Here is a 226150-nt window from a genome sequence, read left to right as displayed (position 1 = left end):
CCCGGTCGAAGCCGCTCTGGATCCGCGACGCGGCGCGATGCTGGCCCTCGGCATGGACGGCGAACCGCTCCCGATCGAGCACGGCTTCCCTGCGCGGATCGTGATCCCCGGGCTTTACGGCTACGTGTCCGCCACGAAATGGGTGACCGAGCTGGAGATCACCACGTGGGCGGAGCGCAAGGCGTACTGGCTCGACCGCGGCTGGGCCAAGGAAGGACCGGTGAAGACGCAGTCGCGGATCGACGCGCCGGGTTCGGCGGTGAACGCGGGCAAGGTCGTGGTGTCCGGGACCGCGTGGGCGCAGCACACCGGCGTCGCGAAGGTCGAGGTCCGGGTCGACCAGGGGCCGTGGAAGGAGGCCGTCCTGTCTGCGGAGACGTCGAAGGACACCTGGCGGATGTGGTGGACCGAGGTCGACGTCGCCGCTGGTCAGCACGAGATCGCCGTCCGGGCGACGGATCAGTCGGGTTACACGCAGACGCAGGAGCGGGCGGGAACGGTCCCGGACGGCGCCACGGGCTGGCACACGGTGTCGGTCAACGCGCGCTAGAGAGACTGACCACAGCGTTCACCTGTGACTTTGTGCCTGCGTTCACAAGTGGCTACCGTAGATACGTCGCCTCCGAAAGCGCCCGGCATCGAACCGGACTCAGCGCGGCGGGTCAAGAGCCGTTTTCCAGGTTCGGGCGATTCATGTCGTCAGCAGGGACCAGAGGGAGCGGACAAGCGTGGTGTCGCAACGAGGCCGGCGCACCCGGGTGACACCGGACGCCGACAACGCGCCCACCGCGGAGATGCCGGCCGTCGAGGCCACCGCCGAACCCGAAGCGGTCCGTGCGAAGTCGATCCCCGAAGCCGCCGTCGCCCGCCTCGCCGTCTACCTCCGTGTCCTTTCCGGGCTGGCCGAGCAGGGCGCGACGACGATCTCCAGCGAAGAGCTCTCGCAGGCCGCGGGCGTCAACTCCGCGAAACTGCGCAAGGACCTGTCCTACCTCGGCTCGTACGGCACCCGCGGCGTCGGCTACGACGTCCAGGTGCTGGTCAGCCAGATCGAGCGCATCCTCGGCCTGACCCGCAAGCACAAGGTCGCCGTGGTCGGTATCGGTAACCTCGGGCACGCGCTGGCCAACTACGGCGGGTTCCCCGGCCGCGGTTTCCCGGTCGAGGCGCTGTTCGACCTCGACCCGGATCTGGTCGGCGTCCCGGTCGGCGGTCTTCCGGTCTCCCATCTCGACGAGATCCCCAAAGTCTGCGCCGAACGGCAGATCTCCATCGGCGTCATCGCCACCCCGCCCACCGCCGCGCAGTCGGTCTGCGACCGGCTCGTCGCAGGTGGGGTGCAGTGCATCCTCAATTTCGCCCCGGTGGTGCTGCAGGTTCCGGCACATATCGAGGTTCGCAAGGTCGATCTCGCGGTCGAGCTGCAGATCCTGTCGTTCCACGTCGCTCGTCGCGCCGATCTGGCCGCTAACGGCAACGGCGGAGGAGACGCTGGCTCCGGGGGCGCCGAGAATGGCAGCGTGAACGGCCACGGCAACGGAATGGTGGTGCGCTGAAATGAGCGTGTTGGCGGTCGGGCTCTCGCACCGCAGCGCCGAGCTGAACACCCTGGAGCGCGTCGCGGTCCCCGCGACCGACGTGACCAAGGTGCTCCACGAGCTGCAGCAGGCCGAGCACGTCAGCGAGGCGATCCTCGTCTCGACCTGCAACCGCATCGAGGTCTACGCCGTCGTCGAGACCTTCCACGGTGGCCTGAACGACGTTTCCGACGTGCTCGCCCGCCAGGCCGGGATGCAGCCCGCGGACCTCTACGACTCGCTGTACGTGCACTACGCCGGCGCCGCGATCGAGCACCTGTTCTCGGTCACCTCGGGGCTGGACTCGATGGTCGTCGGCGAGACGCAGATCCTCGGCCAGATCCGCTCCTCCTACGCCACCGCGCGGGAGGCGGGCACCGTCGGCCGCACGCTGCACGAGCTGATCCAGACCACGCTGCGCGTCGGCAAGCGCGTCCACACCGAGACCGGGCTGGACCAGCTCGGCGCGTCGGTGGTCTCCGAGGCGCTCGCCGCGGCCGGCGACATCGCGGGCAAGCACGCGCTGATCATCGGCGCCGGTTCGATGGGTGCGCTGACCGCGTCCCAGCTGCGCAAGTCCGGGATCGGCGAGATCACCATCGCCAACCGCACCGAGGCCAGGGCCGCCCGCCTCGCCGCCGCGAGCGTCGAGCAGGGAGTGCCCGCGAAGGCCGTCCAGATGAGCGGGATCGCGGACGCGGTCGCCGAGGCGGACGTCGTCGTCTGCTGCACCGGCGCGCAGGCCGCGGTCTTCACCGCCGCACACGTCCCGGCCCGTGCCGGGCGCCCGCTGGTCGTCTGCGACCTCGGCCTCCCGCGTGACGTCGACCACGACGTCGCCGCACTGGCCGACGTCACCGTGGTCGACCTCGAAACCATCCAGCGCCGCATGCGGGAAGCGGGCACCCCGACCACCGAACGGCAGACCGCGAAGGCCACCGGCATCGTGCTAGACGAGGTGCGCGAGTACCTCGCCGGTCAGCGCAGCGCCGAGGTCACCCCGACGGTGACGGCGCTGCGGCGCCGGGCGGCCGAGGTGGTCGACGCCGAACTGCTGCGGTTGGACAACCGCCTGCCGGACCTCGACGCCGGGGTCCGCGAGGAGGTCGGCCGCACGGTCCGCCGCGTGGTCGACAAGCTGCTGCACGCGCCGACGGTGCGGGTCAAGCAGCTGGCCGCCGAGACGGCCGACACCGACTACGCCAACGCGCTGCGCGAGCTGTTCTGCCTCGACCCGCAGGCGCCCGCCGCCGTGGCGAGTCCCACCGCAACGCCGAAAGACGAGTGATCATCCAGTGAGCAGAGTCATCCGCATCGGGACGCGCGGCAGCAAACTCGCCCTCGCGCAGACCGGCACCATCGCCGACGCCCTGCGGGCCACCGGGGCCGAGGTCGAGCTCGTCACCGTGACGACCCCCGGCGACAAATCGTCCGCGCCGATTCCCACGATCGGGGTCGGCGTCTTCACTTCCGCGCTGCGCGAAGCCTTGCTGCGCGAGGAAGTCGACGTCATCGTGCACTCGTACAAGGACCTCCCGACGAAGCCGGAGCCGGGCATCACGCTCGCCGCCGTGCCGCGCCGCGAGGACCCGCGTGACGCGCTGATCGCACGTGACGGGCTGACGCTGGGCGAGCTTCCGCCCGGCTCGACCGTCGGCACCGGCTCGCCGCGGCGGACCGCGCAGCTGCGCGCGCTCGGTCTCGGTTTGGAAATCGTGCCGATCCGAGGCAATATCGACACCCGCATGCGCAAGGTGAGCGACGGAGAGCTCGACGCCGTCATCCTGGCGCGTGCCGGACTGGCCAGGATCGGCCGGGCGGAGGAGATCACCGAGACCCTCGACCCGATCCAGATGCTGCCCGCACCCGCACAGGGCGCGCTGGCGGTGGAGTGCCGGACCGGTGACGTGGACATCGAGCACCTGCTCGGGTCCACAGTGGACGATGAAGGCACCCGTGCCGTGGCGACCGCCGAGCGCGCGTTGCTCGCGGCGCTGGAAGCCGGGTGCAGCGCACCGGTCGGAGCGCTGGCGGAGATCGTCGAGGACCTGGACGCCGAAGGGCGGGTCGTCGAGCGGATCTCGTTGCGGGGCACCGCCGCCGTCGAAGGGGACGGGGACGCGGTCGACATGGTGCGCGCTTCCGCGCTCGCCGACTTCCGCGATGCTGAACAGCTCGGCCGGACACTGGCCGCCGAGCTGCTCGACCTGGGGGCCGGTGCGCTGTCCGGCCCCGCCCAGTGAGTCAGAACGTTGAAGGTAGGGCCGCGCTCGACTGCGGCCGCTCAAGAGGAGAACGCACAGATGACCCCCGCGCGTAAGACCACCGGGCGTGTCGCCTTCGTGGGCTCGGGCCCCGGTGACGCCGGTCTGCTGACCGTCCGCGCTCAGGAGCTGCTCGCCAAGGCCGAGGTCGTGGTGACCGACCCGGACGTCCCTTCGGGCGTCCTGGCCTTCGCCGCCGAGGGCGCCGAAGTGCGCCCCGCCGTCGGCGAGGCCACCGAGGTCGCCAAGGACCTGGTGAACGAGGCCAAGGCCGGACGCCTGGTGCTCCGGCTCATCGCCGGTGACCCGCTGACCCAGCCCGCCGTCGTCGCCGAGGTGCAGGCCGTTTCCCGGACCAGCGCCGTGTTCGACATCATCCCGGGCGTCTCGCCCGGCGCGGCCGTCCCGGCGTACGCCGGTGTCGCGCTCGGTGGCACGCACACCGAGGTCGACGTCCGCGGCGACGTCGAGTGGGCCGCGCTGGCCGCGACCCCCGGCCCGATCGTGCTGCACGCGACGTCGGCGCACCTGGCCGAGGCCGCGTCCGCGCTGACCGAGCACGGACTGGCGCCGACCACCCCGGTCGCGGTCACGTCGAACGGCACCATCAACACCCAGCGGACCCTGGACACCACGCTGGCCACCGTCGCGAACGAGGCGGGCGAGCTCGTCGGCCCGCTCATCGTGACCATCGGCCAGGCCGTCGGCCAGCGTTCGAAGCTGTCGTGGTGGGAGTCGCGCGCGCTGTACGGCTGGAAGGTCCTGGTGCCGCGCACCAAGGAGCAGGCCGGTGAGATGGCGGAGCGGCTTCGCGGCCACGGCGCCACCTCGCACGAGGTCCCGACCATCTCGGTCGAGCCGCCGCGCAGCCCCGCCCAGATGGAGCGTTCGGTCAAGGGGCTCGTCGACGGCCGCTACCAGTGGATCGTCTTCACCTCGACCAACGCCGTCCGCGCGGTGTGGGAGAAGTTCGAGGAGTTCGGCCTCGACGCCCGCGCCTTCTCCGGCGTGAAGATCGCCTGCGTCGGCGAATCGACCGCCGCGAAGGTGCGCTCGTTCGGCATCATCCCCGAGCTGATCCCGGAGGGCGAGCAGTCCTCGGAGGGGCTCCTCGCCGAGTTCCCGCCGTACGACGACGTCCTCGACCCGGTCGACCGCGTGCTGCTGCCGCGGGCCGACATCGCCACCGAGACCCTTTCGGCCGGTCTGCGCGAACGCGGCTGGGAGATCGACGACGTGACCGCGTACCGCACCGTGCGGGCCGCGCCGCCGCCCGCCGAGACCCGCGAGATGATCAAGACCGGTGGTTTCGACGCGGTCTGCTTCACCTCGTCCTCGACCGTGCGGAACCTCGTCGGCATCGCCGGCAAGCCGCACACCCGCACGCTGGTCGCGTGCATCGGCCCGAAGACCGCGGAGACCGCCGTGGAGTTCGGGTTGAGGGTCGACGTCCAGCCCGAGAAGGCCGACGTCCCGCACCTGGTCGACGCGCTCGCCGAGCACGCCGCGCGGCTCCGTGCCGAAGGTGCGCTTCCGCCGCCTCGCAAGGCGAAGCGGGCTCGCCGCTCCTGACGATCGGTTAGTACGTGAAGGCCCCCTTCATTGCGCTAGACGCGGTGAAGGGGGCCTTCACGTACTTGGGCCGTCGCCGTGACTGCTGAGGCTGCGGACCACGCTCGCGTAGTCCGTGAAGGCCTCCTTCCCTACCTTGAGGGTAGGCAAGGAGGCCTTCACGGACTGGGCAGACGGGCGCGGCGTGAGCAAAGGCGTGACTCGCGTGATCAGGGACGTGACTCGCGTGATTGGATGCCGCACTCGGTGTTCCGCCGCTGATCACGCGAGTTCCGGCTTCGACCACGTAAGTGCGGCCTCAGCTGAAGAACTTCACGACCTCCGTGTACGCCAGGTAAGCGAACATCGCCAGGCAGATGCCCAAAAGCCCGTTCGACAGCCACCGCGAACGCCCTTCCCGCGGAACCCGTGACGTGTTCAGCAGCACCAGCAACGTCGCCGCCAGGAACGGCATGAACAACGCGCCCAGCACGCCGTAGATCACGGTGAGCTGGAACGGCTGGTCCAGGAACAGCAACGCCATCGGCGGGAAGGTCAGCCACAGCACGTATCCGCGGTACGCGACACTGCGTTCACCGGCCTTTTTCTCATACGCCTCAACGCTTTCCGTGGTGTTCGCGGGCAGCCGCAGAATGCGCCACCAGTCGGCGAAGAGCAGGCTCACGCCGTGCCAGACACCGATCACCGACGTGAACGAAACGGCGAAGAAGCCGATGAGGAACGGGATCCGCGCCCACTGCCCGTAATCCGCGGCGAGGGTGTCGCCGAGGAACAGCAGGCCCTTGTCGCCCGAGATGATCTTCTGGCCCAGCAACAGTTCCGCGCCGACGATCAGCATCGCGATCACGAAGATGCCGGTCATCACGTAGCCGACGGCGTTGTCGGTGCGCATCATCGGCAGCCACTTCGACGAACGCCAGCCCTTCGCGAGCGTCCAGTAGCCGTAGGCCGCCATCGTGATCGTGCCGCCGACGCCGCCGACCAGGCCGAGGACGTAGACGAGCGAGCCGTCGGGCAGGGTCGGGACGGCGCCCTTGAACAGTTCGGCGAAATCCGGCACGACGAGGATCGCGGTGCCGACCACGGTCACGAACATGACGCCGGTGAGCACCGTCATCAGCTTCTCGATGATCGCGTAGCGCCCGAACCACACCAGCGCGAAGCCGAGCAGGCCGCAGATCATCGCCCAGTACCGCACCGAAATCGCGGGGAAGAGCGCGTTCAGCGGCAGCCCCGACGCGGACATGGCCGTCGCGCCGTAGACGAAGCCCCAGATCACCGCGTAGATCCCGAAATAGATCAGCGCCCAGATCCCGAGCGTCCGCCAGCCGGAAAGGATCGTCCGGCCCGAGGTCAGATGCCAGCGGCCCACGGCTTCGGCCAGCGCGAGTTTGAAGATCGTGCCGACGAGCACCGCCCACAGCAGCGTGTACCCGAAGCGCGATCCGGCCACCATCGTCGCGACGAGGTCGCCCGCGCCGACCCCGGTCGCCGCGGCCATGATCCCCGGCCCGACCTGGCGCAGCCGTGCGCGCCAGCCGACGGGCGGTTCTTCCAGTTGGTCGGTCACCGTTGAACTCGACATGCCGTGGAAGGTAACCCACGTCACACCACGGAGGAATCGGACAAAGGTGACTCTTTACCGTTCCTTAGGAAAGGTTCGGCCGTTCACCGCCTCTCAAGCGGGCGGGAGTACCGTCGTGAGGGTGTTTCCCGAACATCGTCCCCGCAGGCTCCGTACCACTCCGGCGATGCGCAGGCTGGTCGGTGAGACGACGCTGCGCCCGCGTCAGCTGATCCTCCCGATGTTCGTGGCCGAGGGCGCCGACGCGCCCCGCCCGATCTCCAGCATGCCCGGGGTCGTCCAGCACACCCGCGACACGCTGCGCAAGGCCGCCGTCGAGGCGGTCAACGCCGGTGTCGGCGGCCTGATGCTGTTCGGCATCCCGAAGACACGGGACGCGGAGGGCTCCGGCGCGATCGACCCGAACGGCATCCTCAACGTCGCCCTGCGCGATCTGAGGTCCGAGCTCGGTGACGCGACGGTCCTGATGGCGGACACGTGCCTCGACGAGTTCACCGACCACGGCCACTGCGGCGTCCTCGACGCCGATGGCGGTGTCGACAACGACGCCACCCTCCGCGTGTACGCGGAAATGGCGCTGGCGCAGGTGGAAGCGGGCGCTCACCTGCTCGGTCCGAGCGGCATGATGGACGGCCAGGTCGGCGTCATCCGCGGTGCGCTGGACCGCGCCGGGCACACCGACGCCGGGATCCTCGCGTACTCGGCCAAGTTCGCCAGCGCGTTCTACGGCCCCTTCCGCGAAGCCGTCGATTCGCAGCTGAAGGGCGACCGGAAGACGTACCAGCAGGATCCGGGCAACGTGCGTGAGGCGCTGCGCGAGATCGAGCTGGACATCGCCGAGGGCGCCGACATGGTCATGGTCAAGCCCGCCCTGTCCTATCTGGACGTCATCAGGGCCGCCGCCGAGGCGTCGCCGGTTCCCGTCGCGGCGTACAACATCTCGGGCGAGTACGCGATGGTCGAGGCCGCCGCGGCGAACGGCTGGCTCGACCGCGAGCGCACGATCCTCGAGGTGCTGACCTCGATCCGCCGCGCGGGCGCGGACATGATCCTGACCTACTGGGCCGCCGAAGCCGCAGCTTGGCTGGATTAAGCTGCCCAGCGTGAGCGACAGCAAAGCCGACGAAACGGACGACGAGCGCCGTAAGCGCGGAATGTCCCCGGATCCGATCCTGCCGGGCCAGAAGCCGCCGAAGATCGTGGTGCCGAAGCCGGTCGCGATCTCGTTCTGGCTGTGGATCGTCGCCGGTGTCGTCCTGGTGGCCGGCCAGATCGCCCTGCTGGTGCTGAAAGACGAACTGACCGAGGGGATCCTCAAGCAGATCAGGGAGAACCCGGTCCCCGGCCAGCCCGCCGATCCGGCGCAGGTCGCGTCCGGCGTGAACACCCTGCTGTGGATGCTGTTCGGCGGTGCGCTCACCTTCGCCGTCCTGTTCGCGTTGTTCGCGTACAAGGCCCGCGAGGGGACGCGGTCGGCCAGGACGGTGCTCACCGTGGGAGCGGTCTTCCTGGTCCTGGTGGAACTGCTGATCCTCCGCGGTTCGCTCAACGTGTTCCTGCTGGTGTCCACGTTGCTGGTGGCGATCGCGCTGGTCCTCATGTACTTGCCGAGCGTCTCTGACCATTTCCCGAAGGTCGGGCGCACGCTGCCATGACCGCCGAGCCGCCCCGCTACGACGAACCCGGCGTCGGCTGGACGGCTTTGCTGTGGGCGCCGCTGTTCGCCCTCGCCGGGCTACTCGCCGAACTGGCGACCGGCGGCCCGGTCCATTGGCTCGCCTGGATCCTGGTCGCGGTGGGGCTGGTGGCGATCACCGTTCCCTGGGTCTACGCGCGCCGCCGGTATCTCTCGCTCGAAGTCACGGCGGACGGCTACCGGCAGGGCAAGGAAACACTGGAGGCGGCCAGGATCGCCGAGGTCCTCGAAGATGAGGCTCCGGTCGGCTCGCGCGTCCTCGGCGGCGGCTGGACGATCCCCAAGAAGTTCGGCGAAGTCGGGTTGAAGCTCGAAGACGGCGTGTTCGTGCGCGCTTGGGCGAAGGATCCGGACGCTCTTCGCGAGGCTCTCGGGGATTTGGTGCGTGCTCGCACCACAGAGTCATGAGAAACTGCTCACCGTGATCGACCTTCCCCAGCCGACCGGCGCCGATCTGTGGCCACCGGAGGACTCCCGGCCCGCGGCCCGGCTGCACAAACCCCTGCGCGCCGTGGTGGGGGCGGTCGAGCTGATCCTCGCCGCGCTCGCGGTGTGGGGTGCCTTCGCGTGCTGGAAGGCCGGTGTCGTCCCGGTCGTGATCACCTACGGCGAGACGACGACGCTGGAATCGCAGCGGTATTTCGGCGGCCCGCTCGCCGGCGCCATCGGGCTGGGTGTGCTGGCCGCGATCCTCGTGGTGGACGCGATCCGCCAGTTCCTGCTCGCCGTGCGGGCCAAGGGTCGCAAGCCCAAGGACTAATTGAGCCAGACGACGGCGGCGTTGACCGCGGTCGAGTACAGCAGCCACAGCAGATACGGCACCAGCAGCCAGGCGGCGAGCTTCGAGCGGCGCCCGAACTCCATCATCGTGACGGGCACCATGAAGTCCAGGACGACGACGTCGGCCAGAGCCAGGGCGTGCGCTCCGCCGGCGAAGAACAACGGCGTCCACAGCAGGGTCAGCAGCAGGCAGACGCCGTAGAAGGCGAAGCCGCGTGTCTCGCCGTCGGTCCGCCAGTAGCACCAGCCCGCGATGGCGACCACGAGGAGCAGGGCCGTCCACGTCGGACCGTAGAGCCAGCCCGGCGGCGCCCACGACGGGCGGATCAGCGCGTTGTGCGTTTCGGAGCGGGTGGCCACGGCGAGCGCGGCCACGACGCCGACGATCGCCGACAGCGCGATGAATCCGGCCAAGGCCTGCCAGCGCAGGCGACGGTGGTGGGTCGGTGGTGACGGCACCGTGGACACGTGGATTCCTCCGCGAGGGTTTCGACGCCGAGTACTTCCACCCTAGTGGGCCTGGTCACGCCATGCCCGGAACAGACACGACCTGGCGGCGGGTGTCATCGGGGATTTGCGAGACTGGGGAAGTGACTACCGGAGTCGATCAGTCCAAGGCATGGTTCGAACGAGCGAAGGCCGCGATCCCGGGCGGGGTGAATTCCCCGGTGCGGGCCTTCAACTCCGTCGGCGGCACCCCGCGGTTCATGGTGCGCGGCGAGGGACCGTATCTCTGGGACGCGGACGGCGCCCGCTATGTCGATCTCGTCTCCTCGTGGGGGCCGATGATCCTCGGGCACGCGCATCCGGACGTCGTCGCCGCCGCGCGCGAAGCCGCTGTCGACGGGCTGTCGTTCGGCACCCCGACGCGCGGTGAGGTCGAGCTCGCCGAGGAGATCATCGCCAGGGTCGAGCCGGTGGAGCGGGTGCGTCTGGTCAACTCCGGCACCGAGGCGACGATGAGCGCGATCCGGCTGGCCAGGGGCTTCACCGGCAGGCCGAAGATCATCAAATTCGCGGGCTGCTACCACGGTCACGTCGACGCGCTGCTCGCCGAAGCGGGTTCCGGTGTCGCGACCCTCGGCCTCCCGACTTCGCCCGGTGTCACCGGCGCGCAGGCGGCCGACACGATCGTCTTGCCCTACAACGATCTCGACGCGGTCCGGAAGTCCTTTGTGGACAACCCGGACTCGATCGCCGCGATCATCACCGAAGCCGCCGCGGGCAACATGGGCGCCGTCGCGCCGATCGACGGCTTCAACGCCGGGCTCAAGGAGATCGCGCACGAGCACGGCGCGCTGCTGATCATGGACGAGGTGATGACCGGGTTCCGCGTTTCCAAGGCGGGTTGGTTCGGCCTCGATGGTGTCGCCGGCGACCTGTACACCTTCGGCAAGGTGATGTCCGGCGGATTGCCCGCCGCGGCCTTCGGCGGTCGCGCCGACGTGATGGCGAAGCTGGCCCCGGGCGGGCCGGTGTACCAGGCGGGGACGCTGTCCGGGAACCCCGTCGCCGTCGCCACCGGTCTCGCGACGTTGCGCGCTGCCGACGACGCCGTGTACGCGGCCCTCGACGCCAACGCGAAGCGGCTGGGTGACCTGTTCGATCGGTCGTTGACCGAGGCGGGTGTCACGCACACCGTGCAGTACGCGGGCAACCTCGTCAGCGTGTTCTTCAGCGAGAACCCGGTGACGAACTACCCGGGCGCGCAGGCTTCGGAGACCTGGCGGTTCCCGGCGTTCTTCCACGCGCTGCTGGACAACGGCGTGTACGCGCCGCCGAGCGCGTACGAGGCTTGGTTCGTCAACGCCGCCATGGGCGACGCCGAGTTCGAGATCATCGAGTCCGCGCTTCGCGTGGCCGCCCGCGCCGCCGCCGAGGCGGTTCAGGCGTGAGCGCGACGACGATCGTGCACCTGCTTCGCCACGGCGAGGTGCACAACCCGGACAAGATCCTCTACGGCCGCCTGCCCGGCTTCAAGCTCTCCGACCGCGGACAGCGCCAGGCGCTGACGGTCGCCGAAGCGGTCGCGACGCACGACATCACGCACGTCGTCGCTTCGCCGCTTCAGCGCGCGCAGGAGACCGCCGCGCCGATCGCGGCCGCGCACCGGCTCGACGTCGAGACCGACGAGCGGCTCATCGAGGCGGACAACCAGTTCGAGGGCGAGCGGGTCGCCGTCGGCGATGGCGCGCTTCGCGAGCCGAAGCACTGGCCGAAGCTGGTCAACCCGTTCCGGCCGTCCTGGGGCGAGCCGTACGTCGAGATCGCGCACCGCATGCTCGGCGCGATCCACCGCGCGCGCCGGGCAGCCGAGGGCCACGAGGCGCTGTGCGTTTCGCATCAGCTGCCGATCTGGACCGTGCGGCGGTTCCTGGAGGCGAAGCGGCTCTGGCACGACCCGCGCAACCGGCAGTGTTCGCTCGCTTCGCTGACCAGCCTGGTCTTCGAGGGCGAGGAACTCGTGCGGATCGTCTACAGCGAGCCCGCCGGGACGACCGACCCGAAGGTGACCGGGGCATGAAGCGTGCGCTGGCCGCCATGGCGGTGTTGATGCTCGTCGTCACCGGCTGCACCACCGGCAAGGACGCCGTCGTCACCGGCGGCTCGTTCAACTTCGTTTCGCCGGGCGGGAAGGTCGACATCACCTACGACGTCGCGGAGCGCCAGCCGTCGCCGACGCTGTCCGGCGACGACCTGATGAACGAGGGCAAACAGCTTTCGATCGCGGACTTCCCCGGCAAGGTCATCGTGCTGAACCTGTGGGGCCAGTGGTGCGGGCCGTGCCGGGTCGAGGCGCCGGAGATGCAGAAGGTCTACGACCAGACCAAGGCGTCCGGCGTCCAGGTGGTCGGCATCGACCTGCGGGACAACGACCGGGCGCCCGCGCAGGACTTCATGCGGGACCGGAAGCTGACGTACCCGTCGATCTACGACCCGTCGGGGCGGACGCTACTGCAGCTCTCGGGTTATCCGCGCAACATCATCCCGTCGACGATCGTGCTGGACAAACAGCACCGCGTCGCGGCCGTCTTCCTGCGGGACCTGCTGGCCTCGGACCTGCTGCCCGTCGTCCAGCGCCTGGCCGCCGAACCCGCCTGACCCCTCCCGCGTTTCGTCCTCTGAGTGCGTTCCTTGCGCGTGCAACGACCGCATTCAGAGGACGAAACGCGCTGGTCTGTCGGCCGGGACGGCTATCCTCCTCGTCTCAGCCGCGTGACGGCTCTGAACTACTGGGGAGAAGGAAATGACGACCGCTTCGGACGTGCCCAGATCCGGTCAGCGTGACGCCGAGGCCATGATCGCGGAGGCCAAAAAGGCCTTCTGGGTCATGGTCGGCGCGCTGGTGGTGCTCTGGCTGATCCAGATCTACAACGCGGTGGACGGCTACGGTCTCGTGTTCGAATACGGGACGCGGGCACGCGAGATCAGCTCGCTGCCGACCGTGCTCACCGCGCCGCTCCTGCACGCCAGCTGGGGACATATCGAGTTCAACTCGGGACCGCTGTTCATCTTCGGGTTCCTCGCGGCGTACCGCGGGGTGAAGAAGTTCCTCAGCGTCACGGTGCTGATCGCGGTGCTGAGCGGGCTCGGCGCCTGGACCCTCCACGACTCCGGCACGGTCGGCGTCGGAGCCAGCGGCCTGGTCATGGGCTACTTCGGGTACGTACTGGTACGCGGAATCTTCGATCGGCACAAGATCGACATCGCCATCGGGCTGGTGATGGCGCTGTGCTTCGCCTACCAGTTCGCGGGCCTGTTCCCACAGGACGCGGGGGTCAGCTGGCAGGCGCACCTCTTCGGGTTCCTCGGTGGCCTGATCGGCGGCTGGGTGTTCCGGGACCGCCGTCCCAAGCCCGAGGTCACCGCGCCCGCCTTCCCGACCATCCCCTGACCCCTCCCGCGTTTCGTCCTCTGAATGCGGTCCTTGCGCGTGCAACGACCGCATTCAGAGGACGAAACGCGCGTGAGGGGGACGGGACCAAGGTCCTGACCGGGTGCGACGTAGGTCCCGTTGGGCCAGCCCCGGCGTTTTCACGCCGACCACACTGCCTACGCTCAGCCGAGTGAACTCCGTTACCGAGCTGGCCCTGTCCGGGCCGCTGCTGCTCGCGGCGGGTGTGGCGCTGCTGGCCGGGACGATCTCCTTCGCGTCGCCGTGCGTCGTGCCGCTGGTGCCCGGGTATCTCGCGTACCTGGCGGCGCTGGTCGGCGCGGACGCCCCCGCCGTCAGCCCCGACGAGGAGCGCAAGAAGGGCCGTTACGCCGTCGTCGGCGCGGCGGCGCTGTTCGTGCTCGGGTTCACCGTCGTCTTCGTGGTGACGCTGGGGACGCTGGTGTGGATCGCCGACGTCGTCGCGCTCAACGTGGACCTCCTCCAGCGCCTCGGCGGTGTGCTGACGATCGCGATGGCGCTGGTCTTCATCGGCTGGATCCCGGGGCTCCAGCGCGAGTTCCGCTCCCACCACGTACCGCGCGGCGGACTGTGGGGCGCGCCGGTGCTCGGCGCCGTGTTCGGGCTCGGCTGGACGCCGTGCATCGGGCCCACGCTGTCCGCGGTCATGTCCATGGCCAGCGCCACCGGCGGAGCGGCGGCGCGCGGGTACGTGCTGACCCTGGTCTACTGCCTCGGCCTCGGCCTGCCGTTCCTGCTCATCGCGTTCGGCACCCGCTGGGCCGTCCGCGCCACCGACTGGCTGCGCCGCCACGGCCGTCAGGTGCAGGTCTTCGGCGGCGTCCTGCTGCTGATCGTCGGCCTCCTGCTGGTGACCGGACTGTGGGGCGACATGACCGGCTGGATCAGGAACACCCTCGTGACCGACATCAGGCTGCCCTTGTGACCACCACCGAATACCGCCAGACCCCGCTCAAGCGCGTCCTCGGTTTCCTGCGCAACACCTGGCGCGGCCTGACGTCGATGCGCACCGCGCTGGTGCTGCTGTTCCTGCTCGCGCTCGCCGCGATGCCCGGCGCCCTGCTGCCGCAACGGAACCTCAACGTCGCCAAGACCGACGAGTACATCGCCGCGCACGGCTGGTGGGGCGAACTGCTCGACCGCACCCAGTTCTTCGAGGTCTACGGCAGCGTCTGGTTCTCGGCGATCTACATCCTGCTGATGGTCTCGCTCATCGGCTGCCTCGCGCCGCGCAGCTTCGAGTACGCGAAGGCGATGCGCGCGAAACCCGTGCTCACGCCGCGCAAGCTCTCGCGGATGCCGCATCACGTGTCCACCACGACCGACCGGACCCCCGAGACGGTCATGACGGACACGCACACGCTGCTCAAAGGCTGGCGCCGCGTCGAACGTGAAGAGGCCGACGGGAGCCGAAGCATCTCCGCCGAACGCGGGTACCTCCGCGAGACCGGCAACCTCGTCTTCCACTTCGGCATGCTCGGCCTGATCATCTTCTTCGCGCTGGGCAAGATGTTCGGCTACGAAGGCCAGGTCATCGTCCAGGCCGACGGCAGCCCGTGGTGCAACTCCGGCATCCTCGGCTACGACACCTTCAACGCCGGGCTGCGCGTCGACGGCACCGACCTCAACGCGTTCTGCATCCGTCTGAAGGACTTCGAGGCGCGCTACACCGAGAACGGGCAGGCGAACTACTACCACTCCAACATGGAGTACCAGTCCGGCGAGGATCTGCAGACCGGCGCGTGGAAGCCGTACGGACTCGAGGTCAACTCGCCGCTGCGCACCGCGGGCGACCGCGTCTACCTGCTGAACTTCGGCTACTCCCCGAAGTTCACGGTGACCTTCCCCGACGGCACCGTGCGCACCAACATCACGCCGTGGCGTCCCGCCGACGAGCCGACGAAGCTCTCCGAGGGCGCGACGAAGATCGACCAGCCGGGCATCGCCGACCCGGTCGAACGCCGCACCCGTCAGCTCGCGATCACCGGCCTGCTCGCCCCGACCGCGTTCCTGCACGGCAACGTGCTGACGTCGTCGCGGCCCGAAGCGAACAAGCCGGCGGTGGCCGTCGACATCTACCGCGGCGACCTCGGCCTCGACGCCGGTCGCGGGCAGTCGATCTTCCAGATCGACCAGTCGCTCGTCGCGGACGGCAGGCTCAAGAAGCTCACGCGGCAGAACCTGGACCAGGGCCAGGAGACCGTGCTGGACGACGGCACGAAGGTCCGCTTCGACGGCGTCCAGGAATGGGTCGCCATCCAGGTCTCGCACGACCCCGTGCAGGGCTGGGTGCTGGTCTGCGCGGTCGCGATGCTGATCGGGCTGGCGGGATCGTTGCTGGTCAAACGGCGCCGGGTGTGGGTGCGGGTGACCCCGGCGCGTGAAGGTGAGACGGGTACCGTGATCGAGGTCGCCGGGCTGGCGCGCACCGATCAGGCGGGCTACGGCGAAGAGTTCCAGCGGATCAGCGACAAGCTGGTCCAGGGGCAGAGAGGCAACTAGAGGTCATGCCGATCAACGAGACGCTGTCCCAGTACAGCGACTACTCCTACACCACCGCGGCGGCGATCTACGTCCTCGCGCTGATGTTCGCCCTCGTCGAGCAGGGCTTCGGCGCGAAGGGCAGGCTCGCGGCGGAACGCAGCAAGCAGAAGGCCCGCGAGCTGGTCGGTGCCGGCGGTCCGCCTCCCGCTTACGGGACGCCCGTCGAGACGCCGCGTGAGGTCGGCCGCCCCGAGCGCATCGGCCGCATGGGCGCCGCGCTGCTGGTGCTGGCCGCGCTGCTGCACCTGGCCGCGATCGTGCTGCGCGGGTTCGCCGTGCACCGCGCGCCGTGGGGCAACCTCTACGAATACGGCATGGCCACGACCTTCATCGCCGTCGTGACCTGGCTCGTCATCATGCGGAAGTTCCCGGTCCGCCACCTCACCGGCTTCCTGCTGCTGCCGGTCGTGATCCTGATGTTCGTCAACGGCACGATGCTGTACACGACGGCCGCGCCGGTGCAGCCCGCGCTCCAGTCGTACTGGCTGGTCATCCACGTCTCCGCGGCGATCATCGGCTCGGGTGTCTTCCTGGTGCCCGGTGTCGCGAGCGTCCTTTACCTTTTCCGCGCCGCGCACGACGACAACCCGGCGAAGTTCGCCAAGTTCGCCCCGAAGCTGCCCTCCGCGGACGTGCTCGACCGCATCGCCTACCGCACCACCATCTTCGCGTTCCCGATCTTCACCTTCGGCGTGCTCTGCGGCGCGGTGTGGGCCGAGGCGGCGTGGGGCCGGTTCTGGGGCTGGGACCCCAAGGAGACCGTCGCCTTCGTGGCGTGGGTCGTCTACGCGGCGTATCTCCACTCCCGGGCCACCGCGGGCTGGCGCGGGAAGCGGGCCGCGATCATCAACATCGTCGGTTTCTCCGCGACGATCTTCAACATGTTCTTCGTGAACCTGGTGACGTCGGGCCTGCACTCCTACGCCGGGGGCTGACCGTCGCCGCTGCGCGCGACCCGGCTACCGTCAATACTGAGGTAACGGGGGAAGACGTGCGCGGAGGAGGAATTCAGCGGTGACCGGACCCAGCGAAGAATCGGCTCCTGGCCACCCCGAACCGACCGAGAGCGCCCAGCCCTCGGAGTTGTTCTCCGAGGACAGGACGGACTCGGCGCCGCATCCGGCCGCTAGTGGTTTCGAGGCCGAGCCGACCCAGGTCGTCCAGCCCCAGTACCCGCAGCAGGGTCAGTATCCGCAGCAGCAGCCCGCTCCTCCGCTGCCGCAGCCCTCGCACGGGCAGCAGTACCAGCAGCCCTACGACCAGAACCTGCCTCCGCTGCAGCCTCAGCCGCAGCAAGCCGCTCAGTACCCGCCGCAGCAGCAGTACGCGCAGCCGCAGCCGCAGCAGGCGGTGCCGGGGCTTCCGCAGCCGCAGGGCAGGCACGCGCTCCCGGACGAACTCGCCACCGCGAGCCTGGTGAAGCCGCAGAAGCGCAAGCCGCAGTCGGGCTGGCGCAAGGCGCTTTACGTCGGCACCGGCAAGCTCGTCAATCCGGGGGAGAGCCCCAAGGACAGGCGTAAACGCGAACTGATCGCGCAGATCAACCAGCCGCTGCGCGGGTGCTACAAGATCGCGATGCTGAGCCTGAAGGGCGGCGTCGGCAAGACCACCACGACGACCACGCTGGGCTCGACGTTCGCGTCGCTGCGCGGTGACCGGGTGGTCGCCGTCGACGCGAACCCGGACCGCGGCACGCTCTCGCAGAAGATCCCGATCGAGACCACCGCGACCGTGCGGCATCTGCTGCGGGACGCGGACAAGATCACCAGGTACAGCGACGTCCGTTCGTACACCTCGCAGGGCGGGAGCAGGCTGGAGATCCTCGCCAGCGAGCAGGACCCGGCGGTCTCGGAAGCGTTCTCCGAGGACGACTACCGGCGCACGGTCAACCTGCTGGAGCACTTCTACAACATCGTGCTCACCGACTGCGGGACCGGTTTGATGCACTCGGCGATGAAGGGCGTCCTTGACGTCGCGGACGCGCTGGTGGTGGTCTCGTCAGGCTCCGTCGACGGGGCGCGCAGCGCGTCGGCCACCCTCGACTGGCTGGAGGCGCACGGCTATGGCGACCTGGTCAAACGGTCCGTCGCGGTGATCAACTCGGTGCGGCCGAAGGGCGGCTCGGTCGATCTGGACAAACTGTCGGCGCACTTCGGCGCGCGTGTCCGTTCGGTATGCCGCATCCCGTTCGACCCGCACCTGGAAGAGGGCGCCGAGATCGAACTGGACCGGCTCGACGAGGACACGCGGCTGGCGCTGCTGGAACTGGCGGCCACCGTCGCGGACGGCTTCGGCGGCCAGCAGTACCAGCCCATTCAGCCCTAGTCTTTGTCTTCGTCTTTACCTTTGCGCTGCTGCTCACCGAGCTTGCGCAGGAAGTCGGGGTCGTCGTCCGGGGCCAGTGTCGGTCGCGACGAGGGCACCCCGACACGCTCGATCCCGAACGCGCGCCACAACACCACGGCGACGGTGAGCGCTCCGATGGCCGCGAGCAGATAGATCATGCTCGGTCCCTTTCCGCGTGGAGGACGTTGCTCAGTCCCACGAGGCTAGCCTCTTTGCCGCGCGCGGGGGGACTCATGGATACCCCAATGTGACGAAGGGCGGTTACGAGCCCTTCGTCACTGGAGTCCTTTTTAGGGGAAATGCCTGGTCAGACCTTGCGAGCGGGCTCGCTGGCGTCGGTGGTCAGCTCGGCGAGGAGCTCGTTCACCTCGGCCTCGCGGAACCGGCGGTGCCCGCCGGGAGTGCGGATCGAGCCGATCCGGCCCGCGGTCGCCCAGCGGGTCACGGTCTTGGGGTCGACCCGGAACAGGGCCGCCACTTCACCGGGGGTGAGCAACCTTCCGCCCATGGTCGCGGTCATTTTCCGCCTCCTTCACGGTTTCGGTGCTAAACCGGAGGCGGGTCCGATGCCCGTCGTGCCGGGTAGCCAACACGGCAATCGTTGCATCTCACCCGTCAGGTACTCGAACGGTTGTCCATAGGTAAAGAGCCCTTAAAGGTCAAAACCGACAACCACGACATGCGCCGCTCGGTGCCCCGGTCTTGTCACGGATGTATGAAAACGCGCCCTGATCCCGCGAATCGGGCCGTGGCCCCTAAGGTGTAGCGGTGGACCAGGTGGATCGGAAGATCATCGCGGCATTGCGGGAGAACGGGCGGGCTACCTACGCCGACCTCGGCCGGTCTGTCGGGCTCTCGGCTTCATCAGTGCACGAGCGGGTCGGCAAACTCGAGGCCGCCGGCGTGATCACCGGCTACCACGCCATGGTCGACCCCAACACGGTCGGACTCGGGGTGACGGCGCTGGTCGGCATCCACCCCACCGACACCGCGACCGAGGACGACGTCGCGGAGGCGCTCGGGGCTCTCGACGAGGTCGAAAGCTGCTACGCCGTCGCGGGTGACGAGGCCTTCGTCGTCAAGGTGCGGGTGGCGACCGTCGACGATCTGGAGAAGACCCTCGGCAGGCTGCGGCGGATCCCCGGCGTCGGCCGGACGAACACCACCGTCGTGCTCTCCACCCGCTTCGAAGGGCGGCCCAACAACGCGGGCCTGGACGAGGGCCGCAACGGCAACGCGTAGCCTGCGTTGATGTGAGCGATAATCACCTGCCCCGTGACCTGACGCTGTACGTGCTGGCCAGGTTCGTCCTGGTCGGGGTCATCGCGGGGGGCTTGCTGCTGGTCAACGTCCCGCTGCTGGTCGCGTTGCTGATCGGCCTGGTCGTGGGGCTGCCGCTGGGTCTGCTGCTGTTCCGCCCGCTGAACGCGCGCGTGACCGCCGGACTCGCGCGCCGCAACGAAAAGCGCGCTCGCGCCCGTGCCGAACTGCGTTCCCAGCTGCGCGGCGACCGAGCGGACGGCGCAGCGTGAGCCGTCTGCACAGCCGGAGCTGGGTCCGCGAAGCCGTCCGCATCATCGAGGCCGACGCGAACCGCAGCGCCGACACGCACCTGCACGTCTTCCCGCTCCCCGCCGAGTGGGGCATCGATCTCTACCTGAAGGACGAGTCCGTCCACCCGACCGGCTCGCTCAAGCACCGGCTCGCGCGTTCGCTGTTCCTGTACGGCCTGGTGAACGGCCAGATCGGGCAGGACACCGTGCTCGTCGAGGCGTCCAGCGGGTCGACGGCGGTTTCGGAGGCGTACTTCGCGCGGATGCTGGGGCTGCGGTTCATCACCGTGGTGCCGCGCAGCACGTCACCGGAGAAGATCGCGCTCATCGAGTTCTACGGCGGCGAATGCCACTACGTCGACCGCGCGCCGGACATGTACCCGGAGGCCGAGCGGCTCGCCTCGGAGTGCAACGGTCACTACCTCGACCAGTTCACCTACGCCGAGCGCGCGACGGACTGGCGCGGGAACAACAACATCGCCGAATCCGTGTACGCGCAGATGCAGTCCGAGCGGCACCCCGTGCCGACGTGGATCGTCGTCGGCGCCGGGACCGGCGGCACGAGCGCCACCTTCGGCCGCTACGTGCGCTACAAGCGGCACACCACGAAGATCGCCGTCGTCGACCCGGAGAACTCGTCGTTCTTCGGCGCTTGGCAGACCGGGGCGCTCGACTACAGCACCGGCATGCCGTCGCGGATCGAGGGCATCGGGCGGCCGCGTGTCGAGCCGTCGTTCGTGCCCGGTGTGATCGACGAGATGCTCCAGGTGCCGGACGCCGCTTCGCTGGCGGCCATCCGCGTGCTGCGCGAGCGGACCGGGCACTGGGCGGGCGGCTCGACCGGGACGAACCTGTTCGGCGCGTTCACGCTGATCTCGCGGATGGTTTCGGAAGGGCAGGCGGGCAGTGTCGTCACGCTGCTGTGCGACGGCGGCGAGCGGTACGCGAACACGTACTACGACGACGCTTGGCTGGCGCAGAAGAACATCGACATCGCGCCTTATCTGGACAAGTACCGGGAGTTCCTGGTGAGCGGGAAGCTCGCTCCGGAGGCCTGAGGGCCTCTTACCTCAGGTGGCGCCGGATCACCAAAGGGAGCAAGGGACCTTTGCTACCACTTGGGCTACATGTGGTGACCGCGCCGCTCCCAGAGCACAACAGCTAGTGCCCCAAAGCGAAAAACCCAAGGTGTGAACGGCCCGTTCACACCCACTGTGTGGATTTCGGGTCATCCAACGACCCGAAATCCACACAGCCGCGCATCAAAGGTCCGGTGACACCTCAGGGCGCCAGGATCACAGCGCCAGCGCGATCGCGGTCAGCACCGCCCACCCCAGCATCGCGAACCCGGTGTCCCGCAACGCCGGGATCAGCGCCCGCCCCTGCGCGCCGCCGCCGACGGCCTTGACCGACTTCAGCAGCAACGGCGCGGTCAGCAGACCGAGCAGCGCCCACGGCGTCACGAAGGCGAGCAGCACGCTCACGACGTACGGGACGGCGACCAGCACCAGGTAAAGCCGCCGCGTGCCGCCATCACCGAGCCGGGTGGCGAGGGTGCGCTTGCCGGACTCGATGTCGGTCGGGATGTCGCGGAGGTTGTTGGCGGTCAGCACGCCGGTCGAGAACGAGCCGACGGCCACCGCGCAGCCGAGCGCGGTCCAGCTCAACTGTCCGGCTTGGACGTACACGGTGCCCAGCACGCCGGCCAGCCCGAAGAAGACGAAGACCGCGATCTCGCCGAAACCGTAGTAGCCGTAAGGCTTTTTGCCGCCGGTGTAGAACCAGGCACCCAGGATGCAGACCGCGCCCATCGCCAGCAGCCACCACAATCCGCTGATCGCGACGAGCACGAGCCCCAGCACTCCGGCGAGCCCGAGTGCGACGAGAGCGGCCGCGAGGACGGCCTTCGGCTTCGCGACGCCGGAGCCGACCAGCCGCAGCGGGCCGACGCGGTTCTCGTCGGTGCCGCGGATTCCGTCGGAGTAGTCGTTGGCGTAGTTGACGCCGACGATCAGCGAAAGCGAGACGAGCAACGCGAGAATCGAGCGCGGCCAGGAGAAGCCGTCGAGCGCGATCGCCGCGCCGACGCCGGCGACCACCGGCGCCACCGCGTTGGGCAGCGTCCGCGGGCGCGCCCCTTCGATCCATTCACCAGCAGTCGCCATGCCGCCATTCTGGCCCTGGCCACTACCCGCCGGTATGCGGGGCTCGTCACCTGCCCGGCCATCGCGAGCAGGTGACGAACCGCCCTACTTCAGGTCGTCGATCGTGTCTTCCAGGGTCCAGGTGAGCGTGCCGCTGTTCGGAACGGCGGTCTCCGGTTCGTCCGCCAGCGCGGGCCCGGCCAAAGCGACCAGTCCCATCGTGACGGCGGTGCAGGCCAATACTGTGCGTGTCCAGCGCGTCATATGTAGACGTAAACCCGCGGGTAATGATCGTGTCAACAACGTCCCGGTAATCGGTGGGGAATTCACGACCTTCGTAGGAGATTCCTGACAGCCGCCCTGTCGACCTTCCCGGGACCCCGCAGAGGGAGTTCTTCGGCGAATTCGACCCGCTTCGGAGCGGCCGCCACACCGGCTTCTTCACGGCACGCGGCACGCAGCGATTCGACGTCGCGACCAGCGCCGACGACGAGCGCGACGACGGCCTCGCCCCACTCGGGATCGGGTACTCCGACCACGCACGCGTCCCGGATTCCGGGCTGTGCGGTCAAGATCCGCTCGACGGCCGCGGCGGCCACCTTCACCCCACCGGTGTTGATCATGTCGTCGATCCGTCCGAGGATCTCCAACCGCCCGTCGGCCGTCCACCGGCCGCGGTCGGAGGTGCGGAACCGGCCGCCCTCGAACGCCTCCGCGGTCAGGTCGGGTCGCAGCCGGTAGCCATGCGCGAGGACGTCACCCGTGATACAGACCCGCTCGTCCTCGAGTTCGACGTGTACTCCGTCCAGCGGTACGCCGTCGTAGACGCAGCCGCTCGCGGTCTCGCTCATGCCGTACGCGGGCACGATCTTCACGCCCGCTTCGGCCGCGCGCTCGCGGAGCTCGGCGGTGGTCGCCGCGGCGCCGACGATGATCGCGTCGAAAGCGCGGGCCGCCGCGAGACCCGGGCCGCCCGCGTCGAGCAGCCGCCCGAGCTGAGTCGGCACGAGCGCGGTGTAGCGCGGGCCGTCCAGTGACAGCAGCGGCGCGGCCGCTTCGGCGAAGTCGTCCGGCCGGAAACCGGCGGCGTGCAGGACGGCAGGCGTCGTCCCGGCCAGCAGCGAGCGGACCAGCACCTGCAGCCCGCCGACGTACTGCGCCGGGGTCGCGAGCAACCAGTGCCCCGGTCCGCCGAGCCTCTTGTGGGTGGCGTGAGCCGACGCGGTCAGCGCCGCCGCCGACAGCAGCACACCCTTGGGTTCGCCGGTCGACCCGGAGGTGGCGATGATCACCGCCGTCCCGGGCTCGGCCGGGCGGGCCGGTTCCATCGCGTCCCGCAGGGCCTCGGACGAGTAGGGGAGGACGGGCGAGCCGCCGTCGAGCGCCTCGGCCAGTGCCGTGGTCAGCTCGACGATCGACTCCGGACTCCCGTCCACCTCCACCGCACGCATCCCGCCACCCTACGTCCGCGTTTCGTCCTCTGAACGCGATCGTTGCGCACGCAACTACCGCATTCAGAGGACGAAATGCGGGAGGTCAGTAGTAGTACGGGAACGCCGACCAGTCGGGGGAGCGCTTCTCCAGGAAGGAATCGCGGCCTTCGACGGCCTCGTCCTGCATGTACGCGAGCCGCGTCGTCTCGCCGGCGAAGAGCTGCTGGCCGACCAGGCCGTCGTCGGTGAGGTTGAACGCGTACTTGAGCATCCGCTGCGCCGTCGGCGACTTGCCGTTGATCGCCCAAGCCCAGTCCAGCGCCTCGGCCTCGAGCTTCGCGTGCGGGACGGCGGAGTTGACCGCGCCCATCGCCTGCATCTGCTCGGCCGTGTACTCGCGTCCGAGGAAGAAGATCTCCCGCGCGAACTTCTGCCCGACCTGCTTGGCCAGGTACGCCGAGCCGTAGCCGCCGTCGAAGGAGCCGACGTCGGCGTCGGTCTGCTTGAACCGCGCGTGCTCGGCCGAGGCCAGCGTGAGGTCGCACACCACGTGCAGCGAATGCCCGCCGCCCGCCGCCCAGCCCGGGACCACGGCGATGACCACCTTCGGCATGAACCTGATCAGCCGCTGGACCTCGAGAATGTGCAGCCGGCCGGCCCTGGCCGGATCGATCGTGTCGGAGGTCTCCCCGTCCGCGTACTGATACCCGGAGCGTCCGCGAATACGCTGGTCACCGCCGGAGCAGAACGCCCAGCCGCCGTCCTTCGGCGACGGGCCGTTGCCGGTGAGCAGGACGCAGCCGACGTCCGAGCTCATCCGCGCGTGGTCGAGCGCGCGGTACAGCTCGTCGACGGTGTGCGGGCGGAAGGCGTTGCGGACCTCGGGACGGTCGAACGCGACACGTACGACACGTTTGCCTGAGCGGCTCTCAGAGGAGCGGTGATAGGTGATGTCGGTGAAGTCGAAACCTTCGACCTCGGTCCACAAGGCGGGGTCGAACAGCTCGGAAACCTGGGCGTCATCCACGTTTGGGAGAATAGGACGTGTGGCCGTGAGTCGTAGTGTGAAACCCGAGGTCTGCCGGTGAATCCTTCCACCGCGCAGGCCAGGGTCATCGTCGACGAACTCGTCCGCAACACCGTGTCCCACGTCGTCCTGTGCCCGGGCTCACGCAACGCCCCGCTGTCGATCGCGCTGTACGACGCGGCGGCCGCCGGACGCCTCCAGTTGCACGTCCGCATCGACGAACGCGGCGCCGCCTTCCTCGCCCTCGGCATCGCCGCGCGCACCGGCCGCCCGGTGGCCGTGCTGTGCACCTCGGGCACCGCGGCCGCGAACTTCCACCCCGCCGTGCTGGAGGCCGATCGCGCGGGGGTCCCGTTGATCGTGCTGACCGCCGACCGGCCGCCCGAGATGCGGGCCGCCGGCGCGAGCCAGGTCATCGACCAGCACCAGCTCTACGGCAACGCCATCCGCTACTTCGACGAGCTCGCCGTCGCCGAACGCCGTGCCGGGCAGAACTCGTACTGGCGCGGCCAGATCTGCCGCGCCTGGAACGCCGCGTACGGCGAATGGCGTTGCGGGCCCGTGCACCTGAACATCCCGTTCCGCGAGCCGCTGGTGCCGGACGTCGACGATGACGGCGAGTGGTACGAGTCACTCGAAGGGCGTCCCGACGGGGCTCGCTGGACCGAGCTCCCCGACTTCGGCGCGCTTCCCTCGTTCGTGGTGCCCTCGGCCCGGTCCGGCCTGGTCATCGCATGCGACACCGGCGTGCAGGCGGCCAGTGAATGGGCCGAACTGCACGGCTGGCCGGTCGTCTCCGAGACCGGCGGCATCGGGATGGCCGGCGCGACCGCGATCTCGTCCGGCGCGTGGCTGCTCGGGGTCGAGGAGTTCATCTCGCGGCACAAACCCGAACAGGTCCTGTGCATCGGGCGGCCGACGGTGTTCCGGCAGGTCCAGCGGGTGCTGTCCGATCCCGACGTCGAGGTGCTGCTGGTCCGGCCGGATTCGGACTGGCCCGCGCCCGCGCACAACGTCCGCCAGGTCGGCCAGTGGTTCGACGAGCCGTCCAAACCGGCCGACCCGGAATGGCTCGCGAGCTGGCAGCGCGCGGACCGGGCGGCGTCGGCCGCGGTGGCCGAGGCGCTCGCCGCGGAGCCGTGGCCGAGCGGGCTGCGTCTGGCGACCGAACTCGTCGACGCGGTCCCGGAAGGGTCGCTGCTGGTCGTGGGCTCGTCCAACCCGACGCGGGACGTCGCGCTCGCCGGACGGCTGCGGCCCGACGTCCTCGTGCACCGCAACCGCGGTGTCGCCGGGATCGACGGCATGGTCTCGACCGCGATCGGCGCCGCGACCGTCCACAGGGGACATTCGTACGCCCTGCTCGGCGACCTGACGTTCCTGCACGACGCGAGCGGCCTGCTGACCGGGCCCGCCGAACAGCGTCCCGACCTGACGATCGTGGTGCTCAACGACGACGGCGGCGGCATCTTCTCCCTGCTGGAGCAGGGTGCGCCGGAGCACAACGCCAGCTTCGAGCGCGTCTTCGGGACGCCGCACGGGGCCGATCTGGGCGCGCTGTGCGCCGGTTACCGCGTGCCGCATGTCGTCGCCGAGACGCTGACCGAGTTCCGCGAGGCGCTCAAGCCCGCGCCGGGGCTGCGGGTGGTGGAGGTCCGGGTGGACCGAACGCGCCACCGCGAGCTGCACGCGCGACTCCGTACGGCGGTTTCCTCCGCGGTGCGGGCTGTCTAGCAGATTTTGCTCTCAGTCCAGGGGTTAGGAACCCCTCCTTTGGACGTGTCTGGAGCATGATCGGCTAGCTACGTTCGAGCGCGCTGACAAATCCTGGGAGGATTCGCAATGCGCTTGAAGACTCGCGCCGGCTTCGCCGGATTGACCGCGGGCGTCGTCTCGGTACTGCTCGCCGGCAGTGCGGCCGCCGCACCCGCGCCCGGCTCGATCGGCATCGGCGACCCGTACTACCCGCACGCCGGTAACGGCGGCTACGACGTCGGTCACTACGACCTGCGGCTGACCTACCAGCCGTCCACCGACCTGCTGTCCGGCGCCACGACGATCCTGCTCACCGCGACGCAGGACCTCTCGGCGTTCAACCTGGACTTCGGCCTGAAGGTGTCGAGCGTCCGCGTGAACAACCGGCCCGCGAAGTTCGCGACGTCGACCGACGGCACCGGTGAGCTGACCGTCACGCCGTCGGCGCCGCTGAAGAAGGGCCAGACGGCGACCGTCGTCGTGGCCTACGCGGACACACCTTCGAAGGTGAAGATCGACGGCTTCACCGCCTGGAAGAAGACCCCGGACGGCGCGCTCGCCGTCGACGAGCCGCAGAGCGCGGCCTGGTGGTTCCCGTCCAACGACCACCCGACCGACCTGGCCACCTACGACATCTCGGTCGAGGTCCCGAACGACGTCGCGGCGCTGTCGAACGGCACGCTCGTGCGCAAGACGGTGCAGCGGCCCGGCTGGACGCGCTGGAACTGGCGCAGCACCAAACCGCAGGCGACGTACCTCACGTCGCTGGAGGTCGGCAAGTTCGAGGTGAACCAGCAGACCACTCCGGACGGTCAGCCGTTCATCACCGCGTACGGCGCCGACCTCGGCGAATCGCTCGGCGCGGCCAAGGCCAGCGTCGAGCGGACGCCGGAGATCACCGAATTCCTCGCCTCGAAGTTCGGGCCTTACCCGTTCGAGGCGCAGGGCGGGGTCGTCACCACCGGCATCACCTTCGCGCTGGAGAACCAGACGCGGCCGGTCTACGGCGCCCGGGCGTTCCGGTCCGGCTCCAACACCTCGGTCGTCGCGCACGAGCAGGCGCACCAGTGGTTCGGTGACAGCGTCACGCTCGGCAAGTGGAGCGACATCTGGCTGAACGAGGGCTTCGCGTCCTACGGCGAGTTCCTGTGGTCGGAGGAGACCGGCGAGGGCACGGCCGACGAACTCGCGCAGTACATCTACGACTCGGTGCCCGCCGAGGACTCGTTCTGGCAGGTCCTGCCCGCCGACCCGGGCGCGGAGAACCAGTTCGACGCCGCCGTGTACGATCGCGGCGCGCTCGCCGTGCACGCGTTGCGCAAGGCCGTGGGCGACGACAAGTTCTTCCGGATCCTGCAGACCTGGCAGCAGGTGAAGAAGGCCAAGCCGGCGGTGATCCCGGAGTTCATCGCGCTGGCGGAGAAGATCTCGGGCAAGCCGCTGTACGACCTGTTCCAGACGTGGCTGTACACCAAGGGCAAGCCCGCGGTGGGTCCGAACGGCGCGCAGGCCGCTGCGCTGCGGGCCGCTGTGGCCCCGGTCGCACCGAAGTCCTACCCGCAGATCAAGGCGACGCACGAATTCCTCGCCGAGCGACACGCCCACTGACGGGTAGCGATACGCTCGCGGCGTGACGGCCAAAACGGAGCGGGTGAGGCGCATCGGGTGGTATGCCGCCCTCGTTGTCGCCTCACTCGTCACCGTGCTCGGTGTCTCGCTGCTGTTCGCCGCCATCCGCAACGACAACGCGATCGAAGCGGAACTCGGGCAGGCCACGGCCCAGGTCGAGTCGGTGACGTTCGACCGCACGATCATCAACTACGCCACCCCCGACGGCATCATCCACAGCCCGGCCAACGGCGTGCTCTACCCGTCGGGGCTGGCCGCCGGTCAGCTGGTGAACATCGAGTACGACGTCGGCGACCCGGAACTCGCGCGGGTGGCCGGGCGCTCGGCGGCGAACACGCTGCTGCCGCTGGGCAGCATGATCTTCTTCACCTGGCTGATCGCCGGTCCGCTGCTGTGGTGGATCCGGCGGCAGCGGCTGGCCTACCGGCGCTCGCTCGCCGAGTCCGCCGCCTGATCACGCGAGTCCCGCCCCCAATCACGCGAGTTCCGCCCCCAATCACGCGAGTCACGCGCCCAATCACGTGTGTCGTCCGTCTGATCACGTGTGTCGTCCGATGTGGCACGCGGGCTCGGCGTGCGGAAACGGCGAACTCGCGTGATCAGACGGACGACACGTGTGATCAGACGGCGAACTCGCGTGATCAGCGGCGGGACTCGCGTGATTGGGAGCGGAACTCAGCCGACCGAGTCCCGCCACCAGCCCAGGACCTCGTCCGCCACCCCGGGGGCAGCCACCAGGAGCGCGTCGACGGGCAGGGCGGTGTCCTCGCCGTGCCGGTCCAGCACGACGGCCCCGGCCTCGATGGCCAGCGCGACCGAGCCGGCGACGTCCCATTCACGGTAGCTGTGCAGCACGGCCGCGGCCGCGTGCCCCAGCGCGACCTGCGCGATCGCCAGCGCCGCCGAGCCGAGCACCCGGACCCCGGCGTGCGCGGCGGCGGCCCGTTCGATGAACTGGCCCATCCCCGGCCAGACACCCTTGCGCGTGAGCTCCGTGCAGACGATCGCCCCGGCGGTGCCGCACCGGTCGGTCAGCTTGATCGGTTTGCCGTTCGCCCGGGCGCCGCGGCCGCGCGCGGCGGCGTAGATCTGGGCGCGGTACGGATCCGCGACCACGCCCACCACCGGGCCTGAAGCGTCGATCAGGGCGAGGCTGTACGCGCACCAGGGCACCCCGGCGACGTAGTTCGCGGTGCCGTCGACCGGGTCGACCACCCAGCGGTATTCGGCGACGTCGGCACCGTGGTCGGCGCCGAATTCACCGCCGACGACGGGGATGCCGGGGAACTCCGCGGTCAGCACGCGGCGGGTGTGGCGTTCGAGGATCCGGTCCGTGTCGGTCACCCAGTCGAAGGGCGAGTCCTTAGGGTCGGGCTGGGCGCCCCGGCCGGCGGTCGCGGTGATCACGTCGGTCGCGTCGTTGGCCAGCCGCCCGGCCACTTCGAGGGCCCTCGACACCAGCCCGGGCTCGACGGGCTGAGGCGGCCTAGACGACAGGAGGGTCATGCCTGCCTAGTGTGGCCGAGCCTGGTTTACGGAACACGACCTTGAGATGACATGTCGTCTGTTCCGTTTTTGTTGGCGTGGCCGTCACAACCGGATGCGACAGTGATCCGCGTGCGAGTCGCGATAGTCACCGAAAGTTTCCTGCCCCAGGTGAACGGCGTGACCAACTCCGTGCTCCGCGTCGTGGAACACCTCCGCGACCGCGCGCACGACGTGCTGATCATCGCCCCGGGGCCGGGTCCCGTCGAGTACCTCGGCGCCCCGGTCGTGCGCATTCCCGCCCTCGACTTCCCCGGCGTGAACTCCCTCCCGGTCGGCGTGCCGACCAGGACGGTGCTCACCGCACTGGCCGATTTCGGGCCCGACGTGGTGCATCTGGCGTCGCCGTTCGTGGTCGGCGCGCGAGGGCTCGCCGCGGCCAGGCGGCTGCGCGTGCCGTGTGTCGCGGTGTATCAGACCGACATCGCCGGATTCGCCGCCGCGTACGGCTTCGGTATCGCCGCCCGCGCCGCCTGGCGCTGGGTGCGCCGCCTGCACTCGCGGGCCGACCGCACGCTCGCGCCGTCGACGGATTCGGTGGAGCAGCTGAAACTGCACGGGATCCCGCGGGTGCACCGCTGGGCGCGCGGCGTCGACATCGAGCGGTTCTCGCCCGTCCACGCCGATCCGGCGTTGCGTGCCGAACTGGCGCCGAACGGCGAACTGCTGGTCGGTTTCGTCGGCAGGCTCGCACCCGAGAAGGAGGTCGAGCGGCTGACCGCGCTCGCCGGGGTCGACGGGATCCGCGTGGTCGTCGTCGGTGACGGGCCGGAGCTGCCGATGCTGCGCGAACGCATTCCGGGCGCGGCGTTCCTCGGCGCGCGGTACGGCGACGAACTCTCCGCCGCGTACGCGAGCCTCGACGTCTTCGTCCACACAGGACCGCACGAGACGTTCTGCCAGGCCATCCAGGAGGCGATGGCGTCCGGTCTCCCCGTGCTCGCCCCGGACGCGGGCGGGCCGAAGGATCTGGTCCTGCCCGGTCGCACCGGCTATCTGCTGCCCGCCGATCGCGCCGGATTCGCGACGGCGCTGGTGGACAAGGTGAACGATCTGCGTGACGAAGCGCTCCGGGCCAGGCTGGGGGAGAAGGCGCGCAAGGTCGTGCTCGGCCGGACCTGGCCGGCGGTCTGCCACGAACTGGTCGGCCACTACGAGGCCGTCCAAGGCAAAGTCGCTCGCGCGGCCTGACGAAATGCACATCGTCCAGCTGGCCAACTTCTACGGACCACGCTCGGGCGGGCTGCGGACGGCGCTGCACCACCTCGGCGCCGGTTACGTGGCCAGCGGCCATCAGGTGACCCTCGTGGTGCCCGGGCAGCGCCACGCGGACGAGACACTGCCCTCGGGCGTACGCCGGTTTTCCCTTCCCGCGCCACAGATCCCCGGTACCGGCGGCTACCGCGCGGTCGATCCGCATCGCGTGCGCGCGGTGCTGAAACGCCTGGAGCCGGACAGGCTGGAAGTGTCCGACAGGCTCACCCTGCGCGGCATGGGGGTGTGGGCGCGGCGCAACGGCGTGCCCAGCATGGTGATCTCGCACGAACGCCTCGACCGGCTGCTGGAGCAGTTCCTGATGCCCGAACCCGTCGCGCGGCGCGTCGCGGACGTCGCGAACCGGCGGATGGCGCGGCATTACGACACGGTGGTCTGCACGACGGCGTTCGCCCGCGCGGAGTTCGACCGGATCGCCGCGCCGAACGTGCGGCGCGTCCCGCTCGGCGTCGACCTCACGACCTTCACCCCGGCCCGGCGCGACGACGGCTGGCGGCACACGCTGACCGGGAACGCCGACGCGTTGATCGTCCACTGTGGACGTCTGTCGCCGGAGAAGCACGTCGAACGCAGTGTGGACACCGTCGCCGAGCTCACCGAGGCGGGGCACCGCGTACGGCTGGTGATCGCCGGCGACGGGCCCCGCCGCCGGGCGCTGGAACGGCGGGCGCGCGGGCTTCCGGTGACCTTCCTCGGCTTCCTCTCCGGACGCGGCGACGTCGCGCGGCTGCTGGCCAGCGCCGACGTCTCCCTCGCGCCCGGTCCACACGAGACGTTCGGGCTCGCGGCGCTGGAGGCGCTCGCTTCGGGCACGCCGGTGGTGGTCTCGGCGTCGTCGGCGCTGCGGGAGATCGTGCGGCCCGGCTGCGGTGAGGCCGTCGACGATCGTGCCCCCGCGTTCGCGGGCGCGGTCACCGGACTACTGGAGAGCCCGGAGGACGCGCGGCGTGCGGCGGCGCGGGCTCGCGCGGAGGAATTCGCCTGGCCACGGGCGGTGCGGGGAATGCTCTCCGCGCACACTTGATCACCGCAAGATCATTTGTATCTTCTTTGTACAACCGGCATTCATCGTCCCCTCACGCCATCGAGCGAGAGGACGGCACGTGAGGTTCGAAGTACTGGGAACGTTCAGCATCTCTTCCGGTTCGGGGTCGGTCCCCCTGCACGGCCGGATGCGGAGAACGCTCCTCGGCGTGCTGCTGGTCCGGGCCAACACCTTCGTCCCGGTGAACGTGCTCACCGAGGCGCTGTGGGACAGCAAGTGGGAGCCGCGGGCGGTGCCGAAGCTGCACTGGCACGTCCACAAGCTGCGGCAGGCCCTGCCCGAGGGTGACCGGCTCGCCTTCGACAACGGCGGCTACCGGCTGGAGGTCCACCCCGGCGAACTCGACGTCGAGACCTTCGAGACGCTGGCGGGCCAGGCGCTGAAGACCGCGGACCCCGCGCAGCGCGCGTCGCTGATCCGGCAGGCCCTCACGCACTGGCACGGCGCGCCCTACGAGGGCTTGGACGTCCCCCTGCTCTCGGACGAGACGATGCGGCTCTCGGAGCACCGTCTGGTCCTGCTCGAAGAGCTCTACCAGGCGGAACTCGACCTCGGGCGGCACGCGAGCGCGGCCGTCGAGCTGGCCGATCTGGTGCGGCGGCACCCCTTGCGGCAGCGTGCCCAGTACCTCCTGATGGACGCTCTGTGGCGAGCCGGGCGCACATCCGACGCGCTGGCGGCGTACCGGCGTGCGCGCCGGATCTCGGTCGATCAGCTCGGCCTCGAACCGGGGCCGGAACTGCGGTTGCTGGAGCGGAGGATCCTCGCCGGCGAGGTCGCGGGGGCCGGTGCGCACCGTGCCCCGGCGTTGCTTCACCGGGCCAGGTGAACCTACGGGCTGTCGCTTTGCTCCCGCTTGGGTGACCTGTCTCAGGGCCTCGGGGTTAGTGTTCGGGTATGTCCCGAGCGAGTCTTGACAAGGATCCGCACGAAGTCGCCGCCATGTTCGACGACGTCGCGGACGGCTACGACCGCGCGAATTCGTTCATGACCTTCGGCTTCGACCGCCGCTGGCGCACCATCACCGGCCGGGTGCTGGACGCCAAACGCGGGGAGAAGGTGCTGGACCTCGCGGCGGGCACCGGCGTGTCCACCGTCGAGTACGCGCGCAACGGCGCGTGGTGCCTCGCGGCGGACTTCTCGGTCGGCATGCTCAAGGCGGGCAAGCATCGCGGCGTCCCCATGGTGGCCGCCGACGCGATGAAGCTGCCGTTCGCCGACGGCAGCTTCGACGCGGTGACCATCTCGCTCGCGCTGCGGAACTTCGTCGACACCAAGGCCGCGCTCACCGAGATCGCGCGGGTGGTCAAACCGGGCGGTCGCCTGGTGATCTGCGAGGTGTCGACGCCCACATTCCCGCCCATCCGGTTCCTGCACCGGAAGTTCATCGCGAAGCTGCTCACCTGGGTCGGCGCCCGGACCTCCTCGAACCCCGAGGCCTACTCCTACCTGGCCGAATCCATGCTGGCGTGGCCGGATCAGCGGACGCTCGGGGAGATCATCGCGAGCGCCGGGTGGATCGAGGTGGAGTGGCTGAACCTCACGTTCGGCGTCGTCGCCATCCACCGCGCCAAAAAGCCCTCTGTAGATTCTTAGACATGACCCGTCGCAACGCAGACCACGACGCCGAAGTCATCGTCGTCGGTGCCGGACCGGCCGGCTCCACCGCCGCCACGTACCTCGCCCGCGCGGGCGTCGACGTGCTGCTGCTGGAGAAGACCGAGTTCCCGCGCGAGAAGGTGTGCGGCGACGGCCTGACCCCGCGCGGCGTCAAGCAGCTCATCGACCTGGGGATCGACACCAGCGAGGACGCGGGCTGGGTGCACAGCCGCGGCCTGCGGATCCTCACCGGCGAGCTCACGCTGGAGCTCGACTGGCCGGACCTGACGAGCTACCCGCCGTACGGCGTTTCGCGGACCCGCCAGGACTTCGACGACCTGCTCGCGAAGACCGCGGTGAAGGCGGGGGCGCGGCTCTACGAGCGCACCACCGTCACCGGTGCCATCACCAGCCCGACCGGTCGCGTGATCGGCGTCGAGGCGAAGGTCGGCCCGGAGAAGACGCCGGTGAGCTACCGCGCTCCGCTGGTCCTGGCCTGCGACGGCGTCTCCGCGCGGCTCGCGCTGAGCGTCGGCATCCAGAAGAACGAGAAGCGCCCGATGGGCGTCGCCGTGCGGCAGTACTACAAGAGCCCGCGCCACGACGACCCGTTCATCGAGGGCCACCTGGAGCTGTGGGACCGCTCGGACCCGCGCGACCCGAAGCTGCTGCCCGGCTACGGCTGGGCGTTCCCGCTGGGCGACGGCACGGTGAACGTCGGTCTCGGCATGCTGTCGACGTCGGCCGCGTTCCGCAGCACGGATTACCGCGCGCTGCTGCGCCAGTGGCTCGACGGGACGCCCGAGGAATGGGGCTACCGCGAGGAGAACGCCATCGGCAAGGTCGGCGGCGCCGGTCTCCCGATGGGCTTCAACCGCACCCCGCACTACCGCGACGGCCTGCTGCTGCTCGGCGACGCGGGCGGCATGGTCAGCCCGTTCAACGGCGAGGGCATCTCGGCCGCGATGGAATCCGCGCAGCTGGCGTCGGAGTTCGTCGTGCAGGCGCTGGCGCGGCGCGAAGGACCTTCGCGTGAGCGGGCGCTGGAGGGCTACCCGCGCGCCGTCGGGGAGCTGATGGGCGGCTACTACCGGCTCGGCAACGTGTTCGCGAAGCTGATCGGGAAGCCGAAGGTCATGCACGCGGCGACGAAGTACGGACTGCGGATCAACTCGATCCTTCCGTTGGTCTACAAGGGACTTTCGGGTTGCTACGACGCCAAGGGCGGGGATGGCGTTGACCGCCTCATCGCTGCTCTGGCGCGCGCCACCCCCTCCCCGCGCTGACCCCGCGCTGACGCCCCGCATTTCGTCCTCTGAATGCGGTAGTTCGCCCTCCGAACCACCGCATTCAGAGGACGAAATGCTGTACGCCACGGCCCGCCACCACACGTCTGGACCAGTCACGGGTACTCCGCGCAGTGGTATCGGTCACAGGACAAACGCGGTCAAACGGACCCCCGAAGCCGATCTTGGGAACGACGTCGCAGGTCACCGGTACCGCACGCCGGAAGTAACCGTACTGGCCGTGCGGTCAAGTTAGGGCAGCCTTATAGCACGGGGCCTAGGGACAAGAATGTGAGTCACGTCCTACACTCGCCCCATGCTTTGTGAATCGCTTCACATCCTCGACGGGAGGCTTGTGAACTATTTCACAAGCAAGGGGGCCGTCATGCACGGCCCGTAAGGGTTGCCTAACCCTCGGCGGTGTGACCCAGGTGACTTAGGGTGCCGACCGAGGGAAGCGGTGAACCCCGACTCGAAAACCGCAGCGGCGCGGAAAGGATGGCGAAAACCCCGTGCTGATGTTGCCCGTGCTGGCCCAGGCGGACACCTCGAAGGTGCCCAACCTGGACATGTACCTCCCCTTGGTCCTCCTGTTCGTCCTCGCTCTCGCGTTCGCGGTGCTTTCGGTGCTGCTCGGCCCGCTCGTCGGCCCGAGCCGGGCCAACAAGGCGAAGCTCGCGGCCTACGAATGCGGTATCGAACCGTCGCCGCAGCCGGTCGTCGGCGGCGGCCGGATGCCGGTCGCGTACTACATCACCGCGATGCTGTTCATCCTGTTCGACATCGAGATGGTCTTCCTCTACCCGTTCGCGGTCTCCGCGGACGCGCTGGGCATGTTCGGCCTGGTGGAGATCGTGCTGTTCATCGCGACGGTCGGTTTCGCGTACGCCTACGTGTGGCGTCGCGGCGGCCTGGATTGGAACTAGAGAAGCATGGGCCTCGAAGAAAAACTCCCCAACGGCATCCTCCTGGCCAGCCTCGAAGGCCTGGTGAACTGGGCCCGCAAGAACTCCATGTGGCCCGCCACCTTCGGTCTCGCCTGCTGCGCGATCGAGATGATGACCGTCGGCGGTTCCCGCTACGACATCGCCCGCTTCGGCATGGAGCGCTTCAGCGCGACGCCGCGCCAGGCCGATCTGATGATCGTCGCCGGTCGCGTCACGCAGAAGATGGCGCCGGTGCTCCGCCAGATCTACGACCAGATGGCCGAGCCCAAGTGGGTGCTGGCGATGGGCGTCTGCGCCTCGTCCGGCGGCATGTTCAACAACTACGCCGTGGTGCAGGGCGTCGACCACATCGTCCCGGTCGACATGTACCTCCCCGGCTGCCCGCCGCGCCCCGAGATGCTGCTCGACGCGATTTTGAAGCTGCACGCCAAGATCCAGGACGAGCCGATCAACGCCCGCCGGGCCGCGATCCGCGCCGCCAGCGGCGAGCGCACCGAGCTGATCGCCTCCTCGATCAAGTACGCGAAGAAGTGAGCGACGTGCCCGAAGAAAACTCCCCCGAAACCCCGGAAACCGGCGGCGAGCAGTCCAGCGCCGACCGGCCCGCAGGCGGCCTCGAGCCGCAGGGCGCCCGCCCGGCCGAGCCGGTCGTCACCGGTAAAGAGCGCCAGGGCATGTTCGGTGTCCGCGGCACCGGTGACACCTCCGGTTACGGCGGCGTCCGCCTCCCCGCGTACAGCCCGCCCCCGGCGGAGCGCCCGTACGGCGGCTGGTTCGACGAGTTCGCCGACGAGTTCTACGCGGCCTTGGCGGACAACAAGATCCCGGCGAACGCGATCCAGCAGACGACGGTCGACCGCGGCGAGATCACCTTCTACGTCTCCCGCGAGCACCTCGTCGAGATCGCCAAGGTCCTGCGCGACGACGCCGGTCTCCGCTTCGAACTGCTCAGCTCGGTCTCCGGCGTGGACTACGGCGTCGACGTCCCGCAGCGGCTGCACTCGGTCTACCACTTCACGTCGATGACCTACCGCCGCCGCATCCGGCTCGAAGTCACCCTCGACATCGAAGACCCGCACGTCCCGTCGCTGGTCGGGGTCTACCCGACGGCCGACTGGCAGGAGCGGGAAGCCTGGGACATGTTCGGCATCGTCTACGACGGCCACCCGGCGCTGACCCGCATCCTCATGCCGGACGACTGGGACGGTCACCCCCAGCGCAAGGACTACCCGCTCGGCGGGATCCCGGTCGAATACAAGGGCGCGGAGATCCCGCCGCCGGACCAGCGGAGGTCGTACTCGTGAGCACCGAATTCCAAGAGGCGGAAGTTCCCGAAGCCGACTCCCGCGACACGACCGAAGGCCGCGTCTACACCGTCTCCGGCGGTGACTGGGAAGACCTCATCGAGGACTCCCGCCACGACGAGCGCATGGTCATCAACATGGGCCCGCAGCACCCGTCGACGCACGGCGTGCTCCGGCTCGTGCTGGAGATGGAGGGTGAGACCGTCACCCAGCTCCGCTCGGTCATCGGCTACCTGCACACCGGGATCGAGAAGAACTGCGAGTACCGCACGTGGACCCAGGGCGTCACCTTCGTGACGCGCATGGACTACCTCGCCCCGCTCTCGACCGAGATGGCGTACTGCCTCGGTGTCGAGAAGCTGCTCGGCATCCAGGCCCCGCGCCGCGCCGAACTGCTGCGCGTGATGCTGCTGGAGATCAACCGCATCGGTTCGCACCTGGTGTACATCGCCACCGGCGGGATGGAACTCGGTGCCACCACGGCGATGACGCTCGGTTTCCGTGAGCGCGAAGAGGTCCTGCACCTGCTGGAGCACCTCACCGGTCTCCGGATGAACCACGCGTTCATTCGCCCCGGCGGGCTCGCGCAGGACATGCCCGCCGACTACCACGAGGTGGTCAGCGCGTTCGTCAAGACGATGGACGAGCGGCTTCCCTTGTACGACAAGCTCTTCACCGGTCAGCCGATCTGGCGCAACCGGCTCAAGGGTGTCGGGTACCTGCCGGTCGACGCGTGCCTCGCGCTCGGTGTCACCGGCCCGGTGCTGCGCAGCGCGGGTCTCCCGTGGGACATGCGCAAGACCGAGCCGTACTCCCGCTACGAGGAGTTCGAGTTCGACATCCCGACCTCGACCGAGGCGGACTGCTGGGCGCGCTACCTGCTGCGCGTCGAGGAGATGCACCAGAGCCTGCGGATCATCAAGCAGTGCCTCAAGAAGCTCGAGCCGGGCCCGGTCATGGTCGAGGACAAGAAGGTCGCCTGGCCGGCGCAGCTCTCGATCGGCAGCGACGGCATGGGCAACTCGCTCGAGCACGTCCGCAAGATCATGGGCCAGTCGATGGAATCGCTGATCCATCACTTCAAGCTGGTCACCGAGGGCTTCAAGGTCCCGCCGGGCCAGACCTACACCTCCGTGGAGTCGCCGCGCGGCGAACTCGGCGTGCACCTGGTCTCCGACGGCGGCACCAGGCCTCTGCGGGTCCACGTGCGCGAACCGAGCTTCGTGAACCTGCAGTCGATGCCCGCGATGGCCGAAGGCGGCCTCGTGGCGGACGTCATCGCCGCCATCGCCTCGATCGACCCCGTCATGGGGGGAGTGGACCGTTGAGCACCCAGCCCGGAACGACACCCACGCCCGAGCCCGGCACCAGCCTGGCCGAGCAGACCCACATCGCCGCCGGTGGCGACGTCGACGTGATCGCGATCGCGCCGGATCCCGCCGAGGCGGAAGGGATCCTGGAGAACGCGAAGCTCGAAGACATCTTCGACGCCGACACGTACGCCAAGGCACAGAACCTGATCGCGCGGTACCCGCAGTCGCGGTCGGCGCTGCTGCCGATGCTGCACCTCGTGCAGTCGGTGCAGGGTTACGTGAGCCAGGAGGGCATCGCCTTCTGCGCGCAGAACCTGGACCTCTCCGACGCCGAGGTCAGCGCGGTCGCGACGTTCTACACCATGTACAAGCGCCGCCCGTGCGGCGAGCACCTGGTGAGCGTCTGCACCAACACGCTCTGCGCGGCCATGGGCGGCGACGCGATCTACAAGAAGCTCCAGACGCACCTCGGCTCCGAAGAGAAGCCGTTGGGGCACAACGAGACCGCGGGCACGCCGAACGAGCCCGGCTCGATCACGCTGGAGCACGCCGAATGTCTCGCGGCCTGTGACCTCGCCCCGGTCATCCAGGTCAACTACGAGTACTTCGACAACCAGACCGAGGAAAAGGCCGTCGCGCTGGTCGACGCGTTGCAGGCGGGCAAGAAGCCGGCCCCGACGCGCGGCGCGCCGCTGACGAACTTCAAGGGCGCCGAACTGCAGCTCGCCGGGTTCTTCCCGGAGGACGCGCAGCAGTACCGCACGGACGTCGACGGTCCTTCGCAGGCCGTCGAAACGCTGCGGGGCGCGCAGGTCGCGCAGGACCGCGGCTGGACCGCGCCCGCGATGAAGGACGTTCCGCTTCCGGAAGTGGAGAAGAAGTAATGGCCGATCCCATCACTCCGGTCCTCACGAAGCGCTGGCTTTCGCCCAACTCCTGGACGATCCAGTCCTACGAAGCCCTCGAGGGCTACACCGCGATCCGCAAGGCGCTCAAGGCCACTCCCGAGCAGATCGTCCAGCTGGTCAAGGACTCCGGCCTCCGCGGCCGTGGCGGCGCGGGCTTCCCGGCCGGTATCAAGTGGTCCTTCATGCCGCCGAACGAGGACAAGCCGCACTACCTCGTCATCAACGCCGACGAGGGCGAGCCGGGCACCTGCAAGGACATCCCGCTGATGATGGCGGACCCGCACTCGCTGATCGAGGGCTGCATCATCGCCTCGTACGCGATGCGTTCGCACCACTGCTTCATCTACGTCCGCGGTGAGGCGCTGCACTGCATCCGCCGCCTGAACGCGGCCGTGCGCGAGGCGTACGAAGCGGGCTACCTGGGCAAGAACATCCTCGACTCCGGATTCGACCTCGACATCACCGTGCACGCGGGCGCCGGGGCGTACATCTGCGGCGAGGAGACGGCGCTGCTGGACTCGCTCGAAGGCCGTCGCGGCCAGCCGAGGCTCAAGCCGCCGTTCCCGGCCGCCGCCGGTCTTTACGCCGCGCCGACCACGGTGAACAACGTCGAGACCATCGCCAGCGCGCCGTACATCGTCAACGGCGGTTCGAGCTGGTTCCGCGAGATGGGCCGCGAGAAGTCGCCCGGTCCGAAGATCTACTCGATCTCCGGCCACGTCGAGAAGCCCGGCCAGTACGAATGCCCGCTCGGCACCACGCTGCGCGAGCTGCTGGACATGGCGGGCGGCATGAAGGACGGCATCCCGCTGAAGTTCTGGACGCCGGGTGGTTCGTCCACGCCGATGTTCACCGCCGAGCACCTCGATGTTCCCCTGGACTTCGAAGGCGCGGCGGAAGCCGGGTCGATGCTGGGCACGACGGCCGTGCAGGTCTTCAACGAGACCGTTTCCGTGCCGTGGGCCGTGATGAAGTGGACGCAGTTCTACGAGCACGAGTCGTGCGGCAAGTGCACGCCGTGCCGCGAGGGCACGTACTGGCTGGCGCAGATCCTGGAGCGCATGGTCGAGGGCAAGGGCACCGAGGAGGACATCGACACCCTGCTCGACGTCTGCGACAACATCCTCGGCCGCTCGTTCTGTGCCCTCGGCGACGGCGCGGTCTCGCCGATCCAGAGCGGTATCAAGTACTTCCGGGATGAATTCCTGGCTTTGTGTCAAGCAAACAAGCGCGAATTGGTGGGGGCGCAGGCATGACGATCGCACCCGACAAGCCCGGGACGTCCACAGAGGACACTCCGGTCCCCGAGGGCCACGTCAAGCTGGTCATCGACGGTGAAGAGGTCATCGCGCCCAAGGGCGAGCTGCTGATCCGCACCGCCGAGCGGCTCGGCACGGTCATCCCGCGCTTCTGCGACCACCCGCTGCTCGACCCGGCGGGCGCCTGCCGCCAGTGCCTGGTCGAGGTCGAAATGGGCGGCCGTCCGATGCCGAAGCCGCAGGCCTCGTGCACCATGACGGTCGCCGACGGCATGGTCGTGAAGACCCAGCTGACCTCCGCCGTCGCGGACAAGGCCCAGCAGGGTGTGATGGAGCTGCTGCTCATCAACCACCCGCTGGACTGCCCGATCTGCGACAAGGGCGGCGAATGCCCGCTGCAGAACCAGGCACTCGCGCACGGCCGCGCGGACTCCCGCTTCGTCGACACGAAGCGGACGTTCGCGAAGCCGCTGCCGATCTCCTCGCAGGTGCTGCTGGACCGGGAGCGCTGCGTGCTCTGCCAGCGCTGCACCCGGTTCTCCCGCGAGATCGCCGGCGACCCGTTCATCGAGCTCCTCGAACGCGGCGCCCACCAGCAGATCGGCACCGCCGAGACCGCGGACGTGCTGGACCTGGCCTCCCGGACCACCTCCGGTCAGCCGTTCCAGTCGTACTTCTCCGGCAACGTCATCCAGATCTGCCCGGTCGGCGCGCTGACGTCGGCCGCCTACCGGTTCCGTTCGCGGCCGTTCGACCTGGTGTCCTCGCCGAGCGTGTGCGAGCACTGCTCGTCCGGCTGCGCCGAGCGGACCGACTTCCGCCGCGGCAAGGTCATGCGGAAGCTCGCGGGCGACGACCCCGAGGTCAACGAAGAGTGGCTCTGTGACAAGGGCCGCTTCGCGTTCCGTTACTCGACCGCGGACGACCGCATCCGGCGCCCGCTGGTCCGTAACCCGGACACCGACGAACTCGAAGAAGCGTCGTGGACCGACGCACTGCGGATCGCCGCGTCGGGACTGGCCGAATGCAAGGACAAGGGAGGTGTCGGTGTCCTGCCCGGTGGTCGCTTGACCGTCGAGGACGCCTACGCGTACTCGAAGTTCGCGCGGATCGCCTTGGGCACCAACGACATCGACTTCCGCGCCCGCCCGCACTCGGCCGAGGAGCTGGGCTTCCTCGCGTCGCACGTGGTCGGGACGACGCCGGAAAGCGGAGTCACCTTCGGCGAGATCGAGCGGGCGCGCACGGTGCTGTGCGTCGCGTTCGAGCCGGAGGACGAAGCGCCGATCGTGTTCCTGCGGCTGCGCAAAGCGGCTCGCAAGAACCGCACGCGCGTCGTCCACTTGGGACAGTGGACCACCTCGTCGGTCCGCAAGACCTTCGGCGAACTGCTGGCCTGCGCGCCGGGTTCCGAGGCCGCCGCGATCGACGGCATCGCGCAGCACGCGCAGGACGTCGACCAGGCCTTGGCCTCGGAAGGAGCCGTGATCCTCGTCGGCGAACGTGCCGCCGAGGTCCCGGGTCTCTTCTCGGCCCTGCACCGGCTGGTGGAGCGCACCGGCGCCCGGCTCGCGTGGATCCCGCGTCGCGCGGGTGAACGCGGTGCCCTGGCGGCGGGCGCGGCGCCGACGCTGCTGCCCGGTGGCCGTCCGGTCGCCGACGCAGAGGCTCGCGCCGAGGTCGAAAAGGCTTGGGGCGTCACGCTTCCCGCCGAACCCGGCCTGGACACCACCGGCATCCTCAAGTCGTTGGACCGCGGTGACCTGGTCGGTCTGCTCGTCGGCGGGGTCGATCCGTACGATCTGCCCGACCCGGAACTCGCCCTCAGCGCGCTGCGTAACGCGGCATTCGTGGTGAGCCTTGAACTGCGGCACAGCGCGGTCACCGAGCACGCGAACGTCGTCCTCCCGATCGCCCCGACGGTCGAGAAGGCGGGCAGCTACCTGAACTGGGAAGGCCGCCGCCGCGAGTTCGCCGTCACCCTCGAAGGCACCGGCGCCCTGCCGGACTGCCGGGTGCTCGACACCCTCGCCGTCGAGATGGACGCGGACCTGTTCACCCAGACCCCGGCCGCTTCCGCCGCCGATCTGGCCAAGCTGCCTGCTAGGAACGGGGCGTTCCTTGCGGAATTTGCCAGTAACGGACCGTTCATTGCACGCGCCGAGCCCAAGAACGGGCAGGTCCTCCTCGCCACCTGGCGCCAGCTGATCGACAACGGTTCGCTGCAGGACGGCGAGCCGCACCTCAAGGGCACGCAGCGCGAGGTCGTCGCCAAGCTCTCGGCGAAGACCGCCGAAGGCCTGGGCGGCAGCGTCAAGGTCTCCACCGAACGCGGTTCCATCACGTTGCCGATCGAGGTCGCCGACCTGCCGGACGGCGTCGTGTGGCTCCCGGGCAACTCCGACGGCTCGGCCGTCCGCGCCGCTCTCGCGGCCGGTCACGGTTCGGCCGTCACCCTCACCGGAGGTGAGAAGTGACTCCGTTGCTCAGCCAGATGCCGGACGCCGCCGAGCGGGCGGCGCTGCTGGCGGACGACCCGTTGTGGCTGGTCCTGCTCAAGACGGTCGTCATCCTGCTGATCGGCCCGATCCTGACGATCTTCCTGATCGTCTGGGAGCGCAAGGCCGTCGGCCGGATGCAGAACCGTCCCGGCCCCAACCGGGTCGGGCCCGGCGGCTACCTGCAGTCCCTCGCGGACGCGATCAAGCTGCCGTTCAAGGAACAGATCATTCCGGACACCGCCGACCGCAAGGTGTACTTCCTCGCGCCGGTGATCTCCGCGGTGCCGGCGCTGATCGCGCTGGCGGCGATCCCGTTCGGCCCGGTCGTCTCGATCTTCGGTGAGCGGACCGTGCTCCAGCTGGTCGACCTGCCGGTCGGCGTGCTGGTGATCCTGGCCTGCTCCTCGATCGGCGTGTACGGCCTGGTGCTGGCGGGCTGGTCCTCCGGCTCGCCGTATCCGCTGCTCGGCGGCCTGCGGAGCGCGGCCCAGGTGATCTCCTACGAGATCGCGATGGGTCTGTCGATCGTCGGCGTCATCCTCTACTCGGGCTCGATGTCCACCTCGGCGATCGTCGACTCCCAGCAGACCGGCTGGTACTTCTACCTGCTGCTGCCGAGTTTCGTGATCTACCTGATCTCCATGGTCGGCGAGACCAACCGCGCGCCGTTCGACCTCCCCGAGGCCGAATCCGAGCTGGTCGGCGGTTTCCACACCGAGTACAGCTCGATGAAGTTCGCGATGTTCTTCCTCGCCGAATACGTCAACATGGTGATCGTCTCGGCGTTCGCGACCACGTTGTTCCTCGGTGGCTGGAAGTTCCCGTTCGTCGGCGCGGACCACGCGCTGAACCAGGGTTGGCTCCCGCTGATCTGGTTCTCCGCCAAGCTGTTCATCCTGCTGTTCGGGTTCATCTGGCTGCGCGGCACGCTGCCGCGGCTGCGGTACGACCAGTTCATGCGCCTGGGCTGGAAGGTCCTGGTGCCGGTCAACCTGGTCTGGATCGTCGTGATCGTCACGGTCCGCGCGATCAAGAACTCGGGTGGCCTGTCCACCCCGCAGATCCTCATCGGCGGCGGCGCGCTCATCCTCGTCGTCGTCATCCTGAGCCTGCTGCTGCCGGACAAGAAGGTCCCGGACGACGACTACGTCCCGGTGACCGGCGGCGGGTTCCCCGTGCCGCCGCTCGACCTGCAGGTCCCGGAGAAGACCCCGCGTCAGAAGGCCCTCGCGAAGGCCGAAGCCCGGGCTGCCAAGCGCAAGCCCGCGGCGGTTTCCAGTGGAAGGGAGGCCGGCGATGGGGATGTTTGATCCCATCAAGGGTTTCGGTGTCACCTTCGGCATGATGTTCAAGAAGGTCGCCACCGAGGAGTACCCGGAGGCGGGCGCCCCCGCGGCTCCGCGGTATCACGGCAGGCACCAGCTCAACCGGCATCCGGACGGGCTGGAGAAATGCGTCGGCTGCGAGCTGTGCGCGTGGGCCTGCCCGGCGGACGCGATCTTCGTCGAAGGCGGCGACAACACCGAAGAGGCGCGGTACTCGCCCGGTGAGCGGTACGGCGCCGACTACCAGATCAACTACCTGCGCTGCATCGGCTGCGGGTTGTGCGTCGAGGCCTGCCCGACCCGGTCCCTGACGATGATCAACTTCTACGAGCTGGCCGACGACGACCGGCAGCGGTTGATCTACACCAAGGAAGACCTCCTCGCGCCGCTGCTGCCCGGTATGGAGCAGCCGCCGCACCCGATGCGGCTGGGCGACAACGAGCAGGACTACTACGTCAACGGCCCCGAGCTGGCGCGCAAGCAGCCCACTGAAGCTTCGGAGGCCGTCAAGTGATCACGGCTCTCCTCGCACAGGCGCCGGACGTTTCGGCCGGGATCACCACCGGCGAGACCATCGCGTTCTGGGTGCTCGGCCCACTCGCGTTGCTCGGCGGACTCGGCATGATCTTCTCCCGCAACGCCGTGCACTCGGCGCTGTGGCTGGTCCTCACGATGCTGTGCCTCGGCGCGCTGTACATGATCCAGCAGGCGCCGTTCCTCGGCTTCACGCAGATCATCGTCTACACCGGCGCGATCATGATGCTGTTCCTGTTCGTGCTGATGCTGGTCGGCCGGGAGAGTTCCGACTCGGTCGTCGAAGTGCTGCGCGGGCAGCGGGTCATGGCGACCCTGCTCGGCATCGGTGTCGGCGGCCTGCTCGCCGCGGGTCTCGCCCGCGCGCTGGCCAACGTCACCCCGGCGCTGCCGCGCGATCCGGCGAACCTCGACGGCGGCGGCCCCGGCGGGCTGGGACGGCTGATCTTCACCAAGTACCTGTTCCCGTTCGAGCTCACCTCGGCGCTGCTGATCACCGCCGCGCTCGGCGCGATGGTGCTCGCGTTCACCGACCGGCACGCCAAGGGCGGCAAGAAGAACCAGAAGGAACTCGTCGTCGACCGGTTCACCGGCAAGCACGACCGGCCTTCGCCGCTGCCCGGCCCGGGTGTGTTCGCCACGGCCAACTCGGTCGCCACCCCGGCGCTGCTGCCCGACGGCTCGATCGCGAGGGAGTCGCTCTCGGAGATCATCGAGTCGACTTCGGCCGCACAGCTGGAAACCGAACGGAAGCAGGTCGCCGGGACCGACGAAGGTCCGGACGCCCACGCTCTGGTCGGCAAGTCTGAAGGGGAGAAGGAATGACCCCGACGTACTACCTGCTCCTGTCCGCGCTGCTGTTCGCCATCGGCGCGGTCGGGGTGCTGGTGCGCCGCAACGCGATCGTCGTGTTCATGTGCATCGAGCTGATGCTGAACGCGGCGAACCTGTCCCTGGTCACGTTCGCCCGGATCAACGGGTCGCTGGACGGCCAGGTGATGGCGTTCTTCGTGATGGTCGTCGCCGCCGCCGAGGTCGTGGTGGGGCTCGCGATCATCATGGCGATCTTCCGCACCCGGCGCTCGGCCTCGGTCGACGACACCAACCTGCTGAAGTACTAGGGAGCACCGAGAGTGACCGCATCATCGTGGCTGCTGGTGGCCTTCCCGGCTCTCGGCGCCCTCATTCTTTTGCTGGCGGGTAAGCGGGCCAGGGGCTGGGGACACCTCCTCGGCAGCGCGACCGTCTCACTGTCCTTCGTGTACGGCCTGATCCTGTTCTTCACCGCCGACACCAAGGCCACCGCCGACGTCAAGCTGTTCTCGTGGATCCCGGTTTCGGCGCTGCAGGTCGACTTCGGGCTGCGGATCGACGCGCTGTCGCTGACGTTCGTGCTGCTCATCACCGGCGTCGGCATGCTGATCCACTTCTACTCGATCGGCTACATGTCCGAGGATCGAGACCGGTCGAGGTTCTTCGCGTACCTCAACCTGTTCGTCGCCTCGATGCTGATCCTGGTGCTGGGCAACAGCTTCGTGACGCTGTACCTCGGCTGGGAGGGCGTGGGCCTCGCGTCGTATCTGCTCATCGGCTGGTACCAGGACCGCCCGTCCGCGGCCACCGCGGCGAAGAAGGCGTTCCTGATGAACCGCGTCGGTGACGTCGGGCTCGCGCTGGCGATCTTCCTGATGTTCAAGTACGTCGGGAGCACCGGCTACGCCGAGGTCTTCGGCGCCGTCGGCCAGATCCCCACCGGTGCGGTCACCGCGATCGCGATCCTCCTGCTGCTGGGCGCCTGCGGTAAGTCCGGCCAGTTCCCGCTGCAGGCCTGGCTTCCCGACGCGATGGAGGGCCCGACCCCGGTCTCGGCCCTCATCCACGCGGCGACGATGGTCACCGCCGGCGTCTACCTGGTCGCCCGCGCGCACGAGATCTTCAACGCCACCGCGGACGGCCGCCTGATCGTCACCCTCGTCGGCACGGTCACGCTGCTGATCGGGTGCATCATCGGTTGCGCCTACGACGACATCAAGAAGGTCCTGGCGTACTCCACGGTCAGCCAGATCGGGTACATGATGCTCGCCGTCGGCCTCGGGCCGATCGCCTACGCGCTCGGCATCATGCACCTGGTGGCGCACGGTTTCTTCAAGGCCGGGCTGTTCCTCGGGGCCGGTTCGGTCATGCACGCCATGAACGACGAGGTCGACATGCGGAAGTTCGGCGGGCTGCGCAAGCACTTGCCGGTCACCTTCTGGACCTTCGCCCTCGGCTACCTGGCGCTGATCGGCATCCCGCCGCTCTCGGGCTTCTTCACCAAGGACGCGATCATCGAAGCGGCGCTGTCGCAGGGCGGCTGGCGCGGCTGGGTGATGGGCGGCGCGGCACTGCTCGGCGCCGGCCTCACCGCGTTCTACATGACCCGCCTGATGGTGATGACCTTCTTCGGCAAGGAACGCTGGAAGGAGATCAAGTCCAGCGACGGCCGCGACTTCCACCCGCACGAATCGCCCGCGGTGATGAAGTGGCCGATGATCATCCTGGCCGTCGGTTCGGTCGGCGCCGGTGCGTTCTTCGCCCTCGGCGACCGGTTCGCCGAATGGCTCTCGCCGGTGGTCGGCCCGCTCGAAGAGGGTGGCCACAGTGTCATCCCGCACGCGCTGGTGCCGATCCTCACCGTGGCGCTGTCGGTGCTCGGCGCGGCGGCGGCGTGGCTCTTCGTCGGCCGTAAGGACGTTCCGGTGGAACGCCCCGAGCGGGTCTCGGCCGTGGTCAAGGCCGCGCGCAACGACCTCTACGGCAACACCCTGAACGAGACGCTGGTCGCCCGCCCGGGCACCTGGCTCGCCAGGGCGCTGGTCTACGTGGACAACCGCGGCGTCGACGGCGCCGTCAACGGCCTCGCCGCCGCGCTCGGCGGCGGATCCGGGCGCCTGCGCCGCCTGCAGACCGGCTTCGTCCGCTCGTACGCACTGTCCATGCTGGGCGGCACATTCCTGCTTCTGGCGGCACTTCTGCTGGTGAGGTTCGCATGACCTGGGTACTCGCAACCATCCTGCTGCCGCTGGTCGGCGCCGCGGTCGTCGCGGGGATGAAGAAGAACGACAGGCTCGCGACGCTCACCGCGCTCGTGGTGTCGCTTCTGACGTTCCTGCTGGTGATCCCGATGTGGGCGAGCTACACGCCTTCGGGAGACCGCATCCAGCAGAAGTCCTCGATGGACTGGATCCCGAACTTCGGCATACACATCTCGTTCGGCATCGACGGCATCGCGCTGGTGATGATCGCAGTCATCGGCCTGCTGGTGCCGATCGTGGTCGGCGCGCTGGGCCTGACCGACAAGCTCCCGGCCGGGCGCTCGGCGGGCGGGTTCCTGTCGCTGATCCTGGTGCAGGAGGCGTTGACCATCGCGGTGTTCGCCGCGACCGACGTCTTCCTGTTCTACGTGCTGTTCGAGATCATGCTGATCCCGATGTACTTCCTGATCGGCGGCTACGGCGGAGCGAACCGGCAGTACGCGGCGGTCAAGTTCTTCCTGTACTCGTTCCTCGGCGGCCTGATCATGCTGGCCTCGGCGATCGGGGCGTACTCGCTCGCGTCGGACAAGCTCGGCAAGGGCAGCTTCGACTGGGAAACCCTCGTCACGGTCGTCCGCGACGCCCCGCTGGGCACGCAGATCTGGCTGTTCCTCGGGTTCTTCCTCGCGTTCGCGATCAAGGCCCCGCTGGTGCCGTTCCACACCTGGCTGCCGGACGCCGCGGGCCAGGCGCCCATCGGCGTCGCGGTCCTGCTGGTCGGTGTGCTGGACAAGGTCGGCACGTTCGGGTTCCTGCGCTACTGCCTCCCGATGTTCCCCGACGCCAGCAAGGAACTCGCGCCGTGGGTGCTGGTGCTCGCCGTCGCGGGTGTCCTTTATGGATCGATCCTCGCGGCCGGGCAGCGCGACATGAAGCGCTTCATCGCGTACGTGTCGATCGCCCACTTCGGCTTCATCGCACTGGGCATCTTCACCTTCAACGAGCAGGCGATGGTCGGCTCGGTGTCGTACATGCTGAACCACAGCCTCGCCACCGGCATGCTGATCGTGGTCGTCGGCCTGATCGTGATGCGCGGCGGATCCACCAGGATCTCCGACTACGGCGGCATGGCGAAGGTGACCCCGCTGCTCGGCGGGATGCTGCTCATCGCCGGTCTGTCCACTTTGTCCCTGCCCGGCACGAACTCCTTCATCAGTGAGTTCCTGGTGCTGCTGGGGTCCTTTGTGGACTACCCGGTGTACACGATCATCGCGACGGTCGGCATGGTGCTGGCCGCGGCTTACGTGCTCTGGCTCTACCAGCGCGTCATGCAGGGCCCCGTCCGCGGTGACGCCCTGATCGGCGCCGGTGGCGGGCCCGGCACGGCCATGGCTCCGGAACTCGGTGCCACCAAAGCCATCAAGGACCTCGGCGGCCGGGAGATCGCGATCCTGGCGCCGATGGTCGTGCTGATCATCGCGCTCGGGTTCTATCCCAAGCCGGTGCTCGACACGATCACCCCGTCGGTGCAGGCGACGATGTCGTCCGTGCAGGGAGGCAAGTAAACCGTGCTCTTCTTGACTCAGGCGCCACCGGTGCAGGTGCCGTCGATCGACTACTTCGCCGTCACGCCGATCCTGATCATCCTCGGGGCCGCGTGTGTCAGCGTGCTGCTCGAAGCCTTCTTGCCCAAGCACATGCGGTGGCCGTCGCAGGTCTTCCTGTCCCTGGTCGGGATCGGGGCGGCGGGCGTCTTCCTCGCCTGGTACGCCAGCACTTCCGCGCCGAAAGGCGGCGTCACGACCTTCAGCGGCGCCATCGCCGTCGACCGGCCGTCGCTGTTCCTGTGGGGCACGCTGCTGGCGCTCGCGCTGGGTGCGCTGCTGCTGATCGCGGACCGCTCGGTCGAGCCGGGTGGCGCGTTCGTCGCGCAGGCCGGTATCCGTCCGGGCACGGTCCAGGACCGCGCGCAGGTCGGCACCACCGGTATGCAGACCGAGGTCTTCCCGCTGACGCTGTTCGCGCTCGGCGGCATGATGGCGTTCGTCGCGGCCAACGACCTGCTCACCATGTTCATCGCGCTCGAAGTGCTGAGCCTGCCGCTGTACCTCATGTGCGGTCTGGCCCGTCGCCGTCGCCTGCTCTCGCAGGAGTCGGCGGTCAAGTACTTCCTGCTCGGCGCGTTCTCATCGGCGTTCTTCCTCTACGGTCTCGCGCTGCTCTACGGCTACGCGAACTCCGTGAAGCTGTCGGACATCGCCAACGCCGCCGCCGGTTCGGACCGGTCGGACACACTGCTGTTCGCCGGGCTCGGGCTGCTCGCGGTCGGCCTGCTGTTCAAGGGCTCGGTCGGTCCCTTCCACACCTGGACCCCGGACGTCTACCAGGGCGCGCCGACGCCGGTCACCGCGTTCATGGGCGCCTGCACCAAGGTCGCCGCGTTCGGCGGGATCCTGCGGGTGTTCCAGGTGGCGTTCGAGTCGACCAGCTGGGAATGGCGCGGCGTGCTCTGGGCCGTCGCGATCATCTCGATGCTGATCGGCGCGGTGCTGGGCCTGACGCAGACCGACGTGAAGCGCATGATCGCCTACTCGTCCATCGCGCACGCCGGCTTCCTGCTCGTCGGTGCCATCGCGATGACCGAGGAAGGCCTGTCGAGCACGCTGTTCTACCTGCTGGCCTACGGCTTCACCACGCTCGCCGCGTTCGGTGTCGTCTCGCTGGTGCGGGACTCGAACGGCGAGGCGACGCACCTGTCCGCCTGGGCGGGCCTGGCGAAGCGGTCTCCGGTGCTGGCGGGCGTGTTCACCTTCCTGCTGCTGGCGCTGGCCGGTATCCCGCTGACCAGTGGCTTCGTCGGCAAGTTCGTGGTGTTCTCGGCGGCCCTGTCCGACGGGATGGCGCCGCTGGTCGTCGTCGCCCTGATCTTCAGCGCCGTCGCCGCGTTCTTCTACCTGCGGGTGATCGTGCTGATGTACTTCTCCGAGCCGGCGCCCGACGGTCCGACCGTCACCGTGCCCGGCGCGTTCACCACCACGGCGATCACGCTCGGCGTCATCGTCACGCTGGTGCTGGGGCTGCTCCCGGCGTTCGCCCTCGACTGGGCGGGCTCCGGCGGTTTCGCCCTCAAGTAGTCCTGGTTCGCGAAAGGCCCCCTCGCTGTCGTGAGGGGGCTTTTTCGTGTCAGGGCGACGTCAGGCCGGACCTCGGCCCCGGCATCCCCAACGGCCAGTTCGCGGCCCAGGGTTACTGGCGGCGGATCCTCGCCGACCTGGGCACGGACTTCCGCCACATCACCTACGACGAGCGCGCCCGCGGCAAGTCGCGGCGTTCGGCCGACTACTCCTTCGAGGCCGCCGTCCGCGACGTCGACGCCGTCCTCGCGGCCCGCGGCGTGGAGCGGGCCATCGTGGTGGGCTGGTCCTACGGCGCGGTCGTCGCCGCTCACTGGGCCGCCCGGAACCCGGAGCGGACCATCGGCGCGGTGCTCGTCGACGGCGCGTTCCCGTACGACTGGCTGGACGACGCCATGGAACAGCGGATCAGGAAGATGTTCAAGCGGCTCAACCTGATCATGCCGTTGCTGCGCCCGACCGGCCTGACGCCGCGGATGAGCGCTGCCCAGCAGGCGGAGAGCAACATCGAACTCGGCAAGCTCTCGCGGGAGTCGGAATTGGGACCGGTGCTCGACCGGGTGAAGGTCCCGATGCGGTACGTGGTCGCGTCGGGAACCTCCTTCGGCAGCAAGGGGGACGAGCAGGAACAGATCCGCGCCGGGCTCGACGCGGTGACCGCTCGCAACCCGAACATCAAGGTGAGCGCGAAGGTCGAAAGCAACCATGGGGCGCTGCTGAAGAAGGACTTCACCGCTATTTCGGGGGCTGTTCGCGAGGTCGCCCGCCTCGGGGAATGACTTGCCGGGGCGCATCGGGCAGGTTGCTCGCGATGCCGAAGCCGAAGCCCACACCCCAGGCGAGAGCGCTCGCCGAGGCACTTCGTGTCGCGCGGAAGGCCGCCAAACTGGCCGCGATCGAAGTGGCAGACAAACTGGCATGGTCCCAGTCGACGATCAGCCGGATCGAAACCGGCCTGCGTGCGGCATCCGCCGAGGAGGTGTCCGCGCTGCTCGCGGTCTATCAAGTCACGGGGGAGCGTCGGGAGGCTTTGCTCTCGTTGGCCCGCGACAACGGACCCTGGTGGTTCGCCGACTTGGCCGTTCAGCGGGAAACGCTTGTGCAGTACGGAAAGGAGGCCACCAAGATCGTCGCTTTCGGGACCACGCTGGTTCCTGAGCCGCTCCGAACACCTGCCTACGCGAGGGCTACGAACTCTTCTTTCGCGGTGCTGGGCCAGAAGAGGCTTGCCGCTTACCTCGACGAAGCGGTGCTGCGCCGCCAGGTCGGTGGGCCGAGAGTGATGACGAATCAGCTCCAACATCTCATCGAGGTGGCCGAACGGCCCACCGTCGAACTCCGGGTCATCCCCTTCACCGCCGGAGCGTATCCCGGTGGCGACTACGTTCTCCTGGAATTCGGTCCCGCGCGGCCGCTGGTCTACTTGAAACACCGAGGAACCGGGCTGTTCCTGCACCGGCGCTGCGATGTCGCACCCTACTTCCAGTCCACTGTGGACGCTGTCGCGCTGGATCCCGCCCGGTCGGTGCGCCTGATCGAGTCAGTGGTCGAGGCTCGCTCGCAGCGCGGCGACCTTTTGCGCCAGTAACGCGGGTTCACCGGGGAGGACGGTGATGTACCGGTTCCGGGGAGAGCCGCTCACGTGCATGGCCACCCGGCCGGCCTCGAGGTCGAGATACGTCAGGTCGTCCGTGGCCTCCGTGCGTCTTCCCCTGTCAGGACGCATAGCCGCGGCGAAGAACCCGACACCGAAATAGGGCTGCTCGAACACCTCGTCCAGTTGCCGGGCTTCCCGGCTCCGAGACGCGGGCTCGTCGTAGAGGTCGTTGCCGCCGACGCCGTTGAAATCGTCTTGGGGTAAGGAGAACGGGGAGAATCGCGCGGGCGGGTACTCGGGCAGGTTCATCACGAGCGCGGCCGCGCGGTCGGCGGTCCGCACGCCTTTCAGCCACACCCGGTTTCCTTCGCAGATCGCCGTCACCGCGGCGCGCCCGCGCACGGCGACAAGCACGCTGTACTGCTCCGTCTCCGTGCGGACCGTCGCGTAGTACTCGGTGTTCGGCCGGTCGAGTATGTGCAGGACGTCCTCGAAGTCGCTGGTCAGCCGCTTGCCCTCGGTGAACCCGAGCCCGCCGAGCTCCTCGAACGCCGCCCGGTCTTCGCCGTTTCGCGACGACGGCGGGATGTACCGCAGCCCGCCCGCGAAGATCAGATGCGGATCTCCGCAACCGGCGTGACGGAACGCGGTCAACAGTGTGTCGAGCGTGATCTCGACCGGGCGCGCGAGCACCACGTGCCTCCCTCCCCTGGGACTGTGGTGCTACTTCTTCTTCTCGCCGATCACCGGCGGCGTCGGCTTTTCGATGTAGCCGCCGAAGGTCTCGTCGGGATCCGGGTTCTGGAGGTAGGCCGGAGCCTTCTTCTCCTTGTCCTCCTCGCCCTTCCCGCCGCGCCCCGCGCCCGCTCCCATCGGCATGCCGTTCGCTCCACCACGACCGGCGGCGCCCGCCGCCCCCGTCGTGCCGCGGCCGGCCATGCCCTCGCCGGGCATCCCGGCACCGCTACGGCCGCCCATGCCGGGCTGCTGACCTGTCCCGACGGGCCTGCCTGTCGCACCCGGCGGCCTGCCCCCGGGACCGTAGACGCCGGGCCCGCTCGTCACGGGTCCGTACCCGGGAGGGAACGCGCCGGGCGTGTTGTACGTGGGGCTCGGCTTGCCGGTCGGCCCGAAGTCGAGGTTCGCCGCCGGCGGTACGACCGGCGTGGTCTGGGGCGGCGTGTACGAATTCGCGCGGGTCCCGTCGTCCGGCTGCTGCGCGCCGGGCTGGTGCGGGCCCGGGTACTGGCCAGGCTGGGGCCCTTGTCCTGGCTGGGGGCCGCTGTCGGGCGCTGGGGCGCTCGGCCCGCTGGGCCCACTCGGTGTGCTGGGACCGCTGGGGCCACTGGGTCCGCTCGGTCCTCGGTAGGGCTCGCCAGTACCGTGCTCGCGTCCGTCGGAGCCGTCGCCGAATCCCCTCACCGTGGGCTTCCCAGCGCCGCCCTCGTCCAGAGTGACGCTGCCGCCGGGATCGGTGAGCTGCGCGTACTGAGCAGGCAGCTCGTCGCCGTTGGCGGTGCTGGCCGAATGGTAGGACGCGAAGGTGTCGATGTTGTGCTGGCTGTCGGCCTGGTATCCCTGAACCCTGCTCCAGTAGCCGATCAGGCTGCCACTCATGACGGCCTTGACGTCGTCGGCCGTCGGCGCGGGCTGCTCGGGCGGAACCGGTTTGACCGAGTTCTTGGCCGTACCGAACGCGTCCATCTGGGAGCTGATGGCGGTCTGGGCCCGCGTCAGATGCGCCACGTCGTCCGCCGCCGCTTCGACGACCGGCATCGTCGCGTCGACCGCGGCCATGCTGGCCCCACCCTGCCAACCCGCCAGAGTCTTCTGGGTGAGGGCGGCGAGACGCTGTGCCCGTTCATGGTGCCGTCGGGTCAGCTCATGGGCTGCCCGCTGGGCATCGGAGAGCGAGCCAGTGCCCTCGCCCTTGGTGATCTGTTCGTAGATCTGGGTCGCGGTGAGCGGTCCTTCGGCGACCATCAGTTGCTCCCTCGGATGGTGGTCAGGACCCTGATCGCGGCTTCACGGGCAGCGTCGCAGGGGTCCTTCTTGCCGATGTTGGCCTCGGACTGCTCCACCACGATTCCGACGGTTTCGGTATCGCTCGCTCCAAGCGCCACCGAGCACTTGCCTGAGGGGCGTTCGTCGGTCACGCCGTAGACGGTCAGTGGGTAGCCGTCGACCGGCGAGAGCGGTTCGACGAGCTTGTAGGTAGCCCCTTTGGCTTTGTAAACACTTGCGGTACCTCCGTCGGGAGACCGGCCGAAGATCACGTCAATCAGCGGGCGGGAGGTGGAGGGAATGGACCACATGCAGGAAGGGCCCGCCGTGCCATCTAGACGTTCCTTCGGTGCGGCGCCGGGGCCGAGGAGCTCACTAGCCTGTATTTCGGATAGAGCGTTGCAAGGTGCTTGCTTGACCTGCGTCAGGGTGAGCGGATTCGCGACCTTGGGAACATCAGGGTCAGGCACCTGAGAAGAGCTTGAAGGACCTGAGCTCTTGCCACCATTCGTGGGAGTGGGAGTGCCATCGGTCGTCGTTGGCGAGCACCCGGCGAGCGCAAGTGCGGCAATACCGACGAGAAGGACGGAGCGTCGCATCACAAGATGCCCTTCGGCTGGTGATTGATGACCGTGGCGGCGTGCGCGTCCGCGGCGGTGTACTTGCCGAGTGCGGTCAAGTACTTGCGCGCCATGTTCTCGCAGTAGGCGATGCGCTGGGTGAGTGCGTCCCTGAGGGCTGCGCCGGATTGTTGAGTGACGTCGGCGTTGTTTCCGCTCGCGTACTCCGCTCCAGGGGGCTTCGTCTTGACCAAGTAGTCCGCCTGATTCAGATCAGCTTTGTACTCTTTGGCCAGGTCAGACCATTCATTCGCCAGCTCATGCAGAGTCGCCTCGTCGTATTTGAACCCCGCCCCTTCGGCGACAGGCGTTCCGTACGAGCCGCCGGCAGGGCGGAAGCGGTCGACCTCACTCCAGCGCAGGCCCGGCTCGTAGACCGGCGATCCCTCAGGCACGGCCATGCACCCCCGCGGCGCCGAACCGTTCCCCGCTGAATGGCCGAAGCCGCCCCGAAGTCACCGTCGTCATGTGCCCCTCCCGTGGCTACAAGGCGCGTCTCCCCGATGCACCCTGCGTAATCCGACGCCGGGAAGATTACCAGGGTTCCCGGGCCGGTGAGCCCGACTGCATAAAGCCACGTTCCCTGCTGAATAGCCGAGGACAACTCAGTGACTATCCGTGAAAACCGATCGTGTGAATGATCCCTAAAAAACAGGGTTCTACCTGGTAGGAGACGCGCCGAATTCGCATACTCTGCGTAATGAAGTTTCGAAGAGTGATTCTCGGCGCAGTACTCCTGGGCCTGCTGACGGCTTGTGCGGAATCCGTGGATACGCCCCCTCCGCCACCGCAGTTTCCGAAATGGCAGCCGAAACAACCGCGTCCTGCGGATCGCGACGAGAAGGCCGTCGATGCGGCGCTCGCGACGCTGGATCTCTGCGAGTTGATCGACCTCGCCGTCTACGACCGCAGAAGGGGAGACGTTACCCGGCCGGTCGAGAGGAAGGCGGAGGTCAAGCACGGCAGGAAGCAGTGCTCGCTGTTTCGCGGGGGCTACGACCTCATCTCGGTCCGCGATATGGACCCGAGTCACCTCGTACTCCATCGGGTCGACGGCACCGTCATCGACTTGGGCGGGGTGAAGGGCTATCAGACCGAAACACGGCGCATGGGTGGTCTCGATGGTTGCGAGATCACGGTGCCGGTGAGCTTCGAGCGCGCGATCACGTTCGAGATCGGTAGGGCCAGTCGAGGCAAGGACTGCGGCCTCCTCCGCGACTTCGCCACCGCGGGCGCCGCGAAACTGCCCCGCGACCTCGTCTACCCGCCGGACGGTCAAGACAGTGCCCGGATCGCGGCCTGCGCCGACTGGGTCTCCACTGAAGAGGGTGAGACCTGCGATCCGGCGGTCGAGGTCGAAGTGCCGACCGGGGCCGAGGCGGTCATCGCCGCCGGCGCCGCAGATCCGAACGTCGAATGCGCGGTGTTCCGTGACGCGGTCCGGATGGCGTTCGGCCCGGACTTCGCGCCGATCGCCACGCCGGGATCGTGCTACTTCGTCGAGCCGAAACACCGGTTGCAGATCGAGGCCGGGGCCACCGCGAACGGCGGCGCTCCGGGGGAATGGCACGCCGACCCGAACAAGACCTACAAAGACCACCAGCTGATCACGTTCGGCGAGAGCCCTGGGGTCACGTTCCGTACGCAGGACGACCGCGAATTCGCCCTTTACGCCTCACCGCTCGGGAACATCGACGTCCGCGGGCATGTCCGGCTGCGGATCGTGCCCGAGCATGAGCGAGGCATCAAGGACTGGGACCGCTCGAAGGTCGTTTCGGACCTGGACGTCGGCAAGGCGCTCGCTGTGATGGATTTCGTGATGGCGACCCACTTTCGGGGGCCCAGGTGACGCCGACGCCGTCGTAAGCTTCCTCCATGTACATCGAGCGGGTCCGGCTGGAGAACATCCGCGGCTTCAGCGGCGCCCGCGCCGTCGACCTCCGGCTGCCCGGCCCCGGCTGGGTGGTCCTCGCCGGGCGCAACGGGTCGGGCAAGACCTCGTTGCTGCGCGCCATCGCGGTCGCGGCGGCGCCGGACGTCGCGTGGGGCCTGTTGTCGGACGCCGGCAGCTGGATCTCGACGGACCAGACGTCCGGGTCGATCGAGCTTTCGGTGATGCGCGAGGAGGGCCCGGCGCCGGTCGAGGTCCGCTGGCTCGACTCCGGTCTCCTGCCGATCTCCGGACTTCCTCCCGGCCAGCCGTTCTGTGCGGCGTATGGACCGTTCCGGCGGCTCGCGGGCGGCAGTGGCGAGGCCGAGTCGTGGATGCGCGGCGCGGGATCGTTGGCGCGGATGGCCAGCCTGTTCCACGAAGACGCCTCGCTCGCCGAGGGGGTCACGTGGCTGATCAATCAGCATCTCCGTGCCCTGGAAGGAAAAGCGGGCGCGCGTGAGCTGAAGGACAAGGCGTTGGAGATCCTCGGGGACGGTCTCCTGCCGGGCGGTTACCGGATCCGGGACGTCGATTCGGACGGGCTCTGGGTCGAGTACCGGGGCGACCGGTTCCCGCTGCGCGAGATGAGCGACGGCTACCGCACGGTGACCGCGCTCGTGGTCGACCTCCTCAAGCAACTCGACGGCGCCGGCCTCGATCACGAGAGTCCCGGCGTCGTGATCATCGACGAGGTGGACGCGCATCTCCACGTGTCGTGGCAGAAACGCATGGGGCCGTGGTTCAAGGCGCATTTCCCGCGCATCCAGTTCATCGTCACCACGCACAGCCCCTACGTCTGCCAGGCCGCCGACCCGGGCGGGCTCATCCGGCTTTCCGGGCCCGACGAAGAGGTTCCGCCGCGCGTGGTCTCCGAGGAGCTGTACGAGCGGGTCGTGTTCGGGTCCGGGGACGACGCGGTGCTGTCCGACCTTTTCGGCTTGGACACGCCCTATTCGCCGCAAGCGGTCGAACTGCGGGAGCATCTCGCCGAGCTCGAATTCCAGGTGGCGTCCGGCCGGGCGGACGCGAACGGCGTCCGGGAATGGGAACGCCTGCGCGGCATGCTGAGCAGTTCACCGCCCAGCCGGGTCGACGAGGTGGCCAGGCGGTTCGAGGCCGACGATCGGTGATCGGGATCCGCCGGATCGCGCTGCCGGGGCAGGTGGTGGCCGATCTCGAAGAGCTGACGGCGCGGATCCCTCCCGGTGACACGAAAGAAGCCCGGCGACTCTGGCGGGTTTCCCGTGCCGTGCGGCGTTCCTTGCGGGCCGGGCTGGACGTCATGGCCGCCGGCCGCGGCTACTGCATGTACTGCGGAGACGGCCTTGGGTCCACTGTGGACCATTTCGAGCCGATCGCGAGGAATCCGGGCCGCGCCTTCGACTGGCTCAATCACGTGCTCGCCTGCGAATACTGCAACAGCCACCACAAACGCGACCTTTTCCCGGTGGACGACAACGGCAACAGCCTGCTCGTCGATCCGACCGCCGAAGATCCGCTGGAGCATCTGTTCCTGGTGCTCTCGATCGGGACCTACCGCGCACTGACCGAAAAGGGCGCACAGACCATCAAGGTGTGCGGGCTGAACCGCGCGCAATTGGCGCGGGGGCGGGAAACCGCGGTCAGCCAGGTGACCGCGCTCGTCCTCGCCTGGTGGACCGCGCGCGAACTGGGGGACGAGGTGAAACGGCGCGCGATGGTCTGGACCCTGCTCGACCAGCCGCACGCCGACGTCCTCCACGCGATGCTCCGCCAGGCGGGGATGCCGGGAGCCCGCGCCGTGTTCCGGGCGGACGACGAGCTCATCGACCTGCTTCGCGCCCCGGAACTCGCCGAAGATCTTCAGCTCTCCGGCGGCGCGGTGTAAGCGGCCAAGGTGGCGTCGGCGCGGGTGCGGGCGGTGGCGGGGTCCGTCCCATTGGCGACGTCGGCTTCGTACCATGCCTCGTTGCTCAGCGTCATGAACCGCACGCCTTCCTCGCTGGTCATCCAGGCCATAGCCGCTTCGGGATCGGCGGCTTCGCCGGACGCGAGGTGGAGCGCGAGCCCGTTCAGCATCATGTCCCAGCCGATGCCCACCGCGCCGGGCCCGAACTGGTTCCAGTGCTCGTTGGGAACGGCGGTGTGGTCGAGTTCGAACCGGGTGCGGCCGTCGGCTTCGGGGCTCAGCCGGAGTTCGATCCAGCTGACGTCGCCGCCGTACTCCCAGGTCGCGGCGAAGCTCTTGGGCGGGTCACAGCGTTCGATCGTCCCGCCCGCGTTGCCTTCGAGCTGGTACTTGCCGCCGACGCGCAGTTCGCCGCTCACCGGCAGGAACCAGCGCGGGATGCGTTCGGGATTGGTGCAGGCGTCCCAAAGGTCGTCGAGGCCGGCGTCGTAGACCTGGCTGACGGTCGCCGTCACCGCCTCGCCCGCTTCGATCACGCGTTTGCCCAGTTTGCGCTGGACGGAGTCGATCTGGCTGGTCACGTCGACCATCGGTGCCCTCCTCTGCTCGGCTGCCGCCAAGGTATCAGCAGAGGCTTATATAAGCCAGAATGGAAAAGGGGCGCCCGGCAGGTTTCGGACGCCCCTTTCCCGGCGGGCCGGCTTACGGAGTGGGGGAGCAGGCCGTGCGCCCGATGACCACTTCGCCGGTGATGTTCGAGGCCGGGGCGAACTTGATCCGCAGCATGGTCAGCCCGATGCTGCCGTCGCCCGGCAAGGTCTGCTCGTTGAAGATCGCTTCGGCGAGCAGCGTGCCGTTGGACTTGGTGATCGGCTTGACGTAGCCGACCGGCACCGGCGACGGCAGGGTGCCGAGCCCGGTCGCGCCGCCGTAGGTCCAACTGGCGTTCGTGCTGGTCTGGGTCGCCGTGCAGTTGACCGAGTAGGACCTGATCTTGATCCGCGGCCCGCTCGACGACACCAGCGCCGACAGCTCGAAGTTCTGTCCCTTGGCTTCCGACTTCGTCGTGGTCACGTCGTTTTCGGGGTCGACGACGGTGGTCGTGCACGTCGTCGTGCCGCCACCGAACGTGATCCCGGTCCTGGTCACGACCCCGGAAGAGTTGCTGGTCGGTCCCTCGACCGCGCAGTCGGCGAGCGAGGCGATCGAGATCGGCGCCGAGGTGCCCTTGGTGAAGGCGGCGGAGCCGAGTGAAGCCACTCCGGCCGGGTTCGAAGCGGCGGCCGGAGACACCCCGGCGCCGAGACCTGCCAGCAGCAGTGCGCCGACGAGGCCTGCCCGGCTTGCGATGGTGATGCGCATTTCCACGTCCTCCTCACGTGACGGAGAGCGAGCCGGTTGGCCGTTCTTCCTTTGTCATCACTATCTGCGTGTCGGATTCGCCCGTTGCGCGCGTGACGGTCGTTTCACTCGACAGTGGATCATGGACACCCATTGGATATTCGGGTTCGTATCCGGATACAGGTCTGTATATTCGGGCGTATGCCGACCTACCGCGTCCTCGTCAACGGCAAGTTCGACCACCCCGACGCCGACACCCGTGCCCGGCTCCTCGCGGAATTGAGCGACCATCAGGCGATCGGGTTCACCGAGGACGGCTTGCTCACCTACAGCGCGCACCTCGGCGCGTTCACCTTCCGCATCACGCTGCAGGGCGAGGAAGAACGTGACGTACTCGACGAGGCCGAGTTGAAGGTCATGGAACTGCTGGACGCCAAGGGCTATCCGTATCGCGACGTCGCGGGCAAGGCGACCTGCATGGACGACATCAAGATCCGCCGCCGCTGACCCGTTCGCGCCCGAGCGGGCGGGATACTCGGCGGGGGTGTCATCTTCGTCACCGTTTCCGCAGGACAGCACGTCAACAGGCCTCAGCGGGTAGCCACTACGCTGGGACCAACCCCGAACGGTGTCAAAGAGAGCGGAGCCGACGTGTCTGTGTCTTCACCTGCCCCAGGTGGTGCCATCGAGGACCTGCGCGCGTCCGTGGGGCTCCAGATCGCCGACGAGCAGCTCCTGCGCACCCTCGCGACCGGTCTCGCCGATGTCGAGACCCTGCTCCGCGAGGTCGTCCGCAGTGACGTCAAGGCCGTCGAGGACGCCGCTTCGCACCTGGTCGAGGCGGGGGGCAAACGTTTCCGTCCGCTGTTCACGCTGCTCGCCTCGCAGTTCGGGCCGAAGCAGGGCGACCAGGTGGTCACCGCCGCCGCGGCCGTCGAGCTGGTGCACCTCGCGACGCTGTACCACGACGACGTGATGGACGAGGCGACGATGCGCCGCGGCGCGGAGAGCGTCAACGCCCGCTGGGACAACACCATCGCCATCCTGACCGGCGATTTCCTGTTCGCGCATGCCTCGCGGCTGGTAGCCGACCTCGGCACCGACGCGGCCCGGATCATCGCCGAGACCTTCGGCGAGCTGGTCACCGGCCAGATGCGCGAGACGGTCGGCCCGGCCGAGGGCGACGACGCCGTCGAGCACTACCTCACGGTCATCGCGCAGAAGACCGGTTCGCTGATCGCCACCTCCGGCCGGTTCGGCGGGATGATGTCCGGCGCGCCCGACGAGTACATCGACGCGCTTCGCCGCTTCGGCGACATCATCGGGACGGCGTTCCAGATCTCCGACGACGTCATCGACATCGCGTCCGCTTCCGACGAGCTCGGCAAGGCGCAGGGCACGGACCTGCGCGAAGGCGTCCGCACGCTGCCCATGCTGTACGCGCTGGCCGACCCGGCCACCGACCCGCGCCTGGTCGAGCTGCTGTCCGGCCCGATCTCCGACGACAAGCTCGTCGCCGAGGCCCTCGGCCTGCTGCGGGCCTCGTCCGGACTCGAACGCGCACGCGAAACTCTTTCCGACTACGCTCGTCGGGCGCGTGCCGAGCTCGCGGCGCTGCCCGCGTCGCCCGCCCGGGACGCCTGCGAATCGGTCGCCGACTACCTGGTCGCGCGAACGCATTGACAAAGGGCAGGTTAGATGTCCATTTTCGGACAGGTTTGGCTGTGGAGTCTGCTGGCGTTCGTCGTCGGCGCGCTGCTCACCTGGCTGGTGCTGGTGATCCCGGCGCGCAAGCGCATCCGTGAGCTCGAAAGCTCGCTGGCCACCGCGCACGCCGAGAAGTCCCGGCTGCCCGCCGGGGTGAGCCTCGGCGCGGGTGCCGCGGCCGTCGCCGGCGGGACCGCGTACCTCACGAAGCCGTCGCACGACGATCTGGACGAGGAGTTCGCGGCGGTCGAGGAGCCGAAGCCCGCGTACCCCGAGACGCTCACCGAGCAGGAGCCCGCGCAGCAGTGGACCGAACCCGCTGAGGAGCCTGTTCAGGACGTTGTCGAGGAGCCGGAGCACACCCCGGCCGCGACGCAGACCTTCGAGCCCGAAGAAGAGTACGAGGCCGAGTACCGCACGGCGGAGCAGACTGAGCCCGAACCCGACCCGGAGCCGGAGCCCGCGGCCGAGCGGACGCAGTACATCCCGGCGGCCTTGCCGGAGCCGGAACCCGAGCCTGCGCCCGAGCCGGAGAACCCGTACGTCGCCGCGGCGACCGATTATCTCCAGCCCGCTTCGAAGCTGGACCTCGAACCGGAGCCGGAACCCGAGCCCCAGCCGCCGTTGCCGGGCGAGGGGCCGTACCGGTCCCGTCTGGAGATGCAGCTGGACCCCGAAGGCGCCGAGACGCAGCCGGAGCCGGTGTCGCTGTTCAGCCCCGCGTCGCGCGTGGAGACGGAGCAGGCACCCGTCGAGACCAACTGGTTCGAGCGGGAAGAGGAGCTCCACGATCCGCCCGCGTACGCCTTCGGGTCGGATGAAGAAGCGAAGGCCGGGCACCTCGAATCGGAACCCGAGACGCCCGCCGAAGCCACGCAGGTGCTGCCCAAACGCACGCCGCGGGGCGCGGTCCGCGGCGGTTTCGAGCCGCCTCAGCCGATCCAGCCGTCGATGCGCGCGATCGAACGCCGTGAGCCGGAGCTGTCCGGTGGGCAGAGCGGTTCGCTGTTCGAGCCCGCCGTCCAGCCGGGCGACGCGATGCCGGCGCCGGAGCCCCCGCCCGCGCGGCAGGTCTCCGCTCCGGTGGCCGAGTCCGTTCCGCCTGGCCCGTTCGGTCCCGGTTCGGCGATGCCGCGGCCGGGTGGTGGCCGTCCGGCCGACGACTTCGCGGTCAAGGCGAGCGTGACGGCTCTGCGGTACTGCACCGAGGACTCGCAGCAGTTTCCGAAGATGGTCGCGGAGGTCTGGTTCCGGACCGCCGCCGACGCGGAGCGAGTGGGCTTCCGGCCCCTCACCTGAGTGCTATGAACGGGCCGTTCCTTGCAAAATTTGCAAGGAACGGCCCGTTCATAGCGTTCGAGGGAAGACCTACACGACGGTCCAGGTGTCCTTGCCGCGCAGCAGACCCTGCAGATCCGGCTTGCGGGCGGCCTGCGCCTCCGCGACCTGGGCACGCGCCTGGTCGTCGTAGGTGGGCCGCTCGACCTGCCGCAGGATGCCGGTCGGCACGTGGTTCAGGTTCTGGTCACCGATCCGCGAAAGCGCGAACGCGTACGCCGTGTCCTCGATCGTGGGGTCGTGCACGACGAGGTTCTCCTCGCCGATGTTCGCGACCTTCCCGACCTCCAGCCCGGCCCAGTTGCCGCGCGTGACGCCGTATTCGCCCTGCGGGCCGAACTTGATCGGCTCGCCCGCCTTCAGCGGGATGAGCCGGGTGGCGGCCTCGTCCTTGTCCTTGAGGACGTCGAAGGCGCCGTCGTTGAAGATCGGGCAGTTCTGGTAGATCTCCACCAGCGCCGATCCGCGGTGTTTCGCGGCGGCTTCCAGCACCTCGGTCAGGCCCTTGCGGTCCGAGTCGAGTGCGCGGCCCACGAACGACGCCTCGGCGCCGATCGCCAGCGAAAGCGGGTTGAACGGGGTGTCGACCGAGCCCATCGGGGTGGACTTCGTGACCATGCCCGGCCCGGACGTCGGCGAGTACTGGCCCTTGGTGAGGCCGTAGATCCGGTTGTTGAACAGCAGGATCTTGATGTTCACGTTGCGCCGCAACGCGTGGATCAGGTGGTTGCCGCCGATGGACAGCGCGTCGCCGTCACCGGTGACGACCCACACCGACAGATCGGGCCGCGCGGTCGCGAGCCCGGTCGCGATCGACGGCGCGCGGCCGTGGATCGAGTGCATGCCGTAGGTGTTCAGGTAGTACGGGAACCGGGACGAGCACCCGATGCCCGAGATGAACACGATGTTCTCGCGCTTGAGGCCGAGCGTCGGCAGGAACGACTGCACGGCGTTGAGCACGACGTAGTCACCGCAGCCGGGGCACCAGCGGACCTCCTGGTCCGACTTGTAGTCCTTGGCCTTCTGCGGTTCGGTCTCGGTCGGCACAAGGTCCAAGCCGCCGAGGGTGGGGATCCCCAGGTCGATCGCGGTCACTTCGCCCCCTCCGTACTGGTGATGATCTCCGTGAAGACGCCTTGCAGCTCTTCGGCCTTGAAGGGCAGCCCGGCGACCTTCGTGTACGACTTCACGTCGACGAGATACTTGGCCCTCAAGAGCATCGAAAGCTGGCCGAGGTTCATTTCCGGGACGACGACGGTGTCGTACGAACGGAGTACGTCGCCGAGGTTGCCGGGGAACGGGTTGAGATGGCGCAGATGCGCCTGCGCGATCGGCATGCCGTCCTTGCGGACGCGGCGGCACGCGGCGCCGATCGGTCCGTAGGACGAGCCCCAGCCGAGCGCCAGCACTCGTGCCTTGCCGCCGCTCGGATCGTCGACGACGAGGTCGGGGACGTCGATGCCGTCGATCTTCGCCTGGCGCAGCCGGACCATCTTGTCGTGGTTGTCCGGGTCGTAGGAGATGTGGCCGGTCTTGTCGGCCTTCTCCAGCCCGCCGATGCGATGCTGCAGCCCGGCGGTGCCCGGCAGCGCCCACTCGCGGGCGAGGGTCTCGGGGTCGCGTACATACGGCCAGAATTCCCCGGAACCGTCCTCGGCATTCGGCTCGGTGGCGAATTCCACGCGCAGATCCGGCAGCTCCTCGACGTTCGGGATCAGCCACGGCTCGGAGCCGTTCGCGATCGCGCCGTCCGACAGCAGGAACACCGGCGTGCGGTACTTGAGCGCGATCCGGGTGGCCTCCAGCGCCGCGTCGAAGCAGTCCGCGGGGGACAGCGGCGCGACGATCGGCACCGGCGATTCGCCGTTGCGGCCGAACATCGCCTGCAGCAGATCGGCCTGCTCGGTCTTGGTCGGCAGACCGGTCGACGGGCCGCCGCGCTGGACGTCGACGACGACCAGCGGCAGTTCGGTCATCACCGCGAGCCCGATGGCCTCGGATTTCAGCGCGACACCGGGACCGGACGTCGAGGTGACGCCCAGCGCGCCGCCGTAGGAGGCGCCGAGCGCCGCGCCGATACCGGCGATCTCGTCCTCGGCCTGGAAGGTGAGGATTCCGTAGTTCTTGTGCTTGGACAGCTCGTGGAGGATGTCCGAGGCCGGGGTGATCGGGTACGTGCCCAGCAGGATCTGCAGGCCCGACTGCTGCCCGGCGGCGACCAGCCCGTACGCCAGCGCGGTGTTCCCGGTGATCTGGCGGTACGTGCCCTGGTTCAGCTTCGCGGGCGCGACCTCGTACGTCGTGGCGAACGACTCCGTCGTCTCCCCGTAGTTCCAGCCGGCGCGGAAGGCCAGGATGTTGGCCTCGGCGATGTCTGCCTTCTTGGCGAACTTCTCGCGCAGGAACCGTTCCGTGCCTTCGGTCGGCCGGTGGTACATCCAGGAGAGCAGCCCGAGCGCGAACATGTTCTTCGCGCGTTCGGCGTCCTTTTTGGACAGTCCGGTCTCTTCGAGCGCGCCCCTGGTCAACGTCGACATGGCGACCCGGTGGACTTGATAGGCCGAAAGGGTGTCGTCGTCGAGGGGGTCGTTCTCGAAGCCGACCTTGACCAGGTTCCGCTTGGAGAACTCGTCGGTGTTGAGGATGATCGTCCCGCCCGCCGGGACGTCGGCGAGGTTCGCCTTCAGGGCGGCGGGGTTCATCGCGACGAGGACGTCCGGCCGGTCGCCCGGGGTCAGGATGTCGTAGTCGGCGAAGTGCACCTGGAAGCTCGAGACGCCCGGGATGGTGCCCTGTGGCGCGCGGATCTCGGCGGGGAAGTTCGGCATGGTCGACAGGTCGTTGCCGAAAGCGGCCGCTTCCGAGGTGAACCTGTCGCCCGTCAGCTGCATGCCGTCACCGGAGTCGCCGGCGAACCGGATGACCACCCGGTCCAGCTTGGCGACCTCGGTGGGCCTGACGGCCGACAAGGAGCCGTTGCCGTTCGCACTCGTGCTCATAGGTCAGGGATTCCCTCTCTCCCGACGTGCGTCGTCCCCGGCCGTGCCGGAGATCGGCGTGCCTCGCCCGGCGATGTCGGACAGGTCACAGGTGCCATGTCCCGAGGCTAGTCCTCGGCACACTTCCCAGGTTGCCGTAAAAACGGGCCGGACCTACTTCTCGAGTGTCCTGAGCTCGTCGCTGAGCGGGGATTATCCGGTTTATCTGTTACTGATGGTAACGGTCAGCGATGCGGCCCGATTGTGAGCCGTATCTCCTTCCAGCGTAGTGAAGTCCGGTCGAGGACCAATCAGCAGTTGGACAGTGAAGCCCGCAACCTGGCCAGCCGTTCGGTGAACGCGGGTGCGGTGAGTGACGCCACCTGGGGCTCGATCTCGGCGTCGACGGCGGCTGAATGGTCGGTCAGCGCGGCGGTGTGCCGCAGCGTGCGCTTCGTCGCCAGAAGGACGTCTCGCGGAGCGCCGACAGCGGGTTTCGCCAGTTCACGGGCGGCCTCGACCAGATCTCCTTCGACGAGTCGGAGCGCGAGCCCGCATTCGACAGCGGCTTCGGCGCCGACGACCTCACCGAAGAGAGTCATCGCCGCGGCTTTCTGCGGGCCGACGAGCCGCTGGATCATCCACGTCATCCCGCCGCCGGGATGGATGCCGAGATCGAGAAATCTGGCCACGAACTTCGCCTTCGGTCCCACGATGCGGACGTCCGCGGCGAGCGCGAGGTTCAGCCCGGCGCCCACGGCTGCCCCGCCGACCGCGGCGATCGTCGGCAGGGAACACCGCGCCACCGAGAGAAAACCGTCATAGATCGCGCGGAGTCCGTCCTCCCGGGCGCCGGCGAGCGTGTCCAGGTCGGCGCCCGCGCAGAACGCCGGTGGCGCGCCCGTGACGACCAAGGCGTGGACGCTCTCGTCGGCTTCGGCGCGCGAGACGGCCTCGGCCAGCTGCGCGGACAGGTCGAGGGTCAGGGCGTTGCGGGTCGCGGGCGCGTCGATGGTGAGCACGGCGACGCCGCCGTCATGGCTGGAGCGGATCTGATCGGTCACGCGGTCGAGGGTGTCACGCTTCGGGCGTCGGCGGGCGCTCCAGTAGTCGGGACAGGACGACGGTGGACACCGTGCGGTCGACGATCTCCAGTCCGCGCAGCCGTTCCAGCGCGGTCTCGAGGTGGTGGATGTCCGAAGCGCGCAGATGGACGATCGCGTCGGCCGCGCCGGACACCGTGTAGGCCGCGACGACCTCGGGCAACGGTTCCAGCCGGGCCCGGATCCGGGCGGGGGTGATGTTGCCGTTGCAGGTCATCTCGACGAAGGCCTCGGTGCCCCAGCCCAGCGCCTCGGGGTCCACGACCGCGGTGAAGCCGCGCAGGACCCCGGTTTCGAGCAGTCTGTCGACCCGTCGTTTCACCGCGGGCGCGGACAGGCCGACGACTTTGCCGATGTCGGCGTAGCTGGACCTCGCATTGGCCATCAGGCATGAAACGATTCGCTGGTCGATGGTGTTCACACGCAATGTTTAGCAGGTATATGCGCAGCGAACAGCGATTGATTGCGGAATTAGGTCAGCCTTACCCTTCGGGTATGCCGGAACTGGAGCAGCAGCCCCGTGTACCCACGACGCGCCGCTACCTCATGTGCCCGCCGCGGTACTTCGCGGTGGATTACGTCATCAACCCGTGGATGGACCCGTCGGTCCCGGTCAGCGTCGACGCCGCGATGGCGCAGTGGACCGAACTCCGCGACACCTACCGACGCCTCGGCCACACCGTCGAGGAGATCGACGCCCAGCCCGGTCTGCCCGACATGGTGTTCGCCGCGAACTCCGGCACCGTCGTCGACGGGCGGGTCCTCGGCTCGCGGTTCCGCGCCCCGCAGCGCACCGCCGAGGCCGAGCACTTCCGCCGCTGGTTCGTCGAGCACGGCTACCGCGACATCACCATGCCCGAGAAGATCAACGAGGCCGAAGGCGACTTCGCCTGGACGGGCAAGATCCTGCTCGCCGGCACCGGCTTCCGCACCGACCCGGCCGCGCACGCCGAAGCGCAGGAGGTCCTCGGCGTCCCGGTCGTCTCGCTGCGGCTGATCGACCCGAGCTACTACCACCTCGACACCGCGCTGTTCGTGCTGGCCGAGGCGACCGACACGACGTCCGCCCAGATCGCCTACTACCCGGAGGCCTTCTCGGCGGGGTCGCGGAAGGTGCTGGAGCGGATGTTCCCCGACGCGGTAATCGCGGACCGCGCCGACGCTGAGTGTTTCGGCCTGAACGGGGTGTCCGACGGCCGCAACGTCGTCCTGCCGGTCGAGGCGACCGGATTGGCGGCGCGGCTGACCGAACGCGGCTACGAGGTCGTCTTCCTGGACATTTCCGAGCTGCGGAAGGCCGGCGGCGGCCCGAAGTGCTGCACCCTGGAGATCCGCAAGTAATCCATTAGTGGACACCTTGCGGGATCGTGTAACTACTCCATTCGCCAACGCGATTAATCGGGAAACACACTCGGTCCCGAATGAGGCGCGGATGGTGATCCTGGCGATTGGCGGCGTGGGCAAACCCGTGCGCGCGCTGGATCCAGGCGAAGACGAAACATGGGTGACCGTCGAGCAGTTCGAGCGGGTGCTCGACTCGGTGGCCGGACGCGAAGACGTCGGGCTGACCTTCGACGACGGCAACGTCTCGGACGTCGAGATCGCGCTCCCCAGACTGGTGGAGCGCGATCTCACGGCCGAGTTCTTCCCGCTGGCCGGCCGGATCGGGCAGCGGGGTTTCGTCGACGCTGACGGTCTTCGCGAACTGGTCGAGGCGGGGATGTCGATCGGTTCGCATGGCTGGGAGCACCGCGACTGGCGGCGCCTCGACGGCAGGCACGCCCGGCGCGAACTCGAAATCGCGCCGAAACTGCTTGAGGACCTGAGTGGCGAACCCGTACGCGCGTACGCGCCGCCGTTCGGCGCCTACGACCGGCGGGTGCTCAGCAGGCTCCGGCGTTCCGGCGCGACGCGGGTCTACACGCACGAAGGCGGGGCCGTGTCGCGCGACAGCTGGCTGCGGCCGCGCACGGAGGTCCGGCACGACATCGATCAGGACTGGATCGACGGCGTGCTCGGTAACCGGGAAGGCCTGTACCGCCGAGCGGGACGGGTCATGTCGCGGGTCGCCAGGCTTGCCCGCTTTTGACCGGTTTTCTTTGTGCAGTGGGAAAATAACCCTTGAGCTGAAACTTCGGCGAAGGCATTCTGAGGACCCTCGATAAAGAAGCTTTATTAACTAAGGGGTGCTCGGTATGCGGAAACTGCTCCTGTTCTCGGCGATGGTGGTGGCCGCCGGACTGGCCCCCGCGGCGACGGCCGCGGCCGCCCCTTCGATCCAGGCCGGGCCGACCGCGCAGCAGCTGCTGGCGAAGACCACCAGCTGCAAGCAGGTCTCGAACGGCAAGTACAAGACCGACGAGGAGACCGGCCGGACCATCGCGGTCTGCGACGCGGGGAGCGCCGTGTTCTGGAAGGCCGACATGGACGTCGACTGCGACGGGCAGCCGACCGCGCGGTGCAACAAGAACACCGACCCGTGGTTCCAGGACGGCACCGCGTACCCGCGCTCCGACGGCAAGGCGCTGGTCGCCGACGAGACGCCCTACATCGTCGTGCCGAGCATCAGCAGCACGTGGAACTTCGAGAAGGCCGGCCTCAAGGGCGCCGGATCGTGCGCGGTGATCTACAACAACAAGGTGCTCTACACCGTCATCGGTGACACCGGCCCGAAGGACATCATCGGCGAAGCGTCCTACGCGACCGCGAAGGCGCTGGGCATCAACCCGGACCCGAAGAACGGCGGCGTCGACTCGGGCGTCACGTACATCTGCTTCAAGAACTCGAAGGTCTCGCCCATCGAGAACCACGGGAAGGCGACTTCCGTCGGGGAGGGGCTTGCTGCGAAGTGGGTCGGGTAAAGACGTCGTGAGTGGTAAGTGACGTTCTAACGTCACTTACCACTCACGACCACCCGGACCGTTCTGCCGCTCGCCGCACCGCGAACAAGTCGTCGTCCGCGCCCCTGCCGGGTCCCAACCTTCGCGAACCAGAATGGTGCGGACCTCGGCGGCCACCTCGCACGGCGAGTCCTGGACGTCTTGCCAGCCGTAGACGAGTCTTGCCCGTCCCGCCAGTTCGGCCGCGTTGTCCCGTCGGCGATCCCGGAAAGCGATGCCTGCCATCGCATGGGTCGCCCGACCGTCGAGCCGGACCGTCATCGCGGCGCCGTGATCGTCATAGGTGACGTCCTCCCAGAGCGTTTTGCCGTCCACCTCGATCGGCGTTTGTCGGTTTCCACGCGGTAATCCGTGCTCGTCCTCGACCTTTTCCAGGTAGGCCACTTCGAGAGCCGACATCAATCCCCCGCCGACGAGGGCGAGGCCGTATCGAATGGCGGGCCGATAGCGGAACGGCGGCCGGACCAGCACGCACGCCTCCATGGCGGCCACGGACGTCCTGGTCCGGCCGAGCAAGTCGACGATGGTGTTCGTCGCCTGGTGCGGGGTCCGCTGGGCGGCGGCCAGATCGAGGATCGTGTCCGTCACCTTGCTTCGTGGGGGATGCGTTCCCGCGGCGATGTGCGGCAGCGCGCGAGACCTGTGCACGATGACGAAGGGAGTCTGCGAGATCGCGGAGAAGGTGTACGGAACCGTGATTTCGACAGGCTCTTCGATGACCGGGAGGATTTTCCATTCTTCGGCGGCCGTTCGATGGCTCAAAATCGCGTACCCGCCTCCGTAGAGCAGCGCGGCTTGGATCTTGGCCGAGCGTGACAAGTCGCCGGTGAACGTCGAGTAAACCCGTGGGAGAACCCGCTGCCAGCGTCCGGCCGCGAGATTCGCCCTGATGTCCGACATGGTTTGACCGTAGGCGCGCAATTGCCCCCTCGAGACGATTCCCTGTTGCTCCGCCAGGAGGATCGGCCAGCTCGGGCGTTGTCCGGCCGGGACGGAGTCTTCCGACCAGCGTCTGTTGATGGGCACCCTCTGACGATGGCCGGTGGAGGGTCGTTGCGGGTGGCTCGAAGCGGATCTGTGGACAAGCAGCGGGGAGAGGGCGCTGGCTGTGGATAACTGGGTCCGGTTGGTCGTGAGTGGTAAGTGACGTTCTAACGTCACTTACCACTCACGACCACCGGGACCGATGCCTCACCGCCGCCTGAATCACTCACGAGATCGTTACGCGCGCCCTGTAGCGTTTCGCGCCTCTCGGACGATGAGTGATTCCCTTGCCGCACAGGCATTCCGCCAAAAGCAGGCGAACGACGGACACCGGTAACGAACCCGGTCCCACCGCCGACCAACGGGCAGCGGAACGCGGCTGGAGGAATTCGTCATGAAGATCAGTGTCTTCGGGCTCGGTTACGTCGGTTGCGTGTCGGCGGCGTGCCTGGCCGGACGCGGGCACGAGGTCGTCGGGGTCGACGTGAACCCGGTGAAGATCGAACTCGTCTCCAGCGGCAAGGCGCCGGTGGTCGAGGAGCGGATCGGGGAACTGACCGCGCAGGTGGTCGCCGAGGGGAAGCTGAGAGCGACCACCGACGTCAGACAGGCGATCGCGGACAGCGAAGTCTCCCTGATCTGTGTCGGTACCCCGTCCGCGCCGAACGGCAGCCTGTCGACGGCGTTCCTGGAGCGCGTCGCCGAGGAAATCGGCGAAGCGCTCCGAAACAAGACCGAGCGCCACACGGTCGTCTTCCGCAGCACCATGCTCCCCGGCACCTGCCTTGATCTGCTCGTCCCCATCCTCGAGAAGTCGTCCGGCCGCACCGCCGGCGTGGACTTCGGGGTCGCGGTGAACCCCGAGTTCCTGCGCGAGGGGAGCAGCGTCAAGGACTTCTTCGATCCGCCCAAAACCGTCATCGGCGAGCTCGACCCGGCCAGCGGCGACGTCGTCGCGGCCCTGTACGAAGGACTGCCCGGCGAGGTCTTCCGCGTCGCGATCCCGGTCGCCGAGATGACGAAGTACGCCGACAACTCCTTCCACGGGCTCAAGATCGGCTTCGCGAACGAGCTCGGCGCCATCTGCCGCGCGCTGGGGCTCGACTCGCATCAGGTGATCGACGTCTTCCTCGCCGACCGCAAGCTCAACATCAGCCCCGCCTACCTCCGCCCCGGGTTCGCCTTCGGCGGCTCGTGCCTCCCCAAGGATCTGCGCGGCCTGGTCTACGCCGCGCACCGCGCGGACGTCGCCGTCCCGATCCTCTCGCACGTGCTGCCCTCCAACGACGAACACCTCCAGCGCGCCTTCGATCTGGTCGCGCGCACCGGGAAACGCAAGATCGGCCTGTTCGGCCTGTCGTTCAAACCCGGCACCGACGACCTCCGCGAGAGCCCGCTCGTCGAGCTCGCGGAGCGGCTGCTCGGCAAGGGTTACGACCTCCGCATCTACGACGCCAACGTCAGCCTTTCGCGGCTGATGGGCGCGAACCGCGAGTACATCGAGGGCAGGCTGCCGCATCTCGGCCAGCTGCTGGCCGGCTCCATCGACGAGGTCGTCGACCACGCCGAGGTCTGCCTCATCGGCTCCTCCGACCCGGAGGTCCTCGCGGCGCTCCCGGCCGGTGGCGGCCACACCATCATCGATCTCGTCCGCGTACCCGACGCCGCCGAGCGCCGGGCTGAAGAGGGATATGTCGGTCTTGCCTGGTAAAGCTCTCATCCTCGTCGAGAACCTTTCCGTCCCCTTCGATCGCCGTGTCTGGCAGGAGTGCCAGACCCTTCGCGACGCCGGCTGGGAAGTCCACGTCATCTGTCCACAAGGGACGAAACGGGACACCGAAGCCGAGGTCACCATCGACGGCGTCCACATCCTGCGGTACCCGCTGAAGGCCGCCACCGGTGGTCCGGCCGGATACGTCCAGGAGTACGGATCCGCGCTGTGGCACACGCTCCGGCTCGCCCGCAAGGTCGGCCGGGTCGACGTGGTGCACGCCTGCAACCCGCCGGACCTGCTGTTCCTGGTCGCGCTGTACCTCAAGCGCCAAGGCGCGAAGTTCATCTTCGACCAGCACGACCTCTGTCCCGAGCTGTACCTCTCGCGTTTCGACCGCGGCGAGGACTTCCTGTACCGCGCGGTGTGCGCGCTGGAACGCCGCACCTACAAGACGGCCGACGTCGTCATCGCGACCAACGAGAGCTACAAGGACGTCGCCGTGAAACGCGGCGGCAAGTCGCCGGACGACGTCTTCGTCGTACGTAGCGCGCCCGTGGTCGAGCGGTTCCACATGGTGCCCGCCGAGCCCGAACTCAAGAAGGGCAAGCCGCATCTGCTGGCGTACCTCGGCGTGATGGGCCCGCAGGACGGCGTCGACTACGCGTTGCGCGCGCTCGCTTCGCTGCGTGACGAGGTCGGTCGCACCGACTGGCACGCCGTGTTCATCGGTTCCGGTGACGCCTTCGACGCCATGGTGGCGTTGTCCAAGGAACTGAAGCTCGACGATCAGGTCGAGTTCACCGGCCGGATCTCCGACGAGGACCTGCTGCGCTACCTGTCCTCGGCCGACGTCTGCCTTTCGCCGGATCCGCTGAACCCGCTCAACGACGTGTCGACCATGAACAAGATCATGGAGTACATGGCGATGAGCCGTCCGATCGTCTCCTTCGAACTGCGGGAGGCCCGCGTTTCGGCCGGGGAAGCCGCGCTGTACGCGCCGGCGAACGACGAGCCGGAGTTCGCGAAACTGATCGCGCATCTGCTCGATTCGCCGGAGCAGCGGGCGGAGATGGGTGAGCTGGGGCGGGCACGGGTCGCCGGTCCGCTCTCGTGGGAGAACTCCCAGAAAGCCCTGCTCGCGGCCTATGCGGCCGCGGTCCGCTGATCGACTTCCCGATCGCGTTTTGAACAAGACTCGGGCAAACCTGTAACCAACATCGCGGTCGCTCCGACGGGATTCATGCCACACCCACACGCACCGGACGGAGATCCCGGCTTTGACTGACGACACGGTGCGCCTGTCCACGATCGGGCAGGTCCTGCGCGGGAGGTGGCGGACCCTGGTGGTCCTCGCCCTCCTCGGCGCACTGGTCGGCGCGGGATCGTCGATGATCCTTTCCCCCGGATACCGGACCACCTCCAACGTCCTGCTCCAGGGCCCGCGCGAGGCGAGCGAACTGCTCACCCAGGCCGAGGTCGCGACCAGTTCGGTCGTACTCGACCGGGCCGCCGCCGTCCTCGGCCGCGGCAGCGGCGCCGATCTGCGCGACCGCGTGACCACCACGGTCGCGCAGGGCAACGTCATCACCATCGCCGCGACGGACGACTCCGCCGAGCACGCGCAGCAGGTCGCGGACCAGGTCGCCCAGGAATTCGTGAAGTACTCGACGCAGGTCCTCGCCAGCACCGGGGACGCCGCGGTCAAGGTGGCGCAGGAACGCCGCGAGACCTTGCGCCAGCAGGTCGCGCAGGCGAACCAGCGGATCTCCGAGCTGACGGAGAAGGTCTCCGACGGGACGACGTCGGTGGAGACCGTCCAGTTGCGCACCGAGCTGGCCGCGTTGCGTTCGTCGATCGAGCAGGCGATGTCCACGCTCAACGCCACCGACACCACGAGCGGCGGTCTCGGCAGCATGGTCGTGATGGGCGCGGCCGAACGGCCGACTTCGGCGGCGGCGCCGACGTTGCCGCAGCTCGCGCTCGGCGGCGCGCTCCTGTTCTTCGTGTTCGGCCTGCTCGGTCACCTCTTCGCCGCCCGCACCGACCGGCGGCTGCGGGACGAGGAGGAGGTCGGCGCGGCGCTCGGCGGCCCCGTATTGGCCACTGTGGACGTCGCCGAGGAGGCGGTTCCCGAAGCCGGGCGGAGCCTGCGGGCGAAACTGCTCGGCGACGACCGGCCGTGGAACATCCGGCGCGTGGACGTCACCCCCGAGGAGATCGACGGCGAGGTCCACTTCCGCCGTCTCGTCGCCCGGTTGCCCCAGCGCCGGTTGCTGGTGCTGGTAGCGGGCGGCGACCACGCCGCGCGGACCGCGGCCGACCGGATCGCCGCGCTCTCCGACCGCTGGTTCACCGTGGTCGAAGTGGCTCCCGGACGGCCGGTGGTGGAGGACACCTCCGCCGAAGGCGTCCTGGTCGTGCTCGGTGTCGGCACCCGCACCGCGTGGGAACTGGTCGGTTTCGCCGAGGCGTGCGCCGACGCGGGTTTGGCCGTGGTGGGGGCGGCTCTGGTCCGCCCCGTCCGGCCCACCCGGGCCTCGAAGGCCGAGAAGAAGGCCGAAACAGATCGAGAAGCACTGGCAGGTACCCCGTGACGACCGCCGAAAAAGAGAAATCCGAGCCGCTCATCGATCTCCAGCGGCTCGTGGTCTCGGTCCGGCGACGTCGTCGCCTGTGGCTGGCCACCGCGCTGTTCGGGCTGATCGCGGGCGCGCTCGTGGCGTTGCTCCTGCCGTCCCCGCCGACGGCGGTGGCGAAGATCCTCGTCATCCATGCCGACGATTCGCCCAGTGACAGCGGCACGCTGATGGAAACCGACGTCGCCGTGCTGCAGACGACGAAGATCGCGGGCGAAGCGCTCAAGAAACTGAACAGCACCCAGCCCGCGGAAGAGTTCCTCAAGGACTACACCGGGCTCGGCGTCACGAACAACGTCCTCCAGGTGACGGTCAAGGGCAAGGACAACGCCGACGCGGTCGCCCGCGCGCAGGCGTTGTCGGACGCGTTCATCACCGAGTACGTCGCGCGCAACCAGGCGGCCGCCGCCGCCGAGCAGAAGGCCCTGATCGATCAGCGCAACCAGGCGCAGACGGAACTCGCCACCGTCCAGAACGACATAGTCACCGAAGAGGCGAAGAGGAATCCCAATCCGGCCCAGCTGGAGCGGATGTACTCCCGCCGCGCGGAGCTGACCTCCAAGATCTCCGACTACGACGGCCGCGCGCAGGAAGCGGGGATCGGCACGCCGAAGGTGGGCGCGGGGACGCAGATCGTGGACGCGCCGAGGATCGTGCCGAAGTCGTTCCTCAAGTCCACCGGTGCCGCCGCCGGGATCGGTGCGGTACTCGGCCTGCTGCTGGGGCTCGTGCTGGCCGCCATCAGCAGTGTGGTGAAGGACCGGCCGGTGCTGCGGCGCGAACTTTCGTGGCATCTCGGCGCTTCGGTGCTCGCCCAGCTGCCGAAACCGCGGCGCTGGTGGCGGAAGTCCCGTGCGGTGGCGGAACGCGAGCGGGTCGCGGCGACGTTGCTCCGCACGATCGGCGAGCACGGGACGGTGTCGCTGCTCGACCTCGGCGCCCGCGCCACGACGGCCGCGTTGGCCGTCGACATCGCCAACGGGCTCGCGGAGAAGGGGCCGGTCACGCTCGTCGACGAGCTGCCGAAGGCGGATCTGCGCGCTCTCGCCGGCGAAGGCAAGGTCCGCGTGCTGGGCCGCGATGAGCCGAAGGCGCCCGGTGAGTGCCGTGTCGGTGTCGGGTCGATCGAGCCGGGGACGGCCTGGACGGACCTCGAACACCTGGGTGCGGAAACGATCCTCGTCGTGCGCGCCGGGCGGGCGAACACGGAGTGGCTGCACACCGTCGCGCGTCAGCTGGCCGAACGGCGGATCCCGATCATCGGGATCGTCGTGGTGGACCCGGATCCGCGTGACCACACCGACGGAACCCTGTGGGACGGCCTGCACACGGCGTTGCGCGGCCGGGGCGCGGAGACGCGGGCGGCTCTGGCCGGACCGGAGCCGGTCGAGTCACCGGAACCGGTGAAGGCACCCGAGCCGCCGCCCGTCCGCCGCCCCCGGCCGAGGTTCGACCGTGCCCCGCAGTCGAAACCGGTCGAGATGTTCCCGGACGACGAGCCCACCGTGCGGCGGCTCGCGGTGGCGCCGCCCGAGCCCGCGAAGCCGGTCGACCGCGTACTCGAACCGGCGAAGGACAAGAAGCCCGTCCGTCGCCGTCCGCCGACGCCGTACAAGCGGCCGGAAGAGCTCGACAACGCCGATCAGCCGACCAAACGATTCTCGCCTGTGTCACCGGATAATGCCGAAGCCTTGTAGGGGGAGTAAAAGCAGATGTGCGGCATCGCAGGGGCCTACTTCTGGCCGGACGGGGGACCGCTCACCGATCGGCTCACGAAGACACTCGCCCACCGGGGCCCCGACGGTTCCGGGCGGTACGACCACGGGGAAGTCCATTTAGGACACCGGCGTCTGTCGATCGTCGACCTGACCGAGACCGGCGCGCAGCCGATGGTCAAGGACGGGCTCGCGCTCACCTACAACGGCGAGCTGTACAACGCGCCGGAACTGCGGAAGGAACTCGAAGCCGCCGGCGTGCGCTTCCGGGGCACGTCCGACACCGAGGTCCTGCTGGAAGCCTGGCGGAAATGGGGCACCGAGGGTTTGCACCGGCTCCGCGGCATGTTCGCGTTCGGTGTCTTCGACGAACGTTCCGGTGAGCTGGTGCTGGTCCGCGACCAGCTGGGGATCAAACCGCTCTTCCTGGTGCGCCGCGGCAAGGGGGTCGCGTTCGCGTCCGAGCTGAAGGCGCTGGCCGCCGAGCTTGGCGGCTCGCTGACCATCGACGACACCGCGCTCGTCGCTTCCCTGCTCTACTACTGGGTCCCGGACGGCCGCTGCGCGTTCCGCGAGGCCGAGAAGCTGCCGCCGGGTAGCTGGGCGCGGTTCCGGCCGAACGGCGACGTCGAACGCGGCACCTTCTGGTCCCTGCGCCAGGTCGCCGAAGAGGGCGCCGCCTATGAAGGCGAATTCGACCTCAACGCCGTCATCGAAGACTCCACGCGCAAGCACCTGATCGCCGACGTGCCGGTCGCGACGTTCCTTTCCGGTGGGCTCGACTCCAGCTACCTGACCGCGCTCGCCGCGCGCGAGCGGCCGGGGATCTCCGCGTACACCATCGGCTTCCGGGCCGAGGACGCGAAGTTCGAGGCCATGCCGGACGACCTGATGTACGCGAAGAAGGTCGCCGCGAAGTTCGGCGTCGACCTGCACGAGATCGAGATCGCGCCGCAGGTGCTCGACCTGCTGCCCCGGATGACCTATCACCTCGACGAGCCGATCGGCGATCCGGCGGCGATCAACAGCTACCTGATCTGCACCGCCGCCCGCGAGGCCGGGGTCAAGGTGATGCTCTCGGGGATGGGTGCCGACGAGCTGTTCGCCGGATATCGCAAGCATCTCGCGAACAAGATCGCCGTTCAGTACCAACGGGTTCCCGGTCTCGTGCGGCGGCCCGTCGAGTCCCTTGTGGACAGACTGCCGGTGGCGACCTCGAAGCGCGGGTTCCGGTCGGTCCGGTTCGCCAAGCGGTTCCTCTCGTTCGCGGAGCTGCCCGAAGAGACCGCGTTCCGGCGCAGTTACACGATGTACGACCAGGCCGAACTCGCCGGTCTGCTGAACCCGGACCTCGCGGGCGCCGTCGACGACGTGATCACCGAACACGCGGACACCTATCACGACAACACGTTGTCGGATTTCGTGAACCGCATGTGCCTCGCCGATTCGCGGCTCTTCCTGCCCGGGCTCAACCTCGCCTACACCGACCGGTCCAGTATGGCCGCCTCCACCGAGGTGCGGACGCCGTTCGTCGACATCGAGGTCGTGAAGGCCGCGTTCCGGATCCCCGGGGACAAGAAGATCGTGAAGCGCCAAGGGAAGATGGCGCTCAAGGAAGCGGCGCTGTCCATCCTCCCCGCCGAGATCGTGCATCGGCCGAAGGGGCTGTTCAGCGCACCGCTGCGGGCTTGGATGAGCCGCGACCTCGCGCCGCTGGTGCGCGAGGTGACGAACGAAGGTGAATTGGTGAAGGCCGGGTTCCTCCGTCGTGAGGCCCTGCGGAAGCTCGTGGACGAAGACGCGTCCGGGCAGCAGGACCGGTCCAAGCACCTCTGGCACATCTTGACCCTCGAGTACTGGTATCGCGGCGCCGTGTCGGCCCGGACCACCTGATCGCTGAGGAGCGACGTGAAGCAGGTAGTGCAGAACTACAAGAGCGGGGAGCTGGCGCTCCTCGACGTCGAAGTGCCCGCGTGCAAAGCGGGGGGTGTGCTGGTCCGCACCGCCTATTCGCTGATCTCCACCGGCACCGAGATGATGAAGGTGTCCGAGGCGAGCCTTTCGCTGGTGGGCAAGGCGAAGGCCCGGCCGGATCAGGTCGCGAAGGTGATGCAGAGCGTTGCCACGAACGGGCTGGGTGCCACCTATCGCAAGGCGATGAACAAACTCGACTCGTACACGCCGCTGGGGTACTCGTTGTGCGGCGTGGTCGAGGAGGTCGGTGCGGGCATCGACGACGTCGCCGTCGGGGACTACGTGGCGTGCGCGGGGAACGAGCACGCGCTGCACGCGGAACTGAACTGGGTGCCCAAGAACCTCTACACCAAGGTGCCCGACGGCGTCGACCCGCGGCACGCCGCGTTCGGCACGGTCGGCTCGATCGCGATGCAGGGTGTCCGGCAGGGTGAACCGCAGATCGGCGACATCGCCCTGGTCATCGGGCTCGGCCTGATCGGCCAGCTGGTCGTGCAGCTTCTGGTCGCGTCCGGGGTCCGCGTGGTCGGGGTCGACCCGGACCCGTCGCGATGCGCGCTGGCCGAACAGCTCGGCGCTCTGAAATGCGGTGACCCGGGGTCCGGCGTCGTCGACACGGCGGTCGCGGAGATCAGCTCCGGACACGGCGTCGACCAGGTGTACCTCGCCGCGGGCGGCAGCACGAACGAGCCGGTGGAGCTGGCCGCGAAGCTGGCCCGCGACCGCGGCCGCGTGATCGACATCGGCAAATGCTCGCTGAACCTGCCGTGGAACGCCTACTACGAAAAGGAACTCGACGTTCGGTTCTCCCGCTCGTACGGCCCCGGCCGGTACGACCCGGAGTACGAACTCGAGGGCCGCGACTACCCGATCGGCCAGGTCCGCTGGACCGAGCGCCGCAACCTCGCCTGCGTCGTCGATCTGATGGGCAGCGGCCGTCTCGACGTCGAGCCGCTGATCTCGCACGTCTCGGAATTCTCCGACGCCGTCGAGACGTACCGGAAGCTGAACGAGGGCGAGCTCAAGACCGTCGCGGTGCTGTTCGAGTACGAGAAGCGCGCCGTCGCGGCCACCGAGCAGGTCACCGAGGTCGCGCTCCCGGCACCGGTGACCACCCGCGCGGTGCCGAAGATCGACACTCTGCGGGTCGGCTTCATCGGCGCCGGCAACTACGCGTCCTCGATGCTTCTCCCGCATCTGGCGGAGATGGAGTACCTCGACCTCTTCGAAGTCGTCACCACCTCCGCGCTCTCGGGCGCGAACGCCAAACGCAAGTTCGGCTTCGCCCGCGCCTCCACCGACGTCGACGCGATGCTCGAAGACGACTCGATCCACGCCGTGTTCATCGTGACCAGGCACAGCTCGCACGCCGAGCTGACCAGGCGCGCGCTGCTCGCGGGCAAGGCGGTCTTCGTGGAGAAACCGCTGGCGCTGTCGGAGAAGGAACTGGAGATCGTGCTCGGCGCGATCGAGGAATCCGGCAACGATCGGCTGCAGGTCGGCTTCAACCGCCGGTTCGCGCCGCTGCTGAACGAGTCGATGCTCCACTTCGGACCGCGGATCGGTCCGGCCTCCGTGCGGTACCTGGTCAACGCCGGTCAGCTCGACGCGAACAGCTGGTACAACCAGGCCGACAGCGAGGGTTCGCGGTTCGCGGGCGAGGGCGGCCACTTCATCGACACGGTCAGCTGGCTGCTCGGCTCCGACCCGGTGTCGGTGTACGCCACCGCGACCCCCGGCCACCAGGACCTGCAGATCCTGCTGCGCTACCCGGACGGCTCGACCGCGTCGATCGCGTACACCACCAGCGGTTCGCCGGCGTTCCCCAAGGAGACGATCGACGTCACCGCCGACGGCAAGGTGCTGAAGTTCGACGACTTCGCGCGCGCGTCGGTGTTCGGCCGCAAGAAGTGGGCGAGCTCCCGTATCCCGAAGGGCCGGGACAAGGGGCAGGCCGCCGAGCTCGAAGCGTTCGTCAACGCGCTGACGACCGGCGTCTCGATGCCGGTTTCCGTCGAGTCGCTCGTTTCGACGACGCTGGCCACGCTCGCGGTCAACCGCAGCCTCGAAACCGGTGCACCGGTGCGGATCAACGCCAAGGAGGGGCTGGGCTGATGGATCCGTCCTGGTACCTGCGAAGACTGTCGAGGATGGGGCCCGCCGAGATCGCGGGCCGGGTCACCGACGTCGTGCGCAAACGCCAGTGGCGCGGGGTCGCGGGGGAGAAGGCGGCCTGGCTGCCGGACCGCCGGTTCGCGACGGTGCCCGGTGAGGACGTCCTCGCCGCCGTCTCGGGCGAAGCGGTGAAGGATCTGCTCGTCACCGCCGACCGGTTGATGGACGGGCGCGCCGAGTACTTCGGCGTCGAGCGCGACGACCTCGTCGATCCGGACTGGTCGTACGACCCGAAGACCGGCCGTCGCGCACCGTCCGATGTGTACTCCTTCGACATCCCGTACCGGAGCGAGGAGACCGTCGGCGACATCAAGCAGATCTGGGAGCCGTCGCGGCATCAGCACCTCACCGTGCTGGCCGCCGCGTACGCCCTGACCGGCGACGACCGGTACGCCGAACGCGTGGCCGCGCATCTCGCGTCGTGGTGGGCGGCCAACCCGCCGATGCGCGGGGTGCACTGGGTCAGCGGGATCGAACTCGGCATCCGGCTGCTGTCGTGGGTGTGGGTCCGGCGGCTGCTCGACGGCTGGTCGCGGGTTTCGGCGCTGTTCGAGGACAACCCGGTGGCGCTCAACCAGATCTGGCACCACCAGCGCTGGCTGGCGGCGTTCCCCAGCCGGGGTTCGTCGGCGAACAACCACGTGATCGCGGAGGACGCGGGGCAGCTCGCCGCGGCCTGCGCGTTCGCCTGGTTCCCCGAATCCGGCCGGTGGCGGGATTCGGCGCTCGCGTCGCTGGACAAGATGTTGCGGCACAACACCTTCGACTCCGGCCTCAACCGGGAACTCGCCACCGAGTACCACGGGCTCGTCCTGGAGCTGGGGCTCGCCGGGGCGCTGGAGGCGAAGGCCGCCGGGGTCACGGTGCCCGAGTCGACCTGGCTCGTGCTGCTCCGGATGACCGACGCGCTGGCGTCCATTGTGGACAACAAGCTGCGGCCGCCGAGGCAAGGTGACGCGGACGATGGCTTCGGCCTCATCGTCGACGGCGACGAGACCAGCCGCTGGGCCTCGCTGATCGACACCGGATCCGTCCTTTTCGGACGGTTGGACTGGTGGCCGGAGACGCCGGGCGGGGACGTCCGGACCCAGCTGTTCTCCGCGCTGGCCAAGGACATCCAGGTCGCCGCGCGGCGACCGGCGCGGCGGCGGGACGACTTCGCCGACGCCGGGATGACCATCCTGCGCGACGGCGGGATCTGGTGCCGGTGCGACGGCGGGCCGCACGGCTTCCTGTCCATCGCCGCCCACGCGCACGCGGACGCGCTCTCGGTGGAGGTCCGGCACGACGGCGTCGACATCCTCGCCGACCCGGGAACGTACTGCTACCACGGCGAACCGAAGTGGCGGTCGTACTTCCGGTCCACGGCCGGGCACAACACGCTCGAACTCTCCCGCACCGACCAATCCGTCTCCGGCGGGCCGTTCCTGTGGACGAAACACGCGGTCACCACGGTGATCGCGGCGGGGACGCCATCGCGCTGGAGCGCGGAACACGACGGCTACGCGCCGTCGGTGCCCCAGCGTTCGGTGGAACTGGACGGCACCGAGCTGAGGATCCTCGACGAGGTCCGCGGCGGCGAGGCACAGCCCTGCCGTCTCGCGTTCCACTTCGGGCCGGCCGTCGAGGTCGTGCTCACCGGGTCGACGGCGAAGCTGTCCTGGACGGTCGACGGCCGGGTGCGCGGCGCGTCGATGGAGCTTCCGGCACGGCTCAGATGGTCCGCGCACCGCGGTGAGACCACCCCGCCGCTCGGCTGGTACTCGGCGGGATTCGGCCGACGCGAGCCGGCGTGGACGCTGATCGGCACCGGAACCGCCTCGACCGGGATGACCACACTGCTCACCTTCGAGCCCGAGGGACCTCCGTTGTGACGGTTCGACCGCACCGCTTCCGCCGCGTCGTGCTGCCAGCCTTGCTGGCCGCGGCGGCGCTGGCCTCCTGCACCGCCGAACCCGCCGACGAGGCGGGGAAACCGCCGGACCCGGCGCGGGCGCCGTCCGGCGGGGTGGCGCAGGTCTGCGGCAAGCTGCCGCAGGGGCCGCCGGCGGCGCCGCCGGGAGCGGTGACGGTCGATCCGGCGATCCCCGGCGATCTCGCGGCGAAGACCAGGGCGAGTGGCCCGGGGACGACGTTCTGGCTGGCGCCGGGAACACACCGGCTCGGTGACGACCGGTTCGACCAGGTGCAGCCGAAGGCCGGGAACGTCTACGTCGGCGCGCCGAAGGCGATCCTCGACGGTCGCAAGATCAACCAGTACGCCTTCTCCGGCAGCGCCGCCGACGTCAAGATCCAGTACCTCACCGTGCGCGGTTTCCTCGCCCCGCGCGACGAGGGCGTGGTCAACCACGATTCCGCCCCCGGCTGGATCATCGAGCACAACACGGTGGAGGACAACGACGGCGCGGGCCTGATGGCCGGCGCGCGGCAGCAGGTGCGGGGCAACTGCCTGCGGAACAACGGGCAGTACGGGATGAACGCCTACGAGGGGCAGAACCGGATCACCGGGTTGCTCGTCGAAGGCAACGAGATCACCGGCAACAACACCGGCGACTGGGAGAAGAAGGTCGAAAGCTGCGGCTGCACCGGCGGCGTGAAGTTCTGGGCCGTCGACGGCGCCGACGTCCGCGGCAACTGGGTGCACGGCAACCGCGGGGTCGGGCTGTGGGCGGACACCAACAACAACGACTTCCTGATCGAGGGCAATCTCGTCGAGGGCAACGACAGCACCGGGATCATGTACGAGACCGGCTACAACGCCGTCATCCGCGGCAACACCGTCCGCCGCAACAACGCGGTGGACGGCAAGTCCTACATCGACCGCGGCGACAGCTTCCCGGTGGCGGCGGTGTACATCTCCGAATCCGGCGGCGAGCCGAGGGTGAAGGCGCGGACCGACAAGATCGAAATCGCCGGGAACGTCCTCGAGAACAACTGGAACGGCATCACGCTGTGGGAGAACTCGGACCGGTTCTGCAACAGCCCCGCCAACACCTCGTCCGGGGCCTGCACGCGGCTGGTGCCGGACCACGCGACGTGCGCCCGGCCCGCGATCGCGTCGGGCGCGCTGTTCGGCGACTGCCGATGGAAGACCCAGCGCGTCGAGATCCATCACAACCGGTTCGTCCTCGACCCGGCCGTGACCGGCTGTGAGAACACCTGTGCGCGGATGGCCGTGCTGGCGAACTTCGGCACGTACCCGGACTGGTCGCCGTACCAGGGTGAGGTCGTGCAGCAGGCGATCACCTTCGACCAGGGCAACAAATGGCACGACAACACCTACGTCGGCCCGTGGAACTTCATCGCCTTCGAACCGAGCCGGAACCTGAGCATCGGCGAATGGCAGGGCGGCCCGTACCACCAGGACGCCGGATCGACCTACACCCGGCAAGGGGGTGGCTGACTTGCGGCCGAGGACCCGTTTCCCGCATCTGCCCCGGGGCGAACGTCCCTCGCAGTCGCCGGACATGCCGAAGGCGGTCGCCTTCGTCTGGGCACTGCTGATCCTGAACACCCTCGGCTCCACCGGCGCGACGACGGTCATCCCGATCCCGCGTTCGGTGATCCAGCTGGTCACCATGGGTTCGCTCGTCCTGGCGTTCTGTATCGCGCTGGCGCTGAACCTCCGGCTCCGGATCCGGCCGAGCGCGTACCTGCTGCTGCTCAGCATCCTCGTGGTGCTGAGCCTTCTGGCGAGCCTGAACCTCGAAGTCGGCCTCGGCGCGCTGTTCCGCTGCTTCCGGTTCGGCCTGTTCGTCAGCACGCTGTGGCTGCTGACGCGGTGGTGGGACGGCGGGATCCGGCTCGTCCGCCAGCACATCCGGACCTATTCGGTGGTGCTGGTGACGGTCGTCGCCGGGCTGGCGGCGTCACCGGGGATCGCGCTGGCGGAGGAGTACGGCGGTCGGCTGACCGGCACGATCTGGCCGCTGACCCCGCCGCAGGTCGGGCAGTACTCGGCGGTGGTCATCGGGCTCACGCTGCTGCTGTGGCTCGGCGGCGAACTCGACCGCCTGAACGCGTTGATCGTCATCGTCCCGTCGATCGGCATCCTGCTGCTGACCCACACCCGCACCGCCACGCTCGGGCTGATCGCCGGGGTCCTGATCGCGTTGCTGTCGCTCTGGATGTCCAGCGCGCGGGCCAGGAAGGTGTTCGCCGGGGCCGCGCTGATCGGCGCCGTCTCCACCGTCGTCCTCGGTTCCCTGCTGCAGGCGTGGTTCCTGCGCGGCCAGAGTTCGGAGAACTTCTCCAGCCTCACCGGCCGGGCGAAGGTGTGGGACGCGCTGCTGTCCGACCCGCGCACGATCGGCGAGTACATCTTCGGTGTCGGGCTGACGAACAAGTCCTACATCGGCCTGCCCATCGACAACAGCTGGCTCGCGGTCTACCACGAACAGGGCTACGTCGGGATCGCGATCGTCGCGGCCTTCATGCTCGTGCTGATCGTGGTCGCCGCGCTGCGGCCGCCTTCGCTGGCCAGGGCGTGCGCGATCTTCCTGATCACCTACTGCGTTTCGGCGTCCTACACCGAGGCGGGACTCGGTGACGCGTCGCCGTACCTGCTGCATCTGGCGCTGGCGGCGTCGCTGCTGGTGCGGGTGCCGTCCGAACCCGTCGTCGAGAAGAAGTTCATCCCGGCCAAGGAGCCTGCGTGAAGGTCCTCGTCGTCCACAACCGCTACCGGTCCGAACAGCCGAGCGGGGAGAACAACGTCGTCGACCAGGAGGTCGCGCTGCTCGCGGCCGCCGGGCACGACGTCGGCCTCTTCGAACGGCGCAGTGACGACATCTCCGCGATGTCGTTGCCGCGCAAGGCCGTCGTCCCGCTCCAGGTGCCGTGGAACCGGGCGGTGCGCACCGACCTCGTCCGGCGGCTGACCGAAGACCGGCCGGACGTCGTCCACGTCCACAACACCTTCCCGCTGCTGTCGCCGTCGGTGCTGGCGGCGTGCGCGGACGTCGGCGTGCCCGTCGTCGCGACGGTGCACAACTACACGCTGATCTGCCCGCCCGGCACGCTGTACCGCGACGGGCGGGTGTGCACGGACTGCGTCGGCCGGACACCGGCGCCCGCGGTCCGGCACGGCTGCTACCGCGGTTCGGCGCTCGCGACCGTGCCGATGGCGGCGAGTCTGCTGCTCAACCGGCGTCGCTGGTGGTCCGGCGTCTCCCGGTTCTTCTGCATCTCACGGGCGCAGCGCGAAACCCTGATCGCCGCGGGCATGCCCGCCGGACGGCTGGCGGTGAAGTACAACTTCGTCACCGATCCCGGGATCAGGCGCACGGGCACCGGCGAACATGTCCTGTTCCTCGGCCGGATCACCGCGGAGAAGGGCATCGGCCTGCTCATGGCGGCCTGGGACCGGCTCGCGGCGACGGGCGGGCTCGGTATGCCGCTGGTGATCGCGGGCACCGGGCCGATGCAGGACGAGGTCGCCCGCTGGGCCGAGGGCCGTGAAGACGTCCGCTACGAAGGACTGCGCACCAAGGCGGAATGCGCCGAACTCCTCACCCGGGCCGCGGTCGCGGTCGCGCCGTCGGAATGGCTGGAGACGTTCGGGCTGGTGGTCGTCGAGGCGATGGCCGCCGGTGTCCCGACCCTCGCCGCCGCGCACGGCGCGTTCCGCGAACTCGTCGAGGACGGCGTGACCGGGGCGCTGCACGAGCCCGGCGACGAAGAATCGCTGGCGCGGCGGCTGCGGGAGATCGTCGGAGACGTCGAACGGAACCGCGAACTCGGCAAGGCCGCGAGGCTGGTCTACGAACAGGAATTCACCCCCGAGGTGGGGCTGGAGCGGCTGATCGGCGGCTACGAGGACGCGATCGAGGCGGCCGAGCGGGTGGTCGCGGAGTGAAGGAGGGCGTACTGGCGGCACCACGGGCCCTGCCGCCGGTGCTCCGCCCGGCCGCGTTCGTCCTCGCCGTCATCGGCGTGCTCACCGCGCTGGTACTGGGACTCGGTTACGCGGGCACCTCGACACCGACCGGGCCGGACGCGACACTCGTGGACGCGCTCGCCTGGTCCGGCGATCCCTGGTGGACCATCGCGACCGTGATCGATTTCGTCGGCGAGCCCGTCGGCGCGGCCGTCACGCTGATCCTGTTCTCCGGGCTGTGCCTGTATTCGCGGCGGCCGCGTACCGCCGTCACCGGTGTGGTGGCGGTCCTGGTCACCGTGGGTCTGACGAGCGGGCTGAAACCGCTCACCGGCCGGTACATCCACGGCGAATTCCTGTCGTATCCGAGCGGGCACACCGGGTTCGTCGCCGCGCTGGCCTTCGCCGCCGCGCTCGGTGCCTTCGGCGGTCTTCGGCGCGGCCCGGCCACGGCGCTGCTGGTCGTCGTGGTCTTCGCCGCCGGAACGGCGATGGGCTGGGCCCAGGTAACGATGGGCGCGCACTACCCGACTGACACGCTGGGCGGCCTCGGTGTGGCACTCGCGGTGGTCCCGGCGGTCGCGTCGCTCACGGACAGGGTGTCGGCCCGGCGAACGCCGTGAACGCTATTTCCCCGAAAACCGCGCAGCGAAAGGAAGGCCATCCCATGTCTCTCCTCGATACCGCCAAGCGGGTCGCCGCACGGGCGGAGGATCTCGGCCAGCGCGCGCTGGCCACGGTCGGTGCCAAACAATCGGAATCCGCCATCTCGGCCGACGCGCAGGGATATTGGAACGCGCCGGACGGGAAAAGATGGAAGGACAATTCCCATTGGCGTGATTCCGGCACGTTCGACGGCAACGACCTCTGGTCGGAAATCGGCGCACGGCATCTGGAGATGTTCGAAGGCGGTGCCCGGCTGGCGGGGTTCGACCGGCCGTGGAACCGGGTCATCGAATGGGGCTGCGGCGGTGGTGCGAACGCCGTCCACTTCGCCCCGCGCGCCCAGGAATTCATCGGCGTCGACATCTCCGCCGAGACACTGGCCGAATGCGGGAAACAGGTCGCGAACGTCTGCGACACCCCCTTCCAGGCCGTCGACATCGACGTCGCGAATCCCGAAGCCGCGCTCTCGGTGGTGAAGGAACCGTGCGACGTGTACGTGAGCTTCTACGTTTTCGAGCTCATCCCGACGCCGGAGTACGGCGAGCGCCTGCTCCGCATCGCGCGGGAACTGCTCGTCCCCGGCGGGCTCGCGCTGATTCAGATCAAGTACGACCCCGGCACCTGGCGGACACGGTCGCGCCGTCGTTCGTACCGTTCGGGGCTGGCGGCGATGACGACCTACCGCGTCGACGCCTTCTGGCAGCTGGCGGAGCGGTGCGGGTTCACGCCCAAGGCGATCCAGCTGGTGCCGAAGAACGAGCTGGACGAACGGTACGCGTACTTCTTCCTGCAGAAGGACTGACCGCCGCCGGAAAGACGTGACTCGCGTGATCGGTCTCCGATCACGCGAGTCACGTGAAGCGTCAGCAGCCGCCGGCGCCGTCGAAGGTGCTGCAAGGGTCCTGCCGATACGGAGCCGCCTGCCAAGCCGGCACATCGAGGGACCGTGACGCGTCATGCGCCACGAACGACCAATGCCCGAGGTAGGTGTTCGAGAACCACTCGTTGTCCTGCCCGAAGGTCACCGCGTCGGACACGACGTTGCCGCGGTACGGCGACCAGGACGGATAGGTGCCGTAATTCGCGAGCACCGCCATCCGGCCGCATAGCCCGGTGCAGTCGGGAGCACTGCGGAAAACGTTGTCGTGCACGTTGACCCGCTGCGTCTTCCAGCGGCAATCGTCGTACGCCGGTGGCTGCGCGATCGATTCGGGCGCGCATTCCGACGGCGAGGAGACGACCCGGGTGCAGGTTCCGGTCGAAGTGTTCGAAGGGCTGTTGCAGAACCGGTCCGCGTTCTCCCACAGGGTCAGCCCGCCCCAGTTGTCCTCGAACTCGTTCTCCGCGATCTCGATCATGTCGGTCCGCGCCGGGAGCCGCGGCTCGCCGCCGGATTCGCTCAGATACACCGCGGCGACCGGGAAGTTGTTGCCCCGCGCGGCGAAATCGCGGCCCATCACCAGGGTGTTACGACGGAAGGTGTTGCTGCGGATGATCAGGTTGTAGCTGATCTCGTAGAACAGCGCCTCGGCTTCGTTGTCCTCGATCACGTTGTCTTCGATGACGAAATCGTTGTTGTTCGTGTCCGCCCAGAGCCCGGCGCCGTGGTTGTGGTGCACCCAGTTCCCCCGGATGTCCGCGCCGTCGACCGCCCAGAACTTCGCCCCGCCACTGCAACCGCAGCCGGGCACCTTCTTCTCCCAGTTCTCGGTGTTGTTCCCGGCGATCTCGTTGCCCTCGATGACGAGCCCGCTGATGCCGTTGCCCGCGCGGTAGGCGTTGATGCCGTACTGCCCGTTGTTCCGCAGGCAGTTCCCGAGCACCTGCTGCCGGGGCCCGGCCATCATCGCCGCGCCGCGGTTGTCCTCGATGACGTTGCCCTCGATCACCCAGTGCTCGCCGGAATCGTGGTTCACCACGCCCTGGTCCTGCGGGGCGGCGAAGCCGCGGATGGTCAGCCCGCGGATCACGACGTCCTTCGCCTGCTGGGTGAACGCCGCCCGGTTGACGCCGCGGCCGTCCAGCACCGCGCCGGGTGCGCCGAGGTAGACGTTGCCGTCCTTCGGGATCACCTGGCTGTACGGGTCGTCGGCGAGGATGTGCGTGCCGGCGGCGAGCCAGAACGTCGTCCCCGGCGGATGCGCCGCGGTCTCGATCGAAAGATGTTCGCCAGGTTCGACGATGACGGCGTCCTCCGGTTTGGGGAAACTCGCCGGTCCGGACGCGCAGACGGCCGGCGCCTCGGCCGCCGCTGCCACGGCGGTGAAGGAGCCGGCCGTCAAGACCACCGACAGCGCGAACGCCGTCGTTCTTGCCCAAGTCATACGAATCAAGGTAAATCACCACGCAGCGCAGAGGAGGGACACGAACGAGTGGTCCTCAGGAGTACTTGCGGAACACCGGTTTCACCGGCCTGCCGCCCGTCCATTGCGCCGGGTCACCGAGTTCCAGCGCCTTCCGGTAGGTGGTGCAGGCCCGCGCGACGACGTCGATCGTCTTGTCGATGTCGTCCTCGGTCAGCCCGGCACTGACCACGAAGGACGGTCCGAGCACACCGCCGCTGATCAGCTCCCGCATAAACAGCGTCCGATACGCCTGTGACGGCTCACGCGCTTCGTCGAGCGTCGCGAACACCAGGTTGCTCGCCCTGCCGCGCACGAGCACGTGCTCGCCGACTTCGGCGCTCGCGGCGACTTCGCGGACTCCGGCGGCGAGCCGGTCGCCCAGTTCGTGCAGGCGCGCGGTGATGCCTTCTTCGGCGTAGGTGTCGAAGACGGCGATCGAAGCAGCCAGGCAGTGCGTTTCGGCGCCGTGCGTGGTCGAAAGCAGGAAGACACGCTCGCGGTGGTCGCGCGTACCGCCCAGCTCCATGTACTCCCGTTTGCCCGCCAGCGCCGAGACACCGAAACCGTTGCCCAGCGCCTTGCCGAACGTCGAAAGATCCGGCGTGACTCCGTACAGACCTTGGGCGCCGGACGCCGACCAGCGGAACCCGGTGATCATCTCGTCGAAGACCAGCAGGGTGCCGTACCGGTCGCACAGCTCGCGCAGCCCGGCGAGATACCCGTCCGGCGGTTCCTGCTGCGTCGCGGCTTCCAAGACGAGACAGGCGACCTCCTCGGTCCGCAACACCTCTTCGGTGGCCGCGAGATCGCCGTAGGGGAAGGAAACCGTCAGCGCGGTGGTCTCGTCCGGGATACCGGCGGGCATCGGCGTCGTGCCGATGAACCAGTCGTCGGTGGAGAAGAACGCGTGATCGCGGCAGATCGCCACGAGCCGCCGTCCGGTCGCTGCCCGCGCCAGCCGGACGGCGGCGGTGGTGGCGTCGGAGCCGTTCTTCGCGAACTTGACCATTTCGGCGGTCGGCACGGCGGCGAGGAACCGTTCCGCGGCTTCGGCTTCGATGATCGACGGCCGGACGAAGTTGGCGCCTTTCGCGATCTCCGTCCGGACGGCCTCGAGGACCCGCGGGTGCGCGTGGCCGAGACTGACCGCGCGAAGTCCCGAGCCGTATTCGATGTATTCGTTCCCGTCGACGTCCCACACATGGCCGGCGAGGCCACGCGCGATGACCGGTGAGAGGTCGTCGGGGTACTGGTCGGTGCCCTTGGCGTAGGTGTGCGCGCCACCGGGGATCGCCCGGTGCAGTCGTTCGTTCGCCTGGTCGGAGCGCGGCAAGGGGCGGTTCACGTGATCACCTCGTGGTCGTCAGTGCGGCGGCTAGAGGAGGAGCGTGTGCGTCACGTTCGGACACCGCGCTGATCGGGAGCGGCCACGGGATGGCCAGTTCGGGATCGGCGTACGAGATCGCGATGTCCTCGGCCGGATCGTGCGGCCGGTCGATGCGGTAGGAGATGTCCGCCGGGTCGGTGAGCGCCTGGAAACCGTGCGCGCAACCCGCCGGGATGTACAGGGAGACCTGGGTCTCCCCGGAGAGTTCGAACCCTTTCACGGCCCGGAAGGTGGGGGAGTCCGGCCGCAGGTCCACGATGACGTCGAAGATCGCGCCGGAGGAGCACCGGACCAGTTTGGCCTCGCCGCGTCCGCCGCGCAGGTGCATCCCCCGGACGACACCCTTGCGTGAACGCGAAATGCTGTCCTGGGCGAAGCCGCCCGGGTCGATGCCCACCGACGCGACGACCTCGCTGTCGAAGGTGCGGCTGAAGAATCCGCGCTCGTCGGCGAACGGGGTCGGCGTGAAGAGGTAGGCGCCTTCGATTTCGGGGACCGGCTCGGCCTTCATCGGACCTCCTTGGCCGTGCGGAACAGGATCTCGTCGAGGACGTCGTACTGCTTTTCCAGCAGTTTCCGCTTGGCGGCGCTGCGATCGCGCAGACGCTGCCAGAACTCTTCGGGTTCGGCCTCGAGTTCGGCGAGTTGCCGGACGAGCAGGTCGACGTCGACGGCGCGGGCGGACTGGCAGTACTCCGCCAGTCCCATGTTCGCCATGATGCTGTCCATCTTCTGCGAATAACTGATCGAGATCGTCGGTTTCGCGAGTTTCAGCGAACACAGGACGTTGTGGTAGCGGGTCCCGACGACGGCGCCGAGCGAGGCGATCTCGGTGAGGAGGTCGCCCAGCGTGGGCAGTTTCGCCGCGGTCACCCGGTTCGGGTCGAGGCCGGGCCGGTGTTCGCGCAGGTCGGCGAAGATCCGCTCGACCACCGGATCGTCGATCTCGTCCCCGGTGAGCAGCCGGACCTCGCGCCCGTCGTCGACCAGCCTGCGCACGAACCGTTTCATCGCGTCCACATAGGACGAATGGATCTCGTCGCCGTGGCGCCGGTCGTCGTTGCCGCCGTGGAACTCCATGACACCGACGCCGACGACGTCCGACGGCCGTCCGGCGGGGATCGGCAGGGCGAAGGCCAGGTCCGGATAGACGTCGTCCTTCGCGGTGTCGAGCCCCATCTCGGCCCAGGCGTCGCGGGACAGTTCGTCGCGGAAGGAGCGGTAATGCGCGGAGCGGGCGGCGATCCGGTACAGCCGCCGCGTGGTCCGCTGCCGGATGACGTTCGACCCGACGTTCAGCAGCGCGACCCTGGTGCCCCACAGCCTGCCCGACACCCCCAGCAACGCCATCGCGTACGGGAAACCCCAAGGGCGCAAGGGAAGCGTGGTTTCGAGGACGCCGGCGCCGGGGACGATCACGACGTCGCAGCGCCGGGTCCAGAAGAGGATCTTGAGTGTGTCGGCGACCTTGCCGACGGCCTTCAGCAGCGCCGCGCGGAGCCCTCCCGCGTCGCGGTTGCGCGAGTAGTACCAGAGCAGGGATTCCGCTTTGACGCCGTAGCGTGTCTCCACCTGCTCCGGCCCGGAGCAGAGGCAGCTGAGCTCCGCGTCCGGATGTCGTTCCCGCACGTACGCGAGCACGACTTCGAGTGATCCGTCGTTGCCGATGTTCCCTGCCCCCAGAAGGCCGAAGAAGCCGACTCTGGGGTGTCTTCGCGTTCTCGCTCCGGGGCGAGAGCTCACGACGTCCTCCTCTGCCGCCCAGGGACGACGGCGTCGATGTTCATCCGGTCGATTTCGAGTTCGGGGACGCCGTCCTCGGCCCGGTCCTCGTTGCGGCCGCGGGAGCGGTCGGCGAGCCAGGAGGCGAGGTGCCGGTAACACTCGCGCCGGTCCGCGGAGGAGAGCGGCGCCCGGCGGATGCCGCCGACGAAGCCGCCGACGTACTCGCCGATGAGCCGCGGCATCGGATTCCGCACCGGGTCGGCGCGCCGCGGATCGAGGTTCGAACAGCGTTTGCGGATGCTGGGGTTCGCCCGTTCCGCGCGGCCGGGGTGGTCGCGGCGGAAGTACTGGACCTCGGGGACCTGGTGGAACGGGCCGTGAAGGCTCAGTTCGGCCACGTAGGTGCGGTCCGCGTGGTGATAGCTGTCGAGCGGCTTCACCCGGCGAAGCACGTTCGTGCGCATCACACCGTAGAAGTCGTCGCCGCCCGTTTCGAACAGCAGGCTGCGGAACCGTGTCGGCGCGTGCGGGGAGTCCGTGGCCAGCGGGTAGTCGAGTTTGTGGGTCACCGAGCCGTGGTCGTCGATGATGGCCTGCCAGCTGTGGGCGACGATCACCTCCGGCCGCTCGTCGAGCGCCTCGATACACAGTTTCAGCAGGTCGCGGCCGTAGAGGTCGTCATGGGAAGCCCATTTGAACAGCTCGCCGCGCGCCTCGTCGAGGACACGGTTGTGGTTCGGGGAGGCGCCGACGTTCTTCGGCAGCCGCAGGTACCGGATCCGGGTGTCCCGGCTCGCGTAGTCGCGGCAGATCTCTTCGGTGCCGTCGGTCGAAGCGTTGTCCGAGATGATCAGCTCGAAGTCCTCGTGGCTCTGGCCGAGCAGGGCGTCGAGTGATTCGGACAGGAACTCCTCGCCGTTGTAGACGGGCAAACCGATGCTGAGCCGTGGAACCTGGGTCATACCGTTCCCACCTCTTCGTCGTTCGTGCGCAGCGCGGCCGGTTCCGGCGCGGGCGGCCGGTACTCGCGATACGCGACACGGAGCTGGTACCACCACAGCGCGGCGCCCAGCCAGACCGAGAGCATCGAGCCCCAGGCGGCACCTTCGGCGCCGTCGAGGTAGGCGCCGAAGATCCCGAAGACCACATAGCCCGCCGACGCGACCAGCTGGGCACGGAGACTGCGTTTGGCGGCGCCGAGGGCCCGCAGCCCGGCGGCGGCGCCCGCGGTGAAGCCCGCGGCGGTGACGGACAGGGTCACCGGGAGGATCAGCGGTTCCGCCGCGTCCCAGACCGAGCCCATGATCCAGCGGCCGACGTCGTGGGGGACCAGGAGCAACAGGCCGAGCCCCCACAGCAGGGCCGCCCCGGCCTGGCCGCCGCCGAGGACCACGCAGAAATGCTTCAGCCGGTGCGGAGCGTGCCGCAGGACACGGGCGCCCTCCGCCACCGTCGTGAGCGAAAGCCCCATCAGGAGGGCGAGGAACGGCCCGAGCAGCTGTTCGGCGCCGCGGACCGCACCGACCGCGGTGATCCCCGCGATCGCGCCGAGCCCGTAGGCCCGCAGCTGGGACGAGCCGGCGTTGCTGACGTTCTCGATCAGGTAGCGCACGCTCAGATCGCGCTGGTCCTTGAGCCAGCCCTTCATCTCCGAGAGCCGCGGCACGATGCCGGTCTGGAACAGCCCGTAGACCGCCGCCACCGCGCCCGCCAGCCCCCAGGCGAGCACGAAGGCGACCACGGTGCCGAAATGCGAGGCGATCGCCAGCGCCGGGATCAGGGCCACGCCCCAGACCGTGTCGTTGACGAACGCCTTCTTCCCGTCGCCCTTCGCGAACAGCGCGAACCGCCAGGCGTCCTGCAGCATCAGGCCGGGGAGCACGGCGCCGAGCGCGATGAACACCCCGCCCAGCGGCTGTACCGCGAGGGAGCCGGCGAGCACGCTGATCAGCCCGGTCACCAGGCCGACCCCGATGGCCGTCCCCGCCGCGCTCGACACCGCGCGGCGCCAGGACTCCTCCGGCACCGCGGAGAAACGCACCATCATCGGGTCGGTGGCCATGCCGCGCGAGATGTTGAGCACCACGCCGTAGGTCACCCACGCCAGGCTGAACATGCCGAAGGCGAAGGTGCCGAGGGAACGCGCGACGAACAGCCCGACCGCGAAATTGGTCAGACTCGAAACCGCCTGGTCGCCGAGGCCCCAGCTGAGCCTGCCCGCCATGGCCCGCACGGCCCCGGAGGCCAGTGTCGCCCGATGTTTCCCGCTCGTCACCCGCGTCACTCCTTCAGCAATCCGGCGCCCTGCAGCGCGTGAGCGGCGGCGACGACGGAATCGAAGGGGAGACCGGATCGCTGTGCGACGTCGAGCAGGCTGTGCTCGCCGTCCGAGAGGTTGAGCACCCAGAGCATCGCCATCTGGGCCGCCTTGGCGTCACTGCGGCCGCCGAGGGAGTCGTAGAGCCCGCGCTTGCCGAGCTGCGGCTCGCCGTAGGGGCTCAGGTTGACGTAGCGGCGGTTCCGGTCCAGCACGGAGAACGCCTCGCGCAAGGTCGCGAGAGTGTCCTCCATCGCCTCGGTGGACACGAAATCCAGGTTGTCCGCCGACGTGTGGTACTCGGGATAGCCGGCGTACGGGGTCCTGGTCAGCGAGCCGACGCCGAGGTTGAACCCCGGCGAGCAGAACTGCCGCTCGTCGTAACCGTACGGGGAGAAGTCGAGGATCTCGTGCGGCTTCCCGGCGAGGACGTGTTCGAGCACCTTGTCGATCTCGGCGTCCCCGCGGCGGCTTCGCTTGTAGTGCAACGATCCCGGGTCGCCCGCGCAGGCGAGCACGATCCCGGCCTTGACCTTGCCGAGCCGTTCGGTGTTGCGCGCGAGCCAGGTGATCGCGCCGATCGTGCCCGGCATGAACAGGAACCGGTACGTGTGGTGCGGTTTCCCCTCGGCCAGCCGTTGGGCGAGAGCGGCGGCGACCGCGATACCGGCGACGTTGTCGTTCGCCAGCGACGGATGGCAGGTGTGGCAGGACACCAGCACCTCGTCGGTGACCTCGCCGGGTACCACGTGCTCGGCGTAGGTCAGGTGCCCGTCGTCCAAAGTGGACTCGATCCGGACCTCGTACTCGCCGTCCGGCAACGCGTCGAGCGTGTCCTGCGCCAGGCAGAAACCCCACGTCGGCGAGTAGTAGCTCGTCCGGTACGGCACCCACGAAGGCCGGTCCGGCAGGGTGTGGAGGTGCTCGCGCAGCTCCGCCAGCGGCATCTTCTCGTCGACGGGCACGCTGTAGCCGACGACGTGCAGGTTCGACGCCTGGAAGTCGACGACCTTCCGGCCGGACGGATCCTTCACGTAGGCGTCGCGGATGTTCCATTCCCGCGGAACGGTCCAGTCGAGCACCTGGGTCCCGGTCGGCACCTCGTGGACGTCGAGCGGGATGTACTCGCCGAGGATCTCCAGCGTGGCGCGCACGCCGTCGCCGGTGATGCTGCGGCAGAGCGGATACAGGCGCTCGACCAGCTTTCGCAGGTCGGCGCCCGTGTCCAGGGGCTTGTCCGTCATCACCGTCGCCGCAAGGTCTCGTCGATCTCGCCCGCGGCGGTCCGCGAGTTGAGCGTGGCCAGCCGGGTGAAGCGGTTCTTGAAGTCGTACGCGGTCAGACCGTGCGTGCGGTAGGCGTAGATCAGCTCCAGCGCGCCGTCCTTGACCGACCAGTCGCATTCGAAACCGGGGATGGCCTCGCGGAACCGGGAGAAGTCGACGCGGTACGAGCGCGGGTCGCCCGCGGACTCGCCGGTGATCCGCAGCGTCGCGCTGGGCGCGGCCTCGACGACCTGCTGCGCGATCTCGGCCACGGTCACGTTGTTGCGTTCGGTGCCGATGTTGAACGCCTTGCCGTGCACGGCGGCCCTGGGCGCTGCCAACACTTCGGAAAAGGCCCGCGCGATGTCCTTCGCGTGCACCAGCGGACGCCACGGCGTCCCGTCCGACATCACCAGGATCTCGCCAGAGACGTGGGCGTGCGCGGTGAGGTTGTTGAGCACGATGTCCGACCGCAGCCGCGGCGAGAAGCCGAACGCGGTCGCGTTGCGCATGTACACCGGGGTGAAATCGTCGTCGGCGAGTTCGTTCAGGTCGTCCTCCACCCGCACCTTCGACTCGGCGTACGGCGTCACCGGGCGCAGCGGCGCGTCCTCGTCGACCAGGTCGTCGCCGCCCGAAGCGCCGTACACCGAGCACGTCGACGCGTAGAGGAACCGCTTCACTCCGGCGTCCTTCGCCAGCTTCGCGAGCTTCACCGAAGCGTGGTGATTGATGTCGTAGGTCAGCTCCGGCGCCAGCGAACCGAGGGGGTCGTTGGACAGCGCCGCGAGGTGGATCACCGCGTCCACGCCGGTCACGTGCTCGGCGGTGACGTCGCGAAGGTCGACTTCGTGGCCCTTGGGGTCTTCGGGTTGCGGGCCCAGCACACAGGCCTCGAAGAGACCGGAGTCGAGGCCGACGACCTCGTGACCGGCGGCGGCCAGCACCGGGGCCATCACCGTGCCCAGGTAACCCTTGTGCCCGGTCAGCAGCACACGCATGGCTTTCAGCCTTTCGGAGTGAGGTCGAGCGTCAGTTTCTTGAGGTCGAAGGCCTCGGCATAGCGCTGCCCGCATTCGATGCCGCGAATGCGGGCGAGGCCGAGGAAGGCTTCCCGGTCGTACCAGGGCCGGTGCCGCTGGGAGGCGTAATGCTCCTGCAGCAGCCGGACCTTTTCTTCGGCGAGCTCGGGGGAAAGCGGCACGTACGCGGTGGGTTTCCCGAGGTCGCCGTCCCATTTCACGATCTCGTACTCCAGCTGGAGATGGGTGCGGAACACCGTCGGCACCAGCTTCGCCAGGCCGCGGTGGTCCTGGTGCGCGTCCGCCGTGCGCGGGGAAAGGACGAGGTCCGGATCGGTGCGGCGGCGCAGCTCTTCCAGCCCGTTCTTGGCCTCTTCCCAATGCGCGGGAAGCCGGCCGTCGGGCAGTTTGAGCACGGTGACCTCGACGTCGGCGCCCGGGCAGAAGGCCGCGAGCGCCGCGCGCTCCTCGGTCTCCCGCTCGGTGCCGCCACCGGAAAGGACGAGGGCATCCACCCGGATACCCGGGTTGACGGCGCAGATCGTCAGCAGCGTGCCGCCCGCCCCGATGGCGATGTCGTCACAATGCGCGCCGAGGGCGACGATCCGCCGGACGCCGCCGGTGCCGAGCTCGATCACGCCGTGCTCGCCGCTTCGCGTTCCCAGCGTGCCCACGGACGGTCTCCGTGCGCGTACGCTTCGTCCAGCTGGACGCGCTCCTTGACGGTGTCGGTCGGCTTCCAGAACCCGCGGTACGGGTACGCGAGCAGCTTGCCCTGTTTGGCGAGCTCGCCGCAGCCGTCGGCGACCAGGTCGCCGCCCTCGGGGATGTGGTCGAAGATCTCCTGGCGCAGCACGAAGTACCCGCCGTTCTCCCACAGCGGCATCTGGCTGACCGGGGTCAGCGCGCCGATGCGGCCGTCCTCGCCCATTTCGACGCAGTGGAACGACGACTGCGGCGGCACGACCATCATCGAGGCGCCGGCGTCGGATGCCGTGAACCGCTCGATCATCTCCGGCAACGGGGCGTCGGTGAGGACGTCGGCGTAGTTGGCGAGGAACATCTCGTCGCCCTCGAGATATGGGCGCACCCGGCGCAGCCGTTCGCCGATGGCCGATTCGAGACCGGTCTGCACGAAGGTGATCGACCAGTCCGCGATGTCGGTGGACAGCAGTTCGGCCTTGCCGCGGCGCAGGACGAAATCGTTGGAGGTGGTCTCCTGGTAATTGAGGAAGAACTCCTTGATGTGGTGCGCGCCGTAGCCGAGACAGAGGATGAACTCGGTGTGGCCGAAATGCGCGTAGTACCGCATCACGTGCCAGATCAGGGGTCTGGGGCCGACCATGGCCATCGGCTTGGGCACGTCGGACGCGTCACCGTTGCGCATCCGCATGCCGTAGCCGCCGCAGAAGAGGACTACCTTCACGACTTCACCTCGACGATTTCCAGGTGCGGGATGGGGAAGACCAGTTTCCCGCCCCATTCGTCCACAAAGGACAATTGGGCGGTCAGCTCCTTCCGGAGGTTCCACGGAAGGACGAGCACGTAATCGGGCCGGTCCGCTTCGATGCGCTCCGGCGGCAGGATCGGGATCCGGGTGCCGGGGGTGAACCGGCCGTGCTTGTACGGGTTGCGGTCGACGGTGTACCGCAGCACGTCCGGGCGGATGCCGCAGTGGTTCAGCAGCGTGTTGCCCTTGCCCGGGGCGCCGTAACCGACGACGGTCTTGCCTTCGAGCGCGGCGTCGGTGAGGAACTTGTTCAGCTCGAGCCGGACCTTGGTGACCCGCTCGGAGAACTCGGTGTAGCCGGACATTTCGTGCAGCCCGGCCGCCTTTTCGGCGTCGAGGACCCGCATCATCCGCTCGCTCGGCTCACCGGCGACGGCGTCCGGTCGCGCCCACAGCCGGATCGAACCGCCGTGCGTGGGCAGGAGCTCGACGTCCACAACGGACAATCCGCCGCGCGCGAGGGCCCGGCGCGCGGATTCCACCGTGTAGTACTGGAAGTGCTCGTGATAGATCGTGTCGTACTGGTTCTCCTGGATCAGCGTCAGCAGGTGCTGGACCTCGATGCTGACCCAGCCGTCATCGGCGACCAGGGCGCGGAGCCCGTGCGTGAAACCGATGATGTCCGGGATGTGCGCGTAGACGTTGTTCGCCACGACGAGGTCGGCGGGACCGTGCTCCTCGCGGACGTCGCGTCCGGTTTCGGGACCGAGGAAGGCGGTCTTCGTCGGCACCCCGGCGTCACGCGCGGCTTGGCCCACGTTCACCGAAGGTTCCACGCCGAGGCAACGGATCTTCTGCGCCACAACGTGTTTGAGGAGATAACCGTCGTTGCTGGCGACCTCGACGACGAACGAGGACCCGTCGAGCCCCAGCCGCTCGACGGCGCCGTCGACGAACGTTTTGGCGTGGTCGACCCAAGAGGCGGAATACGACGAGAAGTACGCGTATTCGGTGAAAGTCTCTTCCGGGGTGATCAGCGGCGGGATCTGGGCCAGCCAGCATTCCGTGCAGACCCGCAGGTGCAGGGGGTAGGTCGGCTCCGGCTCCTGCAGCTGCTCCGCGGTCAGGAATCGTTCGCACGGCGGCGTCGCCCCGAGGTCGACGACACTGGCGAGATGGGCCGAGCCGCAGAGACGGCAGGTGGTCATCGAGAGGCTCCTTGGCTCGCGTCACGTATCCCAGACGTCGGCACCTCGGGTCGCCTCGTTACATGCCTTCCAGGGGTCTCACGCTTCCGTCTCACAACCGAAACCTGGCGTCTCGGCCATCGGCGCAGACGTCTCCGCCATCCGGGCGCGGGCAACCCGGCCCGATCGCGTTCCGCCGACTAAACGCGCCCCGCCCCAGTCTCCCGACCGCGATCGCGTTTAGCCGACTAAACGCGATCCGCCAGGCCCCCACGGACGTCGCGAAAGCCACTTTCGCGACGTCTGATGTCCCGAAAGTGGCTTTCGCGACATCCCTTCACCGCCCCCCGGCGCCCGGATCGCGTTCCGCCGGTTAAACGCGCCTACCAGGCCTCAGGCCCCGACGCGCGTGAAGGCCCCCTTCCCGCGGCTGAGCCGAGGGAAGGAGGCCTTCACGCGCAACACCGGCCACTTCGCGTTTAGCGGGCTAAACGCGATCCGGGCGGTCACACCGTCAAGAAACCACCAACGCGTAGTCCGCATCGGTCGCCGACGTCTCCGGGTGCCCGTCGGCGTTCACCTGGGTCGCCACGACCTCCACCGTCCACGTGCCGGCGGCCGGCTTCTCGAGGATGACGTTCTCCACCGTGTCGACGGTGTTCGGCGACCCGCCCGCGGTCGAGAAGTTGCCCGCCTTCAGCCCGTTGTTGCCGTAGTAGACGGTCCCGTTCGGCGCGGTGACCTTCAGCGTCAGGTCGTTGACCCTGGTGACCGACGCGCTCGGCGAGCCCGCCGGGTCGGTGTAGGCCAGCGTGGCCTTGAACTGCTTCGTCCCGTTCACCGCGACCGTGTACTTCTTCGACTGCCCGGTGCCCAGCAGGTCGGTCTCGTTCACCAGCACCGGCAGCTTCCACCCGTTCGCCTTGGCCTGTTCGTGCAGGTACCGCACGTTCGCGGTGCCCCAGCCCTGATGCGTCCGGGTCATGTCGTGCGAGGTGCCGCTGAACGCGAACTGGTCGGCCCCGTTGATCAGCAGCGCCTTCGCGGTCGCCGCATGCGGGCGGCTCGCGAAGACGTCGCGGCCCTTGCCGGGGCCGCCGTCGAACACGCCGTCGGCCCACATCTGGAACAGCAGCCCGGCGTTTCCGCAGGTGATCGGCGTCGCGCCGCTCGTGCCGCCGAACGACGTCGTGTACGAGGTGTCACTGCCGGACGACGTGGTGTCGATCCGGTCGTAGTAGTTCGACAGTTCCGGTTTGATCCGGCCGTCGGCGGCCGGGCCGATGCTCGCGCCGCCGTTCCACTTGTCGTCGGTGCGGCCCAGCGTGTTGTAGTGGTACTGCCCGCCGACCGAAAGCACGTTCTTCGACCAGGCCTGCGGCCGCGACTGCTGGGTGCCCGCGTTGCTCTGCGACTGGCAGATCAGCAGGTCGTGATCGAAGACGATCTTGTCGAGCTCGGCGGAGACCGAGTTGTAGGCCGTGGTCAGCCCGCCACCCCAGCTGTTGCTCTGGAACACGGCGTGGTACTTGCCCGCCGGGTCGACCAGTTCCTTGGTGTGGGCGTAGCGGTCCGGCTTGTCGTAGGTGGCGAAGATCCCTTGCGCCTCGGGCAGCAGCCCCCGCTGCGGCGCGCTCACCCCCGACGCGAAGATCTGGCCGTACGTGGACGTCCCGTGGCTGGTGCTGGTGGAGTTCGACCCGTGCAGCACCGTCGGCCGGGCCTTGAATTCCTGGTGCGTGACGCGCAGTCCGCCGTCCATCACCTCGCCGCGCACGCCCTGGCCGCGGTACCCGCCGACGCTCTCGATGTAGTTCGCGCCGCTGCTCTCCCTGGCGTTGGCCATGTCGGTCTCGGGCGCGGTGATCGCGCCGACCGCGAGCACCTCGGCCCCTTGCGCTACGGTGGCGGCTTGACCGGGGCCGAGCTTCGCCACGATGTGCTGCCCGCTCTGCGAGATCGCCTCGATGCTCGCGCCGAGCCGCAGGATCCGCTCGGCGACCACGCGCTGATCCCGCGCGTCCGATTCGACCAGCGTCACGAGGTAACCGCCCGTCGCGGCCAGCGAGATCTCCACCTTGTCGTCCGCCCGGTATTCGCCGAGCCAGCGGACGAAATTCAATTTCGCGACCGATTCGCGGTTCTCCGGCTTCAGCCGGACCACATAGGCGAAATCGGGAATGTAGGTCCCGATCCGCACGCCGAGTGAACGCAATCGCCCGCGCTGTTCGTCGGTCAGCGCGCTCCGGACCTGGAGCAGGTAGGCGCCCTTCCAGTCCTGGCTCGCGGCCGTGCGCTGGCTCAGCGGATCGAAGGTCCTGCTGGCCAGGCGGATGAACTGGGGGTCTTCGGCGGCCGGGGCGGCGACGGCCACCCCGCTCGTCAGTAGCATCGCGCCGACCAAGGGCGCGAGAAAGCGGACAGACTTCGACCGTGGCATGAAATACCTCCGGGGAGCTCTGCAGGGGAGAGGTCTTCCGAAGGTACCGGCCGAAAAGCGGGATGATCAGCCGCTGAACGGACCAGCCGTTTTCCGGTGTTGCGGGAAATGGAGCATAAACGGTTAAAAACCGATTCAGGAAAGCTCGTCGATCGCCCCGCTGAACCGCGTCAACCGCTCGCGTTCCTCGTCGCCGAGTCTTCGCGTGCTGCCTTCGGGCAGGACGCACGCGACCCAGATGGTGCGGCAGCGCGCGTAAACGGCCCGCTCGTCGCGCAGCCTGCTGTTCACCACGACGTCGCAGGTCCCGATCCGGCCGACCACGGTCTCCACCTCGACCGGGCTGTCGCGGAAGGTCAGCCTGCGCAGGTAGCTGACGTTGTGCTTCGCGATGAGATACGCCGGTCCCTTGGCCTGGAAGAGGTGCTCACGCCGCGGGTCGAGCATCGCGACCTGGGCTTCCTGGAAATAGTCGAGCAACCGCACATTCCCGACGTGGCCGAGATGGTCCAGGTCGGCGACACGCAGGCGATGGCGGTGGAGGTGGATCTCGGGAGCGGGACGCGCACTGGTCGTCCCCAGCGGATGTGCGTGCACGAAGTGGATCTTGAACGATCGCGTGGTGTTCCGGCCGCGCGGCGCAACGGACACCGGCGCGGTTCACTCCATCAGGGCTTCGGAGAGTTCGCGGATCGCGGCGGTCTCGGCGGTGTGGATGTCCCGGAGCCGGGTGCCCATCGCACTGAAGAGCTCACGGGCTTCGACGTCGGTGAACGGGGTTTCGTCGTTGTAGTGCGTGCGCAGTTTCCACATCTCCTCGGCCGCGGCCGAGGCGGCTTCCTGCCCCGCGTCGCCCTCGCGGACACCCGCGGAAACCGCGCTGACGAGCCCGCGCATCCAGGCGAATTCGGCGTTCGACGCCGGAACGGCCGTCTCGGCCAGTTCCGCCCAGCGCTCGGCGATCCCGCGCCAGGTCGACGCCTGTTCGGCCAGCGCGGGGAGTTCGAGCAGGGCGGCGGCCTCGGTGAGCGCGTCGGCGAACAGCCCACGCAGATGCCCGCCCTCCATCCCCGCCGGCGTGACGCTCTCCCACACGGTGAACAGCGCCCCGACGAGCCCGCGCCGCTCGCCGAACGCGCGCGGCCAGCCCTTGGGGTCGCGTTCGTCGGTCATCGCCTTCGCCCAGCGCTCCCAGGCGGGGAGCGAGAACGACTTCGACGGCTCCGAGAGGTTCCGCGCGCAGTCCGTCAGCCCGCCGCGCACGGCCGCCCGCCAGTCGGTGACCTCGCCGGGCTCGATCGTGGCGAGCAGGTTCTTGTACGAGCCGACCCGGCCCCGCGCGGCGTCGAACGTCTTCCGGTCGACCGTCAGCGGGGCGAGGTTCCGGTCGTCGACCAGCACCCGGCCGTCCTCTTCGCCGTACGCGACGACGAAGTGGCCGCCACCGCCGGACATCTCCGGCGGCAGCCGCCAGTAGCCGAGTGATTCGCGGTCGGGGAGGACGATCGACGGCCGTCCCGCTTCGAGATTCGCGGAAAGCCGTTTCGCGGCGGCACGTTTACTTCCGGTGGTGTGGATGTCGATGGCGAGCCCAAGACGGTCCACTGTGGACTTGAGCCATTCCCGCGGGTACTGCCAGCGCGCGCGGAAGCCGAACACGATCGTTGACGTCGTCTCGTGCACGAAGTCCCACAGGATGTAGCCGGCCCCGATCCCGCCGGAAGTGGCGAAGACCAGCGCCTCGCCGGGTGCCTGACCGTCCGGCCCTTCGACACCGTGATGGGTCAATACGGCGGTGACCGCCGAGACGTCGGGTTGCAGCCCGCCACGCAATGCGTACTCGCTCACCCCGCCATCATGCCCGTTCCGGCGTCAGAAGTCCCTGATGAGGGAAACCCTGCCGCGTAAGGGATCCGTCACGTACACGGTCCTGGTGCGCTGGTCGATCGCGACCGCGCCGGGGTTCACGCCGAGTGACAGGTCGCCGGTGAGCAGGCTCGTCCTGCCGTCGATCCTGGCGATGCCGTTGGGACCGCCGTTGGTGTAAACGGTGTTCGATCCTTCGTGGACCGCGAGCGCCGAAGACTCCGAACGCAGCAGCACGGTCGCCTTTTCCTTGCGGGTGCCCGTGTCCACGATGGACAGATGGTGGATAGCCGAATTCGCGACGAACACCGTGCCGGTGGCGCCGTGCACGGCCACACCGGTCGGCGCCTTGCCGACCGCGATCCCGCCGGTGAACTCGCCCGCGCCGATGTCGAAGACCTCCAGCGAGTCGGTGGCCGTGCTGGTGCAGTAGGCGAGCTTGCGCCCGCTGTCGACCGCTATGGAGGAAAGCCCTCGAGGCGGGCCGGGGACCAGGTTCAGCAGACGGCAGCTCACGCCGTCGATGACGGCGAGTGTCCCGGTGAGATCACTGACCGCGTAGATGCGGTTCGCCTGCTCGTCGACGTCGACACTGGACGCGCCGGGACCGGCGGGCACCACGCTCACGACGTCGTTGGTCCGCCCGTCCAAGACGAGGACCGTCCCGGCGGGCGGATTCGCCACGAAAACCCGGTTGGTCACCGCGTCCACGGCCAGCCCGGCGGGCTCGCCGCCGACCGGGATCACGTCACCGACTGTGCCGGACCGCGAGTCGAGGACGACGATCGTGCCGGTGGACGGGTCCGAAACGTACGCGAAGCCGGTGACGGAATTCACCGCGACCGCTTCCGGGGCGCCCCCGACCTCGACGAGGAGGACTTTCTCGGCTCTGGCCGCCGGTGCGAAGGCGACCGCGGAGGCACCGGCCGCGGCCAGCGTGAGCAGGGCTCGGCGGCTCAGCTCGGGTCCTCGCACAGGCGCCTCCCGATGATCGTTCCGGGCTTCGACGATAACCCGCGATCCGAGCACGCGAAGGAACTTCGCGTCCCCCGATCGCGTTGTTTCCGATGAGTAACCCCCACCCTGAGAAAGAAAGGAGCAGGACGCCGTGCACAAGCACCAGAACGGACTGAAGACCGTCGTCCTGCTCGGCCTGCTGTCCGCGCTGATCGTCGGGATCAGCGGTTTCTTCGGGCGGGGCGCGCTGGTCATCGGCCTGGTGGTGGCGCTCGGCGTCAACGCGTACGCCTACTTCAACTCCGACAAGCTGGCGCTGCGGGCCATGCGCGCGCGGCCGGTGTCCGAGGCCGAGCAGCCGGCGATGTACCGGATCGTGCGGGAGCTGGCGACCACGGCGCGGCAACCGATGCCCCGGCTCTACATCAGCCCCACCGTCGCCCCGAACGCCTTCGCCACCGGCCGCAGCCCACGGCACGCGGCGGTGTGCTGCACCACCGGCATCCTCGGCCTGCTCGACGAACGCGAACTGCGGGCGGTACTCGGGCACGAACTGTCCCATGTCTACAACCGCGACATCCTGATCTCGTGCGTCGCGGGCGCGCTGGCGAGCGTGATCAGCGTGATCGCCAACATCGCGATGTTCACCAGCGTCTTCGGCGGCGGGGATCGGGAGGACGGCGACAGTCCGCTGGTCGGGCTGCTGCTGGTGCTGATCGGGCCGATCGCGGCCGCCGTCGTGAAACTCGGGGTGAGCCGCTCGCGGGAGTTCCAGGCCGACGCGTCGGGCGCGGAACTCACCGGTGACCCGCTCGGGCTGGCGTCCGCCCTGCGGAAACTCGATCAGGGAACACGCGCGGCGCCGCTCGTGCCGGAGCCGAAGCTGGTCTCGCAGTCGCACCTGATGATCGCGAACCCGTTCCGTCCGGGCGAAGGCCTCTCCAAGCTCTTCTCGACCCATCCGCCCATGGCCGAACGCATCCGGCGCCTGGAAGACATGGCCCGCCACCCCCACTGACCTCCCGGATCGCGTTTAGCCCGCGAAACGCAGGTGGGCCCCCGGATCGCGTTTCGCGGGCTAAACGCGATCCGCTCCCGCCCGCGCCCCGACCTGCGTTTCGCGGGCTAAACGCGACGCGGCCCCTCCAGATCGCGATTAGCCCGCGAAACGCAGGTCGGGCCGGGGATCTCACCCCGTGGGAGCGGGAATCGAGGGCCGGGTGCGCGAGTTCCCCGGGGCATGGGTTCCGCACAGCAGTTGCACCTCGGGGTCGCGCTCGACGGGGCCGGGCAGCATCCGGCCGCCTGGCGGGTCTCCGACGTCCGCCCGTCCGCGTTGTTCACCGCCGCCCACTACCTCGCCCACGCGAAGCTCGCCGAAGCGGCTTCGCTCGACTTCGTCACCCTCGACGACACGCTCGCGCTCCAACCCGGAGGCGAGGAAGTCGTCCGAGGCAGGCTCGACGCACTCCTCACCTTCGCCGCGATCGCCCCCGTGACCAGCGGAATCGGCCTCGTCCCCACAGTCACCACCACGCACACCGAGCCGTTCCACATCTCGACGGCCGTCGCTTCGCTCGACTTCGCGAGCCGCGGCCGCGCAGGCGTCCTCGCGGTGCCTTCGCGCACCGAGGCCGAGGTCGCGCACTTCGGCAGGCGCACCCTGCCGTCCGAGGTGGACGCCGAAGCGGAGAACGCCGAGGTCGTCGACGTCATCGCCCGCCTCTGGGACAGCTGGGAGGACGGCGCGATCATCCGCGACGAGCCGACCGGCCGCTTCATCGACCGCGAGAAGCTGCACTACGTCGACTTCGAAGGCCGCTTCTTCAGCATCAAGGGACCTTCGATCACACCGCGCCCGCCGCAGGGCCACCCCGTCGTCGCGGTGTACGGCGACTCGCCGTACGCGCACGGCGCCGACGTCGTCCTGGTCGACGAGATCCGCGGCGCCCGCGAGCGCTTCTCGGACGCGAAACTCCTCGCCGGCCTGTCGATCGTGCTCGCCGAGACCGAGCAGGCGGCCATCGACCGCCGCCGGGCACTGGAGGCCTACGCGCCCTTCCCGCCCGGCCCGAGCTTCACCGGCACTCCCGCCGACCTCGCCACCGAGCTGCCCCGCCTCGCGGCGTCCAACAGCCTCGACGGTTTTCACCTCAGGCCCGCGGTCCTGCCCGACGACCTGGCGCTCTTCACCGCCGAGACCGTGCCCGCGCTCCAGGCCGCGGGCGCGTTCCGGCAGGCCTACACCGGCGCCACCCTGCGCGACCATCTCGGCCTCGGGGTCGCCGCCAACCAGTACGCGGAGGCGTGACAAATGCCCAAACAGGTCAAACTCGCCGCGCACTTCCCCGGCGTCAACAACACCACCGTGTGGAGTGACCCGCGTTCGGGTAGCCAAATCGACTTTTCGTCCTTCGAACATCTCGCTCGCACGGCCGAGCGGGGCAAGTTCGACTTCCTGTTCCTCGCCGAGGGTCTGCGCCTGCGCGAACACGCGGGCAAGATCCTCGATTCGGACGTCGTCGGGCGGCCGAACACCACCACCGTGCTGGCGGCGCTCTCCGCGGTCACCACCCGGCTCGGTCTCGCGGGCACGCTGTCGTCCACCTTCAACGAGCCGTACGAGGTCGCGCGGCAGGTCGCGAGCATCGACCACCTCTCCGGCGGCCGCGCCGCGTGGAACGTCGTGACCTCGCCGGACGCGTGGACGGGCCAGAACTTCCGCCGCGGCGGCTTCCTGAAACGCGAGGACCGCTACCGCCGCGCCGAGGAGTTCCTCGCCACCGTGCGCGAACTCTGGGACAGCTGGGCGCCCGACGCGGTGGTGGGGGACAAGGAGAACGGCGTCTTCGCCCGCGGCATCGAGCGATTTGTCCACAATGGACCGCAGTTCGACATCCGCGGCGAGTTCACCGTCCCGAGGACCCCGCAAGGCCAGCCGATCGTCATCCAGGCAGGGGATTCCGACGAGGGCAGGGAGTTCGCCGCCAAGACCGCCGACGTCATCTTCAGCCGACACGGTTCACTCGAGAGCGGCAAGGAGTTCTTCGCCGACGTCAAGCGACGGCTGCCCGCCTACGGCCGCGAGCCCGGCGAGCTGCTGATCATGCCCGCCGCCACCTTCGTCCTCGGCGACACCGAGGAGGACGCGCACGAGCAGGCCCGCGAGATCCGCTATCAGCAGGTGCGGCCGGCGACCGCGATCCAGTTCCTCGAACAGGTTTGGAGCCGCGACCTCTCCGCCTACGACGCCGACGGCCCGCTCCCCGAGATCGACCCGGACCCCGACGCCGAGCCGCTGACCTGGGGCCGGGTCCGGCACGAGAAGGATCCGCTGGCCGTGGCCGCGAAATGGCGGGCGATCGCGGAGGAGAAGAAGCTCTCCATCCGCGAACTGGTCATCGAGGTGACCGCGCGCCAGCAGTTCGTCGGCACCGCCCGGCAGATCGCGGAATCGATCGACGAGTACGTCCAGAGCGACGCCGCCGACGGCTTCGTGCTGGTGCCGCATCTGACCCCGGGCGGGCTGGACGCGTTCGTCGACGAAGTCGTCCCGCACCTTCAGGAACGGGGTGTCTTCCGGACCGATTACACCGGCGACACCCTGCGGGAACACCTGTTCAGCCGGTAGCACCCTGGGTGCGCGCGACGTTCATCAGATATTCGCCGTAACCGGACTTCGCCAGCTTCGCCCCGAGCGCGAAGCACTGCTCCGCGTCGATGAAGCCCATGCGCAGCGCGACTTCTTCGAGACAGGCGATCCGGACACCCGTCCGGTGCTCGAGGACCTGCACGAACTGGCCCGCCTCCAGCAGCGAGTCGTGCGTTCCGGTGTCGAGCCAGGCGAACCCGCGGCCGAGGTCGATCAGGGTCGCGCGGTCCTGCCGCAGGTAGGTGAGGTTGACGTCCGTGATCTCCAGCTCGCCGCGCGGGGAGGGCTTGAGGTCACGGGCGATCTCGACGACCTGGTTGTCGTAGAAGTACAGGCCGGTGATGGCCTTGTTCGACTTCGGCTTCTCGGGCTTCTCCTCGATGGAGAGGAGCTTGCCGTCGGCGTCGATCTCGCCGACGCCGTACCGCTGCGGGTCCTTGACCGGGTAGCCGAACAGCACGCAGCCGTCGAGCGCGGTCGCCGCGGCCTGCAGCCTGCTGGAGAACCCCTGGCCGTAGAAGATGTTGTCACCGAGCACGAGCGCGACGTCGTCGTCGCCGACGAAGTCCGCGCCGATGACGAACGCCTCGGCCAGCCCGTTCGGGGCGGCCTGCTCGGCGTAGCTGAAACTGAGCCCGAACTGGCTGCCGTCACCGAGCAGGCGCCGGAAATGCGGCAGGTCGACGGGGGTCGAGATGATCAGGATCTCGCGGATCCCGGCGAACATCAGCACCGAGATCGGGTAGTAGATCATCGGTTTGTCGTAGACCGGTAGCAGCTGTTTCGAGATCGCCTGGGTGATGGGATGCAGACGCGTCCCACTGCCCCCGGCCAGCACGATGCCCTTCATGCGATGCCCCCGCTTCGTAGCCGATCGCTCGGGACCTCACACTACCGGGTGGCTCAGAACGCCGGGCCCTTCGCGAAATACGCCTTGCAGCCGAGGTTGTACTCGGTGGAGATCTGCAACACGTTCTTGCCGCCGTCGACCGGCAGCAGCGTCGAGCTGTAGTTGGGGCAGAAGTTGTTGTGGATCCCGACGACATGCACCGGCGCGGGCAGTTCGTACCAGTGCCCGGCGCCGAAGTTGTCGTTGGCCAGCAGGACCTGGCCGTTCTTGGCCTGCGGGACCCCGGCGGCGTTGGTGTAGATCTGCCCGACCATCACCAGCCGCACCCCGTTCGGCCCGCCGGGGAACAGCGTGATCGTCTGCGCGTGCTGGAAGTAGTTGCCGCTGGCGGTGGTGACACGGGTGCCGGGGTCGAGGGGATCGCCCCAGTTGGCGCCGTCGGGGGAGATCTTGAAGTACGGGTCGCAGTAGCGGTCGCGGTAGTTGCAGATCTCGTAGGCCAGGTAGTACCGGCCGTCGGGGAGGCGGCGGATGATCGGCATCCCGGGCCGCACTCGATGCGGCGGGATGGCCATCGTGCGCTGCTTGGTGCCCCAGTTCACCCCGTCGGTGGAAGCGACCCGGTTCATCACCTGCGCGAACTGCGGCGCCTCGGTCTCGTCGGCGTAGTGCAGCCAGAGCGTGCCGCCCGCGTCGACGACGAACTCCGGCTCCCAGATGCCGTCGTGGTTGTGCGAGCGCGCGGCCTCGGACAGGAAGGCCCACGAACGGCCGGCGTCGCGGCTGTACCAGATCCTGATGCCGATCCGCCGCTGCGGACCGGCGTCCTGCCGGTAACTCGCTGCCCACAGCAGGGTGCCGGCGCGCAGCCTGCCGACCCGCTGCGGCAGTTCGTACAGCGTTCCGCAGCACATGCCGCGGCGGCCGTCGCGGTCGCGGACCTCGCCGATCTTGTGGAAGGTCTGGCCCTCGTCGGTGCTCTCCATGATCGGCGTGAATTTGCCGCTCGCGTCTTCGCTGGTCAGCGACGCGAGGATGCGGCCACGGCCGATCGGGGAATGCTCAAGGCGAATCAGCCGCGGGTACGAGCCGTAGCCGGGCACGAGCTGCTGGCGCTCCGCGGCCTGCGCGGACGTGAACAGAGACGCGATCACCGTGAGTGACAGCGCGAAGGCGAGTGCGGAGCTGAAACGGCGTCTCATCGTGACCTTCCTCGAACGCGATCGCCGGATTACAACACGGGCTTTTGTCCCTTTCGGACTCTCGCGAAGGCGTTGCGGCGGAAACCCACGTCCGAGTGGCCTGAATCGCTCGGGCGAGTGATCCGGTAACGCTGGGCTATCGGGCGGCGAAGATCGGATGACGGGTTCGACTAGGGGGAAACACGTGATCAGGCGCTTGTGCGCGGCCGCGAGTGCCGTGCTGCTGACCGCGGGCCTGATGGCCTGCTCGCCGCCGGCTCTGGGCCGAGTCGTCCCGCACGCGGCCGCCCCGGAAGGGCTGCGCGCGCCATCGACGACCCCCACGCCGACCACCACCCCGAAGCCCGGCCCGCAGCCGGAGGAGAAGCATTCGGGGAAGGGTAATGCGTCGGTCCCCATGTCCTGGCCGTCGCGCATCGGCTTCGTGACCTTCGAGTGCCCGAAGTGTTCCGGGCACGTCGCGGTCAACACCGAGAACGAGCTGATCGTCAACGACGTCGGCCCGTACAAGGGCACGCAGTGGATCAACGACATGCCCGGCCGTCAGGCGAAGACGTTCACCGTCAAGGCCAACGCCGCCTGGACGCTGACCGTCACCGACGAAAGCGGCCTGCCCGTACTCACGCCGGGCAAGCCCCTGTCCGGTAAGAGCGAAGCGGTCTTCGCCGCGCCTGATGGCGTCTCGGCTGTCGCCATCACGACCAAGAACAGCGGTCGCACGGCGGTGTGGGTGCACAGCGGCGACTACTCGGAGCTCCCCGTGAACCAGCTCGGCGACTACAAGGGCAGCGTTCCCGTGTCCGGACCGGCCTTCGTGTCGGTGGAAGGCGACGGGACCTGGACGGTCACCGCGTCGTAGACATGACGAAGGCCACCTTCCGCCGAAGGTGGCCTCGTCGTCGCCGTGCTCAGCGGTAGTTCGTGAACTGCAGCGCGATCTCGAAGTCCTTGCCCTTCAGCAAGGCGATCACGTCCTGCAGCTGGTCCTTCTTCTTACCGGACACCCGCAGCTGGTCGCCCTGGATCTGCGCCTGGACGCCCTTGGGGCCTTCGTCGCGGATGAACTTGGCGATCTGCTTCGCCTTGTCCGACGCGATCCCCTGCAGGATCTTGCCGCCGATCTTGTAGATCTTGCCGGACAACGCCGGCTCGCCCGCTTCGAAGGCCTTCAGGGAGATGCCGCGTTTGATCAGCTTCTCCTTGAACACCTCGACCGCCGCCAGCGCCCGCTCCTCGGTCTCGGACTCGATCGCGATCGCCTCCTCACCGGACCAGTCGATCTTGGTCCCGGTACCCCGGAAGTCGAACCGTGTACCGAGTTCCTTGCTGGCCTGGTTCAGGGCGTTGTCCACCTCCTGGCGATCGACCTTGCTCACCACGTCGAAAGAGGGATCCGCCACGTGTTCTCACACCTCGTACTCGCTTGTCAGGAGCTTCCACCCTAGCCCTGCGGAACCCGGTTGACCGGCCCGCCACGGCATTGGGTATTCTTTCGTCTCGGCCGGGGACACCCGGCCACGGCGAGTTGCCCGAGCGGCCAAAGGGATCTGACTGTAAATCAGACGGCACTGCCTTCGGGGGTTCGAATCCCTCACTCGCCACACCAGAGCGGCCCCGTGACCCAGTCACGGGGCCGCTCTGTTTTGTTGCGCAGGACACCTTTAGTTAGTGGTTAGTAACCAGTAACTTAGAGGCATGGCTGGACGGATGAGCGGACCCGAACGACGTGCCCAGGTGCTGGCCATCGCCGCGAGCGAGTTCGCGGAACACGGGCTGCACGGGGCGTCGACGGAAGCGATCGCGAAGACGGCGGGGATCACGCAGGCGTACGTCTTCCGGATGTTCGGGACGAAGAAGGCCCTGTTCCTGGAGCTGGTCCAGGCCGCGTTCGAACGGCTCAGCGACGCGATGCGGGACGCGGGCGACGGGAAGACCGGCCTGGACGCGCTCTCGGCGATGGGTGCGCAGTACTACGACCTGCTGGCCGATCGGACCGGGTTGTTGTTGCAGCTTCAGGGCTTCGCCGCGTGTGGCGACCCGGAGGTAAGGGACGCGGTGCGGTCCTGTTTCGCGCGGATGTGGGGCACGGCCGAGGACGGCACCGGGCTCGACCCGGTGACCGTGAAGACGTTCCTCGCCTTCGGGATGTTGCTCAACACCGGCGCCGCGATGGACGTCGAGCAGGTCGGCGACGCCTGGGCCGAAGGCGTCCGCACGCGGATCCAGCCCGGGCTGTTCACCCACATCACCACCGAGACGAACCGATGAGTGTCCCCGTCCGGCACGACGGGCGGCTGAGCCCGGCGCTGGTGTGCACGGCGTTGGCGGGCGCGGTGATCGGCAGCGTCGGGGCACCCCTGATCACTCCGGTCGCCACGGGCATGCACGTCTCGCTGGACGCCGCACAGTGGACGTTGACGGTGACGCTGTTCAGCGGCGCGATCGCGGGCCCGGTACTGGGCAGGCTCGGCAGCGGCCCGTACCGCCGCGCCACGATCCTGGGCACCCTGGCCCTGGTCATGACGGGTGGGTTGCTGACGGTGCTCCCGCTCCCGTACGCGGCGCTGTTGATCGGACGCGGCATGCAAGGGCTCGGGGTCGCGGCCGGGGCGCTGCTGATGAGCGTCGCCCGCGCCCACCTGCCGCCTGAGCGCGCGACATCGACGATCGCCGCCCTTTCGGTCGCGTCGACGGTCGGCATCGGCGTCGGCTATCCGGTGGTCAGCCTTCTCGACCAGCTCGCGGGACTACGTGTCGCGTACGGCTTCGGCTTCCTCCTTTCCGCTGCCGCGTTCGTCATCGCCTGGCGGTTCCTGCCCGCCGAAGCACCCGGCGATCTTCCTCGGATCGACGTTCCCGGCACGCTGCTACTCGCCCTCGGCACGCTCGGGATCCTCCTGGTCATCGCCGAGCCCTCGATCTGGACGACCGCGTGGCTGGGCATCGGTGTTCTCGCCGGGTCCGTCGCGGTCCTGGTCGTGTGGGCGTTCATCGAACTGCGCACGACGGCGCCGCTGGTGAACCTCCGGTTGCTCGCCCAAGGCGGCATCCTTCGCGCGAACCTGGCGATTCTCGTGGCCGGTGCGGGTTTGTACCTGCTGTTCAGCTTGTTCACCCGTTACGTGCAGACGCCATCCGGCGCCCATTACGGTTTCGCGCTTCCTGGAGTCGCCGCCGGTGCGGCGCTGATCCCGTTCTCACTGCTCGGATTCGTTGCGGGAAAAGCGATCCCGCGGCTCATCGCACGCCTCACCGAACGGTGGACGTACGCGTTCGCGGTCCTGATCGCCGTGGCGAGCGCCCTGCTGTTCGCCGCCGGCAACCGGTCGTTTCTTCTCGTCCTCGTCGCGATCGCCCTGCTCGGTTTCGCCGTCGGAGGTGTCTTCGCGGTGATGCCCAAACTCGTTCTGGCCGGTGTGCCCCAAGGGGAAACGGCCAGCGTGCTCTCGATCAACCAGATCGCCCGCAGCATCGGGATGGCCGTGGGCAGTGCTCTCGCCGGTCTCCTGCTCGCCGCCGCCACCCCGGACGGCACGCTGCTCCCTTCCCGGTCCGGCTACCTCACGACGGCGCTGTGGGCGCTGCCCCTGCTCGCCGTCAGCGCGGCCATCATCCTCACGAACCGCGCTCCCAGACCGACACCTGCTTCGTGCTCTCGGCAGTGAACTCCGAGCGGTCCCAGTCCGCCCAACGGTGCTTCAGTCGCATCCCGGCGATACGTCGAAACCGACATAGCCCGGCTCCATCGCGAACGGGCCGCGCCGCCACCCGGCTTGCGCGCGATCCGTGCCGCCATCGCCCGGCTCAGTTCGATACCGCTCACCGGCACGCCACGCGCGGCCAGGGATCCGTCCGGTTCCGACGGCGAACTCGAGCACCGGGCCGTCGGCCAGGTCTTCGAGGACGTCCACCGCGGGTGTCACCACGTCGGGCGGTTCGCTCCGCCCGGCTCGTCGTAGTCAGTGGCCACGCTCTCGGGGTACCAGCCGTCCGAAGGGTCGTCTCCTGTGCCCGTCTCACCGATCACGGTCGCCGGCGCTACGCGCGGGACCGTGCGCTCCTCACCCTGTTTTCTCACGGGGGCCGCTCACCGGCCGCGTCCCCGCCTTTGCGGCCATGCGGGACGCGTGTTCGGTTCGGCCAGGTCTTCGAGGTAGGTGTACTCACTGAAGTCGTCGTCCGTCGTCGGCGCTCGTCGCGCGCGCCGGGGTTCGGCGGGCGGAGGCTCCGACTCGAGCTCCGCGGCGACCTCGGCCAGCAACGGCCACAGCTTCTCCTGGGCTCTGGGGGCGAACAGCGCCTGTGCGAGCGGGTGCTCGCAATTCCCGGTAGCGGCCTCCTCCCAAGTGAACTTGCCTTCCCGGACGCAGGTCGCCGCCCGGGCCAGCCGCGGTGGGACCTGAGGCCGTTCCGACGCGCGACGGAACACCTCGGCCGTGAACTTCGACGCGTCGGCCATGCGCGCCACCTCCGTCGTTCTCCCGTCGCCGAACCGGAGCCCGACCCTACCGAGCGGCGGGTGAGCAGGGAATTCCCGCCGCGCGACCCGGTGAAGCCGTCAGTTCGACGCCGCGCGGTAGCGCAGCAGCACGATTCCCGAAGCGAACGACCTCTCCTCCACCAGCCGAAGCTTCGGGACACCGGTGGCGCCCTCGAACAGTCGACGGCCTTCACCGACCACGACGGGGTAGACGAACAACCGGTACTCGTCGACGAGCCCCTCGGCGATGAGCGATCGCACCAGCGAGACGCTGCCGGTGGTCACGATGTCCTTGCCTTCGGTGGACTTCAGATTCTCGATCTCCGAGCGCAGCTCGCCGGAGAGCACAGTGGTGTTCTCCCACTCCGGCTCCGTGAGCGTGCTCGAGACGACGTACTTGTTCACGGTGTCGAGGTAAGCGGAAATGCCTGTCGTGTCTTCGGTTTGGTGCGGCCAATACCCGCGCATGTCTTCGAAGGTGACGCGTCCGAGCAGGAACGCGTCGGCATTCTCACGTTGTTCCCGGAGCGTGGCCAGAACGTCGGACTGGTCCACGTCCGGATCGGTGTCGCCCGGGCTGAACCAGTCGCCCGCCAGTTCGATCACGCCGTCGATCGTGCAGTTCTCGGTGACGATCAGCTCCCGCATGGATTCGAAGGTACCGCCACCCACCGACAAGAATGGACCGATGACCGAGCCGCCCGCCCATCACGAGATCGGCGGCGTCCTGAAGGACATGCTCGTCTACGTGTCGCCGTGAACCGCTCGCCTCGACGGATACCAAGCCTCGCCCGCGGGTTCGCCCGCCATGTTCCAGCTCCACGAAACCTTCGGCGTCACGCGCGAGTAGATGCCGGGGCCGACGATTCCCATCCGTTCGATCGGGTCGGCGGCCTCTCCGTAGATCCGGACACCGCGCGCGATGAACGGGTCGAGTGAGACGAGGTCGTCGACGAGCAAGGCGACTTTACGTTGTCCCGCTTGGATATTGCGGAACTTCCTGGTCGCCAGGACCGATGCGCCCGTGCCGCCCACCCAGAAATCCGTTCCGTCGAATTCGAACGCCAAGGGGACGACGTCGGGCTGTTCACCGTCCTCCGACAGGGTCGCGAAGCGGGCCAACGGTTGCGAGCGCAGGTACGCGATCTCTTCTCCGGTGAAGGTCATGGCGCCATGATCCCCGCTCAGGCCGTGAGAATCCGGGCACGGTTCAGGATCAGCATGTCGGTGACGAAGCAGACCGGTGTGCCGTCGGCCGCCCGGCCGATCCAGGTCGGATAACTGCCGTCTCCCCAGCCGGTGGTGAACGCGATGATGTTGCCGTCGGCACCGTCCGGCGTGACGTCGATATGCGGGTCCACCTCCTCGAATTTCTCCAGCAGCTCGTCGTCTATCTCCTCGGGAAGGGCGTCGGCGTCGGTGAAGCAGCCAGTGCCGCTGTCCACGCCATAGCCGTAGAACTCCCCGTCACCGAGGAAAAGCGCGTTCTGCCCGGGCCACAGCGCCGCTTCCCAGGTGGCGACGGGGACGTCGGCGACGACGAGTTTCGCGGCCACGACCCGTTCGTGGGACGGCTCGTCGACGAACCGGATCACCGAGATCACCACCCGGTACTCGCCGGGAGGCACGGTGACCGTGAAGTGCGCGGCGTCCGAATCCAGGAAGGCCGGATCCGCCGCGACGAGCCTGCCGCTGGTCATGCGGAGCTTCCCGGCGTCCCGAAGGCCGATCTCGACGACGCCGTGGCCACCGCTCAGGGAGAAACGCGTACCCGCCGTGAACATTTCGTCGATACCGAAGGGGCGCAAGGGAACGGAGGGCCGCCAAGGGCGCTCCTCGACCGGAACCGGTGGATCGGTGACCGGGGCGTCCGGCGTCCGCAGGGTCAGCTCCTTCGAATTCGTGAAGGGTTCCCAGTCGCCGAAGGCGGGCTTCGGCATCCTCAGCTCGGACAACGCCTTTCGCACGCGGCCGCTGCTGGAACCGCCGCCGTAGCCACGAGGGGCCTTGTGCATCCAGCCGTCGCCGTCGGGGCCGAAGGACAGCTCGACACGGCCGGCGTTCTGCTCGTCGAATTCCTCCTGGTCATCGAAATGGTAGGTCCATTGGTCGACCTTCACGAGGAACAGCGAGCCGTCTTCGAGCACGCGGAACTCGAACAACCCACGGCGCCTGCTCCGCTCGTCGAAGTGCGCGGAGCGGGCGAAGTGGTGCTTCCAAGCGACTTCGACCAGTACCAACGGAACTCCCGAGTCGGGACGCACCAGCGCGACGGCGTACTGCTCCCCGGCGGCGTCGCGTTCCCGCGCGATGCCGGGGGAGAACCTTCCGATCAGCGCGCGGGCGGCCGGGTCCCAGCCTTCGCAGTAGACGACGTCGAGCAAGGTCCCCTCAGACATGGAGCGAAACCTAGCGGTAACCCCCGACAAAACCCAGGGGCTATTCGCGGATCGCGTAGTCGCCGAAAGCGGGCTCCAGCAGCTCGAAAGCCCGCTTGGTCGCCTTCGTCAGCGCTTCGGCGATCTCGTCGTTGCTCTCGCCGGCATGGGACCGCCGGAGGACCTCGCGAAAGAGGACGCGGTCGATCGCGTTGAGCTCGGCTGCGGCCATGACCGGGGTGACGTCGTCCGCGTCGGCTCCGGTCTCGGTCGCGAGCAGTTCGGCGAGCGCGGCTTCGCGCAGTTCGTGCAGCTCACGCAGCCGCGCGGTCAGGGTCGGGCTCTCCAGCACCATTTTCGCGAAGACCGGCCCGGTGAAACCGATCACGGGAGAGTGCTCCGCCACCGCGTCCAGGAAGGTGCGCCGTAGCGCGGCCAGCGCCGACTCACCCGGCTTCCGGTCGCGGACGGCGTTCGCCAGCCCGTTCGTGAACTCCTCGTGCTGGTCGAGCGCCAGGTCTTCCTTGCGCGCGAAGTAGTTGGTGACGGTCTTCTTCGCGACTCTCGCCGCGGCGGCGATCTCGGCGATCGTCGTCTCCTCGAACCCCTTCTCGATGAAGAGAAGCGTCGCCTGGTCGGAGATCAGCTGCCGTGTCTCCTGCTTTTTGAGCTCCCGAAGGCCCACATCCGCGCTGGTCATGAGCGAAGTTTACCACCGTCGTAAAAATATCCTTGACTTCTGGTAGGTCGGATGTAAACTTACGTCCGTACTACCGACCACGAGAGAAGAGGCTCCTTGACCGCTCGAATCCCCCAAGGCAACGAAGGCACCAACCGCGCCCAGGCCCGCCGGAACGACCGCCGTCATCAGCAGCCGTTCCCCGGCCGCTCGATGCCGGTGCGCCGTTCGATCGGCGTCCCGCGCCGCCGGTCGTACTGACCGCTCAGCTCATCCGAAAACTCAACGCCGACCGAAGGGGATAGCCCATGAACGTCCTTGCCTCCACCATCTCGTTGACCGTCGACGACGTCACCGCGTCCAGCCGTTTCTTCACCGAGCACTTCGGCTTCACCGAGCAGATGGCCGCGGAGGGTTTCGTCTCCCTCGGGCACGAAACCGCGAAGGTGAGCATCGTCCTGCTTCAGGCGGGGATCGAGGTCTTGCCGGAGAACCTGCGGCAGCAGCGCGCGTCCGGCGTGATCGTGGCCTTCACGGTCGAGAACCTCGAGGCCGAGGAGAAGCGCCTGCGCGACGAAGGTGTCGAGATCACGTTGCCGCTGCGGGAAGAGCCGTGGGGAGAGCGTCTCTTCATGGTCACCGACCCGAACGGCGTGCCCGTGGAGCTCGTGGAGTGGGTGCAGCAGTAGGGAAACGTCAAAGCGGGGCTTGGTCCACAGTGGGCCGAGCCCCGCTTTGTCTCGCCGGGTCTACTTCATCGTGGCGAGCTGGATCAGGTTGCCGCAGGTGTCGTCGAAGACGGCGGTGACCACGGGGCCCATGTCCACGGCGTCCTGGGTGAACTCGACGCCGAGCCCCTTGAGGCGCTCGACCTCGGCGTACACGTCGTCGACGGCGAACTGGGTGAACGGGATGCCGTCGTCGGCCAGCGCCTTCTTGAACGGCTTCGCCGCGGGGTGCCCGTCCGGTTCCAGTAGTAGTTCGACGCCGTCGGGGTTGGCCGGGGAGACCACGGTGAGCCAGCGGGCGTCCCCGGCGGGTACGTCGTTTTTCTTGATGAACCCCAGTTTTTCGGTGTAGAAGTCGAGGGCCTTCGCCTGGTCGTCGACGAAGACGCTGGTGATGTTGATCCGGATCACGGGTTCGGTTCCTCTCGGTCGATGGGCCACCGCTCGACGATCGACCGCAGTGGACTCGTGTCGATGTGGTGGAACTTGTAGCGGCCCTGTCGCCGGGTGCGCACCAGGCCCGCCTGTTCGAGCATCGCGAGATGCTGCGAGATGGCCTGTCGTGACGAGGACAAGCCATGCTTCATGGTCAGCCTGCCGCAGATCTCGAACAGGGTCTGACCGTCCTTTTCGGTCAGCTCGTCCAGGATGGTGCGTCGCGTCGCGTCGCCGATCGCCTTGAACAGGTCGCCGTCCACGACTCAGTTATAGGCAAGTCGTCACTTGCCTGTCAACTCGGGGTCAGGACCCGAGGTAGCGCAGGATGGCCAGGACGCGACGGCTGTAGCCGGCGGTGCTGGCCAGTTCGAGCTTGTCGAAGAGGGCGTTCACGTGCTTTTCGACAGCGCTCAGCGAGATGAACAACGACTCGGCGATTCCGGGATTCGTGTGCCCCTGCGCCATTTTCTCCAGCACTTCACGTTCGCGGACGGTCAGTTTCGCGAGCGGATCGGTGTGCGTGGTCCGTGCGAGCAGCCGTCGCACCACCTCCGGATCGAACGCGGCGCCGCCCGCGGCCACCCGTTCGAGCGCGTCCAGGAATTCGCCCACCTGGGCGACCCTGTCCTTCAGGAGATAGCCGACGCGTTCACCGTCGCCGGTGATCAGCTCGGCCGCATAGCGCTTCTCGACGTACTGAGAGAGCACCAGCACCCCGATCTCCGGCCAGCGTTTCCGGATCTCGAGCGCCGCGCGAAGGCCTTCGTCGGTGTGGGTCGGCGGCATCCGGACGTCGGTGACGATCACGTCCGGCCGGTAGGCGGCCGTCGCCGAGAGGAGCGCATCGCCGTCGCCGACCGACGCCACGACCTCGTGTCCTTCTTCGACCAGCAGCCGGACCAGCCCTTCGCGCAGGAGGGTCGAGTCCTCCGCGAGGATCACTCGCACGGCAGCACCGCGGTCACCACGGTCGGGCCGCCGAGCGGACTGTCCACTGTGAACCGTCCGTCCGCCGCCGCGACGCGCATCGCGAGGCCGGAAAGCCCGCCGCCCGACTTCCTCGCCCCGCCCGTGCCGTCATCGGTGATCCGTACCCGCACCCTGCCCCCGTCCCGCTCCACTTCGATGTCGATCCGCGTCGCCGCGGCGTGCTTGATCGTATTGGTGACCGCCTCGGAAGCGACGAAGTAGACGACGGTCTCGATGGCCGCCGGTGGCCGTTCCGGCAGGTCGACCCACAGGTGGACCGGGATGCCCGAGCGTTCCGCCAGCGCCTCCAGCGCGGGATGCAGTCCGTCCGAATCCAGTGCGATCGGATACACCCGCCACGAGACCTCTCGCAGGTCCACCAGGGCGCGCTGGGATTCCTCGTGCGCTTGCCGGAGCAGATCCGCCGCGTGTTCCGGGTCGGTCGCGCGACGCGCCCGGCCGAGCAGCATTCCGAGCGCGACGAGCCGCTGCTGGACGCCGTCGTGCAGGTCCCGTTCGATCCGGCGACGCTCACCGTTGACCGCCTCGACCACTTCCGCCCGGCTGGTAGTGAGTTCGGAGAGCCGCCGGCGCAACTGTTCGCTTCTGCTGGGACCGAAAAAGCGCTTCGCCAGCCTGGCGTCCAGCGTCGCGGCTCCGATAAGTCCTTGCAAGGCAAGGAAAACGAGCAACCCGCCGAAGAGGACCGTGGTAACCGGGTCGTACCAGTCGGCCGGTGCTCCTCCTCCGGGCGACTGACCCTCGAAGAGCTGAGCTGCGATGATCACCCCGGATCCGGCGCCCAGCAGGATCAGGACGAAGATCGCGGCGCAGAGCAGCCCGATGACGCATCGCGGGATGAGATAGGCCATCGCACGGTGTTCGGTGTAGTTCGTGGCGTTCTCTTCGCCGAAGTACTTCTCCAGCCGCCGCCGTTCCACTTCGGACAGCACACGCGCACCGGCCAGGACGGGCTGCCGCAGCGCGGGAACTGTGAGCGCGAGGCCGCCGAAGAGCACATAGAAGAACTCCGCGACCGCGGTCATGGCGCCGATCGCCAGACCGAGTGTGCCGCGGAGTGCTCTGCGCAGGTAGCGGCGCATCGACGGCGGAATGGGCATAACGCGAGGTTAGCGGGGTAGTCGGAGATCGGTACTGCGGTTTACCGCAGTGATTCGTGCCGCTTCACCCCAGTGTGCGGAACCCGGGCGATTCGTACGTTCGTTGACATCCGCAGACGACCACGAAAGGCCGCCATGAACCTCCTCCTCGCCCAAACCGCCAGTGAACCGATGGGAGGACTCGCCGGCTGGGCGGTGTCACTGATGGACGCGCTGGGCGGTCCGGGAGCGGCGATCATCGTCGGCCTGGACAACCTCTTCCCGCCGATCCCCAGCGAACTGGTGCTCCCGCTGGCCGGGTTCTCCGCCAGTCAGGGCACGTTCACGCTGATGGAGGCACTGGTGTGGACGACGTTCGGCTCGGTCGCGGGCGCGATCATCGTGTACTACCTCGGCCTGCTGCTGGGCCGAGACCGAACACGGCGCTGGATGGCGAAGATCCCGCTGGTCAAGGCGTCCGACTTCGACAAGACCGAAGCCTGGTTCCGGAAACACGGCACCAAGGCGGTGTTCTTCGGCAGGATGGTGCCGATCTTCCGCAGTCTCATCTCCCTGCCCGCCGGAATCGAACGCATGCCGTTCTGGCGGTTCCTGGCCCTGACCACGCTGGGCAGCCTGATCTGGAACACGGTGTTCGTCCTGGCGGGTTACGCCCTCGGGGAGAGCTGGCATCTGGTCGAGGAATACGCCGGGTTCTTCCAGTACTTCGTGATCGCCGCCGTCACGATCGCCCTGACCCTCTTCGTGGTGAACCGGCTGCGGGAGAAGAACCGCACCAACGCCTGAGCCGTGCGGGGGCGCCGGGCCGTCGACGCCCCCGCACGCCGGTTTCAGGAACGGAAGGGGCCGGTCACCTCGTAGGTGATCCCGCCCGAGGACGAACCGGAGGTACCGCGTTGCGAGGAGAAGTACAGCCGGTTCCCCGCCGGAGTGAACGCGGGGCCGCAGATCTCCGACGAGCTCTGGCCGTTGATCCGCAGGAAGGGGGCCACGATGTCGTTCGGGGTGATGATGCAGATCTCCATGTTGCCGCCGTCTTCGGCGACGTAGAGGTCACCCGACGAGGTCCCGGTGACGTTGTCGACACCCGTCAGCGGGGCCGAGCCAGGGCTGACCAGCGAGTCGTCGTAGGCCAGCTCGTAGGTGCTGTTCGTCAGGTTGAGCTGCCAGACGCGGTTGTCGCCCTTGGTGGTGAACCACGCGGTGTCGTTGGCGTAGTGCAGTCCTTCGCCGCCGTTGAACCGCTTCGCACCGGACACCTGGTTACGGGTGGCGGTGGGGGAGCCGTCGGGGTCGGGGACGTTCGCCCAGGTGAAGCTGCCCGAGGTCGCCGTGCCGGCCTTGAGCACCTGCAACGTCCCGGCGGAGAGATCGCCCCAGGTCGTCGGCACGAAGCGGTAGAAGCAGCCGTCGGAGGTGTCTTCGGTCAGGTAGACGACCTTGCGCACCGGGTCGGCCGCCGCGGCCTCGTGCTTGAACTTCCCCATCGCGGGCCGCTGGACCGCGGCCGTGGCCGGACCGTTCGGCTGGCATTCGTAGACGAACCCGAGGTCGATCTCCTCGCAGGAAAGCCAGGTGTTCCAAGGAGTCTTGCCGCCCGCGCAGTTCTGGCGGGTGTTCGCCAGGATGCGGTGGGCGCCGGTGATGTTCCCGCTCGCGTCGAACTTGACCGCGCTCGCGCCCCCGCCGGGGGTGATCTCCGAGTTCGACACGTAGATCCAGCCGCTGCCGTCGGCGAACACCGCGCCGCCGTCCGGGGCGCTGTGCCAGGTGTACCCGGTGCTCGCGACCTTCTGGCCGGACCTGGCGATGACACGGCTGGTGAATCCCGCCGGCAGCTGGATCCCGTTCGCGTCGGCGGCCTGGAGCGCGCCGTACGGGCTGGGTCCGTTCTGGGCGGGCGCGGCGAGAGCCGCTCCCGAGAGCCTGTTTCCGAACGCCGTGACACCGGCGCCGACCACGGCCGCGCGCAGGAAATTCCGTCGCTTCACTCGTGCCTCCGAGACATCCGCTGATGTGGTGGTGCGGGATGGAGCGGGTCGGAGAGTACGGGCGGAACGGGACATCCAGGTGAATTCGCGGCGTATTCACCGCGAGGAGGGAACTTTCGTAGGGAACCTTCGTGCAGCACTATTTCTTTCGCTTTGCGTAGGCCCGGTGCTTCGGAGCCACCGCGCTGCGCGGCGATTTCCAGTGCGACGAGTATCCGGTCGAGCGGTGCGCATCCGCCATTGCGGTGGTGGCGACGTCCGATCAGGTGACGCCAGTCGGCGAGATACTCGTCGACCCCGCGCTCGTCGGGGACCGTCCGGAGCAGGGCGCGCAACAGGACTCGCATCTGGTTTTCGTTGCTCGGCAAGGTATTCCGGGCCAACAGGTCGGCCAAGGTGCTGCGGGACCAGCCGGTCGCGGCGGCCAGTGCGCGGATGCTGAGGCCGCTTCGGTCACGGAGTTCGCGCAGCCGCGCCATGAACTCCGTTTCCGTGTTCATCGGGGTGCCTTGGCGGGCGCGGGGCGACGGAGAACGGCGCCGAACAGGGTGATGGCGATCCCCGCGGCGATAGTGGCGCTGGTGCCGGTGAAGGTCAGCGCCGCGGTGAATCCGGTGAGAATGCTCAGACAGACGATCTGACCGGCCGAAACGCACCTGCGCCTCGGCCGCAACGGGGGAAGAATTCCTTGACTCATGACCTTGCCCTCTCAAGGATCACGCACCCCGGCTGGGTGGCACGCAATGTACGTTATCAAAACGTGATAGGGAGTTTAAGGCGAGTCAATGTCCGGGTTCGTCCGGATCTCGGCAAGCCGAAAGCCCCGAACCCACGAGGGGATCCGGGGCTTCGACCTCGCGCCGTTACGCCGCTTGGGCGACCGGAGCCGTCGCCGGGGCCAGCGCGATGTCCAGCACGTCGCGGACGTTCGCCACGGCGTGGACGTCCAGCTGGGCCAGCACTTCGGCCGGGACGTCGTCCAGATCGGGCTCGTTGCGCTGCGGGATGATCACCGTCTTCATCCCGGCCCGGTGCGCGGCCAGCAGCTTCTGCTTGACCCCGCCGATCGGCAGCACGCGCCCGGTCAGCGACACCTCACCGGTCATCGCGACGTCCGACTTCACTACGCGGCCCGAAAGCAGGGACGCCAGCGCGGTCGTCATCGTGATGCCGGCGCTCGGCCCGTCCTTGGGCACCGCGCCCGCGGGGACGTGCACGTGGATGCCGCGGTCCTTCAGGTCGCCCACCGGGAGTTCCAGCTCGGCGCCGTGCGAACGCAGGTACGACAACGCGATCTGCACCGACTCCTTCATCACTTCGCCCAGCTGGCCGGTCAGCTGAAGCCCGGTGGAGCCGGACTCCGGATCCGCCAGCGACGCCTCGATGTAGAGGACGTCACCGCCGGCTCCGGTCACCGCCAGCCCGGTGGCCACACCAGGGGTCGACGTGCGCTGGGTCGACGCGGGCAGCGAGGACTCCGGCAGGTGCCGCGGACGGCCGAGGTAGGTCTCCAGCCCGTCGGCGTCGATCGTCAGCGGCAACGCGACCTCGTCCAGCGCGACCTTGGTCGCCACCTTGCGCAGCACCTTCGCGATGGTCCGGTTCGCGTTGCGCACCCCGGCCTCCCGCGTGTACTCGGCGGCGATGCGGCTGAACGCGCCGTCGGTCAGCGTGACGTCGTCCTTGCCGAGACCGGCGCGCTCCAGCTCACGGGGGAGCAGGTGGTCGCGGGCGATGGTGACCTTCTCGTGCTCGGTGTAGCCGTCGAGGGTGACCAGCTCCATCCGGTCCAGCAGCGGGCCGGGGATGGTCTCGAGCGCGTTCGCCGTCGCCAGGAACACGACGTCGGACAGGTCCAGTTCGACCTCGAGGTAGTGGTCGCGGAACGTGTGGTTCTGCTCCGGGTCCAGCACCTCCAGTAACGCCGCCGTCGGGTCGCCGCGGTAGTCGGCGCCGACCTTGTCGATCTCGTCGAGCAGCACGACCGGGTTCATCGAACCCGCTTCCTTGATGGCGCGGACGATCCGGCCGGGCAGCGCGCCGACGTAGGTGCGGCGGTGGCCGCGGATCTCCGCCTCGTCACGGATGCCGCCGAGCGCGACGCGGACGAACTTGCGGCCCATCGCCTTCGCCACGGACTCGCCGAGCGACGTCTTACCGACACCGGGAGGGCCGGCGAGCGCGAGCACCGCGCCCGAACGCCGTCCGCCGACCGGGCCGAGGCCCGACTCCGCACGGCGCTTGCGCACGGCCAGATACTCGATGATGCGTTCCTTCACGTCGTCGAGGCCGGCGTGATCGGCGTCGAGGATGTCCCGCGCCGCGGCGATGTCGTGGACGTCGGTGGTGCGCTCGTTCCACGGCAGTTCGAGGACCGTGTCCAGCCAGGTGCGGATCCAGCCGCCCTCGGGGGACTGGTCGGAGGTGCGCTCCAGTTTGTCCACTTCGGACAGTGCGGCCTTCTTGACCGCGTCCGGCAGCTCGGCGGCCTCGACGCGGGCGCGGTAGTCGTCGTCGTTGGCCGTGCCGTCGAGCTCGCCCAGCTCCTTGCGGATCGCTTCGAGCTGGCGGCGCAGCAGGAACTCCTTCTGCTGCTTCTCCATGCCCTCCTGGACGTCCTTGCGGATGGTGTCGGTGACTTCGAGCTCGGCCAGCTGCTCGCGGCTCCATTCGAGAGCCTTCTCGAGCCGCGCCGAGACGTCGAGGGCGGAGAGCAGTTCGAGTTTCTGCTCGGTCTTGAGGTACGACGAGTTGCCCGCCAGGTCGGCGACCGCGGACGGGTCCTCGACCTCCTGGACCGCGTCGATCATCTGCCAGCCGCCACGCTGCTGGAGGATCGCGAGGACGACACTCTTGTACTCGGACGCGAGTTTCGCGGAGTTGTCGTCGGTGGTCTCGGTGGCGACCTCGGCGTGGACCCAGCGGGCGGCGCCGGGGCCGTCGGCGATGCGGCCGACGACGGCGCGGCGGGTGCCGCGCAACAGCACCGCGGTCTTGCCGCCGGGCACGCGCCCGATGCGTTCGACGGTCGCGATGGTGCCGAGTTCGGCGTATTCGCCGTGGACGCGGGGGACGATCAGCACCTCGGCCTTGGCGGAGGCGCTGGACCGGATCCCCGGGAAGGAAGCCTGGGCAGGCGTGTTGGCCTGGGCGGACTCCACCGCGGCGCGCGTCTCCGTGTCGGCGAGGTCGAGCGGGACGATCATGCCCGGCAGCACGACGTCGTCATCGAGCGGGAGGACGGGCAGGAGGCGGTTGTCGGTCATCTGTGCACTCCTCGGTTAGTTGAGTCTGCCTAGCTCAACTCTCCGATCGACCCGTTTGTTTCCGTTCCACGTTCGCCGTCAGCGATCACTCATTCCTCCGACCTCTGCTCGGTCCGCGTCGCCTTTAGCCCCCTGAACGCGACGCGAACCGGCGAGAGGTCTGAGGTCAGGGGTGCACCGAGACCCCGCACCAGGCGAACGGCCGGGCACCTTCCTCGTCCCGCCGCAGCTCCCGCACGGGTCGCCAGTCGGGCAGGTGGACGACGCCGGGCTCCAGTAGTGGCCAGTCGCCGAAGAGCGGCTCGATCTCTTCGCGGTCCCGCATCCACACCGGGTTGCTCGTCTTCCGGTACTGCTCGACCATCCAATGCAGCCCGTCGGCGTCCTCGCCGGTCTGGCCGCCGAAGCTCATATGCGAAAGCCCCAGCCAGCTGCCCGGCGCGAGCGCGTTCCGGTACGTCGCGACCAGCGCGGGCGGATCGTCGTGCGGTCCGGCGAAATGCAGGACGGCCATCATCATCAGGCACACCGGCTGGTCGAAATCGATCAGCCGCAGCGTCTCCGGATGCCGCAGGACGTCCTTCGGCCGCCGCATGTCCGCCTGGACGATCCCCGCCCAGTCGGTCGCCTCGTGACGTTCGAGGATCAGCTCCGCGTGCGCCACCGCCACCGGCTCGTAGTCGACGTACACGACCTTCGCCGTGTCGCCCGGCTCGAGTTCTTCCTGCACGATCTCGTGCACGTTCCCGGCTGTCGGGACACCGGAGCCCAGATCGATGAACTGCCGGATCCCCGCCTCCAGCGCCGCGCGCACGACGCGGTTCATGAACTCGCGGTTGTGCCGCGCGCCCGGTTTGACCCAGCGCCACTGCTTTTCCAGCGCGCGGGCGAACTCGCGGTCGACCGCCCAGTTGTGGGTCCCGCCGAGGAACCAGTCGTAGATCCTCGCCGCGGACGGCTTTTCGGTGTCGACCCCGGTCGGCGCCACCGGGGCCGCGTCATCGTCCCTCTTCACGAAAACGAGCCTATCCGGATCAAGGCACCGCGGGTCGTCGCTGCCAGTACGTCCAGAGCGGCCGATAGCCCTGCGCGTACCAGAACGGCGTCGAGCGCGGATTGGCCAGCGCGTGGTGCAGCAGCACGGCGTCGGTGCCGCATTCGTCGAAGACCTGGTGCGCGTGCGCGGCGAGCGCCGTCCCCACCCCGCTCGACCGTGCCTGCTCAGCCACCGCCAGCGACGACAGGTAGCCGACCTTCTCGGCCGCGACCCGGCCGCGGATCCACGCCGTGTCGCCGGGGAACTGCACCCGCACCATGCCCAGCGGACGGCCGTACAGCTCGGCGATCCACAACGTCGGATTTTCCCGGCCCAACTGTTTCGACAGATCCGCCGTGATCGTTTCCTCCGCGCCCTCGCGCAAAGTGACAGAACCGAACTGCGCGTCATAACGCTGCAATTCCAGTTCGAGTGCGACGGCGGTTTCGAGATCATCCGCTTCGGCGGGCCGGATGTGCACGCCGGGAGTGGCGGGCGGTCCGGTCACGGCGAGCCGGTCGGCCGGGCGGACCGCGATCACCAGCACCGGTGCGAAGCCGCGGCGCAGCAATTCGGCCGAGCCGGGGGAGTCCCGGCTGGGCCGCACGACGGTCGCCGCCGTCTCGACATCCCCAGGTGGAGCCACGGTCTTCAGATGTTCATCCCATCGGGTGAGTAATGCGTCGAGGGCGGCTTCCGGGCGGGGGCCGGTGAGGCGCGCTTCGAGGCGATGCTCGACGAGGGCCCGCCACGGAGAGTCAACGGAATCGGGACCCGCCTCGGTCCGTACCGACAATCCGGCGGCGGCCGAGTCGCCGACCGTCGCGGAGAGTGACACGGAGCCCTCGACAGGCTCCAGTGCAGGCATTTCGGGGAGCAGGGCGTCCACGGTGGCGAGCCGCTCGGCGTGCCCGGCGGCGATGGCGTGGCTATTCATAGGGCTATTCAAGCCCCTACTGCCGGGTCCGCCGGGAACTTCACGAGATTGGTCGGAGCGTGGCGCCAGGTGACTTCCGGTAGTCGGAAGGAACGCGAATAACGCTCCCATTTCACCCCTTGGTCCACGCAGGTCAGCGCGACGCGCCCATTGTTAACCCTGGGGTGATCTCATACTGTCTCGAATGGGACTTGGGTACGCCCTCCGGGGTACTGTATTGCCCTCGTCCCCGAGGTCGCGGTAGGACAAGACCGGTTGGGCAGCCGGGAAGGAAGGTCGGATGCCGGACACGAACGGCAGGCCCGGGAGCGCCGCACAGGCGGCAGCGGGCAAGGGAGGCGCCGTTACGGAGGCTCGTACCGACGAGCGACGGTTCCGCGTCTACACCTTCGCGGTACTCACCATGGGCATCGCCGCCGCGGCCGCGGTCAGCCTCTGGCTGGACTTCGAGGCCTCGGACGATCTGCTGTGGATCGGGCCGATCCTCGCCCTCGCGTTCCTGCTCGCCGAACAGCTCGGCATCAACGTCGACGTCCGCAGCGGCATCTCGTGGACGATCTCGTTCACCGAGATCCCGCTGGTGATCGGTTTCTTCGTCGCTCCCTTCGAAGTCGTGCTCGCCGCGCATCTCGCGGCGGGGATCGGGACCTTGCTGGCCCGCAAGGTCGCGGGCCGCGTGCTCTACAACGCCGGCGCCTTCCTGCTGGAGATCACCGGCGCGTTCGCCGTGGCAGGACTGGTGAAACAGGCCTCCGGCGCCCGCGACATGACCTGGATCGCCGCGCTGGCCGGGACTTTGACCGCGCCGCTGGTCAGCACCCTGCTCGCGCTCGCCGCCGTCCGCGTGCTGCGCCGCCGCATGCGCGTCAGCACCGCGATCCGGCTGACCGGCCGCATCCTCGTCGTCGGCTTCGTCAACGCTTCGGTCGGTCTTTCCGGTTATTTGGTCATTTCCGGGACGCCGAAGGCCTGGCCGCTCGTGCTCGCCGTCTTCCTCGGCCTCACCGCGTTGTACTGGGCGTACTCGGATCTGCTGCGCGAGCAACGCGACATGGAAGCGCTGTCCGACGTCAGCCTGATGGTCGCGCGCTCCGGTCAGCAGGCCGCCGCACGGCCCGCCGGGCGCGCGGACGAACTCGTCGGCGGCGTCGACGTCCGCGAGTGGGCGACCATCGCCGAACGCATCAAGGACCAGCTCGCCGCCGGCCGCGTCGTGCTGAGGCTTCGACTGGAGCCGAAGGACACCATGCGGATGGTCGTCGCGGGCGACGAACTGCCGCCCGTCGACCCGGCCGCCGACGATCCGCTGCTGCGCCTGCCCGGCGCGCACGTCCGCCACTTCCGGATCACCGAAGCCAATCCCGACGTCCGCTCCGCACTGCTCGACCGCGGCGCGCAGGAGGCGCTGGTCGTCCCGCTGCGCAGTGCGAACCAGCTCCTCGGCGTCGTCGAAGCGCACGACAGGCTGAGCCGCTGGCGTGGGTTCGGCAAGTACGACGTCCAGCTGCTCGGCACGATGGCCAGCCACCTCGCGACGTCGCTGGACAACCGGCGCCTGCTCGCGACCCTGCGCCACGACGCCTACCACGACCCGCTGACCGGTCTGCTCAACCGGCCGGGCTTCCGCCAGGTCGCCAAGGAACCGTTGCGGGAACAGGTCGACGCGGTCGTGCTCCGGGTCGACCTGGACGTCTTCTCCACCGTCAGCGACGCACTCGGTTACGTGTGGGCCGACCGGATGGTCATCGCCGCGGGCCGCCGGATCCGCGACGCGCTCGGCCCAGACGTCCCGCTCGCCAGGCTCGAAGGCGCGTCGTTCGCGGCACTCCTCGTCGGCTGCGCGCCGGAACGCGCCCAGGCCGCCGCGGAACTGCTCCGCGCGGAACTCGTCGCCCCGTACCCGGTCGACCGGCTCTCCGTCGAAGCCAACGCGATGATCGGCTACGCCACCTCTTCGGCGGAAGACGACGAGCAGGTCGACGTCGACGGGCTCCTGCAGCGCGCCGACGTCGCCGTCCGCGCGACCAAGGGCGGCGAAGAGGTCCGCGGCTACATGGCCAGCATGGGCCAGATCTTCATGCGCCGGTTCCAGATGGTCACGCAGTTCCGGCAGTCGCTCGAAGAAGGTCAGCTGAGCGTCCACTACCAGCCGAAGATCACCTTGCCGAACCGGCAGATCCAGGGCGTCGAGGCGCTCGTGCGCTGGGTGCATCCGGAGTTCGGCAGGCTCGGCCCCGATGAGTTCGTCCCGGCTATCGAAGCCGCCGGCCTCATCGGCGTCCTGACGTCGTTCGTGCTCGAAGAGTCGTTGAAGCGCGTGCGCAAGTGGCTCGACGAGGGCCTGCGCATCTCCGCCGCGGTGAACCTGTCCGTGCGGAACCTGGCCGACGAGGACTTCCCGACGAAGGTCGCGCGCGAACTCGACCGCTTCGGCATCCCACCCGAGCTGCTCACCTTCGAGCTGACCGAGTCCGGTGTGATGTCCGACCCGCAGAAGGCGCTGCCGATCCTGCGGGAGCTGCACTCGCTGGGCATCGTGCTCGCCGTCGACGACTTCGGCACCGGCTACTCGTCGCTGGCGTACCTGCGGCAGCTCCCGGTCGACCAGGTCAAGATCGACAAGAGCTTCGTCCTCGGCATGGGCACCGACCTCGGCGACCTCGCGGTCGTGCGCTCCATCGTCGAGCTGGGCCACTCGCTCGGCCTCACGGTCGTGGCGGAGGGCGTCGAGGAGGACGTCGCGCGGGATCAGCTCGAAGCGATGGGCTGTGACGTCGCGCAGGGCTACCTCATCTCGCGGCCGCTGCCGGAGGACCGCCTCGAGGCGTGGCTGCAGGCCCGCACGGCGCGTTCGCCCGGACGCCACTCCGAGACCGTCCTCACCCTGCTGACCTGAGGTTTCGCGGTAACGGACCCCCCTGTTCCACCCCCTCGTGGGGACTTGCTAATCTTTCCAAGTCCTCGCGAGAGGCAAGGCCCCTTTAGCTCAGTCGGCAGAGCGTTTCCATGGTAAGGAAAAGGTCTACGGTTCGATTCCGTAAAGGGGCTCAGAACCTCAGCCGCGTCACGCAAGCGTGTCGCGGCCAGGTTCATGTAAGGCGGTGTAGCTCAGCTGGCAGAGCAAGCGGCTCATAATCGCTGTGTCGCCGGTTCAAGTCCGGCCACCGCTACGCGGTAATCCTGGGTATCCCAGGCCTAGTAGAGAAGGAAATGCTGTGGCTGCCACTGACGTGCGACCGAAGATCACGCTCGCGTGTGAGGAGTGCAAGCACCGCAACTACATCACCAAGAAGAACCGGCGCAACAACCCGGATCGCCTGGAGATGAAGAAGTTCTGCCCGAACTGCGGTACGCACCGGACTCACAAAGAGACCCGCTGAGCGTCTAGCGGTTCTACCTGTCTTACCCGAAGCCGCCCTGGTCACCAGGGCGGCTTCGGGTATTTTTCGGGTTCGGTAGCCTGCTCGGGTGGCCTTGGACCAGTCGTTCACCGGGCGGGTGTACCCGCCGACCAGTACCTATGAAGTGAGTCGCGAGAAGATCCGGGAGTTCGCCGACGCGCTCGGCGACACGAACCCGCTCTACCGCGACCCCGAAGCGGCGAAGGCGGCCGGCTACCCCGACGTCATCGCGCCGCCGACGTTCCTGACGATCATCAACCTCGCCTCGATCAACGCGATCGTCTCGGACCCCGAGCTGGGTCTCGACTACTCGCGGATGGTCCACGGCGATCAGCGGTTCACCTACACGCGGCCGGTACACGCGGGCGACGTCCTGTCGCTCACGACGCATATCGACAACATCATGGCCCGCGCCGGGAACGACTTCATCAACCTGCGCGCCGAGATCTCCGGCGCCGACGGCGGCCTGATCGCCACCACGAACGCCCAGCTCGTGGTCCGAGGGGAGGACGCGTGAGCACGTTCACCGTCGGGGAAGAACTGACGCCGCTGACCATCGACGTCACCCGTGACCAGCTGGTGCGCTACGCCGGCGCGTCGCTCGACTTCAACCCCATCCACTGGAACGAGGCCTTCGCCAAGGAGGTCGGCCTTCCCGACGTCATCGCGCACGGGATGCTGACCATGGCGCTCGGCGCGCGGCTCGTCACCGACTGGCTCGGCGACCCCGGCCGCCTCGTCGACTACTTCGCGCGCTTCACGCGCCCCGTGGTCGTGCCGAACGAGGGCGCGGCGACGATCGAGTTCACCGGCAAGGTCGCCGTGGTCAACGACGACGGCACCGCCCGCGTCGACATCACCGCCAAGTTCGAGGGCAAGGCCGTGCTCGGCAAGGCGCAGGCGGTCGTCCGGAACTGACGTCCGGGGGAGCAAGGGACCTTTGCTACCACTCGCTTAGCGTGCCTAAGTAAGTGGTAGCAAAGGTCCCTTGCTCTACGCGAGCTTGAGCAGCTTCTCGAGGACCTCCGCCATCCCCGCCGCGCCCCGCGCGTTCGGGTGCAGCGGCGCCGCGGGCACCGACGGCGCGGGGCCTTCGACCCAGCGCCGGTTCGCGGCGCTGCACATGTCCCGCCCCTTGCTCGCGGTCGACATGTCGGCGAAGCCGGCTTCGTGCGCCTTCGCGGTGTCCTGCAACGCCGTGTTGAGCCGTTTGAGCGAGTCGCGGAAGTAGGCCACGTCCCCCGCGCCGACCGGCAGGACGGGCCAGCAACCGGCGTCGTCGTCCGGAAGCACCGTCGGGTACCCCACGACCACGATGCGCGCCGAAGAGGCTTTCGCGCGGATCTGGTCCAGGATCCCGCCGAGCCGGTCCGCGGCGGCGGTGATCCGTTCGGCGAGCTGGTCGCGTCCGCCCGCGGTCAGCTGGGTCTTGCAGGGCGAAGCGGTCTGCACCTGCGTCGCGCACTGGCTCGCGAAGCCGACGAAGCCCACGTCGTTGCCGCCGATCCCGACGGTCACCAGTGTCGTGTCACCGTCGACGGCATCGAGCTGGGGAGCGTTCGTGCCGTCACGGGTCTTCTGCTCGCCGGTGAGGTGCTCGGTCGTGGCGCCGCCGCAGCTGACGTCGACGAACTCGGCCGGACGCAGCTTCGCGGCGAGCAGGCTCGGGTAGTTGTTGTCCGAGCGATCGCAGCCCGCCGGCGCGCCCACGGGCCGTCCGGTGCCCGGCGAGGCCGTGTAGGAGTCGCCCAGCGCCACGTACCGGCCCGCGCCGTCCGAAGTGGTGACCCCCGGCGGAGTCACCGCCGTTCCACGCTCCCAAAGGTGGTAAGCGATCCCCAGGACGGACAGCACGATCACCAGGAAGAGGCAGCCGCCGCCCGTTCTCCGCTGCGTCACCCGTTCGTTGTACGCGACCTGGGTCACGTTTGTCATCGGTCCGACCGTCGGTGAACTCAGCGTGAACGGGTGATCTCCGGTTGCCTGAGACGTGGATCACGTTCAGGGTGGTGCGCGTACCTGCCCCCGAGGAAAGGCGGAAAACCGTGAGCCTGAACTTGAACAAGCTGGTGGACAAGGCATGGGAGGACAAGGGCATCGGTGAGCTGCTGGACGCGCCGCCGTCCGCGCTCGAAGGCCTGACCAAGAAGCACGACGAACTCCTCGCCGAGCTCAAGATCAAGACCATCCGGGACCTCGGCAACTGGAAGTACGCCGCGAAGGCCCACGCGCTCGTCCAGCTCGCCGACGGCGAATCCTGACCTTCTGAAGGCCCTTCCCGGCGAACGGGGAGGGCCTTCAGCCGTTAGGGACGAGGTCGCGCAGCTCGGCGGCGAGATCGAGGGCGTGCGTGACGTCCCGCGCCAGGTAGTGCGGGTCGACGAAGGCTTCGGCGATCCCGGTCTCGGCGGCCGCTTCCAGCTGGGCGGCGACGTCCTTGAGGTCCGTTCCCGGCTTCGGGTTGATCCGCAGCACCCGGCGCAGCGTGCCGGGGTCGCGGCCCGCCTTCTCGGCCGCGGTCACCACGGTGTCCCAGAGCTTCGCCAGATACGGCGCGGGCAGTCCCGCCGGGAGCCAGCCGTCCGCGCGACGGCCGACGCGATCCAGCGCCACCGGCGACAGCCCGCCGAGCAACACCGGCGGATGAGGGCGCTGAGCCGGGCGCAGTCCCACCTGCGACGCCGGGATCCGCCAGCGTTCGCCTTCATGCTCGACCGGGTCGCCGGTCCAGAACTTCCGGAGGACGTCGAGAAGCTCCTCCAGCTGTCCGCCACGCCCCTTCCAGGGGGTGCCTGTCGCCGTGTACTCGTCGCGAAGCCAGCCGATGCCCAGCCCGACGTCCAGACGGCCACCGCTCACCTGATCCAGTGAGGTGAGCATCCTGGCGAGCACCACGGCCGGGTACACCGTCCCGGTGAGCGTGCTGGTGCCCAGCCGGACCTTGTTCGTGACGCTCGCGGCGACGGTCAGCAGGATCAGCGGATCGGCGAACGTGACGAATTCGGGCGGGTACGGCCGTTCCGGTGTGCCGCCGGGGTAGAAATCCGACGGCGAGACCGGCGCCAGCACCCGATCCCCGACCCACAAGGACTCGTAGCCGAGCTCCTCGGCCGCCGCGGCGAAACCGGTGACGGCGTCCATCGACGCGAGGGGACCGTACTGCGGAAGAGCGATTCCCAAGCGCACCACGGTCACTGTGCTTCCGCGAGCAGACGGCCCATCCTGGTGATCCCCTCGGCGAGATCGTTTTCGTCCAGGGCATAGGAAATCCGGAAGTAGCCCGGCGTTCCGAACGCCTCGCCGGGTACGACGGCGACCTCGGCCTCGCGCAGGATCAGATCCGCCAGCGCCACCGTGTCGGCCGGACGCTCGCCACGAATCTCCTTGCCCAGCAACGCTTTCACCGACGGATAAACGTAGAAAGCGCCGAGTGGCACCGGAGTCTCGACTCCCGGGATCTCGGAAAGCAGGGACAGAGCCTTCTTCCGCCGGGCGTCGAACGCTTCGCGCATGGCGAAAACGGCGTCGAGCGGTCCGCTCACCGCGGCCAGTGCCGCGCGCTGCGCGACGTTGGAAACGTTGCCGCACAAGTGGGATTGGTACGCGGTCGCCGCCTTGACCACGTCCCGCGGACCGAGCAGCCAGCCCACCCGCCAGCCGGTCATCGAGTACGTTTTCGCGACCCCGTTGAGGACGATCGTGCGGTCGGCGAGCTCCGGGACCAAGACCGGCATCGAAGGCGCTTCGGCGCCGTCGTAGACCAGGTGTTCGTAGATCTCGTCGGTGATCACCCAGAGGCCGTTCTCGTGCGCCCAGCGCCCGATCGCCTCGACCTGCTCGCGCGGGTACACCGCGCCGGTCGGGTTCGACGGCGACACGAACAGCAACACCTTCGTGCGCGACGTCCTGGCGGCTTCGAGCTGCTCGACGGTGACCAGGTAGCCCGTCGTCTCGTCCGCCGTGACCTGCACTCCGACGCCGCCGGCGAGGGCGATCGACTCCGGGTACGTCGTCCAGTACGGCGCGGGCAGCAGCACCTCGTCGCCGGGGTCGAGCAGCGTCGCGAACGCCGAGTAGACCGCCTGCTTGCCGCCGTTGGTCACCAGGACGCGGCCGGGGTCGACTTCGAACCCGGAGTCGCGGACGGTCTTCGCCGCGATCGCCTCGCGCAGCTCCGGCAGCCCGCCCGCGGCGGTGTAGCCGTGATTGACCTTGTCGCGGACCGCCGCTTCGGCGGCTTCGAGCACGTTGGCCGGGGTGGGGAAGTCCGGCTGCCCCGCGCCGAACCCGATCACCGGACGACCCTGCGCCTTGAGCTCCCGGGCCTTCGCGTCGACGGCCAGCGTGGCCGACGGCGTGATGCCGCCGATGCGGGCCGAAACGCGGGCGGCGGGCGAAGACGAGGGTGCGGGAGCGCTCATGGCGACATCGTGGCACGATCATGGGGTCGGCCGTGGGGGAGTTTCCCCGCGGAAGGCTGCTCCGCGCCGCTTTGAGGGGCGCGGTTGCGAAGCTGTTCGGGGGTTGCCGTAGACTTCTGGTCTCGGAACGCACTACGGTCATCCCCGCCACGGCGGTGGGGACGATGGAATGCGTCCTCGGGAGCTCCAGAGCATCGGGGTTCCAAAGGGGTGTAGCTCAATTGGCAGAGCAGCGGTCTCCAAAACCGCAGGTTGCAGGTTCAAGTCCTGTCACCCCTGCGTAAGCGAACTGGTGAAGGCGGAGGAGTGGTCGTGAGCGACAGCGACGCCAGCGGTGAGAAGGCGCAGGATGACGCCGGGCAGAAGCCCGACGAGCAGTCCCGCCCGGTGACCGCCGCTGCCCGGCGTGAGCGCCGTGCGTCCGCGCGCCCGTCCGGTAAGGCCGACGCCAAGTCGGACGACAAGACCCGCCCCGCCGGCAAGGCGAAGGCCGGGGACAAGACCGAGAAGTCCAAGGACGCCAAAGGCACGGCGACCCCGAAGCGCGACCGCAAGCCGAAGCAGGCGTCGATCTTCGCCCGGCTCATGCGCTTCATCCGTGAGGTCTGGGCCGAGCTGCGCAAGGTCATCTGGCCGAACCGCAAGCAGATGGTCACCTACACCGCGGTGGTGCTGGTCTTCGTGGTGTTCATGGTGGCGCTGGTGAGCGGCCTCGACCTGGCCTTCAAAGAGGTCGTCGGTGCCGTCTTCGGCAGCTGAGGCAGCCGTTCGCGGTGCCTGAGGGCGCCGCACGGTGGCCTGCGCCACGGCAACCGATCAACTGAGAGGACGGAACGTGACCTCCGAGAACGGCACAGCAGCCGGTCATGAGCTGACCGAGCTTTCCGACGAGCAGGTGCACGCGGCACTCGGCGACGAGCAGTCCGAGCACCTGGACTCCGTCGAGGTGCCCGCCGCAGGCGACGAGGTCGACGAAGCCGGAGATGTCGCGGAGGCCGACGAGGCGTCCGCCGGGACCGACGACACCGAGGACGACGACACCGCCGCCGAGCCCGAGGCCGACGAGGACGTCGACCCGGTCGCCAAACTGCGCGCGGAACTCAACGCCGCTCCCGGTGAGTGGTACGTCGTGCACTCGTACGCGGGTTACGAGAACAAGGTGAAGACCAACCTCGAGACCCGGACCCAGACGCTGGACGTCGAGGACTACATCTTCCAGATCGAGGTCCCGACCGAAGAGGTCACCGAGATCAAGAACGGCCAGCGCAAGCAGGTGCAGCGCAAGGTGCTGCCCGGCTACATCCTGGTCCGCATGGACCTGAACGACGCCTCGTGGAGCGCGGTGCGCAACACGCCGGGTGTCACCGGGTTCGTCGGCGCCACGTCGCGTCCGTCGCCGCTGACCGTGGACGAGGTGCTCAAGTTCCTCGCGCCCAAGGTCGAGACGGCCGCCCCCGCCAAGCCCGGCAAGGGCGAGGCCGCTTCCGCCGAGTCGCAGCTGGGTGCCCCCGCGGTCGAGGTGGACTTCGAGGTCGGCGAGTCGGTCACCGTCATGGACGGGCCGTTCGCAACGCTGCCCGCGACGATCTCCGAGGTCAACGTGGACGGACAGAAGCTGAAGGTCCTGGTGTCGATCTTCGGCCGGGAGACCCCGGTCGAGCTGTCGTTCAACCAGGTCTCCAAGATCTGACGGCCGCCAGACGGCCGGCAGTCCCCGCGTACTGGCAGGTGTGCGGGGGACTCAAGTCAGTAAGAAGGAACAAACGAAATGCCACCCAAGAAGAAGAAGCTTGCGGCGATCATCAAGCTGCAGATCAAGGCGGGTGCGGCCAACCCCGCGCCGCCGGTCGGCCCCGCGCTGGGTCAGCACGGCGTCAACATCATGGAGTTCTGCAAGGCCTACAACGCCGCGACCGAGTCGCAGCGCGGGGACGTCGTCCCGGTCGAGATCTCCGTGTACGAAGACCGCACGTTCGACTTCAAGCTCAAGACGCCGCCGGCCGCGAAGCTGCTGCTGAAGGCCGCGGGCGTGGAGAAGGGTTCCGGCGAACCGCACAAGACCAAGGTCGCCAAGGTCACCTGGGACCAGGTCCGCGATATCGCGAAGACCAAGGAATCCGACCTGAACGCGCACGACATCGACCAGGCCGCGAAGATCATCGCCGGCACCGCCCGCTCGATGGGCATCACGGTCGTCGACTGAGTTCCACCCAGCACCACCGTGGGAGAGCCAAGTGCTGGCTCCAACACCACACTGATCCGTTGAAGAGTTAAGGACAGAAGCAATGCCCAAGCACAGCAAGGCCTACCGTCAGGCTCTTGAGCTGGTGGACCGCGAGCGGCTCTACGCCCCGCTCGAGGCCGCCAAGCTGGCCAAGGAGACCTCCTCCAAGAAGATGGACGCCACCGTCGAGGTCGCCATGCGCCTCGGTGTCGACCCTCGCAAGGCCGACCAGATGGTCCGCGGCACCGTGAACCTGCCGCACGGCACCGGTAAGACCGCCCGCGTCATCGTTTTCGCCGTTGGTGACAAGGCCGCCGAGGCCGAGGCCGCCGGCGCGGACGTGGTCGGCACGGACGAACTGATCGAGCGCATCCAGGGTGGCTGGCTCGAGTTCGACGCCGCGATCGCGACGCCGGACCAGATGGCCAAGGTCGGCCGTATCGCCCGCATCCTCGGCCCGCGTGGCCTGATGCCGAACCCGAAGACCGGCACCGTGACCCCCGCGGTCGCGAAGGCCGTCTCGGACATCAAGGGCGGTAAGATCAACTTCCGCGTGGACAAGCAGGCCAACCTGCACTTCGTCATCGGCAAGGCCTCGTTCGACACCGACAAGCTGGTGGAGAACTACGCGGCCGCGCTGGACGAGATCCTGCGTGCCAAGCCCTCGTCGGCGAAGGGTCGCTACCTGAAGAAGGTCACGATCTCCACGACGATGGGCCCGGGTGTCCCGGTCGACCCGGCCCGCACCCGCAACCTCCTCTCCGAGGACGCGTGAGGCTGAGTTAGACATCACTGAGAAGGGGGCGGTCCCGCTACGGCGGGGCCGCCCCTTTTTCGTGTTTGCTGGAGGGCATGCCTACCTTCGCGTCCTTCGACGGGCTTCAGCTGAGCTACACCGTGTGGGAAGGCCGTGGGCGTCCGGTACTGCTGCAGCACGGCTTCGCCGCGGACACGAACGCCAACTGGATCGCTCCCGGCGTCGTCGACACCCTCCAGGACGCGGGGCTGACCGTGATCAGCCTGGACGCGCGAGGCCACGGGCGTTCGGCGAAACCGCACGACGAGGCGAGTTACGGCGACGACGCGATGGTGCGCGACGTGTCGGCGCTGCTCGACTCCCTGGGGCTCGACGAGGTGTCGATGGTCGGCTACTCGATGGGCGCGATGATCGCGCTCGGTGCGGTGGCCGCGGACCCGCGGATCCGGTGTCTCGCGATCGGCGGGGTGGGGTCGGGGATCGTCGACTTCGGCGGCGTCGACACCCGCGTCGTCACGCCTGAGGCGATCAGCGAGGCGTTGCTCGCTTCGGATCCCTCGACGCTTCCGCCGTCTTCGGCGCCTTTCCGGGCGCTGGCCGACGCTTTGCGGGCGGACCGGATCGCGCTGGCGGCCGTCGCGCGCGGGACGGCGAATCCGAAACTGGACCTGACGGCGATCGCCGTGCCGACCCTGATCCTCGCCGGGGACACCGACCCGCTGGCCGCGGAACCCGAACGCCTGGCCGCCGCCATCGCCGGCGCCCGCCTCGTGCGCGTGCCCGGCGATCACATGGCCGCTGTCATGCACCCGGCCTTCGGCTCCGCCCTTGCCGGCTTCCTGACTTCGCACGACCTCTGACGCGACCTGCGTTTAGCCCCCTAATCGCGATCCGGCGCCCGCACCTGCGTTTCGCGGGCTAATCGCGATCCGGGGTGCGGACCTGCGTTTCGCGGGCTAATCGCGATCTGGCGGGCGCGTCGACTTTCGCGGGCTAAACGCGATCCGGGGGTGAAGACGTGCAGGTCAGTTGCCGGTCGGTGGGGCAGGGCAGGGGTTGGGGGAGTTCGCGTGGCCGGTGATCAGCCACTGGCCCATCTCGACTTCCTGCAGGGTGAAGCTGCCCAGCAGAGGGCCACCGCGGATGTTGTACCAGCACGAGTGGATCGTCAGGTTCTGCCGCGGGACCACGCTCGACATCGGGCGTACCGCGTAGATGTACGGCGTTATGTCGGTGACCTTGGCGTTCAGCGCCGGGACGGCGGTCGCGCAGTCCGGATAACCGAGGTCGCGGGCGAACTGGGCCTGCGCCTGTTCGCTCATCGACAGGCAGACCTTTTCGACGCGGGTGGCGGGCGGGTACGGCTTGCCGATCGTGTCGTAGATGGCTCGCACGGCTTCCCAAGGATTGGTCGAAAGCACCTGGTTGGTGTGGTGCTTGCCGCCGCCGCCCTGGACGAACGTCGCCGTGTCCTGTCCGGCGTCGCTCGGGAAGATCTGCCGGTAGACGATGGTGGCGCCGACGCAGAGCAGCACGATCACGATGATCCAGGCGAGGAGCTTCCCGCCCAGACGTCGCAGCCAGCGCGGCACGCGCGGGCGAGGGGCGTGTACGAGTTCGCCGGGCGGCGGTCCCGGAGGCGCCGGTGGCTGCCCGCCATAGTGCTGGGGCACGGGCTGCGTGGTCTGTGACGGCACGAGCCCCTGCTGCTGTGCCTCGGTGAACTTCAGATAGTCCTGGAACTGCTGAAACTGCTGGAACTGGCGCAGTTGCTCCTCATCCAGCCGGGGCGCGGGCTGACCTCCCGCCTTGGGCTCGATGTCCGTGCCGGGCTCGCTGCCCGGCTTTCCGTCATCACGCTGCTCCGCCACGTCACCATGATGCCTCGCGAGGCCTCCCGCGCACTCCGCCGGTCGCGTTTAGCCCGCTAAACGCGCTCCGGAAGGGGGTCCGTGCGGAGGGCGGAAGAGGGTCGCGTACTCTTGTCAAGGTTCTACCGAAGACCGCTGGTCTTCTCCTGGTCATACGGCCTGGAGAACGAAGGCCCCGCTAGGGCGGGCGACCCGCGCAGGAGGAACGAGGCTCGTCCACGACGCATGTCGTCGTGTGCCCTGACGCCCCGCGCCTGTCTGCGCTGGGGCGTTTCGTCGTTTCAGGGCTCTCAAGGCCAGTGGACCACTAGCCAAGAGAGGAGGCGACCATGGCGAAGCCCGACAAGGAGGCGGCCGTCGCCGAGATCGCGGAGAGCTTCCGCAGCAGCTCGGCCACAGTCGTTACCCAGTACACCGGCCTCTCCGTGTCCCAGCTGTCCCAGCTGCGCCGCGCTCTCGGCACCAATGCCAAGTACCGGGTCGCGAAGAACACCCTCGTCAAGCGTGCCGCCACGGACGCCGGCATCGAGGGTCTCGAGGACCTGTTCGTCGGCCCGACCGCGATCGCCTTCGTCGAAGGTGAAGCTGTTGACGCCGCGAAGGCGCTTCGCGACTTCGCGAAGGACAACAACGCGCTTGTGATCAAGGGCGGCTACATGGACGGCAAGACGCTGTCCGTGGACGAGATCACCAAGATCGCCGATCTCGACAGCCGTGAGGTCCTGCTCGCCAAGGCGGCGGGCGCGTTCAAGGCGAAGCTGTCCCAGGCCGCCGCGCTGTTCCAGGCGCCGGCGTCCCAGGTCGCCCGCCTGGCTGCCGCGCTGGAGGAGAAGCAGCGCAACGCCGGTACCGAAGCAGCCGAAGCACCCGCCGAGAGCTGAACACCCCCCACCCCGAACTTTTAGTTCGTTTCAGAGAGGAAAGCCACCATGGCGAAGCTGAGCACCGCCGAGCTGATCGACGCCTTCAAGGAGCTCACCCTTCTTGAGCTGTCCGAGTTCGTCAAGGAATTCGAGACCACCTTCGACGTGACCGCGGCCGCCCCGGCTGCCGTCGTCGCCGCCGCCCCGGGTGCCGCCCCCGCCGCGGCCGCCGAGGAGCAGGACGAGTTCGACGTCGTCCTCGAGTCCGCCGGTGACAAGAAGATCCAGGTCATCAAGGTCGTCCGTGAGGTCGTCTCGGGTCTGGGCCTGAAGGAGGCCAAGGAGCTGGTCGAGGCCGCTCCCAAGGCCCTCCTGGAGAAGGTCGACAAGGAGGCCGCCGAGGCCGCCAAGGAGAAGCTCGAGGCCGCGGGCGCCAAGATCGCCATCAAGTGATCTCGGGCGCGTCAGCGCCTACCGCAGCACCGTCGAAGGGGCGGGCATCCACACGGGTGCCCGCCCCTTCGCTGTCCCCGCCGACCTGCGTTTAGCCCCCTAATCGCGACGCGTAGCAAGGCTAAGCATTCGGGCGCGCCCAGGGCGCCAGATCGCGTTTAGCCCGCGAAACGCGATCTGGGCGGCGCGGAGGGTGGCGGGCGGCCTGACCTGCGTTTCGCGGGCTAAACGCGATCCGGCCTGGGCCGGGGCAGGTCGTGGATCTGCGCACGGGAGTGACGTGCACTACGGTGCCGCTAGCGGTGCACGGGCAGGCGGCGGGCTGTGCGAAAAGTTACCCGCGGGTCTGGCCAGAAAAGAAAACTGGTGAGTAACCTGTTCGCACTCAGCTCGTTGCACCTGGTTGACGCGGGTATCGCTGCGCGAACGCATGCGTCCTCTCGGGCCAGTGGCACGGGAAGGCAGTGCGCGACGACGCGGAACAGCTCCTGGAGGTGCGATGGGTGCCGAGGTGGTCATCGAAGGTCTTTCCAAGTCCTTCGGTAAGCAGGCCATCTGGCGGGACGTCACGCTGACCCTGCCTCCGGGCGAGGTCTCGGCGATGCTCGGTCCGTCCGGAACCGGTAAGTCCGTCTTCTTGAAGTCGATGATCGGTCTGCTCAAGCCGGACCGCGGCCGGTGCATGATCAACGGCGTCGACATCGTGACGTGCTCCGAACACCAGCTCTACGAGGTGCGCAAGCTCTTCGGCGTCCTCTTCCAGGACGGCGCGCTCTTCGGTTCGATGAACCTCTACGACAACGTGGCCTTCCCCCTGCGGGAGCACACGAAGAAGTCGGAGACCGAGGTCCGCCGGATCGTGCTCGAGAAACTCGAGATGACCGGTCTCAACGGCGCCGACAAGAAGCTGCCCGGCGAGATCTCCGGCGGTATGCGCAAACGCGCCGGTCTCGCCCGCGCGCTGGTGCTGGACCCGCAGATCATCCTGGTCGACGAGCCGGACTCCGGTCTCGACCCGGTCCGCACCACCTACATCTCCCAGCTCTTCCTCGACGTCAACGCGCAGATCGACGCGACGTTCCTGATCGTCACGCACAACATCAACCTCGCCCGCACCGTCCCGGACAACCTGGGCATGCTCTTCCGCAAGGAACTGGTCATGTTCGGCCCGCGCGAGGTGCTGCTGACCAGCGAGGAGCCGGTCGTCAAGCAGTTCCTCAACGGCAAGATGGACGGCCCCATCGGCATGAGCGAGGAGAAGGACTCGGCTCAGCTCGCCGCCGAGCGCGCGATGTTCGAGGCCGGTCACCACGCGGGCGGTGTCGAGGACGTCAGCGGGGTTCCGCCGCAGATGCAGCCGACGCCCGGCGTGCCCACCCGGATGGGCGCCGTCCGCCGCAAGGACCGCGTCATGCAGATCCTGCACGGCCTGCCGCCCGAGGCACAGCAGAGCATCATCGAGTCGCTGTCCCCGGAGGAGCAGCAGCGCTACGGCGTCCGCCCGCAGCGTCTCGCCACCGCCGGCCACCGGTCGGCCCCCGCCGACAGCTCGATCCCCAACCACCACCAGGGCCAGCTGCCCGACGACCAGGTCGCCCACATCCCGCACCCCGGGAGAGCGGGCAACCACCGCTTGCGGCCACAAGATCCGGGGTCAGGTGGCGCGTGAGCTCTCCCGCTTCATCGGCGAAGATCCCCGGAATCGGCATGGTGCGCGAGACCGGGAACCTGTTCGCTCTCGGCCTCGACATCGTTCGTGGCATCTTCCAGCGCCCGTTCCAGCTGCGGGAGTTCATCCAGCAGGCCTGGTTCATCGCGAGCGTCACGATCCTGCCGACGGCGCTCGTCGCGATCCCGTTCGGCGCGGTCATCTCGCTGCAGTTCGGTTCACTCGCCCGCCAGCTCGGCGCCCAGTCCTACACGGGCGCCGGGTCGGTGCTCGCCACTGTGCAGCAGGCCAGTCCGCTGGTCACGGCGCTGCTGGTCGCGGGCGCCGGCGGTAGCGCGGTCTGCGCGGACATCGGCGCGCGGACCATCCGCGAGGAGATCGACGCCATGGAGGTGCTCGGCGTCTCCGCGGTGCAGCGGCTGATCGTGCCGCGTGTGCTCGCGATGATGCTGGTGGCGCTCCTGCTGAACGGCATGGTCAGCGTCATCGGCGTGCTCGGCGGGTACTTCTTCAACGTCGTCCTCCAGGGCGGGACGCCGGGTGCGTACCTGGCGAGCTTCTCCGCGCTGGCCCAGCTGCCGGACCTCTGGGTCGGCGAGCTGAAGGCGCTGATCTTCGGCTTCATCGCCGCGGTCGTCGCCTCCTACCGGGGACTGAACCCGTCCGGCGGCCCGAAGGGTGTCGGCGACGCGGTGAACCAGTCGGTCGTCATCACGTTCCTCATGCTGTTCGTGGTGAACTTCGTGATCACGCTGATCTACCTGCAGATCGTGCCCGGAAAGCTGGACTGACGCATGACCTTTCTCCAGGGCGCCAAGCGGGTCGCCAACCGTCCTTTGCAGACACTGGACAACCTCGGTGACCAGATGTCGTTCTACGGCCGCGCGTTGCTGTGGACGCCGAGGACGCTTCGCCGCTACATGAAAGAAGTCCTGCGGCTGCTGGCCGAAGTGAGCTTCGGTTCCGGCTCGCTCGCCGTCATCGGCGGCACGGTCGGCGTGATGGTCGGCTTGACCCTGTTCACCGGTGTCCTCGTCGGTCTCCAGGGTTACTCGGCGCTGAACTCGATCGGTACCTCGGCCTTCACCGGCTTCCTGACCGCGTTCTTCAACACCCGCGAGATCGCCCCGCTGGTCGCGGGCCTCGCGCTTTCGGCGACAGTGGGCGCGGGCTTCACCGCCCAGCTGGGCGCCATGCGGATCTCGGAGGAGATCGACGCGCTCGAGGTCATGGGCGTGCCGAGCCTGCCGTACCTGGTGACCACGCGGATCATCGCCGGTTTCGTCGCGGTCATCCCGCTGTACGTCATCGGCCTGCTGAGTTCGTATCTCGCGTCGCGGTTGGTCGTTATCTACATCTACAACCAGTCAGCGGGTACCTACGACCATTATTTCGACCTGTTCCTACCACCACAGGATGTGTTGTATTCGTTCATCAAGGTGCTGTTGTTCAGCGTCTTGATCATCCTGTCCCATTGCTATTTCGGATACCGGGCCTCCGGTGGCCCCGCCGGTGTCGGCGTGGCCGTCGGTAAAGCGGTCCGGCTGAGCATCGTCACGGTGTCCATCATGAACTTCTTCATCGGTTTCGCGATCTGGGGAACCGACGTCACGGTGAGGATCGCAGGATGATCGCGACAGTCCGGCGCAGGCTACTGGGTCTGCTCCTGGTCGCCGTGCTCATCGGCGGAGTGGCGCTGAGCATCGCGCTGTACCAAAAGGCGTTCACGCCCGTCGTCAGCGTGAAGCTCCAGTCGGGCAACATCGGGAACCAGTTGCTGAAGCAGTCCGACGTGAAGGTCCGCGGCCTCATCGTCGGTTCGGTCAAGGAGATCACCGCGACCCCGGACGGCGCCGAGCTCACGCTCGCGCTGAATCCGGAGTCGGCGAAACTGATCCCGCAGAACGTTTCGGCGCGATTCCTGCCGAAGACGTTGTTCGGTGAGCGTTTCGTCTCCCTGGAGATCCCGGACGCGCCGTCGGAGAAGACGATCGCCGAAGGTGACGTGATCACTCAGGACCGTACGTCCGGCGCGGTCGAGCTGGAGCAGGCCTTCGCTCATCTGATGCCGGTCTTGCAGGCCGTCCAGCCGCAGAAGCTGTCGAGCACGCTCTCGGCGATTTCCACCGCCCTCAACGGCCGCGGTGACCAGCTCGGCGACACCCTCGCGCAGCTCGGCGACTACGTCGGGCAGCTGAACCCGCACGAGCCGAAGCTCCAGCAGAACCTCAAAGAGCTCGCGAAGTTCTCGGACAACCTCAACGCCGTCGCCCCGGACCTGGTGCAGACCTTGGACAACCTGAGCACCACCACCCGCACCGTGGTGGACCAGAAGATGAACCTGGCGAACCTCTACGGCAGCGTCACCCAGGCTTCGGTCGATCTGCAGACGTTCCTGCAGAACAACGCCGACAACCTGATCCGGCTCGCCGACACGGCCCGCCCGACGGCGGAGCTGCTCGCGAAATACGCGCCGGAGTACCCCTGCGTGATCGGGCAGATGGCGGCCAACCTGCCGAAGATCGACAAGGCGCTCGGCAAGGGCACCGACCGGCCCGGTCTGCACGCGACCATCGAGGTCACCGTCAACCGCGGGCCGTACCTGCCGGGCAAGGACGAGCCGCGGTTCGAGGACAAACGCGGTCCGCGCTGCTACGACCTCAAGCAGTTCCCGGACCCGTTCCCGCAGTACCCGCCGGACGGTCCGATCAAGGACGGCAGCACGGTCAAACAGCCGGCACGCTCGGCGAACGACGGCCTTTCGCCGTCGAACGGCTTCGCGAACGTCGGCGGTTACAACGGCGGGGGAGCGCCCGGCGGTAGCCCGTCCTACAGCGCGTCCGAATCGGACTTCCTCGCGCAGCTGGTCGCGCCGCAGGTCGGCATGTCCGCCTCGGACGTGCCCGGCTGGGGATCGCTGCTCGTCGGTCCGCTCTACCGGGGAGCGGAGGTGCACGTCCAGTGAGGGGATTGCTCGCTCCGCTGATCAAGCTCTGCGCCTTCATCGTGGTCACCGTGCTGTTCACGACCATCCTCGGGATCAGCATCGCCAACGTGAACACCACCAGCACCAACGCCTACAAGGCGCGGTTCAGCGACGCCACCTTGTTGCTGCCCAACGACGACGTCCGCATCGCCGGCGTCCGGGTCGGGCAGGTCAAGGACGTCCGCATCGTCGACCGCCGCCAGGCCGAGGTCGAGTTCGAAGTGGACGCCGGACGCAAACTGCCCGCCGGGGTCACCGCGCAGATCAAGTTCCGGAACCTGGTCGGCCAGCGCTACGTCTCGCTCGGTCAGGGCACCGACTCCTCCGGCAAGAACCTGGAGCCCGGCGGGAACATCCCGCTGGAGCGGACCACGCCCGCGCTCGACCTGACGCAGCTGTTCAACGGGTTCAAGCCGCTGTTCACCGCGCTCAACCCGGACGACATCAACAAGCTGTCCTACGAGGTCATCCAGGTCCTGCAGGGCGAGGGCGGCACCGTCGAGAGCCTGTTGAAGCACACCGCGTCGCTGGCCACCACGATCTCCGACAAGGACAAGGTGATCGGCCAGGTCATCGACAACCTGAACTCGGTGCTCGACACGGTCAACGCGCACACGCCGCAGCTGAACGACTTGATCGTCAAGCTGCAGCAGCTGGTCTCCGGGCTGGCCGCGGACCGCGAGCCGATCGGCGACGCCATCGACTCGCTCGGCACCCTCGCCAAGACGACCTCCGGTCTGCTCGGTGAAGCCCGCGAGCCGCTCAAGCAGGACATCGCCGCGCTCGGCACGCTGTCGAAGAACCTCAACGACAGCCAGCCGATCGTCGAGCATTTCATCCAGTTCCTGCCGCAGAAGGTGACGGCGCTGACCCGCACCGCCGACTATGGCTCCTGGTTCAACTTCTTCGCCTGTGAGATGACGGGAGCCGTCGCCCTGCCTCCGCTGATCAACGAGCCGATCAACCTGCCGCTGCTGCCGGTGAACCGGGCGAGGTGCACGGCATGAAGTCGTTCCGGAAACGCAATCCGATCCCGATCGCGCTCGTCGGCGTCTCGGTGCTGCTGCTCGGTTTCATCGCCGCGCTGAACTCCGAGGACCTGCCGGTCATCGGTGGCGGGACGACCTACACCGCGGACTTCAGCGAGGCTTCGGGCCTGCAGGAGGACAACGACGTCCGGGTCGCCGGTGTGAAGGTCGGCAAGATCTCCGAGATCAAGCTCGACGGCGACAAGGTCCGGATCTCGTTCAAGGTCAAGGACGCCTGGCTGGGCGACAAGACCAGCGCGGCGATCAAGATCAAGACCGTCCTCGGCCAGAAGTACCTGGCGCTCGACCCGCAGGGGCAGCGCACGCTCGACCCGAGCGCGACCATCCCGCGTGAGCGCACGATGTCGCCGTTCGACGTCCTCGACGCCTTCCGCGGTCTTTCACAGACCGTGGACGACATCGACACGACGCAGCTGGCGAAGAGCTTCGACGTCATCACGGAGACCTTCGCCGACACCCCGGCCGACGTGAAGGGCGCCCTGACCGGCCTTTCCCGCCTCTCGGACACCATCGCCAAACGCGACTCGCAGTTGTCGAGCCTGCTCGCGAACACGCGGCAGGTGTCGCAGACGCTCGTCGACCGGGACGCCGAGTTCCAGAAGCTGCTGGCCGACGGCAACAAACTGCTCGGCGAGGTGGCCAAGCGCAAGGAGGCGATCTCCGCGCTGCTGGACGGTTCGCGCAACCTCGCGACCCAGCTCAAGGGCCTGGTCGACGACAACGACGCGCAGCTCGACCCGGTACTCGCCCAGCTCGACCAGCTGACCTCGATGCTGCAGCGCAACCAGGACGCCCTGGGCCAGGGCATCGCGCGGTTCGCGCCGTTCATCCGGGTGTTCACGAACACGATCGGCAACGGCCGCTGGTTCGACAACTACATCTGCGGACTGGTCCTGCCGTCGTTCGGGCCGATCAACGACAAGGGGTGCTACGAGAAATGAGTACCCGTCTCGGTTCCAGCCTCGCGCGCGGCTTCACTATCGCGATCGTGCTCGCGCTGGTCGTCGCCGGCGCGCTGTGGTGGACGCTCAAGGACGCCGGCCGCAACCACGTGACCGCGTACTTCGCGGGCACCGTCGGCCTCTACGAAGGCAACAGTGTCCGCATGCTCGGTGTGGACATGGGCACGGTCACCAGGATCCAGCCGATGGGCAACCAGGTCCGCGTCGACCTCGAATACGACCGTTCGGTGGCGGTCCCCGCGGACGCGAAGGCGATCATCGTGTCGCCGTCGCTGGTCAGCGACCGCTACGTGCAGCTGGCCCCGGCGTACAAGGGCGGCCCGAGGATCGCCGACGGCGCCGTCATCGGCCTCGACCGCACCGAGGTGCCGCTGGAGGTCGACGAGCTCGCCGCCAGCCTGTCCCGGGTCAGCAAGTCGCTCGGGCCCAACGGCGCCAACAAGAACGGTTCGCTGTCGAACCTGCTCGACACCGCCGCGAAGAACTTCGACGGTAACGGGCAGGCTCTGCACGACACGATCACGAAGCTCGGCCAGGCCGCGGGCACGTTGTCGGGCAACAAGGACGACCTGTTCAAGACCGTCGAGAACCTCGGCTCCTTCTCGAAGACGCTGGTGGACAGCGACAAGCAGGTCCGTGACTTCGAACGGCAGCTCGCCGACGTCAGCGGATTCCTCGCGGGGGAGCGGGAGAACCTCTCGGCGACGGTGAAGCAGCTGTCCGACACGCTCACCGCGGTGCAGGCGTTCATCGAGAAGAACCGCGACCGGCTCAAGTCCAATGTGGACAAACTGGCGAGCGTGACCAAGGTGCTCGTGGACCAGCGCGGCGCGCTCGCCGAAATCCTCGACGTCGCCCCGGTCGGCCTCGGGAACCTGGTCAACACCTACAACGCCTCTTCGGGCACGCTCGACGCGCGGGCCAACCTCAACGAGCTCACCCAGCCGCCGCTGGTGATGGTGTGCAACCTGCTCAAGCAGACCCCGGACGCGCTCGACGCGCTGGGCGACGCGTGCAAGGGCGTCGCCGGGCTGGTCGACGGGCTGGTGCCGTTGCCGTCCATCGCCCAGGTGATCCAGTCGTCGCAGGCGGGACAGCTGCCGCCGCTGCCGCTCCCGATCGCGGGTCAGCTCTACGGAACGGCGGCGAAGTAGTGATGAACAGGAAACTTGCTTTCGCTGCCGTCGGGACCGTCGCGGCGCTGACGTTGAGCGGCTGCGCGTTCAACGGGATCTACGACGTCCCGCTGCCGGGCGGCGCCGAACTCGGCGACCACCCGTACACCGTCAAGGTGCAGTTCCGTGACGTCCTCGACCTGACCCCGCAGGCCGGGGTGAAGGTCAACGAGGTCGCCATCGGCCGGGTCGAAGCGATCGGCCTGACCCAGGACGGCTGGAACGCCGAAGTCACCCTCCGGGTCAACGGCGACGTGAAACTGCCGGCGAACGCGCTCGCCAACGTCAAGCAGTCGAGCCTCCTCGGCGAGAAGTACGTCGAGCTGGCCGCACCCGCCGACGGACAGGGCAAGCTCGCCGACAACGCGGTGATCCCGCTGGCCCGCACGAACCGCAGCGTCGAGGTCGAGGAACTGCTCGGCGCGCTTTCGCTGCTGCTCAACGGTGGTGGGGTGGAACAGCTCAACACCATCACCAAGGAGCTCAACAACGCCACCACCGGCCGCTCGCCGGAGCTCAAGGCGTTGCTGAACAACACCAACGAGCTGGTCACGAACCTCGACAAGCAGTCCGCGAACATCACGCGGGCGCTCGACGGGCTGAACCGGCTCTCGCTCACGCTGAACGGCCAGAAGGACAAGCTGGTCGGCGCGGTCGACAACCTCGGCCCCGGGCTCGGTGTGCTGGAGCAGCAGCGCGGTCAGCTGGTGACCATGCTGAACGCGCTCAACCACCTCTCCGGTGTCGCCGTCGACACGGTGAACAAGAGCAAGGAAGACCTCGTCGCCGACCTCAAGGCACTGCAGCCGACGCTGCAGAAGCTCGGCGAAGCGGGCGCGGACCTGCCGAAGGCGCTGGAGATCCTGCTGACCTTCCCGTTCAGCGACGCCGCCTATGACGGCGTCAAGGGCGACTACTTCAACCTCTTCGCGAAGATCGACCTGAACCTGAACGAGATCCTCAAGAACCTCGGCCGCAGCCGTCAGAACCCGCTCCAGGACGTCGTCCCGGTGCCGGGCTTGACCGGCGGGACGGAGGGACCGGGGGCGAATCCGCCGCTGCCGATCCCGGACAGCGTCGGCGGTGTCGCCGGTGGCCAGGCGAGCGCGCCGCAGGGTGGCGGGCAGCCGCAGCAGACCGGACCCGCCGGTATCTTCGGCGTGCTTTCGGGAGGTGCCGGCTGATGCTGGTCCGTAGGACGAAGATCCAGCTGGTCGCGTTCGCGATCATCTCCGTGGTCGCCATCGTGTACGCGCTGATCCGGTTCGCCGGGCTCGGCCAGGTCTTCGGCGACGAGGGCTACACGGTGAAGCTGCAGCTCAAGCAATCCGGCGGCATCTTCACCAACGCCGAGGTCACGTACCGCGGCTTCAACATCGGCCGGGTCGGCGAGCTGCGCCTGACCAAGACCGGGCTGGAAGCCGATCTCAACATCTCGCCGGACGCCCCGCAGGTGCCCGCCGATCTCGACGCCGTCGTCGCGAACCGGTCGGCGGTCGGCGAGCAGTTCGTCGACCTGAAGCCCAAGAGCGACAAGGGACCGTTCCTGAACGCGGGTTCGGTCATCCCGGCCGACAAGGTCAAGACGCCCGTGCCGACCGAGCAGCTCATCGGCGACCTCGACAGCCTCGCGGCCTCGGTGCCGACCGACTCGCTGCGCAAGGTCGTCGACGAGTCGTACAACGCCTTCAACGGCACCGGCCCCGACCTGCAGCGGCTGCTCGACACCGCGCGGAGCTTCACCACGACCGCGCAGGAGTACCTGCCGCAGACGATCCAGCTGCTGGAAAAGGGCGGGCAGGTCCTCGAAACGCAGAACGAGATGTCGAGCTCCATGAAGTCGTTCAGCGCGGACCTCAACAAGCTCTCGGGCACGCTGAAGAACTCCGACGCCGACATCCGGAAGCTGATCGGGATCACCCCGCAGGTGGCGAACCAGATCAGCGAGGTGCTCGCCGAATCCGGACCGGGGCTGGGCGCGCTGACGGCGAACCTGCTCACGACGTCGAATCTGCTGGTGACCCGGCTCGACGGGCTCGAACAGGGCCTGGTGACGTACCCGATGCTGGCCGCGGGCGCGAACAGCGTCGCCAACGACGGCACCGCGCACCTGGGCCTCGCGCTCAACCTGTTCAACCCGCCTTCGTGCACCAAGGGCTACATCGGCCTCGACAAGTACCGCGAAGGCACCGACACGACGCCTCGCGCGCCGAAGGACGACGCGTACTGCGCCGAGCCGAAGGGCAGCCCGATCAACGTGCGCGGTTCGCAGAACGTGCCGTACAACGGGGTTCCGCAGATCCCGTCGGAAGGCGACGTCGCGGCGAACGCGGGCCGTTCGGCCGAGGAGCTGGCCAGCCTGCGCGCGGCGCAGGGCATGCCGAGCGTCCTGCAGAGCCCCGGGGTCAGCCTGCCCACCCTCGGCACGCTGCTGGGCCTGCCCGGCTGAGCCCGAGACCGTATACCTACCCTGGAGTGTCATGAGTTCTTCTCGATCGCGGACCCTGGTACTGGGGGCGGCGGCGTTCGCGCTGGCCGCCTTCCTCGCCGCGGCGATCTTCGGTGTCATGTGGGCCGTGGCCGCGTCGGACGACAACGCCGACCTGGCGCGCTCGCGGGACGACGTGGTCAAGGCGGGCGGCACCGCGATCAAGGCGTACACCGAGGTCGACTTCGAGAACCTCGACGAGTTCTTCAACAAGCAGAAGGCCGTCTCCGACGAGAAGATGAGCCAGCAGCTGGCCCAGCTGGAGCCGACCTACCGCAAGGCGCTCGGCGACGCGAAGACCAAGGTCGTGACCACGATCCAGGACATCGCGGTCGAGGAACTCGACGACCACGAGGGCAAGGCGAGCTTCCTCGCCGCCATCTCCACCCAGGTCACCCAGGGCGACAAGGCGAGCTCGAAGGCGTTGCGCCTGGAGGTCTCGATGACCCGGGTCGGCGATGAGTGGAAGCTGTCCGGGATCGACAACGTGCCCCTCGTCGCGGCCGGTCAGTAAGAGCGTCACCTAGAACGGAGCCACGTAGTGCCCCCCTCCCGTCGCCAGCCCCCTCGCAGCACTCCGCCGGTGCGCCGCCCCCGGGTGGCCGGCCTGCGACGGCCCGGTGCGTCTCCTGCTTCCGCTCCTGTTTCGGAGGTGCCTGCCTCGGAGGTCGAGGTCGAGGAGACGCCGGTGGCGAAGCCGGCGCCGGTTCGCCGTCCGTCGCCGCGGCCGGTTCCGGTTGCTGAGCCGGAGCCTGAGCCTGAGGTCGTCGAGTCCGCTGAGTCCGTCGAGTCCGCTGAGGACACCGAAGTCGCTGAAGAGCCTGAAGCTCCCGAAGAAGAGGTCGTCGCGAAGCCGACCCCGCGTGCGAAGGCCCGCGCGGTCGCCGAGGAGAAGCCGGACGACCTCGAAGAGGCCGAAGCCGAGGTCGACGAATCCTCGAGGGACGAGAAGAAGCCGGGCTCGAAGCAGCTGATCCTGGCGGGTGCGCTGGTCGTCGTCGGGTTGCTGCTGGCCGCGACCGCGGTGCTCTTCAAGATCCAGGCCGACGACGTGTCCAGCTCGACGAACAACACGGCGCTGCTGGACGTCGCGAAGACCGCGCAGGTCAAGGACCAGGTCGCGAAGGCGACCGAGGCGCTGTTCTCGTACGACTACAACAACATCGCGAAGACCGAGACCGCGGCGGCCGATCTGCTGGTCAACGACGACGTGCGGGCGAAGTACAACCTGCTGATGGGCGAGGTCAAGCGGCTGGCCCCGCAGCAGAAGATGGTCGTGACCTGCAAGGTCACCCGCAGCGCCGTCATCCGGCTCGAAGGCGACCGGGCCGACGTGATGGTGTTCGTCGACCAGAGCTCGACGCGGGCCGACACGAACAAGACCACCGCCGGGAGCGCGCAGCTGCACTTGAACGCGGAGCTGCAGGGCGACAAGTGGAAGATCACGGCGATGAACACCTACGCCGCTCCGCCGAACCCCACCGCTTCCTCGGCCCCCGCTTCACCCCCGGCCTCTCCGGCCCCCTCGAAGTGACCCGCCCGGATCGCGTTTAGCCCGCTAAACGCGATCCGCCTCCGCGACGCCCCGTCGTTCCGTGAAGGCCTCCTTGAGGGACCCAGAGTCCCTCAAGGAGGCCTTCACGGCTTCCCGGCGCCCGACCCCGCTGACCTGCGTTTCGCGGGCTAAACGTCACGCGTCGGCGCGCTGACCAGGGGGCTCAGGCGCCACCGCTCGACCGGAGCTTGTAGCTCGCCGTGCGTGCCTTCTTGGCCATCTTCGGGTCCGGGTGGTCCGTGCCGACGACGTTCAGGAGCTGGAGCCGATCCGGATGGCCGGAGGACGTCAGCAGGTCCACGATGTCGAAGCGGTCGTCCATGTCGGCGAGTTGATGGACGAACGCGCCGAGCGCGTGCATCGCCGCGTAATGGTCGGCCATCCCGAGGACGACCTCGTCGCGGGTGATCGTTTCCCGGTCGACCGCGCCACGTTCGGACAGCCACATCGCGGCCGCCGCGCCGACCAGACCGCCTTCGGCCCGGACCCCCGCAGCGGTCTCCAGACCGATCTCACCGGTCTCTCCGAGCGCGATCAAGGCGAACAACCGTTCTACGGGGAGCCGCGCCGTGCGGAGGAACTCACTCGCCTCCGCTGCCGCGTCGGAGGGTGACCGGTGCCGGACCCAGGCCTTCAGCTCCGCGTCGATGACCCCCGGCCCGGACGCGGCGAGGCGTGTGCTCAGCTCGCCGAGACTCTTCTCCGCCGCCTCACCGATGACCGGTGCGTCCATTCCGGCCTCGCGGAGCGCCCTGTTGATCGCCCAGACGGCGATCGGGGTGAGGCTGAGTACGTGCGGAGAGGGATCGGGTTTTCCGGCGATCTCGGCGATCAGCGCGAGCCCGGCCGGGTCCGCGGTGCCCTTCTCGATCGCGCCGAGCCGTTCCAGCAGATCCAGCGCGACGCTCGTCGCGTACCGCGTCGATTCGTCTGGCGTCTGCGCGAGCTCGATGGCTTCGAAAAGGAGCTCGACCGGCATGGCGACCGGACCCGACCGGTAGAGCGTGAGTGTGATCGTCGCGACCAGGCCGAAGGGCAGAAGCTCGGCCTCGCCGATCGTCGAATACAGCCGTTCCCAAAGCCGGAGAGGGTCGTCAACGAGCGTCGCGTTCTCCTCGACGAGCACGTGCTTGCCGTCGACGTCGCGGACCAGCCCGGCCACCTCCGCCCACCGGGCAATCAGCGGGTCGTCGCCGGCTGACCCGGCGACGTATCCGCGGACCTCGCCGAGAAGGGGGCTCCGCTCGGCGGCCTGCCGCAACTCGGCTTCCGGCCGCAGGGAGACCGGGGGCATCTCGGCACTGGCGTCCTGCTCCCACGTTTCGCTCACGCCGCCCAGTCTGGCAGCGCCCGCCCGGTGCGCGTCGCGATTAGCCCGCGAAACGCAGGTGCGCCGCGTCGCCTGTGCGCCGCACCAGACGGCCCACCGGTCACAACGGTCACACGGCCCGGGTCCGCCCTGGGCGCCCCGCCGATCGCCTGGCCCGACCCGGTGACCGTCCGGGAAGCCCGACGACCGGATCGCGTTTAGCCCGCTAAACGCAGGTCGGCGCGCCGGGGCCGCCACCTGCGGGTACCGGGCGGTAACCAGGATGATCGTCCTGTGAAGCGCCCGGCGCGGAGCTACTTCCACGCTGCGCCAACCGGCGGGACCACCGCGCGGCATCTTGACTCAGAGCCCCTGTGGGGTCACGCTTACTGGCAACGGTGAGAACCGGCGGTGCCCTTGCGGGAGGGACGGCCCGGGGAGGCCGAGGAGAGGCATACCTGAAGACGTTGCGATGCAGGCTGGGCCCCATCGGGAGCGCCCCCTGGACAGACCGCGACGTTCGGGCTAGACTGCTTCTTTGCGCTGCCCTCTTTCAGGCTGCCCGGAGCCGGTAGTTAGGATAGTGGGCACACGGCACCCTTGACAGTCCGCATCAGCTGTTGCTGACGCGGCTGCTCACCGCTCATTGTCCCCGGAAGGACGCATCTTGGCAGTCTCTCCCGCGAACCAGGCCACTGCTGCGACCACCTCGGCTGTATCTCGCTCGGAGTCCACGGGAATCCCGGGAGCCCCCAAGCGGGTCTCCTTCGCAAAGATTCGCGAGCCGCTCAGCACCCCGAACCTGCTCGACGTGCAGATCAGGTCCTTTGAATGGTTCACCGGCGACGAGGCGTGGTTCGAACGCCGCGTCGAAGAAGGTGAAGAAAACCCGGTCGGCGGCCTGGAAGAGGTCCTCAACGAGATCTCGCCGATCGAAGACTTCTCCGGATCCATGTCGCTGTCCTTCTCCGACCCGCGCTTCGACGAGGTCAAGGCCTCCGTCGAGGAGTGCAAGGACAAGGACATGACGTACGCGGCCCCGCTGTTCGTGACCGCCGAGTTCGTGAACAACAACACCGGCGAGATCAAGAGCCAGACGGTCTTCATGGGCGACTTCCCGGTGATGACCGACAAGGGCACCTTCGTCATCAACGGCACCGAGCGTGTCGTCGTGTCCCAGCTGGTCCGTTCGCCGGGTGTGTACTTCGACACCAGCGTCGACAAGACCACCGACAAGGACGTCTTCAACGTCCGCGTCATCCCGAGCCGGGGTGCCTGGCTCGAGTTCGACGTCGACAAGCGCGACACCGTCGGCGTCCGCATCGACCGCAAGCGCCGCCAGCCGGTCACCGTGCTGCTGAAGGCGCTCGGCTGGACCACCGAGGCGATCCGCGAGCGCTTCTCCTTCTCCGAGACGCTGCTCGCCACCCTCGAGAAGGACCACACCGCCGGCACCGACGAGGCGCTGCTCGACATCTACCGCAAGCTGCGCCCGGGCGAACCGCCCACCAAGGAGAGCGCGCAGACGCTGCTGGAGAACCTGTTCTTCAAGCCGAAGCGCTACGACCTGGCCAAGGTCGGCCGGTACAAGCTGAACAAGAAGCTCGGCCTGACCACGCCGTACGACACCGGGACGCTGACCGAAGAGGACATCGTCTCGACGATCGAGTACCTGGTCCGCCTGCACGCGGGCGAGGACAAGGCGACCGTCGGCGACCAGGTCATCCCGGTCGAGACCGACGACATCGACCACTTCGGCAACCGTCGTCTCCGCACCGTCGGCGAGCTCATCCAGAACCAGATCCGCGTGGGTCTGTCCCGGATGGAGCGCGTCGTCCGCGAGCGGATGACCACCCAGGACGTCGAGGCGATCACGCCGCAGACCCTGATCAACATCCGTCCCGTCGTGGCGGCGATCAAGGAGTTCTTCGGTACTTCGCAGCTGTCGCAGTTCATGGACCAGAACAACCCGCTGTCGGGGCTGACGCACAAGCGTCGTCTGTCCGCCCTCGGCCCGGGTGGTCTGTCGCGTGAGCGCGCCGGCATGGAGGTCCGTGACGTCCACCCGTCGCACTACGGCCGCATGTGCCCGATCGAGACGCCGGAAGGCCCGAACATCGGCCTGATCGGTTCGCTCTGCTCGTACGCGCGGGTCAACCCGTTCGGTTTCATCGAGACCCCGTACCGCAAGGTCGTCGAGGGCCGCGTCACCGACCAGGTCGACTACCTCACCGCGGACGAGGAAGACCGTTACGTGAAGGCGCAGGCGAACGCGCCGATCCACGACGACGGCACCTTCGTCGAAGACCGCGTCCTGGTCCGTAAGAAGGGCGGCGAGGTCGAGCTGATCGACCCGCTGGACGTGGACTACATGGACGTCTCGCCGCGGCAGATGGTCTCGGTCGCGACCGCGATGATCCCGTTCCTCGAGCACGACGACGCGAACCGCGCGCTCATGGGCGCGAACATGCAGCGTCAGGCCGTTCCGCTGCTGCGCAACTCGGCCCCGCTGGTCGGTACCGGCGTGGAGCTGCGTGCCGCGGTGGACGCCGGTGACGTGCTCGTCGCCGAGCAGGCCGGTGTGGTCGAGGAGCTCTCGGCCGACCTGATCACGATCATGCACGACGACGGCACGCGGAAGAGCTACGGACTGTACAAGTTCCGTCGCTCGAACCACGGCACCTGCTTCAACCACCGCCCGATCGTCAACGAGGGCGACCGGGTCGAGCAGGGTCAGGTCATCGCCGACGGACCGTCCACCGAGAACGGTGAGATGGCGCTCGGCAAGAACCTGCTCGTCGCGGTCATGCCGTGGGAGGGCCACAACTACGAGGACGCGATCATCCTCTCCGAGCGCCTGGTGCAGGACGACGTGCTCACGTCGATCCACATCGAGGAGCACGAGATCGACGCCCGCGACACCAAGCTGGGCGCCGAGGAGATCACCCGGGACATCCCGAACGTCTCCGAGGAGGTCCTCGCCGACCTCGACGAGCGCGGCATCATCCGCATCGGTGCCGAGGTCCGCGACGGCGACATCCTGGTCGGCAAGGTCACGCCCAAGGGCGAGACCGAGCTGACCCCGGAAGAGCGCCTGCTCCGCGCGATCTTCGGTGAGAAGGCCCGCGAGGTCCGCGACACCTCGCTGAAGGTGCCGCACGGCGAGACCGGCAAGGTCATCGGCATCCGCGTGTTCTCGCGCGAGGACGACGACGAGCTGCCCCCGGGCGTCAACGAACTGGTCCGCGTCTACGTGGCCCAGAAGCGGAAGATCCAGCCGGGCGACAAGCTCGCCGGCCGCCACGGGAACAAGGGTGTCATCGGCAAGATCCTCCCCGCCGAGGACATGCCGTTCATGGAGGACGGCACGCCCGTCGACATCATCCTGAACACCCACGGTGTCCCGCGTCGTATGAACATCGGCCAGGTCCTGGAGCTTCACCTGGGCTGGCTGGCGTCGCAGGGGTGGAAGATCGAGGGCAACCCGGAGTGGGCGAAGAACCTCAACGAGGAGCTCTACGACGTCGACCCCGGCACGAACACCGCGACCCCGGTGTTCGACGGCGCCAAGGAAGAGGAGCTCACCGGGCTGCTCGGCGCGACCAAGCCGAACCGCGACGGCGAGCGCATGGTCAAGCAGAACGGCAAGGCCACGCTGCTGGACGGCCGCTCCGGCGAGCCGTACCCGTACCCGGTCTCGGTCGGCTACATGTACATCCTGAAGCTGCACCACCTGGTCGACGACAAGATCCACGCCCGGTCCACCGGTCCGTACTCGATGATCACGCAGCAGCCGCTGGGTGGTAAGGCGCAGTTCGGTGGCCAGCGGTTCGGCGAGATGGAGTGCTGGGCGATGCAGGCGTACGGCGCCGCATACACCCTGCAGGAGCTCCTGACGATCAAGTCGGACGACGTGGTCGGCCGCGTCAAGGTGTACGAGGCCATCGTCAAGGGGGAGAACATCCCCGAGCCGGGTATCCCCGAGTCGTTCAAGGTGCTCCTGAAGGAGCTCCAGTCGCTCTGCCTCAACGTCGAGGTGCTGTCCAGCGACGGCGCCGCGATCGAGATGCGCGACTCCGACGACGAGGACCTCGAGCGTGCCGCGGCCAACCTCGGCATCAACCTGTCCCGCAACGAGTCGCCCTCGGTGGACGACGTCGTGCACTGACCCGCGATGAGGCGGGAGCCTGCCTCCCGTGGGCTCCCGCCTCCGCTCGCCAACTCCTCTAGTCGCATCAACCCCAAGGGGATGTAAAGACGTGCTGGACGTCAACTTCTTCGATGAGCTCCGCATCGGCCTCGCCACCGCCGACGACATCCGTCAGTGGTCCTTCGGCGAGGTGAAGAAGCCGGAGACCATCAACTACCGGACGCTCAAGCCCGAGAAGGACGGCCTCTTCTGCGAGAAGATCTTCGGCCCGACCCGGGACTGGGAGTGCTACTGCGGTAAGTACAAGCGGGTCCGCTTCAAGGGCATCATCTGCGAGCGCTGTGGCGTCGAGGTCACCCGCGCCAAGGTGCGCCGTGAGCGGATGGGCCACATCGAGCTGGCCGCTCCCGTCACCCACATCTGGTACTTCAAGGGTGTTCCCTCCCGCCTGGGCTACCTGCTCGACCTGGCGCCGAAGGACCTCGAGAAGATCATCTACTTCGCGGCCTACGTGATCACCGGTGTGAACACCGAGCTGCGGCACAACGACCTGCCGACCCTCGAAAACGAGATCGGCGTCGAGCGCAAGAACCTCGAGACCAAGCGCGACGCGGACATCGAGGCACGGGCGCAGAAGCTGGAAGCCGACCTGGCCGAGCTGGAGGCGGAGGGCGCGAAGTCCGACGTCCGCCGCAAGGTCAAGGAAGGCGGCGAGCGCGAGATGCGTCAGCTGCGTGACCGCGCCGGTCGCGAGCTGGACCGTCTCGAGGAGGTCTGGACGACCTTCACCAAGCTCGACACCCGTCAGCTGATCGCCGACGAGCTGCTCTACCGCGAGCTCGTCGACCGCTACGGCGAGTACTTCACCGGCGGTATGGGCGCGGAGGCCATCCAGAAGCTGGCCACCGAGTTCGACGTCGCCGCGGAGGCCGAGAGCCTGCGCGACACCATCCGCAACGGCAAGGGGCAGAAGAAGCTCCGCGCGCTGAAGCGGCTCAAGGTCGTCGCGGCCTTCCAGGCCACCGGCAACGACCCGCGCGGCATGGTGCTCGACGCCGTCCCGGTGATCCCGCCGGACCTGCGCCCGATGGTCCAGCTCGACGGTGGCCGCTTCGCCACCTCCGACCTGAACGACCTCTACCGCCGGGTCATCAACCGGAACAACCGGTTGAAGCGGCTGATCGACCTCGGCGCGCCCGAGATCATCGTGAACAACGAGAAGCGGATGCTGCAGGAGGCCGTCGACGCGCTGTTCGACAACGGCCGCCGCGGCCGCCCGGTCACCGGTCCCGGTAACCGCCCGCTGAAGTCGCTGTCCGACCTGCTCAAGGGCAAGCAGGGCCGGTTCCGTCAGAACCTGCTCGGCAAGCGTGTCGACTACTCGGGCCGTTCGGTCATCATCGTCGGTCCGCAGCTGAAGCTGCACCAGTGCGGTCTGCCGAAGGACATGGCGCTCGAGCTGTTCAAGCCGTTCGTCATGAAGCGGCTGGTCGACCTGAACCACGCGCAGAACATCAAGTCCGCCAAGCGGATGGTGGAGCGGTCGCGTCCGCAGGTGTGGGACGTGCTCGAAGAGGTCATCACCGGCCACCCGGTGATGCTGAACCGTGCGCCGACCCTGCACCGCCTCGGTATCCAGGCCTTCGAGCCGCAGCTGGTCGAAGGCAAGGCCATCCAGCTGCACCCGCTGGTCTGTGAAGCGTTCAACGCGGACTTCGACGGTGACCAGATGGCCGTGCACCTCCCGCTTTCCGCGGAGGCGCAGGCCGAGGCCCGCATCCTGATGCTGTCGGCGAACAACATCCTTTCGCCGGCGTCGGGCCGCCCGCTCGCCATGCCGCGTCTGGACATGGTGACCGGTCTGTTCCACCTGACCCGGTTGAACGAGAACGCCGACGGCGCGGGCAACGCCTACTCGTCGCCCGCCGAGGCGATCATGGCCTACGACCGCAAGGCGCTGAGCCTGCACGCCCCGATCAAGATCCGCGTCACCGACCGTCAGCCCGCCAAGGCCGACGAGGCGAGGCTCGCGGAGAACGGCTGGGAGCCGGGCAAGGCGTGGCTGGCCGAGACCACCCTGGGCCGCGTGCTGTTCAACGAGCTGCTGCCGGCGGACTACCCGTTCATCAACGAGCCGATGCCGAAGAAGCGTCAGGCCGCGATCGTGAACGACCTCGCCGAGCGCTACTCGATGACCCAGGTCGCGCAGACCCTGGACCGCCTGAAGGACGCCGGTTTCTACTGGGCGACCCGTTCGGGTGTCACGGTCGCCATCTCCGACGTGCTCGTCCCGGCTGGCAAGAAGGCCATTCTGGACGAGTACGAAGGCAAGGCCGACCAGGTCGAGAAGCGGTACCAGCGTGGTCAGCTGTCGCACGCCGAGCGCAACAACGAGCTCGTCAAGGTGTGGACGCAGGCCACCGAAGAGGTCCACAAGATCATGGAGACGGCGCTGCCGGACGACAACCCGATCGCGATGATCGTGAAGTCGGGCGCGGCGGGCAACATGACGCAGGTCCGGTCGCTGGCCGGTATGCGTGGTCTGGTGTCGAACCCGAAGGGTGAGTACATCCCGCGTCCGATCAAGGCCAACTTCCGTGAAGGCCTGTCGGTGGCGGAGTACTTCATCGCGACGCACGGTGCCCGTAAGGGTCTGGCGGACACGGCGCTCCGTACCGCCGACTCGGGTTACCTGACCCGTCGTCTGGTGGACGTGTCGCAGGACGTCATCGTCCGCGAGATCGACTGTGGTACCACCCGCGGTATCAACATGCCGATCGGCGAGGACATCGGCGACGGCAAGGTGCTGCGCGACCAGCACGTCGAGACCAGCGTGTACGCGCGGAACCTGGCGACCGACGCGGTCGACGCCAAGGGCAACGTCGTGCTCAACGCCGGTGACGACATCGGTGACCCGGCGATCGACAAGCTCATCTCGAGCGGGATCTCCAAGGTCAAGGTGCGTTCGGTGCTGACCTGCGAGTCGGCCGTCGGTATCTGCGCCACCTGCTACGGCCGGTCCATGGCGACCGGTCAGCTCGTCGACGTCGGCGAGGCCGTGGGTATCGTCGCGGCCCAGTCGATCGGTGAGCCGGGTACGCAGCTGACGATGCGTACGTTCCACCAGGGTGGTGTCGCCGGTGACGACATCACGACCGGTCTGCCCCGTGTCCAGGAGCTGTTCGAAGCCCGGGTCCCGAAGGGCAAGGCGCCGATCGCCGACGTCGATGGCCGCGTGCGCATCGAGGAGAGCGAGCGGTTCTGGAAGATCACGCTGATCCCGGACGACGGCAGCGAAGAGATCGTCTTCGACAAGCTGTCCAAGCGTCAGCGGCTCGCGAACACCCCGAACGGCCCGCTGGGCGACGGTGACCGCGTCGCGGTCGGCCAGCAGCTGCTCGAAGGCACGCCGGACCCGCACGAGGTCCTGCGGGTCATGGGGCCGCGCGAGGCGCAGATGCACCTGGTGGACGAGGTCCAGAAGGTGTACCGGGCGCAGGGTGTGTCGATCCACGACAAGCACATCGAGGTCATCGTGCGGCAGATGCTGCGCCGCGTGACGATCATCGACTCCGGTGCCACGGACTTCCTGCCGGGCGAGCTGCCCGAGCGGACCAAGTTCGAGGCGAAGAACCGCGCGTCGGTCGCCGAAGGCGGCGAGCCGGCCTCGGGTCGCCCGGTGCTGATGGGGATCACGAAGGCCTCGCTGACCACGGACTCGTGGCTGTCGGCGGCCTCGTTCCAGGAGACCACGCGTGTCCTGACCGACGCGGCCATCAACGGCCGCTCGGACAAGCTCGTGGGCCTCAAGGAGAACGTGATCATCGGTAAGCTGATTCCGGCCGGTACCGGGATCAACAAGTACCGCAACATCCAGGTGCAGCCGACCGAGGAGGCGCGGGTCGCCGCTTACGCGATCCCGTCCTACGACGACGGCTACTACACCCCGGACGTGTTCGGCTCCACGCCGGGCGCCGCGGTGCCGCTGGACGACTACGACTTCGGCCGCGACTTCCGCTGACCGAAGCGAAATCCACGAGAAGGGCCCTCGCCGATCCGGCGGGGGCCCTTCCCGTTTCCGGAGTACCCGAAATGAGTACAGGCCCCTGACGAATCCGGTTAAGGTGATCCGGTTCTACGCGATTCGGGGGCTATGCGCATTTCCATCTGGTAATCAGGGGTGACTCTGCGTGAACAAATCGCCAAGTGATAGATCCCGCTCACGTACTGGGGCGATCTATCTCGCGACCTTCGCCGCGGTAGCGGCATTGACCGGCGTATTCGCCGCGCCAGCCGGAGCGGATCCGGCACCTTCTTCACCGCCGTCGAGTGCGCCGGCGACATCCGAGGCACCGGCGAGTTCCAGCGCGCCGCCTCCGGGTTCGTCGGTTGCGGAAAGCGCACCGCCGGTGGCGCCGAAGCCGCAGGCCGAGCGGACGAAGCTCGAAGCGTCCGTTGTCTTCGAAAAGCAGGAGTATCGGACCGACGAGAACGTCCGATTCACCTTGAAAATCAAGAACATCAGCGAGATCCCAGCGGTCGATGTGAAGGTGTCACAATCCATCACCGACCCGGCCGATCTGTCGGTGTCGAGTTGGGGCGATCTGGGCTGGGGTAAAGAGGGCGTGGATATCGCGCCAGGCGCGACAGTCGAGGTGGCTGCCACCGGGCATATCCAGGGCATCGACAAGGACAAGGCCGTCGTCCGCGGCAATCTCTTCGACGTGACCGGGTTCGGCGTCGGCGGCTTCTACGGCGACGTCACCGTAGCCAAGGTCACCGGGCACGCGACGGGATTCGTGTTCGGCGACAAGAACGGCAACGGCCGCGCCGACGACGGCGAACAGCTGTCCGGCATCACCCTGGTCCTGGAGTACTCCGGGGCCGTCAAATACGAGGCCACGAGCAACGACGCGGGGAAGATCGACTTCGGTGAAGTCCCGGTCGCCAGGTATCGCCTCGGCGGCGCGGAACTCAAGGGCTGGCACTTCCCGTTCGAGTTCGTGCAGATCGGAACCGAACCGAAGGAGTTGCTCATCCGGGGGGCGCCACCGCTGAACGGTGCGTTGAAGGCATCGATGGCCTTCACTCAGGACAGCTACAAACCCGGCGAGCTCGCGCATGTCTCCGTGACCCTGACCAACTCCGGCTCGATTCCGCTCACGGGCATCGTCGCGGCTTGCGACCGCTATGGAGCCGACTATGCCCTGAAGGGCCGAGACAGCTGGGGAGATCTCGGCTATTTCGGGACAGGTGTGACGATCGCGCCTGGCGAGACGCGCAAGATCGACGTGTCCGAGAAGGTGCCGGACGCCGCGCTCAATCGCGGTGTGGTCACGGTGAGCTGTGACTTCGGCTATCGCGAGGTCGATGTCGACGGTCACGCTCTGGCTCATGCCCAGGCAGCGGTTCCGGGCGGGTTGGCCACCGTCGTCGGTGACGTGGTCCACCTCGCCGGCCAGGGTGAGCCGAAGGGCATCAGCGGAATCAAAGTCGTGCTCGTCTCCGATGGAAAGTGCCCCGTCATCGGCGAGCGTACGACCGACGCTGACGGTCGCTTCGAGTTCCGCAAGGTGGCGCCAGGGCCCGAGTACAAGCTGTACTTCCTGACGCCGCAGGGTTGGCGGATCCGGGGTGAGAACCCGATGCAGATCCAGGTTGTCGGGCCGGAGGACAAGCCCTTCCCGATCCGGATCTTGGCAGAGACAGGCGAGGCGCCCGCGCCCACCGTGCCCACGCAGCCCGCGGACTGCGGCAAATCCGAAACCCCGGCGCCGACGACCACGCCCGCCGGGCAGGGCAGTGGCGGCGGTCAAGGTGGTTCGGGGCTGGCCAGCACCGGTGCCGACGTGATCTGGCTCGGCGCGCTCGCGCTCGCCGCGCTGGGCCTCGGAGCGGTTCTGGTCTTCGGCGCCCGCCGTCGTCGTCAACCTGCCGAATAGCGGCCATCACCCCGAGAAAGCCCCCGGTCCTCTCAACCCGGGGGCTTTCCCTTTGCCCGCCCCGACCTGCGTTTAGCCCCCTAATCGCGATCCGGCCGACGATCGGCGCGGTATCCGCCTGGATGCGCGACGGATGGCGGGCGATCCCGGGACGGCCGGTCGAAAGGATGGTCGATATGGAATCCCTTGTGACAGAAGAGAACTCGGCCACGAAGAACCTGCGGTCCGCCTTGGACGACGTCCATCGGGCGGGGGTGCCGGGGGTGTTCGCCGAGGTGCGGGCGGATGGGCGGATCTGGCGCGGTGCCGCCGGGGTCGCCGACCTCGAAACCGGGCACCCCGTCGGGACCGGGATGCGGCAGCGCGTCGGCAGTATCACCAAGACCTTCGTCTCCGCCGCGGTTCTGCGTCAGGTCGAGGCGGGGCGGCTCGACCTCGACGCGCCGATCGGCGACTTCCTGCCGCTGCTGGTCCCTGGCGAACGCGGCCGCGCGATCACGATCCGCATGCTGCTCAACCACACCAGCGGCCTCGCCGAGTACCTGCCCTACGCGTTCCCGTCGCTTCAGAAGCTCGCTCCCGAGAGCCTCGACGACAATCGGTTCCAGGAGTTCCGTCCGGCCGAGCTGATCGCGCTCGGTGTCGGCGCGCCCGCCACCGGAGAGCCGGGCAGTACTCCCGGCGTCTACTCCAACACGAACTACCTGCTGCTGGGCGAACTGCTGGAGCACCTGACCGGCGCCCCGATGGAGGAGCACATCTCCCGCGCCATCATCGAACCCGCGGGTCTCGCGAACACCGGCTTTCCCGCCGGTCCGCATATCGATGAGCCGCACTCGCGGATGTACGAAGCGCTGTTCGGCGTGATCGATCCGCCGCGCGACTACAGCGTCTACAACATGTCCTGGGTGATGGCCGGTGCCGGACTGGTCTCGACCGTCGATGATCTCAACCGCTTCTACCGCAAACTGCTGGACGGGGAGATCGTCAGCCCGTCTTCGCTGGCGGAGATGCAGCGTCTGGTTCCGGTCATCGCGCAGGACGGGCGGCTGATCGACTACGGGCTCGGCCTGTACAAGACCGAGATCCCGGGGCATGGCGTCTTCTGGGGGCACGACGGCACGGTCTGGGGAGCGTTGACGATGGCCTGGGCCGGCGCCGACGGCGGACGGCAGTTCTCCGCCGCGATGAACCTCGTGCGGTGGCGCAAGCCGGACCCCGAAGGAACCCCGCACCCCATCGACGACGCCCTGGCGACCCTCAAGCATCAGGCCCTCTGCGGCCCCACCGCCGACCTGCGTTTAGCCCCCTAATCGCGATCCGGCGCCGACCTGCGTTTCGCCCCCTAAACGCGATCCGGGGCGGGCGGGCGCAGGTCGGGGCCGGGGCGTAGCGCGAGGAGCGACGCGAAAAGCTCCGATGGCAACTTCGTCCCTGAAGGCTTCGCGGCACCTGAGTTCCCGGGATTGAGTAACGAAATCATAACGCCGCGATGAAGGTCGCGAGCAGGGTTACTGGTCCGTTGTGACCTGCCGTAGTGCCGCCAAGTGGCCTAATTCCCACTGCTCGGAAAATCGCCACCCGTTCGGCCCAATGGTCCATCCGCATCGTGGGAAAATCACCCGGCCGTGGCATGTCTCATTCTTTGATCACGAGATTGACACTCCGGCGGGTTCACACGAGTATTTCGCCCATGCAATCCCCAGTCGCCTTGGTGTGGCGCCGGCACGTTGACTTGCGGCAGCAAGCAAGCGCGCTGTGTATGGATTCCTGACCTATTCCGGGTTTGTCGCGACGCAGGCTGATTCGCGTATCCGAAACGGATGCGCCGGTTCCCGTGCGCTGACGTTTTCCACTGTGCCGCAACGGTTCCCTGCGCGAACCGGCGGTTGATTGCTTTCCCCTTCGGTCCGTGCGGTGACGCCTGCGCGGAATAGGGGAGAGGTGTGCCGATTGTCTGGCGCTTCGGTAGCGAAAACAGGGAGAAAGAATGCTATCCAACTCGCCCAAGTGGCGAAAAGTGGTGATAGGCGCCTTGGCGGCGGCACTCGCCGCGGGCACGGTGACCTATACCGGCTCCTCGACGAGTGCCTACGCCGACGTCCAGGTCGTCAAGGACGCCAAGAAGGCGGCCGACGGCAAGGAGTACTGGGTCCAGAACCATCTGGTGTCCAAGGACGTCGCGGCGTCCCGGAGCGCGGACGGCAAGCGCAAGAAGTGGCTGCTGGTCTGGGCCGGTGACGAGAACATCGCCGACACCCTGGTCAAGGACATCAAGAACCTGCCGGGCTCGCTCGGCGGCGGCCTGAACAAGATCAAGAACGCGTTGCCCGGTCCGGACTTCCTCGCCGTGATCGACGCGACGCAGGGTTCGCCGACCTACGGCAAGGTCGTCAACACCGCCACCGTCGGCCCGCTCGTCGAGAACGAGCCGCACCACATGCAGTACGTGTGGCACAAGGGCGACACGATCTACGCCGGAGCGCTGTTCGCCGCGGCGACGTACGCCTTCGACGTCTCCGCGTTGCCGCAGTTGAAGCTCAAGGGCGTCAGCCTCCCGACCCAGACCCTCGGCGGTTCCGTGCCGGACGCGTACTGGGTGCTCAAGGACGGCACCGCCTACGGCACGTACATGGGTGGCCCGGTCGTGCCCGGCCCGCACACCTACGCCAACGGTTCCACCGTGGTGGGCAACGGTTTCGCCGGCAGTCCCGGTGAGGTCGTCCGTTTCGACCAGAACGCGCAGGTGCTTTCCGAGTCCCCGGCCGCCACACCGCAGGGCGACAACAAGAAGTTGTGCGACAACCTCCCGCAGCTGGACAAGCCGACCTGCGCCAACCCGCACGGCATCCAGGCACGCGAGGACCTCAACACCCTGGTCACCAGCGACTACGCCGAGCCGCGGAACATCATCCTCGACCCGGTGAAGCAGCCGTCGCCGTACCTGCGGCGGCCGACCGTCCGCACGTGGGACATCTCCGACCGCAACAAGCCGAAGCTCAAGGCGGTCTCGTACCTGCCGGACGGCCCGAGGGCCGATCCCGCGGACCCGCTGCACGCGGAAAGCCGCGCGGTCATGGAGACCACGGTGACCAACCTGCCGGGGCACAAGGGCGCGTTCGCCCAGACCATGCAGGGCGGGGCGGTGTTCTACACGCCGGACATCACCGCCAAGGAGCCGCACTGGATCCAGGTGTTCGACGACGGCGCGGCGAACAAGGCGATCCACCCGAACAACGATTCCAACGGTGGCGGGTCGAACGGCGGCTGGATCCAGACCAGTCCAGACGACAAATACCTCTACCGCGCGATCACCGGCCGGTCCAAGGGCGCGCTCGGCCCGGACGATCCCGGCACCACCGGTGGCGTGTACGTCCTCGACATCCAGAAGCTGCTCGCCGCCGGCGACAAGGTCGAGAACATCAAGGGCCGGATCGACACGAAGGAGAAGTCCCAGCAGGGCGGTGGCGGCGACCTGCCGACCGTCGTCGGCGCGGCGCCGATCAACCCGGGCACGCCCGGCGGTGGCCCGCACTGGGGCGCGTACGACAACTTCGTGCTCGGTGACGACGGGTACTACCACGAAACCGACAAGCCGCAGCACCTCGCGGTGTCGAACTACTTCGTCGCACGGTCCGGTTTGGACGGTGACCACAAGGTGAACCTGCTCAACCTCGGTGAGGACGGGAAGGTCGCGGTCGACCAGAACTTCCGGGACGAGTTCACCGGGCAGGTCGGGATCAACTTCAACCGGAAGACCTGGCCGCACGGGTCCTTCGGCAACGCCAAGCCGCACTCCGAACTGTTCGTCGTGGCGGACGCGGATCTCAAGTAACCCTGTTCGGCGCGGAAGGTCGTGGGTGGCGGGCACACTCCGCCACCCACGGCTCCGCCGATCTGCTCGGAGAAGGTCCCCATGGATCACCACGTCATACCGGCGAGCTCGGGTTCGGCCGGAGCCGACATCGCCCTCGTCCTGCTCCGGCTCGGACTTCTGCTGGCGACCGCTTTCCTCGCGGGCACAGGGATCCTGCGCCCGCTGGTGGGTGAACTGCCCAGCCGCCTTCGTCTCACCATCGCCGCCCTCGGCGGGATTTCCGCCGTGCTCGCCGCGGTTTCCGCCTTCGCGACCGATGTCAACGTCATCGCGCTGATCGTGCATCTCGTGCTGGCGCTGGCGATTCCCGTGCTGATCCGCTGGCCGTCGGCAGGCCGCTGGGCCTCGCTCGCGCTCGCCGCGTTGGTCGTGCTCGAAACGTCGCTCGGACGGACAGGCGTCGAATTCGCCATCGACACCGTCTACGTCGCGGCCGCGGCCTTGTGGTTCGGCGTCACCGTTCTCTCCATCTGGGTGCCTGCCGGGCAATGGCGCCAGACGAACTTCCGGCTCGGCCCGCTTTCCCTGACGCTGGGCGGACTTCTCGTCGTGGCGGGGGCGGTCCAGCTGTTCTCCTCCGGACTGGGGTTCGACCGCCGGATCTACGGCACGCTCTTCGGTCTGACGTTGCTGGTGATCGCGCTGCTGCCGGTCGTCGCCACCGTCGTCGCGGGTTTCTTCTTCTCGGACAAGGAATCCACGCGTGCCTATCGGTTCGGCGCGGCCGCCGTGACAGTCGGTTTCGTGGCCTGGAGCGCCCTCGCGGCCATTCCCGAACCGCCCAAGCTGCCGACTCCCGGTGTCGCGCTGCTCGCCGACGCCGCCCTGGGCGAGCAGCGGTTCCCCGTACTGGTGAGCCCGCAGCGGCCCGGCAAGAACCTCGTCCATTTCCCCGCGAGCGCGGGAGAAGACCTGTCCGCCGGAATCGAAGGCGGCCTGATCGGCAAGGCCATCGTGCGCCCCGGCGCCGAAGGCACCTGGGCCGAGGTCGACCTGCCGAAGGGCCGCAGCGACCTGATCATCAGCCGGGGCGAGGAGAAGACGACGATCGAGGTCGACGCGGGGGAGGAGCCGGGCCTCGCCATCGAAGACGCGGACGCGCCCGAATGCGCTTCGGCCGCCTTGGGCGGTTTGATCGCCGACCGCCGCGAAGTGCTCACGTCCTGCCCCGCGGACGCGCTTTCCAGTGAGGACAGCGGTTCTCTGGTCAAACTCGTCGAATTCCTCGCCGGACGTAAGCCTTCCGCGCTCACCCTCGTCGAGGACACTTCACCGCGCAGTGTGGCCGCCGCGAAGCTGGTCCGCGAGACCGCCGCGAAGGCCGGGCTGCCGGTACAGGCCGAGGCGGGGCCGAACACCGCACTGCTCGTCGTGTCCGGCTGGGCGGGCGGCTACACGGCGATGACCCGCGCGGCCGAGTCCCAACGGCTCAAGCCGACCCACCAGTACGGCCTGTACCTGGCGCCCTGGCTGCTGAACGGGCCGATCGTCAACTCCGTCGCGAGTTCCTCGATACCGCTGAGGTTCGACCCGCGCGAGCAGGTCGCCGTCAGCTTCGCCGTCGCCGCGGGCAACGCCTTCGGCGGCGAAAGTCCCACGCTCGTCGGGTTCCGGAGCTGGCTGGGCGACCAGTGGCGGTCGATCAACGGCGACGTCCAGATCTTCGCGGCGGCGCAGGTCAACGCCATGCCGATGTACCCGGGCGAACCGCACGCCGTCGGGATGATCGCCGACCGGAACTACGCGGGGCAATGGATCCCCGACGGAACGATCGTGCCGATCAGTTCGGTACTGCGGTGATTTCACCAAAAGAATGGGAGAAGAAATGAAGCGAATCGCGGCCCGTGTGCTGCTGCCACTCGCCGTCGCGGGCGCGCTGTCCGGACTCGCCGGCGGCGTCGCCTCGGCCGACCCTCTGCCGGGTCTGCCCACCGGTGGCGGCAATCCCGCGGTCTGGCTGATCCCGGGGCTGGACCTCGGTGGTCTGCTCGGACCGACCGTCCCCGTGCCGACCGACGTCCTCGCCCCGATCTACGGGATCATCACGCCCATTTCGTAAAACCGTTATCAGCAAAGGAGAATCTCATGAAGAAGACCTTCGTCCGCGCGGTCACCGGCGCCGCGCTCGCCGGTCTCGTCGTGCTCGGCTCGGCCGCTCCGGCACTCGCCGCGCAGGACGCCCCGAACGATGTCGTGGTCGTCGACGAACCGGACACGAGCGATCTCAACAACATCTGGACGTTCGCGCCGCTCGGCGTCCCGGTGCTGGGGCTGATCCAGTCGCTCAACGGCGTCCCCGGCCGGCTGCTGCCGTCCTGACTTCCCGTGGCGGCGCGGCTCACGGGCCGCGCCGCCGCTTTCGGTGAGGAGACCGATGGCCGACAGACAACTGATCGGGCGGATCGCCATCGCGGGGATCGTGGTGGCCGCGCTCGCGACCTGTGTGGTGCTGCTCAACGGCGGCGAGGAGCCGCAGGCCGAGACCGTGGCCGTGGTCGGCGAACCGACCGAGGCCGCGCCGTCGCGGGGACCGGACCGCACGATCACGCGGACGCTCAGCCAGGCGCAGCCGCAGCCGGTGTCGAACGACTGGCGGATCGCGTACGAGCTCGCCGGGACGGGGACCGCGACCGTGGTCTACGACTCGAACGGGCTGGGGCTCGTGCACCAGGAGCTGCAGGTGACGCTGCCGTGGCGCAAGGAGCTCACGTGGAAGAACACCGGCACCCCGCCGACCGTCCAGCTGATGGGGCAGGGCGAGGGCGTTGTCGAATGCCGGGTGGCCGTGGGCGGCGCCGTGGTCACTTCGGAGAAGTCCGCCCCCGGGGAGGTCGCCACCTGCGCCGGCCGCCTCGCCCCCTCCTGACCTGCGTTTAGCCCCCTAATCGCGATCTGGCGGCAGGGGGAAAACCGGTGGCCAGGGTCGGCAGAATGTAGGCATGACCTGGAGCTTCGAAGTCACCCCCGTCGATCACCCGGACGCCGCCCAGCTGCTGCGGGAGTACCTGGACGAAATCGCGTCCCGCTTCTACGAGCGCCAGGTCACCGAAGAGGAGCTCGACGGCTTGCTCCTGGAGCACCACAGCCGCGATCTGGCCCCGCCGACCGGCACCTTCCTCCTCGCCTGGCGCGACGGGGTGCTCGCCGGATGCGCGGGGCTGCGGGTCGTCTCGCCCGACATCACCGAGCTCACCCGCGTCTTCCTGCGGAAGGCCGAGCGCGGCAAGGGCGGCGCCGCGCTGCTCGTGGCCGCCGCCGAAGACGTCGCCCGCGGCCTCGGCGCCTCGTTGATCCGTCTCGACACCAGGCGCGACCTGGTCGAGGCGAGGGCCCTGTACGCGCGCCTCGGCTACGACGAGGTCGAGCCCTTCAACGACGAACCCTTCGCCCACCACTTCTTCGCGAAGTCCTTGGAAGTCCCGGATCGCGTTTAGCCCGCGAAAGGCGATCCGGGCGGCGCGGGAGGCCTGACCTGCGTTTAGCCCCCTAAACGCGATCCGGTGGGGTGGCGGTGAGCGGGGCCCGGTCGGCGACGTCGGCCAGGTAGTCCAAAGTGCGCAGGAGCTGCTTCCCGCTCGGCAGCACCTTCGGCACCACCGCCACCGTCCGCCCGGACGTATGGAACTCGCGGCACCGGCCCGCGTTCCCCGTCAGCCAGTCACGGACCTCGGGACGCAGGACGAACGCGGGATTCGAACAGTCCACTTCGGATCCGCTGATCGAGAGCGTGCAGTCCGGCATGGCCGCGCCCGTCTCGACATGCACGACCGTCCGCAGCGAACCGGACTCCCGGGTGCCGTCCTGGCGGAACCCGGCGCCCGGCCGGTGATACCGGTAGACACCGAACGGCTTCCCCCGGTGCGTGCCCACCACCGCCTGGTCGATCGACTCGCCCGCGCGCCGCAACGGGGCGGGCGCCCGGCCCGTCGCGGGCTGCTCGTGCCGCCCGCCCGCGGCACCGAGCCTGGCACCGCTGTAGAAGTCCCAGCCCCGTTCCCGCGCCAACGTGGCCAGCCCGCGTTTCTTCGCCGCCCCGGCGAGAATCCACCAGACGGCGAGCACGATCGGCAACGCCACCGCGGCGATGGCGATGATCCACGCGGTCACGGCTCAGAAGTCCAGATTGTCGGAGGCTTCCTCGGGTGTCTGTTCGTCGTCACCCACCGAACCGTACTGGCCCGCCTTGATCCCGCCCGACGTGTACGTTCCGGCCTTCCCGGCGACCCCCGCCGCGACCTCGCCCTTCTCGCGGCCCGTCTCCGGCGTCTTCCAGCTGCCGTCCGAATTCGTGGCCTTGCCGAGCCCGACGGTGTTCAGCGCGGCCTTCTTCGTGGCCGACGTCATCCGCTCGCCGAAACCGTCCGCGAGCCTGCCGCCCATGGCGCCGTCCTTCGAGGCGAACTTGCCCCACGCGGACGCGCCCGGCCCCGCCGCCAGCTGCGCGGTGGACTTGTTGTGGGCCATCAGCTCCTTGTAGTTGCCCTTCCACTTGCCGAAGAACTCCTTGAGCTTGCCGAGGAACTGCTTGATCTTGTCGAGCAGCTGGCGGAGCTTGTTCAGGAACTTCTGCACCTTCGACGTCGTCGAGACCGCGCGGGTGGCCGTCAGCCCGCCCGCGGTCGCCGTCGAACCACCGCAGGTCGGGACGGCCGCGGCCAGCGCCGGGATCCAGATCATGATCAGCCAGGTGATGAACTCGGTGAGGATCGCCTTGATGAACTCCTCGATCACCGTCATCACCATGCTGGAGATCTGCAGCAGCTGGGCGATGTCCCCGGCCTGCGCCGCGATCCCGTCGATGCCCTGCGCGAACTTCGCCAGCTTCTCGCCCGCCGCGTTCGCCGCGTCACCGGTCCACTGGGACAGCGACGTCTTCGCGTCCTCGCCGAACTTCTTGCTGTAGTTCTGCAGGTAGACGCCGATGTTGTTGAAGTTGCCCGCAGCGTTCGACAACGCCGGACCGTCGCCGCTCACCATGTGGATGGCGTCCTGGATCGGCTGGCACACGTTCATCAGGAAGCTGAGCCCCTGGCCGACCAGCCAGCCGATGGGGTCGCTGGCGATGTCCGCGACGCCCATGCACGAGCTGACGAAGCCGGCGCCGCTGGCCGCGATCGTCCCGATGTCGCTGGCCTGGAACCCGTCCGCGGTCGCCTTCTTGACGGTGTCGAAAGTGCTGAAACCACTGCCGATCGGCCCGGGCAGCGAGGTCAGCATCTTGTCCGTGCGGATGGTGTCCGGGTTGTAGTCGTTGATCTGGATCTTGGTGTGTTCGCCGGTGATCTTCTGATCGGCCACGATCAGTCCCCCTCGCTACTTGGCCGGCCCCATCTTCGGTGTCCTCGATTGCGCCGGCTGCTCCAGCAGCTTGAGGATTTCGTTGAGCGCCTTGACGTTGTCGTCTTCGTTCCGCTCGTAGGCGGTGGCGGCGTTGCCGAGCTTCTCCGAAGCCGCGGTCAGCCCCGCGGACATCTCGATCAGCAGATCCTGCAGATCGGTGAGCATCGACGTGTACTCGTGCTTCACGAACAGGCCGACGACTCCCCATGACTCGTCGCCGACGTCGGACTGCTGCGTCAGCCGTCCGACCTCGTTCGGGATCTGGACGTCCTGCCCGAGCTTGCCCGAGTAGGTGCGCAGAGCGCTGATCACCACCTCATGCCCTCCGGCCATCGGCGGTCCCTCCCTTCGCGCACCTTCCGATGCGGCTCGTCGTGATCGGCGCCTTGGACCCGGCTGCCCCGCCCGCGGTTCCCAGCGCCCCGGATCGCGTTCAGCCCGCGAAACGCGATCCGGCCCGGGATCAGTGGTCGTCGTCGAAGAGGTTCTTCAGGAAACGGTCGCCGTCCGAGCCGCTCGACGCCGGGGGCGGCGGGGTCTGTGGCCGCTGCGGTTCGTCGGCGGATTTGAGGACGGAACGCTCGGAATAGTCGTCGGCCTGCTGCTCGGCGGCCGGCTGCGAAGGCGACTCCTCTTCCATCCGCGCCCGCATCTCCTCGACGGTGGTGCCGAACAGGTCCGCCTGGGTCTCCAGCACCTGGTCCACCAGATTGAGGTCGTCGCCCATGTGCTCTTCGACGATCGTGGCCTGTTTGCGGGCCGCTTCGGCCACGGCCTGCTGGATGGTCGACATCAGCGCCGCGGAAAGCGCGTCCGGACGCTGGCGAAGGGCGTCTTCGGTGAACTTGACGTCCATGATCGCGCCGCCGGGCCCCGCGACCACCGTCACCGAACGGTCCGAAGAGGACGCCGTCGCCTCGATCCTGCTGAGTTCGTCCTGCATGCCGCCGATGCTCGCGAGCCGATCGTCGACGTTCCGGAGCTGCGACTGGAACTGGTCGAATTGCGCGACCAGCTGCTCGAACTCGGCGGACATGGAGCCTCCCCATAGTGCGGTGCGACGGCCGGGCCGACGCTGTGACCAGTCTCATCGTGACTCATTCACCGGTTCGACGCGACGGGGTGGTTCTCGGATCCATCCGGCTCACCCGTTAGGGGAATAGGTAGCGTGGTTCGCCGAGTAGTGATCGACAACTACGGAATCAGCACCAGCGAGGGGAGGGCGTCGTGGACGCCGAGAAGCAGGAAAGCACCGAGGAGCCCAGGCGGGGGAGTCACGCGGCGCCGGAGGGGGCTCCCGTGCATCCGTTGATCGATCTTTCCCGTGACCCGCATCCGGGCCGGGCGGATCACGCCAAGCCCGAAGAGGAATGAAAGCGGCCGAAACGCCGTTCCATCAGGGTGGCCGCGGCGTCGCGCCCGGCACGATATAGTTATCGACCCCCCGATTTGGCCGGTCCGGAAGTGGCCGGGTATCTTTGGAGACCGTGCCCGGCAGGCGTCGGGCCGTCCCGTGTGCCGTGCGGCACGGACGGGGTGCTCAGGCATCCGGTCCGAAGGCTTCGCCCACGCGGGATCCGACGGAAAATCCCTACGGGAAGTTACCGGTCGCAAGACCGTGACGCGGGCCGACACGCCCGACCGCGGGGGCCGGAGACAACACGTAGTAGCAAGATCGCGAACAGAAAGCTGGTCCATTGCCCACGATCCAGCAGCTGGTCCGTAAGGGCCGCCAGGACAAGGCTGCCAAGCAGAAGACCGCGGCCCTCAAGGGGAGCCCGCAGCGGCGTGGCGTGTGCACTCGCGTGTACACCACAACCCCCAAGAAGCCGAACTCGGCGCTTCGCAAGGTCGCTCGTGTGAAGCTGACCAGCGGCATCGAGGTCACCGCCTACATTCCCGGTGAAGGCCACAACCTGCAGGAGCACTCGATGGTGCTCGTGCGCGGTGGTCGTGTGAAGGACCTGCCGGGTGTCCGCTACAAGATCATCCGCGGTTCGCTCGACACCCAGGGTGTCAAGAACCGTAAGCAGGCGCGCAGCCGGTACGGCGCGAAGAAGGAGAAGAGCTAATGCCCCGCAAGGGTCCGGCCCCGAAGCGGCCGCTGATCTCTGACCCCGTCTACGCATCCCCGCTGGTCACCCAGCTGGTGAACAAGGTGCTGAAGGACGGCAAGCGGTCCCTGGCCGAGCGCATCGTCTACGGCGCCCTCGAAGGCGCTCGCGAGAAGACCGGCACCGACCCGGTCGTCACGCTGAAGCGCGCCCTCGACAACGTGAAGCCCACCATCGAGGTGAAGAGCCGCCGCGTCGGTGGTGCCACCTACCAGGTGCCGATCGAGGTCAAGCCGGGCCGCTCCACCACGCTCGCGCTCCGCTGGCTGGTCTCCTTCTCGCAGGCTCGTCGTGAGAAGACCATGATCGAGCGTCTGCAGAACGAGCTCCTCGACGCGAGCAACGGCCTCGGCGCCAGCGTGAAGCGGCGTGAGGACACCCACAAGATGGCCGAGTCCAACAAGGCCTTCGCGCACTACCGCTGGTGATATCCGCCCGGCTGCCGATCAAAGCCTTGCCGGGCCCCAATTTTGAGACAGGGGAACACTCTCGTGGCACGTGAAGTGCTGACCGACCTGAACAAGGTCCGCAACATCGGCATCATGGCCCACATCGACGCCGGTAAGACCACCACCACCGAGCGGATCCTGTTCTACACCGGGATCAACTACAAGATCGGCGAGGTGCACGACGGCGCCGCGACGATGGACTGGATGGAGGAGGAGCAGAAGCGGGGTATCACCATCACCTCGGCTGCCACCACCACCTTCTGGGCCGACCACCAGATCAACATCATCGACACCCCGGGTCACGTCGACTTCACCGTCGAGGTGGAGCGTTCCCTGCGGGTGCTCGACGGTGCCGTCGCCGTCTTCGACGGCAAGGAAGGTGTCGAGCCGCAGTCCGAGCAGGTCTGGCGTCAGGCGGACAAGTACGAGGTTCCTCGTATCTGCTTCGTCAACAAGATGGACAAGCTCGGCGCGGACTTCTACTTCACCGTCCGCACCATCGAGGAGCGCCTCGGCGCCCGTCCGCTGGTCATCCAGCTGCCGATCGGCGCCGAGAACGAGTTCGAAGGCGTCATCGACCTGGTCCGCATGAAGGCGCTGACCTGGCGCGGCGAGGTCCAGAAGGGCGAGGACTACTCGGTCGAGGACATCCCCGCGGAGCTGGCCGACAAGGCCGCCGAGTACCGCGAGAAGCTCGTCGAGACCGTCGCCGAGACCGACGACGCGCTGATGGAGAAGTTCCTCGAGGGCGAGGAGCTCACCGAGGCCGAGATCAAGGCCGGCATCCGGAAGCTCACCGTCGCCCGCGAGGCGTACCCGGTGCTCACCGGTTCCGCGTTCAAGAACAAGGGCGTCCAGCCCATGCTCGACGCGGTCATCGACTACCTTCCGTCGCCGCTGGACGTCCCGGCCGTCGAGGGCACGCTGCCCGACGGCGAGACCCCGGTCACCCGGAAGCCGTCCGTCGACGAGCCGTTCTCCGCTCTGGCGTTCAAGATCGCCGCGCACCCGTTCTTCGGCAAGCTGACCTACATCCGGGTGTACTCGGGCAAGGTCGCCTCCGGCGCGCAGCTGATCAACGCCACCAAGGAGCGCAAGGAGCGCATCGGGAAGCTCTTCCAGATGCACTCCAACAAGGAGAACCCGGTCGACGAGGCCCAGGCCGGCCACATCTACGCGGTCATCGGCCTGAAGGACACCACCACCGGTGACACCCTCGCCGACCCGCAGAACCCGGTCGTCCTCGAGTCGATGACGTTCCCGGCGCCGGTCATCCGCGTCGCGATCGAGCCGAAGACCAAGGCCGACCAGGAGAAGCTGTCCCTGGCGATCCAGAAGCTGGCCGAAGAGGACCCGACGTTCCAGGTCAACCTGGACGAGGACACCGGCCAGACGATCATCGCCGGTATGGGCGAGCTGCACCTCGAGGTGCTGGTCAACCGCATGAAGTCCGACTACAAGGTCGAGGCGAACATCGGTAAGCCGCAGGTCGCCTACCGCGAGACGGTGCGCAAGACGGTCGAGAAGCTCGACTACGTGCACAAGAAGCAGACCGGTGGTTCCGGTCAGTTCGCGAAGGTCATCGTCAAGCTCGAGCCGCTCGAGTCCACCGACGGTGCCCTCTACGAGTTCGACAACAAGGTCACCGGTGGCCGCGTGCCGCGGGAGTACATCCCGTCGGTCGACGCGGGCGCGCAGGACGCCATGCAGTACGGCGTGCTGGCCGGCTACCCGCTCGTCGGGTTGAAGTTCACCTTGTTGGACGGCGCGTACCACGAGGTCGACTCTTCGGAAATGGCCTTCAAGATCGCCGGCTCCATGGCGATGAAGGAAGCCGCGAAGAAGGCCGGTCCGGTCATCCTCGAGCCGCTGATGGCCGTCGAGGTCACCACGCCCGAGGACTACATGGGCGATGTGATCGGCGACCTCAACTCCCGCCGTGGCCAGATCCAGGCCATGGAGGAGCGCGCCGGTACCCGTGTCGTCAAGGCACTGGTCCCGCTGTCGGAGATGTTCGGTTACGTCGGCGACCTGCGTTCGCGTACGCAGGGACGTGCCAACTACTCCATGGTGTTCGACTCCTACGCCGAGGTTCCCGCGAACGTCGCGAAGGAAATCATCGCGAAGGCGACGGGGGAGTAGTTCCCGTCCGCTCGCGGGCATAAGGAACACTCCTGAACGTCCGCAGCATCCGTCAAGAAACGAATCCCCGTCCGACAGCCACGTTGGCCGGTGAGTAAGCAAAACAGTCCAGGAGGACATTCCAGTGGCGAAGGCGAAATTCGAGCGGACCAAGCCGCACGTCAACATCGGGACCATCGGTCACGTCGACCACGGTAAGACCACTCTGACCGCGGCGATCACCAAGGTTCTGCACGACAAGTACCCCGAGCTGAACACCGCTTCGGCGTTCGACCAGATCGACAACGCGCCCGAAGAGAAGCAGCGCGGTATCACGATCAACATCTCGCACGTCGAGTACCAGACCGAGAAGCGTCACTACGCCCACGTGGACGCCCCCGGTCACGCGGACTACATCAAGAACATGATCACCGGTGCGGCGCAGATGGACGGCGCGATCCTCGTGGTCGCGGCGACCGACGGCCCGATGCCGCAGACCCGTGAGCACGTGCTGCTCGCGAAGCAGGTCGGCGTGCCCTACATCGTGGTCGCGCTGAACAAGGCCGACATGGTCGACGACGAGGAGATCCTGGAGCTCGTCGAGCTCGAGGTCCGCGAGCTGCTGTCCTCCCAGGACTTCCCGGGTGACGACGCTCCGGTCATCAAGGTCTCCGGCCTGAAGGCCCTCGAGGGCGACGCCAAGTGGGGCGAGAGCGTTCTCGAGCTGATGGAAGCCGTCGACGAGAACGTGCCGGACCCGGTCCGCGAGCTCGACAAGCCGTTCCTCATGCCGATCGAGGACGTCTTCACCATCACCGGCCGTGGCACGGTCGTGACCGGTCGCATCGAGCGCGGCCGCGTCAACGTGAACGAAGAGGTCGAGATCGTCGGCATCAAGGAGAAGTCGACCAAGACCACCGTCACCGGTGTCGAGATGTTCCGCAAGCTGCTGGACACCGGCGAGGCGGGCGACAACGTCGGTCTGCTGGTCCGCGGTATCAAGCGCGAGGACGTCGAGCGCGGCCAGGTCGTCGTGAAGCCGGGCACCACCACCCCGCACACGGAGTTCGAGGGCTCGGTCTACATCCTGTCGAAGGACGAGGGTGGCCGTCACACCCCGTTCTTCAACAACTACCGCCCGCAGTTCTACTTCCGTACCACGGACGTGACCGGCGTCGTCACCCTCAAGGAGGGTGTCGAGATGGTCATGCCGGGCGACAACACGGACATCAGCGTCGTGCTGATCCAGCCGGTCGCCATGGACGAGGGCCTGCGTTTCGCCATCCGCGAGGGTGGTCGGACCGTCGGCGCCGGCCAGGTCACCAAGATCATCAAGTGATTTAGGCGCCCCGCCCGGGGGTAATACACCCCCGGGTTAGGGGCGTCAAATCACGTGTGCGACACTATTCAGGTTGCTCGTCCTGGGGCGGCCGAACTCGTACTTCTTCGGAAGACAGGTTCCGGCCGCCCTGGTATGAGCGGCCACGGTCCGCGGAGCACTTCCTTCGGGTGAGGCTAGCGGGCAAGGGCGTTTGAGACGGCGATCCAAGCTTTTCCGCCGGCTCGATGCCTCCTCACGTTGAGGAAGACCAGGCAAGACGAAGATCCCGCGGGATCCGTCTGTGCGTCGGGCACGACACGCCCGACCGCGTGGACCGGGGACAGGGCCGTTGAACTGGGAAAACCTCAGCCAGGCTGAGGTTTGAAAAGACAAAAGCGGCACGAGACGACAAGGAACGAGCAGCCACCATGGCGGGACAGAAGATCCGCATCCGGCTCAAGGCCTACGACCACGAGGCGATCGACACCTCGGCACGCAAGATCGTCGAGACGGTCACGCGTACCGGCGCCCGTGTTGTCGGGCCGGTGCCGCTGCCCACCGAGAAGAACGTTTACTGCGTCATCCGCTCGCCGCACAAGTACAAGGACTCGCGCGAGCACTTCGAGATGCGCACGCACAAGCGTCTGATCGACATCCTCGACCCGACGCCGAAGACGGTCGACGCGCTCATGCGCATCGACCTGCCGGCGAGCGTCGACGTCAACATCCAGTAGCAGCGGCTGGCGAGCGGCGGAGAGTAAGAGACTCATGTCTGACAGGCAAGTGAAGGGCATCCTGGGCACCAAGCTCGGCATGACCCAGGTCTTCGACGAGAACAACCGGGTCGTCCCGGTGACCGTCGTCCAGGCCGGGCCGAACGTGGTCACCCAGGTTCGGACCCAGGAGAACGACGGCTACAAGGCCGTGCAGCTGGCTTTCGGCGCGGTCGACCCGCGCCGGGTGAACAAGCCGCGCACCGGCCACTTCGACAAGGCGAGCGTGACCCCGCGTCGTTACCTTGCGGAGCTGCGTACCACCGACGCCGAGACCTACGAGGTCGGCCAGGAGATCACCGCCGAGGTGTTCGAGGCCGGTATCGAGGTCGACGTGACCGGTACCAGCAAGGGCAAGGGCTACGCCGGTGTCATGAAGCGTCACGGCTTCAAGGGCCAGGGCGCGAGCCACGGTGCCCAGGCCGTGCACCGCAAGCCCGGCTCGATCGGTGGCTGCGCCACCCCGGGCCGCGTCTTCAAGGGCCTGCGCATGGCGGGCCGGATGGGCAACGACCGGGTCACCACGCAGAACCTGACCGTGCACGCGGTGCGTGCCGAGGACGGCCTGCTGCTGATCAAGGGCGCCGTGCCCGGTCCCAAGGGCGGCCTGCTGTTCGTTCGCAGCGCCGCGAAGGGTGGTAACTGAACATGACCAGCGTCGAGCTGAAGACCCCGGCCGGTAAAGCCGACGGCACGGTCGAGCTCCCCTCGGAGATCTTCGACGTGCAGGCCAACGTGCCCCTCATGCACCAGGTCGTGGTGGCCCAGCTGGCCGCCGCGCGCCAGGGCACGCATGACACCAAGACCCGCGGTGAAGTCCGCGGTGGTGGCAAGAAGCCGTACCGCCAGAAGGGCACCGGCCGCGCCCGCCAGGGTTCGACCCGTGCGCCGCAGTTCACCGGTGGTGGCGTCGTCCACGGCCCCACGCCGCGTGACTACACCCAGCGGACCCCGAAGAAGATGAAGGCCGCCGCTCTGCGTGGCGCCCTCTCCGACCGGGCCCGTGCCGGACAGCTGCACGTCATCACCGAACTGGTGACCGGCGAGAAGCCGTCCACCAAGTCCGCCAAGGCCGCCATCGCCGCGGTGACCCAGGCCAAGCGCGTTCTCGTGGTCCTGCACCGCGACGACGAGCTGAGCTGGAACTCCGTGCGCAACCTGGCCGAGGTCCACATCATCACGCCCGACCAGCTCAACACCTACGACGTGTTGGTCAACGACGACGTGGTGTTCACCAAGGCCGCTTACGACGTGTTCGTCGCCGGCCCCGTCCGGGGCAAGGGCGCGAAGGCTTCGGCTCGGTCGAGCGAGGTTGAAGGGAGTGACGAGCAGTGAGTGCGATCGCCATCCCCGATCCCCGCGACATCTTGCTCGCGCCGGTGATCTCCGAGAAGTCCTACGGGCTGCTCGAGGACCACAAGTACACGTTCATCGTCCGCCCGGACGCCAACAAGACCCAGATCAAGATCGCGGTCGAGAAGGTGTTCGGCGTCAAGGTGGTCAGCGTCAACACGGCCAACCGCCAGGGCAAGCGTAAGCGGACTCGCGCCGGCTTCGGCAAGCGCAAGGACACCAAGCGCGCCATCGTGACTCTTTCGGCTGAGAGCAAGCCGATCGAGATCTTCGGCGGACCCACCGCGTAAAGGACTGAGCTGACACATGGGCATCCGCAAGTACAAGCCGACGACCCCGGGTCGTCGCGGTTCCAGCGTCTCCGACTTCGCCGAGATCACTCGGTCCACCCCGGAGAAGTCGCTGCTGCGTCCGCTGAGCAAGTCCGGCGGCCGTAACTCCAGCGGCAAGATCACCACCCGGCACAAGGGTGGTGGCCACAAGCGTGCGTACCGGCTGATCGACTTCCGCCGGAACGACAAGGACGGCGTTCCCGCCAAGGTCGCGCACATCGAGTACGACCCCAACCGGTCCGCTCGGATCGCGCTGCTGCACTACGCCGACGGCGAGAAGCGCTACATCATCGCCCCGGAGAAGCTCAAGCAGGGTGACACGGTCGAGAACGGCCCCCGTGCCGACATCAAGCCGGGTAACAACCTGCCGCTGCGCAACATCCCGGTCGGCACCGTGATCCACGCGATCGAGCTCCGCCCCGGTGGCGGCGCGAAGATGGCGCGGTCCGCCGGTGCCAAGGTGCAGCTGGTGGCGAAGGACGGGCCGTACGCCCAGCTTCGTCTCCCCTCGGGCGAGATCCGCAACGTCGACGTGCGCAACCGCGCCACCATCGGCGAGGTCGGCAACTCCGAGCACTCGAACATCAACTGGGGCAAGGCGGGCCGTAACCGCTGGCGCGGCAAGCGCCCCACCGTCCGTGGTGTCGTCATGAACCCGGTCGACCACCCGCACGGTGGTGGTGAGGGTAAGACCTCCGGTGGTCGCCACCCGGTGAACCCGAACGGCAAGCCCGAAGGCCGCACCCGCCGCCGCAAGGCTTCCGACGCCATGATCGTCCGCCGCCGGCGTACCGGCAAGAAGCGCTGAGCAGGGAGGTAGAAGAACATGCCACGTAGCCTCAAAAAGGGCCCCTTCGTGGACGACCACCTGCTCAAGAAGGTGGACGCTCTCAACGAGTCGGGCAAGAAGACCGTGATCAAGACGTGGTCGCGTCGCTCCACGATCATCCCGGATTTCCTGGGTCACACGATCGCTGTGCACGACGGCCGCAAGCACGTCCCGGTGTTCGTCACCGAGGCGATGGTGGGTCACAAGTTGGGCGAATTCGCGCCGACTCGGACCTTCAAGGGCCACATCAAGGACGACCGCAAGTCGCGCCGCCGCTGAGCGGGCACGAGAGAACAAGGAAGCTAGCGATGAACGCCCAGAACGACGTGGCCGAGGCTTTGCCGACGGCTTACGCGCGGGCTCGCTTCGTCCGGGACTCGCCTACCAAGGTGCGCCGGGTGATCGAGCTGATCAAGGGACGTAGCGCCGCCGACGCCTTGGCCGTGCTCCAGTTCGCCCCGCAGGCGGCAAGCGAGCCGGTCGCGAAGGTGCTCGCCAGCGCCGTGGCCAACGCCGAGAACAACCTCGATCTCGACCCGGACACCCTCTGGGTCAAGAACGCCTACGCCGACGAGGGCCCGACCCTCAAGCGCATCCGTCCGCGGGCCCAGGGCCGCGCGTACCGGATCCGCAAGCGGACCAGCCACATCACCGTCGAGGTGGAGTCGCGTCCCAAGGCCGAGGCCAAGAAGGCACAGGGCAAGAAGAAGGCAGGTGGCCGGTAGTGGGCCAGAAGATCAACCCGCACGGCTTCCGCCTGGGTATCACCACGGACTGGAAGTCGCGTTGGTACGCCGACAAGCAGTACGCGGAGTACGTGGCCGAGGACGTCAAGATCCGGAAGCTGCTGTCCACGGGCATGGAGCGCGCCGGGATCTCCAAGGTCGAGATCGAGCGCACCCGTGACCGGGTCCGCGTCGACATCCACACCGCCCGGCCGGGCATCGTCATCGGCCGCCGCGGCGCGGAGGCCGACCGCATCCGCGGCGCGCTGGAGAAGCTGACCGCCAAGCAGGTCCAGCTGAACATCCTCGAGGTCAAGAACCCCGAGGCCGACGCCCAGCTCGTCGCGCAGGGTGTCGCGGAGCAGCTGAGCAACCGTGTGGCGTTCCGCCGCGCGATGCGCAAGGCGATCCAGACCTCCATGCGTTCGCCGCAGGTCAAGGGCATCCGCGTGCAGTGCGGCGGTCGTCTCGGCGGTGCCGAGATGTCCCGCTCCGAGCACTACCGCGATGGCCGCGTCCCGCTGCACACGCTGCGCGCCGACATCGACTACGGCTTCTTCGAGGCCAAGACGACGTTCGGTCGCATCGGCGTGAAGGTGTGGATCTACAAGGGCGAGCTCGTGGGTGGCCTCAAGGCCAAGGAGGCGCGTGACGCCGCCGCGGCCGCCGAGCGCGCCCCGCGCCGTGACCGTGGTGACCGTCCCTCCCGACCGCGCCGTTCCGGCTCGTCGGGCACGACGCCGACCTCGACCGAAGCCGGCCGGGCCGCCGCCGCCGCGAAGAGCGGCGACGCTCCCAAGGGCGACACGGCCACCGAGGCCCCGGCTGCTGAGACTGCAGAAAAGACGGAGGGCTGACACGTGCTCATCCCGCGCAGGGTCAAGCACCGGAAGCAGCACTCCCCGAAGCGCCACGGTGCCGCCAAGGGCGGTACGAAGGTGAACTTCGGCGAGTACGGCATCCAGGCGCTTGAGCACAGCTACGTGACCAACCGGCAGATCGAGTCCGCTCGTATCGCCATGACGCGTCACATCAAGCGTGGCGGCAAGGTGTGGACGACCATCTACCCGGACCGCCCGCTGACCAAGAAGCCGGCGGAAACCCGCATGGGTTCCGGTAAGGGTTCGCCCGAGTGGTGGATCGCCAACGTGAAGCCGGGCCGCGTGATGTTCGAGATCTCGTTCCCGAACGAGGAGACCGCCCGCGAGGCGCTCCGTCGCGCGATCCACAAGCTGCCCATGAAGTGCCGCATCGTGACCCGTGAAGGTGGTGAGTTCTGATGGCGAAGGCAGGTGCCGCCCAGGCATCGGAGCTGCGTGAGCTCACCGCGGAAGAGCTCGTTCTGCGTCTGAAGGAATACAAGGAGGAGCTCTTCAACCTCCGCTTCCAGATGGCGACCGGACAGCTCGACAACAACCGCCGTCTGCGCACCGTCCGCACGGACATCGCGCGGATCTACACGGTCATGCGCGAGCGTGAACTCGGCCTGTCCGTTTCCCCTGACGCCGAGAGTGAAGGTGCCGCATGAGCGAGCAGCCCAACGCTGAGGCGGCCCCCCGCAACGACCGCAAGGTCCGTGAGGGTTACGTCGTCTCGGACAAGATGAACAAGACGATCGTGGTCGAGCTCGAAGACCGCAAGAAGCACCGTCGTTACGCCAAGGTTCTCCGCAGCACCAGCAAGGTCAAGGTGCACGACGAGAACAACGAGGCGGGCGTGGGCGACCGGGTCACCCTGATGGAGACCCGCCCGCTGTCGGCGACCAAGCGCTGGCGTCTGGTGCAGATCGTGGAGAAGGCCAAGTAAGTAGGGCTCTTTTTGAGTCCCTTAGTTCCGCAAGGCTCGCGGTTCAACGCGAGAACCAGCGCGACATACAGGAGTAGACGTGATCCAGCAGGAGTCGCGGCTTCGGGTTGCCGACAACACGGGCGCGAAGGAGATCCTTTGCATCCGCGTTCTCGGTGGCTCGGGGCGGCGCTACGCGGGCATCGGCGACATCATCGTCGCCACCGTGAAGGACGCCATGCCGGCTGCCGGCGTGAAGAAGGGTGACGTCGTCAAGGCGGTCATCGTTCGCACGCGCAAGGAGCGCCGTCGTCCGGACGGTTCTTACATCCGCTTCGACGAGAACGCTGCTGTGCTCATCAAGAACGACAATGAGCCCCGCGGCACCCGCATCTTCGGGCCGGTCGGCCGCGAGCTGCGCGACCGAAAGTTCATGAAGATCATTTCGCTCGCGCCGGAGGTGTTGTAGAGCATGAAGGTGAAGAAGGGCGACACGGTCGTCGTCATCGCCGGCAAGGACAAGGGTGCCAAGGGCAAGGTCATCCAGGCCTACCCCGAGCGCGAGCGCGTGCTGGTCGAGGGCGTCAACCGGATCAAGAAGCACACGCGGATCTCCCAGACCCAGCGCGGCGCGCAGTCCGGCGGCATCGTCACGCAGGAGGCGCCCATCCACGTCTCGAACGTGATGGTCGTCGACTCCGACGGCAAGCCGACCCGGGTGGGCTACCGCATCGGCGAGGACGGCAAGAAGGTCCGGGTCTCGCGCCGGAACGGTAAGGACATCTGATCATGACCACCGCAGAGAAGATCGCCCCGCGCCTCAAGGTGCGGTACCGCGAGGAGATCAAGGGACAGCTCCAGGAGGAGTTCTCCTTCGAGAACGTCCACCAGATCCCGGGCGTCGTCAAGGTCGTCGTGAACATGGGTGTCGGTGACGCCGCCCGTGACAGCAAGCTGATCGAAGGCGCCATCCGCGACCTGGCCGCGATCACCGGGCAGAAGCCCGAGGTTCGCAAGGCTCGCAAGTCCATCGCGCAGTTCAAGCTGCGTGAGGGCCAGCCGATCGGTGCGCGCGTCACGCTGCGCAACGACCGCATGTGGGAGTTCCTCGACCGGCTGCTGACCATCGCGCTGCCGCGTATCCGTGACTTCCGCGGGCTTTCGCCGAAGCAGTTCGACGGCAACGGCAACTACACGTTCGGTCTCAACGAGCAGTCCATGTTCCACGAGATCGACCCGGACGCCATCGACCGCCCGCGCGGTATGGACGTCACTGTCGTCACCACCGCCAACACCGACGACGAGGGCCGCGCGCTGCTTCGCAAGCTCGGCTTCCCGTTCAAGGAGAACTGAGTCGATGGCCAAGAAAGCACTGGTCCACAAGGCCGCGAAGACGCCGAAGTTCAAGGTTCGCGGTTACACGCGCTGCCAGCGGTGCGGTCGCCCGCACTCGGTGTTCCGCAAGTTCGGGCTCTGCCGGATCTGCCTTCGCGAGATGGCACACGCGGGCGAGCTGCCCGGCGTCCGCAAGTCCAGCTGGTAAGAGTCTTTTTTAACTCCCACTTCGCCACAGGCCCCGCAGTGATTGCAGGGAACCAGGGCGAGAAAGGTTGACAGGTCACCATGACGATGACCGACCCCATCGCAGACTTCTTGACCCGTCTGCGTAACGCGAACTCGGCTTACCACGACGAGGTCGTGCTTCCCCACTCGAAGATCAAGGCGAACATCGCCGAGATCCTCAAGCGCGAGGGTTACATCTCGGGCTACCGTGACGAGCCGGGCGAGAAGCACAAGAACCTCGTCGTGGAGCTGAAGTACGGCCCCAACCGTGAGCGCAGCATCGCCGGCCTCCGCCGCGTGTCCAAGCCCGGTCTGCGGGTCTACGCAAAATCGACCGAACTGCCGTCGGTTCTCGGTGGCCTCGGCGTCGCGATCATCTCGACGTCGTCCGGCCTCCAGACCGACCGTCAGGCCAAGCGCAACAGCGTGGGCGGCGAAGTCCTCGCCTACGTCTGGTAAGGAAGGGGGCACAGACATGTCACGCATTGGAAAGCTGCCGGTCGCCGTCCCCTCCGGGGTCGAGGTGACCATCGACGGTCAGCAGATCAAGGTCAAGGGGCCCAAGGGCACCCTTGAGCACACCATCGCCGAGCCGATCACCGTCGAGAAGGCCGAAGACGGCACTCTCGAGGTCAAGCGGCCCGACGAGGAGCGCACCAGCCGTGCCCTGCACGGTCTCACCCGGACGCTGGTCAACAACCTCGTCGTCGGTGTGACCGAGGGCTACGAGAAGAAGCTCGAGATCCACGGTGTCGGTTACCGCGTGCAGGCCAAGGGCTCGGACCTCGAGTTCGCCCTCGGCTACAGCCACCCGGTGAAGATCGAGGCGCCGGAAGGCATCACCTTCAAGGTCGAGACCCCCACCCGGTTCTCGGTCTCGGGCATCGACAAGCAGAAGGTCGGCCAGATCGCCGCGGTCATCCGCAAGCTGCGCCGCCCGGACCCGTACAAGGGCAAGGGCCTGCGCTACGAGGGTGAGAAGATCCGCCGCAAGGTCGGAAAGACGGGTAAGTGATCATGAGCGACACGACTACGAAGCGCAAGCCGGTCGGCAAGGACATCTCGACCCGCCGCCGCGTCGCGAAGGCCCGTCGGCACTTCCGCCTTCGCAAGAAGATCAACGGCACGGACCAGCGTCCGCGCCTGGTCGTCAAGCGTTCGTCGCGGCACATCGCCGTGCAGCTGATCGACGACCTCGCCGGCAAGACCCTGGCGTCGGCGTCCACCCTCGAGGCGGACGTCCGCGCGCTGGAAGGCGACAAGAAGGCCAAGGCCGCCAAGGTCGGGGAGCTCGTCGCCGCCCGCGCCAAGAACGCCGGTGTCTCGACCGTGGTGTTCGACCGTGGTGGCAACGCCTACCACGGCCGCATCGCGGCGCTCGCCGACGCTGCCCGCGAGGCGGGGTTGGAGTTCTGATGCAGATGCTCGTGAATGGAAGGAAAGCCTGATGCCGGGACGTACACGGCAATTCGGCGGCGGCCAGGGCGGACCCGGCGGGCAGGGCGGCAACGACCGCAATGACCGTCGCGACCGCCGGGACCGGCGCGACAGCGGCCGTGGCGGGGCCGGCCAGGAGAAGACCCCGCACCTCGAGAAGGTCGTGACGATCAACCGCGTCGCCAAGGTCGTCAAGGGTGGTCGTCGCTTCAGCTTCACCGCCCTGGTGGTCGTCGGTGACGGCGACGGTCAGGTCGGCGTCGGCTACGGCAAGGCCAAGGAAGTTCCTGCGGCCATCGCCAAGGGCGTCGAGGAAGCGAAGAAGAACTTCTTCCGCGTTCCCCGCGTCGCCGGCACCATCCCCCACCCGATCCAGGGTGAGGAAGCCGCCGGTGTCGTGCTGCTCCGTCCGGCCTCGGCCGGTACCGGTGTCATCGCCGGTGGCCCGGTGCGCGCGGTGCTGGAGTGCGCGGGCGTCCACGACGTGCTGTCGAAGTCGCTCGGCTCCGACAACGCGATCAACATCGTGCACGCGACCGTGGCGGCCCTGAAGGGTCTGCAGCGTCCCGAAGAGGTCGCGGCCCGCCGCGGTCTCCCGCTCGAGGACGTCGCTCCGGCTCGCATGCTGCGCCAGCGCGCGGGTCAGGGGGTCTGACCATGACTCAGCTCAAGGTGACCCAGGTCAAGAGCAAGATCGGCACGAAGCACGCTCACCGCGAGTCGCTGCGCACCCTCGGGCTGCGCAAGATCCGCCAGAGCGTCGTGCGTGATGACACTCCCGAGGTGCGCGGCCTTATCCACACCGTCCGCCACCTGGTGGAGGTCGAGGAGGTCAAGGCATGACTGCCATCAAGATCCACCACCTTCGTCCGGCTCCGGGCGCGAAGCGCGACAAGATCCGCGTCGGCCGTGGTGAGGGCTCGAAGGGCAAGACCGCCGGTCGCGGTACCAAGGGCACCAAGGCCCGGAAGAACGTGCCCGCCGGTTTCGAGGGTGGGCAGATGCCCATCCACATGCGGCTGCCGAAGCTGCGCGGCTTCAAGAACCGGTTCCGCACCGAGTACCAGCCGGTGAACGTGGGCGACATCGCCCGCGTCTTCCCGGAGGGTGGCAAGGTCGGCGCCGAGGAGCTCGTCGCGAACGGTCTGGTCCGCAAGGGCAAGCTCGTGAAGGTGCTCGGCAACGGCGACGTGAACGGCGTCAAGCTGGACGTCACCGCCGACGCTTTCTCCGGCTCCGCCAAGGAGAAGCTCTCCGCCGCCGGTGGCTCCGCCACCACGCTCTGAGCTTTCTTCGCTCGCTTCACCGAAAGGCCCGCCAGGCTCCGCCAGGCGGGCCTTTCGCTTGCGCTCCCTCCGGCGGCCCCGACCTGCGTTTCGCGGGCTAACCGCGATCTGGCCCGTTTCGCCCGGCGCGCCCGCCGACCTGCGTTTCGCCCCCTAATCGCGATCCGGGCTGCGGACCGCCATCCCCGCCTCCGACCTGCGTTTCGCGGGCTAAACGCGCTCCGACGGTCGCGCAGGTGCCCGCCGTCCGGATCGCGGTTAGCCCGCGAAACGCAGGTCGGCCCCGGCGGCCGCGGGCATGGCGGAGGGGTGTCTGAGCTGGAAGGATCGTGAGGTGGCCATACCTCCAGGGCAGGATCCGCAGCCCGTTCAGCAGCAGCCGGACGCCCCGCCGATGGTCGTATCGGTTTCAGGCCCGATGGATCCTGTAGCCGAGCCGGCACGGTCGGGCCGGCTCGAGCCCCGCCGACTGGTCGCGGCGGGACTGGCCGCACTCGCTCTGGTGCTGACCCTCATGGGTTGCTTCTTCCCGTTCTTCAACATCGAGCATCGCCTCAGCTTCGATCGCAGCGCCTCGGTCGTCCTCGTGGTCGTCCAGGGGGCTTGGGATACGCAGCTCATCCAGCCCAACGACCAGCCCTTCACCACATCGACGGCGCCTCTTGGCATCCCGATCCTGATCGCCGCGGCGATCCTCCTGGCGGCCACGATCGTCTGCGCGCGCGCCGCAGGACTCCGCCGCCCGGCCGTTTTGGACCGATGGCTCAGCACCATCGGGTCGGTGTTCCTCGCCGGAGTCGTCGCCACCGCGGCCACGCTGGCGTTCGGCCGCCCGGTGGATGGAGACAGCGTGACGACGCTGACGGTGGGAGCGGGGATGTGGGCACTCTTCGCCGCGGTCGTCGCCGCGGCGGGGGCCGCGGTCATGAGCCACCGCGTCCAGGACGACGAGGTCCCGATGAGCGGCGACTCGGCGCTCGCGGAAATGCCCACACCGAAGGACGGCATCTCCATCACGGTGCTCCCGCCGGAGCCGCAGCCGGAGGTCCCGGACTATTCAGCCTTCGCGCCGCCACCCGATCCCGGCGCGAAAGAGCGCGATTAGCCCGCTAAACGCGCTCCCGGTCGCCGATACGGTGGGGGAGGAGGTGGCCGATGACTTGGGCGGCGGTCTTTTTCGGAGCGGCGGTGCTCGTGGCTTTTACGCCAGGGGCGAACAATCTGCTCGGCCTGCACCACGGAATGACGCAGGGGGCATGGAAAGGGCTCGCCGGCCTGTTAGGCCGATTGGCCGCATTCACGGTGCTCATCGCGGCCGTCGCCGCTGGCCTCGGCCAGCTCCTCGCGGCGTCCGAGCTTGCACTCACGGTGATCAAATGGGCCGGCGTCGCCTACCTGGCCTGGATCGGCGCGCGTCTGCTGTGGTCGACGTTCCGCGGCGGGCACACCACGCTCATCCAGACGCCACGAGGCGCTGAATCCGTGCCCGCGCTGAAGATCGCGAGGAAGGAATTCGTCGTCGCGATCACGAACCCGAAGGCGATCCTCATCTTCACCGCGTTCGTGCCCCAGTTCATCGACGCTGCTCACGGCTCCTTTTCCGCCCAGATCGCGATCCTCGGCGCCGTCTACCTGCTCGCCGAGTTCGTCGCGGGCGCGACGTACATCGGCGCGGGCGCGCTCGTGAAGACGCTTCGGCTGTCTCGCCGGGCGACCCGCAACGTCGACCGCGGCACCGGTGTCGTGCTCCTCGGCATGGCAGGAGCCCTGGCGACTTCGAGCTCCTGAGCGCCCGCCCCGATCACAGTGCGTTTAGCGGGCTAATCGTGATCCGGCAGCGCCAGGAACGTGGGGAACGGTAAGGCGATCTGTCAAGGTTCCGGAGCGAGAAGCACAAGTCGATCAACCCCGCGGACCAACCTTCGTTCGGAAAACCCACACGCACTGCGGACACGCCCTGTGAAGCTGTTAGAGTCGGCGGCACGCTTCGGGACGAGTGTGCCCCGAAGCGTTCCTGGCTTGTGCCAGAAAGCTGTGTGTTCCCGCCGGCCCCAGGCCGGCCAAGCCGATCGTCGGTAAGACAGCCGACGACGCCGAGGAGGTTCCCCGCGTGCTCAGCGCCTTCCGCTCGGCTCTAGCGACGCCGGATCTACGTAAGAAGATCCTGTTCACGCTAGCCATCGTCGCGGTCTACCGAATCGGTGCCACCATTCCGGCCCCGGGCATCTCGTATTCCGCCGTGCAGCAATGTACGGAGACCGGGTCGCAGGAGGGCGTCTACCAGCTGCTGAATCTGTTCAGTGGTGGTGCACTACTGCAGCTGTCGCTGTTCTCGACCGGCATCATGCCGTACATCACGGCGAGCATCATCGTCCAGCTCCTCACCGTGGTCATCCCGCGGTTCGAGGAACTGAAGAAGGAAGGCCAGGCCGGCCAGGGCAAGCTGACCCAGTACACCCGGTACCTGACGATCGCCCTCGCGGTCCTGCAGGCGACCGGTGTGGTGGCACTCGCCGACCGCAAGCAGCTCTTCCCGCAGTGCGACACCGCGATCATCCCGGACAACAGCGTCTACACGCTGGCCATCATCGTCATCACGATGACCGCCGGTACCGCCGTCATGATGTGGCTGGGTGAGCTGATCACCGAGCGCGGCGTCGGCAACGGCATGTCCGTCCTCATCTTCCTGAACATCGCGGCCCGGATCCCGATCGAGGGTGGCAACATCCTCAGCAGCGCGGGTGGCGTCGTCTTCGCCCTGATCTGCGTGTTCGGCCTGGTGATCATCGCCAGCGTCATCTTCGTCGAGCAGGGTCAGCGCCGGATCCCGGTGCAGTACGCCAAGCGCATGATCGGCCGCCGCATGTACGGCGGGACCTCGACGTACCTGCCGATCAAGGTGAACCAGGCCGGCGTCATCCCGGTCATCTTCGCCTCGTCGCTGCTCTACCTGCCGGACCTGATCAGCCGCCTCGTCGGCGACGCCAACAGCAACGCGGGCTGGCAGGTCTTCATCCAGAACTACATCGTCAACCAGTCCAGCTGGGCGCACGTCCTGCTGTACTTCGCGTTGATCATCTTCTTCACGTACTTCTACATCACGATCACGTTCAACGTGGACGAGCGTGCGGAAGAAATGAAGAAGTTCGGTGGCTTCATCCCGGGTATCCGCCCGGGCCGCCCCACCGCGGAGTACCTCAGCTACGTCCTCGGCCGCATCACCCTGCCGGGCTCGCTGTACCTGGGCATCATCGCGATCCTTCCGAACTTCTTCCTGTCCGTCACCGGCAGCGGGAACAACCAGAACTTCCCGTTCGGTGGCACGGCTGTGCTGATCATGGTCGGTGTCGGTCTCGACACCGTGAAGCAGATCGAAAGCCAGCTGATGCAACGTAACTACGAAGGGTTCTTGAAGTGACGCGCCTGGTTCTCGTTGGCCCTCCTGGCGCGGGCAAAGGTACTCAGGCGGTAGCACTGTCGGAGAAGCTCCGGATCCCGCACATCTCGACCGGCGACCTGTTCCGCGCCCACGTGGGGGAGCAGACGCCGCTGGGCCAGGAAGCCAAGCGCTACCTGGACTCCGGCGAACTCGTGCCCGACTCGGTCACGAACGAGATGGTGCGTGAGCGTCTCGCCGAACCCGACGCCAAGGTCGGTTTCCTGCTCGACGGGTTCCCCCGGAACACGAAGCAGGCCGACGTCCTCGGCGAAATCCTCGGCGAGGTCGACACCAAGCTCAACGCGGTCATCCAGCTCCAGGTCTCGGAAGACGTCGTCGTCGAGCGGCTGCTGTCCCGCGGCCGCTCGGACGACACCGAAGAGGTCATCCGTCGCCGCCAGCAGATCTACGTGTCCGAGACGGCTCCGCTGCTCGAGTACTACGCGGACATCCTGGTCACGGTCGACGGCGTCGGCTCGGTCGACGAGATCTCCGCCCGCGTGCTGGAAGCGCTGCGCGACCGCACGTGAATCTCGGAGGACTGCGTGTACTGCAACGGCTTCGTCGTGGGCGCATGATCGAAATCAAGACCCCTGGCGAGCTCCAGGCGATGCGGGCCGCCGGTCTGGTGGTCTGGCGCACCCTCACCGCGGTGCGCGAGATCGCCAAGCCGGGGGTGACCACGGCCGACCTCGACGAGCTCGCCGAGCAGACGATCCGCGACGCCGGCGCGGTGCCCTCGTTCAAGGGTTACCACGGCTTCCCGGCGTCGATCTGCGCTTCGGTGAACGAGCAGATCGTCCACGGCATCCCGTCGAAGACGCAGGTCCTGAACGACGGCGACATCATCTCGGTGGACTGCGGCGCCATCCTCGACGGCTGGCACGGCGACTCCGCCGTCACCCTCGCGATCGGGGAGGTGTCGAAGGCGGATCTCGCGCTCTCGGCCGCCACCGAGGCGGCCATGTGGGCCGGGATCGCCGCGGTGGCGTCCGGTGGCAGGCTCACGGACATCTCGCACGCCGTGCAGACCGCCGCGGAGAAGGCCGGCCGGGAAGACGGCATCGAGTACGGGATGATCGTCGAGTACGGCGGTCACGGCATCGGGCGCCAGATGCACATGGACCCGTTCCTGCCGAACCTGGGCAAACCGGGCAAGGGACCGCGGCTCAAGACCGGTATGGCGCTCGCGATCGAGCCCATGCTGACGGGTGGTGGCGGGGAGACCGTCGAGCTCGAAGACGGGTGGACCGTCGTGACCGCGGACGGCTCGCGGGCCTCGCACTGGGAGCACACGGTCGCCATCACCGATGACGGCCCGTGGGTGCTGACCGCCCCCGAAGACGCCTGACCTGCCCCCGCGCCCGTCGGAGCGCGTTTAGCCCGCGAAACGCAAGTGCGCGCCGGGATCGCGTTTAGCCCGCTAAAGGCGAACGGGCGTCCGGGAGCGCGATTAGCCCGCGAAACGCAGGTCGCCCCGCTGGACGGCGCAACGCTCGGGCCCGCCGTTGAGGTCCTCGCTCGCTACCCCCATCGGGTGCACCTCGGCCGCCGAGCGCCCCAGGTCCAGCCTCCATCGGAGCGCGATTAGCCCGCTAAACGCAGGTCGGCGCGGGCGTACGATGGAGAGGTCGCATCCGGCGGGCTCAGGGGTCACGTAACACAGTCACCCCCCGTTTGGGGCTCACGACACGGGTTGCGTACACTGTCAAGTCGGTGTACTCATCGCGCCCGGATCCTGCGCGCTCGTGAATTCTCGCGAACGGACATTGGAGCCGGGTAGGAGTGTGCCGATGCACCACCCAGCCAAGCACTCAAGCTCTGACTGATAACACAGCGTAGCGACAGGAAATGCGGAGGACATGGGCAAGAAAGACGGGGCCATCGAGGTCGAAGGCCGCGTAGTCGAGCCGCTCCCCAACGCGATGTTCCGCGTCGAGTTGGAGAACGGCCACAAGGTCCTTGCACACATCAGCGGCAAGATGCGGCAGCACTACATCCGCATCCTGCCCGAGGACAGGGTTGTCGTGGAGCTCTCGCCCTACGACTTGTCTCGTGGTCGCATCGTCTACCGCTACAAGTGATCACGACGAGTTAGCACAAGCAGGAGAGCAGGAGACGTGAAGGTCCAGCCGAGCGTCAAGAAGATCTGCGACAAGTGCAAGGTGATCCGCCGTCACGGCCGGATCATGGTGATCTGCGAGAACCTGCGGCACAAGCAGCGGCAGGGCTGATCACTCGCACTCGTACAGAGTGGATTGACGGCTACACAATCTCCCCGCACCTGCCGGGCCGTGCGAACGGCCCGGTTCACCCCCGGACTTCAGGCCGGGGCCGGGACACCCGAAGCGCAAGCAGAGGGCACGACAGGCGAGTCGGTCCCGGGACCGGACGGGGAGCAGACCTGGAGATGAATTCTATGAAGGAGCATCAACGCCAATGGCACGACTCGCTGGCGTAGACCTCCCCCGCGAAAAGCGGTTGGAGATCGCGCTGACCTACATCTACGGCATCGGCCGTACCCGCTCGAAGCAGCTCATCGCGGCTGCCGAGCTCAACGCGGACACTCGCGTCAAGGATCTGAGCGATGACGACCTCGCCAAGCTGCGGGTCTACATCGAGGAGAACTTCAAGGTCGAGGGTGACCTTCGCCGTGAGGTGAACGCCGACATCCGTCGGAAGATCGAGATCGGGTGCTACGAGGGCCTTCGCTGGCGTCGCGGACTTCCCGTCCGTGGTCAGCGCACCAAGACGAACGCCCGCACCCGTAAGGGTCCGAAGAAGACGGTCGCCGGCAAGAAGAAGGCTGGCAAGAAGTGAGCGTCCAGGGCAAGAAGGTCGTGCGTATGGGCGGCGTCCACCGCCGCGGCTCGGCTTGTGTCTCGCCCAAGGCGCTTTACGCCCGCCCGATGGCGCTCCGCAACCTGTACACCGACGCCGGTTCGATCATCCGGCGCGGACAGGCCGAAGCGGTCGCCGCTCACCAAGAGAACGCGCGCTAACAGGAGAACCCTCAGAACATGCCACCGAAGTCTCGTACTGCGGCGGGGGCCAAGAAGGTCCGCCGTAAGGAAAAGAAGAATGTCGCGCACGGTCACGCGCACATCAAGAGCACCTTCAACAACACCATCGTCTCGATCACGGACCCGACCGGTGCCGTGATCGCGTGGGCGTCGAGTGGTCACGTGGGCTTCAAGGGCTCGCGTAAGTCCACCCCGTTCGCCGCGCAGATGGCCGCCGAGAACGCCGCCCGCAAGGCTGCTGAGCACGGCATGAAGAAAGTCGACGTCTTCGTGAAGGGCCCGGGTTCGGGCCGCGAGACGGCGATCCGCTCGCTGCAGGCGGCCGGCCTCGAGGTCGGCACCATCCAGGACGTGACCCCGCAGCCTCACAACGGCTGCCGCCCGCCCAAGCGGCGCCGGGTCTGAGGAACGGGGAGGAGTAAGAAGAAATGGCTCGTTACACCGGCCCCGCGACGCGTATTTCGCGTCGCCTCAAGGTTGACCTCATCGGCGGCGACCAGGCTTTCGAGCGTCGCCCCTACCCGCCGGGCCAGCACGGCCGCGGGCGCATCAAGGAGTCCGAGTACCTCCTGCAGTCGCAGGAGAAGCAGAAGGCTCGCTACACCTACGGCGTTCTCGAGCGTCAGTTCGTCCGGTACTACAAGGAAGCCGTCCGGCGTCCCGGTAAGACCGGTGAGAACCTGCTGCAGATCCTCGAGTCCCGTCTGGACAACGTGATCTACCGCGCCGGCATCGCCCGCACCCGCCGTCAGGCGCGTCAGCTGGTGAGCCACGGCCACTTCCTGGTCAACGGCGTCAAGGTCAACGTCCCGTCCTACCAGGTCACGAAGTGGGACATCATCGACGTGCGGCCGAAGTCGTTCGCGATGCTGCCCTTCGTCGCGGCCAAGGAGTCGTTCGGCGAGCGTCCCGTTCCCGCGTGGCTCCAGGTCGTTCCGTCCAACCTCCGCGTGCTGGTCCACCAGCTCCCGGAGCGCGCTCAGATCGATGTTCCGGTCCAGGAACAGCTGATCGTCGAGCTCTACTCGAAGTGATCCATCATCGGGCCGGGGTTTCCCCGGCCCGATGTGGGCACGGGCGGCGGCGCCCGGAGTGCGCCGCCGCTTCGCCATCCCTTTCGGTGTCATATGGCGGGCGCCGTTTGGAAAGGAATTAGGAAAGATGCTGATTTCCCAGCGACCGGCTCTCGGCGAAGAGACGGTCAACGAGACCCGCTCCCGGTTCACCATCGAACCGCTGGAGCCCGGCTTCGGCTACACGCTCGGCAACTCGCTGCGGCGCACGCTGCTGTCGTCCATTCCGGGCGCGGCCGTGACGAGCATCCGCATCGACGGCGTGCTGCACGAGTTCACCACCGTTCCCGGGGTGAAGGAAGACGTCACCGACATCATCCTGAACCTCAAGGAGCTCGTGGTCTCCTCGGAAGAGGACGAGCCGGTCACCATGTACCTGCGCAAGCAGGGCCCCGGTGAGGTCACCGCCGCCGACATCGTGCCCCCGGCCGGTGTCACCGTGCACAACCCGGATCTGCACATCGCGTCGCTGAACGGCAAGGGCAAGCTCGAGATCGAGCTCGTCGTCGAGCGCGGCCGCGGTTACGTTCCGGCCCTGCAGAACAAGCAGGCGGGCGCGGAGATCGGCCGGATCCCGGTCGACTCCATCTACTCCCCGGTGCTGAAGGTGACCTACAAGGTCGAGGCGACCCGTGTCGAGCAGCGCACCGACTTCGACAAGCTGATCCTGGACGTGGAGACGAAGCCGTCGATCACGCCGCGGGACGCTGTCGCGTCGGCCGGTAAGACGCTGGTGGAGCTGTTCGGTCTCGCGCGCGAGCTGAACGTCGACGCCGAAGGCATCGAGATCGGCCCGTCGCCGCAGGAGGCGGACACCATCGCCGCCTACGCGATGCCGATCGAGGACCTGGACCTCACCGTCCGGTCGTACAACTGCCTCAAGCGCGAGGGCATCCACACCGTCGGCGAACTGGTCTCGCGCAGCGAGGCCGACCTGCTGGACATCCGCAACTTCGGTGCGAAGTCGATCGACGAGGTCAAGCTCAAGCTCGTCGGTCTCGGCCTCGCGCTGAAGGACAGCCCGCCCGGGTTCGACCCGACCGCGGCCGCGGCCAGCTACGACGGTGAAGGCTGGTCCGAGGGCGTCGACAGCATCACGGACGGAATTTCGGACAACGGCCACGACGATGGCCAGGACTACGCAGAGACGGAGCAGCTGTAAGGCCAGCTACGGCTCCCTCACCGGTCGGGTGGGGGAGCGCCGGCCTTCAGCTGTGAGCTGAACGAGGAGAACCGATGCCCACCCCCACAAAGGGACCCCGTCTCGGCGGGTCGCCCGCGCACGAACGGCTGATCCTGGCCAACCTGGCCACTCAGCTGTTCGAGCACGGCAAGATCACGACGACCGAGGCGAAGGCCCGGCGGGTGCGCCCGCTGGCCGAGAAGCTGATCACGAAGGCGAAGCGGGGCGACCTGCACAACCGTCGTCAGATCCAGCGCGTCGTGCGCGACAAGGATGTCGTGCACAAGCTGATCGCCGAGATCGGTCCGTTCTTCGCGGAGCGTCCGGGTGGCTACACCCGGATCACCAAGACGATGGCGCGCAAGGGCGACAACGCCCCCATGGCCGTCATCGAGCTGGTGTCCGAGAAGACCGTCACCGCCGAGGCCGAGGCCGCGCGCAAGACGAAGTTCGCCAAGGACGAGCCGAAGGCTGCCGCTCCGGCCGCCGAGGAGACCACCGAGGCCACTGAGGCTGCCGACACGGCCGCCACCGAGGCTCCGGAGGCCACCGAGGCTCCCGCCGCCGACGAGGCCGCTGAGGCCCCCGCCGCGGACGCGGACAGCAAGAAGGACTGACGTCCTGACGGCACCGAACACCCCGGACGAGCCCGCCACTCCCACTGCGGAGGGCGGGCTCGTTCGTCTGCGTCTGGACGTCTCTTACGACGGCACCGATTTCTCCGGCTGGGCGCGGCAGCCCGGACGGCGCACGGTGCAGGGAGTCCTCGAAGAGGCGCTCGCGAAGCAGCCCCCAGGGGCCTCGGTCCCGAAGTCCGTCGTCGTCGCCGGCCGCACCGATGCCGGTGTGCACGCTGCCGGCCAGGTGGTCCACGTCGACGCGTCGCCTTTAGCGGGCAAAACGCGATCCGGTCGTCTGGAACTGGACGAGCAGGGCATCCCTGACCTGGGGCGGATGCGGCACCGCTGGAATCGGTACCTGCCGGGTGACGTGCGGGTGCTGGATGCGCGGGTGGCGGCGCCCGGGTTCGACGCGCGGTTCTCGGCCGTGCGGCGCCACTATCTGTACCGCGTTTCGGACGCGCCGTGGGGCGTGGATCCGTTGCGGCGTCATGACACTTTGGCCTGGGGGCGGCCGCTTTCCGTCGACGCGATGAATGAGGCGTCGGCGGCTCTCTTGGGGCTCCAGGACTTCGCCGCGTTCTGCAAGCAGCGTGAAGGCGGGACGACCATTCGCGAGCTGCAGCGGCTCGTGTGGCGGCGGACCGGGCCGCACGCGGTCGAGGTCGAGGTCTCCGCTGATGCGTTCTGCCACTCCATGGTGCGCAGTCTGGTGGGGGCTCTGCTCTTGGTCGGTGACGGCCGACGTCCGCTCGGTTGGCCTGGTGACGTCTTGGAGAGCCGGACGCGCGACAGCGCCGTCGCTCCGGCGCACGGCCTGACGTTGATGGCCGTCGACTACCCGCCAGACGCCGAACTCGCCGCGCGTGCCGATCAAACGCGCGCCATGCGCACCCCCTCCTGATCCGGACACGGCGCCTTTCGCGGGCTAAACGCGCCGCGGCGGGCCTGCCAGACGGCCTCGACAATGCCTTTGAAGTCGTTCGCCAGGTCCTCCGCGGTGGCGATGACGAATCGCCATCCCTCGGCTTCCACGCGTCTTCGGCGTTTGCGGTCATAGGCTTGTTCCCTCGGGGTGTTGTGCCATCGGCCGTCGTACTCGATGGCGACCCGGAACTTCTCGTCCGCGAGATCAAGACGAGCGAGGAAACGGCCGGTTCGGGATTTGACCTCGACCTGAGGCGTCGCCGTGATGCCACCGGCTGCGAGCACGATGCGGAGCTCCGATTCCGGATGCGATTCCGCGCGAGGGTCGGACAGGCGTAAAGCATGCCTGGCCAAGCGAATTCCTCTATTGCGACGACCGTAGAACTCGCCGTTGAGGTGCAGATCGGTCAGATTGTTCGCCCTCATGAACTGGTCCAGATCCGGGACGCCGATACGGAGTCTTCGCGTCCAGCTGGATTTGCGTGGAGAAAGCCGAAGCAGGAGATCCAGCGCTATTCGGCGTTTCCGTGCGATGCGGATGCCGTTCCAGGGTCTCGATTCTTCGGGTTTGACCTCGGTCCGCCGAACTTTGATGCCGACGATCGGGCCGAAGCGATTCTTCTCCGGCACGATCATCTCGACGGGGTCGTTGGGGTTGGCCAGCTCGACGCCGTGAACGGTCGCGGCCGATCGCCCGGTCAGGACTGCTTCTGGCGGTGCCAGCAGCGCGGCGCCTCGGCAGCGCAGCTCGTGGGTGACCTCGACGCCGGCGCGTGTGTAGACGTCCTGAAACAGCCGTCGGACGCTCGAGCCGCGTAACTGGCTGGCCGTGATGAGACCTGCCTTGCGCGCTTCCGAGCCGCGGAAGACATCGGGGAGATGAGATGAATCGAAAGGTTTGGTCATGTCGACACGGTGACCGACAAGACCGACAGCCCGACGCCATCACCGCCGTTTCCGGCCGACTTATCCACAACCCCCGGCTTGTCCACAGTCGGCGTAATTGCCCCTTGACTCGCAAACCCCACGCCTCGGATCGCGTTTAGGGGGCAAAACGCGACGTGGCGGCACGCAAAAGGGGCACCGTCCGAAATGGACAGTGCCCCCGTAGAGCGCGATTAGCCCGCTAAAGTCGACGCGGGGCGGGGTTAGTCGCCTCGGCGCACCGGGCCAAGGATCTGCTGCTCTTTCGCGGTGGTGACCAGGCGAAGAGGACGCCACAGGTTCCGGCCCAGCGCGACCACCTGGTCGTCCTTCAGCGTCGTGAGCTGCTTCATCATCTGGGGCGGGAGCCGCCAGATGCGGGCCGCCAGTTCGGCCTGGCCCGGCGGGAGCCGCTGCATCAGCACCAGGTCGGCCGCGTTCGCGGTCGCCCCGGCCTGCGGGTGCAGGTACGGCAGCACGTACACCGTCGTCTGCCACGGCGACCGCGGCGGGAACAGATCCTGCGGCGTCGGACCGCCGTCGGTCACCACCAGCAGCGGCGCGTCCTCGGACGGACGCGGGAGGTCCACCGGCGACAGCCGCCGGATCTGTACCAGCGGCGAAGGCCTGCCGTTGGGCTGGTTCCCCGCGGCTTGGGGGAGCACCTGCCACGCGGCCGGACGTCCGGTCGCCACGACGACCCACGCGCCGACCGCCATCGCCCGCAACGCCACCTGGCGAGCCAGGTAGAGGCCACCGACCAGCACGATCCGGGTCGGTGTCGAGCGCAGCGCGGAGATCGTCAGCGGCTCACCCTTGAGACCGGAGCCGAGGACGATCCCGCCGCGGTCACCGGATGGGCTGATCGCGTCGAGCATCGCCGGGTCGACGGTGAATTCCGGGGCGACACCGGCGCTCTGGCCTGCATCGCGCATGCGGGTGCTCATGCCGTGCCTCCGATCGGCAAAGTCGCGGAGAACCCGGAGATCTGCAGGCCGCGCAGCGGCGTCAGCGTCACACCCAGCCGGTCCGAGATGCCCTGCAGCCGCTGGTCGGCCGCGTCCAGTTCACGCGGGTTGCGCGCACTCAGGCGAACGATTCCGCGCAGGCCGATCTTGCCCTCGTCCGAGGACGGCGAGATCGACATCGCGACCGTCGCCGACAGCGCGCGGACACTGGTCAACGCGTTCAGGCTGCCGCTGATCTTGCCCTTCGGCCAGCTGGTGATCGCGTAGCTCGCGTGCCCGATGCCGGCCGCGGTGACGCCGGTCCAGCGTTCCTGCAGACCGACCTTCCCCTGCGAACCGGCGACCGCGGTCAGTTCCGCGGCCGAAATGCTGGATCGCAGCAACTCGTCCGGGTCGAGCGGCCGGGTCGGCACGCCCTGCGATTCCAAGGCGTTGCGCACTCGCGACAGCGCGCCGATCAGCGCGCGGTGCGCACCGACGACGCCGCCGCCACGTTCGCGGATGGCGGCCGGGCACCGGCGCGGGTCGAGCCGGATGGCGACCCACGTCGTCCGCCGCGCGGCCGCGGGAAGCGGGCCGAGCACCTCCATGTAGGAGCTGAGGGCGGGCGAGTCCGACGGAAGCGCGGCGCTGCCCGGGTAGCAGTGCCAGATCATCTGGATCGAGTCGAGGACCACGCCGCGGTCTTCGAGGCACGGCGCGAGCGCGGACAGCGGAAGGCTCGGCGCTCCACCCGCCTGGGTGATCAGCGCGGGCGCGGGTTCGACGAGCAGGACCGCGGTCCACGTGCCGTCGTTCCACGCGATGCCGACCTGCTGGCGTTCGTGGTCCACGCCGTGCGCGACGACGAGATCGGGAACGGCGAGACGAAGCAGGTTCACTCGGGCGTCGTCGGGGCCGGTGACGGCGTCCTCTTCGGCGGCGAGCGATTCGATGCTGCTCGGCGGAAGCGGATTCGCCACACGATCGTGCGAACGGAACATGTACCGCATCGTGAGTCCAGCCCATTGGGTGAACCAGCGGCCGCCCCAGCGCAGGAACGCGACGATGATCGCGAATCCGAGCACGCCGATCGCGATGTACTTCAGCTTCATGTCGATCGCGAGGAGGACGAGACCGACCGCGAGCCCGAGTTCGAGCACGACCAGGTTCGCCACGGGCAGCGGGCCGAGGTTGATCCCACCGGTCCGGCGCCGCGCGGGCGCGGCGATCCGCACCGCCGGAGTCGGTGGGGGACCGGACTGCGGGCCGGGGCCGCCGGACGGAGGACCGCCCGGGCCGCCTGGCCCACCGGGGCCTCCCGGACCGCCAGGTCCGCCGGGGCCACCGGGTCCCTTGGGGCCTCCCGGTCCACCGGGACCCTGCGGGCCGCCAGGACCTCCAGGGCCGCCTGGGCCCCCGGGACCGCGAGGAACACCGGGACCTCCCGGGCCTCCGGCCGGGCCGCCCGGACCACCCGGTCTGCCGGGCCTTGGCGGCGGCCCCGGCGGACGACCAGGAGGTTGAGACCCCGGAGGGCCGGGCGGACGTGGAGGAGTGGTGACGGACATCCGCGCTTTCTCTTCCCCTCGTGCTTGCTGCGTACCCGGAAAGCCGGTCCCGAGGAACTTGACACTAGCTGGAGTTGGTAGAAACCCCACACCAGACGGTCCCCGTACGGCTATCCTGCGGAACCGTACCGCGACGGGGAGGACTGTAGGTCGAGAATGCCATCAACACCGACTACTAAGTCTCAAGTTCAGGCTTATCAGTTCGTTCTGCGACGGATGCAATCCGCGCTGGTCCGTCGCGACGCCGTCATGCTCCACGACCCGATGCGCACGCACACGCGGGCCACCATCGTGGGTGTCGTGCTGGCCGCGCTGGGCGTCCTGGTCTTCGTCATCTGGGGCCTGCTGAACCCGAAGCCCTCCGTGCCGGACGCGGGCAACATCGTCATCGGCGAACAGTCGGGAACGGTGTACGTCGTCGCCGGGAACCCGAAGAAGCTGATTCCGACCTTCAATCTCGCCTCCGCGCGGCTGCTGATCATCGCGCAGTCGAAACAAGGGGCGCAGCAGTCGGGGGGCAAGCCTTCCGGGCCCACGCAGGCCTCAGAGGTGAAGAACCCCACAGTCGTTTCGGATGAACAGCTGAAGAACATTCCCCGCGGCCAGCTCATGGGTATTCCCAACGGTCCTCAGCTGATGCCGACGGACTCGCAGCGCGTCACCCCGGAATGGGGCGTCTGCGACGAGGTCAAGTACGACGAGTCGGTGCCCCAGCCGGACCTCTCGAAGACGGAAACGACCGTCTACGCGGGTGTGAAGCAGCTCGGGAACCGTGAGCTTGGCCAGAACGAGGCCTTGCTGGCCAAGGGCGCCAACGGCCGGGAGTACCTGATCTACCGGCAGACGCCGGACCCCAACGCCCGCAACGCGAACGCCGTCAAGGCCGAGATCAAGCCCGACGCGAACGCCGTCCGGTCCGCGCTGAAGCTGTCCGATCGGCCGCGCGGTATTTCCCAGGGCCTGCTGGACGCGATCCCCGAGGTTCCGGAGCTGAAGCTCCCGGACGTGCCGGGCAAGGGCGAGCGGCCCAACTACGAGATCGACGATATGAGGGTCGGCGACGTCTTTTCGACGGAGCAGGCCGAAGGGCGGAAGGACTTCTACCTCATCACGAAGGAAGGAATCCAGGCCATCTCCCCGGCGGTCGCCGACATCGTCCAGACCGGGAAGAACGACGGCAGCACGTCGGTCATGTCCGTGCCGCTGGGCAAGATCCGCAACCTCACGCGTGTCTCCCAGGTCGTCGAGCTCGACGCCTACCCGCAGACCGTGCCGACGGTGCTCGACGCGACCCAGGGTTCGCGGGTCTCCTGCCTGAGCTGGTCCATCGCGGGCGAAGGCAGCAGCCGGGACGGGCACACGGCGGTGTTCGTCGACGACAAGCTGCCGAAGGGCAGGAACGCCGACGGATCCGCGCCCGGCGTCAAGATCGGCACCCCCGGTCCGGTCGGCGCGCCGATCAACAGCTTCTACATGGAGCCCGGTTTCGCGGCCGTCGTCCAGTCGGCGACCGGCAAGGAGACCTTCGACAAGGGACCCATCCAGCTGATCTCCGATCGCGGGATCCGTTATGGCGTCCCTGACGCCGTGACCGCGGATTCGATCGGGCTCAACAAGCGGGTTCCGGCCCCTGAGTCCATCGTCAGGATCCTGCCCACCGGTGCTTCGCTGAACACGCAGGACGTGCTCCGCACGTTCGACACGGTGCCGATCGACGACAGGGCCGGTTCGGTCGCCACGCAGTCGCAGCAGGCTCCGGCCGGTAACTGATCACGGGAACCCGCCGGACGGCGCGAGCGTCTCAACGCCCGAGCGGTATCGGGTGAGTGGAGGGTGCAGTGGCCGGCCTGAAGATCGACGGCAACGTCGTCGGTGACTATGCGAAGCGGGTGGACGCGGCCGCCGGAGAGCTCGACCTGGCGGCCGCGGAGGTGACCGGTGAAGGCGTCACCGTCGAATCCCACGGCACGCTGGGGGAGGAATTGGGCCTCGGCGCGTCCTATGGGCGTGCGGCCGAGGCGATCCGGCGTCAGCTGGTGGAGGGCGCGGCCGCGTTGAGGTCGGCATCCGAGGCCCTGCACACCGTGACCGCGCGGCATGCCGGGCACGACGACGAGGCAGCGCAGATGATCAACCGCGCCGTGGAGCTCTGAACCGCATGATCGCCGAATCGGAGAACCCGACGGATTCCATCCCGCACCCGATGGCGGCCGCCGCACGCCCGGCTGCCCCCGAGCCGGCCCCGAGCGCGTTTAGCCCGCTAAACGCGACGGGTTCGGGTGGGGAGGAGCTGGTCGAGGCAGCGGCACCGCATCTCGCCTTCGTTTCGGAGCTGTCCGGCCATCTGGGGCTGATCGATCCGGTCGAGACCTACCTGACCCCGTTGGTGGGACGCTGGGAGGACTTGAAGAACGAGGCGGACCTCCTGCGGAAAGCAGCGAAGACCGCGGGCAACGTTTCGAAGGAGCTCTCCGAGGACCTCGGGCGTCTCGACGCCGGGTGGTCCGGCAAGGACGCCGACGCGTTCGTCGCGTACATCGTGGACATCCACGCCGCGGGCTCTGACGTCGAAGACGCCCTCACGACGCTGGCGAGTTCGCTCGACGAACTGGTGCTGTCGATCCGGCGCATCCTGACCGACCTCGTCGAGGTCCTCGTCGACACGGCGGAACTGACCTCCGAGACCGCGATGCTGCCGGTCGGCGGTGTCCGGCGGGCGCGAACGCAGCTGGAGGAGGCGCAGGAGTCGGCCAAGGCGCTCTTCGAGGCCGCTCGTAACGTCCTTGAGGGCTTTGTGCGGTTCTGTGACGGCGTCGACGACCCTGACGCCAGTTCGCGGAGTATCGAGATCACTCACCGGTACCCGCAGGACGAATTCAAGCTCCACGACGATTCCGAGGCCCCGGGTGCGCCGGTTCAGGAGAAGGCCTCCGTCGAGGCCGATTCCGGTGCGGCGTCCGATGAGCAGTCGACGTCGCCGTCCGCGGCCGAGGGCAGGCAGACCGGATCGCAGGAACCGTTGATCGAGCAAGGGCAGGCGCTGATCCCCGAGGTCGCGCCCGTTCAGGCCGCGCCGGCGCAGGGATCGGGTGTGGCCGGTGCCGGTTCGGCGATGATGCCGATGGGGATGGCGCCCATGATGGGGATGGGCGGCATGGGCGGTGGAGGCCAGACGGCCCACCAGTCCAAGACGCGGCCCGCTTCGAAACCGTCCGATGTGGTCGGTGAGCCCGGTCAGGTCGTCCCGCCCGTGATCGGCGAGGACGAGACCCCGCCGAAACCCGCCCCGAAGCCCAAGCCCGCCAAGTAGGAGCCCCCAAGGGCCAGAGCGACTTTCGCGGGCTAACCGCGATCTGGGCCGGTCTGAGGCGAGCCCGGATCGCGGTTAGCCCGCGAAACGCACGTGCTACGGGGTTTTGCGGCCTGGTGAGGTGGCAGGCCGGTTGCGGCGGACCGAGTGCACCACGAACAGGGTGACGAGCAGCGCCACCAAGCCCCCGCCGGTTCCGGCGAGCGCGACGATCATCGGGGCGGGGTCACGATCGTTCGCGGGCGGCAGATTCGCGGGCAGCTGAACCGGCTTGGCCTTGTCCGCCTCCGACGGCACGATCGCCGTCAGCGCCGCGATCGGGTCGATGACGCCGAAGCCGACGAAGTTGTCCCGGCCGCCCGGCGCCGCGGGGTGCTGAGCCGTCTCCTTAATCCGGGTCATCACCTCACGGGCATTCAGCTCTGGGAACTTTTGGCGCACAAGTGCGGCCACACCTGCGACGTACGGGGCGGCGAAGCTGGTCCCCTGGATCTCACCGGGCTGCCCGTTGCCTTCGATGGTCAGGTTGGCCAGGCTGCTGGAACCCTCCGCGGGGTCCAACGAAATGATCTTGGTGCCTGGGGCGGCGACACTGACCCACGGCCCATTGACACTGAAATTCGCGACACCGCCGGTCTCGTCGATCGCCGCGACCGACAGCACGTCTTCGGAGAACCAAGGCGGCGTGACGATCGTCTTGGGCGACTTGGGGTCCGGCTGATCGTTCTGCAGGCACTTGTCGCCGACGTTGCCCGCTGCCGCGACGACGACAACATTGCGCTCGACGGCATAGTTCACCGCAGCCTGAAGCTCCTGCTCACCCTTGGTGATGCTTCCGGTGGCCGGGCGACAGTTGTCGACCGACATGTTGATCACGTTGGAGCCTTGATCGACAGCCCGGACCACGGCCTGCGCGAGCGTTGTCAGCGTGCCCGCGGTCTTGCCCTGTCCCTGCTGTCGTCCGCCCTTGTCCTGGCCGGGCGCGGTTCCGTCCGTCGCGCCGCCTCCAGTGCCGTTCCCGGAGGACGGCGGAAGCTGTGAACCCGGATTGTTAGACGATGAAGGCGGTGCCGAGTTGGACGAGGCCGGCGGCTCTTCCTTTTTCTCCGCTTTCTCGTAGTTCTGACTCGACTGACGGATCGACAGGATCGTGGCATCCGGCGCGACCCCTCGGAAGCCGATGCTCGCGTCGGGCGGGTTCGCGGCGATGATCCCCGCCACCTCGGTGCCGTGGCCGTCGCAATCTTCGAGCCCCGGCGCCTTGCCGCCACCGGGCGTCGCGACGTAGTCACCACCCGATTCGACACGACCTCCGAAGTACGGGTGCGCGTAGACGCCGGTGTCGATCACCGCGACCTTGATGCCCTTGCCGACCGACTGCTTGGCACCGCGCATCAACTGGTGCACCCGTTCGATCTGCAGGTATTGCTGTCCCCAGGGCCGGTTCTTGATGTCGACCTGGTCACCGCCGAGTTTGCTGCGCTGGACGCACTCGGTCTTCTTCTCGTAGGTCTCGTCCGGCTTACCCGAGTCGTTCGGCCTCTTGGACGTGTCCACCGGCGGCGGGGTCGCGTAGTAACCGCCGGCGTCCGGCGCGACGCTGCTTTGCTGCGCCCACGCGGGAAGAGCCACCGACGCCGGCGAGAGAACACCGATACCGGCCGCCAGCAGCACCGTTCCGGTACGTCCGGCGAGGCCGAGGTGGCGGACGCGCGTCCCCCTGGACTTCCGCGCTACGGCCATCAGAGCATCATCCGATCGGGTCGTCACTTGAAGTTGAGGTGGCGCAGCGTCGTGTAGAGATCCATGACGCCGAGCGCCAGCGGCAGCACCGTCGCGATGAAGACGGCCTCGAAGATCTCCACGGTCCGCCGCAGCGGCGGCGAGAAGCGCTGGTTCGGGAAGATCACGCCGACCACGAGCGCGCCGGCACCGATCAGCAACAGCGCGCCGAACACGAACAGAACGCGGTTCAGCGGGCTCGCCGACCACATCCAGCCGAGCAGGATGCCCGCGCCGGACACCATGCCGGTGGTCAGCAGGGCGATCGCCTGCGCGCCGTTCGCGTACGCCCGCGCCCTGAGGAGCAGGACCAGCGTGGCGACCACGCCGAGGATCGGGCCGAAGACCGTCGGAGAGGTCGAGGCGATGATCGCGAACAGTGCCGTGGCCGCGCCGCAACCGGTCAGCAGACCGGTCATGTACTCGTGGGCGACCGCGGTGCGGCGTTCAATGGCGCGGTAGTCCGGGAAGCCCGAGTCTTCCTTCAGCTCTTCGGCGCTGCCGGGAACGTGCGGTGTCGGGAGTGCGGCGAGCTTGATCGTCGCGCGCGGCAGGATCGAGATGCAGGCCAGCGAGAACGCGGTGGCGCCGGCGGCGATCCCGGCGATCGGGGTGTCGATGAGCGTCGCGGCCAGGAAGGTCAGCGCCGCGATCGTGGCCGTCGTCGCGGCCGCGATGAAGGTGGTGATCCCGTGTCCGATGACGAGGATGCAGACCGCCGCCACGATGATCACGAGAGTGCTCGCGAGCAGCAGGTTCGCCCACAGGGACAGCCCCGGCACGATGTAGAAACCGCTGACGAACGCCAGCGGCAGACCGCCCGCCGCGGCGATCAGCACACCGGTCGCCTCGGCCTTGTAGGCCTTGGCCAGTGTCGCGCCGATCGCGACGCACGCGATCGCGCCGACACCGCCCGCGATCGCGGCGGCGAGTGCGTTGCCGCCGTAGAAAGAGCCGCTGGTGAAGAGCGCGAGGGCGGCGAAGAACAGCGCCAGGCCGCCCGCGACGTGCCCGAAGCGGCGCGCCGTCTCCTTGGTCCACGGACGGAAGCTGTCCGGGGAGGATTCGGCGATCGCGTCGACGACGTCGTCGTAGAGCGGGGGCGGTGGGTTCTCGTTGCGCTTGCGCAGCTGCAGCAGTTCGCCGTCGACGACGCCGAGGGACGCGAGGGTCCGGCTCGGGTCGAGTGGCGCGTCGCCCAGCTTCGCGAGCGCCCAGCCGCCGTGGCGGGCGCCGCCGTCCGGCGTCGCCTCCTTCGCCATCTCCAACAGCATGGGCAGCAGGTCCGCCACCGCGACGTCAGCCGGCAAAGCCACGTCGATCCGGGTGCGTGGCGCGACCACCGTCACCCTGCTGAATACCGTCGTGCCCGTTGCCACTGCCTTCCCCCTGCCCTGAGAGTCTGCTCCCGGGGGAACCTATACCGAACCCGGGTGCCCACATCATCGACTGTCGGAAAAAGACCGGCAAAAGTAGGAGAGGCGACCTCCGAAGCCCGCTCCCGGCTGCCGGCGCGTCGACTTTAGCGGGCTAAACGTCACGCGCCGGAGCCCCGGGCATCTGGGAGCCCCGGCCGCCGGATGGCGTTTAGGGGGCGAAACGCACGTGGGGCGGCTGGGCGGGCCGGATCGCGATTAGGGGGCGAAACGCACGTCGGGCGGGTGGGCGGCCGGATCGCAGTTAGGCCGCTAAACGCACGTCGGCGCGGCCGGAGCCCTACACTCCCGGAATGCGTATGGTCCCGGTCGGGGCCGTTCTCGGCGTTGTCCGGATTTCACCGGCCACGTTCGATAGGTTGTCTCGCGCACCCGTACGCGCACCAACGGTGGCCGCCATCGTCGAGTTTGAAGAGGGGTCCTTCGATGAGCACGCTGCAGTTCAAGAAGTCACCGCGCCTGGCGGCGCCGCGGCCGCCGGGCGGCGAGGTGCATCTCGAACCGCCGCCTGAGGTGCCCCGCACCATCCCGGGCAACATCGTCATGAAGCTGCTCCCCGCGGTGATGATCGTCGCTTCCCTCGGGATGATGGTCTTCATGTTCACCACGGGTGGACGCAATCCCATGATGATGATGATGGGCGGCATGATGGTGCTCAGCACCGTCGGCATGATGGCCGGCGGCGCGGGCAAGGGCGGCGGCGCCAAAAAGGCCGAGATGGACGAGGACCGCAAGGACTACCTGCGCTACCTCGGCCAGATGCGCGACAGGGCCCGTGAGGCCATGGTCGACCAGCGCGCCGCGCTCGAATGGGTCCACCCCGACCCGCAGACCCTGTGGTCGCTGGCCGCGAGCCGCCGCATGTGGGAACGCCGCCAGAACGACCAGGACTTCCTCCACCTCCGCGTCGGCCGCAGCTCGCACCGCCTCGCGACGCGGCTCGTGCCGCCGCAGACCGGCCCGGTCGACGAGCTGGAGCCGATCGCCACGCTCGCGCTGCGCCGGTTCGTCCGTGCGCACTCGATCGTCCCGGATCTGCCGACCCAGATCACCCTCCGCGGGTTCGCCGCGGTCAGCATGCAGGGCGACCGCGGTCTGACCCGCGGCCTCACCCGGGCGATGCTGGCCCAGCTGGTCACCTTCCACAGCCCCGACGACGTCCTCATCGCGGTCGCGACGGCTGGCCGTGCCAAGGAGGAGTGGGAGTGGGCGAAGTGGCTGCCGCACGCCCAGCACCCGGCGCTCGCCGACGGTATCGGCCAGCTGCGGATGATGGCGGGCTCCCTCGCGCAGATCGAGCAGTGGCTCGACGAAGAACTCCGTGACCGCCAGCGGTTCTCGCGCAACGCGACGCCCGCCCCGGACCAGCCGCACATCGTCATCATCGTCGACGACGCCGAGGTCACCCGCGAAGAGCAGATCATCCTCGAAGAGGGTCTGGTCGGCGTCACCCTGATCGACCTTTCCGACTCCATCGGCAACCTCGCGGCCCGTCGTGGTCTGCGGCTGGTCGTCGAGGAAGACCGGCTCGGCGCGCGCAGCGCCGGCGGCGTCGAATGGTTCGGCCGTCCGGACACGCTCAGCGTGGTCGAGGCCGAAGCGCTGGCCCGGCTCCTCGCCCCGTACCGCGTCGGCACCGCCGCGCAGGACGCCGCCGAGGAAGAGCCGCTGCTGTCCAACCCCGGTCTGCTCGAACTGCTGGGCATCCCCGGCGACCCGATGACCTTCGACGTCCAGCAGGCATGGCGGCCGCGCCCGGTGCGGGACCGCTACCGCGTCCCGTTCGGCGTGGGCGAGTACGGCCAGCCGGTCGAGCTGGACATCAAGGAAGCCGCGATGGAGGGCATGGGCCCGCACGGCCTGTGCATCGGGGCGACCGGTTCCGGTAAGTCGGAGTTCCTCCGCACCCTGGTGCTGGGCATGCTCGCCACGCATTCGTCGAGCACGCTGAACTTCGTCCTCGTCGACTTCAAGGGTGGTGCGACGTTCCTCGGTCTGGACGCCGCTCCGCACGTTTCCGCGGTCATCACCAACCTCGCGGACGAAGTCACGCTGGTCGACCGCATGAAGGACGCGCTGGCCGGCGAGATGAACCGGCGCCAGGAAGCGCTGAAGAACGGCGGTAACTTCAAGAACGTCTGGGAGTACGAGAAGGCCCGCGAGAACGGCGCCGACCTCGATCCGCTGCCCGCGCTTTTCATCGTCTGTGACGAGTTCTCCGAACTTCTGGCCGCGAAGCCGGACTTCATCGACCTGTTCGTCGCCATCGGCCGTCTGGGCCGGTCGCTGCAGATGCACATGCTCCTCGCGTCGCAGCGACTCGAAGAGGGCAAGCTGCGCGGTCTCGACTCGCACCTTTCCTACCGCATCGGTCTGAAGACCTTCTCCGCCGCGGAATCCCGTGCCGCGATCGGCGTGCCCGACGCGTTCGAGCTGCCGTCCGTTCCCGGTGGCGGTTACCTCAAGTACGACACCTCGACGCTGGTCCGCTTCAAGGCCTCGTACGTCTCGGGCCCGTACCGGCCCGCGGGGATCAAGGCCGCAGGCCCGGTCGCGACCGTGGTCCGCGCGGACAAGCGCCCGCAGCTGTTCGTCCCGGACTTCGTCGAACTGCCGAAGGAACCGGAGCCGCAGCAGATCGAGGCCGCGCCGGTGGAAGAGGCCAAGTCGGAGGAGGCCGTCGAGCCCAGCGAGCTCGACGTGATCGTGTCCCGGCTGATCGGCCAGGGCCCGCCCGCGCACGAGGTCTGGCTGCCGCCGCTCAAGGAGCCGAACTCGCTCGACACCCTGCTCCCGAACCTGAACCCCACCGACGACCGCGGTCTTTCCCCGGTCGGGTTCTTCGGCAACGGACGGCTGCAGGTGCCGATGGGCATCGTCGACCGCCCGTACGAGCAGCGTCGTGACCTGCTGTGGGCCGACTTCTCCGGTGGCGCCGGGCACGGTGTGATCGTCGGCGGTCCGCAGTCGGGCAAGTCGACCATGCTCCGGACGCTGATCATGTCGATGGCGCTGACCCACACCCCCGAGGAAGCGCAGTTCTACGCGCTCGACCTCGGTGGCGGTACGTTGGCCGGTCTCCAGGGCCTGCCGCACGTCGGTGGCGTCGCGGTCGCGCGGCGCGAGCCGGACAAGGCCCGCCGGATCGTGGCCGAGCTGACCACCCTGCTCACCGAGCGGGAAGGCCGGTTCGGTGCCATGGGCATCGACTCGATGAACGAGTTCCGCAACCGCAAGCGACGGGGCGAGATCAAGCCCGAGGAAGACGCCTTCGGCGACGCGTTCCTGATCGTCGACAACTGGAAGGCCCTGCGGGACGACTTCGACGAGCTGGAGACCTCGATCACCAAGCTCGCCACCCAGGGTCTTTCCTACGGCGTGCACGTCATCATCGCGGCGAACCGGTGGGCGGACATCCGCCCGGCGATCAAGGACATGATCGGTACCCGGTTCGAGCTCCGTCTCGGTGACCCGAGCGAGTCGGACATCGACCGCCGGGTCGCGGTGAACGTTCCGGCCGGCCGCCCCGGCCGCGGTCTCACCAGGGACAAGCTCCACCTGCTGACCGGTCTGCCGCGGATCGACGGATCGAGCAACCCGGACGACGTCGCCGCCGGCGTCGCCGACGCGGTCGCGAAGATCAAGGCCGCGTGGAAGGGCCGCCCGGCGCCGCAGGTCCGCCTGCTGCCGGAGATGGTCACCTACGACGAGGTCCTGGCCATCGACTCCAAGCGCAACACGAAGCTGGTGCCGATTGGCGTCAACGAGGAAGACCTCCAGCCGATCTACCTCGACTTCGCCGCCGATTCGCACTTCTACGCGTTCGCGGACGGCGAGTCGGGCAAGACGAACCTGCTGCGCCAGATCACCAGGGGTATCACCGAGCGGTACACGACGCAGGAAGCGGTCATCATCCTCGTCGACTACCGGCGCACGATGCTCGGCTTCATCGGCGGGGACCAGCTGCTCGGCTACGCGGTGTCCGCCGCGCAGCTGGAGAGCATGGTCAAGGACGTCCACGGGTCGATGACCCGGCGCCTCCCCGGCCCGGACGTCACGCAGGAACAGCTCAAGACGCGGTCCTGGTGGACCGGTCCGGAGCTGTTCGTCATCGTCGACGACTACGACCTGGTCGCCACGCAGACGAGCAACCCGCTGAAGCCGCTCGCCGAGTTCCTCGCGCAGGCGAAGGACGTCGGTCTGCACATCGTCGTCGTGCGCCGCAGTGGTGGCGCGAGCCGGGCGATGTTCGACCCGATCCTCGGCAAGCTCAGGGAGATCGCGGCGCCCGGTATGGTCATGAACGGCTCGCGGGACGAGGGCAACCTGGTCGCCAACGTGAAGCCGAGCCAGATGCCGCCGGGACGAGGAAACCTCGTCACCCGGAAGCACGGCAAGCAGCTCATGCAGGTCTCGTGGATCCAGCCGGACTGACCTCCCGCGGAACCAGGTGAGGGAAGGGCCGGGCGTGGGGTGACGACGACGATCTGCGGGAGTGGCTTGTGACAGTGCGGGTTGCGGTGGACTTCGGGACATCGAGCACCTGCGTAGTCGCTTCGATCAACGGCCGCGAGCCGCAGGTCGTCGTGGTGGACGGGCAGCCCTTGATGTCGTCGGCGGTCTACGCCGCGCCGGACGGGACGCTGTTCGTCGGCCAGGAGGCGGAACGGCAGGCGGCGGTGGACCCGTCGCGCTACGAGCCGAATCCGAAGCGCCGGATCGACGAAGGCGACCTGCTGCTGGGCGACAACGTCCTCCGCGTGACCGACGTCGTCCACGCCGTGCTGAAGCGCGCGGTGACCGAGGCGCGGCGGCTCGCCGGCGACGCCGAGGTCGAGCTGCTCGTCCTGACCCATCCCGCGGATTGGGGCGCGACCCGGACCCGGCTGCTCCGGCAGGCCGCGGGTGGGCTCGCGCGCCAGGTCGCGCTCGTGCCGGAGCCGGTCGCCGCGGCGGTCTATCACGCCGCGACGTTCGCCCCGGCCGACCTCAACTCCGAGCGCACCGTCGAGTTCAGCGGCCGCCCGGGAGACGCTCTGGCGGTCCTGGATCTCGGCGGTGGCACCGTCGACGTCTCCGTGGTGCAGCGCATGCCCGGCAGCCCGGCGGATCGCAGTTCGCCCGCTAAACGCGCCGGGTTCCAGGTGCTGGCCACCCGGGGGGATCCGAGCTTCGGGGGAGCGGACGTCGATCAGGCGCTCCTGGAGCATGTGGGTTCGCTCGTGTCGTCCGTCGATCCGCCGGAATGGCGGAAGCTCGTCGAGGGCCGCGAACTCACGGACAGGCGACGGCGCCGCGTGCTGCGGCAGGACGTGCGCGGCGCGAAGGAGACGCTGTCGCGGCACGCGTACACCGACGTCCCGATGCCGCCGCCGTTCGCCGACGCGCATGTGACCCGGGAGGACCTCGAGCGGCTCATCGCGGGGCCGCTCGGGCGCGCGGTGGAGCTGACCGTGGCCGCGATCGGCGATTCCGGGCTGCGCCCGAAGCAACTGACGGCGATCTTCCTCGTGGGCGGGTCGAGCCGGATCCCGATGGTGTCCCGGCTGGTGCACGAGCGGACCGGGGTCGTCCCCACCACGCTGGACCAGCCGGAGACCGTGGTCGCCCGCGGCGCGCTGCGGGCCGTGCTGATCGACCCGGATCGGACGGGTTCGCTGGCGGGCTCCGCGGTGTCCCGGGTCGGCGGTGCCCCCGCGCCTGTCCCCGCTCCCGCCGACCGGCGTCCCGATGCCCCGCGTCCCCCGTTCCCTCCCGGCCCACCCCCGCAGAGCGCGTTTAGCCCGCTAAACGCGACGCGGCAGCAGGGGCCGCCATCGCCGCCCATGGGGCAGCAGGGGGTGGCGCCCCTGCCGCAGTGGCGGCCGGGTGAGCCCGCTCGTGAGACCAAGCCCGCCGAGCGCGGCGGGAAGAACAAGAAGACGCCTTGGATCATCGCCGCGGCCGTGGTGGTCGTGGCGGCGATCGCCGGTGGCGTCCTCTTCGCGGTCAACAGCGGCGAGGCCGAGCCGGAGGGCCGGACGCTCGCCCAGTACGACTACCGCTTCATCGCGCCGCCGGACTGGACGCAGACCGACGACCGCGTCGCCAAACGTCAGGTGGTGATCCATCCGAGCGACTCCCTCACCGGTGACGACCTCGTGGTCGCCCAAGAGAACGTGATGGACTACGACGCGACTGCGGACAGACAGAAGCTCGTCGACGAACTCGGCGGCCTGGCACGGCTGGAGCCGGACAAGTACAGCGGCTTCAACGGCGCCGCGGAATACGCCGGCAAGTCCGTCATCTACTACCGCGAAAGCAAACCGAGTGCCCGCGTCGACTGGTACGTCGTCGCTCAGGGAAAGATCCGCGTCCACATCGGTTGCCAGTACGGCACCGGCTCACCGCACGAACAACGGGTGAGCGCGGCCTGCGAGCAGGTCGTCAAAACGATGGTGGTCGTCAACTGAAGGGGGAGGCTCATGCCACCCGAACCCGAGACCGCCGCTGAGCACTTCGCGCGCACAGGACGCGACGCGGTCACCTATGCCCGGCAGGTCGCCCGTACGGCCAAGGCGCGCTACGAACGCCGCCGGGGCGAGAACGCCGAACTCGCGAAGCAATTCGGCAAGGGACGGCTCGCGGGCGGGGAGACCGCGCCGACCCCCGCCGTCGTCCGGAACGCCGCGAAACGGTTCCGCGCGGGCGCCGGTCTTCCCGTTCCCGCCTTGCCCCCGGCGGCGGATTTGGTTCCCCTTCGGCCGGAACCCGTGTCCAGACGGCCACGTGTGGGTGACGACGACGAGGACTTTTCGCAGTCGCGAATCATGAGCCGCGGCGATTGACCGGCCGCTGTGCATTCGCTAAATCGCGTGGTGGAAGCCCTTTTTCCCGCGTGAATCGCAGGGCGCGGGCCGGATTCCCGCGGGCGGTTCCCGCCGGGAGCGTTAACGCAAGCAACTACTTGAAACCAACGAGCGACAAGAGGGAACCAGACGTGGCAGTGTCTCCGTCGTAGGTCCGTACCAAACGAACTTCACCGAGTACGGATAACCACGAACGAAGGGGGTAGCTCCCATGGCTGGCGGATTTACCGGGACAGTTGAGCAGTTCACTCAGTCCGAGAAGCGCGTGACCGAGGTCCGCGTTTCGATGGACCAGAACCTGAGCAAGCTTCGCGACAACATCGAGGCCACCCGCGCGGGCTGGACCGGTGACGCTTCGATCGCGTTCAACAACGTGATGAAGCGCTTCGACGAAGCGGGCCGTGGGCTCAACCAGGCCCTCCAGAACATCGGTGACCTGCTCGAGCAGGCCGGCTCGAAGTACAACGCTTCCGAGCAGCAGCAGCAGGAACTCATCAACTCGGTCAACAAGGGCTTCGGCGTCCTCGGCTGATCTTGCTTCACCCCGTACAAACCAAGACCATTCTTAATCACTGGAGGAACCCATGGGCGAGTTGAAGGTCGATTACGCCACGATCCACGCGGCGGCCGACGACTGCAAGACCACCGGTGGCGAGCTGGAGTCCCTCTTCGGGCAGCTGAAGAGCGACCTGGCCCCGCTGGTCAACACCTGGGACGGTGACGCGAAGACCGCGTACATGGCCGCTCAGCAGGAGTGGGACAACAAGTTCGAGGAGCTCAAGCAGCTGCTCGCGCAGGTCGCCGGCGTGCTGCCGCAGCTGGCCGACGGCTACCAGGCCACGGAGCAGGGCGTCACCGGCCTGTTCTGAGTCTCCCGGCTCCAACGAGCAACGGCGGGCAGGCATCTTCGGATGCCGAGCCCGCCGTTTCGTTTGTGTCGAAGGAAAAGCCGCGACGGTCGCCGTCGCGGCTTTTCCGTGTCCGCACCGGTCAGTGCGGCGCGCCGACCTCGAATTCCGGGGTGGTGTTCAGCACCCGGACGGTGACTTTCTTCTGCTGTCCCGAAAGATCGATCGAGCAGTCGAACGTGGCGCCGTTCTCCACCGGCTGGCCGGAAGGGCAGCTGACGTTCTTCACGTCCGGCTCCCCGTAGTTTTCGTTGAGCACGCGGACGACACCGTCCTGGACCGATTTCTGATCGAGCGTGTCACCGGCGAACGCGCCGAGCAGCCAGGCTCCGACGCCGCCCGCGACCACGACGGCCGCCGCGATCCCGCCGATCAGCAAGGTCTTCTTGGAAGCCTTGGGCTTCTTCGCGGGCTCCGCTCCGAAGGCACCGAGCCCGCCGTACTGAGACGGCTGTGCCTGCTGCGCGGGCTGGAACCCTCCGCCGTACTGACCCTGCGGGGGAGTACCCGGACTTTGTTGCTGTGCCTGCCAATCCTGCTGCTGCGGCATCGGCTGCTGCTGCGGTTGCTGCGGTTGCTGCCACCCCGGGCCCTGCGCCGGGGGTGCGCTTTGCTGCCAGGGCCCGGAAAAAGAGCCGGTGACGCCGGGCTGCTGCTGCCATTGCCCGGTGTAGGAGCCGGTGTTCGCGGCGCCCGCGTCGTTCTGCTGCCACTGCCCGGCATGCGGTCCGGTCGCCTGGCCCTCCTGTTGCCAGCCTTGCTGCTGATTGCCGGGATTCGCCGGGGGCTGCCACCACTGCTGCGGCTGTTGCGGCTGCTGTTCGGTCATGCCTCAGACGCCTTTCAGCTCGTTGAAGCGGCGGTTGAAGTCGTCCTTGGCCGCCTTGTCCGGCAGCACGGTGATCTGTGAGGCGTCCGGCAGCTTCGGCAGGTCCTGCGGGCTCGCCTTGCCGGTGAAGCGGAAGTCGTAGCGCAGCTCGATCTTGTGCCCGTTGCCCTCGATCTTCGCCTCCATCACGATCTGGTTCAGCGTCCCGTCCGAATTGAGGGAGACGGTGGTGTGCACCGGGGCCTTCTTCATCTCGTCCGTGATCCCGCTGCTGATCGACGTGGGCAGGATCTCCACCCGGCGTTCGATGAACTTGCCGAACGGGACGTCGGCGGTCAGCTCGATCCGGTTCTCCGGAAGGCTCTTGGCGCCCTTCACGATCTTCTTGTCCGCGTTGTAGGACACGGCGATCGCGTCGGCCATCTTGCAGGCGTGGATGATCCCGACCCACGCGCAGGGGATGGCCAGCCCGGCTTCGGACTTCAGCATCGAAACCCACGGCGTCGGGGCGAGGCTCTTGTAGACGGGGCCGAGGTACACGTACTCGACGGTCCCGTCGCCCGGGGTGTACCAGTCGATGCTGTCGTCCGGGTTCTTCTGCGAGCGCTGGCGGCTGACCCGGCTTTCCGGGGACCCGGTGCGGGCCGAGGAGATCGTGCTGCGGACGTACTTCTCGTCGAAGCGGAAGTAGGCGCCCGACTCGCTGGTGACGTCGCGCTGCTGGCCGATGGTGTCCTGCAGCTTGTTCATCGCGGTTTCGAACTTCGTGCCGACGTAGGTCGCCGCGTCGTCGCCCTTCGGCACGGCGGTGCCCGCGCGCCCCTGGCCGCAGGCGGTGGTCAGCGCCAGCACGGCGCTCAGCACGCACAAGATGGTCGTTGGACGTTTGTTCATCGCCGTTCCCCTGATCGAGTCCCCCGCGCGCGGTGCGCGTCCGGATCGTCTCATCCTCTCCCGCGAAGGATGATGCCGTGGGCGGTTCCGCCACACCGGCGAGGTACAGTTGCGGGGCGCCCGCCGGGCGCCGGTCCTAGTATGGGACCCCGGACCGACCCCCGCTTCGCAGTAGGGTCGGGCGTGGGGGTATCTTCATTAGTCGTTGTGCGCTGCGGCGCGTAAGCGCTAGGCCCGCACAGAACCCACACGCAATGTTGACGACGAGGTAGACCCTTGCCCACGTACAGCCCCAAGCCCGGCGACGTCACTCGTGCCTGGCACGTGATCGACGCCGAGGATGTCGTGCTCGGCCGGCTCGCGACCGAGGTCGCCACGCTGCTGCGCGGCAAGCACAAGCCGACCTACGCCCCGCACGTGGACACCGGTGACTTCGTCATCATCGTCAACGCCGAGAAGGTCGCGCTCACCGGTAACAAGCGCGAGCAGAAGTTCGCGTACCGGCACAGCGGTTACCCCGGTGGTCTGCGGAAGCGCTCCTTCGGCGAGCTGCTCGACACCAAGCCCGAGCACCTGCTCGAGAAGGTCGTCAAGGGCATGCTCCCGAAGAACAAGCTCGGCCGCGCCCAGGCGAAGAAGCTCAAGGTCTACGCCGGCGCCGAGCACCCGCACGCCGCGCAGCAGCCGCAGGCGCGCGAGATCACCAAGATCGCGCAGGTCGCGAAGTGAGTGAGGAACAGTCTGTGACCAGCACCGAGACCGAGGCCGTCGAGGCTGTCGAGACCCCCGCGGTCGGCGACGCCGTCGCGACCAGCGAAACCCCCGCCGCCCCGCGCCCGTCGCGTGCCGCCGGTGGCAACGCCCAGACCGTCGGCCGCCGCAAGGAAGCCGTCGTCCGGGTCCGCGTCGTTCCCGGTACCGGTGAGTTCAAGCTCAACGGCCGCACGCTCGAAGAGTACTTCCCGAACAAGGTGCACCAGCAGCTCATCCGTGAGCCGCTGGTGACGGTCGACAAGCCCGACTCGTTCGACATCTTCGCCAACCTGCACGGTGGCGGGATCTCGGGCCAGGCCGGTGCGCTCCGTCTCGCGATCGCCCGTGCGCTCGTCGAGGTCGACGCCGACGACCGTCCGGCCCTGAAGAAGGCCGGCTTCCTGACCCGTGACGCCCGCGCCACGGAGCGGAAGAAGTACGGCCTCAAGAAGGCCCGTAAGGCTCCGCAGTACAGCAAGCGCTGATCGCGCCTCTGGCGCAACCCGCGGAAGCGCCCATCCGTCTTTCGGATGGGCGCTTCCGTGTTTCCGGGGTCCTTCGGTTCCCCGCTCGCCCCCCAGCCCCACCTGTCACACCCGCCACATGTGCCCCACCCGTGTCGCGTTTAGCCCGCTAAAGTCGCGCGCGTCGCGTTTAGCCCGCTAAAGGCGAACCGGGGGTGCGGCAGGGTGGGCAGGGGCACTGGCTAGGTTGTCGTGGTGGTTTTTCAAGGAGGTCGACAGATGGCTCGTCTATTCGGTACCGACGGCGTACGTGGCCTCGCCAACGAGGAGCTGACCCCGGAGCTGGCGCTCTCGCTCGCCGCCAGCGCCGCCCGCGTCCTCGCCGCCCACGACCGCTCGCACCGCCCGGTCGCGGTCGTCGGCCGTGACCCGCGCGCCAGCGGCGAGATGCTCGAAGCCGCCGTCGTGGCGGGTCTCACCTCCGCCGGCGCCGACGTGCTCCGCCTCGGCGTCCTCCCGACGCCCGCCGTCGCGTATCTCGTCGGCGCGCTCGAAGCCGACCTCGGCGTGATGATCTCCGCCTCCCACAACCCCATGCCCGACAACGGCATCAAGCTCTTCGCGGCGGGCGGCCACAAACTTCCCGACGGGATCGAGGACGAGATCGAAGCCGGTCTCGCCGCCCCCGTCACCCGCCCGACCGGTATCGGCGTCGGCCGGGTGAAGGACGTCCCCGACGCGGGTGACCGCTACGTCCAGCACCTGCTGTCGGCCACGCCGCACTCGCTCGAAGGCCTGCGCGTCGTCGTCGACTGTGCCAACGGCGCGTCCTCCTTCGCCGCCCCCGACGTCTATCGCAAGGCCGGCGCCGAGGTCATCGCGATCCACGCGGACCCGGACGGCGTGAACATCAACGAACACTGTGGGTCGAATCACCCGGACGCGTTGCGTGCCGCCGTCGTCGAGCACGGCGCCGACCTCGGGATCGCGCACGACGGTGACGCCGACCGCTGTGTCGCGGTCGACGCCGCGGGTGAACTGATCGACGGCGACCAGATCATGGCCGTCCTCGCGCTCGCCCTCGCCGAGACCGGTGAGCTGACCAAGAACACCCTGGTCGCGACCGTGATGAGCAACCTCGGCCTGCACCTGGCGATGCGTGCGCGCGGCATCGACCTCGTCACCACCGCCGTCGGCGACCGCTACGTCCTGGAAGAGCTCCGCGCGAGCGGATTCGCGCTCGGTGGCGAGCAGTCGGGCCACGTCGTCCTCCCCGCCTACGCGACCACCGGCGACGGCCTCCTCACCGCGCTGCGGGTGATGAGCCGCATGGCGTCCACCGGCAAGTCGCTCGCCGACCTCGCCGCCGTCATGAACCGCCTGCCGCAGGTGCTGGTGAACGTCCCGGTGGCGGACAAGGCGGCGGTCGCCGTCTCGGCCGCGGTCCGCGACGCCGTCGGCGCCGTCGAAGCCGAACTCGGCGAAGAAGGCCGTGTCCTGCTGCGCCCCTCGGGCACCGAGCAGCTGGTCCGCGTCATGGTCGAAGCCCCCGCGCACGACACCGCGCAGGCGGCCGCGGACAGGCTCGCGGGAGTCGTCTCCTCCGCCTCGTAAGCCCTCTCACGTTCTTCCCAAGTCGCTGCGCTGCGGTTACCGGCCCGGTACATTCCGTGTGCAAGGAACGGCACCGGGAGGGCTTGGGCCACGTCTGATCTCCGACGCAGATCGTTGCCCAGGGTGAGGGGGAGACATGGCCGGCGGCCACAAGGTCGATCCGCAGGCGTTGACGCAGGCGGCCAAGGCACTGAGCGACATTCCGAAGCACGCTTTGGAACAGCCCTTGGCCGCGGTCAAGGACATCCAGCTGATCGCGATGGACTTCGGGCAGGGACACCAGGAGAGCTACGGCCCGTACCGGCCAGCCGTCACGCGGCTGGCGAACATGGCCGACAGCTACCTCAAGGCCGCTGATCTGTTCGCGCAGAAACTGAACGCGTCGGGTGGCAAGTACGAGGCCAACGAAGCCGACGCGAACCAGGCCGTGAAAGCGAGTGGCCGGTGACCGCCCAGGAAGAAGACGACCTCCCGACCCGCGCCGAGGTCGAGCAGATCATCAACGACGAGCGCATCCCTTGGGACGTCCGTCGGGATCTCGCCCTCCAGTACATCGACTACATCGAAGACGAAGACCCCGACGAGGTCGGCTTCGCCAGCGATGAGGACAAGAACGGTTTCCGTGACGCCGTAAAGGCGCAGATGAAGATCAGCGAAGGCGATCTCAACGGGAACAACTTCTGGGGCGGGATGCTGTCCGACATCCCGGTGATCAACAGCCTGGAAGAAAGCGTTCAGGTCGCGTACGGCAACGCCAAGGGCTATGTCGACAAGTTCGCCGAAGAAGGACGCCAGGCGAACCAGAAGGCCAACGCCGACGCCAGGGCGGGCCTCGATCAGATGGCCGCCAAGGCGACCGCCACCAATCCCGCCGCGGAGACCTCGGACCAGATCCTGGACTTCGGCAAAGCGTCCTTCCAGAACATCGAGACCTTCGTCCCGCTCTACAACCGTTCGGTCGCGGCGGTGCATTCCGGCGCTCCGGCCGACGTCAACCAGCTGCGTGAGCTGTACGACCAGCAGCGGAAGATCCCGTTCGGCAAATTCGCGGCCGGTGCCGACGAGTTCACGAAGCTGAAGGAAGCGGTCGCGACTTCCTCCGGGGACGTTTCCGGAGAGATGAACAAGAACCTCGGGGGCTGGGAGGGGGCCGCCGCCGATCAGGCGCGGACCTATCAGCAGAACTACGAGGCCAAGACGAAGGTCGTCGCCGATGGCGCGGAGCACGCGGCCGTCGCGATGATGACGGCGGCCGGGTCGGTCGCGAAGTTCTGCCGTGACAAGGCGGACTGGATGATCAAGGCTTCGTGCGACCGGATCGGCGAGGTGACCGCGCAGGATCTGGACCGGATCATCCGCATCGCGGAGCTCGGCAA

General features: G+C 68.2%; 230 protein-coding genes and 4 tRNA genes (2 of these 234 running past the window's edge). 164 read left to right on the top strand and 70 right to left on the bottom strand.

Going from position 1 to position 226150, the window contains the following annotated elements; translation table 11 throughout:
• The 5 genes from ED92_RS03670 to ED92_RS03650 form a co-directional block, all read left to right on the top strand.
• On the top strand, positions 1-550 hold the final stretch of the coding sequence (locus ED92_RS03670; protein ID WP_037332990.1) for a molybdopterin-dependent oxidoreductase. The gene continues 986 nt to the left of window position 1, outside the view; the window shows 550 of its 1536 coding nt (coding positions 987-1536); its start codon lies off the left edge, out of view; the stop codon is at positions 548-550.
• 178 nt (positions 551-728) lie between these two features.
• A complete protein-coding gene (locus ED92_RS03665; RefSeq protein WP_037332988.1) occupies positions 729-1556 on the top strand; it encodes a redox-sensing transcriptional repressor Rex in 828 nt (275 codons plus the stop codon).
• A 1-nt stretch (position 1557) separates the two neighbouring features.
• A complete protein-coding gene (locus tag ED92_RS03660; RefSeq protein WP_037332986.1) occupies positions 1558-2865 on the top strand; it encodes a glutamyl-tRNA reductase in 1308 nt (435 codons plus the stop codon).
• A gap of 7 nt (positions 2866-2872) precedes the next feature.
• A complete protein-coding gene (gene hemC, locus ED92_RS03655) occupies positions 2873-3820 on the top strand; it encodes a hydroxymethylbilane synthase (protein WP_037332984.1) in 948 nt (315 codons plus the stop codon).
• A gap of 60 nt (positions 3821-3880) precedes the next feature.
• The gene (locus ED92_RS03650; protein WP_005151748.1) at positions 3881-5413 is read left to right on the top strand and encodes a bifunctional uroporphyrinogen-III C-methyltransferase/uroporphyrinogen-III synthase; all 1533 of its coding nucleotides are present in this window, start codon (positions 3881-3883) and stop codon (positions 5411-5413) included.
• 298 nt (positions 5414-5711) lie between these two features.
• On the opposite strand, the gene ED92_RS03645 is transcribed toward ED92_RS03650, so the two are convergent.
• Positions 5712-6998 (bottom strand): Nramp family divalent metal transporter, encoded by a 1287-nt coding sequence (locus tag ED92_RS03645; protein WP_037332982.1) that lies wholly within the window; start codon positions 6996-6998, stop codon positions 5712-5714.
• A gap of 121 nt (positions 6999-7119) precedes the next feature.
• Between ED92_RS03645 and hemB the strand changes: the two genes are divergently transcribed.
• The 4 genes from hemB to ED92_RS03625 are packed head-to-tail and all read left to right on the top strand — an operon-like array spanning position 7120 to position 9454.
• Entirely contained in the window at positions 7120-8091 is a 972-nt protein-coding gene (gene hemB, locus ED92_RS03640) for a porphobilinogen synthase (RefSeq protein WP_081975687.1), read from the top strand.
• A 10-nt stretch (positions 8092-8101) separates the two neighbouring features.
• Positions 8102-8653: a hypothetical protein gene (locus ED92_RS03635; RefSeq protein ID WP_016330932.1), complete on the top strand. Its 552-nt coding sequence runs from the start codon at positions 8102-8104 to the stop codon at positions 8651-8653.
• Positions 8650-9102 (top strand): hypothetical protein, encoded by a 453-nt coding sequence (locus ED92_RS03630; protein WP_037332978.1) that lies wholly within the window; start codon positions 8650-8652, stop codon positions 9100-9102. The genes ED92_RS03635 and ED92_RS03630 overlap by 4 nt, the downstream gene beginning before the upstream one ends.
• Entirely contained in the window at positions 9080-9454 is a 375-nt protein-coding gene (locus ED92_RS03625; protein ID WP_037332976.1) for a hypothetical protein, read from the top strand. The genes ED92_RS03630 and ED92_RS03625 overlap by 23 nt, the downstream gene beginning before the upstream one ends.
• Here ED92_RS03625 and ED92_RS03620 read toward each other — a convergent pair.
• Positions 9451-9942, bottom strand: a complete 492-nt coding sequence (locus tag ED92_RS03620) for a tryptophan-rich sensory protein (protein WP_037332974.1) — start codon at positions 9940-9942, stop codon at positions 9451-9453. The genes ED92_RS03625 and ED92_RS03620 overlap by 4 nt on opposite strands.
• 122 nt (positions 9943-10064) lie before the next feature.
• Here ED92_RS03620 and hemL point away from each other — a divergent pair, with 122 nt between their 5' ends.
• From hemL to ED92_RS03580, 8 genes are all read left to right on the top strand, one after another.
• A complete protein-coding gene (gene hemL, locus ED92_RS03615; RefSeq protein WP_037332971.1) occupies positions 10065-11369 on the top strand; it encodes a glutamate-1-semialdehyde 2,1-aminomutase in 1305 nt (434 codons plus the stop codon).
• Complete coding sequence (locus ED92_RS03610) at positions 11366-11998, top strand: histidine phosphatase family protein (RefSeq protein WP_016330937.1); 633 nt, start codon at positions 11366-11368, stop codon at positions 11996-11998. The genes hemL and ED92_RS03610 overlap by 4 nt, the downstream gene beginning before the upstream one ends.
• Positions 11995-12576, top strand: coding sequence for a TlpA disulfide reductase family protein (locus tag ED92_RS03605; RefSeq protein ID WP_037332969.1), 582 nt, complete (start codon positions 11995-11997; stop codon positions 12574-12576). Before ED92_RS03610 ends, ED92_RS03605 begins: the two co-directional genes overlap by 4 nt.
• Before the next feature lie 145 nt (positions 12577-12721).
• The gene (locus ED92_RS03600; protein ID WP_052120234.1) at positions 12722-13369 is read left to right on the top strand and encodes a rhomboid family intramembrane serine protease; all 648 of its coding nucleotides are present in this window, start codon (positions 12722-12724) and stop codon (positions 13367-13369) included.
• Between the two features lie 172 nt (positions 13370-13541).
• Positions 13542-14315, top strand: coding sequence for a cytochrome c biogenesis CcdA family protein (locus ED92_RS03595; protein ID WP_037332967.1), 774 nt, complete (start codon positions 13542-13544; stop codon positions 14313-14315).
• Complete coding sequence (locus ED92_RS03590; protein WP_037332965.1) at positions 14312-15892, top strand: cytochrome c biogenesis protein ResB; 1581 nt, start codon at positions 14312-14314, stop codon at positions 15890-15892. The genes ED92_RS03595 and ED92_RS03590 overlap by 4 nt, the downstream gene beginning before the upstream one ends.
• Before the next feature lie 5 nt (positions 15893-15897).
• On the top strand, positions 15898-16869 hold the full coding sequence (ccsB, locus tag ED92_RS03585; protein ID WP_037332963.1) for a c-type cytochrome biogenesis protein CcsB: 972 nt from the start codon (positions 15898-15900) through the stop codon (positions 16867-16869).
• Between the two features lie 79 nt (positions 16870-16948).
• Positions 16949-18259: a MinD/ParA family protein gene (locus tag ED92_RS03580; RefSeq protein ID WP_037332961.1), complete on the top strand. Its 1311-nt coding sequence runs from the start codon at positions 16949-16951 to the stop codon at positions 18257-18259.
• Here the strand turns inward: ED92_RS03580 and ED92_RS03575 are convergent.
• Together ED92_RS03575 and ED92_RS03570 are read right to left on the bottom strand one after the other, a co-directional pair.
• Positions 18256-18438, bottom strand: a complete 183-nt coding sequence (locus ED92_RS03575; RefSeq protein WP_016330943.1) for a hypothetical protein — start codon at positions 18436-18438, stop codon at positions 18256-18258. The two genes, ED92_RS03580 and ED92_RS03575, sit on opposite strands and share 4 nt — an antisense overlap.
• A 149-nt stretch (positions 18439-18587) precedes the next feature.
• Positions 18588-18800, bottom strand: coding sequence for a BldC family transcriptional regulator (locus tag ED92_RS03570; RefSeq protein ID WP_005151795.1), 213 nt, complete (start codon positions 18798-18800; stop codon positions 18588-18590).
• Between the two features lie 248 nt (positions 18801-19048).
• Here ED92_RS03570 and ED92_RS03565 point away from each other — a divergent pair, with 248 nt between their 5' ends.
• Genes ED92_RS03565 through ED92_RS03555 form a run of 3 tightly spaced genes read left to right on the top strand, consistent with a single transcriptional unit; the run spans position 19049 to position 20891 of the window.
• Positions 19049-19522, top strand: coding sequence for an Lrp/AsnC family transcriptional regulator (locus ED92_RS03565; protein ID WP_037332958.1), 474 nt, complete (start codon positions 19049-19051; stop codon positions 19520-19522).
• 11 nt (positions 19523-19533) lie between these two features.
• Positions 19534-19812: a DUF4229 domain-containing protein gene (locus ED92_RS03560; protein ID WP_016330946.1), complete on the top strand. Its 279-nt coding sequence runs from the start codon at positions 19534-19536 to the stop codon at positions 19810-19812.
• Positions 19809-20891, top strand: coding sequence for a PLP-dependent cysteine synthase family protein (locus ED92_RS03555; RefSeq protein WP_016330947.1), 1083 nt, complete (start codon positions 19809-19811; stop codon positions 20889-20891). The genes ED92_RS03560 and ED92_RS03555 overlap by 4 nt, the downstream gene beginning before the upstream one ends.
• A 237-nt stretch (positions 20892-21128) precedes the next feature.
• Here ED92_RS03555 and ED92_RS03550 read toward each other — a convergent pair whose 3' ends face one another.
• From ED92_RS03550 to ED92_RS03540, 4 genes are all read right to left on the bottom strand, one after another.
• The gene (locus ED92_RS03550) at positions 21129-21998 is read right to left on the bottom strand and encodes a 1,4-dihydroxy-2-naphthoate polyprenyltransferase (protein WP_037332956.1); all 870 of its coding nucleotides are present in this window, start codon (positions 21996-21998) and stop codon (positions 21129-21131) included.
• Positions 21999-22082: 84 nt separating this feature from the next.
• Positions 22083-22241 carry a hypothetical protein gene (locus tag ED92_RS42955; RefSeq protein ID WP_162836880.1) on the bottom strand — a complete coding sequence of 53 codons (159 nt, stop codon included), beginning with the start codon at positions 22239-22241 and terminating at the stop codon, positions 22083-22085.
• A 62-nt stretch (positions 22242-22303) separates the two neighbouring features.
• Entirely contained in the window at positions 22304-23428 is a 1125-nt protein-coding gene (gene menE / locus ED92_RS03545; RefSeq protein ID WP_037332954.1) for an o-succinylbenzoate--CoA ligase, read from the bottom strand.
• Between the two features lie 85 nt (positions 23429-23513).
• Complete coding sequence (locus tag ED92_RS03540) at positions 23514-24437, bottom strand: 1,4-dihydroxy-2-naphthoyl-CoA synthase (RefSeq protein ID WP_007030899.1); 924 nt, start codon at positions 24435-24437, stop codon at positions 23514-23516.
• Positions 24438-24494: 57 nt separating this feature from the next.
• Here ED92_RS03540 and menD point away from each other — a divergent pair, with 57 nt between their 5' ends.
• The 3 genes from menD to ED92_RS03525 all read left to right on the top strand — a co-directional run bounded on the left by menD (position 24495) and on the right by ED92_RS03525 (position 28275).
• Positions 24495-26171 (top strand): 2-succinyl-5-enolpyruvyl-6-hydroxy-3-cyclohexene-1-carboxylic-acid synthase, encoded by a 1677-nt coding sequence (gene menD / locus ED92_RS03535; RefSeq protein ID WP_037332952.1) that lies wholly within the window; start codon positions 24495-24497, stop codon positions 26169-26171.
• Positions 26172-26279: 108 nt separating this feature from the next.
• A complete protein-coding gene (locus ED92_RS03530; protein WP_037332950.1) occupies positions 26280-27800 on the top strand; it encodes a M1 family metallopeptidase in 1521 nt (506 codons plus the stop codon).
• A gap of 22 nt (positions 27801-27822) precedes the next feature.
• Positions 27823-28275: a DUF3592 domain-containing protein gene (locus ED92_RS03525; RefSeq protein ID WP_037332948.1), complete on the top strand. Its 453-nt coding sequence runs from the start codon at positions 27823-27825 to the stop codon at positions 28273-28275.
• A 221-nt stretch (positions 28276-28496) separates the two neighbouring features.
• On the opposite strand, the gene ED92_RS03520 is transcribed toward ED92_RS03525, so the two are convergent.
• The gene (locus ED92_RS03520; protein ID WP_037332946.1) at positions 28497-29327 is read right to left on the bottom strand and encodes an inositol monophosphatase; all 831 of its coding nucleotides are present in this window, start codon (positions 29325-29327) and stop codon (positions 28497-28499) included.
• A 111-nt stretch (positions 29328-29438) separates the two neighbouring features.
• Between ED92_RS03520 and ED92_RS03515 the strand changes: the two genes are divergently transcribed.
• The 21 genes from ED92_RS03515 to ED92_RS03415 all read left to right on the top strand — a co-directional run bounded on the left by ED92_RS03515 (position 29439) and on the right by ED92_RS03415 (position 52398).
• Complete coding sequence (locus tag ED92_RS03515; protein WP_200882664.1) at positions 29439-30557, top strand: glycosyltransferase family 1 protein; 1119 nt, start codon at positions 29439-29441, stop codon at positions 30555-30557.
• A 4-nt stretch (positions 30558-30561) separates the two neighbouring features.
• Positions 30562-31665: a glycosyltransferase family 1 protein gene (locus ED92_RS03510; protein ID WP_037332944.1), complete on the top strand. Its 1104-nt coding sequence runs from the start codon at positions 30562-30564 to the stop codon at positions 31663-31665.
• A gap of 79 nt (positions 31666-31744) precedes the next feature.
• Complete coding sequence (locus ED92_RS03505; RefSeq protein ID WP_037332942.1) at positions 31745-32515, top strand: AfsR/SARP family transcriptional regulator; 771 nt, start codon at positions 31745-31747, stop codon at positions 32513-32515.
• Between the two features lie 68 nt (positions 32516-32583).
• The gene (locus tag ED92_RS03500) at positions 32584-33282 is read left to right on the top strand and encodes a class I SAM-dependent methyltransferase (protein WP_037332940.1); all 699 of its coding nucleotides are present in this window, start codon (positions 32584-32586) and stop codon (positions 33280-33282) included.
• Between the two features lie 2 nt (positions 33283-33284).
• Positions 33285-34571, top strand: a complete 1287-nt coding sequence (locus ED92_RS03495) for a geranylgeranyl reductase family protein (RefSeq protein ID WP_037332937.1) — start codon at positions 33285-33287, stop codon at positions 34569-34571.
• A 518-nt stretch (positions 34572-35089) separates the two neighbouring features.
• A complete protein-coding gene (locus tag ED92_RS03490) occupies positions 35090-35497 on the top strand; it encodes an NADH-quinone oxidoreductase subunit A (protein WP_037335926.1) in 408 nt (135 codons plus the stop codon).
• A gap of 6 nt (positions 35498-35503) precedes the next feature.
• Positions 35504-36052, top strand: a complete 549-nt coding sequence (locus ED92_RS03485; RefSeq protein WP_005151847.1) for an NADH-quinone oxidoreductase subunit B family protein — start codon at positions 35504-35506, stop codon at positions 36050-36052.
• Positions 36053-36057: 5 nt separating this feature from the next.
• A complete protein-coding gene (locus ED92_RS03480) occupies positions 36058-36822 on the top strand; it encodes an NADH-quinone oxidoreductase subunit C (RefSeq protein WP_037335924.1) in 765 nt (254 codons plus the stop codon).
• The gene (locus ED92_RS03475) at positions 36819-38150 is read left to right on the top strand and encodes an NADH-quinone oxidoreductase subunit D (protein WP_037332934.1); all 1332 of its coding nucleotides are present in this window, start codon (positions 36819-36821) and stop codon (positions 38148-38150) included. Before ED92_RS03480 ends, ED92_RS03475 begins: the two co-directional genes overlap by 4 nt.
• Positions 38147-39019, top strand: a complete 873-nt coding sequence (nuoE, locus tag ED92_RS03470) for an NADH-quinone oxidoreductase subunit NuoE (RefSeq protein ID WP_037332932.1) — start codon at positions 38147-38149, stop codon at positions 39017-39019. The genes ED92_RS03475 and nuoE overlap by 4 nt, the downstream gene beginning before the upstream one ends.
• Positions 39019-40299: an NADH-quinone oxidoreductase subunit NuoF gene (gene nuoF, locus ED92_RS03465; protein ID WP_016330964.1), complete on the top strand. Its 1281-nt coding sequence runs from the start codon at positions 39019-39021 to the stop codon at positions 40297-40299. The genes nuoE and nuoF overlap by 1 nt, the downstream gene beginning before the upstream one ends.
• Positions 40296-42779: an NADH-quinone oxidoreductase subunit G gene (locus tag ED92_RS03460; protein WP_037332930.1), complete on the top strand. Its 2484-nt coding sequence runs from the start codon at positions 40296-40298 to the stop codon at positions 42777-42779. The genes nuoF and ED92_RS03460 overlap by 4 nt, the downstream gene beginning before the upstream one ends.
• Positions 42776-44113, top strand: a complete 1338-nt coding sequence (gene nuoH, locus ED92_RS03455; protein ID WP_037332918.1) for an NADH-quinone oxidoreductase subunit NuoH — start codon at positions 42776-42778, stop codon at positions 44111-44113. Before ED92_RS03460 ends, nuoH begins: the two co-directional genes overlap by 4 nt.
• On the top strand, positions 44100-44642 hold the full coding sequence (nuoI, locus tag ED92_RS03450) for an NADH-quinone oxidoreductase subunit NuoI (RefSeq protein WP_037332916.1): 543 nt from the start codon (positions 44100-44102) through the stop codon (positions 44640-44642). The genes nuoH and nuoI overlap by 14 nt, the downstream gene beginning before the upstream one ends.
• The gene (locus ED92_RS03445) at positions 44639-45487 is read left to right on the top strand and encodes an NADH-quinone oxidoreductase subunit J (protein WP_037332912.1); all 849 of its coding nucleotides are present in this window, start codon (positions 44639-44641) and stop codon (positions 45485-45487) included. The genes nuoI and ED92_RS03445 overlap by 4 nt, the downstream gene beginning before the upstream one ends.
• Complete coding sequence (gene nuoK, locus ED92_RS03440) at positions 45484-45783, top strand: NADH-quinone oxidoreductase subunit NuoK (RefSeq protein ID WP_005151882.1); 300 nt, start codon at positions 45484-45486, stop codon at positions 45781-45783. Before ED92_RS03445 ends, nuoK begins: the two co-directional genes overlap by 4 nt.
• 12 nt (positions 45784-45795) lie before the next feature.
• Entirely contained in the window at positions 45796-47694 is a 1899-nt protein-coding gene (nuoL, locus tag ED92_RS03435) for an NADH-quinone oxidoreductase subunit L (RefSeq protein WP_037332909.1), read from the top strand.
• Positions 47691-49241, top strand: coding sequence for an NADH-quinone oxidoreductase subunit M (locus tag ED92_RS03430; RefSeq protein WP_037332906.1), 1551 nt, complete (start codon positions 47691-47693; stop codon positions 49239-49241). The genes nuoL and ED92_RS03430 overlap by 4 nt, the downstream gene beginning before the upstream one ends.
• A 3-nt stretch (positions 49242-49244) precedes the next feature.
• Positions 49245-50810: an NADH-quinone oxidoreductase subunit NuoN gene (nuoN, locus tag ED92_RS03425; RefSeq protein WP_037332903.1), complete on the top strand. Its 1566-nt coding sequence runs from the start codon at positions 49245-49247 to the stop codon at positions 50808-50810.
• On the top strand, positions 50777-51589 hold the full coding sequence (locus ED92_RS03420) for an alpha/beta fold hydrolase (RefSeq protein ID WP_235213231.1): 813 nt from the start codon (positions 50777-50779) through the stop codon (positions 51587-51589). The genes nuoN and ED92_RS03420 overlap by 34 nt, the downstream gene beginning before the upstream one ends.
• Before the next feature lie 32 nt (positions 51590-51621).
• Positions 51622-52398: a helix-turn-helix transcriptional regulator gene (locus ED92_RS03415; protein WP_037335919.1), complete on the top strand. Its 777-nt coding sequence runs from the start codon at positions 51622-51624 to the stop codon at positions 52396-52398.
• On the opposite strand, the gene ED92_RS03410 is transcribed toward ED92_RS03415, so the two are convergent.
• The 4 genes from ED92_RS03410 to ED92_RS03395 are packed head-to-tail and all read right to left on the bottom strand — an operon-like array spanning position 52351 to position 55432.
• Positions 52351-53103, bottom strand: coding sequence for an ESX secretion-associated protein EspG (locus ED92_RS03410; protein WP_037332902.1), 753 nt, complete (start codon positions 53101-53103; stop codon positions 52351-52353). The genes ED92_RS03415 and ED92_RS03410 overlap by 48 nt on opposite strands.
• Before the next feature lie 27 nt (positions 53104-53130).
• The gene (locus ED92_RS03405) at positions 53131-54390 is read right to left on the bottom strand and encodes a PPE domain-containing protein (protein ID WP_037332900.1); all 1260 of its coding nucleotides are present in this window, start codon (positions 54388-54390) and stop codon (positions 53131-53133) included.
• Positions 54390-55010, bottom strand: coding sequence for a DUF3558 domain-containing protein (locus ED92_RS03400; protein WP_037335918.1), 621 nt, complete (start codon positions 55008-55010; stop codon positions 54390-54392). Before ED92_RS03400 ends, ED92_RS03405 begins: the two co-directional genes overlap by 1 nt.
• A complete protein-coding gene (locus tag ED92_RS03395) occupies positions 55010-55432 on the bottom strand; it encodes a hypothetical protein (protein ID WP_037332898.1) in 423 nt (140 codons plus the stop codon). Before ED92_RS03395 ends, ED92_RS03400 begins: the two co-directional genes overlap by 1 nt.
• A gap of 299 nt (positions 55433-55731) precedes the next feature.
• Between ED92_RS03395 and ED92_RS03390 the strand changes: the two genes are divergently transcribed.
• Genes ED92_RS03390 through ED92_RS03380 form a run of 3 tightly spaced genes read left to right on the top strand, consistent with a single transcriptional unit; the run spans position 55732 to position 58831 of the window.
• Positions 55732-56880, top strand: coding sequence for a hypothetical protein (locus tag ED92_RS03390; protein ID WP_235213185.1), 1149 nt, complete (start codon positions 55732-55734; stop codon positions 56878-56880).
• A gap of 26 nt (positions 56881-56906) precedes the next feature.
• Positions 56907-58094: an AAA family ATPase gene (locus ED92_RS03385; protein ID WP_037332894.1), complete on the top strand. Its 1188-nt coding sequence runs from the start codon at positions 56907-56909 to the stop codon at positions 58092-58094.
• Complete coding sequence (locus ED92_RS03380; RefSeq protein ID WP_037332891.1) at positions 58091-58831, top strand: HNH endonuclease; 741 nt, start codon at positions 58091-58093, stop codon at positions 58829-58831. Before ED92_RS03385 ends, ED92_RS03380 begins: the two co-directional genes overlap by 4 nt.
• Here the strand turns inward: ED92_RS03380 and ED92_RS03375 are convergent.
• A complete protein-coding gene (locus tag ED92_RS03375; protein WP_037332889.1) occupies positions 58807-59442 on the bottom strand; it encodes an SRPBCC family protein in 636 nt (211 codons plus the stop codon). The two genes, ED92_RS03380 and ED92_RS03375, sit on opposite strands and share 25 nt — an antisense overlap.
• A gap of 112 nt (positions 59443-59554) precedes the next feature.
• Positions 59555-60214, bottom strand: a complete 660-nt coding sequence (locus ED92_RS03370; protein WP_037332885.1) for a hypothetical protein — start codon at positions 60212-60214, stop codon at positions 59555-59557.
• Between the two features lie 180 nt (positions 60215-60394).
• Between ED92_RS03370 and ED92_RS03365 the strand changes: the two genes are divergently transcribed.
• From ED92_RS03365 to ED92_RS03355, 3 genes are all read left to right on the top strand, one after another.
• Positions 60395-60700 (top strand): DUF6204 family protein, encoded by a 306-nt coding sequence (locus ED92_RS03365; RefSeq protein WP_037332883.1) that lies wholly within the window; start codon positions 60395-60397, stop codon positions 60698-60700.
• Positions 60701-60850: 150 nt separating this feature from the next.
• Positions 60851-61876, top strand: a complete 1026-nt coding sequence (locus tag ED92_RS03360) for a polyprenyl synthetase family protein (protein WP_037332881.1) — start codon at positions 60851-60853, stop codon at positions 61874-61876.
• Positions 61877-61891: 15 nt separating this feature from the next.
• Positions 61892-63199 (top strand): LapA family protein, encoded by a 1308-nt coding sequence (locus tag ED92_RS03355; RefSeq protein ID WP_037332877.1) that lies wholly within the window; start codon positions 61892-61894, stop codon positions 63197-63199.
• A 69-nt stretch (positions 63200-63268) separates the two neighbouring features.
• Here ED92_RS03355 and ED92_RS03350 read toward each other — a convergent pair whose 3' ends face one another.
• The 4 genes from ED92_RS03350 to ED92_RS03335 all read right to left on the bottom strand — a co-directional run bounded on the left by ED92_RS03350 (position 63269) and on the right by ED92_RS03335 (position 67740).
• Positions 63269-64333, bottom strand: coding sequence for a 2-oxoacid:ferredoxin oxidoreductase subunit beta (locus tag ED92_RS03350; RefSeq protein ID WP_037332875.1), 1065 nt, complete (start codon positions 64331-64333; stop codon positions 63269-63271).
• Entirely contained in the window at positions 64330-66237 is a 1908-nt protein-coding gene (locus tag ED92_RS03345; protein WP_037332873.1) for a 2-oxoacid:acceptor oxidoreductase subunit alpha, read from the bottom strand. Before ED92_RS03345 ends, ED92_RS03350 begins: the two co-directional genes overlap by 4 nt.
• A 290-nt stretch (positions 66238-66527) precedes the next feature.
• Complete coding sequence (locus ED92_RS03340; protein WP_037332870.1) at positions 66528-67280, bottom strand: enoyl-CoA hydratase; 753 nt, start codon at positions 67278-67280, stop codon at positions 66528-66530.
• A 13-nt stretch (positions 67281-67293) separates the two neighbouring features.
• Positions 67294-67740 carry an Lrp/AsnC family transcriptional regulator gene (locus tag ED92_RS03335; RefSeq protein WP_005151923.1) on the bottom strand — a complete coding sequence of 149 codons (447 nt, stop codon included), beginning with the start codon at positions 67738-67740 and terminating at the stop codon, positions 67294-67296.
• Positions 67741-67814: 74 nt separating this feature from the next.
• Between ED92_RS03335 and ddaH the strand changes: the two genes are divergently transcribed.
• The 3 genes from ddaH (at position 67815) to ED92_RS03320 (ending at position 70180) form a co-directional block, all read left to right on the top strand.
• A complete protein-coding gene (gene ddaH, locus ED92_RS03330; RefSeq protein WP_199754870.1) occupies positions 67815-68660 on the top strand; it encodes a dimethylargininase in 846 nt (281 codons plus the stop codon).
• A gap of 91 nt (positions 68661-68751) precedes the next feature.
• A complete protein-coding gene (locus tag ED92_RS03325; protein WP_037332868.1) occupies positions 68752-69408 on the top strand; it encodes a polysaccharide deacetylase family protein in 657 nt (218 codons plus the stop codon).
• A gap of 106 nt (positions 69409-69514) precedes the next feature.
• The gene (locus ED92_RS03320; protein ID WP_037335914.1) at positions 69515-70180 is read left to right on the top strand and encodes a glycoside hydrolase family 75 protein; all 666 of its coding nucleotides are present in this window, start codon (positions 69515-69517) and stop codon (positions 70178-70180) included.
• 36 nt (positions 70181-70216) lie between these two features.
• Here the strand turns inward: ED92_RS03320 and ED92_RS03315 are convergent, their stop codons facing one another.
• Complete coding sequence (locus ED92_RS03315) at positions 70217-71245, bottom strand: hypothetical protein (protein WP_052120232.1); 1029 nt, start codon at positions 71243-71245, stop codon at positions 70217-70219.
• 352 nt (positions 71246-71597) lie between these two features.
• On the opposite strand from ED92_RS03315, the gene ED92_RS03310 reads away from it, so the two are divergent.
• From ED92_RS03310 to ED92_RS03255, 12 genes are all read left to right on the top strand, one after another.
• On the top strand, positions 71598-72914 hold the full coding sequence (locus ED92_RS03310; protein WP_037332866.1) for a nucleotide sugar dehydrogenase: 1317 nt from the start codon (positions 71598-71600) through the stop codon (positions 72912-72914).
• Positions 72895-74082: a glycosyltransferase family 4 protein gene (locus ED92_RS03305; protein WP_037332864.1), complete on the top strand. Its 1188-nt coding sequence runs from the start codon at positions 72895-72897 to the stop codon at positions 74080-74082. The genes ED92_RS03310 and ED92_RS03305 overlap by 20 nt, the downstream gene beginning before the upstream one ends.
• A 112-nt stretch (positions 74083-74194) precedes the next feature.
• Positions 74195-75511, top strand: a complete 1317-nt coding sequence (locus ED92_RS03300; RefSeq protein WP_037332861.1) for an exopolysaccharide biosynthesis protein — start codon at positions 74195-74197, stop codon at positions 75509-75511.
• On the top strand, positions 75508-77250 hold the full coding sequence (locus tag ED92_RS03295) for a Wzz/FepE/Etk N-terminal domain-containing protein (protein WP_037332858.1): 1743 nt from the start codon (positions 75508-75510) through the stop codon (positions 77248-77250). The genes ED92_RS03300 and ED92_RS03295 overlap by 4 nt, the downstream gene beginning before the upstream one ends.
• 15 nt (positions 77251-77265) lie before the next feature.
• Entirely contained in the window at positions 77266-79161 is a 1896-nt protein-coding gene (gene asnB / locus ED92_RS03290) for an asparagine synthase (glutamine-hydrolyzing) (protein WP_037332856.1), read from the top strand.
• Between the two features lie 15 nt (positions 79162-79176).
• Positions 79177-81357: a bi-domain-containing oxidoreductase gene (locus tag ED92_RS03285; RefSeq protein WP_037332854.1), complete on the top strand. Its 2181-nt coding sequence runs from the start codon at positions 79177-79179 to the stop codon at positions 81355-81357.
• Entirely contained in the window at positions 81357-83291 is a 1935-nt protein-coding gene (locus ED92_RS03280; RefSeq protein ID WP_037332852.1) for an alginate lyase family protein, read from the top strand. The genes ED92_RS03285 and ED92_RS03280 overlap by 1 nt, the downstream gene beginning before the upstream one ends.
• Positions 83288-84820, top strand: coding sequence for a right-handed parallel beta-helix repeat-containing protein (locus tag ED92_RS03275; protein ID WP_081975686.1), 1533 nt, complete (start codon positions 83288-83290; stop codon positions 84818-84820). The genes ED92_RS03280 and ED92_RS03275 overlap by 4 nt, the downstream gene beginning before the upstream one ends.
• Before the next feature lie 64 nt (positions 84821-84884).
• On the top strand, positions 84885-86075 hold the full coding sequence (locus tag ED92_RS03270) for an O-antigen ligase (protein WP_037332850.1): 1191 nt from the start codon (positions 84885-84887) through the stop codon (positions 86073-86075).
• Positions 86072-87274: a glycosyltransferase family 4 protein gene (locus ED92_RS03265; protein ID WP_037332848.1), complete on the top strand. Its 1203-nt coding sequence runs from the start codon at positions 86072-86074 to the stop codon at positions 87272-87274. The genes ED92_RS03270 and ED92_RS03265 overlap by 4 nt, the downstream gene beginning before the upstream one ends.
• Positions 87271-87918 (top strand): phosphatase PAP2 family protein, encoded by a 648-nt coding sequence (locus ED92_RS03260; protein WP_037332845.1) that lies wholly within the window; start codon positions 87271-87273, stop codon positions 87916-87918. Before ED92_RS03265 ends, ED92_RS03260 begins: the two co-directional genes overlap by 4 nt.
• A 44-nt stretch (positions 87919-87962) precedes the next feature.
• Positions 87963-88763 carry a bifunctional 2-polyprenyl-6-hydroxyphenol methylase/3-demethylubiquinol 3-O-methyltransferase UbiG gene (locus ED92_RS03255; protein WP_037332843.1) on the top strand — a complete coding sequence of 267 codons (801 nt, stop codon included), beginning with the start codon at positions 87963-87965 and terminating at the stop codon, positions 88761-88763.
• Positions 88764-88824: 61 nt separating this feature from the next.
• Here ED92_RS03255 and ED92_RS03250 read toward each other — a convergent pair whose 3' ends face one another.
• From ED92_RS03250 to ED92_RS03180, 15 genes are all read right to left on the bottom strand, one after another.
• Positions 88825-90285 (bottom strand): right-handed parallel beta-helix repeat-containing protein, encoded by a 1461-nt coding sequence (locus ED92_RS03250; RefSeq protein WP_037332840.1) that lies wholly within the window; start codon positions 90283-90285, stop codon positions 88825-88827.
• A 55-nt stretch (positions 90286-90340) separates the two neighbouring features.
• Positions 90341-91651: a glutamate-1-semialdehyde 2,1-aminomutase gene (locus ED92_RS03245; RefSeq protein ID WP_037332836.1), complete on the bottom strand. Its 1311-nt coding sequence runs from the start codon at positions 91649-91651 to the stop codon at positions 90341-90343.
• Positions 91652-91655: 4 nt separating this feature from the next.
• On the bottom strand, positions 91656-92204 hold the full coding sequence (locus ED92_RS03240) for a dTDP-4-dehydrorhamnose 3,5-epimerase family protein (protein WP_037332834.1): 549 nt from the start codon (positions 92202-92204) through the stop codon (positions 91656-91658).
• Complete coding sequence (locus tag ED92_RS03235; protein ID WP_052120230.1) at positions 92201-93436, bottom strand: polysaccharide pyruvyl transferase family protein; 1236 nt, start codon at positions 93434-93436, stop codon at positions 92201-92203. The genes ED92_RS03240 and ED92_RS03235 overlap by 4 nt, the downstream gene beginning before the upstream one ends.
• Positions 93433-94380, bottom strand: coding sequence for a glycosyltransferase family 2 protein (locus ED92_RS03230; protein WP_037332832.1), 948 nt, complete (start codon positions 94378-94380; stop codon positions 93433-93435). Before ED92_RS03230 ends, ED92_RS03235 begins: the two co-directional genes overlap by 4 nt.
• The gene (locus ED92_RS03225) at positions 94377-95642 is read right to left on the bottom strand and encodes a hypothetical protein (protein ID WP_081975736.1); all 1266 of its coding nucleotides are present in this window, start codon (positions 95640-95642) and stop codon (positions 94377-94379) included. The genes ED92_RS03230 and ED92_RS03225 overlap by 4 nt, the downstream gene beginning before the upstream one ends.
• Before the next feature lie 56 nt (positions 95643-95698).
• Positions 95699-96979, bottom strand: coding sequence for a DUF4910 domain-containing protein (locus ED92_RS03220; RefSeq protein ID WP_037332829.1), 1281 nt, complete (start codon positions 96977-96979; stop codon positions 95699-95701).
• Complete coding sequence (locus ED92_RS03215) at positions 96979-98001, bottom strand: NAD(P)-dependent oxidoreductase (RefSeq protein ID WP_037332827.1); 1023 nt, start codon at positions 97999-98001, stop codon at positions 96979-96981. The genes ED92_RS03220 and ED92_RS03215 overlap by 1 nt, the downstream gene beginning before the upstream one ends.
• 5 nt (positions 98002-98006) lie before the next feature.
• The gene (locus tag ED92_RS03210; RefSeq protein WP_037335903.1) at positions 98007-98660 is read right to left on the bottom strand and encodes a PIG-L deacetylase family protein; all 654 of its coding nucleotides are present in this window, start codon (positions 98658-98660) and stop codon (positions 98007-98009) included.
• The gene (locus tag ED92_RS03205) at positions 98657-99448 is read right to left on the bottom strand and encodes a sugar phosphate nucleotidyltransferase (protein WP_037332825.1); all 792 of its coding nucleotides are present in this window, start codon (positions 99446-99448) and stop codon (positions 98657-98659) included. The genes ED92_RS03210 and ED92_RS03205 overlap by 4 nt, the downstream gene beginning before the upstream one ends.
• Positions 99445-100680, bottom strand: coding sequence for a class I SAM-dependent methyltransferase (locus tag ED92_RS03200; protein ID WP_037332824.1), 1236 nt, complete (start codon positions 100678-100680; stop codon positions 99445-99447). Before ED92_RS03200 ends, ED92_RS03205 begins: the two co-directional genes overlap by 4 nt.
• 493 nt (positions 100681-101173) lie before the next feature.
• A complete protein-coding gene (locus ED92_RS03195) occupies positions 101174-103051 on the bottom strand; it encodes a S8 family serine peptidase (RefSeq protein WP_235213184.1) in 1878 nt (625 codons plus the stop codon).
• A 183-nt stretch (positions 103052-103234) separates the two neighbouring features.
• Entirely contained in the window at positions 103235-103750 is a 516-nt protein-coding gene (locus ED92_RS03190) for a thioesterase family protein (protein ID WP_051972694.1), read from the bottom strand.
• Positions 103751-103759: 9 nt separating this feature from the next.
• Positions 103760-104947, bottom strand: a complete 1188-nt coding sequence (locus tag ED92_RS03185) for a BtrH N-terminal domain-containing protein (RefSeq protein WP_037332820.1) — start codon at positions 104945-104947, stop codon at positions 103760-103762.
• A gap of 24 nt (positions 104948-104971) precedes the next feature.
• The gene (locus tag ED92_RS03180; protein ID WP_037332818.1) at positions 104972-105940 is read right to left on the bottom strand and encodes a YncE family protein; all 969 of its coding nucleotides are present in this window, start codon (positions 105938-105940) and stop codon (positions 104972-104974) included.
• 133 nt (positions 105941-106073) lie between these two features.
• Here ED92_RS03180 and htpX point away from each other — a divergent pair, with 133 nt between their 5' ends.
• The 3 genes from htpX (at position 106074) to ED92_RS03165 (ending at position 109553) form a co-directional block, all read left to right on the top strand.
• Positions 106074-106940, top strand: a complete 867-nt coding sequence (htpX, locus tag ED92_RS03175; protein ID WP_037332815.1) for a zinc metalloprotease HtpX — start codon at positions 106074-106076, stop codon at positions 106938-106940.
• A 222-nt stretch (positions 106941-107162) separates the two neighbouring features.
• Entirely contained in the window at positions 107163-108233 is a 1071-nt protein-coding gene (locus ED92_RS03170; RefSeq protein ID WP_037332813.1) for an LLM class flavin-dependent oxidoreductase, read from the top strand.
• Positions 108234-108236: 3 nt separating this feature from the next.
• On the top strand, positions 108237-109553 hold the full coding sequence (locus ED92_RS03165) for an NtaA/DmoA family FMN-dependent monooxygenase (RefSeq protein ID WP_037332811.1): 1317 nt from the start codon (positions 108237-108239) through the stop codon (positions 109551-109553).
• On the opposite strand, the gene rfbA is transcribed toward ED92_RS03165, so the two are convergent.
• Positions 109543-110424 (bottom strand): glucose-1-phosphate thymidylyltransferase RfbA, encoded by an 882-nt coding sequence (gene rfbA / locus ED92_RS03160; RefSeq protein ID WP_037332809.1) that lies wholly within the window; start codon positions 110422-110424, stop codon positions 109543-109545. The two genes, ED92_RS03165 and rfbA, sit on opposite strands and share 11 nt — an antisense overlap.
• A 53-nt stretch (positions 110425-110477) precedes the next feature.
• Positions 110478-111626, bottom strand: coding sequence for a sialidase family protein (locus ED92_RS03155; RefSeq protein ID WP_037332807.1), 1149 nt, complete (start codon positions 111624-111626; stop codon positions 110478-110480).
• Between the two features lie 184 nt (positions 111627-111810).
• On the opposite strand from ED92_RS03155, the gene ED92_RS03150 reads away from it, so the two are divergent.
• Positions 111811-112485 carry a hypothetical protein gene (locus tag ED92_RS03150; RefSeq protein ID WP_037332804.1) on the top strand — a complete coding sequence of 225 codons (675 nt, stop codon included), beginning with the start codon at positions 111811-111813 and terminating at the stop codon, positions 112483-112485.
• A 49-nt stretch (positions 112486-112534) separates the two neighbouring features.
• On the opposite strand, the gene ED92_RS03145 is transcribed toward ED92_RS03150, so the two are convergent.
• Positions 112535-113026: a YajQ family cyclic di-GMP-binding protein gene (locus ED92_RS03145; protein ID WP_016331028.1), complete on the bottom strand. Its 492-nt coding sequence runs from the start codon at positions 113024-113026 to the stop codon at positions 112535-112537.
• Positions 113027-113145: 119 nt separating this feature from the next.
• Between ED92_RS03145 and ED92_RS03140 the strand changes: the two genes are divergently transcribed.
• The 3 genes from ED92_RS03140 (at position 113146) to ED92_RS03130 (ending at position 115291) form a co-directional block, all read left to right on the top strand.
• A tRNA-Tyr gene (locus ED92_RS03140) sits at positions 113146-113227 on the top strand.
• Positions 113228-113321: 94 nt separating this feature from the next.
• Complete coding sequence (locus ED92_RS03135) at positions 113322-113894, top strand: TetR/AcrR family transcriptional regulator (RefSeq protein WP_235213183.1); 573 nt, start codon at positions 113322-113324, stop codon at positions 113892-113894.
• Positions 113891-115291: an MFS transporter gene (locus tag ED92_RS03130; RefSeq protein ID WP_037332800.1), complete on the top strand. Its 1401-nt coding sequence runs from the start codon at positions 113891-113893 to the stop codon at positions 115289-115291. Before ED92_RS03135 ends, ED92_RS03130 begins: the two co-directional genes overlap by 4 nt.
• A 33-nt stretch (positions 115292-115324) precedes the next feature.
• On the opposite strand, the gene ED92_RS43260 is transcribed toward ED92_RS03130, so the two are convergent.
• The 6 genes from ED92_RS43260 to ED92_RS03100 all read right to left on the bottom strand — a co-directional run bounded on the left by ED92_RS43260 (position 115325) and on the right by ED92_RS03100 (position 119184).
• Positions 115325-115552 carry a hypothetical protein gene (locus tag ED92_RS43260; protein ID WP_052120227.1) on the bottom strand — a complete coding sequence of 76 codons (228 nt, stop codon included), beginning with the start codon at positions 115550-115552 and terminating at the stop codon, positions 115325-115327.
• Positions 115553-115713: 161 nt separating this feature from the next.
• Complete coding sequence (locus ED92_RS03120) at positions 115714-116085, bottom strand: hypothetical protein (RefSeq protein WP_037332797.1); 372 nt, start codon at positions 116083-116085, stop codon at positions 115714-115716.
• A gap of 99 nt (positions 116086-116184) precedes the next feature.
• On the bottom strand, positions 116185-116754 hold the full coding sequence (locus ED92_RS03115) for a dihydrofolate reductase family protein (protein WP_037332794.1): 570 nt from the start codon (positions 116752-116754) through the stop codon (positions 116185-116187).
• A gap of 96 nt (positions 116755-116850) precedes the next feature.
• Positions 116851-117273 (bottom strand): PPOX class F420-dependent oxidoreductase, encoded by a 423-nt coding sequence (locus tag ED92_RS03110; RefSeq protein WP_037332791.1) that lies wholly within the window; start codon positions 117271-117273, stop codon positions 116851-116853.
• A gap of 17 nt (positions 117274-117290) precedes the next feature.
• Positions 117291-118505: a DUF4241 domain-containing protein gene (locus ED92_RS41245; protein WP_052120225.1), complete on the bottom strand. Its 1215-nt coding sequence runs from the start codon at positions 118503-118505 to the stop codon at positions 117291-117293.
• Between the two features lie 40 nt (positions 118506-118545).
• Complete coding sequence (locus tag ED92_RS03100) at positions 118546-119184, bottom strand: TetR/AcrR family transcriptional regulator (protein WP_037332789.1); 639 nt, start codon at positions 119182-119184, stop codon at positions 118546-118548.
• Positions 119185-119280: 96 nt separating this feature from the next.
• On the opposite strand from ED92_RS03100, the gene ED92_RS42705 reads away from it, so the two are divergent.
• Positions 119281-119424 carry a hypothetical protein gene (locus ED92_RS42705; RefSeq protein WP_158633258.1) on the top strand — a complete coding sequence of 48 codons (144 nt, stop codon included), beginning with the start codon at positions 119281-119283 and terminating at the stop codon, positions 119422-119424.
• 47 nt (positions 119425-119471) lie between these two features.
• Positions 119472-119852, top strand: a complete 381-nt coding sequence (locus tag ED92_RS03095) for a VOC family protein (protein ID WP_037332786.1) — start codon at positions 119472-119474, stop codon at positions 119850-119852.
• A 60-nt stretch (positions 119853-119912) separates the two neighbouring features.
• On the opposite strand, the gene ED92_RS03090 is transcribed toward ED92_RS03095, so the two are convergent.
• Genes ED92_RS03090 through ED92_RS03075 form a run of 4 tightly spaced genes read right to left on the bottom strand, consistent with a single transcriptional unit; the run spans position 119913 to position 122401 of the window.
• Positions 119913-120302 carry a VOC family protein gene (locus ED92_RS03090; protein ID WP_037332784.1) on the bottom strand — a complete coding sequence of 130 codons (390 nt, stop codon included), beginning with the start codon at positions 120300-120302 and terminating at the stop codon, positions 119913-119915.
• The gene (locus ED92_RS03085) at positions 120299-120589 is read right to left on the bottom strand and encodes a helix-turn-helix transcriptional regulator (protein ID WP_037332783.1); all 291 of its coding nucleotides are present in this window, start codon (positions 120587-120589) and stop codon (positions 120299-120301) included. The genes ED92_RS03090 and ED92_RS03085 overlap by 4 nt, the downstream gene beginning before the upstream one ends.
• Positions 120590-120632: 43 nt before the next feature.
• A complete protein-coding gene (locus ED92_RS03080) occupies positions 120633-121277 on the bottom strand; it encodes a response regulator transcription factor (protein WP_037332781.1) in 645 nt (214 codons plus the stop codon).
• Positions 121268-122401, bottom strand: coding sequence for a sensor histidine kinase (locus ED92_RS03075; protein ID WP_037335894.1), 1134 nt, complete (start codon positions 122399-122401; stop codon positions 121268-121270). Before ED92_RS03075 ends, ED92_RS03080 begins: the two co-directional genes overlap by 10 nt.
• A gap of 153 nt (positions 122402-122554) precedes the next feature.
• Between ED92_RS03075 and ED92_RS03070 the strand changes: the two genes are divergently transcribed.
• Complete coding sequence (locus ED92_RS03070; RefSeq protein ID WP_037332779.1) at positions 122555-123205, top strand: DedA family protein; 651 nt, start codon at positions 122555-122557, stop codon at positions 123203-123205.
• 44 nt (positions 123206-123249) lie between these two features.
• On the opposite strand, the gene ED92_RS03065 is transcribed toward ED92_RS03070, so the two are convergent.
• From ED92_RS03065 to ED92_RS03045, 6 genes are all read right to left on the bottom strand, one after another.
• Positions 123250-124410, bottom strand: a complete 1161-nt coding sequence (locus ED92_RS03065; RefSeq protein ID WP_037332776.1) for an alkaline phosphatase PhoX — start codon at positions 124408-124410, stop codon at positions 123250-123252.
• Positions 124407-124910, bottom strand: a complete 504-nt coding sequence (locus ED92_RS41740) for a helix-turn-helix transcriptional regulator (protein ID WP_081975685.1) — start codon at positions 124908-124910, stop codon at positions 124407-124409. The genes ED92_RS03065 and ED92_RS41740 overlap by 4 nt, the downstream gene beginning before the upstream one ends.
• Entirely contained in the window at positions 124907-125107 is a 201-nt protein-coding gene (locus ED92_RS41735; protein WP_081975684.1) for a hypothetical protein, read from the bottom strand. Before ED92_RS41735 ends, ED92_RS41740 begins: the two co-directional genes overlap by 4 nt.
• 166 nt (positions 125108-125273) lie before the next feature.
• The gene (lon, locus tag ED92_RS03055) at positions 125274-127676 is read right to left on the bottom strand and encodes an endopeptidase La (RefSeq protein ID WP_037332772.1); all 2403 of its coding nucleotides are present in this window, start codon (positions 127674-127676) and stop codon (positions 125274-125276) included.
• Between the two features lie 166 nt (positions 127677-127842).
• Positions 127843-128691 carry an SAM-dependent methyltransferase gene (locus tag ED92_RS03050; RefSeq protein ID WP_037332770.1) on the bottom strand — a complete coding sequence of 283 codons (849 nt, stop codon included), beginning with the start codon at positions 128689-128691 and terminating at the stop codon, positions 127843-127845.
• Positions 128692-128710: 19 nt separating this feature from the next.
• Complete coding sequence (locus tag ED92_RS03045; RefSeq protein WP_037332766.1) at positions 128711-129649, bottom strand: GNAT family N-acetyltransferase; 939 nt, start codon at positions 129647-129649, stop codon at positions 128711-128713.
• Positions 129650-129929: 280 nt separating this feature from the next.
• On the opposite strand from ED92_RS03045, the gene ED92_RS03040 reads away from it, so the two are divergent.
• From ED92_RS03040 to ED92_RS03015, 6 genes are all read left to right on the top strand, one after another.
• Positions 129930-132545 carry a bifunctional diguanylate cyclase/phosphodiesterase gene (locus ED92_RS03040; RefSeq protein WP_037332764.1) on the top strand — a complete coding sequence of 872 codons (2616 nt, stop codon included), beginning with the start codon at positions 129930-129932 and terminating at the stop codon, positions 132543-132545.
• Positions 132546-132624: 79 nt separating this feature from the next.
• Positions 132625-132697 (top strand) — tRNA-Thr (locus ED92_RS03035).
• Positions 132698-132746: 49 nt separating this feature from the next.
• Positions 132747-132819 (top strand) — tRNA-Met (locus ED92_RS03030).
• Between the two features lie 45 nt (positions 132820-132864).
• Positions 132865-133029 carry a 50S ribosomal protein L33 gene (gene rpmG / locus ED92_RS03025; protein ID WP_005152047.1) on the top strand — a complete coding sequence of 55 codons (165 nt, stop codon included), beginning with the start codon at positions 132865-132867 and terminating at the stop codon, positions 133027-133029.
• An 88-nt stretch (positions 133030-133117) separates the two neighbouring features.
• Entirely contained in the window at positions 133118-133567 is a 450-nt protein-coding gene (locus tag ED92_RS03020; protein ID WP_037332761.1) for a MaoC family dehydratase N-terminal domain-containing protein, read from the top strand.
• Positions 133564-133968 carry a MaoC family dehydratase gene (locus tag ED92_RS03015; protein ID WP_016331051.1) on the top strand — a complete coding sequence of 135 codons (405 nt, stop codon included), beginning with the start codon at positions 133564-133566 and terminating at the stop codon, positions 133966-133968. The genes ED92_RS03020 and ED92_RS03015 overlap by 4 nt, the downstream gene beginning before the upstream one ends.
• Before the next feature lie 75 nt (positions 133969-134043).
• Here the strand turns inward: ED92_RS03015 and ED92_RS03010 are convergent, their stop codons facing one another.
• Positions 134044-134976, bottom strand: coding sequence for an SGNH/GDSL hydrolase family protein (locus ED92_RS03010; protein WP_152610866.1), 933 nt, complete (start codon positions 134974-134976; stop codon positions 134044-134046).
• A 119-nt stretch (positions 134977-135095) separates the two neighbouring features.
• On the opposite strand from ED92_RS03010, the gene ED92_RS03005 reads away from it, so the two are divergent.
• Complete coding sequence (locus ED92_RS03005) at positions 135096-135311, top strand: hypothetical protein (RefSeq protein WP_037332758.1); 216 nt, start codon at positions 135096-135098, stop codon at positions 135309-135311.
• Between the two features lie 37 nt (positions 135312-135348).
• On the opposite strand, the gene ED92_RS03000 is transcribed toward ED92_RS03005, so the two are convergent.
• Together ED92_RS03000 and ED92_RS02995 are read right to left on the bottom strand one after the other, a co-directional pair.
• Positions 135349-136245: a TIGR03619 family F420-dependent LLM class oxidoreductase gene (locus ED92_RS03000; RefSeq protein WP_037332756.1), complete on the bottom strand. Its 897-nt coding sequence runs from the start codon at positions 136243-136245 to the stop codon at positions 135349-135351.
• Positions 136242-137471, bottom strand: coding sequence for a pyridoxal phosphate-dependent aminotransferase (locus tag ED92_RS02995; protein WP_037332754.1), 1230 nt, complete (start codon positions 137469-137471; stop codon positions 136242-136244). Before ED92_RS02995 ends, ED92_RS03000 begins: the two co-directional genes overlap by 4 nt.
• A 206-nt stretch (positions 137472-137677) precedes the next feature.
• Here ED92_RS02995 and ED92_RS02990 point away from each other — a divergent pair.
• The 6 genes from ED92_RS02990 (at position 137678) to ED92_RS02965 (ending at position 141312) form a co-directional block, all read left to right on the top strand.
• A tRNA-Trp gene (locus tag ED92_RS02990) sits at positions 137678-137750 on the top strand.
• Positions 137751-137777: 27 nt separating this feature from the next.
• The gene (secE, locus tag ED92_RS02985; protein ID WP_037332751.1) at positions 137778-138230 is read left to right on the top strand and encodes a preprotein translocase subunit SecE; all 453 of its coding nucleotides are present in this window, start codon (positions 137778-137780) and stop codon (positions 138228-138230) included.
• A gap of 76 nt (positions 138231-138306) precedes the next feature.
• Positions 138307-139161, top strand: a complete 855-nt coding sequence (nusG, locus tag ED92_RS02980; RefSeq protein WP_037332750.1) for a transcription termination/antitermination protein NusG — start codon at positions 138307-138309, stop codon at positions 139159-139161.
• Between the two features lie 78 nt (positions 139162-139239).
• Entirely contained in the window at positions 139240-139674 is a 435-nt protein-coding gene (rplK, locus tag ED92_RS02975; RefSeq protein ID WP_005152062.1) for a 50S ribosomal protein L11, read from the top strand.
• Between the two features lie 82 nt (positions 139675-139756).
• Positions 139757-140470, top strand: a complete 714-nt coding sequence (gene rplA / locus ED92_RS02970; RefSeq protein ID WP_037332749.1) for a 50S ribosomal protein L1 — start codon at positions 139757-139759, stop codon at positions 140468-140470.
• Positions 140471-140547: 77 nt separating this feature from the next.
• Positions 140548-141312, top strand: coding sequence for an alpha/beta fold hydrolase (locus tag ED92_RS02965; RefSeq protein WP_037332746.1), 765 nt, complete (start codon positions 140548-140550; stop codon positions 141310-141312).
• 165 nt (positions 141313-141477) lie between these two features.
• Here the strand turns inward: ED92_RS02965 and ED92_RS02960 are convergent, their stop codons facing one another.
• Positions 141478-142323 carry a hypothetical protein gene (locus ED92_RS02960; RefSeq protein ID WP_037332745.1) on the bottom strand — a complete coding sequence of 282 codons (846 nt, stop codon included), beginning with the start codon at positions 142321-142323 and terminating at the stop codon, positions 141478-141480.
• A gap of 329 nt (positions 142324-142652) precedes the next feature.
• Here ED92_RS02960 and rplJ point away from each other — a divergent pair, with 329 nt between their 5' ends.
• From rplJ to ED92_RS02895, 13 genes are all read left to right on the top strand, one after another.
• A complete protein-coding gene (gene rplJ, locus ED92_RS02955) occupies positions 142653-143204 on the top strand; it encodes a 50S ribosomal protein L10 (protein WP_034304192.1) in 552 nt (183 codons plus the stop codon).
• Positions 143205-143252: 48 nt separating this feature from the next.
• Positions 143253-143639: a 50S ribosomal protein L7/L12 gene (gene rplL / locus ED92_RS02950; RefSeq protein ID WP_037332742.1), complete on the top strand. Its 387-nt coding sequence runs from the start codon at positions 143253-143255 to the stop codon at positions 143637-143639.
• A 499-nt stretch (positions 143640-144138) separates the two neighbouring features.
• Positions 144139-145308: an ABC transporter ATP-binding protein gene (locus tag ED92_RS02945; RefSeq protein ID WP_037332740.1), complete on the top strand. Its 1170-nt coding sequence runs from the start codon at positions 144139-144141 to the stop codon at positions 145306-145308.
• A gap of 38 nt (positions 145309-145346) precedes the next feature.
• Positions 145347-146099, top strand: a complete 753-nt coding sequence (locus ED92_RS02940) for an ABC transporter permease (protein ID WP_125732839.1) — start codon at positions 145347-145349, stop codon at positions 146097-146099.
• Between the two features lie 3 nt (positions 146100-146102).
• On the top strand, positions 146103-146939 hold the full coding sequence (locus ED92_RS02935) for an ABC transporter permease (protein ID WP_016331063.1): 837 nt from the start codon (positions 146103-146105) through the stop codon (positions 146937-146939).
• Entirely contained in the window at positions 146936-148273 is a 1338-nt protein-coding gene (locus ED92_RS02930) for an MCE family protein (RefSeq protein ID WP_081975683.1), read from the top strand. Before ED92_RS02935 ends, ED92_RS02930 begins: the two co-directional genes overlap by 4 nt.
• Entirely contained in the window at positions 148270-149301 is a 1032-nt protein-coding gene (locus ED92_RS02925; protein WP_037332737.1) for an MCE family protein, read from the top strand. Before ED92_RS02930 ends, ED92_RS02925 begins: the two co-directional genes overlap by 4 nt.
• Positions 149298-150284, top strand: coding sequence for an MCE family protein (locus ED92_RS02920; RefSeq protein ID WP_037332735.1), 987 nt, complete (start codon positions 149298-149300; stop codon positions 150282-150284). The genes ED92_RS02925 and ED92_RS02920 overlap by 4 nt, the downstream gene beginning before the upstream one ends.
• Positions 150281-151459 (top strand): MCE family protein, encoded by a 1179-nt coding sequence (locus ED92_RS02915; RefSeq protein ID WP_037332733.1) that lies wholly within the window; start codon positions 150281-150283, stop codon positions 151457-151459. Before ED92_RS02920 ends, ED92_RS02915 begins: the two co-directional genes overlap by 4 nt.
• A 2-nt stretch (positions 151460-151461) precedes the next feature.
• Positions 151462-152664, top strand: a complete 1203-nt coding sequence (locus ED92_RS02910; protein WP_037332730.1) for an MCE family protein — start codon at positions 151462-151464, stop codon at positions 152662-152664.
• Positions 152664-153929, top strand: coding sequence for an MCE family protein (locus ED92_RS02905; RefSeq protein WP_037332727.1), 1266 nt, complete (start codon positions 152664-152666; stop codon positions 153927-153929). Before ED92_RS02910 ends, ED92_RS02905 begins: the two co-directional genes overlap by 1 nt.
• Positions 153930-153960: 31 nt before the next feature.
• Positions 153961-154482, top strand: a complete 522-nt coding sequence (locus ED92_RS02900) for a hypothetical protein (RefSeq protein WP_037332725.1) — start codon at positions 153961-153963, stop codon at positions 154480-154482.
• 138 nt (positions 154483-154620) lie between these two features.
• Positions 154621-155502: a hypothetical protein gene (locus ED92_RS02895; RefSeq protein WP_052120222.1), complete on the top strand. Its 882-nt coding sequence runs from the start codon at positions 154621-154623 to the stop codon at positions 155500-155502.
• 184 nt (positions 155503-155686) lie between these two features.
• Here ED92_RS02895 and ED92_RS02890 read toward each other — a convergent pair whose 3' ends face one another.
• Positions 155687-156853, bottom strand: coding sequence for a hypothetical protein (locus ED92_RS02890; RefSeq protein ID WP_235213182.1), 1167 nt, complete (start codon positions 156851-156853; stop codon positions 155687-155689).
• A gap of 646 nt (positions 156854-157499) precedes the next feature.
• Here ED92_RS02890 and ED92_RS02885 point away from each other — a divergent pair.
• The 10 genes from ED92_RS02885 to ED92_RS02840 all read left to right on the top strand — a co-directional run bounded on the left by ED92_RS02885 (position 157500) and on the right by ED92_RS02840 (position 174235).
• Entirely contained in the window at positions 157500-161000 is a 3501-nt protein-coding gene (locus ED92_RS02885) for a DNA-directed RNA polymerase subunit beta (protein WP_037332717.1), read from the top strand.
• 91 nt (positions 161001-161091) lie between these two features.
• The gene (locus ED92_RS02880; protein WP_037332715.1) at positions 161092-165003 is read left to right on the top strand and encodes a DNA-directed RNA polymerase subunit beta'; all 3912 of its coding nucleotides are present in this window, start codon (positions 161092-161094) and stop codon (positions 165001-165003) included.
• Between the two features lie 169 nt (positions 165004-165172).
• Positions 165173-166924 carry a hypothetical protein gene (locus ED92_RS02875; RefSeq protein WP_235213181.1) on the top strand — a complete coding sequence of 584 codons (1752 nt, stop codon included), beginning with the start codon at positions 165173-165175 and terminating at the stop codon, positions 166922-166924.
• A 188-nt stretch (positions 166925-167112) separates the two neighbouring features.
• Positions 167113-168237: a serine hydrolase gene (locus ED92_RS02870; RefSeq protein ID WP_235213180.1), complete on the top strand. Its 1125-nt coding sequence runs from the start codon at positions 167113-167115 to the stop codon at positions 168235-168237.
• 677 nt (positions 168238-168914) lie between these two features.
• Entirely contained in the window at positions 168915-170759 is a 1845-nt protein-coding gene (locus tag ED92_RS02865; RefSeq protein WP_235213179.1) for a selenium-binding family protein, read from the top strand.
• Positions 170760-170840: 81 nt separating this feature from the next.
• Positions 170841-172601: a hypothetical protein gene (locus tag ED92_RS02860; protein ID WP_037332704.1), complete on the top strand. Its 1761-nt coding sequence runs from the start codon at positions 170841-170843 to the stop codon at positions 172599-172601.
• A gap of 25 nt (positions 172602-172626) precedes the next feature.
• Positions 172627-172860 carry a hypothetical protein gene (locus ED92_RS02855; RefSeq protein ID WP_016331078.1) on the top strand — a complete coding sequence of 78 codons (234 nt, stop codon included), beginning with the start codon at positions 172627-172629 and terminating at the stop codon, positions 172858-172860.
• A gap of 26 nt (positions 172861-172886) precedes the next feature.
• Positions 172887-173120, top strand: a complete 234-nt coding sequence (locus ED92_RS02850) for a hypothetical protein (RefSeq protein WP_016331079.1) — start codon at positions 172887-172889, stop codon at positions 173118-173120.
• Between the two features lie 55 nt (positions 173121-173175).
• Positions 173176-173667 carry a hypothetical protein gene (locus ED92_RS02845; protein WP_037332701.1) on the top strand — a complete coding sequence of 164 codons (492 nt, stop codon included), beginning with the start codon at positions 173176-173178 and terminating at the stop codon, positions 173665-173667.
• Positions 173668-173740: 73 nt separating this feature from the next.
• Positions 173741-174235, top strand: coding sequence for a GNAT family N-acetyltransferase (locus tag ED92_RS02840; protein WP_037332699.1), 495 nt, complete (start codon positions 173741-173743; stop codon positions 174233-174235).
• A gap of 52 nt (positions 174236-174287) precedes the next feature.
• On the opposite strand, the gene ED92_RS02835 is transcribed toward ED92_RS02840, so the two are convergent.
• The 4 genes from ED92_RS02835 to ED92_RS02820 all read right to left on the bottom strand — a co-directional run bounded on the left by ED92_RS02835 (position 174288) and on the right by ED92_RS02820 (position 177177).
• Complete coding sequence (locus ED92_RS02835) at positions 174288-174908, bottom strand: hypothetical protein (protein WP_037332697.1); 621 nt, start codon at positions 174906-174908, stop codon at positions 174288-174290.
• A gap of 3 nt (positions 174909-174911) precedes the next feature.
• Positions 174912-176099 (bottom strand): hypothetical protein, encoded by a 1188-nt coding sequence (locus tag ED92_RS02830; protein WP_052120220.1) that lies wholly within the window; start codon positions 176097-176099, stop codon positions 174912-174914.
• Between the two features lie 15 nt (positions 176100-176114).
• A complete protein-coding gene (locus tag ED92_RS02825; RefSeq protein WP_037332695.1) occupies positions 176115-176474 on the bottom strand; it encodes a type VII secretion target in 360 nt (119 codons plus the stop codon).
• A gap of 130 nt (positions 176475-176604) precedes the next feature.
• Complete coding sequence (locus tag ED92_RS02820) at positions 176605-177177, bottom strand: YbaB/EbfC family nucleoid-associated protein (protein ID WP_037332693.1); 573 nt, start codon at positions 177175-177177, stop codon at positions 176605-176607.
• A 191-nt stretch (positions 177178-177368) separates the two neighbouring features.
• Between ED92_RS02820 and ED92_RS42950 the strand changes: the two genes are divergently transcribed.
• The 40 genes from ED92_RS42950 to truA all read left to right on the top strand — a co-directional run bounded on the left by ED92_RS42950 (position 177369) and on the right by truA (position 202471).
• Positions 177369-177515, top strand: coding sequence for a hypothetical protein (locus tag ED92_RS42950; protein WP_016331086.1), 147 nt, complete (start codon positions 177369-177371; stop codon positions 177513-177515).
• Between the two features lie 323 nt (positions 177516-177838).
• On the top strand, positions 177839-178213 hold the full coding sequence (gene rpsL, locus ED92_RS02815) for a 30S ribosomal protein S12 (RefSeq protein WP_003102113.1): 375 nt from the start codon (positions 177839-177841) through the stop codon (positions 178211-178213).
• Complete coding sequence (gene rpsG / locus ED92_RS02810; RefSeq protein ID WP_007031033.1) at positions 178213-178683, top strand: 30S ribosomal protein S7; 471 nt, start codon at positions 178213-178215, stop codon at positions 178681-178683. The genes rpsL and rpsG overlap by 1 nt, the downstream gene beginning before the upstream one ends.
• Positions 178684-178746: 63 nt before the next feature.
• Complete coding sequence (gene fusA / locus ED92_RS02805; protein ID WP_037332689.1) at positions 178747-180846, top strand: elongation factor G; 2100 nt, start codon at positions 178747-178749, stop codon at positions 180844-180846.
• A gap of 124 nt (positions 180847-180970) precedes the next feature.
• A complete protein-coding gene (gene tuf, locus ED92_RS02800) occupies positions 180971-182164 on the top strand; it encodes an elongation factor Tu (protein WP_016331088.1) in 1194 nt (397 codons plus the stop codon).
• A gap of 410 nt (positions 182165-182574) precedes the next feature.
• A complete protein-coding gene (gene rpsJ, locus ED92_RS02795) occupies positions 182575-182880 on the top strand; it encodes a 30S ribosomal protein S10 (RefSeq protein WP_003102098.1) in 306 nt (101 codons plus the stop codon).
• A 34-nt stretch (positions 182881-182914) separates the two neighbouring features.
• A complete protein-coding gene (gene rplC / locus ED92_RS02790; RefSeq protein WP_007031036.1) occupies positions 182915-183565 on the top strand; it encodes a 50S ribosomal protein L3 in 651 nt (216 codons plus the stop codon).
• Positions 183566-183567: 2 nt separating this feature from the next.
• On the top strand, positions 183568-184254 hold the full coding sequence (rplD, locus tag ED92_RS02785) for a 50S ribosomal protein L4 (protein WP_016331090.1): 687 nt from the start codon (positions 183568-183570) through the stop codon (positions 184252-184254).
• Positions 184251-184562, top strand: coding sequence for a 50S ribosomal protein L23 (gene rplW, locus ED92_RS02780; protein ID WP_005166778.1), 312 nt, complete (start codon positions 184251-184253; stop codon positions 184560-184562). The genes rplD and rplW overlap by 4 nt, the downstream gene beginning before the upstream one ends.
• A gap of 16 nt (positions 184563-184578) precedes the next feature.
• Positions 184579-185412 (top strand): 50S ribosomal protein L2, encoded by an 834-nt coding sequence (gene rplB, locus ED92_RS02775; protein WP_005166779.1) that lies wholly within the window; start codon positions 184579-184581, stop codon positions 185410-185412.
• 18 nt (positions 185413-185430) lie between these two features.
• Positions 185431-185712, top strand: a complete 282-nt coding sequence (gene rpsS / locus ED92_RS02770) for a 30S ribosomal protein S19 (protein WP_003102083.1) — start codon at positions 185431-185433, stop codon at positions 185710-185712.
• A 29-nt stretch (positions 185713-185741) separates the two neighbouring features.
• Positions 185742-186158, top strand: a complete 417-nt coding sequence (rplV, locus tag ED92_RS02765; protein ID WP_005166780.1) for a 50S ribosomal protein L22 — start codon at positions 185742-185744, stop codon at positions 186156-186158.
• On the top strand, positions 186158-187015 hold the full coding sequence (gene rpsC, locus ED92_RS02760; protein WP_037332686.1) for a 30S ribosomal protein S3: 858 nt from the start codon (positions 186158-186160) through the stop codon (positions 187013-187015). Before rplV ends, rpsC begins: the two co-directional genes overlap by 1 nt.
• 3 nt (positions 187016-187018) lie before the next feature.
• Positions 187019-187438 (top strand): 50S ribosomal protein L16, encoded by a 420-nt coding sequence (gene rplP, locus ED92_RS02755; protein ID WP_005166782.1) that lies wholly within the window; start codon positions 187019-187021, stop codon positions 187436-187438.
• A complete protein-coding gene (gene rpmC, locus ED92_RS02750; RefSeq protein WP_007031040.1) occupies positions 187438-187686 on the top strand; it encodes a 50S ribosomal protein L29 in 249 nt (82 codons plus the stop codon). Before rplP ends, rpmC begins: the two co-directional genes overlap by 1 nt.
• Positions 187683-187964, top strand: a complete 282-nt coding sequence (rpsQ, locus tag ED92_RS02745) for a 30S ribosomal protein S17 (protein WP_007031041.1) — start codon at positions 187683-187685, stop codon at positions 187962-187964. Before rpmC ends, rpsQ begins: the two co-directional genes overlap by 4 nt.
• A 79-nt stretch (positions 187965-188043) precedes the next feature.
• Positions 188044-188412: a 50S ribosomal protein L14 gene (gene rplN, locus ED92_RS02740; RefSeq protein ID WP_005166785.1), complete on the top strand. Its 369-nt coding sequence runs from the start codon at positions 188044-188046 to the stop codon at positions 188410-188412.
• 3 nt (positions 188413-188415) lie between these two features.
• Entirely contained in the window at positions 188416-188730 is a 315-nt protein-coding gene (rplX, locus tag ED92_RS02735) for a 50S ribosomal protein L24 (RefSeq protein WP_005166786.1), read from the top strand.
• A 2-nt stretch (positions 188731-188732) separates the two neighbouring features.
• On the top strand, positions 188733-189296 hold the full coding sequence (gene rplE / locus ED92_RS02730; RefSeq protein WP_016331092.1) for a 50S ribosomal protein L5: 564 nt from the start codon (positions 188733-188735) through the stop codon (positions 189294-189296).
• A 4-nt stretch (positions 189297-189300) separates the two neighbouring features.
• The gene (locus ED92_RS02725) at positions 189301-189486 is read left to right on the top strand and encodes a type Z 30S ribosomal protein S14 (protein WP_005166789.1); all 186 of its coding nucleotides are present in this window, start codon (positions 189301-189303) and stop codon (positions 189484-189486) included.
• An 80-nt stretch (positions 189487-189566) separates the two neighbouring features.
• Positions 189567-189965, top strand: a complete 399-nt coding sequence (gene rpsH, locus ED92_RS02720) for a 30S ribosomal protein S8 (protein WP_007031043.1) — start codon at positions 189567-189569, stop codon at positions 189963-189965.
• Between the two features lie 16 nt (positions 189966-189981).
• Positions 189982-190521 (top strand): 50S ribosomal protein L6, encoded by a 540-nt coding sequence (gene rplF / locus ED92_RS02715; protein ID WP_037332683.1) that lies wholly within the window; start codon positions 189982-189984, stop codon positions 190519-190521.
• 2 nt (positions 190522-190523) lie between these two features.
• Complete coding sequence (gene rplR, locus ED92_RS02710; RefSeq protein WP_007031045.1) at positions 190524-190922, top strand: 50S ribosomal protein L18; 399 nt, start codon at positions 190524-190526, stop codon at positions 190920-190922.
• 31 nt (positions 190923-190953) lie between these two features.
• Entirely contained in the window at positions 190954-191598 is a 645-nt protein-coding gene (gene rpsE, locus ED92_RS02705) for a 30S ribosomal protein S5 (RefSeq protein ID WP_007031046.1), read from the top strand.
• A 2-nt stretch (positions 191599-191600) separates the two neighbouring features.
• Positions 191601-191786 carry a 50S ribosomal protein L30 gene (gene rpmD / locus ED92_RS02700; protein ID WP_007031047.1) on the top strand — a complete coding sequence of 62 codons (186 nt, stop codon included), beginning with the start codon at positions 191601-191603 and terminating at the stop codon, positions 191784-191786.
• Complete coding sequence (gene rplO, locus ED92_RS02695) at positions 191783-192229, top strand: 50S ribosomal protein L15 (protein ID WP_034304258.1); 447 nt, start codon at positions 191783-191785, stop codon at positions 192227-192229. Before rpmD ends, rplO begins: the two co-directional genes overlap by 4 nt.
• 334 nt (positions 192230-192563) lie before the next feature.
• A complete protein-coding gene (locus ED92_RS02690; RefSeq protein WP_235213178.1) occupies positions 192564-193334 on the top strand; it encodes a hypothetical protein in 771 nt (256 codons plus the stop codon).
• A 50-nt stretch (positions 193335-193384) separates the two neighbouring features.
• Positions 193385-194017: a LysE family translocator gene (locus tag ED92_RS02685; RefSeq protein WP_037332678.1), complete on the top strand. Its 633-nt coding sequence runs from the start codon at positions 193385-193387 to the stop codon at positions 194015-194017.
• A gap of 322 nt (positions 194018-194339) precedes the next feature.
• Complete coding sequence (gene secY, locus ED92_RS02680; protein ID WP_007031051.1) at positions 194340-195647, top strand: preprotein translocase subunit SecY; 1308 nt, start codon at positions 194340-194342, stop codon at positions 195645-195647.
• A complete protein-coding gene (locus tag ED92_RS02675; protein WP_007031052.1) occupies positions 195644-196198 on the top strand; it encodes an adenylate kinase in 555 nt (184 codons plus the stop codon). Before secY ends, ED92_RS02675 begins: the two co-directional genes overlap by 4 nt.
• Before the next feature lie 44 nt (positions 196199-196242).
• Positions 196243-197019, top strand: coding sequence for a type I methionyl aminopeptidase (gene map / locus ED92_RS02670; RefSeq protein WP_037332676.1), 777 nt, complete (start codon positions 196243-196245; stop codon positions 197017-197019).
• 511 nt (positions 197020-197530) lie between these two features.
• Positions 197531-197752 carry a translation initiation factor IF-1 gene (infA, locus tag ED92_RS02665; RefSeq protein WP_005166804.1) on the top strand — a complete coding sequence of 74 codons (222 nt, stop codon included), beginning with the start codon at positions 197531-197533 and terminating at the stop codon, positions 197750-197752.
• Between the two features lie 36 nt (positions 197753-197788).
• On the top strand, positions 197789-197902 hold the full coding sequence (gene rpmJ / locus ED92_RS02660; protein ID WP_004558882.1) for a 50S ribosomal protein L36: 114 nt from the start codon (positions 197789-197791) through the stop codon (positions 197900-197902).
• A 205-nt stretch (positions 197903-198107) separates the two neighbouring features.
• Entirely contained in the window at positions 198108-198488 is a 381-nt protein-coding gene (rpsM, locus tag ED92_RS02655; protein ID WP_005166805.1) for a 30S ribosomal protein S13, read from the top strand.
• Positions 198485-198670: a hypothetical protein gene (locus tag ED92_RS02650; RefSeq protein WP_005166807.1), complete on the top strand. Its 186-nt coding sequence runs from the start codon at positions 198485-198487 to the stop codon at positions 198668-198670. Before rpsM ends, ED92_RS02650 begins: the two co-directional genes overlap by 4 nt.
• Positions 198671-198688: 18 nt before the next feature.
• Positions 198689-199096: a 30S ribosomal protein S11 gene (gene rpsK, locus ED92_RS02645; RefSeq protein ID WP_004558885.1), complete on the top strand. Its 408-nt coding sequence runs from the start codon at positions 198689-198691 to the stop codon at positions 199094-199096.
• Between the two features lie 23 nt (positions 199097-199119).
• Positions 199120-199725 (top strand): 30S ribosomal protein S4, encoded by a 606-nt coding sequence (gene rpsD, locus ED92_RS02640; protein ID WP_007031054.1) that lies wholly within the window; start codon positions 199120-199122, stop codon positions 199723-199725.
• Positions 199726-199852: 127 nt separating this feature from the next.
• Positions 199853-200926 carry a DNA-directed RNA polymerase subunit alpha gene (locus ED92_RS02635; RefSeq protein WP_005166811.1) on the top strand — a complete coding sequence of 358 codons (1074 nt, stop codon included), beginning with the start codon at positions 199853-199855 and terminating at the stop codon, positions 200924-200926.
• A gap of 74 nt (positions 200927-201000) precedes the next feature.
• Complete coding sequence (gene rplQ, locus ED92_RS02630; protein WP_037332675.1) at positions 201001-201564, top strand: 50S ribosomal protein L17; 564 nt, start codon at positions 201001-201003, stop codon at positions 201562-201564.
• 73 nt (positions 201565-201637) lie between these two features.
• Positions 201638-202471 (top strand): tRNA pseudouridine(38-40) synthase TruA, encoded by an 834-nt coding sequence (truA, locus tag ED92_RS02625; protein WP_081975735.1) that lies wholly within the window; start codon positions 201638-201640, stop codon positions 202469-202471.
• On the opposite strand, the gene ED92_RS02620 is transcribed toward truA, so the two are convergent.
• The 3 genes from ED92_RS02620 to eccE form a co-directional block, all read right to left on the bottom strand.
• Positions 202441-203400 (bottom strand): endonuclease domain-containing protein, encoded by a 960-nt coding sequence (locus ED92_RS02620; RefSeq protein ID WP_037332671.1) that lies wholly within the window; start codon positions 203398-203400, stop codon positions 202441-202443. The genes truA and ED92_RS02620 overlap by 31 nt on opposite strands.
• A gap of 242 nt (positions 203401-203642) precedes the next feature.
• Positions 203643-204365, bottom strand: a complete 723-nt coding sequence (locus ED92_RS02615; RefSeq protein ID WP_007031058.1) for a hypothetical protein — start codon at positions 204363-204365, stop codon at positions 203643-203645.
• Entirely contained in the window at positions 204362-205543 is a 1182-nt protein-coding gene (eccE, locus tag ED92_RS02610) for a type VII secretion protein EccE (RefSeq protein ID WP_037335877.1), read from the bottom strand. Before eccE ends, ED92_RS02615 begins: the two co-directional genes overlap by 4 nt.
• A gap of 549 nt (positions 205544-206092) precedes the next feature.
• Here eccE and eccB point away from each other — a divergent pair.
• The 3 genes from eccB to ED92_RS02590 all read left to right on the top strand — a co-directional run bounded on the left by eccB (position 206093) and on the right by ED92_RS02590 (position 209246).
• Complete coding sequence (gene eccB, locus ED92_RS02600) at positions 206093-207706, top strand: type VII secretion protein EccB (protein WP_081975680.1); 1614 nt, start codon at positions 206093-206095, stop codon at positions 207704-207706.
• A gap of 68 nt (positions 207707-207774) precedes the next feature.
• On the top strand, positions 207775-208089 hold the full coding sequence (locus ED92_RS02595) for a hypothetical protein (RefSeq protein WP_037332667.1): 315 nt from the start codon (positions 207775-207777) through the stop codon (positions 208087-208089).
• A 5-nt stretch (positions 208090-208094) separates the two neighbouring features.
• On the top strand, positions 208095-209246 hold the full coding sequence (locus ED92_RS02590; RefSeq protein WP_037332664.1) for a WXG100 family type VII secretion target: 1152 nt from the start codon (positions 208095-208097) through the stop codon (positions 209244-209246).
• Between the two features lie 96 nt (positions 209247-209342).
• Here ED92_RS02590 and ED92_RS02585 read toward each other — a convergent pair whose 3' ends face one another.
• The gene (locus ED92_RS02585; protein WP_037332662.1) at positions 209343-210989 is read right to left on the bottom strand and encodes a type VII secretion-associated serine protease mycosin; all 1647 of its coding nucleotides are present in this window, start codon (positions 210987-210989) and stop codon (positions 209343-209345) included.
• A gap of 23 nt (positions 210990-211012) precedes the next feature.
• Positions 211013-212377 (bottom strand): type VII secretion integral membrane protein EccD, encoded by a 1365-nt coding sequence (gene eccD, locus ED92_RS02580; protein WP_081975679.1) that lies wholly within the window; start codon positions 212375-212377, stop codon positions 211013-211015.
• A gap of 513 nt (positions 212378-212890) precedes the next feature.
• Between eccD and ED92_RS02575 the strand changes: the two genes are divergently transcribed.
• The 5 genes from ED92_RS02575 to ED92_RS02555 all read left to right on the top strand — a co-directional run bounded on the left by ED92_RS02575 (position 212891) and on the right by ED92_RS02555 (position 220181).
• Positions 212891-216898: a type VII secretion protein EccC gene (locus ED92_RS02575; protein WP_037332658.1), complete on the top strand. Its 4008-nt coding sequence runs from the start codon at positions 212891-212893 to the stop codon at positions 216896-216898.
• Between the two features lie 68 nt (positions 216899-216966).
• Positions 216967-218916, top strand: a complete 1950-nt coding sequence (locus ED92_RS02570) for a type VII secretion-associated protein (RefSeq protein ID WP_037332655.1) — start codon at positions 216967-216969, stop codon at positions 218914-218916.
• 12 nt (positions 218917-218928) lie between these two features.
• Positions 218929-219291: a hypothetical protein gene (locus ED92_RS02565; protein WP_037332653.1), complete on the top strand. Its 363-nt coding sequence runs from the start codon at positions 218929-218931 to the stop codon at positions 219289-219291.
• A 232-nt stretch (positions 219292-219523) separates the two neighbouring features.
• The gene (locus ED92_RS02560) at positions 219524-219844 is read left to right on the top strand and encodes a WXG100 family type VII secretion target (RefSeq protein WP_081975678.1); all 321 of its coding nucleotides are present in this window, start codon (positions 219524-219526) and stop codon (positions 219842-219844) included.
• Between the two features lie 52 nt (positions 219845-219896).
• Entirely contained in the window at positions 219897-220181 is a 285-nt protein-coding gene (locus ED92_RS02555) for a WXG100 family type VII secretion target (RefSeq protein ID WP_037332651.1), read from the top strand.
• Between the two features lie 121 nt (positions 220182-220302).
• On the opposite strand, the gene ED92_RS02550 is transcribed toward ED92_RS02555, so the two are convergent.
• Entirely contained in the window at positions 220303-221049 is a 747-nt protein-coding gene (locus tag ED92_RS02550; protein ID WP_037332650.1) for a DUF4333 domain-containing protein, read from the bottom strand.
• Positions 221050-221052: 3 nt separating this feature from the next.
• On the bottom strand, positions 221053-221943 hold the full coding sequence (locus ED92_RS02545; protein WP_037332648.1) for a hypothetical protein: 891 nt from the start codon (positions 221941-221943) through the stop codon (positions 221053-221055).
• Positions 221944-222219: 276 nt separating this feature from the next.
• Here ED92_RS02545 and rplM point away from each other — a divergent pair, with 276 nt between their 5' ends.
• The 5 genes from rplM to ED92_RS02520 all read left to right on the top strand — a co-directional run.
• A complete protein-coding gene (gene rplM, locus ED92_RS02540; protein ID WP_016331117.1) occupies positions 222220-222672 on the top strand; it encodes a 50S ribosomal protein L13 in 453 nt (150 codons plus the stop codon).
• A gap of 14 nt (positions 222673-222686) precedes the next feature.
• Positions 222687-223181, top strand: a complete 495-nt coding sequence (gene rpsI / locus ED92_RS02535; RefSeq protein WP_007031073.1) for a 30S ribosomal protein S9 — start codon at positions 222687-222689, stop codon at positions 223179-223181.
• 258 nt (positions 223182-223439) lie between these two features.
• Positions 223440-224774 carry a phosphoglucosamine mutase gene (gene glmM / locus ED92_RS02530; protein ID WP_037332646.1) on the top strand — a complete coding sequence of 445 codons (1335 nt, stop codon included), beginning with the start codon at positions 223440-223442 and terminating at the stop codon, positions 224772-224774.
• 136 nt (positions 224775-224910) lie between these two features.
• On the top strand, positions 224911-225222 hold the full coding sequence (locus tag ED92_RS02525; RefSeq protein WP_037332644.1) for a hypothetical protein: 312 nt from the start codon (positions 224911-224913) through the stop codon (positions 225220-225222).
• Positions 225219-226150, top strand: the 5' portion of a protein-coding gene (locus tag ED92_RS02520; RefSeq protein WP_037332642.1) for a hypothetical protein. The gene runs 1576 nt beyond the window's last position; the window shows 932 of its 2508 coding nt (coding positions 1-932); the start codon lies at positions 225219-225221; the stop codon falls past the right edge of the window. Before ED92_RS02525 ends, ED92_RS02520 begins: the two co-directional genes overlap by 4 nt.

The organism is Amycolatopsis sp. MJM2582 (genome assembly GCF_000754115.1).
In the GTDB taxonomy this organism is placed as follows: domain Bacteria; phylum Actinomycetota; class Actinomycetes; order Mycobacteriales; family Pseudonocardiaceae; genus Amycolatopsis; species Amycolatopsis japonica.
The sequence above is the reverse complement of the archived record's forward strand: the minus strand, read 5'-3'. Positions and strand labels throughout refer to the sequence as shown.

Bases quoted from the DNA above. Each gene is read 5' to 3' on its own strand.
- ED92_RS03660 (WP_037332986.1), top strand. From the start codon at position 1,558: ATGAGCGTGTTGGCGGTCGGGCTCTCGCACCGCAGCGCCGAGCTGAAC.
- ED92_RS03650 (WP_005151748.1), top strand. From the start codon at position 3,881: ATGACCCCCGCGCGTAAGACCACCGGGCGTGTCGCCTTCGTGGGCTCG.
- ED92_RS03645 (WP_037332982.1), bottom strand. From the start codon at position 6,998: ATGTCGAGTTCAACGGTGACCGACCAACTGGAAGAACCGCCCGTCGGC.
- ED92_RS03630 (WP_037332978.1), top strand. From the start codon at position 8,650: ATGACCGCCGAGCCGCCCCGCTACGACGAACCCGGCGTCGGCTGGACG.
- ED92_RS03605 (WP_037332969.1), top strand. From the start codon at position 11,995: ATGAAGCGTGCGCTGGCCGCCATGGCGGTGTTGATGCTCGTCGTCACC.
- ED92_RS03600 (WP_052120234.1), top strand. From the start codon at position 12,722: ATGACGACCGCTTCGGACGTGCCCAGATCCGGTCAGCGTGACGCCGAG.
- ccsB (WP_037332963.1), top strand. From the start codon at position 15,898: ATGCCGATCAACGAGACGCTGTCCCAGTACAGCGACTACTCCTACACC.
- ED92_RS03575 (WP_016330943.1), bottom strand. From the start codon at position 18,438: ATGATCTATCTGCTCGCGGCCATCGGAGCGCTCACCGTCGCCGTGGTG.
- ED92_RS03570 (WP_005151795.1), bottom strand. From the start codon at position 18,800: ATGACCGCGACCATGGGCGGAAGGTTGCTCACCCCCGGTGAAGTGGCG.
- ED92_RS03550 (WP_037332956.1), bottom strand. From the start codon at position 21,998: ATGGCGACTGCTGGTGAATGGATCGAAGGGGCGCGCCCGCGGACGCTG.
- ED92_RS42955 (WP_162836880.1), bottom strand. From the start codon at position 22,241: ATGACGCGCTGGACACGCACAGTATTGGCCTGCACCGCCGTCACGATG.
- menE (WP_037332954.1), bottom strand. From the start codon at position 23,428: ATGCGTGCGGTGGAGGTGGACGGGAGTCCGGAGTCGATCGTCGAGCTG.
- ED92_RS03530 (WP_037332950.1), top strand. From the start codon at position 26,280: ATGCGCTTGAAGACTCGCGCCGGCTTCGCCGGATTGACCGCGGGCGTC.
- ED92_RS03520 (WP_037332946.1), bottom strand. From the start codon at position 29,327: ATGACCCTCCTGTCGTCTAGGCCGCCTCAGCCCGTCGAGCCCGGGCTG.
- ED92_RS03510 (WP_037332944.1), top strand. From the start codon at position 30,562: ATGCACATCGTCCAGCTGGCCAACTTCTACGGACCACGCTCGGGCGGG.
- ED92_RS03500 (WP_037332940.1), top strand. From the start codon at position 32,584: ATGTCCCGAGCGAGTCTTGACAAGGATCCGCACGAAGTCGCCGCCATG.
- ED92_RS03495 (WP_037332937.1), top strand. From the start codon at position 33,285: ATGACCCGTCGCAACGCAGACCACGACGCCGAAGTCATCGTCGTCGGT.
- ED92_RS03490 (WP_037335926.1), top strand. From the start codon at position 35,090: ATGTTGCCCGTGCTGGCCCAGGCGGACACCTCGAAGGTGCCCAACCTG.
- ED92_RS03485 (WP_005151847.1), top strand. From the start codon at position 35,504: ATGGGCCTCGAAGAAAAACTCCCCAACGGCATCCTCCTGGCCAGCCTC.
- nuoF (WP_016330964.1), top strand. From the start codon at position 39,019: ATGGCCGATCCCATCACTCCGGTCCTCACGAAGCGCTGGCTTTCGCCC.
- ED92_RS03460 (WP_037332930.1), top strand. From the start codon at position 40,296: ATGACGATCGCACCCGACAAGCCCGGGACGTCCACAGAGGACACTCCG.
- nuoI (WP_037332916.1), top strand. From the start codon at position 44,100: ATGGGGATGTTTGATCCCATCAAGGGTTTCGGTGTCACCTTCGGCATG.
- nuoK (WP_005151882.1), top strand. From the start codon at position 45,484: ATGACCCCGACGTACTACCTGCTCCTGTCCGCGCTGCTGTTCGCCATC.
- ED92_RS03430 (WP_037332906.1), top strand. From the start codon at position 47,691: ATGACCTGGGTACTCGCAACCATCCTGCTGCCGCTGGTCGGCGCCGCG.
- ED92_RS03415 (WP_037335919.1), top strand. From the start codon at position 51,622: ATGCCGAAGCCGAAGCCCACACCCCAGGCGAGAGCGCTCGCCGAGGCA.
- ED92_RS03405 (WP_037332900.1), bottom strand. From the start codon at position 54,390: ATGGTCGCCGAAGGACCGCTCACCGCGACCCAGATCTACGAACAGATC.
- ED92_RS03400 (WP_037335918.1), bottom strand. From the start codon at position 55,010: ATGCGACGCTCCGTCCTTCTCGTCGGTATTGCCGCACTTGCGCTCGCC.
- ED92_RS03395 (WP_037332898.1), bottom strand. From the start codon at position 55,432: ATGGCCGTGCCTGAGGGATCGCCGGTCTACGAGCCGGGCCTGCGCTGG.
- ED92_RS03390 (WP_235213185.1), top strand. From the start codon at position 55,732: ATGAAGTTTCGAAGAGTGATTCTCGGCGCAGTACTCCTGGGCCTGCTG.
- ED92_RS03385 (WP_037332894.1), top strand. From the start codon at position 56,907: ATGTACATCGAGCGGGTCCGGCTGGAGAACATCCGCGGCTTCAGCGGC.
- ED92_RS03375 (WP_037332889.1), bottom strand. From the start codon at position 59,442: ATGGTCGACGTGACCAGCCAGATCGACTCCGTCCAGCGCAAACTGGGC.
- ED92_RS03370 (WP_037332885.1), bottom strand. From the start codon at position 60,214: ATGCGCATCACCATCGCAAGCCGGGCAGGCCTCGTCGGCGCACTGCTG.
- ED92_RS03365 (WP_037332883.1), top strand. From the start codon at position 60,395: ATGCCGACCTACCGCGTCCTCGTCAACGGCAAGTTCGACCACCCCGAC.
- ED92_RS03355 (WP_037332877.1), top strand. From the start codon at position 61,892: ATGTCCATTTTCGGACAGGTTTGGCTGTGGAGTCTGCTGGCGTTCGTC.
- ED92_RS03345 (WP_037332873.1), bottom strand. From the start codon at position 66,237: ATGAGCACGAGTGCGAACGGCAACGGCTCCTTGTCGGCCGTCAGGCCC.
- ddaH (WP_199754870.1), top strand. From the start codon at position 67,815: ATGCCGGAACTGGAGCAGCAGCCCCGTGTACCCACGACGCGCCGCTAC.
- ED92_RS03325 (WP_037332868.1), top strand. From the start codon at position 68,752: ATGGTGATCCTGGCGATTGGCGGCGTGGGCAAACCCGTGCGCGCGCTG.
- ED92_RS03320 (WP_037335914.1), top strand. From the start codon at position 69,515: ATGCGGAAACTGCTCCTGTTCTCGGCGATGGTGGTGGCCGCCGGACTG.
- ED92_RS03310 (WP_037332866.1), top strand. From the start codon at position 71,598: ATGAAGATCAGTGTCTTCGGGCTCGGTTACGTCGGTTGCGTGTCGGCG.
- ED92_RS03305 (WP_037332864.1), top strand. From the start codon at position 72,895: ATGTCGGTCTTGCCTGGTAAAGCTCTCATCCTCGTCGAGAACCTTTCC.
- asnB (WP_037332856.1), top strand. From the start codon at position 77,266: ATGTGCGGCATCGCAGGGGCCTACTTCTGGCCGGACGGGGGACCGCTC.
- ED92_RS03280 (WP_037332852.1), top strand. From the start codon at position 81,357: ATGGATCCGTCCTGGTACCTGCGAAGACTGTCGAGGATGGGGCCCGCC.
- ED92_RS03270 (WP_037332850.1), top strand. From the start codon at position 84,885: ATGCCGAAGGCGGTCGCCTTCGTCTGGGCACTGCTGATCCTGAACACC.
- ED92_RS03255 (WP_037332843.1), top strand. From the start codon at position 87,963: ATGTCTCTCCTCGATACCGCCAAGCGGGTCGCCGCACGGGCGGAGGAT.
- ED92_RS03250 (WP_037332840.1), bottom strand. From the start codon at position 90,285: ATGACTTGGGCAAGAACGACGGCGTTCGCGCTGTCGGTGGTCTTGACG.
- ED92_RS03240 (WP_037332834.1), bottom strand. From the start codon at position 92,204: ATGAAGGCCGAGCCGGTCCCCGAAATCGAAGGCGCCTACCTCTTCACG.
- ED92_RS03230 (WP_037332832.1), bottom strand. From the start codon at position 94,380: ATGACCCAGGTTCCACGGCTCAGCATCGGTTTGCCCGTCTACAACGGC.
- ED92_RS03225 (WP_081975736.1), bottom strand. From the start codon at position 95,642: ATGGCGGGCAGGCTCAGCTGGGGCCTCGGCGACCAGGCGGTTTCGAGT.
- ED92_RS03220 (WP_037332829.1), bottom strand. From the start codon at position 96,979: ATGACGGACAAGCCCCTGGACACGGGCGCCGACCTGCGAAAGCTGGTC.
- ED92_RS03215 (WP_037332827.1), bottom strand. From the start codon at position 98,001: ATGCGTGTGCTGCTGACCGGGCACAAGGGTTACCTGGGCACGGTGATG.
- ED92_RS03200 (WP_037332824.1), bottom strand. From the start codon at position 100,680: ATGACCACCTGCCGTCTCTGCGGCTCGGCCCATCTCGCCAGTGTCGTC.
- ED92_RS03195 (WP_235213184.1), bottom strand. From the start codon at position 103,051: ATGCTACTGACGAGCGGGGTGGCCGTCGCCGCCCCGGCCGCCGAAGAC.
- ED92_RS03170 (WP_037332813.1), top strand. From the start codon at position 107,163: ATGGGTTCCGCACAGCAGTTGCACCTCGGGGTCGCGCTCGACGGGGCC.
- ED92_RS03165 (WP_037332811.1), top strand. From the start codon at position 108,237: ATGCCCAAACAGGTCAAACTCGCCGCGCACTTCCCCGGCGTCAACAAC.
- rfbA (WP_037332809.1), bottom strand. From the start codon at position 110,424: ATGAAGGGCATCGTGCTGGCCGGGGGCAGTGGGACGCGTCTGCATCCC.
- ED92_RS03155 (WP_037332807.1), bottom strand. From the start codon at position 111,626: ATGAGACGCCGTTTCAGCTCCGCACTCGCCTTCGCGCTGTCACTCACG.
- ED92_RS03135 (WP_235213183.1), top strand. From the start codon at position 113,322: ATGGCTGGACGGATGAGCGGACCCGAACGACGTGCCCAGGTGCTGGCC.
- ED92_RS03130 (WP_037332800.1), top strand. From the start codon at position 113,891: ATGAGTGTCCCCGTCCGGCACGACGGGCGGCTGAGCCCGGCGCTGGTG.
- ED92_RS03120 (WP_037332797.1), bottom strand. From the start codon at position 116,085: ATGGCCGACGCGTCGAAGTTCACGGCCGAGGTGTTCCGTCGCGCGTCG.
- ED92_RS03115 (WP_037332794.1), bottom strand. From the start codon at position 116,754: ATGCGGGAGCTGATCGTCACCGAGAACTGCACGATCGACGGCGTGATC.
- ED92_RS03110 (WP_037332791.1), bottom strand. From the start codon at position 117,273: ATGACCTTCACCGGAGAAGAGATCGCGTACCTGCGCTCGCAACCGTTG.
- ED92_RS41245 (WP_052120225.1), bottom strand. From the start codon at position 118,505: ATGTCTGAGGGGACCTTGCTCGACGTCGTCTACTGCGAAGGCTGGGAC.
- ED92_RS03100 (WP_037332789.1), bottom strand. From the start codon at position 119,184: ATGACCAGCGCGGATGTGGGCCTTCGGGAGCTCAAAAAGCAGGAGACA.
- ED92_RS03095 (WP_037332786.1), top strand. From the start codon at position 119,472: ATGAACGTCCTTGCCTCCACCATCTCGTTGACCGTCGACGACGTCACC.
- ED92_RS03075 (WP_037335894.1), bottom strand. From the start codon at position 122,401: ATGCGCCGCTACCTGCGCAGAGCACTCCGCGGCACACTCGGTCTGGCG.
- ED92_RS03070 (WP_037332779.1), top strand. From the start codon at position 122,555: ATGAACCTCCTCCTCGCCCAAACCGCCAGTGAACCGATGGGAGGACTC.
- ED92_RS41740 (WP_081975685.1), bottom strand. From the start codon at position 124,910: ATGAACACGGAAACGGAGTTCATGGCGCGGCTGCGCGAACTCCGTGAC.
- ED92_RS41735 (WP_081975684.1), bottom strand. From the start codon at position 125,107: ATGAGTCAAGGAATTCTTCCCCCGTTGCGGCCGAGGCGCAGGTGCGTT.
- lon (WP_037332772.1), bottom strand. From the start codon at position 127,676: ATGACCGACAACCGCCTCCTGCCCGTCCTCCCGCTCGATGACGACGTC.
- ED92_RS03045 (WP_037332766.1), bottom strand. From the start codon at position 129,649: ATGAATAGCCACGCCATCGCCGCCGGGCACGCCGAGCGGCTCGCCACC.
- ED92_RS03040 (WP_037332764.1), top strand. From the start codon at position 129,930: ATGCCGGACACGAACGGCAGGCCCGGGAGCGCCGCACAGGCGGCAGCG.
- ED92_RS02995 (WP_037332754.1), bottom strand. From the start codon at position 137,471: ATGAGCGCTCCCGCACCCTCGTCTTCGCCCGCCGCCCGCGTTTCGGCC.
- rplK (WP_005152062.1), top strand. From the start codon at position 139,240: ATGCCACCCAAGAAGAAGAAGCTTGCGGCGATCATCAAGCTGCAGATC.
- rplA (WP_037332749.1), top strand. From the start codon at position 139,757: ATGCCCAAGCACAGCAAGGCCTACCGTCAGGCTCTTGAGCTGGTGGAC.
- ED92_RS02965 (WP_037332746.1), top strand. From the start codon at position 140,548: ATGCCTACCTTCGCGTCCTTCGACGGGCTTCAGCTGAGCTACACCGTG.
- rplJ (WP_034304192.1), top strand. From the start codon at position 142,653: ATGGCGAAGCCCGACAAGGAGGCGGCCGTCGCCGAGATCGCGGAGAGC.
- rplL (WP_037332742.1), top strand. From the start codon at position 143,253: ATGGCGAAGCTGAGCACCGCCGAGCTGATCGACGCCTTCAAGGAGCTC.
- ED92_RS02945 (WP_037332740.1), top strand. From the start codon at position 144,139: ATGGGTGCCGAGGTGGTCATCGAAGGTCTTTCCAAGTCCTTCGGTAAG.
- ED92_RS02940 (WP_125732839.1), top strand. From the start codon at position 145,347: ATGGTGCGCGAGACCGGGAACCTGTTCGCTCTCGGCCTCGACATCGTT.
- ED92_RS02935 (WP_016331063.1), top strand. From the start codon at position 146,103: ATGACCTTTCTCCAGGGCGCCAAGCGGGTCGCCAACCGTCCTTTGCAG.
- ED92_RS02930 (WP_081975683.1), top strand. From the start codon at position 146,936: ATGATCGCGACAGTCCGGCGCAGGCTACTGGGTCTGCTCCTGGTCGCC.
- ED92_RS02920 (WP_037332735.1), top strand. From the start codon at position 149,298: ATGAAGTCGTTCCGGAAACGCAATCCGATCCCGATCGCGCTCGTCGGC.
- ED92_RS02915 (WP_037332733.1), top strand. From the start codon at position 150,281: ATGAGTACCCGTCTCGGTTCCAGCCTCGCGCGCGGCTTCACTATCGCG.
- ED92_RS02910 (WP_037332730.1), top strand. From the start codon at position 151,462: ATGAACAGGAAACTTGCTTTCGCTGCCGTCGGGACCGTCGCGGCGCTG.
- ED92_RS02905 (WP_037332727.1), top strand. From the start codon at position 152,664: ATGCTGGTCCGTAGGACGAAGATCCAGCTGGTCGCGTTCGCGATCATC.
- ED92_RS02900 (WP_037332725.1), top strand. From the start codon at position 153,961: ATGAGTTCTTCTCGATCGCGGACCCTGGTACTGGGGGCGGCGGCGTTC.
- ED92_RS02865 (WP_235213179.1), top strand. From the start codon at position 168,915: ATGCTATCCAACTCGCCCAAGTGGCGAAAAGTGGTGATAGGCGCCTTG.
- ED92_RS02860 (WP_037332704.1), top strand. From the start codon at position 170,841: ATGGATCACCACGTCATACCGGCGAGCTCGGGTTCGGCCGGAGCCGAC.
- ED92_RS02855 (WP_016331078.1), top strand. From the start codon at position 172,627: ATGAAGCGAATCGCGGCCCGTGTGCTGCTGCCACTCGCCGTCGCGGGC.
- ED92_RS02850 (WP_016331079.1), top strand. From the start codon at position 172,887: ATGAAGAAGACCTTCGTCCGCGCGGTCACCGGCGCCGCGCTCGCCGGT.
- ED92_RS02845 (WP_037332701.1), top strand. From the start codon at position 173,176: ATGGCCGACAGACAACTGATCGGGCGGATCGCCATCGCGGGGATCGTG.
- ED92_RS02840 (WP_037332699.1), top strand. From the start codon at position 173,741: ATGACCTGGAGCTTCGAAGTCACCCCCGTCGATCACCCGGACGCCGCC.
- ED92_RS02825 (WP_037332695.1), bottom strand. From the start codon at position 176,474: ATGGCCGGAGGGCATGAGGTGGTGATCAGCGCTCTGCGCACCTACTCG.
- ED92_RS02820 (WP_037332693.1), bottom strand. From the start codon at position 177,177: ATGTCCGCCGAGTTCGAGCAGCTGGTCGCGCAATTCGACCAGTTCCAG.
- rpsG (WP_007031033.1), top strand. From the start codon at position 178,213: ATGCCCCGCAAGGGTCCGGCCCCGAAGCGGCCGCTGATCTCTGACCCC.
- rpsJ (WP_003102098.1), top strand. From the start codon at position 182,575: ATGGCGGGACAGAAGATCCGCATCCGGCTCAAGGCCTACGACCACGAG.
- rplC (WP_007031036.1), top strand. From the start codon at position 182,915: ATGTCTGACAGGCAAGTGAAGGGCATCCTGGGCACCAAGCTCGGCATG.
- rplD (WP_016331090.1), top strand. From the start codon at position 183,568: ATGACCAGCGTCGAGCTGAAGACCCCGGCCGGTAAAGCCGACGGCACG.
- rplB (WP_005166779.1), top strand. From the start codon at position 184,579: ATGGGCATCCGCAAGTACAAGCCGACGACCCCGGGTCGTCGCGGTTCC.
- rpsS (WP_003102083.1), top strand. From the start codon at position 185,431: ATGCCACGTAGCCTCAAAAAGGGCCCCTTCGTGGACGACCACCTGCTC.
- rplV (WP_005166780.1), top strand. From the start codon at position 185,742: ATGAACGCCCAGAACGACGTGGCCGAGGCTTTGCCGACGGCTTACGCG.
- rpmC (WP_007031040.1), top strand. From the start codon at position 187,438: ATGGCGAAGGCAGGTGCCGCCCAGGCATCGGAGCTGCGTGAGCTCACC.
- rpsQ (WP_007031041.1), top strand. From the start codon at position 187,683: ATGAGCGAGCAGCCCAACGCTGAGGCGGCCCCCCGCAACGACCGCAAG.
- rplX (WP_005166786.1), top strand. From the start codon at position 188,416: ATGAAGGTGAAGAAGGGCGACACGGTCGTCGTCATCGCCGGCAAGGAC.
- rplE (WP_016331092.1), top strand. From the start codon at position 188,733: ATGACCACCGCAGAGAAGATCGCCCCGCGCCTCAAGGTGCGGTACCGC.
- ED92_RS02725 (WP_005166789.1), top strand. From the start codon at position 189,301: ATGGCCAAGAAAGCACTGGTCCACAAGGCCGCGAAGACGCCGAAGTTC.
- rpsH (WP_007031043.1), top strand. From the start codon at position 189,567: ATGACGATGACCGACCCCATCGCAGACTTCTTGACCCGTCTGCGTAAC.
- rplF (WP_037332683.1), top strand. From the start codon at position 189,982: ATGTCACGCATTGGAAAGCTGCCGGTCGCCGTCCCCTCCGGGGTCGAG.
- rplR (WP_007031045.1), top strand. From the start codon at position 190,524: ATGAGCGACACGACTACGAAGCGCAAGCCGGTCGGCAAGGACATCTCG.
- rpsE (WP_007031046.1), top strand. From the start codon at position 190,954: ATGCCGGGACGTACACGGCAATTCGGCGGCGGCCAGGGCGGACCCGGC.
- rpmD (WP_007031047.1), top strand. From the start codon at position 191,601: ATGACTCAGCTCAAGGTGACCCAGGTCAAGAGCAAGATCGGCACGAAG.
- rplO (WP_034304258.1), top strand. From the start codon at position 191,783: ATGACTGCCATCAAGATCCACCACCTTCGTCCGGCTCCGGGCGCGAAG.
- ED92_RS02685 (WP_037332678.1), top strand. From the start codon at position 193,385: ATGACTTGGGCGGCGGTCTTTTTCGGAGCGGCGGTGCTCGTGGCTTTT.
- map (WP_037332676.1), top strand. From the start codon at position 196,243: ATGATCGAAATCAAGACCCCTGGCGAGCTCCAGGCGATGCGGGCCGCC.
- infA (WP_005166804.1), top strand. From the start codon at position 197,531: ATGGGCAAGAAAGACGGGGCCATCGAGGTCGAAGGCCGCGTAGTCGAG.
- rpsM (WP_005166805.1), top strand. From the start codon at position 198,108: ATGGCACGACTCGCTGGCGTAGACCTCCCCCGCGAAAAGCGGTTGGAG.
- rpsK (WP_004558885.1), top strand. From the start codon at position 198,689: ATGCCACCGAAGTCTCGTACTGCGGCGGGGGCCAAGAAGGTCCGCCGT.
- rpsD (WP_007031054.1), top strand. From the start codon at position 199,120: ATGGCTCGTTACACCGGCCCCGCGACGCGTATTTCGCGTCGCCTCAAG.
- ED92_RS02635 (WP_005166811.1), top strand. From the start codon at position 199,853: ATGCTGATTTCCCAGCGACCGGCTCTCGGCGAAGAGACGGTCAACGAG.
- rplQ (WP_037332675.1), top strand. From the start codon at position 201,001: ATGCCCACCCCCACAAAGGGACCCCGTCTCGGCGGGTCGCCCGCGCAC.
- ED92_RS02620 (WP_037332671.1), bottom strand. From the start codon at position 203,400: ATGACCAAACCTTTCGATTCATCTCATCTCCCCGATGTCTTCCGCGGC.
- ED92_RS02615 (WP_007031058.1), bottom strand. From the start codon at position 204,365: ATGAGCACCCGCATGCGCGATGCAGGCCAGAGCGCCGGTGTCGCCCCG.
- eccB (WP_081975680.1), top strand. From the start codon at position 206,093: ATGCCATCAACACCGACTACTAAGTCTCAAGTTCAGGCTTATCAGTTC.
- ED92_RS02590 (WP_037332664.1), top strand. From the start codon at position 208,095: ATGATCGCCGAATCGGAGAACCCGACGGATTCCATCCCGCACCCGATG.
- ED92_RS02585 (WP_037332662.1), bottom strand. From the start codon at position 210,989: ATGGCCGTAGCGCGGAAGTCCAGGGGGACGCGCGTCCGCCACCTCGGC.
- ED92_RS02575 (WP_037332658.1), top strand. From the start codon at position 212,891: ATGAGCACGCTGCAGTTCAAGAAGTCACCGCGCCTGGCGGCGCCGCGG.
- ED92_RS02565 (WP_037332653.1), top strand. From the start codon at position 218,929: ATGCCACCCGAACCCGAGACCGCCGCTGAGCACTTCGCGCGCACAGGA.
- ED92_RS02560 (WP_081975678.1), top strand. From the start codon at position 219,524: ATGGCTGGCGGATTTACCGGGACAGTTGAGCAGTTCACTCAGTCCGAG.
- ED92_RS02555 (WP_037332651.1), top strand. From the start codon at position 219,897: ATGGGCGAGTTGAAGGTCGATTACGCCACGATCCACGCGGCGGCCGAC.
- ED92_RS02550 (WP_037332650.1), bottom strand. From the start codon at position 221,049: ATGACCGAACAGCAGCCGCAACAGCCGCAGCAGTGGTGGCAGCCCCCG.
- ED92_RS02545 (WP_037332648.1), bottom strand. From the start codon at position 221,943: ATGAACAAACGTCCAACGACCATCTTGTGCGTGCTGAGCGCCGTGCTG.
- glmM (WP_037332646.1), top strand. From the start codon at position 223,440: ATGGCTCGTCTATTCGGTACCGACGGCGTACGTGGCCTCGCCAACGAG.
- ED92_RS02525 (WP_037332644.1), top strand. From the start codon at position 224,911: ATGGCCGGCGGCCACAAGGTCGATCCGCAGGCGTTGACGCAGGCGGCC.